Genomic DNA, 178,638 nt, shown 5'->3' with positions numbered 1-178,638 from the left:
TATCTTCAGCCTTGTTCAAAACTGTTTTCGAGCTTCTCACAATTGCAGAAACTATGCCAGATATGCCTACGACCATAGCGTTGAGCGCGTCTACTATTGCCCTTATTTCTACTATTTTCGAGTCTGTCTCCTAGTCGAACAGAAAGATCGCTATTCTCTGTAATATATAGAGCCTTTTTGGCCAGTTATCCTGCAGAGGCTTTGTCATTTTTCTGATAACCCATGACACGTTATGATGAAAAATCGCCACGAATAAAACAACAACCGCCGCAATAAGAAGGGGTAGCCTTCTTTAAAGCAGCTACTGGAGCAAAGGGCTTCTGATGCCAGAAGCCTGAGTACCTAAAAACCATTCCGAGATTGGGAAGGGATTTGCGTAAGAAACAGCAAATAATATCTCCACGCAACTTTGATTTGAAACGCCCCTGGGGCTCTCGTTTTATTTGATCCCAATATTGGGCGTAGTAACCATTCTCTATCTCATCCAGCCCTTTGCCGCATAAAGGCCTCGACAGGATGGTAAAGGAAATTTCCTTCTTCATTCAAAAGCCACACATATCCCGCGGCTATCATAAATTTTTTTCTTCCCGTAGCTTGTCAGGAATAGAATTGCGCGTCAAAATCCATCCCCACTACGGCAAAGACTTTGCCATCTTTCAATACTGGCACTAGAAAGAGTCATAACATACATGCCATTTGCCTCTTTGTGGGTCTCCCCATACTCGGTTTTTTACTATCCAAAGCTCCCCAAAACCACTCTGTCTCAGGGGTTATTGCGTGATTAAGCTAAATTTGTAATACTTTCACTTATCCTCAATAGATTTAAAAGAAGATTTTGCATCTTTACGAGATAGTGTTAAATCACATATCATTTGCAGTCTTTAAAACTTCGGGGTTTAAGGTAATAAAGACTTGTCTCACATGAGGAAAATCCTCTGCTAAAAGTTGAAGAATTAAAGAAATATCCGATGTAAATGTGCAGACCATTGCGCATGGAATTGAAGCCATATCGCTTTTATCGAAGTACGCAGCAACATTATTCTGGATATCTCGAACAGCTTGTGTAAATTCCATAAAAACACCATTGAGATTTTCTGCATTTTTCCTTTGCTACTGCTGATTCGTAATAAATCGACATGTTCGTTAAACCGCGACTACTGATTCTTACAGAACCAACTGCGATTATCCCCACACTTATTATTAAAAAAGCCTACGACAAGAGCAACGATGCGTGTTCCCAACCTGTTGAATCCACTTCTTTCCCCTCCCAAAAATACAATATACATTGTCCACCATAAAGACGAACTTAAAGGCATATTTAATCAAAGAAAGTGTGGGAAAACAATTTTAGTTCTTTTTGTTTTATTTTTAGTTCTTTTTTGTCATCAATGCAGTAAAAGAATATAAACGGAGGGGGCGCCCTTTCGGCGTGTAATAATATTGATTGAAACTCATTACTTCACCAATTTGGCATAAATACGATAAATATTTCCAAACAGTTGACCGGGCTAATTTCGTTTTTTAGCGATATCTGACGCAGATAAAGGGAACGTTGGTTACAGCCGTAAAACGTCTCGTATACGTAGAAAGAGTCTCATTATGAAGTCCTTTTGGGTAGACCTTGAGATGTAAAGTGAGATGACATTCGAATTCGTTTTAAAAAGATCAATATTTTTTTGATTCCATTTTGGGGAAGTATTGACAAGAAAAAGAATGGTAACAACGATATCTGTATAAACTTTCTCGGTACCGTTCATATGTAAAAGGTTTGGCAATATAATCGAAAGCTCCCCATACGAAATGCACTAACAATGGAGTCTCCCCAAGTTCATGCGTGAAACAAGCTATAACATCAACCTTAGGCCTGCTGAGATCCTGAAAAAGAACAGCTAACTGCTCAAAGCTCTCTTCAGAACTAAAAGGATCTATAATAGCGAGGTTCACAGAATATCCGGTTTAATATCTGCTCAAAACGAGAGATCGTATCCCCATGACCAACTATTTCTATTCCTTCGACAGAACCCACAACGTTGTATGTTATAGAAAGAGCCTTCGGATCTGGATCATAAAGAGCAATCCATACTCGGAGTCATTTTTTACATCATACTACATCCTCTAAATGAGAAAAACTACCGTTATTCATTGTAAAAACACTGACATTATTTTCTAAATTTTCATAACAGGGGCTTGATAAAAAAATGTTTACTAAATCTCTTCGACATGAGAAAAGGAGCACTTGTTGGTGTAATGCAATTTCCATAAGTGCTTTTAGAGCACCTATCTGTCTTTTCTCATCAAAACGAACAAGAACGCGTCATCAAGAACAAGAGGAAGAGGTTCCATCCTTTTCCCATAAAGAGTCGCCAAAGCAAGCCGAATAGAGAGATAGACTTGATCGGCAAGACCACTGCTCCAAATATCTTCTTTTTTGCGAAGCAATCCGTTTTTTTCTTCTAGTTCCACTGAAAAGCCTCCCTGCTCCGGAAGCTGTAGAAAGAAGCGTATATCTATCATCCGTCATAAGTTGCAAGTATTTTCCTGCCTTTTTAAAAACTTCCGGTTGTCTTTTCTTTTTCATGTTTTTGCCGGGTTTTGTTCCAGAACATAGCGACATATAAACAACGGATAGCCATTCTTTTCAAAGTACGTCGAAAGTTCTTCTGTTAACGCTTCTCTTTCTAAGAATAGCCCACCTTCAAGTTCTTTATTTTTTTCGAGTTCTTCGAGCCTATTTTTCAAATGACCTTGTTTTTGGTTTAGTTCTTCTTAATTTATCTGCAAGGAATCCTTTTTTCTCCTCTTTTCTCCTGTTTATAGAGATGGGCTTCTGCCGGAGAATCTTTTTTCAAGTTGACTTAGAACCTGCTCTAGATATTCTTTTTCCACCAGATATTAAAGCAAGAAGCAGACATTTTATTATTTTCAATTGCCTCTTTTAATTTCTTGGCTTCTTGCCATTTTTCAGCCATATTTGTAAATTCATTCTCATTTCTGACACCTGTTTCTTCTGAAAAGCTTTAACTTACTTTCTTGGAATTTGACTCAAAAAAAGAACGTTTCTCTTGTGAGACTCTATTAACTGCTCTTTTTCTATTTTTTATAGCCGTTAGTTTCTCTTTTTGTAGCTCAGTCTCACTCCAAGCAAAGAAGTAAGAGTGTCGATACAAGAGACAAGAGAGCTATTTTTCAAAAACGGAAGACAACGGCAAAAACTTCTAATATAGTTTGAAGTTGTCTTCTTTTTTCTCAATATATTCCTGTGAGGAAGAGTAATCTTTTTTCATCTCCTTAATTTTTTCAAGATTCTGGCGAAGCTGTTTTTATATGACTTTCAAATTCACTCCAATGCTCAATTTTTCAACTGTTTAGGAGAACCTGTTTCTTCACAGAAAAGAAGTCCATTCTTTGTCTGAGATTGTGTAAAAAAGGTCTGCTGTTTCCATCAAGTTCCTTCTCTGACAATGATTCATTTTCTTTTCGCAAGATGCTACCTCCTCTGCAAAAGCATCTCGCAGCTGTAGGGATTGCAAATATGCTTGTACATTCTCAAAACAACTATCGATATATTCTTCTACTTCTTCAAAGCATACAGATTCTTGTGGAGAAGAAAGGAAGTTTATCTCTTGCAGCCTTCTAAGAAACTCCTTTTCTTGCTCCTTATCTCTTTTTTGTAAAGAAGAAGAAAAATCTTCTTTAATTATGATTTCCCGTTTTGCGCGAATGTACGGTATCAAAAGAGTAAAAGCTGCAACAAAAAAGCGTACTCCCAACTATAAAAGATGGGGACCACGTACCAAAAAGCCTAAGACTAACATTACAAATCCCAAAAGAATCATCAAAAAACTCAAATTTTTATATTTCATTTTTGACAATAAAATATCTATATTCTTTGCTTCTGCTTCCATTTGAGCTTGAAGTTGATCTCGCTCTTTTACAATTTGTCGCAAAATTGACCTGCTCTTTTTATTTCTTCAACAGACATGGGGGGCAATTGTTCCTTCCTTTTTTCTACCTGGTTTTCATGCGATAAATAAAGACTCTTTTTCCCCTCTAATTCTTTTTGTGCCTGTTCTAGTGCCTCGTTTCTCGTTAAGTATTGAAGCTCAAGTTTGTCGTTTTTTCTTTTATGTCGCTTCCTTTTTCGATATACTAAAGGAAACATCTAAAGACTCCAGATCGTTTACTGTCCAATCTTTACACAGTTCTTTTATTTTTTACAAGATGTAGCTCATCATCTTCAATTTCATCCCCTTTTCTTTTAATACACTCCTCTTCTCGAACTATTCTGTTTCTGTCTTGTGAAATAGAACGAATACTCTCTTTGCACTGAAGAACTTTTTCAATGGAAGGGAGGTCAAACTCTTTCAATCTCTCTTCAAGTTTGCATGTTTTCGTCTCAAGTTCTTCCAATTCTTCTTTCTCTTTTTATTTCTTCATTCTGCATCTCAAGAAAACGTTGGCAACCATCATCAGGAAAAGAAATAGCAAACTGTATCTTCTTCAATTTTTTTGGGCTTCAAGCATCTCTTACCCACGGGGTGCGTGCTTTCTCTGCCCATTCAACAAGAAGATACATCATGATAAAGAGATGAGAGTTCTTTGCGTATTTTTCTATGCCAAGACTATTTTGCTTCTATCTCTTTCTTTTTGAAGATACTCATCTTTATACTGTTGAAGACTTTCTATACGCTTATTCGCTCCCCTTATTTTCTCTAAAAGAATATTTACTTCCGTCGAAGACCGCCCACGACCTTGCTCTTTATAAAGTTTTTTCTCTCTTTCTAAAAGTGAAGAAATGAATGCGGGGAGAGAGGCCGTTCCCAAACCAGCTCCGGCAGAAAAGAAACGACTCTGTATTGCTTGTTCGTTAAGTGGCTTGATTTTTTGCATATCTTCAAGCCCAATAGCAAAAATACGCTCATACGCTTCTTGATCTATATATCCTAAAAATGTCTTCTATTGTCCTTTTTCTGTTTTTTCTGAAAAACTAATTTTTTCCCGTTCATGCTCAAACACAAAGACTCTCCATTGAAAGCTTCTATAGTTAACTGCCCTCGTTGATTTCCTCCATCTAGAGGAAGATATAACATTACGATTTGAACGCCCGTCAGACACCCGAAAAGACAATAGCGAAAGAAATTCATAAGGGTTGTTTTGCCACTTTCATTCTCTCCAAGAATGAGGGATAACCCTGGAGGGAAACGACCCGTTACATTTTTTAACTGACCAAAACCTTCAATATTGAATTCTACAAATCGCATAAGAGGTTATCCTCCCCTTGAAGCAACCCATCTAATCCTTGTACCATTGCTTTTTCAACAATTTCTCTTATTTCTTCTGCGCTAAGTTCTTCTAAAAGAATCAAGTTCTCTGCCTCTCCACCGTGTGGTTCCAAGTGCTTCATCTATAACGGAGAAAAAGTTTTCTCTGCCGCAACATTCTGACTTGAAAGTATCCATTTCACGAATAAAATCACCAATAAATGATTCTGTCTTCCGCATATTTTCTATTGGATAGAGTGGATGCACTCTATTCTGAATGCGTTCAAACCAAACAAAATCAGAAAGCGTTTCTTCTGTTTTATTAAGTTCTTCAGCCATTTCTTCCAAATACCCTTCGCGTGATAAACGGCGGGAAAGAGATGTATTCCCTGTAAGAGTAACTCGAAGCATAATGCCTCTTTTCTCAGCTATTGTCCGATGTTTTTCTCGAAGTGCATGGAGGGCTTCAAAAATATCTTGATCTGATTCTAAATGAGAGGTATCTATTTCTTCTTCTTCCCAACGAATCTGATCCGTGGGACAAAAAAATAGATTGAATTGCCCTTCCTGCACTGACTTTACAAGATAGCATCCATGAGCCCCTGTCTCACGAATACTTCTTCCCTGAATCGTTCCTGGATAAACAACAACAGGATCTTGCCGAGATATTACAAAGAGGTCTATGGATATGCCCTAAAGCCCAATAATCTATTGAAGATTGTCGGAGGTCATCGAGAACAACACAAGGAGCATAATTCGCGTAATCTTGTATTCCGCCTGCATTGCAGTGAAGAAGAGCTATATTAAAACCTTCTGCACCCTGAATAGATTCCGCCATTTTACGAGCAATATTCTTATTCTCTTCACTCTCTGGATAGCTATATCCAATAATATTGCCAATGTTCAAACCATCTTTTGTCTGCAATGGAAAAACTTCTACCTCATTCTTAAAACGAAAGACCTTATCAGGAAGGGGCTAGTTTTGCCTGGTCTCCATTGAGAGGATCATGGTTTCCATGAACTATATAGGCAGAAATTCCGGCATAACTTAAGCGAACAAGTTGCTCTCTGAGAGCAATCTGAGCACTAAGACTTCGATCTGCGCTATCATAAAGGTCCCCTGCAAGAAGTACAAAATCTACTTTTTCCTGAAGTGCTAAATCTATAATCCTTTCAAAAGAACGAAATACAGCTTTACTCAATTTTTGAGCAATAACTGGCGAATATGAGCGAATTCCTCGAAAAGGACTATCTAGATGTAAATCAGCACAATGAAGAAAAGTAAAATCTTGTTGGAGTCCCATTTTATTGCCTCCTATCTTCTGCTAGACTCTTCTACATGACAACTCTAATGGTTGAAAATGGACTTGTATATGTTATTTTCATTCTCGTATATCTTGGCATGATCATCGGTCGCTTTCCCAAGTTAGCTCTCGACCGAGCAGGTATAGTTTTACTCGGAACTATTTTTCTGCTTATTGCTGGTCCTTTTTCCAAAGAATCACTTTTATGTAATATAGATATCTCTACTATTATGCTTTTATTCGGATTTATGATTATCTCTGCTCAACTTCGTCTCGGAGGTTTTTACACTCTTATAACCCGGAAAATAGCCGCTTTCAATGGCTCTCCTCAAAAATTTCTGGCTATTCTCATTATTGTATCAGGGTCGCTTTCTGCTCTTCTGTCAAACGATATTGTATGCCTTGCAATTACGCCTGTTTTAGGAGAAATTTGTATAAGGAAAGAATTGAACCCTCTTCCATTTTTCTTGCGCTAGCCTGCTCTGCAAATATAGGATCTGCTTTAACTCTTATCGGCAATCCTCAAAATATGCTTATAGGACAAGGACTTAATCTTCCTTTTGCTCATTATATGTTTTTTGTCCTTCTACCTGTGGGACTTTCTCTTCTTACTCTTTGGGGGCTTGTATGCCTACTATATAGAAAAAAGTGGGATAAACACCTTTCTTTGCCTCAAAATGTTGAACTTCCTTTTCATGCTTGGCAAACTGTAAAAGGAATTACGATACTTAGCGGGGTTATGCTCCTGTTCCTCTTTTCCCCTCTCCCCCGAGACTACATTGCTTTAGGAGCTGCCGCCATTCTTCTTACAAGCAGAACAATGGCTTCTCACAAAGCGCTTAATCTAGTTGATTGGCAGCTAATCATTCTTTTCATTGGACTGTTCATTATCAATGGAGCCTTCGCCAAAGTCGGAGGACTTGACGCTATAGAAAGAGGTCTCCACTATGTTGGAATTTCTTTACACCATCCGAGCTGGCTATTCTGGTGTACAGCTACTCTCTCGAATATGGTTTCAAATGTTCCTGCAACAATGCTCCTTCTTCCCCTCGCAAAGACTCATATGGCTGGACCAATCTTAGCCCTCAGCAGTACATTTTGCAGGAAATCTACTCGTCGTTGGAAGTATTGCTAATATTATTGTTATAAATGGAGCCAGAGAGATGGGACTTTCCATATCATGGAAAGACCACGCACGACTCGGCATTCCCGTTACACTGGCAACTCTTTTTATCGCCTGGGGATGGATTCTTGTAGGAGGAAAAGTATGGTAACAATTTGTTTCGGAACAGTTGCACCCTCTTTAGAAAATGTCGGAGGAAATAATTACAAGATGCCTCCGAAAAACAGAATTGCTCTAGTTATAGATCTTGGAGAAAAATGTTACTGCTCAAAAAATTGACAAAGTTATCTCTAAAACTAATCCAGATCTTATAGCGTTATCGTGTTCTGATACAAGCTGTTTCGAAAACATGGAAAAGATTATTGTCATAGCAGATAAAAATAACATCCCTGTTCTCATCGGAGGAGCCGCCGCTTCTCTTCACCATATCGCACTTTTTACGCACGGCTTTACATACTCCGTTTGTCTATTATAGCCGCAATGCTAGCGATGTTCTTTCAGTGATTGAAAAAGCATTAAAACATGAGAAACCCGATTCGCCCAAATCCGGTACGGGAAGAGTTTTTGAGCTTTCTGGCAAAGAAAAAAATATATCTGACGCTTTGGGATTTTCAATTTTGGAAGGAAATATAGAAGATATCGTTATTCGAGAAGGAACCCGCCAATGGTGTGGAAATTGTCCGGGCAACCTTAATCATACGTGTCCCTTAAGCAGTGGATATACCATTCAAAAGTCACTTGAGGAAAGTAAAACTTTCATCCGACACTTTCGAAAAGTCTTTCTTATTTGTCTGCCTGTCCTCTCAAAAGAAGAACGAGAAATACAACGAGAAAGGCGAAAAGAAATATGGCTTGGTATGAAAAATTTTGAGCTGCTATTCTCCAAACGTTATTCTGATATCCTCCTCTTTAAGCTCCCTATACAATGTCCACTTTGCGAACCTCAAGACTGCCTTATCCCAGAAAAAGAGTGTCGCCAACCAGACTATCAATTTCCCATGCATGAAGAATACAATATTGATATGATGGAAACAGCTCGTACAATTGCAGGAGACCGTTCTACTCTAGAAATGTACGCCCTTCTTCTCGCTGATTCTTTTCCAGACCAAAAAATAAACGAAGAATGAAGCCCCACACGCAAAAAGAGAAAATCCTCTGAAGGCCCATGAAATGCCAACTAATGCTGACGCATATCCAATATATATGGGTAAAAGCGTCCAACTAATATCCATCGAGAAATAAACCATCGAAGAAGCTCGCCCCTAAATCGTTGTGGGATCATCTCTCCAATTAGAGCCAGATGAGTAGGGTATCCATACCCTACTGCCGCCCCATACAAAAGACCAAATAGAGCAATTACAATATTACTATTTGCAAAAGATGCCCCGAAAAGGGCAAGTCCCATTCCTCCGAAGGAAGGTGCCGCAATCATCATTCGTGAAAAATGGCGATAGACTCCCGTACAGAAAAGGCGAACGATAATAGCCCCTACAGAAATAGCCATCATAAAAATAGAAGGATTAAGCCCTCTGCCTAAGGCAAGACTCGAAACATAGGCAATAGATGCATCTGTTAACCCTAAAAAAAGGCATGAAATTAAAAGGAATTTTACAGGTGTCTCTTTAAAAAGCATAAGATACGATGTTTTATTCTGTTGGCTGAAAGAAAGTTCATCTTGCACCGGTGGTAAAAAAGGCCATGCATATAGCAGCAAGAGCTGCTACGGGAGCCATAAGCAAATAGGGCAAATTCCACCCCCTACAAATGAAAAATTCAGAAAGGGGTATAACAGTAAAAGAAGTTAAAACTCCACCTATACTTGTAATAGAAAAAGCTGTTCCTCGAATTTGCTCTGGGATAACAAGAGATTGATATGTTGTCGTCGCTACAACAAATACACTGAACCCTGCCCCCATAAAAAGCCGAATAAAATAAAGGACTGCAGGAGTATGCCTCGTTAAAGCAAGAGAAAGGGAGGAAAAGAAACAAATACTTCCAGCAGTAACCATTGTTTTTCGAATGCCAATACGTTCTATGAACCATCCCGCAGAAGGACGCGTTACAGTAGCAGCAAGATAAAAGGCACTGATAATCCAACCAACACACTGAGGCTGAAAACCTATATTACGCAAAAAAGGCGGCAGCATAAAAAAGATATGAGAATAAGAAAAAACAGAGAAATAAGTAAGAAGAATAAGAATTATTCTGCCTCGCCATGTGGAAAGTGCTGGTTCTCCTGTTGTCATCGCCTTTCACCTCCTTTTTAGACACCATACGACCCGCCTCTCTCTTTGTAAAGTCTTTTTGTGAAGAAATATGTTTATGGGCTATAATTAAAAAGATACGTAAGGAGGTATAAGACGTGAATGGGACCAAACGGAGAGAACAAATTTTCGAACTCTTAAAAGAACGAAATGATGCCATAAAAGGAAGTGAGCTTGCTGAAATTTTAGGAGTAAGCCGACAAGTCATCGTTCAGGATATAGCCCTCTTGCGAGCCGAAGGACACTCTATAGTAGCAACGCCTCAAGGATATATGATTATGACTCTGAAACGTCCATCTTTTATGAAATCTGTGATGTGTGCCCATACGGGAATCGAAGAGATGAGAGACGAATTATATATTATGGTCGATAATGGAGCTACAGTTGTTGATGTTACAGTTGAACATCCTGTATATGGAGAAATTGCAGGAAACCTCATGCTTAAAAATCGCATTGATGTTCAAAATTTTATTTCTAAAGTTATCCATACGAAGGCAGAACCCCTCTCTATCCTCACTGGAGGAGTCCACTTCCACACACTGGAAGTTTCTGATGAAGACTCTTTCCAACGTATTATTGCCAGTTTAAAAGGAAAAGGGTACTTGATGGATTAGAATAAACAGCTTATACTCCTTTACATGTGTCAAGACACCTGTAAAGGAGCTGTTGAAATGTCGATCCATAAAAATATTCGCACTTACGCTAGTTCAGTTTTGAACGGCATGGCTTTAGGATTATTCGCTTCTCTCATTATTGGACTTATTCTTAAACAACTGGGAGTTATTTTTTCCATTCAACTCTTACAAAATTTTGGACAGATTGCCCAATTATTGATGGCCCCTGCCATAGGAGCAGGAGTTGCCATAAGCGTAAAAGCTCCATCTTTGGGTATTTTCGCATCAACTATTGCGGCAACAATCGGGGCAGGGAGCATACATCTATCTGCTCAAGGAGCACTCCTTTCTATTGGAGAACCTATGGGAGCTCTTGTAGGAAGTTTAGTCGGAGCTGAAACAGCTAAGTTTTTCTCCGGCAAAACTAAGGTGGATATTGTTGCCATTCCAGCAGTAACAATTCTTGCAGGAGGTTTTGTTGGTCATATTGCCGGCCCCTGGATCGCGCAGGGAATGAACTTTCTTGGAGCACTAATCAATACAGCAACTCAGCTTCATCCTTTTCCAATGGGAATTTTAGTCTCTGTTTTTATGGGCATTATCCTTACGCTTCCCATAAGCAGCGCCGCCCTGGCCATTGCTCTTGGGCTTAACGGACTTGCTGCTGGAGCTGCAACAGTGGGATGTTGTTGCCAAATGATAGGTTTTGCCGTTCAAAGCTATAAAGATAATGGAGTCGGAGGACTTATTTCTCAAGGTATAGGAACCTCTATGTTACAAATACCCAACATTATTCGTAACCCCTGGATTTGGGTTCCTCCAATTCTATCTTCTGCAATCTTGGGCCCTCTTTCCACTACTCTTTTCTCTATGGAGAATAATAAAATCGGCGCAGGAATGGGAACAAGCGGATTGGTGGGACAATTCGGCACATTAGCTGTTATGGGGAAAGCCGGCTGGACAGGAATAATCTTTCTCCATTTTTTACTCCCAGCATGTATAAGTCTCTTTTTCTGCTATGCGCTCGAAAAAAGCAACAAAATTAAACCTGGAGATATGAAGTTGTTATAAAAACTTGCCAAAAGATAAAAGCTGTTGTTTCTTAGAAGAAACAACAGCTTTTAATAAATACATATTCTTTTTATTTTCCCCCCTGAAAAACATGTAACATTAAAATAACATTGAATATATAATGATTTCTATCCTTAAAAATTAAAAACGAATAAAACAAGTCTCCAGCCTCTTTTCACATCCTCCCATTTTCAGTAAAATTTTAGGAATTATTGTGTCTTTTAAAGATATTTTGACTTTTCCCTACCAGGAGTGTGATCTTTTGCCTAACACGAGCAATAACAGTATGCGTTGGGAAGTAGGCAAAAATTTTTGCGCCGTTTTGTTTGGGTTATTCCCCTTTTATTAGTCATACTATGGCTAATAGGCCATCTCTATTCTTTAGAGATCTCCCAACAACAAGGTCTTTTAGAGAGCCTTGAACAGCAATTTAGTCTTTCAAGGCTTGAAGTTGTTCGTCAACGGATGAATACCGTCTATAGAGATCTTCTCTTTTAGGACGGATATGCAATCATCAATACAATGATGGTGTTATGGACATCTGCCGAGCAGGAAGAACTAAAAAAAATTTTCTTTTCTTTTATGAAAAATAATCCCCTCTACGATCAAATTCGCGTACTAAATGCGTCTGGACAGGAACTTGTTCGTCTCAACGCAGGCCCTGAGAATCCGATAGTCGTTCCTCAGTGGGAACTTCAGAATAAGGCCAATAGGTACTACTTCAAAGATACGATAAAACTCGAAAGCAATGAAGTTTATATGTCTCCCTAGATTTAAATATAGAAAAAGGGGTATTAGAAATGCCTTATAAACCTATGCTTAGAATTGCTACCCCCATCTTTACTCAAGATCATCAAAAGGCAGGAATTTTTGTTTTAAACTATCTTGCTAACGATTTATTTTCCCTTCTCGAATCTTCATCTACTGTGGCGGATGTAATGCTCCTTAATAGTGATGGTTATTGGTTAAAAAACACAAACCATAACCTTGAATGGGGGTTCCAAATTCCAGAAAGAAAAGAAAATAACTTTTTTAAAATATACCCTGAAGAAGCAGCGATTATCTACGCCCAGGAACAAGGTCAAATTGAGTCGCCACGGGGTCTTTTTACATTTGTAACGATAGACCCTCTTCAGACTAAATTGTCAGCGCAAGGATCAACTTTTTATAGATGGAAACTGGTTTCGATGATTCCTTCTCTTATTCTTGAAGGGCGAAGGGCCTCTATTCGAAATCGTTTCAAGATTATGGCCGGGATAATTGTAGTTCTCTTCTCTCTCGGCGCAACTCTTTTTATTATGGAATATGAACGTCGCAAAAAATTCTTGCTGACTTAAAAGATAAAACCCGTGAATTAGAGAAGGTCAATCTCACACTCAATGCAATGGTTAAAAAGACCGAATATGATGCCATGATAGACCCCTTACTGAGTTATGGAATCGGCGGTATATGATTAAGCGTCTTGATGAAGAAGATACACGCATAGAACATACCCAAGGAAGTGCATGTATCGCCATTATAGACTTGGGAAATTTTAAAAAAATTAATGATACGTATGGTCACGCACGTGGTGACAAAGCGCTTGTAGAAATAGCATCTATTCTAAGAAAAGGGTTGCGGCAAACAGATTATGTTGCTCGTTCGGGAGGAGATGAATTTTTAATTTATTTTGCTGACCTTCCTCTTAAAAAAGCTGAAAAAATAATGGAGCGAGTCTATAAAAGAATTACGCAACGACATATTGCGGGGGCCGATTTCGCTATTTACCCCGATTATGGAGTTGCTCATTGTCCGTCTAATGCACCGACTCTCACAGAAACAGTTAAAGTTGCAGACAAAAGAATGTATGAATTTAAGGCTCATCGTAAGAAGAGCATGGCCGACACAGAAAGATAGTTGCGCATGCAACGAATATAATCTATACTATTTCTCTCAATTAACATGGGGGAATGTGTATGGATCGGCGGGATTTACTTGCAAACGAACAAATAGGACGATTATTGTGGAGACTTTCTGCCTGCCATTATCGGAATGCTCGTACAAGCATCATATAATATTGTAGATGCTATTTTTATCGGTCGGGGCGTCGGCCCACTCGGTCTTGCTGGAACAGCTATTGTTTTTCCTCTTCAGCTTCTATCCACATCTTTGGCTATCACAATAGGAGTAGGCGGCTCCTCTCTTATTTCAAGAAGTCTAGGGGCCGGAAAACATTCTTATGCAAACAAGGCCCTTGGTAATATGGTATTTCTTTCCTTCATTTTTAGTTTTTCTCTTTTTTCCATAGGCTTTTTTACGCGTCAATATATTCTTCGCCTTTTCGGCGCAACGCCAGCAATTTTTCCTTACGCGGAAGAATACCTTGAAGTCATACTGTTCGGATTACCCTTTGTCGGATTTGGAATGGCAGCCAATCACGCGGCGCGATCGGAAGGAAATGCCCGAGTAGCCATGATAAGCATGCTTATATCGGCTATTCTTAATATTATTCTCGATCCTATTTTTATCTTCAAATTAAAATTAGGAATTCGGGGAGCCGCTATTGCTACAGTGCTTTCTCAAATAGCAATGGCAATATGGATGGTCCATTACTTCTTCTTTTCGAAAAAGAGCCTGCTTTCCCTTTCTTTATCATCAATTACTCCACAATGGGAGACTATAAAAGAAATTCTTTCTGTAGGAGTATCTGAATTTGTACGAATGGCTTCTGGAAGCATTATTATTGTTTTTCTCAACAATAGTCTCATTTATTATGGAAGTGACATCTCTGTTGCTGTGTATGGTATTTTGCATAGAGCACTCTCCTTTTTCTTTATGCCTATTATTGGTGTAGCACAAGGCCTGCAACCTATTCTCGGCTTTAACTACGGTGCAGGAGACTATAAAAGAGCACGAGATGTTACCCACCTTGCCATAGGTGCTGCTTCTATCATAGCTTTTATTGCTTCTGTCATTTGCTGGTTTATGCCTGAAAAGGTCGTGGGACTTTTTACAACAGATTCTCTTCTTTTAGAAGAGGCAAGTTGGGCTCTTAGAATTGTTACCATGACCTATTTTTTAGCTGGTTTTCAGATTACAGGCTCTTCAATGTTTCAAGCTTTGGGAAAAGCTCGGGCATCTCTCATTTTATCTTTGAGCCGACAAGTTATTTTCCTTATCCCCTTTCTCGTCGTTCTTCCGCGTTTTTTCAATCTTCAAGGGATTTGGTATTCTTTTCCCATAGCTGACACTTTGGCTTTTCTTGTAACATTTTTCCTGGTTTCTAAACAGCTAAAAGTGCTCAAAGTAGAAAGGGGTATTTCTAAATAATGGATTCCAAACAGCCTCATATTGGGCGATGGATATCATGTCTATACAGGCAAATGCAATGCTTACTTGACCGAGCTTTTGAGCCTTTTGGGCTTGGATATGGCAATTATGCTTTTTTATTGGTTCTTCGGCGTCAAGATGGTCAGACACAAGAATATTTAAGTAGTGAACTTGGCTTTGACAAGGGGACAACAGCGAGGTCTCTTAAAAAGTTAGAACAGCTTGGTTATATTCAACGAAAACGAAGTAAAATAGATGGAAGAGCAAATCAAGTTTTTCTTACTCATAAAGGGCAAAATGTGCTACCATTCGTTGAGCAAATTCTAGCAGATCTCATGACAGAAATTTTAGGAGATATGACTGCGAAAGAAAGACAAATTGCTTGCTCATTAATCTATAGAATGGCGTCAAATGCCCTTTCACTCAAGCATTCAGAAGGAGGCAAGACGTCATGTTTGTTTAATAAGGAGTGATGGATATATGTGTTTAATGAAAATGAAAACCTATACAGTTCTATGTTTAGTTATTCTTACTCTCTCTTTTATATCTACACCAATTTTTGCCTCATCTCAGGAAGGTTTCGGCCTTGCTTTCGTAAGCCATAAAGCTCAGGATTTAGCCTCAAAACCTTTTGAAGAGCCTAAAGACTCCGTGCCAGAAGAACTCATGAAGTTAAGCTACGATCAATGGAGAGATATTAGATTTCGTTCTGAAAAAGCGCTTTGGCAAGAAGATAACCTCCCTTTCTCTGTACAATTTTTTCATCTTGGCATGTTCTATAACAGAGCTGTTCAGATACATATTGTTGATGGGAAAAAGGTTACCCCTCTTTCCTTCTCCCCTGAAATGTTCGATTATGGCAAGAATCAGCTTGATTTAAAAAAACTTCCACCAGATCTGGGGTTTGCCGGATTTCGTATTCATTTTCCTATTAACACGAAAAAATATGCTGACGAAGTCGCCGTATTTCTTGGCGCCAGCTACTTCAGGGCCGTAGCTCAAAATCAGCAGTATGGACTCTCGGCCAGGGGGCTTGCTCTAGACACAGGATCCTCAACAGGGGAAGAATTCCCTTGGTTTAAAGAATTCTGGCTTGTAAAACCATTAAAACAATCTTCTTCAATGGTCATGTATGCCCTCCTTGATAGCCCCAGTTGTACTGGTGCTTATAAATTTACAATTATTCCTGGGAAAGAAACTCAGATAGATGTCATCTGTAATATTTATAGACGCAAAGAAATTCAAAAAATTGGTATTGCTCCTTTTACCAGCATGTTCTTGTATGGGGAAACAGAGAATGGCCGCCCCGGTGATTTTAGACCTGAAGTACACGATTCAGACGGACTTTTGATAGAAACAGAGGACGAGCAGTTAATATGGCGTCCTCTTATCAATCCAGCTCGTCTTTTGATAACCAAACAAACTGAAACACCAATCAAAGGTTTTGGATTAATGCAAAGAGATCTTAATTTTGATCATTACCTCGACCTGGAAGCACGATATGAAAAACGGCCAAGTCTTTGGATTACCCCGCAAAACAATTGGGGCAAAGGTCATGTCGAATTGATAGAAATACCTTCAGACAGTGAAATCAACGATAATATTGTTGCCTACTGGGTTCCCGAAATCGAAGAGGGGACATCTCTTCACCCTCTTACCTTTACATATACCATGGAATGGTTAACTCCTGATGTAGATAAAGAAAGAATAGCCAGAGCTTCCCATACACGGCTTGTAAAGGAAAAAGAAGAGGGAGCCTATCGTTTTATTATTGATTTTGAAGGGAAAGAGCTCAATGAAATACCCGCAGATACTGGTCTGGCAAGTGACCTTAACGTTGAGGGTGACGCCACTCTTGTGGAGCGCCAATTGCTTAAAAATATAGTAACAAGTGGTTGGCGGTTAAGTTTTAAGATATCGGTTCCCGTGGAAAAAATAAAAAGTGTCGTTCCTGACCGGAAACCTGTCGTAAAACTTTCTGCTTTTCTCAAAAAAGGGGAAAACATTCCCACCCCTTTAACTGAAATATGGACCTATGACTTCCGCCCCTAGAGGTGAACCATAATGATAGAAAAATCAGAAGGTTGGCAAATTGCCAGAGATAGAGTGCTTCTTTACGTTCGAGCTATGGATCTTCCCCTTTTCAAGGGCTGGAACTTGCGCTGCAAGCATTAAAAGAATCAAATGCTTCAAGTATTGATGAATCTATGAATGCCCTTGAACGTTGTATTTTAAGCAAGGAATTGCAAGCAGAAATTCTTGACGAAGAGGGAAAACACATTGCTTCGATTCCGCCAATGAACAGAGGAACAATGGTCTCGAAAAATTTTGATCGCATTCCGTGGCTTACTGCAACAAAGAAATTTATGCGACGATGGATGCGAGATCTCTTCGGTCCATCTCGAACACGATAAAGAGAGGCTTGTTAATTATGAGCACTGATACTCTCGAAATTAAATGGACTCGAGCCGCCAGTTGGAGAAGAATTCTGCTTTTAGCTCTTATTCTTCTTCCTACATTTACGGCAAGTCATTATATGGCCGGAGTGCTTCCTTATAAAGGAGCAACCCTTCTGGAAATAGCCCTTGTTGTCGTTTTTGGAATTCTTTTCGCATGGATATCCATTGGTTTCTGGACAGCTATGCTGGGCCTTTTTGTCTTGATTCGCCATAAAGACCAATTTTCATTTTCTCAGGCTTTAAAGAAGCAGCCTCTTTCCATAGAAGACACTGAGGCAAAAACGGCTATTCTCATACCTATTTATAATGAAGACGTACCTCGCGTTATGGCCGGAGTACAGACAACACTTCAGGCATTGCGCAAAACCGGATTGAGCCACATGTTTCATATTTTTATTCTCAGTGATACGACAAACCCCGACATTTGGGTTCATGAAGAAATGGCATGGTATAAGCTTTGCCAAGATGAAGATGCTTTTGGAACGATATTTTATCGTCATCGTAAAAGTAATGTGAAGAGAAAGAGTGGAAATGTCGCCGATTTCTGCAGACGATGGGGTAAAGATTATCGATATATGATCGTATTTGATGCTGACAGTGTTATGTCTGGAAAAACTTTGGTACAAATGGTTCAGGCTATGGAACTTCGTCCGGATATAGGGATTCTCCAAACACCTCCCGCCGCTGTAAATCGGCAATCTCTTATTGCTCGAGTACAGCAATTCGCTAATAGAGTATACGGCCCTATTTTTGCAGCGGGCCTTCATTTTTGGCTTTTAGGCGATGCTCAATATTGGGGACACAACGCCATCATACGAGTTGCTCCCTTTATGGAACATTGTCAACTCCCTCGTTTACCAGGAAAGGGCCCATTGGGAGGAGATATTCTGAGCCATGACTTCGTAGAAGCTGCCCTCATGAGAAGGGCTGGTTATGGAGTTTGGCTTGCCTACGATATGGAAGGCAGTTATGAGGAAACTCCACCCACTCTTCTTGATGAACTGAAGCGAGACAGACGGTGGTGCCAAGGAAATCTGCAACATTTACGGCTTATTTTCACACGAGGATTTTTCCCTGTTCATAGAGCTCTTTTCGTGAATGGTGTAATGTCGTATGGTTCAGCCTTGCTTTGGCTTGTTTTTCTGATTCTAAGTTCTGCTGAAGCCATTACCGAGGTTCTTATTGAGCCTCAGTATTTCCCTTCTGCGGAGATGACTCTCTTCCCGCAGTGGCCTGTTTGGTACCCAATGTGGGCCATCACTCTTCTAGGATCAACGGCCATCGTTCTCTTTCTTCCCAAAATACTTAGTATCGCGTATATTATTTTCTATACAAAAAAGGCACATCTTTACGGAGGAAGCGTTCGTCTCACGCTAAGCATGATCATTGAAACACTAACATCGACGTTGTTGGCACCGATACGTATGGCTTTTCATAGCCACTTTGTCGTAATGACACTTTTGGGAAAAGCGACAGGTTGGGGCACACAAACCAGAGATGATAGAGGAACCACGTGGAATGATGCTTTTCAGTACCATATCAGCCAGACTCTCATTGCTTTGCTCTGGGGAAGCATCCTTTACGTCTTTAATAGGTCTTTCTTCTGGTGGATGCTACCAATTTTAGGCCCCATGGCTCTATCTATACCTATTTCAGCCTTTTCAAGTCGTGTTTCTTTTGGACAAAAGTTAAAGAAACTTTTTTTGCTCATAACTCCAGAGGAAACAGAAGCTCCTAGCGAACTTGCAACAGTGGATGAAAATATGACAAAACCAGCTTCCTATTCTCCCTTGCCCCTTTCACAAAATGAAGGTTTTGTTCGGGCTGTCGTTGATCCCAAAGTTCTTGCTCTACACACATCGCTCATTCTTAGACATCGCGTCGCCGCCCCATCTATACGGCAAAGACGGGAAGACATTCAGAAAAAGCCCTTGAGAAAGGACCAGAGGGACTTTCAGCCAAAGAAAAGATGGAATTACTACGAGACCCAGACCAATTACGAGAACTTCACCGCAAAATTTGGCGGATCCCTAATTGGGAAAAAGCAGCCAAATGGGGTATAGAATAAGGAGAGAGTGTTATATGGAAAAGAAGAGTTCACTCTTATTTATCTTTCAAAAGGAGACCATTCTTGTAAGAAAGAATTCCCTGTTACGATACCTAAATATTCAGAGAGGGATAGTATCCCCATCTCTTTTATTCGCCAGGGAGAAGTCGGCTCACCTAAAGGGAACGGTCATTTCTGGGCAGAAGCAGCGGCAGAAGAGCAAGCTCCCTCGGGAATGGAATTTGTTCCTTTGCGTGGGCTTTACGAAGTTCTGGGAGATGCCCTTTTTCCCATTGCCGGACAAGCTTTTCAATTAATGTATTGGCGTCGCACGACACGTTACTGTAGCAGTTGTGGGCAACCTCTACAAGAGCACGCTGTAGATAGAGCTATGGAGTGTTCCACATGTAATTTAGTTATCTACCCTACAATTTCACCGGTTATTGCCGTAGCCATAGAAAAAGATGGGCAGCTTTTGCTTGCTCGAAGCCCCCATTTCCTCCCAAAAGATACAGTATTCTAGCTGGATTTGTTGAACCAGGCGAAAATCTGGAAGAGGCTGTGGCTCGGGAAGTAATGGAAGAGGTAGGAATAGAGATTAAAAATATTCATTATTTTGGAAGTCAACCATGGGCATTTCACTCTCTTATGGTCGGTTTCACTGCTCAATGGAAATCAGGGAATATACATATAGACGAAAAAGAAATAGAAGCTGCTGAATGGTACACTCCTGAAAACCTGCCATCAATACCGACACAAGCAAGTATTTCTGGACGTCTTATATTAAACTATTTACATAAATATGGATATTAGTGAAACTCTCGAAGAGTGAAGGAGTCTTTACGTTTGCCAATATCATCTATTGTGGAACGGATAAACAAGTGTGCATTATCGGCAAGATCTAAAACCATATGATCATCATATCGATCTCCATATTCGTCTGTCTTCAAAAGGACTCGCGGGCGAAGAATACTTTTTTCACCTGCTGCAATAACAATACCAACACGATTATCTGATAATTGAACAATTGTTCCCGGAGGGTACATCCCCACAGCGTTCAAAAAAGCGGTAACTACTGTTCTATCAAATTGATACTCCGTATTTTCTATAATGATAGAAATAGCTCGGTGCAAAGGAACGGATTCTTTATAAATACGAACTGTAGTAAGAGCATCATAAACATCAGCTACAGAAGCAATTCGAGCTTCAATCGGTATCTCTCCTAATTTCAGACCATAGGGGTAGCCTGTTCCATCAATTCTCTCGTGATGAGACTCTATCACTGTAAGAATTCGTTCATCATCAATACCTAATTGTTTTGCAATACTCGCACCATATACAGGGTGTTTTTTTACTTCTTCGAATTCATTTTCAGATAAACGAGATGGTTTGTTCAAAATGGAAAGAGGAAGTCGGGCTTTCCCCAAATCGTGAAGTAGCCCTCCTGTTGTTACAGCTTCTACAAGACCAAGATTTTCTGGAAAAAGACGATATGCGAGAAAACCACTTAATAACGCTACATTAAAGGAATGAACAAACGTATATTGATCCTGCTCTCTTACACTACCCAATGAAAGTAAGATTCGAGGGTTCTTTGTAATGCATTGCGCAAGCAACCTTCCAACTCGTAAAAGAGGAACAAGGCAGACTTGAGAGACCTCTCCTGATGCGATGGCACTGAAAATACGACGAACTTCATGAATAGTTTGAAGGGCAATTCGCGAATCGACAGGATTTGAAGGAAGATCCAAGGCTTCCAGAACATCAAAAACTTCTCCAAGGACAAAATCAACATCCTCTTTAACAGTTACGTAACAAATTCCGCGCTCCTGAAGTGTATTGGCAAAAGACAAGCGTGAATCCCCCAGTTTAGAGAGATTCATCCCTTTAGGAACTAATAAGGCTCCTCCTGGAGACAATACGTCTTCTATAATCACGCCAGAACAACAAGGGATATCCCATACTGGAATCCGCCGTGCCAAGTTCATTGAACGCCCTCCACTTTACAGTGTGCGCTACGCCCCCGTTTTCTAAAAATACCTTAGATTACATTTTGGTTATTTTTTCATATACCTATTTTATTTTACACATTTTTCATATTTACGCCACTATTTTATCAGGGTGCAGTATTCAAATATTTTTTATGATAAAATTAAATACTGGTATGAAGTATATGGAGGTGACTTTTTATGGAAAAAACAGGAATCGTAACTATGAAGGGAAATCCGTTAACCCTTATTGGCCCTGCTCTTTCGATAGGTGACAAAGCTCCTGAATTCAACGTTCTTGACCAGAATCTAACTTCGAAAACTCTACGCGATTTTTCAGGATGCATTAAAGTTATTTCTGTAACCCCGTCACTTGATACCCCCGTCTGCGACTTGCAAATCCATTGGTTCAACGAAGATGCTGCCAATCAACCTGATGACGTAGCCATCTTAAATATTTCAATGGATCTTCCTTTTGCCTTAAAACGTTTTTGCGCTACCAAAGGCATTGAAAGCGCTATTGCTCTTTCTGACCATAGAGATGCCTCTTTCGGCACAAATTGGGGTGTTTTGATTAAAGAACTTCGTTTACTTACTCGTGCCGTCTTTATTGCAGATAAAGACGATATTATTAGGTATATAGAAATCGTTCCAGAAGCTACTAACGAACCAGATTATGAAAAAGCTCTTCAAGCTCTCGAAACAATAGTTCGCTGATGCTACGCAAAAAGGCAGGAAACCGGGATTTATAAATACCCCGTTTTCTGCCTTTTTTCTTTAATAACTTATTAGTCTTTTACTTCTTCGATTGTATCTACCTGAATATACATCTCGCCACTTCCAGCAGAAGAGCGAAGTTTCCCTTCGACGCGAACAGGCGTCCCTTCCTCATGAGCCAATACCCAAGCCTGCTCAGTGGAACCAAACGCCCGCATCAGAAGAAAATCGTGGCGAACGTTGCCATCTTCCCATGGCGTATCCTGTTTTACCGCAAAAGCAACATACTTTCCCATACGGCTGACTTGCTCTTTTTCGCCTTCAATAAAATGTAATACTCCAGTTATTTTTACGTTATTTTCCATCATTTTGCCTCTTCCAACTCCTTTACCTTGCTTCGTATGGAGAACATATATACCACGAACAGGACATTTTCGCCAAGTGCAACAAGGCCACGAAAAAAGGGAGGCACAAAACCTCCCTTAAATTTCTTCTATCGCCCGAACAAGAACATACATCTCTCCGCTGCCAAGTGACGAACGAACATCTCCTTCTACTCGTACAGTCGTGCCCTCCTTACGGCTCAGAACCCATTTTCTCAGTTCCGGTTGATACGCCCGCATAAGTAGAAAATCGCGCCGGGTACTCCCATCGTCCCAAGGGGTTTCTTGCTTTAGTGCAAAGGTCACATACTCACCCAACCTATTTTGAAGAATCTTTTTACCCTGGACGTGATGCAGAGTCCCGGCCACCGTAACGATGTTCTCCGTCAGCATATGCACATCACTCCTTGCGGCTGGATTTTGAGGAATATATATTCCTCTTTTTTATTTTTTCTTTTTCATATTATTTATTATTCTACCCTTACTTTACACTGGAAAAAGTTTTGTCTCAAGCCTACAAAAGAAATGATTCTGTATGATAGCACCCTTTTATAAGCGAAAACCCCCGAGAGGCTAAGCATTCCTTCGGAGGTTCCCTTTTTATTCTTCGATTTCCACAATTGTTATTTCGAACGTAAGCGCTTTTCCTGCCAGGGGATGATTGGCATCAAGCATCATGCCTTTCTCACTCACATCCACAACTAAAGCATTGAAAACATGCCCATCTGGTGTTTGGACTTGTAACACTTCTCCAGTCTTGGGTTCAAGATCACCTGGAATATGCTCTGCAGGGACCTCGGCCATCAAATTAGGCTCATATTCCCCATATGCTTCTGCTGCAGGGATTGTAACTGTCTTAGAATCTCCGATAGACATATCTAAAACCGCTTTATCAAACCCTTCAATAACCTGGCCTGCGCCTACTGTAAATTTTAACGGATCACGGCCTTCTGAAGTGTCGAATACTGTACCATCATCTAAAGTGCCCTTGTAATGCACTGATACCGTGTTACCTTCTTTTATCTGAACCATGAGGGCCTCCTCTCATCTCCTTTTATAAGGAGTGTTGTCTTATTCTACATGGTGACGTAGCGTCCGTCAAAAAGGCATTTTTATCAAGAATGGTATAGTTATAAAAAGATCGGAGGGGTTCGCATGGATTTCAAAAATGTAGAAAAAATAGTAGACAATACTCTGCTTAAACAAACGGCAACGTGGGCCGATATTAAAAATTTTGTTTTAAAAAGCTTACCTTATCATTTCAGATCTCTCGTTATTCCTCCTTTTGCTATTGAAAAAGTTATTCACTCTTCTCTTTCTAAAAATATCCCCTGTTTTTTCTCCGCCGTTGTTGGGTTCCCTCTTGGATATACTTCGATTGCCATAAAATGTTATGAAATTGACATGTACAAAAATCTGGATAACGCTCTTTCGGACCTTGATGTTGTTATTAATATTAATAATGTGAAGTCGGGAAACTGGAACGAAGTAGATCAAGAGATGAGTGAACTTTGCAAATCTGCCAAAGGAAAGATTCTTAAACTGATTATAGAAACACCTCTTCTCTCCTATGAAGAAATAGAACAAGTGTGCCGTATCGCTCTGAATCACAAAGGAATCCATTTCATAAAAACAAGCACAGGTTTTTGTGGAAAGGATACTACTTTACAAGAGGTGGAAGTTATCGCAAAAACAATCAATGGAGAAAAAGGAATAAAAGTATCTGGCGGTGTTAGAAATCTAGCTCAAATTCAGGCTTTCATTGACGTAGGAGCAACCATTTTCGGTTCAAGCTCGGGCATAAGTATAATCGAAGAGGCCAGGAAAAGATAATCCCTGGCCTCTTATTTTCAATATTCTTTTCCTTCAATTCGAGAGAAATGGGAAATCGTCCTGTCATAGATTCTTTGAATCTCTTCTCTCATTGTCTCAGTGGCTGGGAGAATCGGCAATCTTGGTTTTCCGCCCCAATATCCTGCCATTTCCATAGCGGCTTTCATGCCTCCAATACCAAAACGTCCCGTAACAGCAGCATTAAGCTCAAGCAATCCCAATTGAAGTTCCCTGGCTTTATCGAGTTCCTTATTGTTCCAGGCGTTATAAAGGGATACACAATATTCAGGAACCACATTAGCAACTGCGAGAGTTCCACCAACTCCACCAAGTAGAAGGGTAGGAAGGAGAAAACTTCCTGATCCTGCAAAAACCGAAAATTTATTTTCTTTTGTCCCAGCAATAACTTCAGCTATTTGAACAATATTTCCAGAGCTATCTTTAATTCCCACTATATTGGGATGCTTAGAAAGAGCTACTGCTAGAGATGGGGGATATTGACTCCGGCATTTCCAGGCATGTTATAAAGCATAATCGGGATAGGAGAGGCATCAGCTATAGCAATAAAGAAATTTTCAAGTGTCTGAGAATTCATATCTTTTTTAAAAAAGTGAGGCGTTATTACAAGGGCAGCATTTGCCCCTACATCTGCACATCGCCTGGTAAGTTCTATAGTATCTCGAACAGACTCACATCCTGTTCCCGCAATAACTCTCATTGAGGAAGGAAGGGCTTTTCTCGCCGTTTCAACCAAGGAGACTTTCTCTCCCATATCAAGCATAACAAATTCGCCATTACTTCCGAGAATAACCAGACCGGCCAGACCTGTTTTACTAAATTTCACAGTATTCTCTTTATATTTCTGAAGATCAATGTTACCTAAGTCGTTAAAAGTCGTCGCTACTGGAGCAAAAATACCTCGTGGTTCAAACATAAGAGATACCCCCACTCTAAAAATTAATGTTCTTCCACCAATCCTTTTTGCAAGACAGCCAATCCTTTCCCTGGTTCAATATCCATTCCGCAACGCATAGCCGTTCGCTCTACTGCGGCAATAGCAGAAACTAGAATATGTTTATCAACATTGCCCATATGCCCCATTCTAAAACCCTTTCCTGCAAAATCTCCAAGACAACCAGCTGTCTGCGCTCCTTCTTCAGCCAATATTTTTCTAAATGTGGCGTCATCAACAGCGCTTCCTTCTGGGTAAAGGTAAACTGAAAGGGTCGGCGCACGGAATGCTTTCTCTGCGGCTACGTTAAAACCTAACGTCTCAAGAGCTCCATCAAAGAGATCGGCCTGGCGAAGATGGCGTGCATAGCGTTCAGCAATTCCTTCTTCCTTTATGATTCGTACAGATTCTTTAAGTGCCCATACGAGATTAACAGCGGGAGTTCCCCAATATTTAGAGGGATCATGCATTACCGGAAGCCATTTTTCAAAGTCTGCGTATGACTCGGGGATTGTCTCAAGAGAACGTCTTTTTTCCACTGCTTTGGTACTTGCCCAAAGGATTGCAAGGCCAGGGGCAACTCCAAAAGCTTTTTGTGAACATGTAAGAAGAACGTCAATTCCCATTGGATCAACATATTCTTCTGCCCCTGCAGATGCAGCAACACCATCGACAACATAAAGAGCTCCGTGGGCTTTAACAACTTTTCCAATAGCTTCGATGGGAGCCATAACGCCAGTAGACGTTTCCACGTGAGTCACTGTAACCACATCGTATTTTTTTTCGGCAAGCTTTTTTTCCACATCTTCAGCTGTAACAGATGTACCCCATGGGGCAGAAAGAAGTTCGACATCAAGCCCCTTTCTCTGGCACATATCAATAAAACGATCTCCGAAAAAACCATTGGAACAAATGAGAACACTATCGCCTCGTTTGGTAATATTAGCTATGGCCATCTCCATAGCTAATGTTCCTGAACCTGCAATAACGAAAACTTCGCCACTACACTTCCAGAGTTCTTTCAAATCAGCCAAAACTTCTTTGTAATCCTGAACAAAGGATGAGTCACCAAAAGCTACTGTCTCTCTGCCCATTTGATCTTGGATGGAACGGGTTACGGGAGTGGGACCTGGAATCATTACTAACTTAGGGGTTTTAAGCATTTCATGTTCCTCCTTCGCCTTGAAGCTTATTTATTTTTTAAATCTTTTTTGCTCATATTGAAGCAATGCGCTACTTATGGCTTGCGCTGTTTTATGAACCTTATCACCATAGTCAGTTATCATTGCAGAATCAAAACGATATACGGGCGCAGAGAGACTTAACCCTCCCAATGGTTTTAAGCTACCATTTACAATAACAGATCCAACACATCGAAGGCCTTTCTCATTTCGTTCGTTATCCACTGCATATCCTCTTAGTCGAATTTCTTCTAACTCTTCATGAAGTTCCTGTGTTGCATCCACACCTAAAATACGACAAACATCCTCCCACTGAAGAGAGGACAGAATAGCCTTACCTGCAGAAAGGTTAATAAGAGAACCTTTTACTCCTACACGAGAATGCATTCTTACCTGATAAGGACTTTCAAGCTTATCGATATAAAAAAGTTCTTCGCGGTCAAATATAAAGAGATGAATAGTCTCTTTGGTTTCATGATTCAGATTTTCAAGAAAGGGACGTGCTATCTCAGAAAATACAACTTGAGAGCGATATGCATCAGCTAAAAAAAGAGTAGCGGGCCCTATCTCATATCGCCCTTCACGCTCTGTTACGACTCTATGTGTTATGAGACTGTCGAGAATGCGATATACTGTTGCCTTCGGCAAATCCACGCTCTTAGCGATCTCTGTTACTCCAAGCGGTTCCTTGGCGTGTCCCATAAAGAAAAGAATAGAAAAAACACGATCTATAACGCGTATCTGACTTTTGTTTGGGTTCTCCTTATTTTCGACCATTCGTTTCACTCCATGAATTTAAAATCTATTATATGAAATTATTTCTATGGTAACATTATACGAATTTTCTGTAAACATAAAAAAAGGGACAGCCGGCTACGACAGTCCCTCAAAATCATGTTAAAACCTGATTCTTTATCTGTTTTTAGCGGTACTCTTTCGCTTTTTCAACTCCTTGAAGAACACGAAGGGCCCCTTCCGCAAGAGCCTTCATTTCGTCCTCGCCAGGATAGACTATTACTGGAGCAATAAATGATACTCGTTGACGGATTTTCTCAACGAACATTTCACTATAGGCCAAACCTCCTGTTAGGACTATAGCGTCTACACATCCCTTTAGAACAGCTGAACAGGCACCTATTTCTTTAGAAATCTGGTATGTCTGGGCTTCAAAAATAAGGGATGCCTTCTCGTCATGATCTTCAACGATTCTACGTTGAACTTCCCGTAAATCGTTTGTTCCAAGATGGGCAACAAGACCTCCTCCACCAACCATACGCTTCAAAAGGCTGTTAAGATCATACTCTCCACTAAAGGCTAAATGGACTAATCCACCTGCGGGAAGGGAACCTGATCTTTCAGGTGAAAATGGACCTTCGCCATCAAGGGCATTATTTACATCAACGACTCGGCCGTGATCATGGGCACCGACCGATACGCCTCCTCCCATGTGGGCAACGATAAAATTACAGTCATCAACTTTTTTACCAATCTCTGCTGCAGCACGTCGCGCAACAGCTTTCTGATTAAGAGCATGAAATAAAGACCGCCGTTCAATCTCGGGCAAACCGGAAAGACGAGCTTCGGGAATCATTTCATCAACAACCACAGGATCGACGATAAATGCTTTGTTGCATCCGCCTTCCTGCGCTAAGTGAATCGCTAGAGGAGCACCTAAATTACACGCATGAGAACCATATCGGCACGAACGTAAATCATCTAACATAGGCTCGTTTACAACATACGTTCCGCCTGGAATAGGTTTTAGCAAGCCGCCACGTCCTACTGCAGCGTCAAGAGAGGATAAATCCGTATTGTGAGAATCTAGTGCCTTTCTTATTTCATTGCGACGGAATTCTTCTTGATCTGAAATTGAGGGAAATCGCTTAATGTCATCTACGCTATATCGTTGAGTGTCGCTCCAAAGCTCTGTTCCGTCTTCATAAAGAGCTACTTTTGTGCTCGTGGAACCAGGGTTAATTGCTAGCACTCTCATTTTTTTCCCCCTCAGTTTTTAAGAAGGGCTACATTATGTAGCCCTTCCATATATTAAAATTATTATTTTTCTTCAAAGGATGAAAGGAGAACTGCTGCTGCAATGGAAAGGAGTTTAGCTCTGGGTGAATCTGCTCTGCTTGTAAGAATAACTGGAGCGGCTGCTCCAAGAATAAGTCCTGCTGTCTCATTCTTTGAGAAGTAAACAAGAGCCTTGACCATCATATTGCCAGCCTCAATATCTGGAACAAGCAATACATCAGCCTTACCAGCCACAGGAGAAACGAGACCCTTTGTTTTAGCAGACTCTTCACTTACAGCATTATCAAGGGCAAAGGGACCATCAACAACACAATTCTTTATCTGACCTCTGCGATTCATCTGAGTTAAAGCAGATGCATCTATAGTGCAAGGCATATCGGGATTAACTACTTCGACAGCTGCTAAAACAGCAACTTTAGGTTCCTCAACGCCAAAAGCCCTTGCAAAATTGACAGTGTTCTGAAGTATATTTGCTTTAGCGGGAAGGTCGGGATACATATTAAAGGCCGCATCTGCTACAAAGAAAACTCTGTCATATCCTTCTACTGAATGGAAATAGCAGTGTGAAATCGTGTTTTTGCCTTTTCTAAGACCAACTTCCTTATTAAGCATTCCCCGAAGAAAATGATTGGTATGAAGCTGTCCTTTCATATAGATGTGTGCCTGACCAGAAGATACTTTTTCAACAGCCGTCATAGCCATTGCAGATTCTCCTCTGGGCTCATCCACAACCTCATAGTTAGCAAGATCAACACCTGCTTCTTTAGCTGCTACTTCAATCTTCTCTTTGCGTCCAACGAGAATTGCTTCAGCAATGCCAGCAACACGAGCCTCTTCAATAGCAGAAAGCAGACCCGCATCTTCTGCCATTGCAACAGAAAGTTTTTTCGGCCCTTTTTCTGCACCTATCTTTTTCGCATATTCAAGTAACTGAGACAAAGAACGAATTTGTTCCATGAGTATAAAGAACCTCCTTATATAGATTAAAAATATATTTATTCCTTACTTGCAACGACAGCACCCAAAGCTATGGAGAGCAGTTTTGTTTCCATTGAATCAAAACGACTCGTCAAAACTATGGGTTTTTTCGCTCCAAGGATAACACCTGCCCCGCGTCCACCTGTCATATAGAGCAATACTTTTCCGATCATATTTCCTGCTTCAATTGAGGGAACAAGCAACATATCAGCTTTTCCTGCAACAGGAGAATCTATATTCTTTATTCGAGCGGCCTCATCGCTTACTGCGTTATCAAGAGCAAAGGGGCCATCAACAGTACAACCTTTGATTTGTCCACGTCGGTTCATTTGTGTCAAAGCCGCAGCATCTAGGGTGGCGGGCATATCGGGGTTTACAACCTCAACGGCTCCCAACGCAGCAATGAGAGGATTGCTCACACCAATCTTATGGTAACATTTTACAGCATTTTCAATAATACCAACCTTAGCATTTAGGTCAGGATACATATTCATTCCACCATCAGATATTCCTAAAATTCTGCGATCGAGAAGTGGTATTTCGAAGAGGAAAAGATGAGAAAGTAAAGAGCCTGCACGTAGCCCCCACTCTTTGTTCAAAACGGCATGAAGCAAAACAGCTGTCTTTACAAAACCCTTCATTAACAAATCAGCATCTTTCGATGAAACCATTTGCACCGCTTTTTCTGTAGCTGCGTAGTCATTCTTTTCATCTACAAAAGAAAGTCCCTCAAGGTCAAAACCATGCGCTTCCGCTTTTTTCTTAATTTGTTCAGAATCTCCAACAAGAATCCCATTAATTAATCCTCTCTTATGGGCTTCGCAAACTGCTCCAAGAACATCGTCCCCATAAGGGCAAGCTACAGCTAGATTCATGCGTCTTCCTGTTTGGCATAATTCAAGCAGAAAGTCGAGATTATGCATCATGTCTACCACCGCCTCCTGCAACCCTTTGTTCATAATTTTGAGCTTGCTCCTCGCCTCTTAACACACGAAGAGCCCCCTCAGCCAGCGCCTTCATTTCGTCTTCCCCTGGGTAAACAAGTACTGGCGCAATCCATTGTATTCTCGTCTGTAACAACGCGACAAAATCACTATCATAAGCGACTCCACCAGTAATAAGAATAGCGTCTACGTCTCCAGACATAGCAATTGCCTGAGCCGCAATTTCTTTAGAGAAATGATATGCCATTGCTTCGTAAACAAGCTTGGCTTCTTCATCTCCAGATTCAATTCGCTTTTTTACCTCTCGAACATCGCTGGTTCCAAGATATGCCTTCATTCCCCCATTACCAACTAACCTTCGAAGTAAGTCTTTTTCGCTGTATTTACCACTAAAACAAAGCCTGGCTAAATCTCCGGCAGGCAAGCCTCCAGCCCTTTCTGGTGAAAAGGGACCGAAATCATTTCCGCTGTTAAGATCGACCATTCGCCCCTGACAATGAGCACAAACAGTTGACCCACCTCCTATATGCGCAACTACAACATTTAACTTATTCCATTCTCGCCCAAGATCTTTAGCAGCACGACGAACTGTCGCCTTGATATTAAGGGCATGGGCTAGCGAAACTTTAGGAAGCTCAGGGAAACCCGTGATACGAGCGATATCGTTCATTTCGTCAACAGCGACAGGGTCGACAATAAAGGCAGGAATATGACGAGGTCGGGCAATGGCATCAGCGATGATGCCGCCAAGATTCGATGCGTGTTCCCAAGGTTTACCTACTCTTAGACGTTTCAATAATGTATCATCAACGGCAAAAGTCCCACCAGGAATAGGATCAACAAGACCTCCTCGCCCAACAACTGCACTAAGTTTATCAAAAGAAGAACCATGAGAAAAAGCCGCTCTTTCAATTGTGGCAAGGCGAAATTCAAATTGATCCGCTATGGCTTCAAAGTGTGCCAACTCGTCAGGATCATGCCGAACCGTTTCTCTCCACTGTTCCTCATCATCATGAAACCAGGCAACCTTCGTGCTTGTGGATCCAGGATTGATGGCTAACACTTGGAATGCCATAAAACGACCTCCCTTGATTATAATTTTGCCTACTCTCACTATTGCTCTACTTTATATATTATTGAATATCTTTTTATATTTTATCCCAAAAAACTCCATTTGTTTCTTCAAAAATTGAAAGACATGCATCTACAACTCTACTATCAAACCATATATTCCGTTTTTTCTGTATTTCTTCCAAAGCTTCCTCAATGCCCAGTGCCGGTCGATAGGGACGAAAAGAAGACATGGCTTCTACAACATCTGCTACACAGATTATTCTGGCTTCAATAGAAATCTCATCGCCTTTCAACCTACGGGGATACCCAGTTCCATCTATATGTTCATGATGTTGCCTCACTATATCAGCAATGGGCCATGGAAAATCAATAGCAGAAAGGATATTTGTCCCCAAATTTACGTGATTTTGAATAATGGTAAATTCTGCCTCGTTAAGACGTCCAGGTTTGCTCAAAATTGAGGAGGGGATAGGGATTTTACCTATATCATGAACAAGGGCTGCGTAATAAACAGCTGTTATTTGCTCTTCTGTAAGATTCATTTTTTCGGCAATCCTTCTTGCAAGCAAGGCAACTTTTTGCTGATGATCTGCTGTGTAGGGATCCTTTATTTCAAGTAATCGGCTCATTAAGTGGAATGTCTCTTCAAATGTTTTCGATAGTAGCTGTATATTTTTTTTAAGCACCTTTTCTGTTTCATTGCGTAAAAAAGCAGAACTCAACAAATGAGAATAAATTCCTAAAAGCCCCTCAATAATATGTTCATTTTCATTATTCCGCACAAAAACGCTACAGATACAACCAGCAGTGATCCCTTCTTTTAAAAGAGGAAAAAGAACCATCGTTTCATTCTTACGAGGCAATAGAATTGCATTCTTCTCTGAGGTGTTCCAAGTAAAGGGACTATCATCCAAAGAAAGGAAAGGCTGAGACTTCAATGTTCGCCGCAAAGGTTCCGTCTCATCAAAAGAGAGTGTAAAAAAGCTATCTTTTTCTTTCTCTCTCTCGTGCCTGACATATGCTCTTCCGTCTTCATATTCGCTTCCGCTAAAGAGAAATATAGCCATATATCGGGCATTTAAAAAAAGTCTCAATTCATGAAGAGATGTATAAATAACATTTTCGACCTCTTGTCCTTTAACAAGTTGAGCTGAAAAGGAGGAAATGATTTCTTCGGACTTTAAGTGCTTACGGATAATATTTTCATTTTCTTTACGAGAGGAAATATCAGTGTAGATACCGTAACTACCACGATATACCCCGTTTATCATTAAGGGAAAACCTGAAATTGATACTGGGATAACATTTCCATCTTTACATACTCTTGATGTTTCATTTTCCGATATAACGCCCCCCAATGTCGTTATGCGTGTAAGATTTTGGGCGTGTTGTTGTAATGTCCCTCCTTTTGTCAAAAGGAAGTCAATTTCTTTACCTTTAACTTCATCTCGACCATAGCCAAACATTCGAAGGAAGGCACGATTAGCCCGCAGAATCTCACCTTTAGCATTTGTAAGGATTGTTCCGTGGGGTGAGTTTTCAAAAAGTTTTTCTAAATGCTCTGTCTCTTTTCGTAATTCTGATATTTCTTTTTTAAGCAACTTATCATTAAAATAAAGAGCTGGAACCAGCATTGCAAGAATAATTATTATGGCAATATTTATACCTATGATTCGCCTATACCGATAAAAAAAAGTTTCTGGTTCACCAAGCAGAATTGTCTTTCTTGGCAAACTACGAATAGAAATATTTTGTTGCCGAAGTTCCGAATAATTAGCCATAAAGACAGGGATATCCTCCCCTATTGGAATAGATGCCGGTGCCTTACCTTTAAGTATTTCTATGGCAAGCTCCGCTGCTTGCTTCCCGTGATGTTCTGCTCGCAAGACACTCCCACCAATGGCTCCATTTCCAACCATCATTTCCCACACGGAAAAGATCGGGAAAGAAGTCTCTTTTTGTATAAAAGCAATCGTTTCATCGGTGGGGAAAAAATGTCCTTCACCATCTTGAAAGTATATTAATAGGAAAATAATTGTTTGAGGCGGAAGTTTTTGAAGCTCCGTGGCTAAACTTTCGTGAGGCAATCCAATTAAATCAATTTCATTAATTTTATCTTTAAAAAATCTCATTTCTTCTCGTAGCTGATTTATAACCCACATTCCTGTTGATGATAAATCGCAAATAACAGCAACATTTTCTGTAGAAGGGAACATTTTTAAGGCAAGATTCATCGTCCCCTTGATATCCAATTTTTCTATAACTCCAGTTGTAAGACTATCTATTTCCACTGGCAGAGAATCTCTGCTGTTCACCCCGCAAAATACAACAGGGACATGAGGGAAAATTCGCCGCCCAGCATGACGCATAAAAGTGTAGGCATCATCATCGCTACAAATCACAACATCTGGAGTTCTCTTTTGGTACTTTAAACGAAGAGTGTTTTCCAGAAAGAATGTATACCGCTTAGGACTAGATCTTTTGGCATCAAGATACTCAATGAAAACTCTAGTGTTTATGTCACTTTGAAGAAAAGTATTTAATACTCCTCTGCTTATTCCATCGCTCCACGGGAAACCTTTATGATAAGAATGAAGAAGAAGAACTAAGCGTTCTTGAGCATAGGCTCCTGTAGGAAGGTAAAATAATACCCCTAAGATAAGCGAAATAAAAAGGACTCTGCCTATCTTTATCCTAAAATATGCAGCTCTATTGCTTGTTTTTTTGCCGCCTTCGAAGAAAAAAAGCAGGGCCCCTTCCCCCTTTTGCTTGCACATATATATTAATAATACCATTTCTCATGGCTTTCAAAAAAGAGATGCAACATACAATCTTCCACGTTATAATGGCAAACGGCGTCAGAGATCGAAAGAGGTGACAATTGTATGAATCTTTGTTATATCGACGGGAAATTTTTACCCCTCAATGAAGCTCAACTTCCTGTAACTGATTTAATTATCCAGCGAGGCGTTGGAGTATTCGAGACAATATGCACTCACTCAAGAAAGCCACTCATGTTGACTCCTCATCTTAAACGTCTTGAAGGATCGGCTGTTTCTTCGTCTATAGTCATGCCCCTTACCCTAGAGAACATTGCTCGCATTATTCGTGAAGGAATTCAAAAAATGGGATGCGAAACAATGATTCGTCCCTATATTACTGGTGGAGACTCCTTCGGTGAAAACCATCTTTTCAATGAACCAAGATTTTTTGTAGTTTTTGAAGCTGTACAAAAGCCTAATCCAGATATCTATAAAAAAGGAGTCATGCTCCACCCCATAAATGCAGAGCGGTACCTTCCAAGCACAAAGAGCATAAATTATATGCTTTCTTTCACTGGGCAAAAGAATGTCAAAGGAGCTTATGAAATTTTGTATTGTCCAGAAGGAGAAATCGTAGAAGGAGCCCACAGCACCTTCTTTCTCGTAAAAAATGGGCATCTTATTACGGCGCCAACAAGTCGGGCTCTCTCTGGTACAACACGGCAAATTATACTTGAACTTGCCAAGAGAGAGAGTATTCCAGTTGAAGAACGATGCCCTCTCTTATCAGAATTAAAAGATGCAGAAGAAGCCTTTATCACGGGAACAGTAAAAGAAGTTGTACCCGTTGTTAAAATAGGCGATCAAATAGTGAGTAATGGAACACCAGGAAAATTAACCCAGCATCTACACCATATTTATCTTTTAAATATTGATGAATGGCTCGAATAAAAAGTTTCTAAAGAGATGAAGTGTTAAAGATTTCAACACTTCATCTCTTGTTAAATTTTTAAAAATACAATTTTTTATGCTATGCACAAAAAACAGGCACCTACAAACATAAAAATAACCCCTTTTATACGATAACGGATGTCTTCTCCCAAAAGAATCGAAGATAAAATAACTGTAACAACCATGCTTAACATAGAAAGAGGTTCCGCTATACTTACCTCTATAGATTTAAACGAAACAAGAAGGCATAAATAAGCATACGCATTAATAAACCCGCTTATCAGAGATACCCAAGGACGATCTTTAAAAAGAATAAATACTTCTTTCGCTGTTCCTTTCAAAAACATAAAAAACCCCAAATAGATCGCTATAAATAAATAGAGGAAAAATGAATAAAGAACTGGCGAAGCAGAAGTCGAATTTCCCTTATCTATAACTCGTCCCACAGCAACAAGAAGAGAAGAGATCATCATCATTTGACACGGTCGATCAATAAGCAACGCCTTTACAGAAGAATAGATATTCTTCTGTTTATTGAGAAAGGTCGCGCCGTAAAGCAGAACAAGAAGCCCAACCACCTTAGAAACAGACAACGTTTCTGAAAGAAAAATTATGGAAAGAAAAAGCAAGAAGAGGATATTAAAGTTAGAAAGAGGTGCTACAAGGGATGCTTCACCTTCTGCCAAAGATTTGATATATAGAAGGAATGCAAAAGCATAAATTAGACTGCTTGTCGCTACATATTTTAAAAAGAGCCAATCAATATTTCCTTTTAGAATGATTGCTATGGCGAAGGGAAAGAGAAATAATGCCGCTAAACCAACAAACAACATCAAGGCAGCGCTAGGATTTGCTCCAGTACCTAATTTTTTAACAACAATTCTTTCAAAACCCAACATAATAATTCGACCAATGAGTGCTATATAAGCCAGGATCATCGAACAATACGCCACCCTTCATGTCATAATTAATGCAACAGTTATTTCCCGGGAAATAACGTATGTATATAAATGTTTATAAAAGTAGTTAATATAATCTTATCATCAATACGAATTAGTGCTACTCATTTTGTCGTATTTAATAAAAAATAAACATTTTTTAAACTTTAAGACAAAGGGGTAAAACAATGAGAAATAAAAGAATTCGTTTGATTCAAGAAGGAGTGGACGGAGAAGGGCCAGTTATTTATTGGATGAACAGAGATCAACGAGCAGATGACAATTGGGCACTCTTATTAAGTCAGGATTTTGCGATTCGCCACAAAAGAAAGTTTTTTGTTGTCTTTTGCTTTACACCTATTTACTTACAAGCTTCTTATCGGGCATATCATTTTATGCTCAGTAATTTTAAAGAAGTAGAGAGTAAACTTTCACTTTTGAATATCCCCTTTATATTATTAGAAGGAGAAGCTTCTAGTGCTCTACCCCAATTTATTCATAAAAGTAAGGCATCTACACTTTTTACTGATTTTAATCCCCTCCGTATTAAAAAAGAATGGCTTGATCAATTAAAAAGAAACATAAATATTCCAATATATGAAGTCGATGCCCATAATATCGTTCCATGTTGGGAAGCATCGCCAAAAAAAGAATATTCAGCACACACTTTTCGCCCTAAAATTTTAAAAAAAATCGCAGATTTTTTAATTTCCTTCCCTCCTTTAAAATTTCATCCCTTCAACGAAGACAGTATTTCCAGTAAGATTAGCCCAGAGTCTCTACTTAGAAAATATAAATACTTAAAACAAGAAATTCCAAAGTTTTTGCAAAAACCAGGATATGTATCTGGAATGGAACAACTCCAAAGATTTATTCACACTAAATTACATCTCTACAATGAGTATCGAAATGATCCAACAAAAGATTGTCTTTCAGATCTTTCCCCCTTTTTACATTTTGGACAAATTTCATCGCAACGTGTTGCTCTTACTATAAATGAATATGCTAAAAACAATAACAAAGTGAAAGCTCAATCTGATATTTTCTTAGAAGAACTCATTATCAGGAAGGAGCTCGCTGATAATTTTTGTTTTTATACCCCTGATTATGATTCCCTTAACGGGCTCCCTGATTGGGGACAAAAAACACTTAACGAACACAGAGAAGATAAAAGAGAGTTTCTTTACTCCTTAGAAAACCTTGAAAAAAGCAACACCCATGATCCGCTATGGAACGCATGTCAAAAAGATATGATTTTTTATGGGAAATTACACGGTTGGTTGCGCATGTACTGGGCAAAAAAAATATTAGAGTGGTCTAGGTCACCAGAAGAAGCACTTAAAAATGCTATATACCTCAATGACGCCTATGAAATCGATGGACGAGACCCCAATGGATATACTGGAATTGCATGGAGTATAGGAGGTCTTCACGATCGTCCTTGGCCTGAGCGAAAGGTTTTTGGAAAAGTGCGTTATATGAACTATAAAGGGGCAGAGAGAAAGTTTCACGTGAAACAATACATCGATGAAATCATTGCAACAGCAATAAATGATCAACATTAGTCAATGTCTTCGTTCTCTTTTTAGGTGCCCCTTTTATTTATAAAAACTATATTTACGAAATATTTCTAGGAACCATGTTTGATTTCTTAAGGAGAGGCAAAATTTTCCACGCAAGAGCTGATGCTCCTATTCCTTTTATTACATCTGAAATAATGAAAGGGAACACTCCTATTTGCAAAACCTTTAACCAACCTACATTTTTACCTGCTATAAAATTCAAATTCAAATAAAGACCCAATGTCCCCACTGTATAAATGAGAATAAGGCCTATTAAGGGCGCAACTCCATATCTCACAAAAAAAGGCATTCTCTCGTTATGCGAAATAGATCCAATACAATAGGCCGCGAAAATAAAACCAATTAAATAGCCAAAAGTTGGAGAGATAAATACTTGTATTCCTCCTCCCGATGTGAAAACGGGCAAACCTATAAGTCCAAGCATCACATAAAGAAATTGTGATAAAAATCCATATTTGGGGCCCAAAACAAATCCAGAAAGGAAGACGAAGAAAACATGTAATGTCATGGGAACAAAGGGGAAAGGAATACGTATTTGAGCTCCTACTGCCGTTAAAACTGCAAAGAGAGACGTTAAAGCCATTGATCGTATCGAAAATCTCACAAACAGCACCTCCTATTGTCAACTCCAATATTATATAGGTTGACAATAGGAGGTGTAAAGAGCTACTTTTTAAATATAAAAAGAGAACGAAGAAGTTGACCTAACTTGACCTTAATTATCTTCCCACTTCCATTCTTCAATAAGAGATTGTCCTTGAAGATCACATAGATACGATTCTAAGGCCTTTTCCATAGATAAGGGAACACAACAGTTAAAAGTTACAACTTCCTTAAAAGAAGGGATGAATGTTTCTTCTCTCAACCCCATATTTTTAAGTTGATAGAGTAATGAACTATAAAAAGAATAGGGAACTACAATAATACAATTCTTCTCAAGATATGCCTTTTTACGTCCGGCCCCTTCTAGGCATAAAGACGCTGCTTCTCCATATGCTTCTATAAGTCCTCTTACTCCAAGTTTTATCCCACCGAAATACCTTGTCACCACAAGAGTTACATTTGTTAGCCCAGAATGGAGTATGGCACCCAATATTGGTTTACCGGCTGTTCCCGAAGGTTCGCCATCATCGGAATAATATTCAAGCACTGGCTCGACACCTAATCTATATGCCCAACAATTATGAGTCGCTTGTTTATGTTCCTGTGAAGTTTTTAAAATATATTCTTTGGCTTCTTCTTCGTTTTTCGTAAGGGCAGCATGAGAAATAAAAAGAGAACGCTTTATCTTTATTTCATATACTGCCTTTCTTGCAGGCTCCCAAAACTCATCTCTCATCGCTCAAAGGCCATGCCTTTTTGATTTTCTTATATGTCTCTTCAAGACTCTCTGCTATAACCCTTGTATCACCTAAAACTGGCATAAAATTTGTATCTCCATTCCATCGAGGAACAATATGCAAATGAAGATGTCCATCGAATCCAGCTCCGCCAACTTTACCAAGATTAACACCTAGATTAAACCCTTGGGGATTCATAACTTTCTTTAGAACTTTTAAACAATGCCCCGCCAAATGATGCATTTCTAAAAGCTCTTCGTCTGATAAGCTTTCATACAGAGCAGTATGACGATAGGGAGCAACCATAAGGTGACCTGGGTTGTAAGGGAAAGCGTTGCAAATAACAAAACAACATTTTCCCCTATAAATAATCAGATTCTTTTCATCTTCATTCATTTTAGGGAAGTCACAAAAGATGCATGATTCCTGTTTGCTCGAATTTGCTATATATGCCATTCTCCAGGGTGCAAATATACTTTCCAAAACGAATACACCTCCAAAATTGATACTTATGATGTTTCACGTGAAACATCATAATATAGTTTTAGTCTTTATTGAAAGGCTAAAAGAACATATCTTCCGCATCGTCATTAATTTATAATGAATTTTTATAGTTATGTCATGCATGCCGTAGGGAGGTATATGTGAAGTGGTCTACTTTTTGTTGCGTTTATCATTTTTCGTTTTTTGCCAAATTTGCCGCAAGTTCAACCAACCTTGCCACAGCCCTATTGCAGCACCTAATGTTGCACACAACATTATTGTTGCATCCGGATATCCCATAGAGGCAAGCTTTTTGCCTATCAGATACCCTAATACAATATAACCTGATATGAGCAAAGCTGTAGCTATAACCTTGCCAAAGAGAATAAGATCCGATTGCCCCTTACGAATTTTAATCCCCTCCTATTTATTTCCCGGGAAATAAAATATCTGCTGATTCTTCTATAAGTTTTGCTAACATCTCTATTTGTGAAATTGTTAAACCCTCTATAGATAACCTTTTCTTTATACCTGCACCTGAAATTTTCATATTAACACCATGCTTTTGGGTTACTAATTGCACCGACTGAGGATAATCTTCTTGAGGACGATGCTTTACTGGAGTAATTTTTTCTTGGCTATCCGTTTTTAATTTCTTCACCATTTCTTCTAATTTGCGAACTGATATCCCGTCTCGAACAACTCTTTGAGCTAATGCCAACATCTGGTTTTCAGTCTCTAACCCTAAAAGAGTACGACCGTGACCTTCTGATATTTCTCCTCTATCTATCATATTTCGGAGTTCTTCAGGAAGCTGCAATAACCTCAACTTATTCGTAAGAAGTGTACGACTCCAACCAATTCGCTGTGCTAAATCTTCTTGGGTTAAAGAAAAAGAATCTAAAAGCTCTTTAATAGCCCGAGCAACTTCAACTGGCGAAAGATCTTCCCTTTGTATATTTTCTATGAGAGAAATTTCTTGAACATCCTTCTCTGTGCCCTCAAAGAAAAAGACTGGAACTTCCTGTAGTCCAGCTATTTGAGCAGCTCTCCAACGACGCTCTCCTGCAACAATTTGATAACTATTTTCAAGCTTACGTACAACAAGAGGTTGTATGATGCCATGCATACGAATTGAATCAGCGAGTGCCTCTAGTTTTTCTTTATCCCAAGATTTTCGCGGTTGATTTTCGTTAGGTTCAAGAAGAGATAGAGGAAGTGTTGTTATATCATGTGTACCTTTTTCTACATTATCTCTAGCCCCTGGAATTAAAGCTCCAAGCCCTCGTCCTAACGCTTTGTTTTTAGATGCAGCCATCGTGTCGCAACCTCCCTGGAAAATAATGTATAAGACTGAGCCCCCGTACTGGCTGGTTCGTAGTATGTTATTGGTTTGGCGTAACTTGGTGCCTCTGATAGCTTTACGTTACGAGGGATAACAGTAGAAAAAACAATCTCCCCAAATTGCCTTCGTACCTCTTCTACCACATCGTGGGCAAGACGTGTTCGAGAATCAAACATTGTAAGAAGAACCCCATCAATAGATAAGTCAGGGTTGAGGCAGTCACGAACAAGTCCTATTGTTCTAGCAAGCTGACCAACGCCTTCTAAAGCATAATATTCACACTGAATAGGCACTATCAACTTTTGCGCAGCAACAAGAGCATTAATTGTCAACAAACCTAAAGAAGGGGGGCAATCGATAATAGCTACATCATAGTGATCAAGCTTAGCCATATGTCTTCGTAAACACGTTTCACGGCTAATAATAGATGCAAGTTCCACTTCTGCTCCTGCCAGGTCAATTGTAGCTGGAAGAAGCGAAACGCCCTCCCACGGAGTAGCAACAAGGGCCTCTTGGATAGATGCTCCGCCAAGAAGGACATCGTATAAGCTTACATTGACAGCGTCAGCTTCAATGCCCAAACCACTGCTACAATTACCTTGAGGATCCATATCAACAGCCAAAACAGAATATCCCAATCGTCCTAATTCTGCAGCAAGATTTATGCATGTAGTTGTCTTGCCAACGCCACCTTTTTGGTTCGTTACAGCTATAGAAAGCACAATGTCACCTCCACCAAAATTTCCTTTCTGCCATTCCAGTTTTTCTTGGGAATTCCTTTGAACATGGCTGTTTCTTTTGCCATATTAAAAGGAAATGTTCTTTTCCATTAAGAGAATAAGGGAAGACAGAGGGGGCAGAAAGACCTAAACGTTTTTCCTTTCCGTTAAGAGGTTCTATTTCTTCTTTATACAACGGTCCCTTAAACGCAAGAACCTTTCCTCCCAAGGAGACAAAAGGAGAGAGGTATTCTAATAATACACCTGTTCCTGTAACCGCTCTCGCACCTGCTAGAGAAAAATGCTCTCTCCGTTCTAGAGCATATTCTTCAGCTCTACTGCATACAATACGAACATTTTCCAGCTTTAAAAGAGCGGTTAACTCCTCCAAAGCTTTGCACTTTTTTCGCACGCTATCCAGAAGAGTTATAGTCAAGTCGGGTCTGCAAATTGCCCAGACAACACCGGGAAGTCCGCCTCCAGTACCAACATCTATAATATTTCCTTCAGGAGGAAGTAGTGGAACAGAATAAAGACAATCTACGATATGTTCCGACCAAAGGGTCTCGGGATCTTGCGGACCAGTTAAACGGACCCGTCCAGAAAAAGAGACAAGTCCCTCAATATATTTTAAAAGCATTGGGCGATTTCTTTCTGCTATTTCAGCAACTAGATTTTCATTACAATACAAGTCCACAAAACCTTCCTCCTCATTATCTGAACACACAGTATAATTATTATAGAATAGCATATATACTGCAGACTGATTTAGAAATGGAGGCAAGAGAGTGCGCTTTTTTGAAAAACTCATAGCTCAAGCATTAAAAGAAAAAGATTCTTCAATAGAAGGTATTGTGCTTGGTTGGCATGCAAGCGTTGTTCGACTTAGAGATGGGCGAGTGGGAATAGGAACGGTTCCTCCTGGAGATAAGATTCCTCTCGACACTAGAGAAGAGCATACGCGTCATTTACTTTCTTCATCTGCCCACGGTCTTGTTTCTCTATTTGCCTCACCTTATCCACAAGAATTTGCAGTTGCTTCTGCAATTGTTTCTGCTCTTGTACCAGCTTCTAAATGCTCTCTTCCCCTTGATTCAATTGCAGGAATTCCAGAAAATGACTCTGTCGCCGTCATTGGTTACGATAAAATCCTTATTCCTCATCTCAGAGATTGGGGATGGAATATGTCTATTCTTGATAATCAACGTGAGGCTCCCGATATTTTTCCCGAACATGCCGCTTCTGAAAAATTACCTTCATGTCAATGGTGTTGGTTAACGGCCGAAGCCTTCAGAAATAGGTGGTTTACATTTATTCAACCGTATATTAGTCACATGAAAGGCATATTTTTACAAGGGCCTGGCCTTCCCTGTTTACCATCCTTATTTCGAGAAGCAGGCATTACACATCTTATTCTACCTACAATATCCCCAACTGAAGAAATGAACGTGACACAGTATATATCTGCAGGCGGGCACCCGATGCTTTGTCGAGACATTTCATGGAATGTATATTTCCTATGAACCTTAAAAAAATTACTACGTTATGCATTGCTTTTCTTATTTTTTTCTCTTCCGATTTATGTGCACAAACATGCTCCTCTTTGATTCCTGTCGTAGTGACGCAAGTTATTGATGGAGATACTATTGTCGTTCAAATGCCTGACGGAAAGTCTGAACGAGTACGTTATCTTCTTATTGATACGCCTGAAATACATCACCCTCGGCGAAAAAAAGAAGAACTTGGAGAATTAGCATTTCGACGAAACAGAGAACTTCTAGTTTCAGGAGAGGCATATCTTGAATTCGATATTGAAAAAAGAGATCGTTACAACCGCCTCCTTGCCTACATCTGGAGCAAAAATAAACAAGGATTTTTACTTATTAATGCGGAGCTTATACGCAATGGACTGGCACTTCCACTTGTTATAGCTCCTAATGAAAAATATATTCATACCATTCAGAAAGCTTGTTCAGAAGCAAAGAAAACACAGGTAGGATTGTGGAAAAAAGCTTCACGACGATTATTCACACCAGAAGAGATCTGGACCTTTTTGCCCTTCATAAGAGGACATTTTATTCTTGTTGCCGCTACTATTAAAGATATTTCAACAACACAATCCAGAACGCTCTTTAAGGATGGAACTTTTTCCCTTATTATCTATAGAAACAATATGGATAGGTTTCGCCATTTTTCTTTACGCGAAGGAAATCAGATTCTTATTATGGGGAAAATATACAGTAGCTATAAAGGAAGTGAAATCATTTTAAGTGATCCTTCTCAGATAATTTTAATTAAACCTTAAAAACTTCCTAGTGGCATGAAAAAAACTCTCCACAAGAGAATAAGTTGTCCACATTCCCCATAAAATCCAACAAAACCCTTGACAAATCCACTACTTTTCCACTAACTTATCCACTTATCCACACCAATATAAGAACACTTTACACCCTATATGTGGGTAATTCTTAACTGAAAAATTAGAATTATCAGTATCGTATTACATACGTACTCTGGCCGATGACAAATTCTGTATAAAAGGGTATTGTAAACATTGACTTCAGCTTGATAAAAATTTGAGGTGTATTTATGAAGAAACAATATAGGCTTTTACTTGCCTTAATGACAATATTCACCGTAGGTGTTGTCTTTATATATGTGTTCAGCCAGATTAATTTTGGCACAAAAACTTTTCGTTCTGCTATAAAGGAGTTTTCTGAATCTCAATCTCTTTACTCTTTATCAATAGGAGCAATTGAAGGGAATCCCCTTTCTGGATTCACTATACATGATGCTGAACTCTCCACGCGAGAAAATCCTGTTGGAAAGGTTACGCTTATTTTTGTTAGACCGTCTCTTTTTTCTCTTTTGACGAAAAATCCTACGATACGCTCTCTTCACTTTGAATCGTTTTTCTTTTCAGCAGATAATATTATCCCATTGAGCGTTGCTTCAAAGGAGGAAAAGAATTTTTCTCTTCCTAGTACTCTTCATATAAGTATGGAAGATGGAGTTATAGAAAAATCCGATTTAGGTAATATTGCCATAGAAAAAGGACGCTTTCTTCTGAAAGATGGAGATTTTGACGTTAAAGCTCGTGGCAATATTAATGCGCTTTCAGTACAAGTAGAAGCATCTGGGAAAGCAGAGGAGAGTAGCGTTCTCATTCAGAATCTTACTGCAAAAAGCCAGAAAAGCCGCATCGTTCTTTCTGGGCGTATAATTCCTGAAATTATTCTTAGCGGCAATATTGAATCTTTATATATGGCGGACCTTCAAAAAGCATCTGCTGCCCTGTCAAAAGAAGAAAACGTAATAGCTACAGGACAAGCCTCATCCAGCTTAATGATTCATGGACAATGGCCTGATCTTGTAGTAGAGGGAAATCTTTCAATTGATAATGCTAATCTTGATGGTTTTCTCCTTTCTAAAACAAAAAGTCTCTGGACTTGGAATGGAACAACTCTCAGTTTTACTGATATAAAGGGACACATATTCGAATCTCCAGTTAGCGGCTCTATTAGTATGACACGAAACCAAGGCGTGCACTTTGATCTTTTGGGTGAAAATCTTCATACTTCAAAGTGGTACGAAGTTTTTCCATGGTTAGATTTCGTTCAGGGAAATGTTGAAAAAATGCATGTAAATCTGGTAATAACAGGCCAAACAGAGAAAGGATCCGTCAGTTTCTCTTCTCCATCCGCCATTGTCTCAAGCTTTCCCCTTGAAAACATTCATGGAGAAGTTGTAATTCACCCCGACAACACTCTATCTTTGCAAACTCAAGGAGAATGGCACAAAACCCCTGTTGATGGGCAAGGAACAATCTCCCTTCAAGAAGAAACACTATTAGATCTTTCCTTTTCTACTAATCGGCTAAATTTAAAACGTATTAGTGAAATTTCTAAAACATCTGATTCTCTACGTTTAGAGGGAGACGCTTCGGGAATGATATCCATAAAAGGCCCTGCGTCTTCTCTTTCCATCGCTGGACAATTTCGTTCTGACCGTATTCGTTTTAATGGATCATTGCTTAACAATATTTCTTTAGACTTCGAACAACAAGGGAATCTGACAAAAATTTCATCTTTCAATGCCCTTTTAGGGAAATCTTCCATATCTGGACAGGGAACTCTTTCTAATCTTTTCACGGAAGAAGAGATTCTCATTGACCTCAAGGGGGAAGGGAAGGGTCTTGAAATTTCTTCTCTGGAAGAGAGCATGCCCTCTATAAAAACATTAAAGGCGCAAGGTCCTTTGTCACTTACGTGGGCATATTTCGGCCCACTTTCAAAGCCGCAGCTTACCTTCAGTGCTGAAACAACAAAAGCGACTCTTTTTGAAAATATTTCTCTTGAAAATATCTTTTTATCAGGTCAGTATGAAAAAGGGAATTTGAAGATAGAAAAAATGGAAGGAGGAGCACTCGGCGGCCTCGTCTCGTTAGCTGGAGATATCTCTCTCGAAAAGAGTGTTCCTACTATGCAAATGGTCGGAGAGCTTCGTAAAATCAACCTTGCAAATGTATCGAGAGAACTTTCTCATTGGCCTTCTTTTGAAGGCAATATCTCTAGTACATTCAAAATATCAGGAAATCTCGCTACTCCTTTGTTAGCAGCATCTCTTGAGGGAGAAGATATTTCAGTTATGGGCGTTATGTTTAAACGCTTCAGCATGGAAACAGAGAGCACAACGGAAGGGATATTGATTAAAAAAGCAGAGGCAGCTCTTGAAGATTCAATTTTAACAGCTGCTGGAAATATTTCTTATGAAAATGGAATCATGCTTAATATCAACGTTCCTCCAACTAATATACAAACGCTTATAGCACCTTGGTATCCAGAAACAGCGGTGGGCGGCACGATAGCTGGAGAAATTTCAATTTCAGGGCCTTTTACTAAACCTTCAATTAATGCTAAAGCCTCTATGCCGGTTGTCCATGTTGGGGATTTTTCCTTCAACGATGTCGTTTTCTCTATCCTTCCAGAAGAAAAAGGCCTTCTTACCTTTTCTCTTGCCGGGATTCATAAGAAATGTCCGGTTTCTCTTAATGGAACAATTACTCCTGATCCCAGTGGATGGCACATTTTACTATCTACAACAGATGATGGTTTACCCCTAGAAAAATTAACAGCAAACGGCAACAATGAAACATACTTTTCAGGAGCGTTACACGTGTCTCTAGACAGCATGATAACCAAGGAAGGAATGACCGGAGAAGGTATCATTACATCACCTGAGGTAAAATTATATGGGTTCTCTCTCTCTCAGCTTAGCTTGCCTTTTGAAATAACACAGCAAGGGTTGATTGCCATTGCGAAAGGAAGCGCGAATGCATATGACAGCGAAGGAGAGATCTCGGGTTCCTTTGATCCTCATAAATTTCGCTGGGAAAGCACTATGAACTTTGAAGGGATGAATCTTGAGAAGGCCTCGGCTGATTGGTTAACAGCTCCAGGAAAAGTTTCAGGAATAGGAACATTGAATCTTAAAGTGTCTGGGACTCTCGGTCAGTTAAAATTAGTATTCGGCAATGGTTCTCTCTATGCTACAGAGGGAGCTCTTTCCGGGTTCCCCCTGGTGAAGAAGATCAGCACATCCGATGAAATTCGTTATCGATCTATTCTCGCCAATTTTAACGTAGATGGAAAAAGTTTTTATCTTCTTCCGGGAAGCCGTGCCGCTGCCTATCCAGACGACACCATATACAGATATTTTACAGCCAGTGGTACTGTAGGAATAGGAGATAAAAGTATCTCTCTAAAATGTTTGGGAGATATAAATTTAAAAGCATTAAATACATTTTTAGGAGCAATCCGCGGACTCATCAGCGTCGGAGATAATATTACAGATCCGCTCTTACTCCAAAAATTTCTTTCCGGACTGGTTGGGGGATATTCAGTACGCGATTTTCGAGAGACAAGCTTTACACTTGCAGGCACATGGAACGATATGAAAATGTACGATTTGAAAGTTTCACAACCAATACAATCAACTCCTATTCCTTTTGACAGTACTTTTTCTGATGAGAAAGAAAAGGAAAAAGTTGATGACATAAAAATAAAGTTATCCTTCCCTACGGGAGAGGGAAAAGATAACTCTTTAAGCCCTGGAGAACAGGTGAAAAAACAACTTATGGAAAACCTGCTTAAGCAAATCATAAAACCCGGAGAGAGCGGAGACGATTCCACAACTCCCTCTGAAGGAGATTCGCAAGATAGCACTACTGACACGCAACAATAATTCAGAGGGGGCAACAATTGTTATGGGAATTACAGTCCGCCAAATGCTTCGCATTCCAGAATTGAATAGAATGAAAGTCGTCGCCGGAGAAAGTGGATTAGATACAAACTATGTCACAACAGTAACTGTACTTGACGCTCCAGACATACAACGATGGGTACATGGTGGAGAATTTGTTATTACATCTGGATATATCTTAAAAGATGATCCTGATTCTTTGGTGCGAATTATAGAATACCTCAGTCAGGGTGGAATGGCAGCTATTGGCATTAAATTAGAGCGGTTTTTAAAAACACTCCCTCCCAACGTTAAAGAAGCGGCCGATCGTCTTCACTTCCCAGTTGTTGATATTCCTATTGATTATGCTTTTAGCGATATTATCAATCCTGTTCTTTCGCGAGTAGTCAATGCGCAAGCACAAGAACTCCGCTTTTCGGAAAAAGTAAGTCAATCTTTTTTTGAACTTATTATGAACGGAGAAGAAGTCGAGCCTATCCTCAATAACTTACGCAATTTTATTCACGTAGACATTGCCTTTATTGATACATTTTTTGGGCAAAGCTATTTTTGTGCTCAATCTGATGCTTTTGTAGAAATTATCAAAGAGACCAATCTCCCTCAACTTATTAGAGAAATTCCCAACCGTCCTGTAGCTATCGGGGATAAAATTTACGGCTACCTTTTTTTTGATGTTGATGCCCAAGATATCCAAAAAAGCTGGGGGATCTCTCTTTCTCATGCCATATCAGCCCTTCTCATATCTACACAAAAAAAACTAGCAAAAAGCGAAGCAGAGAAACGCTATAGAGATGAGTTTGTTCAAGATATTTTGTTAAAAAATGTTCGCTTTGAAAAAGAAGTCTGGAACCGAGCCCAACTCTTCAATTGGGATTTACGCGGCCCTCAAACTGTCGTAGTTGTTGATATAGATAACTATAAACATCAGTTTGAAATGGCAAAACAAATCGATGAAGCTGTAGCAAATCTCGAAGAAATAAAAAAACGAATTTACTACATTGCTACATCAATGATAAAAATGAAATTTTCTAATATCCCGTATGCAGAGATGAGCGACTCCATTGCCTTCATACTACCATCGCCGTTTACAGAGTATGAATCTTTCAAAAAAAAGCTATACTCTACCATTTCTTTAATGCAACAAGAAGTTGCTAAAAAAACAAAATTCTCTGTTACAGTGGGTGTTGGCAGCATAAAAGACAGCATCTTCAGTTGCTATCAAAGCTACGATGAAGCTCGAAAAGCTCTCGAAATGATACGCAAAACGTGTGGAACCGGACATGTAATCTTTTGGAAGGATTTAGGCGTCTACAAGCTTCTTGGCAATCTTTACAACACAAAAGATGCTGTAAATTTTTATTATGACTATATTGGGAAACTTATTGAGCACGATAAAAATAAAAAAACGCAACTTGTCGGAACCTTAGAAAGCATAGTTCGTTGCAATTGGCAATTAAAAGCTGCCGCTGAAGAACTGTCTATACATTACAACACTTTAAAATATAGATTCAGAAAAATTTGCGAGCTTATGGAATTTGATGTCTATGACAGTGAACAACGATTAAATGTTGCGCTCTCATTAAAATTGTACCTCATGGACAAATATCTTGACAAATAATAGTATTTTAGTTTCTCCTGTTCTAAAATACTCTTTTTATTGTATCTATAAGACATATTATTATCATTTTTATTGTACGCCAGAAACGATGAATCCCCCTCTTTTACAAGATAGAATCACTTCGTGAAAATCAAAACTAAATTAATTTTTCATCATTAGGCTTTATGTAACGAATTTATTTAATCATAATCTAATCGAAGGCACACTAAGGAGGTGACAACTCAGACTCACAACTATTGAGCGTGTAATAGTGTTTTAATCGCTATGAAACTGTTCATACTTCAATGGAGGTGTTATTATGCCGGAAGCAGTACTTCAAGCAGCGAATGGCTGGGGTGTGTGGGCTATTGCCATCGCAATCGTAGTTATAGTTCTTATTCAGTCTCTTCTGTATATCCGCCTTTCTTTTAAAACTGCAGACCAGATCGGTTTCCCCAGAGAAAAATGTGTTCAGGGTCTTCGTGCTGGTGCCATTTCAGCTATTGGTCCTTCTATTGCCGTTTTTATCGTTATGGTTGGTATGATGTCCGTTGTCGGTGGACCTATCACATGGCTCCGCCTTTCCATTATCGGTGCTGCTCCCACAGAGCTCACCGCTGCAACAGTTGGAGCTGAGGCTCTCGGTGTCAAATTCGGTTCTGCAGATTACGATATGATGGCATTGGCTACCTCTTGGTGGACCATGACCATTAATGGAACAGGCTGGCTTCTTGTTACAGCCCTGTTTACACACAAGCTCGAAGATCTTCGAGAAAAAATCGGCGGTGGAGATGCCAAATGGCTTGCCATCGTTTCTGGTGGAGCCATGCTCGGTTGCTTCGGATTCCTCAATTCCAGAAATATCATGGCTGGATTCAAGGGCCTTCAGGCTGGTACTGCTGGTGGCGGCGGCCCTCTTTATGCAGCCATCGGTGGTCTTCTCGGTATGGTCTTGATGTTGACCCTTGCCAAGAAACTGACCTGGCTTAGAGAATATACCCTCGGAATAGCCATGCTTATCGGAATGGCCGTAGCCGTCATTCTTGTTTAGTTGAAGGAGGGATCTCATTATGGTATCTCACGACGAATTTGAAAATATATGGAAAAAACCAGTTATAAAAATAGGCGTTGTCACTGTATTGATTCCTATGCTTATGTGCTTCTTACCCAACCTGTACCTCTATATGAAGTTTGGCGTTTTTCCTCCTATCTCTGTAGCATTGAAGTCATGGGGCATGATTGCAGCTATCTTCGGCGCTTTTTATGTTGTTGAACCTGTTTCATACTATCCTGTTCTCGGTCTGACAGGAACATATATTTCCTTCTTGAGCGGAAATATCGGCAACCTTCGTTTGCCTTGTTCCGCAGTAGCTCAGGAAGTTGTTGGAGTAGAAGCCGGAACTCCTGAAGCTGAAATTATTTCTACTCTCGGTGTATCAGGTTCTGTTGTTACCAACCTTTTCTTCACAACATTGGCAGCTGTCGCTGGAGCAGCTCTTTTGGCTATTTTCCCCGAACCTATCGCTATCGCCTTTAAACAGTACACTGTAGCCGCTATCTTCGGTGCTGTTTTTGGACAGTTCACCCTGAAATATCCCAAATTGGCAGTCGCTGGTTTTGCTATTCCTCTGCTTCTTTACACTGTAGCCCCTGCCGTAGGTTTAACATACCTCACAAAGACCTGGGTTGTTATCGTTGCTTCCGTTTTCGGAACGATAGCAGTAGGCCGTCTTCTCTACAAGAAGGGCCTGCTTTAGGAATTAAACATCAACCGCAGCGCCGCATCCTTGAAGGATGCAGCGCTGCGATTCTTTCGTTGCCTTTTGTTTGTTACGGTACGTATCATGAGTGTGTGATGCGTCACAATTTACCAACGTATAAAGGGGGTTTTCCCTTATGGAAACCATGAAAGAACAAGCACTCGCGTTGCAGGAACAGATCGTAGCCTGGAGACGGGATCTGCACCAGATGCCAGAGACACAGATGGATACAGTGCAGACCGAGGCCTATATTTGTGCCCGTCTTGACGAAATGGGTATTCCCTATCGCAAGGGTGTAGCCGGTCACGGCGTTGTCGCCGTACTTGAAGGAGCAAAACCTGGCAAGGTTTTCGCCGTCCGAGCCGATTGCGACGGTCTTCCCATCAAAGAAGAGACAGATCTTCCCTTTGCCTCCAAGAATGGTTGCATGCACGCCTGTGGACATGATGTCCACACAGCCATGGCCCTTGGCACAGCCAAGATCCTGGCTGACAATAAAGACAAGCTTGAAGGAACAGTCAAGTTCATCTTCCAGCCTGGCGAAGAGGGATGCAAGGAAGGATACGGCGGAGCCAAACGTATGCTCGACGACGGCGCTCTCGACAATCCACGTCCCGACGTCCTCGTCGGCCTTCACACTGGAGCCATCTGGAAAGAAGACTTCAAACCTGGAGATATCGGCTATCATTACAGCGGCATCATGGCCTGCATGGATCGCTTTGAGCTCCTCGTGAAGGGGAAGGGCAGCCACGGCGCCTATCCTCACGGATCCATAGATCCTGTCAGCATTGCCTGCCAGATTATCAGCGAACTTCAGACCATTGTCAGCCGTGAGATGAATCCTGTAGAGCCCGCAGTTATCTCCATCGGTGAGATTCATGCAGGAACAGCCTTCAACGTTATCCCCGGCGAGTGCCGTATCAGCGGAACGGTTCGCGCTCTCACCAACGATACCCGTAAATTCCTGGCAACACGTATCGAAGAGATCGCCCGTACAGTCGCTCAGGGCATGCGTGGAGACATCGAGTTCCACTACGGCTGGGAAGGACCAGCTCCAGTCGTCAACAATGCCGAGGTCACAGAGGAGCTTCGCAAGGTGGCCGTAGCCATTCTTGGCGAAGAGCATGTGAAGGAAATCAAGAATCCCTCCATGGGCGGAGAAGATATCGCCTTCTTCCTTGAAGAGGTTCCCGGAACCTTCTTCTTCCACCCCAGCTGCAACGAGGAGAAGGGACAGACCTATCCTCACCACAACTCTCGTTTCGCCGTTGACGAAGACGTATTGTGGATTGGTTCGGCTGTAATGTCCACCATGGCTATGGAGTGGCTGAAGAACCATAAATAAAAAGTGATTACAGGCAGGCTTTACACAGCCTGCCTCTTTTTTATCCGAACTATACTGTATTCTACATTGAAAACTTTGGGAAAGGAGAATACTGTATCATGACAAACATCCAAGACGAAGCGAAAGCGATTTTGTCTGAGATCATAGAGTGGAGGCGCCATATTCATGCCAATCCGGAACTTGGTCTCGAGACCCCCGAGACGGAGGCTTACATTGTACAGGCTCTTGAGGGGATGGGATTTCCTTCCACGTCTATTCGGAAGGGAATCGGAGGGCATGGAGTAGCCGCCCTTCTCGAGGGAGACGAGCCTGGTCCTGTTCTGGCTATTCGAGCCGATTGTGACGCTCTGCCCATCAAGGAAGAGACGGGACTTCCCTTTGCAGCCACCAACGGTTGCATGCACGCCTGTGCTCACGATGTCCATACGGCCATGGCATTGGGGGCGGCACAGCTGCTTATGAAACACCGTCACGAACTGAAGGGAAGCGTGAAGTTCATCTTCCAGCCGGCGGAGGAAAATGTTGTGGGAGCGAAGGCCATGATTGATGATGGCGTGCTTGAGAATCCTAAAGTGGATGCCCTGATCGGTCTTCATTCGGGACTCCTCTGGAAGGGATATGCGGCAGGGGAGATCGGGTATTCACACGGTGGCATGATGGCTTCTGCCGACCGCTTCCTTATTACCCTGAAAGGGAAGGGCGGGCACGGTGCCACACCTCATCTTACAGTAGACCCCATCGTTATGGCTGGGCATCTTATCTGCCGTCTTCAGACGATTCTGAGCCGCGAGGTCAACCCTGTAGACCCAGGTGTTCTTACCATAGGGCGTGTAACTGGTGGATCCGCCTATAACATTATTCCTGGCGAATGCGTTCTTGAGGGAACAGTTCGAGTTCTTGACGTGGAGACGCGGAAGATGATGGAGGAACGTATCCGTGAGCTGGCAGAATCTACGGCCGCCAGCATGCGGGGCGAAGCTGTAGTGGAATATATTCCTGGACCGCCACCTGTCATTAACGACAGTGCCATGACCGATAAACTTCTTGCCACAGTGGCAGAAGTGCTCGGCGAGGAAAAAGCCAAGGAGATTCCCGAACCATCAATGGGAGCCGAGGATGTTGCTTATTTCCTCGAACGTGTTCCTGGAACCTTCTTCTTCCATGCCGGAAGCAATCCTGAAAAGGGACAGACCTATCCTCACCACAATTCGAAGTTTGATATCGATGAAGATACGTTGTGGATAGGGTCAGCTCTTTTTGCACATTTCGCTTTGAACTGGCAGAAATAAGAACCAATAAAAATAGCATAAAGATTTCGCCATAATAAGGATCAAGAGTCTCCATAAAAAGAGACTCTTGATCCTATTTTTTTAACAAAAGAGAAAGGGCATATCCTATAGCGGAAACGAGAATAATTGTAGCTCCCGCAGTTACATTTAAAAGAGCGGAAAGCCACAAACCAACAAATGAAAAAAATAAACTTAAAAGGAAAGCCCTGCCCATCATAGAATAGAGAGAATGACTCCAACGTTCTGCTATAGAAGGGGGAATAGTAAGAAGAGCAATGACAAGAATAAGCCCAACAACTCGAATTAGAAGAACGACAGTCATTGAGATTAAGATAATAACAACATAATGCAAAAAAGCGACAGGAACCCCTCTTGTCTTTGCGAAATCAGGATCATATGCAAAAGCTAATAATTCTTTATGATACAGAAAGCCCAAGGCGAATGAGAGAAGAATGACTCCGAGCATGGCAAAGAGGTCACCTTTTGAGACAGTAAGGATACTCCCAAAAAGATAACTCATTAAATCTGCACCGTATCCAGGTGTTAAATCTATACATATTACACCTATAGCCATTCCTACAGCCCAAAGAACTCCTATTATAGAGTCGGCTCGTTCTGGTTTTTGCCATGTTATCCACGCAATAAGAAGTGACAGCACAAGAGAAAACACCATCGTACCAAAAATAGGAGATACCCCTAAGAAAAAAGCAAGGCCAACACCGCCATATGCTCCGTGGGCTATTCCTCCGGCAACAATAACATGCTTTCTCACTACAACGAGACTCCCCATCATGCCGCATAGAATACTGGCTAAAAAGGCAGCCAAAAAAGCGTTTTGCATAAATTCATACTGCAAAAGATTAATCATGATGGGAATGTAACTCCTTCTTTAAATGATCGTGACGGGCTAAAACTCTATGAGGCAAACCGTGAGCAATAAGCTCAACTGGACACGTTCCTCCATACTCCATCTGTAACATTTCTTCTGTGATTTCTGCCGAATTATGATAGTAGACATCCCCACATACGCATGCGACAGCGGTAGCTCCATTTGCAATAACGGATAAATCATGACTTACAAGCAAAATCGTAATGCTCCCGGCAAGAGAAGCGAGTTCTTCATAGAGAACTCCTCTGGTCTCAGGATCAATACTGGCAAAAGGTTCATCCATGAGAAGAATTTCTGGACGAGAGGCCAGCGCCCTTGCAATCAACACCCTCTGGCGTTGCCCTTGAGAGAGTTCACCCATAAGATCGTCACGCCTTTCAGCTAAACCTATACGTTCAAGGGCCTCCATGGTAATTTTCTTATCTTCCTCACTAAATGTAGTCTTCTTTCCACACCCAAGGCGTCCCATTAAAGCAACATCAAAAACAGTCACGGGGAAGTCTCTATTGCGACCTGCATCTTGAGGGACATAGCCAACTGATGCAGAAGCTTGATCAGGGCTTTTTCCCAACACAGCAATCTTTCCAGAAAGAGGCTTTTCGAGTCCCAGAATAAGCTTTAATAATGTCGTTTTTCCTCCGCCATTAGGACCTATCATGACTAAGAATTCACCTTTAGGGACCTCGAAACAAACTCTATCGAGCACTTTTGTTCCATTTTCGTAGGCAAATGACACGTTTTCAAACAATATTGACTGGATCTCGCTCATTTCAGACTTTCTCCTATGGCCTGAGCCGTTTCAAGCATATTTTTCTCCCAATCCTCAGCGAGGGGGTCAATAACACGAATAATTGCTTTTGTCTCCCGAGCCAAATTTTCTGCCATCTTCTTGGAATACTGCGGAGAGACAAAAATAGTATTAATTTGTTTCTCTCTCATTAAGGTAATAAGAGATGCTAAATCTGAAGCTTTAGGCTCCTTACCTTCGACTTCCATCGACAACTGATTCAAATCATACTCGCGAGCGAAGTAACTCCATGAAGGGTGAACAACAATAAAATCCTTTTTCATCGTATGGCTCAACAAGCTGCGTATAGTTGAATCCACGTCATCAACTTTGCGACAAAATTGGATGTAATTTTTTTTATATTCATCTGCATGTTGAGAATCAACTTCAATGAAAGCATCACGGATAGCACGTCCCTGTATTTTTACTAGGGAAGGGGCGAGCCAAATATGCGGGTCATGAAGGTCTCCTGGCATTTGATCTATCTCTTTATAAGTATCAATAATACGAAGAGACGGATTTAAAGAAAGAGCTTTTGCCAAAAGTCTCTTTTCAAAGGGAAGATCAATCGCAAAATAAAGATGGCTTTGGGCAAAAGAAGCCATTTGTCCGGGCTTCGGCTCATACGTATGAGGGTCATCTCCAGGATGAATCATAATGTGCACATTAACACGATCTCCACCGATTTCCCTAATGAAATAAGCCTGTGGAGGAATAGAGACAAAAGCATTTATATTACCCATCCCATACAAAACAGGTGTTCCCACCAAAGAAAAAAAGAAACAAACAACTATAGATACAATGCCAATTTTTAAAGGCACAGGTACCACCTCGTCAGATACGTAAAATTTATTAAGTACTATTTATTTTACACCAGAAGAAAAAATAAAAGGCCTCTCCTCCTATTGAGGAAGGCCTTTTATTCAATCTGGATATGATCTATTTTCACGGTTGATTTTTCTTTTAGGCAAGCTGCGTCCTCGTAGTTTCTGCTCTTCTCTATAGATATCCTCGAGGATTTTTAAGTAACGAATTTCCCACTCTCGTTGATCCATACTCTTTCGAGTCGATTCTCGAGAGAGATAGTCTCGCTCTTTGCGAAGAGAATAAAGGTCCCCCATGTCTCTAACGCCTCCTTACGTTTCTCGTATCGCAAGACGAATTTGAATTTGTCCCAAACTTCGTGCGGTATCATTCGCTGCCTTAAGAAGAACCACCCCACTTCCCTGAACACTATAAATTCCCCACACATCCGTCAATAACTCAACTTCTTGAGAAGTTAGCTCTTGAAGGCCTGTGGATTCGCCTCGTATAGGGGCATCAAGCCGTACAAAAAGATGAACACCCTCCGGCAAATTCCCTTCTAAACGTCCTGTAACTACACGAGGCGTCTGACCGGTAGCCGTAACTATATACGATAAGGGAACCGCATCTCCTCTATCATTAATGTAGCTATGCAAGGAAAGTGGTTGTTGAATAACCGAAATAGCATTTTGCTCCACAACCTCAATAGAAATATTCACGAAAGCAACCGTTCTATCGACCCCTTCTGACGAGTCACAGGAGAGAAGAAAGGCTATAAGAAATCCTAAAATAAATAATTTTCGCACCATGTTGTCACACCTCACTTCTCACCAGGTTTCATAACGACTCTTCCTTCTTCGAGGAACTTTATCGTTCTTTTTCGAGGTAAGACTTTGGCCTCAACAACTTTTGCATCCCCAGGCCCCAAATCAATGCTTTGCTCTGGGAACTCAATACGATATGACGAAGGGATATTAATGTCGTACACTTTCAAAACCCACTTCCCTGGCCGCAATCCCTCAAAGAGGAAACGTCCCCAACTATCTGTAATTCGACGATGGACCTCGTCCTCATTTTTTAATTCCACAAGTACACTCTGTAATCCACCAGGTTCAAGAAATCCATCTTCCTGCAATGTATCTCCTACAAGGTAGCTTTTATTTCCTTCTAAGTCGGCAGGTTTATCTTTCCCTGCATCTGGATCTATAAGAACGACTGTGCCATTTAAAGAAACGCCATCGATAATTCCTATATCCATCGATGTAACCTCCCCATAACCTGCAATCTCAACAGTAATAGGAACTTTACGATTAGGCACACGATTTCCGAGAGAAGCCCTATCAACTTTCAACAGATAGGCCCCAGGAAGAAGGCTGGGGAATAGAAACATTCCCTTTTCATCAGTAACGGCAGATTGGCCCTCAATATCAAGAACCACATTAGGAATACCTCGCTTTTCCTCAGCAATAGTTTCATATACGAGACCTTGTAAGACTCCAACATTTTTCTTCTTGGCAAGTTTGATATCGATAGGGATTACATAGGTAACAGAGTAGGATGTTTCCATTTCACCACTGTTATCATTACGTTGTATTCTAAAACGAAGCCGGCTTTCGTCTTCGAAAGTTTGCTCTGCAATAAACTCATATTGTTCGCTATTATCTGCAAAATCTTCTTCATATGAGTATCTTGTGTACCAGCAGGAGAGTTGAAGAGTGGGAGTAATATCCCAAATTATTGAGATACCTCTGTTACTAGAAGATCTCATGAGGTAACTATCTGCAAGAGCATCGTTATCTCCAAAGCCTCCATAAATAGAAACATAAAGTTCAGGAGTAAGCTGGTAACTTAAAGAAACGTTATAATTCCATGCCGTAGCACTCTCGCCATTTACACGATTGCTCTGGTCCGCATATCGCGCTTCAAAGGAATAACTATAACGCTCCATACTCCGCCCTACTCGTAGCCACCACGAATTTTCATGATAATTATATTCAGCTGGTAACAAGCGATCTTCCATGGTAAAAGTATCGTACCCCAAAGCCAGATACCAGCCATCGCTCAATTCATAATCAAAGTAGACCTGAAGAAGTTCTTCAAAGGTTTGGGATGTTGCATCAACCTGTCTGAGGTTGAGATTATCTTTATATTGATACCACGATATGTTTCCCTGCAAACGATCGCTAAAGGGATAGCCGACGCTTGCACTTATATAGTCATAATCGTGGTAGTATCCCCAGAAATCAGTGCCAGCTCTTACTTTTGTAATAGAGTAAGGGATCTTCCCATTCATTCTTCCTCTTAAATAGACTCTATAAGCTGCGTCGTCGTCAAGAGCTTCCTCTCTGTCTGTGTCACAAATAGCATATTCAAGTTCAAGTAATGTATGAACCCATGGTCTGTATTCCGCACTGACACTCCATATTTTGTCTTCTATATCCGGTTTGCTTCCATATGCCTTTCTTTCTTTTTGAAGGGCATTAAATCTTATTTCAAGGTTATCTTCTACTTTATGACTAACATAAAAACCATATTCTTTTTTTTCCGGCGTTCCCCAACGGCTTTTTACATAGTGTAAACCTCCACCAAAGCCTGTTCCTATAGGTTCATAAGCAAAACCTATACCTCGGCCGTAAGCCCCAGAAGACGTTAATCGAGAGAGAGGGTATCCTTGATCGCCAAGATAAAAAGAGTAGGTCTCAGTAAAATAATTCAGCCAATATTCATCGACATCTCCATAGATGCCGAAATCGTCTGTATCAGGTCCCCTAAAGAGGAAATCAATTCTTTTGGTGCGCTCCTCATCAAGATAACCTTCACCGCTCCACTCAATATGTACCCCATCTCCTCCAGTATTGCCCATGGCACTAATTGAAAGCTCTGTAGGAAGAACGTGGAATATATCAAGTTCCCCTCCTCCTCTTGGAATAACATCAAGATCGACAACAAGAGTTGTAGCATCTGGACCCCCATCTCCAGTTACAACGGCTCGAACTTCAACAAAATGGAATCGAGAAGTGCTTCCTTGAAAAATTTTCCCCTTTAATTTCAAATCGGCGCTTTGACCCGCATTCAATGTTACTTCATTTGGAGAGATGGTAGCAGGAAACCTTTCGTCACGATCAGGAAGGTCTATAGAGTAGGTACGTGTCGTATTCGACCTATTAATAAGCTGCAAATCAGCTTCATAGTGCTGCCCCGCTATAATGGCTACCGGTTTTTTAACTAAAATAAGCTCTACGCCTTCAACAGCAAGAATGGATACTGTGAAAATCTCTTCATCATATACCCCGTAATCCCGCCTGTTTTTTACAGAATAAACTACTTCATAATCTCCAACTCGAGCTGAGGGAGGAATCTGAAAAGCAAGAACACGTGTCACGCTTCCTCTCGAAGGAATTGAAAATCGCCCAGGGGGCATAAGAGGTTGCCACCCCTGAGGCAAATCAATTTCCTCTATAAATGTTTCAAGTGCAGGCTGATAGCTTGTCACAAGAACGCTAATACTGACAATGCGTCCTGGTTTTGTACTAATCTGTAATGGGGAACGAGCTCGAACTTCAACCCCGTATCCCTTTGTCTGTGCCCATGTCAGGCCAGGAAGCAGCCATAATATAAAAACGAGAAAAAGTAGAACTCTAAATACTCGCTTCTGCCCTCCGCCTGTCATAGTGTTCACCCTCTTTACTTTAGTATCAGGGCATACTGAGCGCCAAAAGCTTCTTCCTCTCCACCATCAGCGATAATGAGGGTCTTATATTGACCCGCCTTAACATCTTTAAACGGAATCTCAAAACGACATGAGCTCCCTGGATAAATCCATCGCCTTCCCCCTTCAAAGCGGCCAGCATGGTTACCCTGCTCATCGTAAAGTTCAGCCCAGACGACAGGACGAATGACACGTTCCCCTTTATTTGCAATGTCGAGTGCTAAAACAGACACGCCCCCGGCATTTATAAGCTTTTTATCAGCGAACTCTATATCGCGAACTCCCGTATTTCCGATATCTGTAATCATTTGGATGGCATATTTAAAGACCGTCATTACTCCAAAAGCCATGTTGCCATCTGCATCGATAGGAGGTTGCAACAGTATTTGATCTATAGGTTCAACCATGATCAGACTCCAGTATGATCCGCAGAGAGTCGTCTCTTTCGGCACATTAATCACATAATTAAAGCTTGCCGTTCCTGCCGCAGGAATGACAAGCTGACGAGGTGTTATTGTCATCCACAATGCATTAGAACGAGCAATACTTCCAGGCTCACCATAATCGTTGCTTCCATCAGCAAAACATAAATAGTCAGATTGGTTGATGGCCACTTGAACCTGTTGTTCCTTATCGTTATTTCTTACTATAATCTGTCCACGAATTTCTTGTCCTGGCGTTACTGTAAAACGATATGTTAAATCTCCCTCAACATCCACATTACTTGCCAGAGCAAACTCCGGACGGACTACAAATAGAAGAATCGCCGTTACACAGAAACATATGAAAAATAGTTTTCTTCTCATCATAAATCCACCACCGTAAATGCAATATGTGGAGCATATACGCCTTTCGGTGTTTCTGGAGTAATACCTGTTATTTTCAATTGAAGCGTTATATGACTTCTATCTCCTGCTCCCGTAAAAAGGGTGGCTCCTGATGGATCGAGAAGCTGATACGAAGTGCCTCCCCGAACCCAACCTGTTCCCATACCATTACCTGTGCGGCGAATCCAGATCTGTATTCCCTCAGGTATCTGTGCTCCCTCAACGATCTTTGCCTCCAGGTTCCATAAGGCATATTGATCCCGCGTATTGATAATGCCTAGGCTTACAATGGAGGGATCACTCTCTCGTATACCTCGGCCATTGGAAGCTGAAGCACCGATAACAAGAGATGACCAACTTCCCAAGGCAATAAGTTCCATAGCCTCTGAACGCCCGCTCAGGGGAGAAAAAACAACGAGAAACACAAGAAGAACGACTCGTGATATTACCGTAGTTCCACTCATTTTTTATTTCCCTCCCGACTGACAAAAAAGGGCAGCACCCCCCCGAGTGCCGCCCTTTTTATTACCCCTTATGCGTCCTGAATGAGAAGGGTAAGGATTCGGGTTCCAGCAGCTTTCTGAGCATCTGGGCCAGCGCAAAGCTTCAAACCGCCTTTTCCCCAGGCTCCACAAACTTTGGATATACCTGTTACGAGATCAACGTACTCCGTGGAAAGTTCTGTCCAGTTTGGTGTTCCGACAGCACTTGTTCCATAAGGAGCTTTAAGTTTTGCCCACAGTGTTACGTGATCGGGCATATCGAGATTGATCTTACCGACAACCTTTCTCTCATCGGTGCCTGTTGCGATAATGGCGTACCAAATGCACTCTTCATCGCACCAAGGAATTACACATCCGATGTGAGTTGCCATATTGATCTCTTCCTGTTTGATCATCAGGCAGTTAATCGGTATAACCTTCCAGTTGATTTTCAACGTGTCATACGGAGTGCAGCATGTCGGATGACATGATGTATCGAACCCTGCCTCTTCCATGGTCATGGGGGCTTCTACCGCAAAAACTGCGCTTGCAGCAAAAGCTACCATGGCTACAACTGCTAACAGAAGAAATACTTTTTTCATCTTTTTTTCCTCCCTTTTTTGCAGATAGCCCTATACTCCATAGATCCCTTTACGCCGCTAGAAAGTAATAACTTATCAGGTGTACCCGCATGTGGCGGGCATCTCTACGACCCCCTTTCCAGCGAAAGAGCTGGAGCCGTCTAAGCTCAATATAAAGGGTACGTCTATCGATTAAAATTGAATATCGGGAGAAAACTGAAAGGGGCAGGGATACACCCCTGCCCCTTTCACGCTATTCACTTAAAAAGACATCAGGAAATCACTTAATCCATTGGAGTCAATCCGCTCTTAATCGCATATTTCGTAAGCTCCGCAACAGAGTGAAGATTTATTTTGCGCATAATATTATATTTATGCGTCTCCACAGTTTTCACGCTGATATGAAGGGTACGAGCAATTTCGCGGTTTCCTTTTCCCTCTGCTATAAGCTGTAAAACTTCCTTTTCTCTGTGACTCAACGCACTTATAGAGTCAGTTTCCTCTTTCCCTTCTCCTGAAAGATATCCCACATACTCCTCAATAACACATTTTGATATACTCGGGCTCAGATACATTTTTCCGCTGATAATCGATCGGATAGCCTGGGCTAATTCATGGAAAGCACACTCTTTCAACAAAAAACCGGAAGCGCCAGCTTTAAGCATCTCTGCAACAAAATGACGATCAGCATGCATTGATAATGCGAGCACTTTAATTCCCGGAAGCTCTTTTTTAAGCTGATTTGTAGCTTCTATCCCATTGAGTTCCGGCATAACGACATCCATAACAAGAACATCTGGATGATTCGATAGGGACATCTCAATAGCCTTTCGTCCCGTATCTGCCTCAGCTACAACCTCCATATCATCCTGAGTGTTTAAAAGAGTTCGTAACCCATCTCGAAGAATTTGATGATCATCAGCCAGCAGAATCCTGACTTTCTTCATGAACGTCACCGAACCTTTCTTCCTCCTTTTCTACAGGGACAAAAAGAGTAACTTTGGTTCCTTCACCAAGGAGAGTTTGTATCTGCATAAAGCCACCAAGATAATTTACTCTCTCTCGAATACTCAACAAACCAAAATTACTGGGATCCCGTCCCAACTCTCTTAGCATAGAAAGGTCGAATCCAACGCCATCATCCTTAACCTCTAGCGCTACTGTCCATGGATCAAAGCGAGAAATGGTTATAATCGCCTCATTCGTTTTAGCATGTTTTACGATATTCATTAAAAGTTCTCGCAAAGCTCTGAAAAGGAAAATTTTTATATCCATTGGAATTTCATCGCTCACAAGAAAATCATTAAAAACGATACATAGACCGTGCTCTTCTTCCATTTTATCTATAAGCCATTCCACCGCCGCATGGAAACTCAATTCATAAAGCATTGGGGGACTCAACTCAAAAATAAGAGTTCTCATTCCCTGTATAGAACGATCTATAAGCGAGAGGATATCCTGAACAACATCTTTTTCTCTCTTCTCTTTAATCTGACTCTTAAGCATTTCAAGCTTAATATGGGAAAGTGCCAGATTTTGTCCCACGCTATCGTGCAAATCTGTGGAAATACGTCGCCTCTCCCGTTCTTCAGCCACATATAATTCAGAGGACAAATATTGTAATTGATGCTGATGTAAACTTATTTGTTCTTCAAGTTTTCTATATGAAGTCAAATCTTTCCAAGTCACCACACAATACTGAAGCCGCCCATCGCTGTCTCGAATAGGAACCGCTGTTATTTCCCCCCATATTTCTTCGCCATCTTTTCTTACAAAGCGTTTTTCCTTACCTATGACACCTTCATGCATAGCAATACGCAGTTCTCCCATATTGAGCCAATAATCCTCTCTCCACCATGGATAGGGAGCAGGACGTTTCAAAATTTCTTCTGAGGAATATCCAAACTGTTTCACAAAAGATTTATTGGCATACTGAATTCGTGTATCAGAACCAACGACAAAAATAGCGTTAGGACTTTGATCAAGGATTGATGAAGAAAATTCCTCATTTTCCATAAGCAAGGCTTCGTTTTTTCTTCGTTCTGAATCGTCACGAGCAATAGAAAGAACCATAGGCTTTCCTTGAAACGAAAAAAGGTGTGCGTGAATTTCAACGGGAACAGCTGATCCATCTCTTTTTTTAAGAAAAGATTGGAAAGTAAGATGTCCATTTAGAAAAAGTTGCCTCACAAGTATCAGTATGTCCTGTTTCTTTAAAAAAATATCGATTGAATTTGGAGAACTACCGAGCAATTCATTTCGGGAATATCCCAACATTTGAGAGGCTCCCTCATTAACTTCAACAAATATTCCCGGCACTCCATCTTCATCTATCTCGTGAAGAAAAACAGCATCAGCCATATTATCGAAAAGAGCAGATAACGTCGTTATACGTTCCGTTAAACGTTTTTCTCTATTGACACGAGCAGTTATATCTATTCCCAAACAAGCAACACCGGAAAAAGGGAAGTCATCTGAGGGCATTACATTATTGCACGCCCATAGAATCGTGCATGGCTTGCCATCTTTCTTTTTTATCTTTGTCTCAATACTTGCAGAAGCCCCCTGCATCAAAGCCAAGGTCCGAAGGGAAGAAAGCATACGTTGCCAATTCTCGACATTCGCATAGAGTAAAGAAAGCCACTTTCTTGAGCCTGAAAGAAATTCAAAACTATACCCTGTAACACGTTCCGCTGTTTTATTCCAAAAACGAAGGCGCCCGTCTTCATCAATAAAACATACAAGAAGATCGGGGTGATGGAGAGAGGCAGAAAACCAAAGAGAAGGGTTCTGGAACATATTGTCATCTTGTTGTTCCAGATACTCTAATTCATTTTCAAGGGGAAGAGCAATTTGCCTAGGGGGGTTGGTTTTAAAATTCTCTCCCCATTCTCCTTTTCTCATCTTTTGCTCACTCCACAGAAAGTCTTCTCATTCTTTCCTTTCTTTCACCAACAACGCTGTTCTATTGCGTGAAGAGTGAAGCTAAAGATACAAGAGTTAAAACATGAAAAATAAAATTAAAATATGCAAATATGTTAGAATATTCTCATGATATCTCAAAGGATATTTTTTTTCAACTTGAGGGCAATATCGACCTTTTAATTGACAAAGAAACTCAAAAGGGGAGACACTAGCTATGTTAAAAGAACTCATTACAGCAAAAATGAATGAATTATCCCCGGGGCAAAAGAAAGTTGCCCGCTTCATTTTAGAGAAACCACGAGAGGCCGCTTTTCTAACAGCATCACAACTTGGTTCACATGTTGGAGTAAGCGAAGCGACAGTTATCCGATTCGCCTATACATTGGGTTTATCTGGCTATCTGGAACTTCATCAGGCAATTCGGAATATGCTCATTGATCATCTATCGACTCTCGAACGCTTGGAAAAATATAGATCTTCAGGTGAAAAAGGACTTTTAGACACGGCAATGAGCAAAGATCTTAACGCTATGCAATTGGCCAGGTCTCGTCTTGATGAAGAAATTCTTCAAGATCTTGCTTCTCTTTTCGTTAAGGCTCCTGCCATCTATATCGCTGGTTATAGAAGCTCATACACTCTAGCCTACTATCTCTCATTCTACCTGTCATGGCTATTACCAGATGTAAAATTGATGCCCCTTGATACTCCATACGAGCTACTTGTCAATGCGCCAAAGCAAAGTGTCGTTGTAGGAATTAGTTTTCCTCGATACTCAACATGGACTGTTAATGTACTTTGTCATGCTAAAGAAAATGACTTACAAACAGTTGCTATAACAGATGAATATACAAGTCCTTTAGCTACCTACGCCCTTCATGTCGTGGCAATACCATACACACCAATCTCATTCATCGACTCTTTTGCCGCTCCAATAAGTACATTGAATTGCATTATTCTCAGTATAGCCCAGGAGCTTGGCGATAAAGTTTCATCTCGTCTTGAGATTTTAGAGCGCTATTGGAAGGCTAACCACTTATACGAACCTTCAATCCTTTAATTTTTAGATTAAGGAGGTGATATGCGGAGAAAAAAGCCAACACTTTTAAGGATTGTTTGTGTATAAAGAAATAGAGTTGAGAGAAGAAACATATAGAATGATAAAAGAGTGGAGAGAAGGAGGAGACACCCATGGTAAGCCGTTTAGGCACCATTTTGCGGGTAGATTTGTCTTCTCGCAAAATCAGCAAAGAAGAAGTGGATGATTCACTTCTTCGCAAGTATGTTGGTGGACGTGGATATGGTTCTAAAATTCTTTTTGACGAAAACCCTGTCAATGTTGACCCCTTTAGTCCTGAGAATCGTCTCATCTTCGCTACAGGTCCCTTAACAGGCCGTAGTGCACCTGCCGCCGGCCGTTATATGGTCATAACCAAAAGCCCTTTAACCGGATATATTGCATCAAGCAATTCCGGCGGATATTGGGGAGCTGAGCTAGCTAAAGCTGGTTGGTTCATGCTTATTATTGAAGGGAAATCGGATCATCCCGTATATATGTATATCGAAAATGATCATGTGGAAATAAAAGAAGGAAGCCATCTTTGGGGGCTCAATACGCATGCGACAACAGATAAAATCCTTGAAGAAATCAATGATGCGAAAGCAAAAGTATTATGTATTGGCCCAGGGGGAGAAAAACTTTCCCGTATAGCTTCTATTATGAACGACAAAAACAGAGCGGCAGGACGAAGTGGCGTCGGAGCCGTAATGGGTTCAAAAAATCTAAAAGCCATTGTTGTGAAAGGAACAAATTCTCCTTATGTATCAAATTCCAAAGAACTTTCTTCAGTGCTGAAAGAAAAAATGGCAAAACTGAAAGCCCATCCTGTCACAAGCCAAGGTCTTCCTACATACGGGACAGCAATTTTAGTCAATATTATTAACCAAACAGGAGCGTATCCATACAGGAACTGGCAAGGTGCATATATGGATGACGCCGACAAACAATCTGGAGAGATATTAGCAGAAAAATATCTTACAAATAACTATCATTGTTTTGGATGCCCCATAGGATGTGGACGAATAACAAAAGTAAAAGACAAAGCAGGAGAAGGGCCTGAATACGAAACAATTTTCGCATTTGGCGCATGTTGTGGCATTGCATCCATTGAACCTATTATTCGCGCCAATTATCTATGTAACGAGTACGGCCTCGATACGATCAGTGCCGGCGTCACCATTGCCGCAGCAATGGAGCTATATGAAAAAAAACTCATTGCAAAAGAAGAACTCGAAGGTGGCCCTGAACTAACCTTTGGGAATGAGGAAGCTATCGTATATTGGACAGAGAAGATGGGAAAAGGGGAGGGCTTTGGCAAAAAATTAGCTCAAGGTTCTTGGCAATTATGTAACATGTATGGACATCCAGAGCTCTCTATGACCGTAAAAAAGCAAGAGATGCCAGCGTACGATGCCAGAGGAATTCAGGGAATAGGTTTGACATATGCAGTGAGTAATCGAGGAGCATGTCATGTCAGAGGTTATCTTATCTCTCCGGAGATACTCGGAGCCCCTGAAAAGCTTGACCCTGATGATATATCACAAAAACCAATGTGGGCAAAAATATTCCACGACCTTACCGCAACTATTGATTCTTCAGGCATGTGTCTTTTCACATCCTTTGCCCTTGATGCTTCTGACTATGCAGCGTTCTTAAAAGCAGCAACAGGGTTCGACTATACTGGAGATGAAATAATGACGTGCGGAGAAAGGATCTGGAATCTTGAGCGACTTTTCAACTTGCGGGAAGGACTTATCCCGTCAAAAGAAGATACACTTCCACCTAGATTGTTGAAAGAGCCGATACCAGAAGGACCTGGAAAGGGAAAGCTCAGTCGAGTTCCTGAAATGCTTCCCGAATACTATAAATTACGAGGTTGGGACGAAGAAGGAGTACCTACGGAAGAGACACGGAAGCGCCTTGACCTTACGTCGTAAATTTTATTACGAAAAAGGGCCGCTTTACTGAGCGGCCCTTTCTTATCTAGTCTACGCTTCTGCTGGAACAAGTCCTGTGCTTTGTTTCTTTTGCTCTTGTTTAAGTTTAAATTTAGAAACAGCCTGTTGCATATCCTCACTCAATCGAACAAGCTCGCCAGCAGCGCCAGCAATAGATTGAGACACCTCTCCTTGCTCATCCATAGAGCGAGTAATTTGTGCCACTTGATCTGCAATCTCCTGACTTGTTCTAGCAACATTATCCATTCCTGCCGTCATTTCCTGAGCACTTGCAGACTGCTCCTCCATTGTTGCAGCAATGGTCTGAACACTTTCGTTCACCAAGGCAATTTTATCGACGACATCATCAATAACAGTTTTAGTCTCAGCTGCTTTTTCTACAAGCACATTAACCTTTGCCTCTGAGCCCTTTTGGTCATTTGTCGCTGTTTTTGTTCGATTCGCAATTTCAGAAATTACATCGCTTACCTGCAAAGCAGCTCTGCTTGATTCTTCGGCAAGTTTACGAACTTCTTCTGCTACAACAGCAAAACCCCGACCGGCGTCTCCAGCTCGTGCCGCTTCGATAGCTGCATTAAGAGCTAACAAATTTGTTTGATCTGCAATCTGGGTAATTGTATTGACAAAACCAGTAATACCATCGACTGAACCGGCAAGTTCATCTATAGCAGAGCCCACCTTTTTACCGGCTCCCGCCACCTCTTCAACGAGGCTGGCAATAGCATCAACAGCCTTTCCACCTCGCTCTGCAGCTTCGGAAATCTGAGATGCGCTCTCCCCAGCCTCCGATGCAGTCTTAGCTCCAGACTGGGCACTGGCAGCCACTTCTTGAACACCCGCATTAGCTTGTTCGACGGCCGCCGCAGAGTCTTGAGTATTTTGACTCACTTTTTCTGTCAAGGCGACAACTTGCTGAACGGAAGCAGTTCCTTGTTCTGCTGCTGTATTGAGATTTTCTGCTCTTTCAAGAACTTTTTCCGCATTTTCACGAATAGCCGCAACAACTTCGCCTACCCCCAAAATCAAGGTATTAAAAGCACTTACAAGCTCACGAATTTCAGTTACTGAAGAAGATGTTTCTAACTGTATAGAAAGATCTCCTGTGGAACTTATCTTTTTAGCCACTTGAACGACGTGATTCAGGGGAACAGACAAGCTTCTTGAGAAAGCAAAAATAACGAGTACGGCAATAGCAATAGCAATTAATACACCAATAAGAATAGCTTTTCGAAGAGCAGATATAGCTGCCAAAGCCTCATTCTGAGGAGCTACAGCACCAAGAATGAAACCATTTTCAAGAGTCTGGTAGGCAACAGCTACAGGTTCACCGTTCATATCATGAACAAAGAGGCCCGATTTTTCATTGAGCATCTGATTAGTAAATTCAGCTAAATGTCCGCCTTCTATCTCTTTAAAAGAGGGGCCTTCGAAAGAAAACTCGGGATGATACATAAACTGAAGATCTCTATTGAGCAAAAAGGAGTATCCTGTTTCGTAGAGATGAATATTTTGAAGAGTATCCCGTACAAAAGAATAATCAAAAAGCATTCCTATGATGGCAATAACCTTTCCCTCAACCACAACAGGCATAGAGTAGGGAATCATCTCTTCGCCACCTTCTCGAACGACGATATCTCCCCACACTGCTTCTTTAGTGTCCAGAGGACGCCAAAACCAAGAGGTCTCATCTTTTTCTCGATTTAAAAGATCTGCAACTACATAGGGAGTTTTTTCAGAATATCTAAAAATGGAATTTTCGTTCTCCCTCGAAAAACTCACCATATGTACTTTATCGCCTTCAAACTCCTCAGGGTTGAAGCAAACAAAAATTTCGCGGGTTTCATCAACCTGCGCACCAAGTTCTGAAACGAATTGGACGTTCGTAGCCGCAAACTGTGCAACATAGGAATCCATTCCAAGTGCTCGTGCCATAACAGGTTTAAAGCGAGTCTTTACTGTAGCGTTCAAGGCAAGAAGTAAACCGTTAAATCGACCAAAAGTATTATCGAGTGTTTTAGCAATACGTTCTGCTTCAGAGGTTTCATAAGCCACTGCAGCCTCACTTAAAGCAGAAGAGCTCTTTTGAAGGGCAAAAAAACCTACTCCTCCAATTGCTGCAAGAATCAAAATAACGACGATAGCAGTAATGCGCGTCCCAAGTTTGTTAAAACCCATACATCCCACATCCCCCTTGCAGAAAAATAGCCAATATAATTCATGGTACATACAGTTTAATCTAGTTGTCCCATTTCTCAAGTCTTGTTGTAATATTTTTATTATTTAAAATAAGAGTCCCCACAGGCTATTCACCCATGGGGACTCTTATTTTTTATATTTGAAATATATCTTCTTTAAACTTTTAGGTTATTGATTATAACATTAACCTTTTATTTTACAGGAACTAGACCTGTTCTTTCTTGACCTGAATCAACTCTGAACTGAGAGACCAGACTTAAAAGTGTTTCCGCAGCCTGAGACATGTTTTGTGCTTCCTGAGCAATTGTTTCTGCTGCTTTTGTGGTTTCGGCAGAAGCATTTTTGATGTTACTAACTGACTGAACAACTTCCGTTGTAGATTCTGTAACAGTTTGCACTGCGCTTGTCATTTCTTCGCTAGATGCAGCCTGCTCCTCGGAGACAGCAGCGATACTCTGAACAGCCTCAGAAACTTTAACAACTGCAGCAACAGCCTCGCGAAGTTTTTCCTGCGCAGAGGAGGCCTGATTCATGGTTTTCTCAAGTATCCGACCAGTATCATTGGCGGCTCCAATAGAGCTTTCGGAACTCTTTTGAAGTTCCACAATAAGGACTTCTACTTTTTGAGCTGCCTGGGCTGACTCTTCTGCCAGCTTTCTTACCTCTTCGGCAACAACGGCAAAACCTCGTCCGGCATCTCCAGCACGAGCAGCTTCAATAGCAGCGTTAAGAGCCAGTAAATTAGTCTGATCGGCAATAGAAGTTATGGTTGCAACGAATCCAGAAATATCCGCAACTGAACGTCCAAGAGATTGGATCGTTTCAACTCCTTTTTTCGAACCCTGAACAGCTTCCGCTATATTATTAATAACTGAATCTACATCCTCAACGGCTGTTTCCGTGATCTCAACTGCCTTTGAAGATCCTTCCGCACCGTCAGTTGCAGATTTAGCCGCAGATTGAGCACTAGCAGCCACTTCCTGAATAGAAGCGTTTGTTTCTTCCAAAGCTGAGGAACTGCTTTCAGACATTTCCAACACTTGGTTAATAGCACCGGCAACCTCTTCCATAGAAGCAACAGTCTCCTCTGATAACGAGGCTAGAGTCTCTGCTCGCTGTGATGTATCTACAGCTTCGTTCTTAACAGAAGAGACAAGATCACGAAGGCGATCGACCATACCATTGAGGTGTTCTGAGATACGGGCTATTTCATCTTTACCCTTTGTATCAAATTTTGTTGTGAGATCACCATCTGCAATCTTGTTTGTCGCTTCTTCCATATGCCGAATAGAACGAGCCAAGCCTCTCGCAATAGTAAAGACTATAAGAGCAATAACGATAATGGCTATAACCGAAACGATAAGCAATACCCCTGTAAGAGAACGGATAATCTTAGTAATGACAGCGAGAGGGAAAAAGACTGCTAGAGGAAGCCCATGTTTAGTAGGTGCATAAAAAACGATTTTGTCGACTCCTCCATATGAATATGTTGCCCATCCTTCTTCACCATCAAGCATTTTTTGGGCTACATTTCTTAACGCTTCAGGGAACTTGCTGTCTTTCAATAAATTAGACTTCATAACATCTTCAGCATGAGGAGAAGAAACGATAAGTCCATCATGAGTGATTAACATTGAATCTCCCGTCTCATAAATTTTTAGAGACGCAACGATCTCAGATAGGCTCGACAAATTTACATCTTCGGCAACAACACCAAGAAGAGCTCCTGAATTATCATAAATAGGCATAGCAATAGATAAAACGACTTCATTGGTCACCATATCTATGTAAGGATCGGTAAGAACAACTTTGCCTGCATTGACTGCCTGTTTATACCAAGGTCTTTCACGAACATTGTACCCTTCCGGCTCTTTCCATCCTGTTCCGTCAGCGAGGCGACCATTTTTCTCTATTCCCATATAGATGTTCATAATTCCTTCTCTTTTGTTCCGATTGGTCAAATTGGTAACAAAATTTTCAATGTTATCTTCATCAGTTAGATTCAGGTAGACCCAACTATGACGTAGAGATTCCGCTGAAGTATTGAGAATACCTGTCAAACGCTCAAAATAACCATCAATAAGAGCTGTCCCTTCTCGCGTTGTTTCAATACCGGTCTTATTAATCGTATCTACAAGAATAGATTGTCCTCGATAGTACGTAATTCCCGTCATTACGGCAATCACGATAAGAATAACTGCTAGCATCCCCCAAAGTCTGGCTTTAATCGTCACGTTGGCATGTCCCCCTTTGTGTAATTTGAAAAATATTCAATAAGATATGATTAAAAATCATATCTGGTTTTAGCCACGTGACAATAAAAAAACCAAATATTTCATATTTTATCCTTTTATTTCATGGATAGAGAGCTTATTTTCCTATATAAAATAATTAAAAAGAAGGGGATAGAATGGGCTTTATTTAATATATAGAAACTTCTTCAGCGGTCTGCCCGCAACTTGATACTCAAGAGTTGAAACAATCCTTCCTATATTCAACAAATAATGAAGGTATCTCCACGTCGTCGTTCGCGAAAAGCCTGTCAATTGAGCTATCTCATCAATAGTAGCTGCTTCCTGCAAAGAAGAGAGAGTTTCTGCCATTTGTTCGAGAGTTTCTTTTTGAATTCCATTGGGAAGGTAGCTAAAAAAAAGTCTCTCTCGCTGAGCTACAATAACTTCGTCAATCGTGTTTTGCATACAAATTTTAGGAAGGGTACTCAGAAGTTTTTTCCTGTCCTGACATATATAGAGAGCCCTTCTAAAACGTTCGAAGGAAAAAGGTTTTAATACGTAATCGAGAGCTCCCAAGCTTAAAGCCTGTCGAACTGAAAATTGATCTGCTTTTGATGAAACCACTATAAAAGCTGTCATAGGGGATATACGATGAATACGCCCCACAACCTCAGCAATATTCTCCGCTAACCCCAAAGGCTCAAAGACAACGAGGTCGATCTGATTTTTTTGCAGAGTAACGCAAATATGAGGCAAAGACGTAGAAATACCTGCTACATAAAAACCAGGAACTGCAACTATAAACTGCTTCATAACCGAAGCCGTCATTAGATCTTGATCCACAAGTAAAACAGAAAGCTTTTCTTCCATATTCTTTCCTTTAGAGAACCTCCTTTTCAAAAACTAAACTATGTAAACATTATTCTAGCAGGCAAACTATTTTTACGGTGGACGAATAAACGTCCATCCTGTACTATGGTTTTTAAATTAACTTTAATAAAAGGTGAAAGGAAGTGAAATCATCGTGCATGACCTCTACGAAAAGATGTCTTTTATCCTCCATGGAGGCATTTTAGACCGATTTGCCGACTATCTTTCGAATTATACAAATCGAGCCCTTCTTTTGGAATCTCGAAAGGATGAACTTATTCTTCTTGAAGCTGTTGGCATCACTCCTTCCAGCCTTATTCTTTCTGATAAAAACGAACATATTGCTTCACTTTTTTCAAACCAGATGTCTTTAAGCCCTTTCCCAATTAACGTAGATTTATTTTCTTGCACATGGAAATGGGGGCTTTCCATAAAAGGCGAAAAATGGTCATTTTATCTTCTTCTTGATCAACAACCATCTTCTTCATTCCTGGAAACATTGCCCGCTTTTGAAGGAATCATCGACATCTGGCAATCTTTCAAAGAAAAAGAAAAGATAGAGCATCGTCTTTCTCGCCTTGACTATATGATATTAGCAACAAAAAGTACTCTTGCTTCTATCTTTGAGCCTATGCCGCTTGAATATTTCGCCGCTTTTTTAGGCGATGTTATACGAGAGAGTCTCTTCCCAGAAGATTTGTTGATCCTTCACGATGACGGAGACATGCTTCATCTGCTCGAAGGGAAACTTCATGCCATACCAGAACGCGACGCTGTTCTGACTAAAAGGTTTCTCACTTCTGCGCCTCTTCCTATCGATGAAAAACACAAAAATTTCTTCGGAGAAAATCATTACGCGCAGCTTTCAAAAAAATGGACCGTTTTTCTTCCTGTTCTTAGTAAAAAGCAGCGACTTTATTGTCTTTTAAAATGGAATAGAGCATTAGAACAAGAGGATTTGAATTTTCTTGAACTTCTTGGCAACATTGCTTCCAAAGCGCTATCGATTTCCTGCCTTCACGAAGAAAGGGATAGTGCTGTTAAACAATTGACAAGTCAAACATTTGCTCTTCAAGCTCTTCACAATGCAACACTGCATCTCATGCGACAAACGGAGAGACGCAGTTTATTAGATAGTATTCTTGATATGTTCAGCGAAGTAACCCAAAGCCATAAAAGTTTAATCGTCGCTTGGGATTCTGAAAGACAAAGTTACGTTTTCCATGGAACTTATCAAGACGGGAAAGTTATTCATTCAGGCAAATGTCTTTATAGTTGCCCTCTCTCTATCACTGATCCCAATATTTCTATTTTTTCTTCTTTTGAGATGGCCTCTTCCTTTTTTGATTTTTTAAACGCTCCCGAATTACTGGCTTTTGAAGAGATTCAGGGAGCTGACATTATTGTCACTCTAACTGAAGGGAACATATTCCGAGGTTTTGTTGCATTATGGTCGACAAGCAATGTTGATTTCAATCTTTTGGAGAATCTAGCAGAAACAACAACAGCAGCTATGTGCTGTTTTTATACAAAAAGGGGTTTTCTTAACTGAAAACCCCTTTTTGTTCACTTCCTCTTACTCCCGTTTATTCTTTAACCCGTCCCTGAAGATGACGCGCTAAAAATTTTTCCATTGCCCGATAAAAATCAAAACGATTTTCCTCATTTCTGAAGCCGTGTCCTTCATTTTCTTTTACCATATATTCCACATCGACACCTCGCCTACGTAGCGCTTCTACTATCTGATCAGATTCGGCCTTTTTTACACGAGGATCGTTAGCTCCTTGAGCAACAAAAAGCGGGGATTGGATCTTATCCGCATGGAAAACAGGGGATGCCGCTCGGAGCAACTCCTTATCTTTCTCCGGATCGCCTATTTGCTCATACATCATCTGACGACCTAATTCCCAATAGGGGGGGAGAGTTTCTAAAAGAGTAAAGATGTTAGACGGTCCGACATAATCAACTCCACATGCATAAAGATCGGGAGTAAATGCCAATCCAGCCAAAACCGCGTATCCTCCATAAGAAGCACCATAGATGCCTATTTTCTCCGAATCGGCTACTCCCGTTTCGATAAGCCACTGCACTCCATCGGTAATGTCATCTTGCATTTTGCGGCCCCATTCTTTGAAGCCAGCGACCCAAAAACTCTTACCGTAACCAGTTGAGCCTCTGTAATTCATCTCCAAAACAGCGTATCCTCTATTGGCCAAAAATTGTACTTCGGGACTAAATCCCCATGTATCTCGAACCCATGGCCCACCATGAGGATGAACTATTACAGGAAGATTTTTAGGCTCAACTCCCACTGGAAGAGTTAAGTATCCATGAATAGTAAGGCCATCCCTTGCGGTATATGAAATAGGCCTTGTGGAAGCCATCTCTTCTTCTTTAAGCCACGGGCTTAAATCTGCAAGTTTTTTAAAGTCCCCCGTCTTACGATCGTAGAAATAATAAGCTCCTAATGTCCTGTCACTACCTACATAAACAAGCATCCGATTTTCATCTCGGGTCATACTTGCCACAACAACATCATAACCTGGAAGCTTCTTTTCAATTGTGTTTTGTATTTCTTCCCTTTCTGAATCAAAAAACTGATAGTGCCCCTTATCTGTTATATATCGAACACCTGTAATAACTTTACGTTTTTTTGAGCGAAGAAGCCCGTAAACATCAACATCAGGATGTTCATATATCATATCAAGAAAAGCCCCAGTCTCCGGGTCATAACGATAAATAGCGCTCTTATCGCGGTGGAGATTCGACGCCACGTAAAGATAGTTATTGTCAAAGGTAAAAAATAGCGGATCTATAGAGTCCTTGAAATTCGTCGTTACAACAGTTCTAAAAGGCTCCGTTTCGGTTTTTCTATATAGAAGACTCGTTTGTACACCATCGCTCCGAACGGCAACCCTTAATTTCCCGTCATTATCTGTGAGCCATCCTGCAATATCTCCAGGATTTTCAGCAACAAGAGTAAGTTCTCCAGTCAAAATATTAATTCTATACACATCGTAAAGACGTGGATCGCGGCGATTCATAGCAATAAGCATCTCGTTTTCCACATCTTCCAAGTCATCAACAACAGAAACCCGTACATTAGAAAAAGGCGTTAGCTCTTTTCTTGTCTGAGCAGTTATATCAACAGAGAAGAGATGGTAATTTTCATCTCCTCCTGAATCTTGAACATAAATAATCTGATTGTTTCCCTTCCAGAAATATCCGGCTATATCTCGAGATATAGCCTCTGTAAGGCGCTTCGGTTCACCATTGGAACCTACTTTTTGAACATATACATTCATCCTTCGTTGCCATGGTTTCATATATGCTAAATATTCTCCATTTGGAGAAAGAGAAAAAGATATTTTTTCAGGATTTTTGAAAAAATCTTCAAGAGAAACAAGGGGAGGCAAAGCTGCGGAAGCACTTCCTGCATTCCATAACAAAATCACAACGGCCAAACTTGCGACAAGAACGGGAAAAAATAAATGTTTAGACATAGAAATCTCTCCTTTGAGAAATGTATTCTTTATTTATAAATCCAGTTAATTTTATCATGAAGAATATCTTCCTTTATCCGATAAAATGCCGAAAAAGTAATCTTGCCTCTTGAATAAAAACAGAATTTACAGAATACTATTATAAAGTTTTTTGAAAGGGAGGGGAAAAGAAATGGATCTTGGTATAAAAGGAAAGGTCGCCCTCATCATGGCATCAAGTAGTGGACTGGGTAAGGCAATGGCCCGACGTTTTTTAATGGAGGGTGTTGTTACAATGATGGCCAGCCGCAACGAAGAAAAATTACGTCGTGCAGTTGAAGAACTCACGGACGATACTGGTGTTACAGCTTATTATACGGCTTGCGATATTACACAAGTAGAGCAGATAAAAAATCTGGTGCGCGTTACTACTGAAAAACTTGGACCTATATCGATTCTTGTTAATAATGCAGGAGGGCCACCTGCAGGAACCTTTGAAACTTTCAATGATGAAGCATGGCAAAATGCTTTTGAGCTTAATCTTCTCAGCTACGTCCGTACAATTCGAGAAGTTCTTCCTTTCATGAAGGTTCAAAAATGGGGACGGATCATCAACTCCACATCATCTTCCGTGAAACAGGTTATAGAAAATCTTATACTTTCGAATACATTCAGACTGGGCGTTATTGGATTGACAAAAACTCTCTCACAAGAACTCGCTCCTTACAACATTCTTATTAATGCCATAGGACCAGGACGTTTTGACACACAGAGAATACGTCAGCTCGACCAGGCTTTAGCTGCAAAAAAAGGAGTCTCGGTTGAAGAAGTAAGTCGCCAAGCAATAGATCAGATACCTTTAGGACGATATGGCATGCCTGATGAATATGCCCGTCTTGCTGTTTTTCTCTCTTCTGAAGCAAATAGCTATATTACAGGACAGACAATCATCGCTGATGGAGGAATGGTTAAAGCGGTTCTTTAAGTTCAATAATCGTTAATTATTATCAAGCACGTTTTTATAGAAGCCAAGGGAACCCCTTCCTTGGCTTCTATTGTTATTTCTCTTCTCTTTGGTTATAATTTTTATTCGTATGAAGAATTAACCAAAGAAGGATATAACGTTGGGAGATGAAGGCCAATTAAGAACACGCATAGACGCTCTTCTAAAAACACTCAGGTAATTGGCATAGATTGGGGTAGTCGCACATCTAAATGGGTTTTGATGAATGATAAAGAGATTGTCGACTATTCTGTTCAAGCAGCAGTTCCAGGTAAAATCCAAGATTTTATAAAAAGTCTTCCTGATGCTTCTATAGTTGGTTTAACAGGATATGGACGGCATCGCCTCAAAGATTTTATTCCTCGGGGGAATGTAATAACAGAAATTACAGCTCATGCCACCGGAGCTATCATGATGGCACCAGAAACTCGATGTTTACTCGATATTGGCGGACAGGACAGCAAAGCCATATGTATGAATGGGAAAGGACATGTTCTTGATTTTCGCTTAAATGATAGATGCGCTGCCGGAACAGGACGCTTTTTGGAAAACATGGCCCATATTCTCGGACGAAATATTAATGAACTCATTACTCTGGCCCAAAATGAGGAAAAAGGTGTTCCCATTAGCTCAGTATGTGCCGTTTTTGCTGAGAGCGAAGTGATCTCTCTTCTTAATGACGGCATCAATGAGGGCAAAATCGCTCGGGGAGTTTTCAACTCTATGACAGCCAAGATCGCTCCTCTTTTAGGTGCTCTTCCATCAACAGAAAAGATCGCTTTCAGTGGCGGAATTGCCTCTCTTGAAGGAACCGCATCTCTTCTTTCTGAATCTCTTCCATGCTCTCTCGTGACATTGCCCTTTCCACAACTTATAGGAGCGATAGGTGCAGCAGTCAAAGCTCTTAACGTGGCAGATAAGGAGGAATACTGATGACCCAATCAACTGATCAGATTTTTGACGAACTTCGAGAACATTTGCGTGATGGTACTGTATATATAAAAGAAGCAAGTGAAGCGGGAAGAAAGGTTGTCGGTTACTATTGCGCCTTTTCCCCTAAAGAGCTTATTTATGCAGGAAAAGCTATACCTGTCGGACTTTGTGGTACTGGAGAAAAAAGTATTGCTCCTGCAGAACAACATCTTCCCCGCAATCTGTGTCCTCTTGTTAAATCTAGTTACGGATACGCATTAACGGATACGTGTCCATACCTTCACTTCTGTGATTTTGTAGTAGGAGAAACAACGTGTGACGGCAAAAAGAAGATGTACGAATTATTAAATAAAATAAAACCTACGCACGTTATGCAATTACCACAAACCAATAGTCGCCCAGAAGATTTCGAGTATTGGCGAAAGGAAATGTATCTTCTTAAGAGAAAAATCGAAGAGACTTTTCACGTTGCTATCACTGACGATGACCTTGAGAGGGAAATTTATCTTCTAAACAGGGAGCGAAAAGCTCTCATCGAATTTTACCGACTCGCAGCCCTTACACCTCCAGCTATTACGGGACGAGAGATTCGCGTTATGACAGAATACGCAGACAAGACCTTTGACAAAGAACAACTAATTAAAAAAATCGAAAAGATTACTCATCTTGTTAAAGAAGCTTGGGATAAAGGGGAACGGCGAATTTCACCATCAAAGCCGCGCATACTCATTACTGGATGTCCTATTGGTGGGAATGTTGAAAAAGTTGTCGAAATTATAGAGGACAATGGAGGGGCTGTCGTAGGATTTGAAACATGTGGCGGCCTCAAATCAGTATCTCGCTTTGTGGATGAGAACAAACATCCTATGGACGCATTGACTGAGCGTTATCTACAGATCAGCTGTTCATGTCTGACTCCTAATAGGGGGCGCCTTGACCTACTCTCCGATATTATTGACGAATATCATGTTGACGGTATTGTGGAAGTCGTTTTACAAGCATGCCATACCTACAATATAGAAACCTATACTATTCGAGAATTTGCTCGGGAACAAAAAAATATACCTTATCTTTCTTTGGAAACCGATTACTCAAGAAGCGATACAGGACAACTATCGACACGTATTAGCGCTTTTATAGAAATGTTCTAACTCTGCAAAACCTAATATCAGGCAAGTCGAAGAAAAGACTCAATAGTTTTATCTTCGGCTTGCCTTTTTCAACAAAGATCGCCAAATCCTACTCTTTTTCCTTGTCTGCCTCAAAAAGATCAACAACATCTTTCAAATACTGTCGAATAGGAAGGTTCTGAGGGCAAACTTCCTCGCACGCTCCACATTCGACACATAAACTTGCCCTCTCGTAATCTTTTACGAATACAAAATATGTATCTTTTGCCATCTTTTCATCATCAAACATGAAAGCCATATTATAGCGATTAAAGCATTCAGGAATATTGACACCCTGCGGGCAAGGCATGCAATAGCGGCAATTTGTGCAATCCACTTTCATCCGTTTCTTATATTCATTTTTTACCTTTTCCACAATATCCAGATCATGATGGGAAAGAGTGCCAGGTTCTCCCTTTTCAGACACAATGATGTTCTCTCTCACTTGGTTAAGGGAATTCATTCCGCTTAGAACAACAGATACTTCGGAGTGATTCCACACCCACCTTAAACCCCAAGCAGCAGGGCTCATTTTTTCTTCCGCTTCTTGCCATAGATTCTGAATGGGCTCTGGAACATTCGTTGCCAACTTGCCGCCTCGGAGAGGTTCCATAATAATAACGCCAAGGCCACGAGAAGCAGCTTCTCTCAATCCCTTAGTTCCAGCCTGATAATTTTCATCAAGGTAGTTGTATTGAATCTGACAAAATTCCCAATGCCATGCATCTAAAATTTCTTCAAAAAGCTCATACTCTCCGTGAAAAGAGAACCCTGCATGGCGAATACGGCCATCAGCTATAGCCTTTTCAAGAAAAGAAAAGACATCGTTCTTCACCATATTATTCCAACGTTCTCTATTTAATGAGTGAACCAAATAAAAATCTATTGTTTTTGTCTGTAAACGTCGCAATTGTTCATTAAGAAAGGAGTCCATATCTTCATGCTTTTCTACAAGCCATGATGGGAGTTTCGTTGCGAGATAGACTTTATCACGGTAGCCATCGAGTAAGGCTCTCCCAACAAAGGGTTCGCTCATCTCGTTGTGATAGGGCCAAGCCGTATCTACATAATTTACGCCATGATCAATAGCATAACGCAATATTTTTGTAGCTTCGCCCTCATCAATTATTCCTTCAGAAGTTAATGGCAAACGCATGCATCCAAAACCAAGAATAGAGAGTTCTTCATCCATCCCCGGCATTGTTCTGTAATTCATAGTTTCTCCCCCTTTCGCTCTTAATTTACAGTATAGCAAAATGATGGCAAAACCCTCTATAGTTGACTTTTTATATACATTGGAGTAACGTGATTACTGATTTGGGACAATATGTCCCATTCTGAAAGGAGTGTATAGATGATACCTTCTTCTTCCCGTCATGATACTATCCATCGCATCATTACTATCATGGAAACTTTGAGTAAAGCAGACAACCTTCTGAGTATTCGAGAAATAGAAGAACAAACAGGCATTCCACGAACAACTGTCCATCGCTTTCTTCATTCCCTGCAAAAAGATGAGTGGGTCTATCAAGATCCAATTACAGAAAAATTTAGGACTGGCATACGTTTTTATCTCCTTTTCAATCGACGAGCTTTCTACCATGAACTGATTCAACTTTGCGATCCGCATATGAAAGATCTTCTTTCTAAAACAGGAAAAACCGTTCTTCTTTCTGTTCTTAATGGAACTGGAGGAAAGTGTATTCATTCTGTGGAACCGGAAACGGCATTGAAATTTGTCGCCCATAAGGGAATGACTATTCCTCTACATGCAGGAGCAACGGGGAAAATACTTCTTGCCTTCGCAAAACCTGAAATTCAGGAAATCGTTCTCTCGCAAGAACTTGAACGTTTTTCTTCAAAAACTATTACCAATCCAGATCAACTCAAAGAGCAAATTAAAAAAATTCAGACGGAAAAATACTCTTTCAGTCAAGAAGAATGGATGATAAATGCCGGAGACTTAAGTATTCCGGTTTTCGACCATAGCAATCAATTTATCTGCCAGCTTGGCCTTGCGAGCCTTTCTTCAAGTTTTGACGGCCAGGTTGAAATACTTCTGAACCTTCTTAAGGAAGCAGGAAGACAAATATCATCACAATTATAAAAATGGAGGGATTTTACCCATGCCGAAACTCATAGAGTGTGTTCCGAATTTCAGTGAGGGAAGACGGCAAGATGTTATGGATGCCATTCTTGCCCCCTTTAGGCGCCACCAGGGATGTTACGTTCTAGACTCGAGAGCTGACGTTGATCACAATAGGATGGTTGTGAGTCTGGCAGGTAAACCTGAAGCTATCTGCAACGCTCTTATAGAAGCATCTAAAGTAGCTCGAGATGCCATAGATCTCAACTCTCACCAGGGAGCTCATCCACGTATTGGAGCTATTGACGTTATTCCATTTACTCCTATTTCAGGAATCACAATGGAAGAATGTGTCGAACTCGCCCATACCTTTGGAAAACGATTTTTTGATGAGCTTGAAATTCCAGTCTATTTCTATGAAGAAGCAGCTCTCAACCCTGAAAGGAAACGCCTTGAGGTTATTCGAAAAGGACAGTATGAAGCTCTCAAAACCGAAGTAAGGGAAGAAAAGCGCCGCCCCGATATAGGAGAACCTTGCCTCCATCCCACGGCAGGTGCAACAGTTATTGGAGCTCGAAAATTTCTTGTCGCTTTTAATGTCAATCTCAACACAACAGATGTTGATATTGCCAAAAGCATTGCCCGTCATCTCCGTGCTTCTACAGGAGGCTTTACCAGCGTTAAGGCTATAGGCCTTGCCTTGAAAGAAAAAGGACTAGTGCAGGTTAGCATGAATCTCGTTGATTATGAACAAACTGCTATGTACAGAGTGCTTGAGCTGATCAAAGCAGAGGCAGCCCGTTGGGGCGTAACGATCAACGGGACAGAAGTATACGGCATGATCCCCGCCGCAGCTATTCTTGAAAGCTCTGCTTACTATATGCAAATAGACGATTTTAAGCGAAATCAGGTTTTAGAAATCAAGTTGCTTGAATTGATGGGAGAGGAACAAGCATGATTACATCACTCTTCCGAAACGCAACTATTGTTACCCCAGAATCTAAAGACAGCCCACTCTCAGGAAAAGATCAGGGAAAAGTTAACACCATTTCTCATGGCGCAATCTATTGCCGTAATGGCCTCATCGAAAAGATAGGAGAGGAAGGTTATGTTTTAGAAGGTCTTTCTTTCCGTGATGTTGATATGGAAATCGACTGCCAAGGCTGCTGCCTTATCCCTGGATTTGTCGATCCCCATACTCATATTTGCTTCGCGGCGAGACGAGAAAAGGAATTTGCTTTGCGACTTGCCGGAACCCCCTATCTCGACATTTTAAAGGCAGGCGGAGGCATTCTTTCGTCTGTGCAAGCCGTAAAAGAAGCAAGCGAAGAGGAACTCTTTCAGACAACTCTTGAAAATGTGCTTTCCGCTCTCTCCTTTGGCACAACGACAATTGAGATAAAAAGCGGATATGGCCTTGAAACTGAGACTGAACTGAAGATGCTGCGAGTCATCCGTCGAATTCAACAAGAAACACCCCTTGACGTCGCCATCACCTTCATGGGAGCCCATGCTATTCCAGAAGAATATAAAGAAGCCCCAGACACCTTTGTCAACATTCTTACCAACGAGATGATCCCTGCCGTTGCCGAGCAGGGAATAGCTGAATTTTGCGATGTATTTTGCGAGGAAGGTGTTTTCACCATTGAGCAAAGTCGAAAAATTCTTCAGGCAGCGCAAAAATATGGGCTCAAATCACGAATCCACGCTGATGAGGTTCATGATACAGGAGGCGCAGGCCTTGCAGCAGAACTTCAAACAGTATCAGCAGAACATCTTCTTGCCGCTTCAGAAGAAAATTTAAAAGCCATGGCTCAAGGGAAGGTTATTGCCAACCTTCTTCCTGCAACAGCATATAGCCTTCGAAAGCCATACGCTCCCGCACGACGCATGATTGAACTTGATGTTCCCGTTGCTCTTGCTACTGATTGCAATCCTGGATCGTGTTTTACCGAATCCATGCCCTTTGTTTTCGGTCTCGCAGTAATGAATATGAATATGACCGTGGAAGAAGCTCTTGTGGCATCAACAATTAACGCGGCATGGTCTCTCGGCATGGAAGATCGTATAGGCAGTCTCACAGTAGGGAAGCAAGCCGACTTTTTACTTCTCGATGGTGAATCTCCCGCAATTCTCGCCTATCATGCCGGCGTATCACCAGTAATTTCCGTATATAAAAAGGGAATTTTAGTTGCATAGAAAATTTTTCTGACTCAGAGGAGGTGTGTTTCATGGAAAGTACAAATCATTTAGTTTCTGAGGCAATGACCATTAAATTAGATGCCGAGCTTCCTGAATATCCGGAGTTTGAGAAAAACATTCGAAGAGCTCCAGACAGAGGATGGACTCTAAATCAAAAAGAGACCGAACTTGCGCTGAAAAATGCTCTCCGCTATATACCCGAAGAACTTCACGAAAAGATCGCCCCTGAATTTATGGACGAGCTCAAAACGCGAGGACGTATCTATGGCTATCGCTTTAGACCCAAGAAACGTATCTATGGTAAACCTATAGATGAATACAAGGGAAAGTGTCTTGCAGGAAAAGCCTTTCAGGTAATGATTGATAATAACCTTGATTTCGATGTGGCACTCTACCCATACGAGCTCGTTACCTATGGCGAAACAGGCCAGGTCTGCCAGAACTGGATGCAGTACTGTCTCATTAAAAAATATCTGGAAGAACTCACTGACAACCAGACACTTGTCGTCTCTTCAGGACATCCAGTAGGACTTTTCAAATCAAAGCCAGATGCTCCTCGTGTAATCATAACAAACGGTCTTCTTATCGGACTCTTTGATAATCAGGAAGAATGGCATCGCCTTATGCAGTTAGGTGTTACAAATTACGGACAAATGACTGCAGGTGGATGGATGTATATTGGCCCTCAAGGTATTGTTCACGGCACATTCAACACCATTATCAATGCGGGACGTCTTCATCTCGGCCTCAAAAATGATGAAGATTTAGCGGGACATCTTTTCGTCTCTTCAGGCCTGGGCGGCATGAGTGGAGCCCAGCCAAAAGCTGTAGAAATTGCTAGAGGCGTCGGCATTATTGCTGAAGTAGATGCTTCCCGTATTCAGACTCGATACGATCAGGGGTGGGTTTCTCGAGTTGTAGACAATGCCAAAGAAGCTTTCACCCTGGCCCAAGAATATATGGACAAAAAAGAGACGATTTCCATCGCCTATCATGGGAACATTGTCGATTTGCTTGAATATGCTGTTAAAGAAAGTGTTCATATAGAATTACTCTCAGACCAAACATCATGCCACGCCGTATACGATGGCGGATATTGCCCCCAAGGATTAACCTTTGAACAGCGAACTGAAATGCTTCACTCAGATCCTGCACAATTCAAAATCCTTGTTGACGCCACTCTTAGGAAACATTTTGAATGTATTAAGGCACTTGTCGATAAAGGCACTTTTTTCTTCGATTATGGAAACTCTTTCATGCGAGCCATATTTGATGCTGGCGTCAAAGAGATCTGCAAAAACGGAGAAGACACAAGAGAAGGATTCATCTTCCCCTCTTATGTTGAAGATATAATGGGCCCCTTACTTTTCGATTACGGATACGGCCCCTTCCGCTGGGTATGTTTAAGTGGCAAACCAGAAGATCTCTCAAAAACCGACCACGCAGCTATGAACTGTATTGATCCTCATCGTCGTCCTCAAGATCGCGATAACTATATATGGATTCGAGATGCAGAAAAGAATAAGCTTGTTGTAGGCACTCAAGCCAGAATACTTTATCAAGACGCAGAAGGCCGAAGGAATATAGCTCTCGCCTTCAATAAAATGGTGCGAGATGAAGAAATAGGCCCCGTTATGATTGGACGAGATCATCACGACGTTTCAGGAACAGACTCTCCTTACAGAGAAACTTCAAACATTAAGGATGGCAGCAACATATGCGCCGATATGGCTTCTCAATGCTTTGCAGGAAATGCTGCACGAGGCATGTCTCTCGTTGCTCTCCATAATGGAGGAGGAGTTGGCATAGGTAAGGTTATAAACAGTGGCTTTGGTCTGCTTCTTGACGGATCAGAAGAGGCAGATGCAATTATCAAATCAGCTATGATGTGGGACGTTTTAAGCGGTGTCGCCCGAAGGGCTTGGAGCCGCTGCGATCACGCTATAGAAGTCGCCGTAAACATCAACAAAAAATACACAGAAGATTATCATTTCACCCTTCCATTCATTCCTAACGATACCCTTGTTAAAAATACTGTAAATAAAGCCTGGAAGCAGAAATAACCCTATAAAAAGATAAAGAGAAGGAAGAGCTTGTCGCTCTTCCTTCTCTCTTGCGGCAAATTTTTTGAATAATATTTTTTGCATAGCATTGGGGTGATTTTGGGAATGTATTTGCTTATTGAACAAATCTTAAACGGTCTTGCCACAGGTTCAACATATGCTCTGATTGCTCTTGGGCTCGCTCTCGTTTATGGCATTCTTGGTATACTTCATGTTGCTCATGCTGGGGTATATATGGTTGGAGCCTATATAGGCATTGGTATATACTCATTAACTGGAAATATTTTTCTTGCCATGATTGCGAGTATGGTTTTCTGCGGTTTTCTAGGGGTTGCAATAGAGCGCTACATATATTTCCCCTTATTGAAATTTCCTCCTTACGTTCCTCTAATAAGTAGTATTGCTATTTTCACCGGCATGGAAGAGCTTATTCGTCTCATTGCCGGACCAACTGTACAAACCTACTCTTTGACGCTTCCTTTCCCTACTCTAAAAATCAAGGGAATGGTTATTTCATCAAATCTTATGGGAATCTACATCATTACCGCGCTCGTCTTTTTCCTGCTTTGGTATTTTTCGACACAGACAGAAACAGGGCTTGCTATGCGAGCCACCTCTCAAGATATGGCTGTTGCCAGTTCTCTTGGGATTAACAGCCAACGTATTATAGACCTCAGTTTTTTTATCAGTTCTGCAATTGCTGCCCTCGCCGGAGTTTTAGTGGGAATTTACTACAATACTGTCTCCCCGGGAATGGGGGCTGTACCCGCTTATAAGGCACTGGCTCTTATCGTTGTAGGAGGGTTAGGTTCTGTTCCCGGAGCAGTTATTGCTTCTCTTGCTTTAGGAATCGCTGAAACGGTTCTTATCGGTTTTGCTCACGTTCCCCTTCCTCGAGATGCTCTGGCCTTTATCGCTATGATCGTTGTCCTCATGTGGAAACCACAAGGCCTTTTTGGAAGGAAAGGGTAAGGGGGGTCAACTATGAGTTACGTTATCACTGTTGCTATCTTCATTTCCATTTACGCTATTGTCGCATATGGTCTAAATATTATTGTAGGATATGCTGGACAAATATCTCTCGGCCATGCCGCTTTCTTCGGAATCGGAGCCTATTCCGCGGCTCTTCTTACAACAAAAGCCGGACTTACTTTTTGGGGGGCCCTACCTATTGTTATTCTTATCAGCGCCATTATAGGTATTCTTTGCGGCCTTCCCAGCCTTCGGGTTAAGAATGATTTTTTAGCCATTACGACTATCGGCATCAACTTCATAGTAGAAGCCATTTTCCTCTATATTCCCTTCTTTGGTGGAGCTCTCGGTCTTGGAGGTATTCCTCGTGTCGTCTTCTGGGGTACCAAACTTAAAGGGGGAAATTATTTGGCTCTCTGTCTCTGCGTACTTTTACTCGTCGTCTTGATAAACAGATGGTTTGCCAAACGATGGATGGGGTTGGCCTGTATAGCCCTTCGCGAAGATGAAACAGCTGCTTCAAGTATGGGAATATCTCCTATGCGGTTTAAGCTTATAGCTTTCGTTATGGGAACTGCCATAGCTGGTGTTGGAGGAGCCCTTTATGCTCACCAGATGCACTTTATTGCTCCTTCCGACTTCGGATTTACAGTCTCAGTCATGTTGCTTTCTTTTGTCGTTCTTGGTGGTATGGGAACATTATGGGGCCCTCTTCTTGGCGCTCTTATCCTAGGCTCTTTACCTGAGTTGGCTCGTCCTCTGGCAAACTACCGTATGCTGCTCTATAGTGCACTGCTCTTACTTATGATTCGCTTTCAACCTCAGGGACTTCTTGGCAAAAACAGTTTTCTCCTTTCTATTTTTTCTCGTAAAGAGAGGGGGAATGGATAATGAGTATTCTTCTTTCTGTTAAAAACCTATCGAAAAACTTCGGAGGTCTTCAAGCAGTCAATAATGTTTCGTTCAATTTGAAAACGGGAGACATCTTTGGGCTGCTTGGTCCAAATGGTGCGGGAAAAACGACCTGTTTCAATATGATTTCCGGCATATATAAACCATCTCAGGGAAGTATTCATTTTAACGGAAACCGAATCGATGGATGTTCTCCCCATGAAATTGCCCACATGGGAATAGGGCGCACTTTTCAAATAGTAAAACCCTTTTCCCACCTATCGGTTATTGAAAACATTATGGTTGCCTTGGGGGTTAAGTACTACCCGTCCTCCAAAGCAATTACCCATCGTTGGCAAACGTCTGATATACAAGATCAAGCTATGAACATTCTCAGAAAAGTCGGGCTAGAACACTATGCTCATCGACTTTCAGAAACACTGCCTCTCGGGGATCTCAGGCGTCTTGAAATAGGAAGAGCCTTAGCTCTTCAACCGAAATTACTGCTTCTTGACGAATCATTTTCTGGGCTGCGGCAAGAACAGATCACGAAAATGGAGGACCTCGTTTTTTCTCTTACAGAACAGGGCGTTTCAATTCTCCTCATAGAACACAATATGAAAGTCGCTATGAAACTCTGTAATCGCATTGTCGTTCTTAATCAAGGAGCATGGCTTGCAGAAGGATCACCTGAAGAAATCACATCAAATCCGGATGTTATAGAAGCATACCTGGGCAAAGGGGGACAAAAGGATGCTGCTCAACATCAATAACCTTCATATCAGCTACGGACAAGTTGAAGCCGTTCATGGTGTCTCTTTCCATGTGGAAAAAGGGGAGCTCGTCTCAATAATAGGAGCAAATGGGGCAGGTAAAACATCAATTATGAACGCTCTTATGGGAATAATTCCAGCACATTCAGGAGATATTTTTCTCAACGATGAAAATATTACCGCACTTCCCGCCCATTTACGTGCCAGAAAAGGGATACGTCTCGTTCCTGAACGTGCACGTGTTTTCCCCAATCTGACAGTGTATGAAAATCTTCTCATTGGAATATATAAAATGAGAAAGGAGGTCGATCTGACAAAAAACCTTGAATGGATTTACTCCTTTTTCCCTATTCTTCAATCTCGAAAGAATCAAGCGGCAAATACGCTCTCGGGAGGAGAGCAGCAGCAGCTTTCTATAGCCAGAGCCCTCATCTCAAATCCCAACATACTTTTGGTAGACGAAGTTTCGATGGGGCTCATGCCCAAACTCGTAGATACAGTTTTTGAAGTTCTTCAGAATATCAATAAAGAGTTTGGAATCACCATTCTTATCGTCGAACAGAACGCCCTCGCATCCTTAAAAATATCACACAGAGGCTATGTTCTCGAAGCTGGTAATTTAGTTATGGAGGGAACATCACAAGAGCTTATGAATGATCCTGGAATACGCGAAGCATATCTGGGGATCTAGTTTTAAACTATATTTAGGAGGTGTTGTAGTAATGGTTAAAAGTCGGTGGACCAAAGTTATAACTATTGCCTTCTGCTTTATTCTTGTGTTGAGTTGCAGTCTTGCCTGGGCTGAAGATACGATTAAAATTGGTCTTCTTGCCCCCCTTACAGGACCAGCAGCCGATGATGGTATTAATGTAAAGAATTCTGTCGTTATGGCTGTAGAAAAAGTGAATGCCGAAGGTGGAGTTTTAGGGAAAAAGATTGAACTTGTGGCCTACGATGACAGAGCTGACCCCAAAGAGGCAGTGGCTCTTGCCCACAAACTCATCGAAAGAGATGGCGTTATTGGAGTTGTAGGAGGATCTTACAGCTTCCCAAGTCGAGCGGTTGCTCCTATTTTCCAGGAAGAAAAAATTCCCTTTGTGGCTGCCTATGCCCTTCACCCCGAAGTAACATCTGCTGGTGATTTCTGTTTCCGCGTAGGAATGTTGGGTGAAGTGGAAGGCCGAGCATGCGCCTATGTAGCTGTTCGTAATTTTAAAGCAAAATCTGTAGCACTCATACATGCGGATAATGACTTTGGACGAACCCTCTCAACAGGAACCAGAGAATATCTTGAGAAACATGCCCCAGATACGAAAATTCTCATTGAGCAGGCTTATCCTTTTGCAGAGAAAGATTACAAAGCCTATCTTTCTAAAATCAAGGAAGCCAATCCTGACGTCGTTATATCAAGTGGTTATTTCTTTCAAGTTGGTCCTATGCTGAAACAAGCTCGTGAAATGGGCATAACAGCTCCCTTCATTGGAGAAGAGGGCGCAGACTCTCCCGAAATGATTAAAATAGCCGGAGAAGCTGCTGAAGATTTCGTTCTCGTCACCAACTTGGACAGAGACGACAAACGTCCCTTTGTTCAAGACTATCTTCGCCAGTATAAAGAACGTTTTGGCGTAGAAACATGTATGGTTGGAGCTTCTGCCTATGACGCTTTCATGGTTATCGTCGAAAGTATCAAAACAGCAGGAGATCTCAATACACAAAAAATACGTGATGCTATAGCTTCCTCTGAGATCGAAGGTCTTACAGGTGTCAGTAAGTTTACGGAGCAGGGAGAAGTTATAAAGCCAATGGTTGTTCAGATTGTTAAGGATTGGGGCTTCCACTATCTTGATATAGTAGACGATCCTGCAGTCTTAGAGAAATAGATTTCGTCGCTCTCAATATAAGGGAGGCTCCGAGGGGTATGTGGAGCCTCCCTTATTGCTCCTTAAAATTCATCAAAACATGCGATTATGCTTAAAAAGATGAGTAATAAACCTAAAAACGGAATAGCTTTCTAGCTATTCCGTTTTATTGCCATCGACATAATTCGATAGCTTTCTATAATTGCTTGAGCGATTTTGTATTCTATTATTTTCGACTGCGAGGATTTATGACGATGATGCTGGGGCTTGTCTTTAGCGTTCTTGCTGCAATGTGTTGGGCAACTTCCCCTCTGTTTTTAAAAAGAGGCATGAGAGATCTCAATTTTTTCGAAATTAGTGCTATTCGTTCTATCGGCTTTTTGAGCGCATCTTTTTTAATTGCTCTTGTAAGTGCACCAGCAACTCTTATCTGGCACTCAGACAATCTTGCTCTTTTTGCCATTTTTATTAATATATTCATTGGAAATATTGTAGGGGACACCCTTTATTTTCGTTCTATTCAAGATCTCGGCATAAGTCGTTCCGTTGCTATCAGCAGCTCGTACCCACTTGTCGTAACAGCTGTTTCTTATTTTTGGCTAAATGAGCATATCACTTTTCATGTTCTAATAGGAACCGTTCTCATTGTATTAGGACTTATATGCATGAGAGGTACAACTAATGGAAGTACCGCTACACCCCACGCCAAACGTGGCTATATCTCAGCTCTTGTAGCTGCCCTTTGCTGGGGAATTTCCATCCCCATAACAAAATGGGCCATTTCTATACATGGAATAGACCCTATCTCTCTAACATTTTGGAGAGCAGCCTTCCTTATGCCTTCAGCATGGATTTTATGGCGTTTTACATCGCGTAAAAATCCAGAACGATGGCACTTTCTTCGTCGCTCCTCACGTGGGGATCAGCTCAGTGTTCTCATGGCAGGCAGTATTGGCTTGGCTGTGGGAGGGTATGTCTTTGCATTAGCGATGAATTTTGCTCCCGTTTCTGTCGCCACTCCAATAACAGCATCCAGCCCCTTCTTAACAGCTATTGGAGCGCTTATATTCATGCGAGAACATCCTCTCGCCTCTCATTGGGCAGGTATGGCTCTTATTATTAGCGGTTCTGTCGCAATGGGTGTTTAAAAATTCCTCTTTTATTTGACATAAAGCGTCCTTTTGATTATTATACAAATGGATACGTAAGTGGCTACTTTTTAATTAAGTGAGGGGAGCATATTATGTCTCTTGGACAAAAGGATGGGACAAAAAAGAAAGCTGAAGAGATCGTAGAACAATATATTGTCGATGAAATTATGTCTCATAACATTAAGCCAGGAGACCGTATTTATGAAACCCAGTTAGCCGAACAACTCGGAGTTAGCCGAACTCCAGTACGCCATGCTATAAGTCGACTTGTTTCTGAAGGCATATTAGAAGATCCTCAACGGGAAAAAGGGTATATTGTTCCCATTCTTACACCCTTAGATATGAAACACATATATACGATGAGAGAACTTCTTGAGAGTGAAGCCGCTTTTGAAGCCGCCCAATCCATTTCCCGAAAAGATATAACATATCTTAGAGAATTAAACTTTAAAGAGGAACAATCCTTTAAAAATAGCGATCGCAAAGCGTACACAGCTATCAATAAAGAAATTCACTGCAAAATTGTAGATATGAGCCAAAATCTCTATTTGAAACGTTTTTTTCGACAAATTTTCTGGAAATCGCAACTTTATACTTTTTATCTTTCCAGCTTCTATTCGAGTTCCGTTGATATTTTCCCTCTCTCCTCGCAAAAACCCCTGAGCTATCTCGAACATGCGCGCATCATAGATGCCATAGCATCAGGAGATCCGGAGCGAGCACGCCAAGAGATGATCACTCATATACGAAAAAGTTATAAAGAAAGGTTCATTGACGTCGCACATTTTTTTAAGCTGTAATTTTTCCGACACAGATGTTCGGAAACTTTATTTATAAAATTAAAAAATGGATACTTAAAAGTATTCGATATGATTTTTTCTAATGGAGGGGTTACGTTGGATAATCTACGAAGTAATAAAGACGTTGTTGATGGTCTCGACCACGCCGGAAATCGGAGTCATTTAAAATGTATCGGTCTGCTCGAAGAAGATCTGCACAAACCTTTCATAGGCGTTATAAATACATTCAATGAGATGCATCCCGGACATAAGCATCTTCGGGAAGTTTCGGAGGCGGTTAAAAGAGGCGTCTATACCGCTGGCGGTATACCCTTTGAAGTTAATACCATATCTATCTGCGATGGAATCACTCAGAGTAACTTTGGAATGTGCTTTGTTCTCCCAAGCCGCGAGATTATAGCTGATTCCGTCGAAGTCATTGCAGAAGCACAAAGACTTGATGGCCTCGTATTAATCGCCTCCTGCGATAAAATTGTTCCCGCAATGATGATGGCTGCTGGACGCTTGAACCTTCCTACAGTCATCGTTACGGGAGGGCCCATGCTGGCAGGAAAATTTCAGGGGAAAGACGTTGCTATTTATGAAATACGTGAGGCAGGGGCTAAGGTAAAGCAGGGGCTCCTTTCAGAACTTGAATTCAAAGAATTTGAGAATAATGTCTGTCCTACCTCAGGATCATGCTCAATGATGGGAACCGCAAATACCATGTCATGTCTCACAGAGGTTCTTGGCCTTTCAATTCCAGGTTCAACAACAACTCCCGCTGTATATTCTAAAAAATATCGCCAGGCCAAACAAAGCGGAGAAATCATTGTTGATCTCGTCAAAAATAATATCCGCCCCAGAGATATCGTCACTCAGGAAGTTCTCGAAAATACTGTTGTTGTAGATATGGCTATTGGTGGATCAACAAATTCAGTTTTACACCTTCCCGCTATTGCACAAGAATTTGGACTTCATCTTGACTCAGATGATTTTGAGCGCCTTTGTAAAAGAACTCCACACCTTGTCAACGTGAAACCCTCTGGGAAATATTCCCTTGAAGATTTCGACTTGGCCGGAGGCATTCCCGCAGTTATTAAAGAACTTGGAGAGGACCACTTCCATATGGGCGTCCAGACAATAATGGGGGAAACATGGGGAACACTTTGCAAGGACGCGAAAATCACAGATACAGATGTTATTCACCCTATTAATGACCCTCTTCATAAAGAAGGAAGTCTTGCCATATTAAAAGGAAACCTCGCTCCAGAAGGCTCTGTTATAAAACAGACTGCCGTCTCTGAAAAGATGCAAAAACATACAGGACCAGCCAAAGTGTATAACTCTCAAGAAGACTCCATTGCTGCCATGCTTAATGGTGAAATCAAAGAGGGAGACGTAGTTGTTATCCGTTATGAAGGCCCCAAAGGCGGCCCTGGAATGCGTGAAATGCTCGCGGCAACAGCCATTTTAATGGGGGCTGGATTAGGAGAAACTACCGCGCTCGTTACCGATGGACGTTTTTCTGGTTGTACTCACGGTCCCTGTGTTGGACATGTTGCTCCAGAAGCGGCAAAGGGAGGAGCTATTGCCCTTGTAAAAGATGGTGATCTCATCACTATAGATATTCCCAACCGCTCAATAGAATTACACGTATCAGAAGAAGAGCTGGCTGAACGTAAAAAAAGCTGGGTTCCTATTCCCTGCAAAGTCAACAGCAAGTACCTTCGCCGATACAGCAAAGATGTTGAAAGCGTTTGGAAAGGCGCTATTCTTCGCGACGAAGCATAGCTTTATATATAAATTTATAGAAATATTTTATTAATAAGGGGGATTTAGATATGAAAAAGCGTTTTACCTCAGCTCTCTTTGTATGTTGTTTTTTAGCTGCAGCACTCTTCTTCTTAGGTCCAACACAAGCTTCTGCTAAAGCAGAGTGGCCTAACAACACCGTTAATATCGTCGTAGGATATAACCCCGGTGGGTCAACAGATACCTTCGCTCGGCTTCTTGCCAAGCATCTTGAACCCGTTTTAGGGCAGCCTGTCGTTGTACAAAACGTACCTGGTGGCGGTGGAGCTGTAGGCTACGTCAAAACCATGACAAGCAAGCCCGACGGTTATACGGTTGTCGTATCAAATGGATCTCTTCTTACCTTAGGCGGAATCGGCAACGTTGATTTTCAATACAGTGATTTTACAAACCTTGGCCGAGTTATCGTTGAAGACGAAACAATTTGTGTCGGTAAAGACGCAGCCTGGAATAGTATTGCAGAACTTATAACCTACGCAAAAGAAAATCCTGGCAAACTGCGCATTGGTTTCGCTGGAATCGGTGGCTTTACATACCTTGCAGCTAATCAGTTCATTAAGTCTGCTGGAATAGAAATAGATGGCATTGGCTACTCCAGCGGAGCTGAAGCTGTGGCAGGATTACTCGGCGGCTTTGTAGACGTTATCGTTCAGCAACCCGCAGAAATCTATTCCCATTGGGAGGGCGGCGAAATTAAGATTCTTGGAACCATGGGTGAGGTACGCCATCCCCTTTTCCCAGAAGTTATGACCTGTGAAGAGCAGGGACTTAACGTAAAGCTCTTTCAGTGGAGAGGAATTTCCGGCCCTAAAAACATGCCTGAAGATGTTAGAGCAGCATGGATAGATGCTTTGGATCAAGTTCAGAAATCAGAAGCATTCAGAAAAGACGTTACGAGTATTCTCTGTGCAGGAACAAGTTTCTCAGGTGGAGATGCCTTTGAAAGCTGGCTTAAAAAAGAAGCTGACTGGATTTATCCCCTTATTGACGAACTCGGCCTGAAACAGAAATAGAATTAGAAAAGAAGGGGGACGATAAAAAATCGTCCCCCACTTTGAACCAAGGAGGAATGTCACAATGCGCAAGGCAGATATGGTAACGTCCCTTGCCATAATTATAATTTCTGGCTTTTTTTTGCTTCAAACTGCACAAATCAAGAGCGCTTCAGGAGCAATACTTGGCCCTAGATTTTTCCCCTATATCGTTCTCTTAACGATTATTGTACTTTCTCTTGCAGTCTTATTCTTTGCCTGTAAGCAGACAAAAAATGATGATTCTTCAGAAGAGATGGAGCTTAATATCAGTGGGAAAGTGAAGGTTGTCGTTACTCTTTTTATCTCATTCATATATGTGTTGCTCTTGGAAAAAATCGGCTTTGTCTTTGCTTCTATTCTTTTTATGAGCGTATTGGGGCTCTTCTTTTATGGAAAATTTGATAAAAAAGCGGTAAGGATCGTTATTTTCTCTTGTGTTTCCTCGTGGGCCCTTTTCTCTCTTTTTACACGTTTTTTTCACACACTACTTCCATAGGAAAACAGGGGGGTATTCATTATGACGGCGCTTATTCAAGGTCTTATCGGTGCCTTACAACCAGAAGCAGTTATTTTTACTGCCATTGGAACTGTTTTAGGAATTATATTCGGAGCACTTCCTGGACTAACCTCTACCATGGCAGTTGCCTTGCTTATTCCAGTCACCTTCGGACTTACTCCCGTGGCGGGAATGGGTATGCTTGTAGGAGCTTTCTGCGGAGGAACAGCAGGTGGTTCTATCTCATCTACACTTCTTCGTATTCCAGGAACTCCTGCATCAATATGTACTACCTTTGATGCCTACCCAATGGCCCAAAAGGGACAAGCGGGATTGGCTCTTGGTACATCTCTTCTCGTCTCTTTTATTGGTGGCCTTTTCAGTGTAGGAGTATTAATGTTCGTTGCTCCCAAACTAGCCCGTTTCGCTTTGGGTTTCGGACCAACAGAATATTTTTCTCTTGCAGTTCTCGGATTGACTGTTATTGCCAGCGTCTCATCAAAGTCACTTATAAAGGGAATTATCGCTGGCCTTATCGGTGTTTTTATATCCTTTATCGGGACAGACCCTGTTACAGGTATGGTGCGATACAGTTTTGGAATTCCCAACCTCTTGAGTGGACTTAATCTTCTGCCTGTTCTCATTGGGCTCTTTGCTGTATCAAAAGCGTTGGAAGATGCAGAAACCATAGGGACATCTGTAGAATTAACAAGTAATAAGGGCCTAAAAGGACAATTCCCTTCTTTAGGAACACTTATCAAAAGAAAATGGATTATCCTCTCTTCCGCAATTATAGGGACTATCGTAGGAATTCTTCCAGGAGCAGGCTGTAGCATCGCTTCTTTCGTATCGTATGACCAAGCAAAACGTCTCTCTGAAACTCCAGAAGAGTTTGGTAAGGGCTGCATTGACGGAGTAATTGCTTCGGAAACAAGCAATAATGCCGTTACAGGAGGCGCTCTCGTTCCCATGCTCACTCTTGGAATTCCAGGAGATTCAACTACAGCTGTTATGCTCGGAGGATTGTTGATTCATGGACTTCGTCCTGGCCCCTTGCTTTTTAAAGATACGCCGGAAATTATCTATGGCATCTTTGCCATGCTTCTTTTAGCCAATGTGTTTATGTTTATTTTCCAATCTTTCGGCATCAGGTTGTTTGTGAAGATCCTGAAAATTCCTCGTTATATATTGACACCTTTCATTCTCGTAATGTGCACTGTCGGTGCTTATGGTGTGGGAGGCAGTCTTTTCGACGTATTCATAATGATGCTCTTTGGTGTCATTGGATACTTCTTCAACAAGCTGAATTACGGAGTTGCACCTATCGTTTTGGGATTCATCCTTGGTGGAATGGCTGAAACTCATTTCAGACGAGCTTTCTTTATGTACCGCGGAGACTTGAGTGTTTTTGTAACTCGTCCTGTAACTCTTCTTTTACTGGTGTTCAGTCTTATTTTAATCGCTTTACCTATTATGAGAAATCACATGCAGCGCAAGAAAGCATGCAGCGCAGCATAAAGAGATAGAAACAAAGGAGTGTATACGATGGATTTAAACCTCAAATCAAAAGTCGTTATTGTTACGGGAGGAGCCAGCGGTCTCGGTAAAGCCATGGCAGAAGCTTTTGCACAAGAAGAAGCCACCGTGATCATTGCCGATGTAAATGAAGCCGACGGCGTACAATTTGCCTCAGAACTCAACAAAGAAGGGAAAAAAGCGGAATTCCTTTATCTTGATGTGAGTAATTCCGAGCAGGTAAATTCTGCTATTGAATCAGTAGTAAAAAAACATGGAAGAATTGATGTCCTCTGTAACAATGCTGGAATTAATGTTCGGAAGTTTGCACTCGATATTTCCGCTGAAGAGTGGCAGAGAGTTATTAATGTCAATCTCTCAGGTATGTTCTATTGTGCCCAGGCTGTGGGACGTTTTATGGTGAAACAAGGTGGGGGGAAAATAATAAACACCGCCTCTGTTTCCGCTGTTCGTGGACATTTAAAACGAGCCCCCTACGCCAGCGCAAAGGGTGGAGTATATCAGATGACAAAGGTCCTCGCTCATGAGTGGGGAGAACATAACGTCAACGTTAACGCCATTGGACCCGGCTTTGTTGAAACACCCCTTACCTCAAAACTTATTAGCGGCCCCGGCGTTAAAGAAAATATGATTTCAAAGATACCAATGCGACGTCTTGGCAAAACAGATGATATTGTCGGTCCCGTTCTTTTTCTGGCCTCTCCCTACTCTGACTACATTACAGGTCAGCTTTTATTAATCGACGGCGGACGAACAATCGACTAATTTTTCAACGGAAAGGAAGAGCTTGATGAGTACTGTATTAATATATGACCCTATATCTGAAGACGGACTCAATATTCTTAAAAAAGCTGGCCACACTCTCATTACAAGAGAGGAGTTAAACGAAAATAACAAAGCTTCCATTGAGGGGCTTGTTATTCGGACTTCCCCCTTGAAAAGAGATTTTCTTCGTCAATTGCCCCATCTTAAGGTTATTGGACGCCATGGTGTTGGCGTAGACAATATAGACCTCGAATATGCAACTGAAGCGGGAATTATTGTAGGAAATACTCCTTATGCCAACGCTGTTTCTGTTGCAGAACATGTAATAGGCATGATGCTTTATTTTATCAAGAAATATACCCTAAGTGATTCCTGCATAAGAGAAGGGAAATTTAACGAAAGAGACCATCTAGGTCTTTCTGAATTAAATGGGAAAACACTCGGAATTGTAGGTTTCGGCAAAGTTGGCAAGGCTGTTTGCCGTATCGCGCATGATGGTTTTGCCATGAATATTCTTGTTTACGATCCTTATGTAAGCACATCAGAAGGTGTCAAACAAGTAGAAACCCTTGAAGAGCTTTTAAAAAAATCTGATTTTATTACGCTTCACACTCCTCTGACAGAGGAAACCCGACAAATGATCGGGAAAAAAGAACTCGCTTTAATGAAAAAGGGCGCTATCCTCATCAATGCTGCCCGTGGCCCCATCATCAATGTGGATGATGTAGCCCAATCTCTCAGAGAAGGTCATATTGGAGGAGCAGCTTTAGACGTATTTCCCGAAGAGCCGCCTCGCCTTGATTCTGCCCTGCTTCAAGTGCCCAATGTTCTCATGACACCCCACAGCGCCGCATTAACGCATGAAGCTATTTACAGAATGGCTACTGGTGCTGCAGAAGCCGTTGTACGAGTATTGAACGGAGAAAAACCGGATTACATCGTCAATCCAGACGTTCTAAAGGAGGCCAAATAACAATGAAAAAAAACTACCAGACGGAGAATTGGTGGACAAGTCCTTTTAATGAAGAATATCGTCAGACACTGTCTCTCCCTCAGCATGTTCAGATTCACGACGCGACACTGAGAGACGGAGAGCAAACACCTGGTGTCGTTTTTACTCCTGAAGACAAACTCAAAATTGCCCGTATTCTCTCTAAAATGGGAGTCGAGCGTATTGAAGCAGGCATGCCTGCTGTCTCCGAAGACGATAAAAGAGCAATAAAGGCTATCGTTAAAGATAACCTTCCTTCTAAAATTTTTACATTTGCCCGCGCCATGGTTAAAGATATTGAAATGGCTACGGAATGTGGAGCACACGGTGTGGTTATTGAAGTTCCAATTGGAAAACCTAAGCTTCTTTACCAGTTCGGATGGACATGGGAAGATGTAGCGAAAAAGACAAAAGAAGCCGTCAAAGCGTCAAAAGAGGCAGGACTGTATACCGTTCTTTTCCCATATGATACAACACGAGCTGATTGGAATGATCTTGAAAACTTACTGGACTCTGTCTGCGATTATTGTGCACCTGACAGTGTTGGAGTTGTCGATACTACTGGCTGCATTCTTCCTGGCGCCATGTTCCAGCTTGTACGGCGAGTTAAAAATCTCACAGGTCTCTCTGTAGAGGTTCATACCCATAACGACTTTGGAATGGCCCTTGCAAACAGTCTTGCGGCAGTAGAGGGTGGAGCAGACGTTATTCACACATGCCTTAACAGCCTCGGTGAACGTACAGGTAACACCTCTCTTTATCAAGTACTTATGGCACTGAAAGTCATGTTCAACATTGACTATGGAACAGACTTTACATCTTTCAAAGAAATTGCACAGGATATTTCTGAAATGTGCCACGTTCCCCTTGCCGGAAATGAACCGATCATCGGAGACAGAATCTTCACCAGAGAGTCAGGTATTGGAATTGAAATGTTAAAAGAACGTCCTTTAGCCATGTTCTCTCTAAATCCCGAATTTGTAGGAAATGCCCCCCAAATCGTTTTGGGAAAGAAAAGTGGAGTAAAATCGGTTGAAGTAAATCTCAGTAGACTTGGCTTATCTGCAACAGATGAACAGATGCGAAACATACTTGCCAAAGTTAAAAATTTTGGAATTCAACATAAACGACTTCTTACAGACAATGAATTCAAAGCTATAGCAAGTGAGGAGCTTAAATAAGCGACCTAATTCTTAACATCTCCTAATACCATTACTCACAGAAAAGGGACTCTTTTATAAAGAGTCCCTTTTTTAATGCCAAGTCAGATAAAGAAGGTTTTTTCATTGACTATACATTTTCTTTCAAGTATTATTGCCCTTTGGAATAAATTATATTACATAAGCTGTTTAAAGGAGGATTACACGTGAAAAAAGTTTTCGCAGCTCTTCTTCTTGCTTGCCTCGTTGTAAGTGCTGGTTCAATGGCTTTTGCCAGCGCCGACAAACCTCTGGCAGGAGAGACGATCAGTATTTTTATTGCAGCAACTGGCATTGACGAAATCATGGCAGAATTCACGAAAGATACCGGAATAAAGGTAAACTACCTTGAAATGTCTTCTGGAGAGGTTCTAACACGACTTCGCGCAGCCAATGGAAAAGCTTTAGCAGACGCTTGGTTCAGTGGTGGAGTCGACAGCTACGTAAAAGCTGGCCAAGAAGGCTTTCTTGAGCCCTATATTTCTCCAGAGTCAGAAAAAATACCAGCACAATATAAAGATCCCAATGGATACTGGACCGGCCTTTCCGTTTGTGCTGTAGACTTTATTATTAACAAAGACGTCGTAAAAGAGAAAAATCTGCCTATGCCCACAAGCTGGGTTGATCTCGGAAAACCGGAATACAAGGGTGAAATCATAATGAGCAATCCTGCTATCTCCGGAACAAACTATTCCGTTCTTTTCCACCTCATTCAACTCTTCGGAGAAGAAAAGGGCTGGGATCTCATAGAAAAAATTAACGCCAATATCCCCTTTTACACCAAACGAGGAGCCGCGCCTCCTAACAAAGCAGCTCTTGGAGAAGTCGCCATTGGAATCGACCCTTACGATTGCGGTGTAAAAATTATTGAACAGGGATATCCTGTCGCTTCCGTTTTCCCTAAAGAGGGAACTCCTGGTTTTATCTCTCCTATCGCCATACTTAAAGGAACGAAAAATATGGAAGTGGCAAAAGCTTTTGTGGACTGGTGCCTTTCTAAACGTGGACAAGAAGTACAGATGGCTCATACTGCTAAAGTAGCAACTCGTCCTGATGCCGATGTTCCTGAATACCTTCGCGGACTTGGAGAAGCTAAAATCATCGTCGTTGATCCTGTAAAATCCGGAGAAATGAGAAAAAGCATTATTGAGAGGTGGCAAAAGGAATTTGGCAATAAAGCAGAACAGTAAAAATAGCATCATCGGGGCATCAAAAGATGCCCTTTTTTATCTTTACCTCTTGTTGAGCGCAGGTGTTTTAATTTTTATTCTCTGGCCAACATTAGCAATATTAAAAGAAAGTATTTTTTTCAATGGGAGCTTCAGTTTCGAGCATTATCGAAATCTTTTTACCACCAACCGAAGCTTGTTGAAAAACAGTCTTTTTGTGGGCTTTTGGACAACTATTATTGCTTTATTCATAGGCCTATGTTGTGCTCTTTACGTTACACATACATCTTTCAAAGGGAAAAAGCTTGTGCTTATGGTGTTGCTTCTCACTCTCATCTCCCCGCCTTTCGTTTCATCACTAGCCTATATCATGCTTTTTGGGCGAAGAGGACTGATTACATGGAAAATTTTAAAACTCCATTGGAATCCTTATGGAGCACACGGCATCATAATGATGGAATCAATCGGTTTGGCAACTATTGCCGCTTTTTTAATTATTGCAGTACTTAAAGGAATAGATCGCAGCCTTGAGCAAGCTTCTCTTGACTTGGGTGCAAGTAAATGGAGCACACTATGGCATATTACTCTTCCCTTAGCACGACCTGGAATCGTTACTGCCGCTCTTATCGTCTTTATTCGATCTCTTTCCGATTTTGGAACGCCTATGTTCATTGGAGGAAATTACAATGTGCTCGCTACTCAGGCCTATATGACAGCTATTGGAACATATAACCTTCCCAAAGCTTCTGCCATATCCACATTGCTCGTTATTCCCGCTTTTATAGTTTTTCTTATTTACAGAAAAATAATGGCTGGAACACCTCTCTTCTCCAAAAAAACAACGGCAACTACCCATGAGGAATGCTCTCTCCCTTCTTGGGTAAGCACCACCATTTGGATCGTCACATGGAGTTTTATTCTTTTTGAACTATTAAAATATACAACCATATTCAGCGGAGCCCTTGTAAAAACATGGGGAGTCAATTTTTCCTTTACATTACATCATATACAAACGCTTAAACTGGCAAAATTGGGCAGTCTACTTCGAAGTATTAAATATGCTACCGTTTCAGCACTCGCTGCAGGAATAATGGGAATTGCTCTAGCGTGGTTTTTAGGGCGTAAAAAAGGGCCTTTTACACATGCTATTGATTTCATTGCAGATTTGCCCTTTATACTTCCTGGACCTTTTTTTGGCATCGCCTATCTTCTCGCCTTTAACTGGATGCCAGAAGCCGTACTTGGCACGGGGTTTCTTATCGTTACAAATTGCGTATACCGCCAACTTACGTTAGGTGTAAAAAGTGGCATTTCTGTACTTGCTCAAATCAATCCTGAATTGGAAGACGCTGTCAGAGACCAGGGAGGCAAAGGCCTTCACGTTTTTAAAGATGTCATTATACCGTTACTCAAGCCGGCATTTCTTGTTAGCTTTGTTAATACATTTACATTCACTATGACCACTATTGGAGGCATTATTTTTCTCATTACACCCTATACAAAGGTAGCAACAGCAGAAATGTTTGATGCTATTCAACAAGGTGATATAGGTGTTAGTTCTGTAATGGCCTCAGTTATTATTCTTGTTGTTATGATTGTCAATGTCTCCTTTTCATGGTTTTTCTTAAGAAAAAAATCTATATCTGTACACAAAACGGAGGAAAGCTATGTACCTTCAATTAAAGCAGCTCAATAAAAAGTTTGGCAATGTCCGTGCCGTTATTGACTTTTCACTCAACGTACAAGAAGGAGAGCTTGTATCCCTTCTTGGTCCAAGTGGGTGTGGAAAAACAACCACATTGCGAATGGTAGGAGGCTTCCTTCAGCCAAATAGGGGTGAAATTATATTGGAAGGAGAGAATATTACCTCCCTTCCTCCAGAAAAGCGACCAACAGCTACAGTGTTTCAAAGCTATGCGCTTTTTCCCCATATGGATGTTCTCGAAAATGTTACATACGGCCTGAAATTTAAAAAAATAGCCCGTAAAAAAACTCTTCAAATGGGGCTCGAAATGTTAGAAAAAGTTGGCCTTCCCAATGCTGCGGCGAAAACAATCGACCAATTAAGCGGGGGAGAGCAACAACGCGTAGCGCTCGCCAGATCTCTCATTACTCAGCCTAAAGTGCTGCTTCTTGATGAACCCTTAAGCAACCTCGACGCAAAACTTCGAATACGCATGAGAAGAGAAATACGTCAAATACAAAAAGACTTTGGCATTACAGCTCTCTACGTTACTCATGATCAAGAAGAAGCTCTAGCCCTTTCAGATCGGGTAGTTGTTATGGAAAAGGGTTCTATTACACAAGTGGATACCCCTCGAAAAATATACACCTCTGCTCAAAATAGTTTTGTTGCAGACTTCATAGGGCGAAGTAATATCTTCACTCTAAAAGGTAACAAAAAAATAGCTGTTCACCCAGAGGATATTTCTCTCTCCGAGGAACATGGCCAATATGAAGGAATTATAGTTGGGCACCAATTTAAAGGAGCCATGACAACGTATTTCATCGCAGTAGAAAAACAAGTAATTGAAGCAGATATACTCAGCCGAATAGATCAAAATTGGGAAGAAGGTCGAAAGGTAAAGGTTACATTCAATAAAGAGAGCATAATGCCACTCTTTTAATGTTTTTTATCTTTATTCCCTCGCCATAATCGGTAAACAATCATGCAAATATCCTTGCTAAAGGTACAATAAAATAATAGAAACCGCATTATAACTATATATTCGCGGCTGTTCCGAGCAGGTGATATATGTGAAAGGTGCTTTTCCTACTGGTATTGATCTCGGCTCTACTACTGTGAAGGTTGTTGTTTGTAGTCCTACAGGGCAGCTGCTTTTTTCTGCATACGAACGACATAACGCCGATCCTTCTGGCACTCTTCTATCTATATTAAGCGAGTGCACTCAAAAGTTTAAAAACAGCATACACAACGTTGCCATTACAGGTTCCGCTGGAATGAATCTGGCAGCTCGTTATGCCTTGCCCTTCGTTCAGGAAGTAGTAGCATCCGCTCGCTATATCAGGAAACGAACACCCCATGTCCGAACTATGATTGAACTCGGCGGGGAAGATTCGAAAATAATATTTTTTGACAATAACCTTAATCCCGACATGAATATGAACGGAGCTTGTGCTGGGGGGACAGGAGCTTTTATAGATCAAATAGCTTCTCTTCTTGGAGTCAATCTTGATGTTTTAAATACATTGGCTTGCAAAGGAAAAGCTATTTATACCATCGCGTCACGTTGTGGTGTCTTTGCCAAAACAGATATTCAATCTCTTCTTGCACAACGGGCAAAACCGGAAGATATTGCCGCTTCCGTTTTTAAATCCATTGCGCTTCATGTTCTCACATCTCTTTCTAAAGGGAGAGAAGTCAAAAGAGAGGTACTTTTCGCAGGAGGCCCCCTTTTCTTTTTTCCTGCTTTACGTCGTGCTTTTATAGAACAGCTTAACTTAGATGAGAATAAAGACGTAGCATTTCTTAAATATCCTCGACTTTTACCGGCACTTGGCGCCGCGCTTTTTCACGATAAGGAATGCATTGTATCTATAGACTCACTTATTTCTCATATTCAAGAAGGAAGAAGTCTTATTTCTTCCAATAAAGCAGATTTGCCCCCTCTTTTTTCGAGCAATGATGAATATCTGGAATGGACTCACCGTCATAATCAATGGGCTTTACCTTCCATCTCTATAAAGAAAGTTGAAGGGCCTCTTTTCCTTGGTGTTGATTCAGGATCTACAACGACAAAACTGGTCTGCATTGATCGCAACAAAAAGGTTGTTGCTTCGTACTATAAACCTAACCGAGGAGACGCTCTCCATCTTACACTTGACGCTCTTCAACATTTTAAAAGAGAATTTACAGCTGCAAAACGACACGATTTAAAAATAGTAGAAGGAGCCAGCACAGGTTACGGAGAAGATCTTATACATAAGGCTCTTGACCTTGGGTATGGTCTTGTGGAAACGATGGCTCATTTTAAAGCAGCTCGAACTCTCTGCCCACAAGCCTCTTTCATTCTGGACATTGGTGGACAGGATATGAAAGCCATGGGCATCAAAGATAATCGCCTCGACACGATAAAAATAAACGAAGCCTGCTCATCAGGATGTGGCAGCTTTATACAAACTTTCGCTGAATCATTAGGTCTTACCATGGAACGTTTTGCAAAAATCGCCTGTGAAGCGACTCATCCTTGCGACTTAGGAACACGTTGCACTGTTTTTATGAATTCCAGCGTAAAACAAGCTCTTAACGAAGGTCGAAGCGTGGCCGATATTGCGGCGGGACTGGCCTACTCTGTTATTCGAAATTCGCTCCATAAAGTTCTCAAAATGAGAGATTATAACGACCTTGGCCCTCTTATAGTAGTTCAGGGTGGCACCTTCCAGAATCCGGCAGTGCTTCGAGCTCTCGAAAAGATAACTGACAGGCAGGTTATTCGCCCCGTCGAAGCCGGTCTTATGGGTGCCTGGGGAGCAGCTATTTATGCCATGGAGCAATGGCAGCAGAAAAAGAATCTTCCATCAGAGCGTAACATTCTAAATATTCTTGAAGCATGGGAAGCTCCTTCTAGTCGAACAACTCACTGCCATGGATGTGGAAACGCTTGTGCAGTAACATGCTTAACCTTTTCGACGGGTCAAAAATTTTATACAGGCAATCGTTGTCAGAGACATTTCAGCAACGGAGAAAAGAAAAAGCAAGGAGGTAACTTATTCGAACTCCGCTTTAAAACGCTCTTCCATCGCCCTACAAAACCTTTAGGGAAAAGGCGGGGAACAGTCGGCATTCCACGAACGCTTAATACCTATGAACTCTATCCTTTCTGGTGCACTTTCTTTAGAGAATGTGGCTTTGAGGTTGTACTTTCCCCCGAGTCACATGAAAAAATCAACGAACTAGGCGCATCGTCTGTAATGTCTGATAATATTTGTTTTCCGGCAAAGCTAACGCACGGTCATATTATTACTTTGGCTCAGAGTAATGTTGATCGTATTTTTATGCCTCTAATTGTCCACGAAAGAAAAGAGATACGAACAGCAAATAATAGCTATAACTGTCCCATTGTATGTAGTTATAGCGACGTGATCAAAAGTGCTCTTGATCCGACAAAACGATACGGTATCCTTTTCGACACACCTGTTTTTTCTTTACGTAATCCTGCTCTTTTTCATAAACAGCTTTTAAATTATGGACAGCAGCTTGGTCTTAACAGATCTTGTATTGAGAAAGCCTTCCTTAACGCACGGAAAGCTCAGCAGGAATATGAGCGACAAATGCGAGAAAATGCCCAAAAAACGCTTGAAGAAGCACGGTCTGCGTCTCTTCCAATTCTTGCAATAGCATGTCGTCCATATCATCTTGACCCTCTTGTGAATCACGGTATTCCTCAACTCATTGCAGATCTTGGAGCTGTCGCCATTCCTGCAGATCTTCTTGCCACGGAAGAGGACACCCAGAATTTAGATGATTGTCAAGTTGTTACGCAATGGGCTTATACAAATAGGCTTTACGCCGGAGCAAAAGCAGCAGTCAGAAACAAACTTGATCTTCTTCATCTTTCTTCCTTTGGTTGCGGCGTCGATGCCGTTACATCCGATGAACTGGAACATATTATGCGAACTGGAGGATATAACTATTCCCTTATTAAAATTGACGAGATCACTAATTTAGGCGCAGCTCGCATTCGCATTCGATCTATTCTTGATTTTGGGAAAAAAGAAATGACGCAAGAAATACATGAGTTAGCGGGAGAATCACATAATGATACACACTCTTTACAAAATAAAAGAATTCTTGTGCCATGGTTCTCGGAATTTTATTCTCCGTTACTACCGCCTCTTTTTGAAAGTCTGGGATTAAATGCCTCGGTGCTTCCACCGCAAGACCAGAAATCAACTGATATAGGCTTAGAGTTTGTACATAACGACATGTGTTATCCAGCTATTATTCTCATTGGCGATGTCGTAAAAGCGTTTATAGAGAAGAAATACGACCCTGAAACAACAGCTATTCTAATGACACAAACGGGAGGACAATGCCGCGCGACCAATTATGTTCCCTTAGCGCAAAAGGCCTTGTCAGCTGCCGGTTTTCCTGATGTTAATGTACCGACTTTTGGCGTTGAAGATTTTGAAACAGCAGGATTTAAGGTCAATAAGAAAGACGCTGCAAAGGGACTCCTAATCGGCCTTTTAGGGGGAGATATGCTCACATCGCTCTACTTGACTATGGCTCCACGCGAAGAAGTTAAGGGAAGCTCGCAAGCTCTCCATTCTCGATTTTTATATCGTCTCGGAAACATTCTCAGGGAGAAAGGCTCTTTCGATGACCTAATCACTCTGTTGAGAGACGCCGTAAATCATTTTAACTCTCTTCCCGTACTGACAGAGAGTGTTCCTACGATTGGTATCGTAGGAGAAATATTCGTAAATTACAACGAATACGCCCAAAACTATATTGTGCATAAACTTATCGAAAGAAGAATAGAACCGGTGCTTCCTCCGCTAGCTTCTTTTTTCTTTATGAAATTTCAAAATAATGCATTCAATAGGCAAACGTACCTTATTCAGCCGGGGCTTCTTAGTACAGTAAAGGAACTTTTTATTGAACATCTTACTGGCTACTACCAAAATAAGGTGGAGAATGTCTTTAAAGACTTCCGTTTTGCGTCACCGAGACAAACCCTTGCAACCCTTGCTCATAAGGTAACTCGAGTGACAAGTCTCGCCAATCAGGCTGGTGAAGGCTGGCTTTTGCCTGCAGAAATTATAGACATGACTGAAAAAGGAGTTAATCACATTCTTTGCCTTCAACCCTTTGGCTGTCTGGCAAATCATATTACAGGAAAAGGAGTAGAGGGCGTTTTACGTCGCCTCTACCCCAAACTTGATATGCTTTGTCTTGACCTTGACCCTGGAACAAGCAAGACCAATAATGACAATCGGCTTCAACTTTTAATCATGTCTGCCCAGGAAGACTTTGAGAAAAAACAACATCATGAAAAACAGCTGGCTTAATACGAATCTTTCAACCTTATTTCGCTAAATCAAGCAATGTTGCCAATAACAGATCTGCTCCCCGCTTAATATCTTCGTAGGATGTATATTCTTCGGGGCAATGGCTTCGGCCATCTACGCTCGGGACAAAAATAAGCCCTACTTCAGCAACGGAACAGAGAAGAACAGCATCGTGAACTGCACCACTATTCATTTTCTTATACGGAATGCCTAGGGCTTGGGCACTTTTTTCTATAGAGCTGATTACTTCCTGAGAAAGCTGTACTGCTTCCTGCTCTCCCAGCAACGTCATAGAAAATGTAAGGTTATATCTCTGAGCAATTTCATCAAATCTTTTACGTACTTCTTCCACGACATCGTTCATTGGCTGTTGATAGACATCACGAATATCTATTGAAAATACAACTTTACCTGGAATAATATTTGAAACGTTTGGTTCACTCTCCATATATCCTACAGTTCCCACAGTAGATTCGGTTCCTTTTGTCTGAACAGCTTCTTCTACAGCACTAATCATATGCGCCGCACCGAGAAGAGCATCTTGACGGAAATTCATGGGCGTAGCACCTGCATGATTTGGAACGCCGTCAACTTCAACTCTGATTTGTCTCAGACCTGCAATAGCTTCTACAACACCGATGGGCATGGAAACAGAATGAAGCATGGGACTTTGTTCTATATGGAGTTCAATCATGGCCTTTACTTCACCCTTGTTAAGAACATATCGTGACATATTATCAGGATCATATCCCGCATTTTTAGCTAAATTATACATAGATTGACCTGATAGATTTTTAAGAGTATTCAAATCATCAAAAGTATATCGGCCAACCATAGCCTTACTCCCGGCGCAACACGAACCAAAATTAGAGCCTTCTTCTTCTGAAAAAATGACCACTTCAATGGGATGACTTGGAGTGATATTGTTTTCTTTCATCACTCGAATCGCTTCAAGAGCACCGATAACACCTACCACGCCATCATATTTTCCGCCACGCCGAACTGAATCCACATGTGAACCGCTCATCACAACAGAAGCATCTGGATTGCTTCCAGCGTATCTAGCTCGGATATTGCCAACACCATCAATAAAAACGGAAAGACCAAGTTCCTCAAAAATATCAAGAAGATATTTTCGTACTTTCAGATCTTGAAGGCTGTACGTAAAGCTTGTACGCCCATCTGCAGATGTTCCAGTAGCACCTAAGGAAGCTATGTGTTCAATGTCTCGTTCAATGCGTTGCTGATTCGTCTGAAGATAAGGTGTCATGCCGCTCATGTAAGAAGTCCCTCCTTAATAATATGTAAAAATATCTCTCAACTCTTCTGAATGTCTTGTCTAACATACTTTATTTTCCTATACATCACAACTTTTCTTTATATCGGCTACTTTTCTCCATTTCTGATAACGAGAGCATCAGCAGCAATGGCACCTTCTCCTTCAGGCATAACAAAGACTGGGTTGATATCAAGTTCAAGAAGGTCTTCTTCAACACAAGCAAGACGAGAAACCTGACTGACAATTTTGGACAAAGCATGAATATCTCTGTGACGTTGTCCTCTGGCACCGGAAAGGAAGCCAAAACCCTTTAATTCTTGAATCATTCTCAGTGCTTCTTCCTCATCCACAGGAGCATGGCGAAGAGAAACATCACTTAAAACTTCGACGTATATGCCTCCAAGGCCTACCGCAACAATAGGTCCAAAAACGGGATCTCGCTTCATTCCGACGATACATTCCATACCACCTTTAACCATCTCCTGCACAAGGTAGCCCTGGATTTTTTCTCCCGAAACATGTTCTTTAAGATTTTTTCTCGTCTTCTTCAGAGCGTGACGTAACTCATCGAAAGAGCGAATATCGAGAGCTACAACATCAGCTTCGGTCTTATGCAAAATTTCTCCGGCCATTCCTTTAAGAGCAACGGGAAAACCTAACTCTTCAGCGGCATCAAAAGCTTCTTCCATATCCCGACAAAGATGTTCTCGCGTTACAGGAACGTTATACCGTGCTAATAATCGCTTCGCATCATATTCTGTCAGTTTTAATGGGAAAGATCCAAGCAAAGAAGACGTCATTTCAATCGTATGGGAAGGCAACTTCCGCCTTTGTCCCCAATTTACGAGAGCCTTTAAAGCACGAGCACACTGTCTAAAGCTTTGAAAAACAGGAATCCCAGCATTTTTAAGTCGTTCAATAAACGTCTCGCCATGTTCATCGTCAATCATCCATACTACGGCTTGAGGTTTCGGGGTTTTCTCGTAACTTCGGATCAACTCTTCCGCCATCACACTCCCGGCTTCTCCCACAATCATTGAGAGAGCTGTAACAACCATGCTAATATCAGGATCACCGAGAGCCGTATTAAGAACTTGACGGAAATTCTCCGGTTTTTCAGAAATCTGCACAGTCATATCTACCGGATTACGCGACGCCCCAAAAGTTGGGATAACTTCTTCTATACTCTTTTTACTTACTGTTGAAAATTCAGGAACGCTCATTTTCAAATCATTGAGACTATCGGCCATTACTATGCCTGCGCCTCCCGACGTAGTAAGAATAGCCGCCCGATTGCCGTCAGTACGAGGAGAGGCTCCAAACAGCTGGCCTATACCGATAATATCGTCCATATCTTCCAGTGGAATAACACCGTATTGTTTAAATATGGCCTTCCAGACAGCTTCGTCTCCAGTCAAAGCTGCTGTATGACTTTGAGCTGCTTTTTGGGCGGAGGGAGAGCGTCCCGCTTTTAAAACAGCAACAGCAATGTCTCTTTCTCGAGCCTCTCTTACCACCTGTAAAAAACGCTCCCCGTCATCAATTCCTTCGAGATACATCATGAGAAGTCTTACTTCCGGATCTCGAATAACATACCCGGCACACTCGACAGCATCAATATCAGCCTGATTACCAGTAGTAACCACATAACGATATCGTACCCCGTGGTTGAGACCTACTCCAAAAGACGAAAAACCAAAGGCTCCGCTTTGAGAAATAAAAGCAACGTGACCCGTTGTTGGAGGATCAACGTTATAGAGGGCGCCCGAGAAGGTGAGGGGGATTCCTGCTGCCAGGTTGAGGAGACCCTGACAGTTGGGGCCAAGGATCCTAATATGGCCTTCCCGAGCGATGTCCATCATTCTTTGCTGTAAAGACGTATCGCCCGTTTCCGCGAAACCTGAAGAATAAATAATAACGTTATGTATCCCTTTTTCTGCGCACGTCTCAAGAGCAGCCGGAACAAACTGAGCCTTTATACTAATAAGAGCAACATCAGTTGCCTCTGAAATTTCAGAGAGATCATGATAGCAAGGCAGTCCCCCTACACGATCGTATTTAGGGTTGACTGGGTAAACTGTACCGTTATACCCAAAGCGTTGCATGGCTTTCAGAGTCCGGCCAGTTAAACTATCAAGGTCTGCTGAAGCTCCCACAATCGTTACACTTCGAGGAGAAAAAAGAGGGTAGAGTGGATGATCACGCAAAGTCATGCTATGGCCTCCTTCGTTATAGCTTGCCTTGTTTTCTCAAAACGCACTATAGATCTCTGACAAGCCTTGCAATACGAGAGGTATATTTCTTTCGTCTCATCTTTCGAACAAAGCACCACTGTTTTTAACCAATCTTGTGTAGCATAAATAAGATTGGTTAATCCCTCTACCCAAAGAAGTCTTAGTCTTTTCTCCCCATATAACGAGGATTGTGAGAGTCCTTTCTTTAAACGTTCTACAAATAAACGTGTCTTTTCAAGAAAATCTGCACAGACTAGAACATCTCCTTCTACATTGAGAGATGCATTAATATGAGCGATGTATTCTGCTATAAGAGCTTGAACCTCGTCGTTCGATTTTGAAATATTTGTGACTTCTGGAAGGATTTCACTTCTATTCTCGAGAGCTTCAATGGTCTTCTCAACAAAATCAAGTCGAGAAAACTCATTAACATATTGGGTCAGTCTCCCGTGAGCCCATTTCATATGTACCATCCTCCTTAACAAAAAATGGCTGTCCCAACGAGGACAGCCATAAAGCTCACAGGAAAAAAACCTCTCTTGAAAGAAAAGTTTTTCCACAAATAGTCCTGAATCCTCGCAGGGATTTGCCTCTCTTCAACAGGCCGGTCTCCTGGCTCGCTTTCTTCCTCCGAAACACCTTCCCGGGCACATTAATTCCTACCCAGTGGTCTCATGTTTCATCGTCAAGCTCACAGTGGCGGGTCCGCGTCGGCTTTTCACCAAACTTCCCGTTCACCTGATGAAGTCATATTGTAAACATACAATAGCCTTTCGCTTCTTTTACGTCAATAGCAAATTATCATTTTGTCATTTTCTTATTTTTTCAAAAAACACACGACTAATATTTTTTATTATAGAGATAAAATAGATAAAAACTTTATGAAAAAAGCCCTTAAAAAATTAATTTATAACTCGGTAATAATTCTGTTTATTTTTACAGCCATTTCCTTTACAATACCACCATGCCCTATTGAAGGAGGTAGAAGTTATGGACTGGGGAATAGTTCCTGGAGAAACCGTTGTTATTAAATCGAAGAACATCACCCTTCGAGATATCGTACAAGCCATTGTTGATGGAGCAGATACTGTGCCTGCAATAAAAGAGAGTTTTGGCCTGACCGATAACGACGAAGGTGTTAGCGATCTTGGCGATATTCTGGATGTTTTTGTCCCAGCAATTGAAGCCCTCCGCGGTGGCGGATGTGGAGGTTGCGGTGGCGGTTGTGCCGGCTGCCACGGACATTGCTAAGAAAACAATAAAAAAGCTGCACCCCAAAAGGGAGCAGCTTTTTTTATGCCGAAAAGACAAGATCAGAATCTCTTGTATAACTATTTTATCGTAAAAGAATTGTTATTTAGACACTCGTATCCTCATAGAGTTTAATATAACTGAAATAGAGCTGAAAGCCATCGCCGTTTCTGCAATGGCCGGGTGAAGTAACGCCCCCATAGCAAGAGGAATAGCAATAACGTTATAAGCAAAAGCCCAAAATAGATTCTGACGAATGACGGTAAAGGTCTGCCTAGAAATATCCACTGCGTCCGCAATAGAAGAAATCCCGCCACGCACAACAACAATATCTGCACTATCGATAGCAAGATCTGTTCCAGAGCCAATGGCTACACCGATGTCTGCACCTTTCAATGCAGCCGCATCATTCATCCCGTCTCCTACCATAAGTACCTTTTTTCCGCTTGTCTGAAAATCTCTGAGGATACTCAGCTTTTCATCTGGGCGAACTCCAGCGTAAACACTTTCAATTCCCACTCGTTTCGCCACAGCTCGAGCTGTTCGTTCATTATCTCCTGTCACCATAACTGGAGTAATTCCGAGCTCTTTAAGTCTTTCCACAGCTCTTATAGCATCATTTCTTAGTGGGTCCTCAATAGCTATAAACCCGACAACAACATTATTCTTGCGAACTTCAACTACCGTTCGCCCTAAAGAAAGCTGTTCTTTATATTTTGATGAATCTTGGGGTTTCCCTATAAAATATGAATCTTCGCGAATAACTCCTTTAACACCCTCTCCTGTAATCTCTTCCATAGAGCGGGGTTCAAGTGTTGTTTCAGTTACAGCCGCTACCGCTTTCGCTAAAGGATGTATAGAATGTTTTTCAAGGGCAGCTACTGCTTCAAGATCGCCATTGGAAAGATTCGTTTCGACAACACTTGGACTCCCTTGAGTAATTGTGCCCGTTTTATCCATCAAAACAACGCCCACTTCTTTAGCTGTCTGTATTGCCTCTGCATTTCTAATGACAAGTCCTTTTTTGGAAGCTGCGCCAGTCCCTGTAATGAGAGCCATCGGGGTAGCCAACCCCAAAGCGCAGGGACAAGCAATAACCAGTGTCGATATGAAACCAAAAATAGCAATTGATAGCGGCTCACGAACAGAGGTGACCCACGGTAGATAATGCGAAGCCGCGTCAAGAATAAAAGAAAAACGATCAATGCCAAAATACCAGAAAAAACCGCTTATAAGAGCAAAAGTCGCAACAGCTGGAACAAAGTAATTTGTCACCCTGTCAGCAAAAGCTTGAATAGGGATTTTGGCCCCTTGTGCTTCCTGAATCAAGGCAATCATTTGAGATAAAAAGCTATCTTCTCCAACTTTTGTCGCCTTAACTTTTATTGAACCGGTGAGATTTAAGGAACCTCCTGTTACTTCTCCTTCTACTTCTTTGTGAACAGGTATTGATTCCCCTGTAATCATAGATTCATCCACTGAAGTTGCCCCTTCAATAATCATTCCATCCGCTGGAATTCTTTCTCCTGGACGAATTATGAGGGTAAAATCTTCTTTAACAGCTTCGATGGGAACTGATATTTCTTTTCCCGACTCATCTAAAATACGAGCTTCCCGTGCCTGAATTTCCAAAAGAGATTTTATTTCTTTTGAAGCTCTATCTCGTAAATGAGATTCTATAAAACGTCCTGTTACGTGAAGGGCAATAATCATGGCGCCGATAGCACCGAATGATGCAACTTTTACTCCTGCAAGAACAAGTAATGAAGTAAGCCACGCAGCAAGAGCTCCAAGAGAGACAAGAACATCCATATTGGCATGTAAATGTGAGAGAGCTATCCAGGCCCCTTTCATGGAGGCGCGCCCAGCACCGAAAAGAACGACAGCCCCACCAATAAATTCCATCAAAGGAAACCACGGCATATGAAAACCTGTCATATGCATAAACATTAAAACCATGAGAGGAAGAGTTATACCCCAACTTATAACAAGGTTTCTTTTCGCCTCTTCATACCGGCGTCGATCAAGATCCTCAGGTGGTTCATACGAAACTTCATACCCTGCTTTTTTTACTGCCTCTTCAAGTTTTTCCATGGGAACTTCCTTTTCGAGAACCACAAAGGCAGTCTCTGTTGCTAAATTAACCCCTGCGAAAACGACACCATCTACCTTCTTGAGAGATCTTTCAACAATCCGCGCACAAGTAGCACACGTCATACCAGTGACGGAAAAAGATATTTTTTTTGAGTTTTCGCTGTTGACCATCGCTAAAAATCAACTCCCTTTCATATTCCTAGTTAATTGATAGGATATAACACTTATTATCCCATAATACCCTACGCATGTATATAAAAAGGGCCGCATTTCTCATAAAAAGAAATAGCGGCCCTTCCCGTCGCTTCATTATATGCTTTAATTTAACAATTATTATTGTACCATGCTATTTATTTTCTGCACTGCTCACAGGAATTAACCCTGTGCTATTTTTGTGACATTCTTTTCCCCGCCTGCACTGACTACTCATGTCTCCTAAAGTTCTTACTAAAATCTGGCTTATCCCTAACGCTTTCTCATAGAGATATTGTGCTTCCTGAGGATTCCCTTCCTTCGCCGCTTCAAAAACTTTATGTCCCAAGTGATGGAGTTCATCGTGATGGCGAAGAAGTTCATTCCAATTCTTACGATCAATTACATCTGGACGTTCAACAAAAGAAAGGAAGATGCCGAATTGACAACGAGTAGGGTCAGTTTCCACATCCCACGAACCTCCATCAAGATATTCTTTCAGCCGCTTGATCCATCCCTTGTGTGCTTTAATAGCTCCATCGGCAATATCAGCAAAGTCACATTGCTCAACAACCTGTATTTGCGCCATTTCTTGCAGAAGAGAACGTGCCTGTTCTCCTCCTTCCTTGTTTGAAATGAGCATATTATCCACAGAACAGTTAAGAGTCGTTACATTTTCACCCAGCAGTTTAAATTGTTGCTGCATGCGCTCGGTAAGATGATTTACTGTCTCGGCAGAAGCTGCTAATTCTTCTGATGATGCTGAAAGTTCTTGAGCACTAGCAGCAACCTGATGGGTAGACTCACTGACATGAGTTACGTTACTCAAAATCTGCCCAACGCCCTGAAGGGCATCTGAAACATGCACAACAGTCTGCTCAACCCTTCCAACTATAGTCGATGCATCTTCGGAGGCACCCTGGACCTCCGCCACCAGTTCCTCCAGGTTTGTTCCTATATCAAGGGCTGCTTTACGGCTTTCTTCCGCCAGTTTTCTAACCTCTTCGGCCACAACGGCAAAACCCCGCCCTGCTTCACCAGCACGGGCTGCCTCAATCGAAGCATTCAAGGCCAAAAGATTCGTCTGATCAGAAATACCAGTAAGAACCTGAACAACAGATTGAATCAATGCAACTTTTTCAGAAAGAAGAGCCGCTCTGCGAGCAACTCCCATAACATCTTCTCCCAAGTCTTGTATTGAATGTTCCGCCCCACTTAACTTCAACTGTCCCTCATTTGCTTTTTCAGAAACTTGAGTTACAGTTTGATTAAGCTTTTCAGCAAGTTGCGCAAGTGATTGGGCTGTAGAGGATATTTCTTCTGAACTTGCATATTGAGTTTGTATAGCCTCCGTAACACGGCTACCAGCATCGACACCTTCCTCAACTTCCTGAGTCATTTCATTAAAGGCATCAGAAAAAACTGAAAGCTCACGTTCCAAACGAAAAAAAGAAAACACAAAAGAGTGAAGCCCACGTATAATCCTCAAGGAAATATGACGAAATGTTCCTATAAGGCGAGTAAGCATCTCTTCCAAGGTTCCCATTACGGAACTGACATCCATTTTGGGAGCAGGAATTCTTAAATCTACTCCTTTGTCGGACCGCACCCTTCGCAGCCACGATAATATTTTTGAAGCAGGAACTCCAAAAACATAATGATCCTTCAATAAGCAAACACATGCTAGTAAAATTGACCATGAAAGGAGAATAGCTCCTCGTGCCGGTCCGTTATACCAATGATATAAAACAGGCCCTAATGCAAAAACAAAAGCAGCAACGCTATAAAAAAAAGAACGACTATGCATGCCTGATGTAACCTCCTAAAAGATAGCAACGTTATTTTTCAATGTTAGCGGAATACCCAGCTTCATCCAGAATATCCATAATTTTTTGAGGATCTTCCGTCTCAATATGTACGGTTTTAGTCTCGAGATCAACATTAAAACCACTATACCCAGCTTCCTCCAATGCGGTAGTTATACGTTTAACACAATGAGCACATGACATGTCTGGCACATGAAATTTTAAATTTCCCATTATATTCCCTCCTTCTACTCTCCGTTGTATTCTCATTTTGTAGTGCTACGTACCTTCTCTTTATAGTCCATATACCCCCCATTTGTAAAGTTTTTCCAGACAAACTTATATTTTCAATAGTTGATCGATATCATTTTCTCTTCTATAATATTTCAGATCTGTTATAAAACTTATAATTAAATATTATTTATAGCATAAGGGAGGTTTCTTTTTTGCACATTTCAGGATTGAAAAAAACATTATGTGTCTCTTGTCTCGCTGTTATCTTGTCAATGGTTTTAATTCTTCCCGGCATTGCCGGAGACATACCTCGTCTCAATGTCAGTTATATTTTTACAACCCACTTAGAACCATTTATGGTCGCCATGTCAAAAGAAGAAAACTTTAAAGAACTCGGAACATGGCTGAAACCTGTCGTTTCAAAAGAAAAGTATGATCTTATGGTTGATGGGAAAGCTGTAGCCCGGCTTAATATTATTGTCGCAAAAAGCGGATCAGAGACGGCTGTTCTCTTTGCCCAGAAACACCTCGATATTGGCATGGGCTCTCTTCCTGCCATGATGTCGGCAGTGGACAACAACACGCCCATAAAAGTCTTATGCCCCATCCACACAGATGGAATGGGTGTTGTTGTAAGTAAAAAAAGTCCTATTAACACATGGGAAGATTTTCTCGCTTACGTAGCAAAAAATGAGAAACCTGTAAAACTGGGATATCATTCACCTACAAGTGCACCCCGTATTGTTGTGGAAGGAGCCCTGAATGATGCTGGCCTTACACTGACACAAGACGCAAATAATATGGATGCAGACATATTGCTCGTCGACCTCAAGTCAACATCAAACCTCATCCCTGCATTGATGAGCCAGCAAGTTGACGCCTGGGTGGGACCTGCGCCATTCCTTGAAGTAGCAGAAGTACAAGATGTAGGGAAGACTATTATTGATCTTCGTAATTTACCCCCAACAGGGAAATGGTCACACTTCCCTTGTTGTGTCGCCGCTGCGCGAGATGAGATTCTTGCAGCACACCCTGAGGAGGTCAAAGCCTTTACAACCCTTCTTACGCAAAGTGCAAAATGGTGCAATGACCATAAAAATGAAGCAGGAAAAATCGCCGCTAATTGGATTGGTATTCCAGAAGAGGCCGCGGCAAAATCCACGATTGTATACACAACGGATCCTTCAGAAGGGTGGATGCGAGGCGCTCAAACATATCTATCGGTATTAAACGGTATGAATAAATTTAAAGGCCAACTCAAAGGAAAAGCTATGGATGACGTCCAATCGCTTATCTTTGATTTTTCATATGTCAAGTAACTCTTCATTTCCCTTGTCTAAGATAATGAAGGGTACATGCGGGGAAGAGTCTGCAAGCTCTTTCCCGTTTATTATGTAAAAGGGAGGTCATTACTCTCATGAAGAAAATCTCTTCTCTTTTTCTCCCGGTCATTGTACCGTCTCTTTTTCTTGTTTTTTGGGGATACATGGCCCAGCGAATAGGTAATGATATTGTCTTGCCCACTGTTGGGAATGTAGCAGATCTTTTGACTCATCCCACAGAAAATTTAATTAGTATGGGATCTCTTTTCGATAACGTTATTGTAAGCCTGATACGCGTGCTTGCTGGGTATTTCTTAGCTATTGTTCTTGCTATTCCTATTGGAATCGTAATGGGATATTATGGATCGGTATTCAAGCTTTTCCACTCTTTTTTGAGTATTTTTAGACCCATTCCTCCTCTTGCCTGGGTTCCTCTTGTCTTAGCCTGGTTCGGAGTTGCCAGCCTGGCCACCCTTTTAGGAATTGAGGAAGGTTCTTGGTATGTCTATTTCAATAACTTAAAGTTTTCAATGATCTTCATCATTTTCATTGGCGCTTTCTATCCTATTCTTACAAACTCTATTTACGGAGTATCAAATGTAAGAAAGACTCTAATCGACTCTGCTCGCGTTCTGGGAGCACATGAAAACGATATTTTCAAAAAAATACTCCTTCCAGCATCGGCTCCATCTATAGTCAATGGCTTACGAGTCGGCCTAGGAGTCGCCTGGATGTGCCTTGTTTCTGCAGAAATGCTCCCAGGAAGCATTTCTGGCATAGGCTATCTCATCACTCATTCTTATACTGTCGCTCGAACAGATATTGTTATAGCCGGAATGGCAAGTATTGGTGTCGTTGGAATGATAATGGATTTTGTTTTTCGCATTATAGAAAAACGTTGCTTTCGTTGGCAGCGCTTAACACGATAAGGAGGGAAAATCGTGGAGCCCTTAATAAATGTTAAAAAATTAGAGAAAATATTCTTTACAGAAAAGGGGGGGCAGGTCAAAGCCCTTGATGCAGTAGATTTGTCTGTAAACATCAATGATTTCATCTGTATTGTAGGCCCTTCAGGATGTGGAAAATCAACGATGTTACGAATTATTGCAGGTCTTGAAGAGGCTTCGGGAGGAGAAGTTCTCTACCACGGAAAACCTATAACATCGCCAGGAAAAGAGCGTGGAATGGTCTTTCAAGAATACTCACTTCTGCCTTGGCGTTCTGTTATTGAAAATGTAGGTCTCGGTCTTGAATTTGCTGGTGTACCCTTAAAAAAACGTCAAAAAACAGCGTTAGAGTACTTACGATTGGTAGGACTTGAGAGTTTCAAAGAAGCTTATCCCTACGAGCTCTCAGGTGGAATGCAACAACGAGTAGCTATTGCCAGAGCCTTGGCCAATAACCCTGAAGTGCTGCTTATGGATGAACCTTTTGGAGCTCTTGATGCTCATACACGTATAATTCTGCAGAAAGAGTTGCTTCGTATCTGGCAGAATCACCAAAAAACAATTCTCTTCGTTACACACAGTGTAGACGAAGCTGTTTATCTTGCCGATAAAATCATCGTCATGTCGGCTCGACCAGGACAAATCAAACAAATTATATCGGTTGATATGCCTCGACCGAGAAAACGATCTAACCCGTTATATGGAGAATTAACAACTACCATTTTAGGAATGCTCGACGAAGAGCTCGCTAAAGCGGTATAGAAAAATCAGAAAACGTGTAAAATAAAGAGGAGAGCTTGCAAAGGAGTGATATCCATGCCCTCTCCTCAAATATCTCTTCTTGATCTTATTGAACGAGAAGAACTACAAAAAATACAAGATGCCTTTGCAGAAGTACATGATGTCGCTTCTGTTATTACAGATGTTAATGGAAATTCCATTACAGAACCAAGCAATTTTAGTGAAGTTTGCCAATTAGTCCGTAAAACACCCGAAGGCGCTCGCCGCTGCATCTACTCGGATCGCGTTCTTGGAATGAAAGCAGCTCGTTTGCTTCAACCTACATATCAAAGATGCTTAAGTTGTGGTTTTGTCGATGCAAGTGCTCCTATTATTGTTGACGGGCATCATATTGCAAACTGGCAAATATCTCAAAATGCTCTCGGAGTGGGGGGAGAACGCATAAAAAATTATGCTATTGAAATAGGCGCTGACCCCCTTCAATTATGCCAGGCCCTTAGAAAAATGCATGAAGGATCGCTTGAGCATTTTGAGAATACGCTCAAATTACTTTGGCTTATGGCTCAACAGCTTTCATCAAAGGGCTTCGTAAATCTTATTTTAGCCCGAGAAATAGAACAGGTTCGCAATGCTGAGAAAAAACTGGAAGAATCTCAGGAAAATCTACGATCTCTTGCATCTGAACTAACATTAGCAGAAGAGAGAACCCGTCGTAAAATCGCAGCTAATCTTCACGATCAAGTAGGGCACGCTCTTGTAACAATGCAGCGGAATCTACGACAAGCTCTCAAAACTAATGATGAGCATATAAAAAACCACCTCTTATCAACAAGTATTGCTCATCTCGATGATGTTATAGAGCAAACGCGAAATCTTACCGCGCGCCTAAGCCCGCCTCTCTTGTACGATTTGGGACTGGCCGCAGCGTTAGAATCTCTTGGAGATGAAATGTTTTCTCCACAACATATTGATTTCATATTCAACTCTCCTACAAACTGCCGTTTTCTTGAACAAGAAGTAAGCATTATGCTCTACCACATGATAAAAGAAATTTTTATCAACGTATTAAAACATGCCCGAGCCACAGCTGTTCAATGTCTTATCACTAATGAAGACAGTTACATTTGTGTTGCAGTACACGACGATGGAATAGGTTTTAATCCCTCCCAGGCAATCGCCATTCGAAAGCGAAGTTTCGGCCTTTTCAGCATACGAGAGCGTTTACGCCATTGGGAAGGACAAATGAATATCAATTCTTCTAAAGGACAAGGAACTAGCGTTATCATTAAACTTCCTCTAAAAAACAACTCTGAAGAAGGAGGGGGTCTCTGTGACTGTTCGAATTATTGTTGCTGACGATCATCCGGTAACACGAAAAGGACTCAGCAGTGTGCTTGAAAATATTGACAACTTTCAAATCGTTGCAGAAACAGGAGATGGATTATCTACAGTCAAGGCGGCACTTCTACATAAACCTGATGTCATAATTATGGATATTTCCATGCCAAACATGAACGGTCTTGAGGCCACTCGTTCCATCCATGAGAAAAATAAACAAATAAAAATAATCGCTCTTTCAATTCATTCGAATAAACATTATGTTCGAGAAATGTTTGCCGCCGGAGCAACAGGATACCTTCTGAAAAATTGTGATATTGATGAAGTAATCAAAGCCATTAATGTTGTATGTGATGGAGATATGTACCTTTGCACCGCCCTTACTTCTATGGTTATCGAAGATTATGTTATCCAATCATCTGGAACTCACGCCTCCTTCACCATACTCAACACTCTTACATCGAGGGAAAAAGAAATTTTGATACTCCTGGCCCGAGGCTTTGCCACTAAAGAGATAGCATCTCAGCTTGCAATAAGTCGAAAAACCGTCGAAACACATAAAGCACGAATTATGGAAAAGCTTGGCCTTTACTCTGTAGCAGAGTTAGCACGTTTTGCAGAACGAGAAGGTCTGTTATCTGTTGCCCCTCCAAACAACCAAGACTAAAAGACTATGGTTACAAAGACTTATAGATCGTAAAAATTACCAAAAGCCTGACAAAAATGTCAGGCTTTTGGTAATTTTGCACCCTATTTTCCTTATTGTCTTTAAATGTTAAACGTTTATGATTTAATTGAGAGTTGGCTTTTGTCAGCTTTCGTTCCACTATAATCCGCCCAGAGGAGGAATGGTTAGTGAATCTCATTCATTTTATCGACCCAGAGTTGGGCGCAGCCATTGAGGGAGAAAAAGAACGACAAAACATGACAATTGAGCTAATCGCTTCAGAAAACTTCGTTCCAGAAGTCATTCTTGAAGCACAAGGCTCACTTCTTACAAACAAATATGCGGAAGGATACCCGGGAAAACGTTACCATGGTGGATGTCAATTTATTGACATCGTTGAAAGTCTCGCTATAGAACGTGCCAAAGAATTATTTGGAGCAGATCATGCAAATGTTCAACCTCATTCGGGCGTAAATGCAAACCTCGCCGTCTTTATGGCTATGCTGGAACCTGGGGATACAATTCTCGGCATGGATCTTAAACATGGCGGCCATCTTTCTCATGGCACTCCGGTAAATATTTCGGGAAAATTCTTCAATGCATATCGATATGGTATAGACAAAACAACTGGCGAAATAGATTACGATCAGGTTGAAAAGTTAGCTAAAGAAGTTCATCCCAAACTGATCATTGCTGGAGGCAGCGCCTATTCTCGATTTATTGACTTCGAAAGATTTGCCCAAATAGCCCACGAAGTAGGCGCCTATTTTATGGTTGATATGGCACACATTGCTGGGCTCGTAGCAGCAAATGTCCACCCAAGCCCTGTTCCATATGCTGATTTTGTAACATTTACAACAACAAAAACCTTAAGAGGTGCGAGAGGTGGCAATATCTTATGTCGATCCCAATATGCACAGAAGATTGACAAAGCTATTTTCCCTGGAATTCAAGGTGGGCCCATTCCTCAGATTATGGCAGCAAAAGCTCTCACATTCAAATTAGCCATGACCGAAGAATTTAAAACATATGCCTCACATATTATAAAAAATGCGAAAGTTATGGCTCGCACTCTTCAGAGAAATGGATACGATATTGTTTCCAACGGCACAGATAATCATCTTATGCTTGTAGACCTCAGACGTAAGAATATGACAGGTCGCGACGCCGAAAAGAAACTGGAAGAAGTTGGAATTACCGTTAATATGAACCTCATTCCCTTTGATCCTCAAAAAGCAACTGTTACAAGTGGAATTCGTATCGGTCTTGCCGGTGTTACAAGCCGAGGTTTCAATGAACAAGATACTGAAAAAGTAGCTAAACTCGTTGTTCAGGTTCTCGAAAATAGAGATGAGTCTCTTATACCAATATTAAAAAAAGAGGTAAGAGAGATTTGTATCGAGCATCCCGTTTATATGTCAAAAACAGAACTTGCTCTACGTTACAGAGCAAGCAACTAATAAAAAGCCCTCAAAAAGCAGGTTCCGCTTTTTGAGGGCTTTTTATTACATCACCTTACCCCCTCAGCGGTAGCTTATTGGTCTTGTAGTAAAGACAATTAAAGAATATCCTATACAGAAAAGAGATACAGGGGAAAAAGATTAACCGGCACCTTCTCAGGAGGGATAAACTATGACGCTCAGTCATGCCATTAAAAAGCAAAGTCAAGATATTTTCGAAGAACTTCAAGTGCTATACAGAGATTTTCATAAGCATCCAGAGTTAAGTTTTCAAGAACATGAAACTTCTGAAAAAATTGCAACCTATATGGAACAACTTGGTTGCTCAGTACAAAGAAATGTTGCAAAGACAGGTGTCGTTGCTCTTTTAAAGGGGGCAAAGGATGGACCTACTGTTGCAATCCGTGCAGATATAGACGCATTGCCTATTGAAGAAAAGAGCAAACTCTCATATACTTCAACATCAAAAGGGCTAATGCATGCCTGCGGCCATGATATTCATACGACGTGTGCTCTTGGAGCTGCAAAAATTATTGCGTCTCTACAAAGCAAACTTCAAGGGACAGTCAAGTTTATTTTCCAGCCAGCAGAAGAAATAAATGCAGGAGCCAAGGCCATGGTGGAAGAAGGCGTTCTCCTTAATCCTGATGTTTCCATGATTTTTGGCCTTCACAACCACCCTGAAATTCCTGTAGGAAAAGTTGCCCTTAAAGAAGGTCCCCTTATGGCCTCTGTAGACACAACTTTTCTTAAAGTAATAGGGGAAGGCGGACATGGAGCTTTTCCACATCGTGATATCGATCCTATCGTCGCTACAGCATCGATCATAATGAATCTTCAAACTATTGTCAGCAGAAACGTCGATCCCCAACAATCAGCAGTAATAAGTTTCGGAACCATACATGGAGGAACTGCCAATAATGTTATTCCAGATGAAGTAGAGCTCACGGGAACTGTTCGAACCTTTGATCCTCATGTTCGTGAATCTATGGAGTTATGGATGCAAAGAGTTATTGAAAATGCAGCAGCAAGTCTCGGATGTTCTGCCAATTTCTTCTATCGCCGAGATCTTCCTGCCGTTTTTAATCATTCTGAAATTACGGCTATAGGAATGAAGGCCCTCGAAGATCTTATAGACAAGGAAAAAATTGTCTCTCCTGTTCCTTCTATGGGAGGCGAGGATTTTGCTATTTTCCAAGAAAAAGTACCAGGATGTTTTTTCTGGCTTGGAGTCGGTAATCCTGAAATCGATGCAGTTCACCCTTGGCACAGCCCACGCTTTAAGGCCGACGAACGTGCCCTTTCTATTGGAGCCGCTCTTTTAGCTCTTTCAGCGTGGTATGGAACAATACACGACAATATGAAAGGGGAGATGTAAATGAAAAATGCAATTCGCAACTGGAAAATTCACCTTTTAGTCCTCGGCCTTGTCATCATCGCAGAATTGATCGGAATCCACGCCTTCAATCTTGGCCCGGGGAAAATAGTGCTTCTTCCAATGCTTTATGCGCTGCTCATGGGAGCTTTTTTAGGCCCGAAATTTATCAAATTGGCAAGTCATAAAGACATGGTTGATGCAGGAAGTCTCGTAGGAGTCACCCTCATGCTTCTTATAGCACGATATGGCACCCTCGTAGGTCCTAACCTTCCTATGATTTTGAAGACAAGTCCCGCACTTATTCTTCAGGAATTAGGGAATTTGGGGACAGTACTCATAGGAATTCCCATCGCTGTATTTCTTGGACTAAAACGAGAATCGATCGGAGCCGCTCACTCTGTAGCACGAGAACCAAACGTTGCTCTTATAGGCGATGTTTATGGCCTCGATACGCCTGAAGGGCAAGGCGTTATGGGCGTTTATATATGCGGAACCGTTTTTGGAACTATTTTTTACGGGCTCATGGCCACATTCGCAGCTGCCTTTGGCATTCTTCATCCTTTAGCATTAGCCATGGCCTCCGGTGTTGGAAGCGCAAGCATGATGACAGCGTCTGTAGGGTCATTAAGCGCCATGTTCCCAGAAATTGCCGACAAAATCCAGGCCCTAGGTGCCGCAAGCAATATGCTTTCAGGACTTGATGGAATTTATATGTCACTATGGCTGGCACTTCCTCTCTCAGAGTGGCTCTACAAAAAGATGTACAAGGCTAAATATGGAGTTGTTCCTGAAAAGCCAATTTATAAGGAGGTGTAATCCTTATGAAAACCGTTGAAGTCTTTTTTGTTTTAATTATTATTGGTGTTATTACTCTTGTAGGAAATCTGGTTGGCTTTCATACGCCCATAAGTGATGCTATCCCGGGAATGGCCTTTCTTATCGTGTTATGTCTTCTGGGCGTAATTTGTTCAAAAGTTATACCAGTGCGTATTCCATCGGTAGCCTATATCGTAACAATAGGCTGCATCGTAACCTACCCAGGTTTTCCAGGAGCGGAAATACTGACAGCGTGGGCACAAAAAGTCAGTTTTTTAGCTTTGACAACTCCAATATTGGCATATGCAGGAATATCACTGGGAAAAGATTTGGATATGCTTAAAAGAACCGGGTGGAGAATTATCGTTGTCTCATGTGTTGTTTTTGTTGGCACGTATATTGGCTCAGCTATAATTGCTCAGGGTGTTCTCAAGCTTATCGGAGAAATTTAAACGAATTTATCTTATTCCATTATTAAGTAAAAGGAACCAAGTAATGGTTCCTTTTACTTTTTTATACGGTTTTTTCTCTTCAAAACCCAAATGAATATTCTTGATTTTATCCTCTTATGTCGCGTATGATAAATATGATAAGGGGGGATTGAAATGACCTTAGAATTTAATCTCGCTGTAGTCCTTATTTTTTGTGCTCGTTGTACTGATGTGTCTATGGCAACAATGCGAATGCTGCTCTTGGTGAAAGGGCAACGGTTTAAGGCAGCATGTATTGGATTTGTAGAAATCTCCCTCTACCTTTTGAGTTTAAAATATGTTCTCGACGCAGGTCTCAACAGCCCCTTAAGTTTTATTGCCTACGCTCTTGGTTTCTCCACAGGAAATTATATTGGTTCTTTTCTCGAAGAAAAACTTCTGAAAGGACACCTCATTGTAGAAATTATTATTGAAGATACAGAAGCAGGAAGAATGTTGGCTGATGTTTTGAGATCTAAAGGTTTCGGAACTACTGTTCTTGAAGGAGAAGGGCGAGATGGTCCTCGTCTTATTCTTAAGGTTATCTGCGAACGAAAAGATAGGATTCTTGTTGCAGAGGAAGGGAAAAAAGCTGGAGGCTTTGTTTTTATGGCTGACATTCGAAATGTCTGGGGAGGTTATTTCACTAAGAAAAAATAAGAGCCGTTTTTTGTTTATCTAAGCACCATTCATAATGGCATAAACAATGTCACCTAACGTATATAAGTCGCGTTCAAGAATATACTCTTCTGAAGTGTGAGCATTTTTTGCACCAGTACCTAATGTAACAGCTTCTATTCCTTTCTCGTTCAATATGTTTGCGTCACTTCCACCACCTGTAGAGATAAGAACTGGAATTAACCCACAACGGCGCACTGCAGACGAAGCCCACTGAACTGATGGAGCCATCTCGGTTAATGTAAAACTCCTATATGATTTTTGAACTCTCGTCTTGACTTTTGCCCCTAACGATTCCGAGCCTTTTTCCATCGCTTCAACCATTGCACTCACAGTATCTTCAAGTTTTTTCTCGCAATTAGAACGAGCTTCCCCCTCCACTATGACTGAATCGCAGACAATATTTGTAGCCCCTCCTCCATGAATCATGCCAATGTTTGCCGTTGTCTCATGATCGATACGACCACTTTTTATCTGCCGTAACCCCTCAGCAGCAGCAAGTATGGCATTAACTCCATTTTCAGGAGACGCGCCTGCATGTGCTGCTCTTCCAGATATCTCCCATTTAATCTTAACATGGGAAGGAGCTTGTACCACGATATGTCCAGGATCAGCTCCATTATCTATAATAAAGGCCATTGAAGCCTGAAGTTGGTTTAGATCAAGCTTTTTTGCGCCCTCCAGCCCTGTTTCTTCCTTAACAGTAAATATTATTTCTATACAATGGTGAGGAATCCTCTTTTCTGTAAGAGTTTCCAATCCTTCTAAAATAGCGGCTATCCCCGCCCTGTCATCAGCTCCTAGAATTGTATCTCCAGAAGAAGTAATGACACCTTCACGTATACGAGGAACAACGGGTTTCGAGAGGAAAACCGTATCCATATGAGCAGAAAGAGCGATACACCGGTTTCTATCATGAGTAGGAGGAAGAACAGCCACTATATTTTCTGCCCTTTCCTCACTTCCTTGTCTTATAACAAGCCCTAAACGACGGAGACGAGGCAATATATACTGAACAACAGGCTGTTCGGCTCCAGACTCTGCCTTTATTTTTACGAGATCAAGAAAAGTACTAAGCATACGCGCATAATTAACCATCTCAATAAACCTCCGCTACTATCTGATTTTATTATGCGCTTTTTTTCACAGAATGCAATTTTAGCAGTACGATTCTAAATAGTAGTTTGTTATCTGACTTATTCCCGAAGCTTTAAAAGAGCCTTTACATAATGCTCATTTGCTCTGTCTATCTCCGATGTAATATCGTACATGAGAGATAGGGCCTCGTCCTGTACAGAAGAACAAAAATTTTCATCATAAAGGCGAGGTAGATTTGTTAATATCGTTAAGCATGACGCCACGGCAGTTGCTCTTAACAAACAAAGTCCCGTCATTCCGTCATTCACAGCCACTCTGGCTCCCAAAGCAGCAACATCACGAAGCAGGGGAAGGATTTCCTGGCAACAACGCAAAACTTCGAGGGGAACAACTACTGCTTTTTTCATCATTTGCTCTCTCATTTGTTCTTTGATTTCTTCCTCCTCAGGAGTCTCTGAAGGAAGTCCTCCTGCTTCAATGAACGAAAGATATGCATTCGTATCCTCTTCCATAAGGTAAACAAGTCGATCTGATAACGATGCAGTTTCATCTCGAACACGTTCCATCACTTCCCAAGACTGTTCATACGCTTCTTTCGAGAGAGTCAACCGTGAGACAAGACCGCCAAGAGCAGCTGCCATTGCTCCACATAAAGCAGCAGCACTTCCGCCACCAGGGGAGGGGGTTCCAGCAGAAAGCTGCTCTACAAAATCGTTCACCGTCATACGAGAAAGTCTAGGCATATCTTATATCTCCTTTCCGTTAGTCGAGAGGTCCTACAACCTCCTCTACAGCACTAAGGATTTCACTTCGATCCATAAGCTCTTGAACTCTTCGAATAAGGGGGTAAAGATAGTCATCATGTTTCAAGAAGGGGACAGCACTTCTAATCATACGATGGGCAGCTGCCGTTCCAAGACCTGGCTTAAGTAAAATACTGAAATCTAAGGCCTGAGCAGCTGAAAATAACTCGATAGAAAGAACTTTTCTTGTGTTGTCAAGAATATTACGCCCCTTACGTGCACCATAAGTTCCCATAGAAACGTGATCCTCCTGATTAGCGGATGTAGGAATAGAATCAACAGAAGAGGGGTGAGCTAGAACTTTATTTTCAGAAACTATAGATGCTGCTGCATATTGAGGAATCATGAAACCGCTATTTAAACCACTTTCATTAATAAGAAAAGGGGGAAGTCCAGAAAGAGAGCTATCGACAAGACGTGCAACTCTTCGTTCTGATATATTCGCAATTTCTGCCATGGCAATACCAAAAAAATCCATAGCTAAAGCCATAGGCTGCCCATGAAAGTTTCCGCCACTTATAGCCATGCGATCATCAACAAAAATAAGAGGGTTATCAGTTACTGCATTAATTTCTATAGAAACTTTATCCCAAATATATTCAATGGCATCTCGACTCGCACCATGTACCTGAGGAACACAACGAAGGGAATAGGCATCCTGAACGCGTTCTCCCTTAAATTTTTCAATAATCTGACTACCAAAAATTAGTTTGCGAATATTTGATGCAACTGTCATCTGCCCGTGATATGGACGGAGAGCATGTGTTCGCTCATCAAAAGCGTAAGGTACACCATGTAACGCTTCAAGAGAGAGTGACGCTGCTATATCTGCTAATTTCAGAGTATTGACACTATCGTAGAGAGCAAGAGCTGCAATAGCCGTCATAACAGTTGTTCCATTATTGAGGGCCAATCCTTCCTTAGCCTCAAGATGAAGGGGTTCCATGCCAAACTTACGAAGGAGACGAGCAGTAGATTGGCGACGACCTTTATAAAAAACTTCGCCAAGACCAAGAAGTGTAACAGCAAGGTGAGAAAGTGGGCATAAATCTCCACTTGATCCCACGGAACCCTGAGAAGGAATCATAGGATGGATACCTAAATTCAGATATTCGGTTAAACGCTGTAAAGTGGATACTCGAATTCCAGAATAGCCTCTTATAAGTGTATTAATGCGGAGTAACATAATAGCTCGCACTGTCTCTTCGTCAAAGGGAGCTCCAACGCCACAGGCATGGCTTTTAAGAAGGTTTTCTTGAAGCTGACGGCGATCTTTTCGTGAGATAGGAACAGTGGCCAAATCTCCAAATCCTGTATTAATACCATAAATAACTTCATTGCCTGACGCCCATTCATTGACAAGGGATGCTGCTTTATCAACAGCTTCAAGAGCATGAGGATCAAGCTCTACTTTGGCATTATTTCGCGCAACTTTTACTACATCTTCGATTGTAAGAGATTGCCCATCAAGAACAACAACTTCGCCGTGCTCCATATATATGCACCTCCTGGGAATTATCTGAAAACTTCAATTTAGTGTATACCCAAAAGTGCTCTTTGACAATATTATTTTTCCTCACCAAATGTATCATACATCGAAAACGCCAGGAGGAAGGATCCCCCTGGCGTGCCCTTTACATTTGCAGTTACAATCCTTTATCCAAGAATTGCCTTTAAATCTTCTTCTGGTGTCGTCACTGGCATGAGATTCAGTTTTTCATGCAACACCTCAAAAACAGGTTGTTTCACGAAAGCAGGCAAACTGGGACCAATACGCATATCTCTTATACCAAGATAGAGCAAAGAGAGAAGAATGCAGACTGCTTTCTGTTCATACCATGACAAAACGAGAGAAAGTGGCAAGCTATTTACATCAGTATTAAAAGCCTCCGCCAATGCCATGGCAATACGAACAGCTGAATAGGCATCGTTACATTGTCCCACATCCAACAAGCGCGGAATTCCTTCAATCTCTCCAAACTCAAGTTTGTTAAACCTATACTTTCCACATGCCAGAGTAAGGATAATGGTATCTTTAGGTGTCATCGTTGCCAGATCTGTATAATAACTTCGGCCTGGTTTGGCTCCGTCACACCCACCAATAAGGAAGAAATGACGAATCTTACCAGCTTTTACAAGATCTACAACTTTTCCTGCTACAGATAAAACAGTATTTCTGGCAAAACCAATAGTAATTGTATGATCAGGAGCATCTTCAGTAAAACCTGGCGCATTAAGAGCTGCTTCAATAATAGGGGTAAAATCTTTCTCCTCTCCAATATGGGTTATCCCTGGCCAGGCAACAAGACCTGTTGTAAAAATACGATCTTTATAGGAATCCTTAGGTTTTTGAATGCAGTTTGTCGTCATTAAAATAGCTCCGGGAAACCGGTCAAACTCTTCTCGCTGATCTTGCCACGCACCTCCATAATTCCCAACAAGATGCTTATATTTTTTCAATTCTGGATAGGCAAGACAGGGCAGCATTTCGCCATGAGTATAGATATTGATACCCTTTCCTTCTGTCTGCTTCAGCAAAAGCTCAAGGTCACGAAGATCGTGCCCAGAAACCACAATAGCTTTTCCCTTAAGAGGAGTGACACGTACTTTTGTTGGTTCGGGATGTCCATAACGAGATGTATTGGCTCTATCGAGAAGCTCCATAACCGAAATATTCCATCTTCCTGCATCAAGAGCTCTCGCAACCAAATCATCTACTGTAAAAGTTTCGTCGCTCAGGTATGTCAGAAAGTCGTGAAAAAATCCGTAAATATCGTCATCATCGTATCCTAAAACATGAGCATGATCTGTATAGGCAGCACTTCCCTTTAGCCCGAAAAGTATAAGATCCCGAAGACCCTGCATAACCTCACCATATTTTGCAGCCCAAGCTTCAGGTGTCACTTTTTCACCATCACGAATCATTTCATCTCGACTATCGGGAAGCATATAAGAGGCTGGCCCTTTAAGTTCCTCAGGTTTTTTCCCTGATTTCACACAAGCCTGCTCATATAAATCTCTCGCTTTTTCTTTCATGGAAGCTGCTTCTTTAAGCATTTTTTCCATACGTTCTTCATCAAAGTTGACATTCGTAATCGTTGTAAAAAGAGCCTTTATAACAAACACATCTATATTGCGATCAATAGTTCCCATTTCTCGCGCCTTACTGGCGTACATGGAAATACCTTTTGTTATATGGATGAGAAGATCTTGAAGATCGGAAACCTCTGGAGATTTGCCACAAACACCAAAAGCCGTGCAACCCGTCCCTTTCGCAGTCTGTTCACACTGGTAGCAATACATACTATCAATCCCTCCTCTTCTTTATAACGCTACTTTGAGAACACATATTTTGTCGTTTCTTTATCTATAATTTTTCCACCTATGCTTATTTTTATAAGCTTGAGCGTTATATTGACCTTAGCATGTTCTATGGCATGGGAGATAAGACGAACTAGACCACCACAACATGGAACTTCCATATATATGGCAGAGATAGACTTGGGTTCATTGGCAACAATAAGTTGGGATATTTTATCTATATAGGCTTGAGCATCATCAAGTTTAGGACATCCTATTAAACAAACAGAATTTTCTTCCAGAAGAAATTGTCTGTGAAAATCAGCAAAGGCGTAAGCAGTACAATCAGCAGCAATAATAAGGTTGGCATGATGAAGGTATGGAGCATTTATTGGCACTAAACGAATCTGAACTGGCCAATTCCCCAATTGTGATTTTTGAAGATCTGTTTTCAGTTTCTTTTCAGATGCTTTTTCAATTCTACTTGATGTACTTGTCTTTCTCAAATCTGTTGCCATAGAGCCAGGACACCTCGCCATATGGCGTTTTACAGCGTCTTCATCGTAAGGAGCAGCCTCTCTTTCTTCAAAAAATATTGCTTCCTGAGGACATTTTCCAATACAATCACCTAAACCATCACAATAAGATTCGCTGACAAGCTTTGCCTTTCCGTCAATAATCTGGATCGCACCTTCATGACATGCTTGGGCACATAAACCACAACCATTGCACTTTTCTTCATCAATCTTAATAATCTTCCTTTTCACCATATGACTCATACACTTCACCTCTTACCAGATCTGATAACAACTTATCCCGCAAATACCCTAAAAATTCTTGCGTCATTTTCTGCAACAGACTTCCGAAAATACAGATATGAAAGGGGCACTCTTCGCAATGGAGCAAACAATAATTTTCCTCAGTTTTACCCTCTATCTCTTCGTATATCTCAAGTAATGATATACTTTCAGCTGACCGAGCCAATTCAAAACCACCGCCAGGCCCCCGTGAAGACTCGACAAAACCTGCTTTGACCAAACGTTGAAAAACTTTCGCTAAATGAGCCTCTGAAACATTAATAATTTCCGCCATTTCTTTTATGCTCATTCGTTTACCAGTAACAGCTAAAAGTCCCATCCCATGAAAAGCAAGGGATGCCGCTTCAGAAATAGAAACTATCGAATGCATTATGTGCCTCCAATTTTTAAAATCAGGAATTATAGTACCTGAATTCCTTTATTTGTCAAGGCATTTTTTGACAGCCTTTATATTGACGATTAAACTTACGATAATAAGTTGGTGATAAGTAATATTTTACGTATAGTAGATACGTATAAAGGACAGGTGAAGCTCGTGTCGATACGCACAAAAACGCTGCTTATTATAATCATTGCCTTTATTGTTAATGCCTTTGCGGCGTTCTGTATTGCTGATCGCTTCATTTTAAAAAGATTTATTGATTTTGAAGAGCAGACTTTCGAAAAAGATAATCAAAGAGTTCTTGAAACGGTAAATTATTTCAGAGAAAATCTTGAATCAATCGCAAGCGATTGGGCACCATGGAACGAAACTTATACCTTTGCTTCACAGTATAATGAAAAATATATTACAGACAACCTCATGGATGAAACCTTTACAAATCTCAACCTTAATCTTTTTCTTCTCCTTAACAATGACGGAAAAATTCTATATAGCACTCTTTTCGACACATCAACTTTTCAAAAAAAACCATTGATTCAAGAGTATGCAGATACCATAAAGGAAAGTATTCAAAATGGGGAAAAAGACGGTTCCTTTTCGGGGCTTATCTATATGGACAAACCTATGATTATTGCGCTTCACCCTATATTAAAAAGTGATTTCTCAGGGCCTTCCAAAGGATTTCTTGTCGTTGGACGTTATTTTGATGATAGTGCGCTGAAACAGGTTTCAACATATCTTGACATTTCTTTGAAGATTTTACCAACAGAAATCGATAATGAAGAATTTAACAGTGAATTGAAAGAACTCAAGCCTTGGCATACAAAATATAATTCGCTCTCTTCTTCGTTTTTAGAGGCCCAAACACTCATACCTGATATAGCAGGAAATCCCATCTTTCTTCTTGCAACAGCAAAAGAACGTACCCTTTTTCATTATGGACATCACACTGTTATTATTGTTCTTTTTCTTTTCCTCGGAGCACAGGGAGTTTTGGCAACTTTTATTCTCCTTTTCTTAAATAAAACGATACTTTTTCGCCTTCATCGTATGGCTAATAAAGTTAAAGAAATATCACATACCACTAATTTAGACCTCAGAGTATCCGATGAGGGAAAAGATGAAATTACTTTTTTATCTCATACTATAAACAACATGATCGACAACATTCAAAAAATACTAGATGCGGCTCCAGACATGTTTTTTATATGCGATATAAACGGAAATATTATTTTGTCTAATACACGAGCTTGTCAACTTCTTGATTATGAAAAAGAAGATCTCGTTGGTCATCCGCTCAACGCCTTTATCGGTCGAAATCCGTTGCCTGTTTTTGCACAAAAAGAGACAGCTCTTGTGAGAAAAAACGGAGATAGAATTCCCGTTGAATTTCAAGCTCAGAAACTCTCTCTCGGTAACAGAAAACTTATTCTTTCAATAGCAAGAGATATTTCTCATCGTAAAGATCTTGAAAATCGCCTTTATCATATGGCCTACAGAGATTCTCTAACAGGCCTTCCAAACAGGGCAAGTTTTATGGAGCGCCTTCACCGTATTCTCGGAGCAAATAAGCGAGGAAAAAGTATCCCCTTCCTTTTTATTATGATGGATGTAGATCACTTTAAAAATATTAATGATACATGTGGCCATCTTTATGGAGATCGTGTTTTACGGGAAGTAGGAAAACGCCTTCATTTTCTGCTCTCCGAAAATGATGTTTTTGCTCGTCTGGGAGGAGATGAATTCGTTCTACTTTTGCTGCATAAAGATAAGGAAGATGGTATGGCTTTTGCAGAGAAAGTCAAAGAGGTAATGAAGGACCCCCTGAAAATAAAAAATGTTTCAATAACTCTCTCTTTCAGCATGGGGATTATCACCAAAGCAGAGTGCTACAATTCTATTACAGACCTCTTTAGAGATTGCGATGTGGCATTGTACGAAGCGAAACGTCTAGGAGGAAATACTGCTGTCTTTTTTAATGGAGGGATAAAGAAAGCTTCCTGCCCGCAAGAGGGGATACATGGACAGGAAGCAGGGAACAGAGTTATTCGTTTTTAAGCTTTCGCCTTCACTGGGTGTGAAAGAATACTATTAAGAGCCGTAAGGCAAGAATCAATTTCTTCCTCTGTGTTGAAATATCCAACAGAGACACGTAATGCTCCTCCCATTGCTTCAGTACCAAGTGTTTTATGTGCAATCGGAGCGCAATGGAGCCCTGGCCGAGTCTCTATACCTGCTCTATCCACGAGTTCCGCAGCAATAATAGCGTGATCGTGTCCTTCAAAGTTAAGAGGGAAAACAGGCAGCCGTCCTTCCATAGTTTTTTTGCCCGCAAGAAGAATGGAAGGATTTTTATTTATTCCCTCAAGAAAACGAGCTCCCAACTCTATCTCGCGCGCATGTATCTTCGCCGGACCCTCTTTAATGAGCCATTGTAATGCAGCTCTCAAGCCAGCTATGCCTGGAAGATTAGGCGTTCCAGCTTCAAATTTATCAGGCATACAATCAGGTTGATATTCAAGGTGAGAAAAACTCCCCGTTCCCCCTTCAATAAACCAATCAACTTTCTCGGCAAAATCAGGATTCCAGACAATGCCACCTGTTCCTTGAGGTCCCATAAGTCCTTTATGCCCCGTAAAACAGAGAGCTGCCAAGCCTAAATCTGTCACATGAATGGGCAATACTCCTGCTGTCTGGGCAGAATCGATAACAAGGGGAACGCCAGCGGAACGACAAAGACGAGCTATTCCTTCTATATCTTGAATCGTTCCACACACGTTACTTGCATGGGTCATAACCATAAGATCGTATTTCTTTTCAGTTAAAGCCTCACCCAAAACATCAAGAGGAAGAACACCTTCACTGTCGCATTGGAGAACTCTAATTTCCACTCCGAGCTGCTGTTCAAGGCGTCGAAGAGGCCGCATGGAAGCATTATGTTCCATGCTACTCGTTAACACTCTCATTCCAGGTTTGAGAAAACCTTTAAGAACAACGTTTAGCGATTCGGTTATATTAGATGTGAAGGTTACATATCTAGGATCCGCATCTTCATATCCATGAAAAAATTCAGCCAACAATTCTCGACAATTTAAGACAAGGTCCATCGTCCCGAGATCACGTTTTGCTGTTGTCCCCCGGGCCAAATTTGCCCCTGAATTGACCAAAAAATCATACATTGCCTCTGGAACAACCTGAGGTTTCGGCCATGTTGTCGCCGCATTATTCAAATATATGGGCATATGACTTCACCTTCCGTTATATTTATTATAAAAATATATTATCACTAAATCTTTTTGACGCAAGAAAAAAGGTTGCTTCTTAAGAAGCAACCTCAAATTTATAACTTTAATTTGCTCGCTTGAAAACCCCGATATCGATAAGGCGATTTATATGATACTGAATATAGAAAAAAGTAAAAAAGAACGTCATTATCTTTGATGGAGCAATGTTAGGAAGAACATCTTCATCTCCAAAACTCGCAATATATTCACGAAGCATTTTTCTCATCTTAAAAGCAAGAATAATCCATGTAATCCATGATGCTATCCTCATAATGCCTTGTATTTCCGGATCTTGAATTGCAATGGAAAGCCCCCACAGAATAAGAGGTAAAGATGCCAACCATCCGGCAATTTTTTCTGTTCCTTTTAATTCATTAAAAGCCTTTTTTCTCAACAAAACCCATACTACTGGATATATACCGAAAGTAAGGATGGTAAAAAGAACTGCTATACCAACACTAACCCTCTTAAAAGCAATTTTTTCACCCGAAATCGATACTGGTGTAAAAACTGTTGAAGAGACTGATTCTTTTTCTATTTTCTTTTCCGGCAGAAGCGTTCCACAATATGCACAATATGTGGAACCTGGCTCATTGTTAGCACCACATGACGCACATGTCAGTTCCCTTTCAACATTGTCTGCTGCCATTCCATTTCCTCCTCAAATATAAACTATTTCATACGAGCGATAAGCTCTTCTCTGTCTGTTACATATTCCATAAGTTGTTTAAGATTTTCTAAAATCTTCTCCTCCTCAGAAGAACCTTGTTCTTCTACGGTAAAAAGATCAATTCCGTCTGAAATTTTCTCGATCATTTCGCTTATTTTCTTTTCAATGGGAAGGGCATCCTGACAACTTACAGGATCAGTGTATCTGATTTTTCCTACAAGCTTTTGGATCTCTAGCAAAACATCATCGCTCAATTCGTTATCTCGAGCTTGGGTAAGGACTCGGTTCAAACGATCTGTCCAAAGACGAATAGTATAGATATCTTCCTTCTCTTCTTTTTCCCTTGCCGTAATAGAAACAGCCGACATAAGCGTCGTTCCGCTTAATGACAAAAAAGCAGCTAATCCAATAATGTGCGTTACAGCATATCCTGTAACTGAGAATTCAAACCCCTTCCAGAAAAGGAGAGGATTAACAATCAAAAAAAGGTCGTAAAGAATTATAAGTGTTCCAAGACCAAAAAAAGCTGGCGTAGGAAGCCCCTTATCAAGATCTATACGAATCTGTAATAAACCAAACAAGAAAGAGATAACGATACCAACTAGGAGGAAGAAAAACGTTATCCAAAAATAAGCACTTCGTGCATCGGGCTCTGTCGTCATGAAGGAAACAGCAATAACAGCACTAAGAACTACCGCCATAACAAAAAGGAGAGCGAGACTCAATTTATTTTTCATTTTCATTAGAAACTCCTTCCCTTACTGGATAGGATTTTCATCTAGTTTCTGCCCGCAGGAAGGACAAAAACGAGCATTTAGATCTACGTTTTTTCCACATGAAGGACAGGTACGTTTCATTTCCCGGCCACAGAAAGGACAAAAACGCATATCAGCTCCTACCATATTGCCACACTGAGAACACTGAACGGGAACAGATGCCCCACATACTGGACATCTCATGGCTTCATCGGGAATATCATTGCCACATGATTGGCATAACCGTATTTTACGTCCACACTGAGAGCAAAATTGAGCATCGTTAGGAAGAAAAGCTCCACAATTAGAACAGGTAATGCCACTCGTCTTTGCTTGTTCTTTCGAACCATCGGTACGCAACTCCTCCGTCATACGAGCTGCCGTCTGTCCAAAAGCACCTCCAACGCCAACACCCATTCCCAAGCCTATTCCAGCCTGCATAAGGCCAGCGCCATTGCCTTCATTTTCCGCAGCCTTTTCGAGAGTGTCAAAACTTCGTTCCTGCTGATAGGAATACCCTAAAATATCCATTTCGGCCTTTTTAACAAGGGCATTTTTAAGTTGAATGACCACTGGGTCATCGTCTGGTACGTTCACTGAATTAGCAAAAAAATTAACGAGTTCAATGCCATAATCTCCCAAGATGGGACGAATTTCCTCTTCCATATGAGCTGATATTTCATTGAGATATGCATTTAGCTCAAGAATAGTCTTTTTCTCAATAACAATGTAACTCGAAATTAGATCTTTAATACGTGTAGTAAGAAGACCCCTGAAAAAACGGGTCAGATTCTCTTTGGTAAAGAGAGCAACATTACCTACAAGTTTAAGTAGAAATTTGCGAGAATCAGCGATTCGTATTCCAAATTGTCCATAGGAACGAACAGGCAGCCACACTCCATATCGAGGATCTTGAATCTGAATAGGAGTTGGCGTTCCCCATTTAATATCAAGGGAATAGAGCTTATTGACATACCATACTTCTGCCTTAAAAGGCGATTTCCCCCCATAAGGAAGGTTCATAAAAGTCGAAATAAGAGGAATGTTATTTGTGCTTAATGTATGACGTCCAGCTGGGAAAAGATCAAAGGCCTGTCCATTTTTAAATAAAATAGCCTCCTGTGACTCTCGAACTACAAGTTGTGTCCATGTGGACAATTCATCGGAACGACCAGTCCCATCTACAAATTTCCAGGCAAAAACGTCGTGAGGATCGGGTCCGTTATACTCGACAACTTTTATAACTCCCATTGATGATCACACCTATCGTCATGGTTTTATATGTATCTTTTCTACCAGTTTATCTGTTTTGCGACAAGAGTTGTTTGCTACTTTTCCCTTTTACTATAAACCATCCTGTTCCCACTATTCCACAAAAAAATGCCGTGTAGAAATTAGCAGCAGGACTCACCATCCATAACAAAGCTCCGCTGAAAGCCGCTACTGAAACAATGATATCGCGTATCATGTAGTATAAGCCAAACATGGCTGCACGACGGTCTGCCGGAGCTAAATCGAGAATAAGCGATTTCCTCGTTGGTTCACCAAACTCTTTAAATCCGCGAATAACAAATGCTCCTGCCAGCGGCCAAAAAGAATGAGAATGATAAAGTGCGATAGGAAAAATAGTAAAAAAGCAGAAAGTTATTGCAACGAAAATTTTTTTATTTCCCCTATCAGCTAGCCACGCCACTGGAATATAAATAAACATGGCAACAACCATCTCTATAGTTGTAAGAATCCCAAATTGAAAGGCTGAAACAGGATTAGCAATAGTCTTCATCGCCCAAACGACAACAAATGCATAAGGAATTTGTTCACAAAAACGAATCAATATATCTGAAATCAGTAAATTTTTAAGGTCTGTAGGCATAAGCTGAAAAACAATAAAAGGATTTTTTTCAGGGCGTTCTATGATTTCCCGATCAGGGGTAATAAGAATTTGTTGTAAAAAAAGGGCAAATCCAGCCAGTATGAACGCAATAACAAATGCAAGTCTGACCCCTGTTCTTTCTCCCCAAAAGCCTATCATTATTCCCCCTATAATAGGTCCTAGAGCCATAGGAATGCGTCTAATAAAGGAATGCATAGAAACACCCATAGTTCGCCTGTTAGAAGGTAAAACCTGAGCTATAAGCTTCATTGTCGCTGGTAAAGAAATAGCAGACCATGACAAAAACAAAAAGGAAGCCCCTATAACAGCCCACCAAAAAGGAAACAAAATAACGATAAGAAAACCGATCATTGCCAAGATATTGAAGAGAAAGAGGGACGTTTTTGTTCCTAAACGGTCGGCAAGATAGCCTCCCGGATATGAGTATAAGGCAGAAAGTAAATTATCAAGCCCATTAAGAAGGCCAATAGACAGAGGACCTCCTCCAAGAGCAATCAGGTATATAGGTAGAAAGCGTTCTGCTAATCTTTCTCCAAGACCGACTAATATAACCATGGAAAGAAGCCCGATCATACTTCGTTCCAAAGCTAAAAAGTTTAAAAACCTTTTCTTTAAATATGTAACTTTAAACATTTTATTTAATTTTACCTCTATTCTGTTCTAAGATTCTTCTTCCAACTTCATTGCATCTTTTAATAAATTCCCAAGATTGAGACTGGCAGATTCATTCCGCTCTTGAATTGTACGAACTGCAGCTTCAAGAGAACTTCTAATCTGTTCTTGCGTATAATATGGGGGAAAATAAAGAGCAGCAGAATCATCATGGCCGCCACCTCGCACTTTTTTACCATCTCGAAGAATACCAACTACACTACCTGCAATAGCATTTCGACTACGTAGAGACAAAACCCAATCTCCAAGAGCACGACGAGCAGCAACAGCAACGATTAACGGGGGATTATCACGTCGATCAAGAATGAGGCCACCGAAATCTGAAACATCTCCAAATTCGAGAATTCCATCTTCAACAAATGCAATATCCTTGAACCGATTTATAGTTGCAAGAGCTTTTTCAAACCGGATCTCTTGCCTTTTAATAAAATCACGAGCAGCCTCTTCTTCAAAAGGCTTCAAATGCGATGAAGGAGAAGCTGCCAAACGTGTTAAAACACTTTCAGGACCACATAATGTAATCATAGCCTGCCATAATCTGCTTTCTTCCCGCTGGTTTAACCATAAATCTCTATCGTTAGCAATATCCACCATGTCAGACAAACATTGGGATGCCGTACGAGGAGCGTGTTCAAGTAGCCATTCAAAGTAGACTTTTGCTGCACATTTTGATGTGTCGACAACTAGCCATGGACGATTGGCATAACGTTGAGCCGTTGTCTCATGATGATCAAAAACAAAGGGACAATTGAAAGGAAGGGTGTTTATATCGTAAGAATGATCAATCTCTTCTATAGTTTTTTCTTTTTGACAAAAAAGGTCGAGAACTATTGTAGGGATTTGTGCCTTTAAATTTTCGAGAATAAGACTATCCACACTACCATACCCAACAAGAGAAACTTTCACAGGAAACTCATTACGAAAATGATGCCATGCCACGGCAGCAGCAGTAATGCCGTCTAAATCTGTATGGCTGATAATATGACACATATATGCCATAAACATTCCCCCTAAAGATAAAAATCATGATACGTGTGTATTTCTTATTTTAACCGGAGTTTTCTAAAGATGTGTAGAAATTATCCACAAACGATGGATAAAAATATGATATGATTCCCTCTGCAAGAGTTTAGGTCATCCCTTGTGGGTAAAAAACATAAATTTTCCCCAACTATCCACAAGTTGTGAATAGTATGTGGATAGTTGGCAAAACTCCTGTACGACCCTTTGGTAAAGATTAGTCATTTTGACAGTTTATTTTTGAAATTCGAGTACTTTAGGTAACATGGGGCTTGTTCTCCTTTGAATAAATCGTGGATATAGTGTGGATATGTGGATAACTTTTGTGGATACGCTGTGGTAAGATGAGGTGAATCCATCGGTCGAGGTGAATAAATTGGTGGATAAAAAAATTAGTGACATCTGGGATGATGTTCTCAACAGCATTGAAAAAGCAATGCCTGAAGGGACTGCAGATTTATGGTTGAAAACCTGCGTTCCTCTCTCAATTGTGGACGGTGTCTTTATTATTGATGTTCCAAATGTTTTTGTTAAAGAACAAATTTCTAAAAGGTTTCAAAATCTTATCGAAGATATTCTTGACGATAAGGGATATGCGCAATCTATTGAATTAAAATTAGCTTCAGAAACACGAAAAGATGAACAACAACGAGCAGAGAGGGCTGTTCAACAAACAGGTACTCTCTCTAGAAGCGGCTTAAACCCAAATTATATTTTTAATAGTTTTGTCGTTGGTAAATCTAATCGACTCGCTCATGCCGCGAGTCTTGCTGTAGCAGAAACTCCAGGAGAAGCGTATAACCCTTTATTTATATGGGGAGGTGTCGGTTTAGGAAAGACCCACCTCATGCATGCTATTGGGCATTATGTTCTTAATAAAAACAATTCACTTAAAGTAACATATGTAAGTTCCGAAAAGTTCATTAACGAATTTATACAATCTATAAAAAATAACAGAACTCAAGAGTTTAAATCTAAATATAGAAATGTGGATATTCTTCTCATTGATGATATTCAATTTTTAGGAAACAAGGGAAGCAGCCAGGAAGAATTTTTCCACACATTCAATCAGCTTCATGTAAGCAAAAAACAGATTGTTATCTGTTCCGACCGTCCTCCTAAAGAGATACAAAATATAGAAGATCGTCTTGTGAGCCGCTTTGAATGGGGCTTAGTTACCGACATTCAAATGCCTGACCTTGAAACACGTATTGCCATTCTCGAAAAAAAGGCACAAATTCGTAACTACGAGGTTCCAGAAAACGTTATTTCTTTTCTTGCGCAAAACGTTCCAAGTAATATCAGAGAGTTGGAAGGAGCTCTTAATAGAGTTGTCGCTTGTGCAGAACTCAATAGTGAGCCTATTACTGAGGAAAATGCTGCCCAATGGCTAAAAGATATTATTCGCCACAACTCCAAGGGGCCCATTAGTGTTGATACTATTCAACAGATAGTTGCCGAGAATTTCAGTCTGAGAGTTGAAGATCTTGTAGGAAATCGACGTACTTCGGATATTGCCTTAGCTCGACAAGTCGCAATGTATCTTTGTCGAAAACTTACTGACGCAAGTCTACAACAGGTGGGACTTTCCTTTAATAAAAAGGATCACACTACAGTTCTCCACGCCCAAAGAAAAATATCCAAACTCATAGAAGAGCAGCCACGAATGAAAGAAATTGTGGATAACATAGAGAATAAGCTGTGAAAATAGCTCTGAATAGGATGTGAATAAGTAAATTATTCAAGTTTTTCACAATTCTACTGTGGACAATGTGTATAACTCGGGGAGAAGTTGTGAGTATTTATCCACCAAAGAAAGTTACATTTTAGAATGGCTGACGACGATTTCCACACTATCCACAGTACCTATTACTATCATTATTACCTATATACATAAATAATAAAGATAATAACAACGGGAGGGAATATGTTATGAGACTCCAGGTGAGCAAACCCGATTTCATGAAAAGTTGGCAAACAGCAGAAAGAGTAACAAGCACAAAAAGTACTATAAGCTCTCTTTCTGGAATTTTATGTCGTGTTGATGACACTTCTGTAATACTTGAAGCTACAGATCTCAAAACATCTATTAAGTGTATTGCCACTGGGGTAAATATCGAAGAAAGCGGAGAAGCTATTCTTCCTGTTAAAATTGTCGGAGAACTTTTTAAAAAAGCTCCTACTGAAACATTTACTGTTTCGGTGAAAGAAGGAAAAGGAATTATTTTTGCAGGAAGAAATACATATCGTTTTTCTACATACCCTGTTGAAGAATTTCCACATCTCCCCTCAGCAGATAATGCGCAATTTTTCTGCACTGCTAAAGCAGAAAAACTCTCTCAAATTTTAAGTGAAGGAACAGTTGCCAGTACCCTTGGAGAAGAGTTTCCCAAGTACTTAGGTGCAGCCCTTCTTGAACTTAAAGAGAGTGAACTTCGAGTAGTTTCCACTGATGGACGACGACTTTCTTTATCAAAAGCATTACTTGATGATTATGGTGAAACAGAAAAAATGCTTCTTCCTTTAGCAGGACTAAAAGAGCTTCTGCGTCAACTTTCATCTTTAGAAGCCGATAAGCCAGTTCGAATTCTTCACGATAATACACTTGCGTATTTTCAGATGGGTGATGTAGAATTTTCAATTCGGAAAATAGAATCTTCTTTTCCTAATTACGAGAAAATTTTAAATCCTCAAAGTACAACAACATTAACAGTCTCAAGAAACGCATTAACAGAAGCTCTTGAAAGAGTTGATGTTGTTGTTAAAGACCATAGTCGTATGGTTATTTTAAAACTTTCTCCTAATGGAGATCTTCGTATGATTGGACGAGCCCCTGAAATAGGCGAGGCTGAAGAAATATTAGATGCACAAATTGATGGTGAACCTTTATTGATTGCTTTTAATGTTTCTTACCTTCTAGATGGATTAAAAGCTTTACATAGTGAAAATGTATACGTTACATTCAACGGACCAGAAGGGCAAATGAGCATGCTTCGACCAGGCGGAAATGATTTCCTTTATATGCTTATGCCTATTAAGCTCAACGAATCTGAACTTGCATATGAAAGGAACGAAGAAGAATAGTCTATTGCAGACTGACTTCGTGGCATAATTTTAGAAATTTAACGCCTCGCCGTCTTGAATGGGCTGCGGGGCTTAATTTGCTTATTGGAAATAACGGCTCTGGAAAGACAAATGCACTGGAGGCTCTTCATTTTCTTTCTGGGTGGGGCCCTTTTCGTTCTCAAAGGAAAAGCGTTCTTGTGAACTGGAATATAGAAGAAAAACAGGCTTTTTTAAGAGGTTTTTTTTCTGGAGAAGGCGATATAGATATTGTGGCAACTGTAGGAGAGAAAAATGTTATCCAGTGTGATGGAAAACGAACGACGTATGGAACAATACGTTCTAACATTCCAACGTTGGCTTTTCTTCCTGGGGATTTGGCTATAGTAGATGGAGCTCCGTCAGTTCGACGTCAGTTTCTTGATCGTCTATGTGCTTTACTTTTTCCTTTGTATGTTCGGAAGATGAGTGATTGTCGTAAGACATTACGCCATCGTGCTATCTTGCTAAAAGAAAGAAAAGATCCTTCTCTAACTTCAAAAGTTCTTGCTCCTCTTGTTTCGTGGATATGGTCGACTCGAGCCGCTGCTGTTGATCTTTTAAATATAGGAATAAAAGAATTTTATGCACTTCTTCCTGCAGAAATAGAACTTACTTTTCAGAGGGGAGGAGCTTTTGATTTACAAGATCCACTCGAAGATTATTGGCGATCTGTTAAAAAATGGAGAGATAAAGAGCGTATCACAACAGTTCCCCAAGTGGGGCCACAACGGGATGATATGATTATTACGTCGAAGGGACAACCTGTGACGATGACGATGAGTCGTGGACAGAGACGGAGAACAGCAGCTTCATTAATGCTTGCTGCAGGATGGGCTGTAGAGAGAAAGATGCGTCGAAAACCTATTTTGATTCTTGATGAAATTGCAGCTGAACTTGATGATTATGGAAGACAGCTTCTTATTGAAACCCTTGTTCAATCGTCATGGCAGGTTTTTGCTGCGACTGCTGAGAGTTCTATGGGACATTGGCCGGGAGCTATTTGGAACGTTCACCAAGGAGATATTGAGAGAAAAAATTCATAGAGATTTAAGAGAAAAGAAAAGGTGAGATTGGAGAAATGGTGCAAAATAAGTACGATGTTATAGTTGTAGGTGGTGGTCATGCCGGGTGTGAGGCTTCTTTAGCGGCAGCTCGCATGGGAGCAAAAACCCTCATGTTAAATCTATATCTTGATAACACAGCTCTCATGCCTTGTAATCCTTCCATTGGTGGTCCTGCAAAAGGTCATCTCGTTCGAGAAGGAAATGCTCTGGGAGGCGAACAGGCAAGAGCGGCGGATCGTTCAACTATGCTTGTTCGTTGGCTTAATACGTCAAAAGGTCCAGCTGTACAGGCTTTACGGGCTCAATGTGATCTTCATGATTATAGAGATCATTTTATATGGGCTATACAAACGACACCTAATCTTGAAGTACATCAGGATATCGTTACCGATTTGTGGGTTGAAAATGGCCGCGTACGTGGGGTTAAAACGAAATATGGTTTTACATATGAAGCAAAAGCTGTGGTTCTGACAACAGGAACATACTTAAAGGGACAAGTACACATTGGCCTTTTAAGTTATGATTCGGGCCCTATGGGGCAGATGCCTGCTACAGAGTTAAGTCGTTCACTTATTGAAAATGGAATAGAATTAAGCCGAATGAGAACAGACACAACGCCGCGTCTTCACCTTGATACTATAGATACACCTTCTCTTGTCGAACAAAAAAGTGCCGAAGATCCCCTATGTTTTGATATTTGGGGCGAAAAGAAAACATATAAGGGATATTCATGTTATTTAACGCGAACTAATAGGCATCTTCATGACATTATCAGAGAAAATCTTGAACGTTCTCCTCTTTGGACAGGGCGGATGCATGGTTTTGGACCAAGATATTGCCCTTCTATAGAAGATAAAGTCATTAAATTTCCAGATAAGGATAGTCATCCTGTTTTTTTGGAACCTGTTTCATGGAAAAATAAAGAAGTATACGTTCAGAATTTTTCCACTAGCTTACCTTATGATGTCCAGGTAGCCATTGTTCATGCTCTGCCAGGATGCGAGAGGGCTCAAATTACGAGAGCTGGCTACGCTATTGAGTATGATTATGTTATTCCCACACAACTTTATTCATCTCTTGAAACCAAAAAAGTTAAAGGGCTATTTTGTGCCGGACAGATTAATGGAACGTCAGGTTATGAAGAGGCTGCTGCTCAGGGGCTTATGGCGGGTATTAATGCCACGTTGTCTGTTCGTAATGAGGAACCTCTTATTCTTAGAAGATCTGATGCATATATTGGGGTGCTTATCGATGATTTGGTTACTAAAGGTACAAATGAACCCTATCGTATGTTGACGAGTCGTTGCGAATATCGTCTTCTTCTTCGTTTTGACAATGCTGACCGTCGGCTTGCACCTATAGGAAGAAAATTAGGGCTTATTGATGATGACCGATGGAATCAAATACAGAAAAAATGGAACGTTGTCGATCAAGAAATAGAAAGGCTTTCACAGATTAGAATTACTCCGTCAAGTGAAGTTAATGGTTGGTTAAATAGCATAGGTTCTTCTCCTCTTGAAGAGGGGGTACGTGCAAAAGATCTTTTGTGCAGGCCTGAAGTAACATATGGAGGTCTGCAACCATTTTTGCCTGCTCTTGACTATACATTAACTGATGAAGAGGCTCAAAGTCTTACTATTGAGATTAAATATGCAGGGTATATTGAACGCCAGAAGAGACAGGTTCTTCGGCTTCATAAAGGGGAAAAAATCTATATTCCTGATGATTTTTCTTACGATGAAGTTCCTGGGCTCCTTGCTGAAAGCCGTCAAAAACTAGAAAAGATAAAGCCCCAAAATCTTGCTCAAGCCAGTCGTATTTCTGGTGTTACTCCGGCAGATATTCAACTTCTGTCTGTCTATCTTGAGACAAGAAGGAGGCGGAAAAAAAGTGAGGTTACGGCGTCGTAACGAAGCGAGTTCTATTGCAGCTTTGCTTGGTAGGTCTTTTTCGCCTGCAGCAAAAAAAAATATTCTTCTCTCTCATGTCGCTCAACGCTGGGAAGAAGTTGTTGGTAAAACACTGGCAAAGAAAAGCCAACCTTTTGCTTTAGAAGGTACGCAGCTCTGCATACGTGCAGAAAGTCCCATAGCTGCACAGCGTCTTTCCATGATGGGAGCCATAGTAGCTAAAAAAGTGAGAGATGGATGGGATCTCCCTGTATGTGAGGTTAAAGTTATTGTTGGCAATGTTCGTCAAAAGACAATAAAAACGGCGCAACGAAAAAGAGAATATATATCTCCGAGAACTGAAGATATTTCAAAAAATTTAGAGCGAGTGAAAGATAGGATTGATGATCCGGATATTGCATTGTCTTTAGCGTCTTTAATGGCTACATGGAGTCGTCGTTTTGGACAAAAGAACAAAAGATGATTTTTTAGTTCATAATAAAAAGCCCTGGAGAATAACTTCCAGGGCTTTCTTGTGCATCTATTTTTTATAGATTAGAGCATTTTTACAAAAATGCCGGCAATAATAACTGATGCGACGGTAACAGTCGTAAATCCACCGACAAGCATTTTAGGTAACATATGGTCCATAAGAAAATTAAATTCTTCTGGGTTATCTGCTAGAGCTCTGGCAGCTTCTTCGGTAAGAATGTAATTGGGAGGGAAACCATAGAGTGCAGTAAGAGTAAGGGCAAACGCCATAGCTTTTGAATATCCAAGTAGTTTGCCGACGATCATTGAAGCAATTCCCATACCTATAACGCCAATGATAATAATAATGACAAGATCTCCTGCCATTTGTGTCAACATAGCCGGTGTTGCTTTTGCTAACGCTACAAAAACATAAGCCATTAATGAAAGCATTAAATATCCAAACGATCCAGATTTATTTAAAGGCTTTCTTTCGAGGAAACCTATTTCTGCAGCAATGACACCAAAAATAAGGCAGAGAACGAATTTGGAAATAAAATCATTCATCAATGCGGAGGCTCCTACAGCAGCCCATGCTACAAGGCCTGTTTTTGCCAAAAGCATGAAAGTAGTTTGATATGAATCAGGAAGAGGGGGAATAAATTGAAAACGGCCTCGAGTTTCAGCTGTTTGTTTATTTGATTTCGAATTTACTTGAAGTTTTTCGAGTTCTTCTCCTCCATTATGATAAATACTGAGCAAACGTTTTCCTTCTTTTTTCAGAGCTAAGGCTGTTAATGGATATCCAACGAATCCTTGCATAACGTACATAACGATGGCAAGAATAGCAAGAGTTGTTAACCCTTTTTCTGTAGCTGCTTGATTCATCATGATAGCAGCAACGATTCCTCCTGTGAGAGGAGGTGTTCCAACAATAATGGCCTCCTTCGCTACAAAAAGACGACCTAAAGTTAATAATACGCCAACCATACCTCCAATTCCGCATAACGCAATGGTAATAGTTTTCCATTCAGATACCAATTCTTTGAGACTCATTAAAGTTCCCATATGAACCAATAGCAAGTACATTGCCATGAGAGCAACAGGCATACCAAGACCAGCGATGATATCAACATTGCTTGGAACAAAAGTCCAGAAACCAAAAAGAAAAAGCGTAGCGGCGACAAAAACAGAGGGTACAAAAGCTTTCGTCTTATTTGAAACAACATCCCCAATGGCCATAAAAACAGTAATAACACAAAAAGACATTATGACGCTCATTTGTTGCATACGCAGACACCTCCCTGAATTTTTTACTTCGTATGGTTCGACTGGTGCGACAAATAATGACAAGCAATACCAGCTAAAAGAGCAGAGCCTGTCTTGAGAACATCTTCATCTATTTGGAACTTGGGGTGATGATGTGGAAAATTTATTCCTTTTTCAGGGTTACCGGCTCCGAGGAAGAAAAATGCCGATGGAACATGTTGACCAAAATAGCTAAAATCTTCCGATCCCATAACAAGGCGGCACTCTTCTACATTTTCCTTACCTATTAATTCTGCTGCTACATCCATTGCCATGGAAATCATATCGGGGTCGTTTATTGTTGCGGGTAAAAATCGTTTATAATCAAGTTTGCCTTCACATCGGGAAGCGAGACACTCTCCTTCAACAATTCGATGAATGGCTTCTTCAATGTGATCCTGAACTTCTGGATTAAATGTTCTGACTGTTCCATTCATGGTGACTGAGTCTGGAATGATATTGAAACTGTTTGAATTTGTTTGGAGTCCGCCGAGACTTACGACTGCTGTTTCCTGAGGATCTATTTCTCGACTGACAATAGTATGAAGGGCAGTGACAATTTTTGAAGCGGCTATAGTCGGATCGACTGAAAGTTCAGGTGATGAACCATGTCCGCCCTTTCCTTTAATTCTGAGATACCATCCGTCAGCGGAAGCCATAATAGCTCCTTTTCGATAAGCAACTTTTCCTGCTGGAATGGGGGCCCATATATGGAGACCAACGGCAGCATTTACATTCTCTAAAGCTCCTTCTTTGATCATTGCTAAAGCTCCAGACTTTATGCCATGTTCTTCCGCAGGCTGGAATATAAGTCGAACGCGTCCTTTGAGCTCATTCTTCATATCAGCTAAAATATATGCAGCACCAAGGAGCATTGCTGTGTGAGCATCGTGGCCACAAGCATGCATGTAATCATTTATCGAAGCAAAAGGAAGACCTGTTTCTTCTTTCAGGGGAAGGCAATCAATATCAGCTCTCAAAGCGATACACGTTGAATTTTCTGCGCCGCCTATTTCAGCTACAACGCCAGACTCTGTGTCGCCAAAGCCGACTTGGATAATAGAATACCCTAATTCTTTTAATATTTCGATAATTTTTTGTGTGGTTTCTACCTCTTTCCAGGATAATTCAGGATGAGCATGAAAATGTCGGCGGAGTTTAATAATTTCGTCTTCATATTTTTCAGCGAGTTGAGAGATGGTATTGTACATAATTGTTCCTCCTTTTTTACAAAAAGACATATTTTGATAGTGAAAATTATATTGATAATTTAAAAAAATAAACCTTGATAGAAGATTATCTAATTTCATCATATAAATCAAGGATTTTACTTCGATAAAGAGCAAAAAGGCCAAAAGAAAGGAGTGGATATTGTATGCAAAAGAGTAAATTTATTAAAAAAATTTGTATAAGTTTAATCTTAATAGGAATTATGAGTTGTCGCTTGTGTGCAAGTGAATGGGACGATCTCGTTCGTTTTTACAATTTAAAGTCAGATATGACAAAAGAGGTTAATGAATACAGTGAGAAATTACTTCAGGAAGCTTATAATCTTTCTGCAGAGGATTTGTGGAGATCGTTATACCAAGATTTGACTCCACGACAAAAGGCAGCTAATGGTCTTTCTCTTTTAGAAAAACTATGTTCAGGAAATATAGGGAAATGGGAAAATGTTAAAGGATTCTGGTATCCGACGCTTATACCTCAATCATTGGCAGTGATAGATGGTTTTTATATTCTTGTTTTATCTCTTACTGAACTTTCTGATGAACCTGCTCCGTGGCTTGCTTACAACCTCATTCATGATTTGCGTTCTTCATCGAGAGGTAAATTCTATTTTTTAGAAACAGCTCCTGCGGAATACGAGCTTATACTTAAACGTTTGGAGAAACGTGGTGTTCCTGTTCCTCCCCATTGGTTTGAATTTATAAAGAGGGGAAGATTGCCTCTTGTTCGTTCCTTTCGAGGGTGGATCAGTTATAATAATGTCCTTTTTAAAAATATGGTTTTTCTTGACAGCGTTGGTCGGCCTGCATCAAACGGATATTATGCGTGGGATCGAGACACAGGGTTTATTTATGAAATAGCTACAAGGGAGCGAAGACGTATTTTTATTCCTTGGAATTAATTATTTTATATTTCGTACGGAGGCCAATATATTAACTATGTTCACTCTTTTGCTTTCTGAAACAAAACAATGGATTCGCCGTGAATGGGGAACGTTGCTCTATATGACTATAGGCACAATTATCATGAGTTTTGCTATCATTGCTCTTACTGTGCCTTATAAATTTGCTAGTACTGGCCTCACAGGAATAGCGCTTATAAGTCACTACGCCTGGGGAATTTCTCCAGCTTGGATTCTTGCCTTTGGTAATATTATTTTGCTTCTTTGGGGATGGAGAGTATTATCGCCACGTTTTGTGTTTCTTACACTCTACGTTTCTTCTCTGATGACAATTTCAATCATGTTTTTTGAGCTTTTTACATATCCGGTACTCCATAATATTTTTTTAGCGGCAATTCTAGGAGGAGTGCTAGGAGGCTTGGGAATGGGACTTGTTTTCAGAGGAGGAGGATCCACTGGAGGAACGGATGTCATTGTTATGGCGGCGAGAAAAAAATATGGTATAGATGTAGGAATGTACTCTTTTTACATCAATATAGCTATTCTTCTTACATCGTGGTTTGTTGTTGATTTAGAACAGCTTCTTATGGGAGGAGTTCTTCTCTATATTGAGAGCCTCACTATTGATAATGTTTTAAAATCATTTGATCGTAGAAAGCAATTGATGATTATTACGAATCACACTGACGATGTTAAACAATTCATTATTGATGATCTTGATCGTAGTGCCACAATAATTGATGCAAAAGGCGCCTATTCAGGAGAATATAAAAATATGCTGATGGTGGTTTTAACAAGAAGACAGGCTATGGAGCTTAAACGCTATACTGTTTCTATTGATCCAACGGCTTTTATCATTCTTTCCGATGTTTCGGAAGTTGTCGGCTGTGGTTTTAAACACTGGAAGAATATTTAGTTTTTCTTTAAAAAGGCTTGTCATAAGGAGGTTGAGATTCTCCAAATGGAAGTAATTACCAGAATAGACACAATGCGTGAAAAGTTAATTAGCAGCAGACAGGTTGGTCAGAAAATAGGGCTGGTACCCACAATGGGTTTCTTACATGATGGACATCTTTCTCTTATTCGTAAGGCAGCTCAAGAAAATGACATTGTTGTTGTTAGTGTCTTTGTCAATCCTACGCAATTTGGCCCTCAAGAGGATTATGAAGAATACCCACGGAATGTTGAAAGGGACGCTCTTTTAGCTGAAGAGGCAGGTGCTACTTTTATTTTCCATCCATCAGTTGAAGAAATGTATCCGGAGAATTATGAGACATATGTTGAAGTTACAGATTTGACCAAGGTTTTATGTGGTCGTTCTCGGCCAGGGCATTTTCGTGGGGTTACAACAGTCGTAACAAAACTTTTTAATATTATTCAGCCGGATCGGGCGTACTTTGGTCAAAAAGATGCTCAACAGGCTATTGTGATTCAAAAAATGGTAAGAGATCTCAACCAAAACGTAAAAATTTGCGTATGTCCTATTGTCAGGGAAAAAGATGGCATCGCGATGAGTTCTCGTAATACCTATCTTACAAATGAGGAACGGATGCAGGCGGCTGTTCTTCATAAATCTCTCGAAATGGCCCAAAAAATGATCGATGAAGGGGAGCGTGACGCTAAAACGATAACAAAAGCGATAGAAAAACAGATTTGCACTATGGAAAAAGCTTACATAGATTATGTAGCTCTTGTAAGCTTGCATAACTTACAGCCTCTTACAGTGCTTTCTGGAGACATACTCATTGCTTTGGCCGTTAAATTTGGTGCAACACGTCTTATTGATAATGTAATCATTACCGTATAGAAAAGGCATTATATTGCATATAATGTAACAGATAGTGTTTATATCCCTTGACAGTTTTCTATTTGTTTCGTATAATCCGTCCCAATCTATGGAAACTGGAACTTTATAATATTACTACGCTAAAGGCAATGAAACAGGGCGTTTTTTCTGATCTATTATTCCTTACCAGAGATGGATGTTCACCGGCTGAGAGACATCCTTAAGGAGGCGGGAAAATCTTAAAACCTGTTGAGCTGGGGTGGAAAGGCATAGAGCTGAAGTACACTCACGGACTTATCTTCACGTTACGAAGATCGAGGCGGAACACAATATAGATGTGTTCAAGCAGGGTGGTACCGCGGGCATTTGAATTTCAAGAGGCTCGTCCCTTCGGGGACGGGTCTCTTTTTTTATGTATGAAGAGGTAAAGGAGGAATTATAATGAGAATTGCAGTGGTAGGAGCTACAGGAGAAGTGGGACGTATGATGATAAAGGTGCTTGAAGAACATAAAGTTCAGCCAGATGAACTTCGCCTTTTTGCTTCTGCGCGAACAGCAGGAATGTCGCTTCTTTTTGGCGGAAAGTCCTATACTGTTGAAGAACTTACTCATGACGTTCTTCGAGAAGGTTTTGATTACGTTCTTTTTTCCGCTGGTTCCGATGTTGCTAAAGAGTATGCTCCCACTGCGGCAGAAGCGGGATCTGTTGTCATTGATAATTCCTCTGCTTTTAGAAGAGACGCTACTATTCCTCTTATCGTTCCCGAGATCAACGGAGATATTCTTGAAGGATACAGAGGGATTGTTGCCAATCCTAACTGTTCAACTATTCAAATGGTTCTTGGGCTCTATGAAATTCATCGCCGTTTTGGAATAAAATCTATAGTAGTGAGTACGTATCAATCTGTTTCTGGAGCTGGGAAAAAGGGAATGAACGAACTTCAGAGTCAGATCGAAGGACATATACACCCTCAAAAATTTGTTCGTCAAATTCATCTTAACGTTATTCCCCACATTGGAACTATTTTAGACAACGGTTTTTCTGATGAAGAAATGAAAATGGTTCATGAAACCCATAAGATATTACGGGATGACTCTATTAGTATATGGCCTACTACTGTTCGTGTTCCTGTCTTATATGGTCATTCAGAGGCTATATGGATAGAAACTCGCGATGCAGCTTCCCTTGAGGATTTGCGTGGAGCTATTGAATCAAGTGAAGATGTGGTTTTAACAGATAGCGTAATTTCCCCCCTTGAGGGTGCAGGAACCGATTTTGTGTACGTTTCTCGTCTTCGCGCCTTTGACGATAGACGTTTCTTAATGTGGAATGTCGCGGATAACATTCGTGTTGGAGCGGCTACGAATGCCGTTCGGATATTAAAAAAACATCGGGCACTCAATGCCCGCAACATTTAACAGGAGGTGTATGACCCATGTTTAGTGGAACAGGAACAGCAGTGGTTACCCCCTTCAAAAACGGGAAAGTTGATTATGAGAGTTTCGGAAAGTTTTTGGATTTTCAGATTAACGGTGGCGTAGACTTTCTTGTTGTTCTCGGAACAACTGGAGAAGCTCCGGCTGTATCCATGACTGAGAGGGAAGAAATTATACGTTTTGCAGTTGAAACCGCTCAAGGTCGCGTTCCAGTTGTCATAGGAACGGGTTCGAATTCTACAGAAGTGGCTATTGAGCTTTCCAACCAGGCCCTTTCTCTGGGAGCGGATGGAGTTCTCGTCGTCACTCCATATTATAATAAACCTCCTCAAGAAGGTTTGTATCAGCACTTTAGTACAATAGCTTCCCGTATTAACGGTGGACGATTGATAATTTACAACGTTCCCGGACGTACGGGTATCAATATTTTGCCAGATACAGTGCTTCGTTTAGCCGAAATTAAAAATATAGTTGGTATAAAAGAAGCCTCTGGTGACGAAGCTCAAGTGGATTATCTTATTCGGAAAATGCAAAAAAAGCGCCCTGACTTTTTAATCCTTTCCGGCAATGATGATCAGGCTTTTCACCTTGTCAATGCAGGTGGAGATGGCGTAATCTCTGTACTTTCCAATGTGGCACCTCGTGAAATGTCAACAATGATTCGTTTTGCTCTTGATGGGAATATTGAAAAGGCTAGAGAGCTTCATTTGCGATTATTCCCGCTCATGAAGGGACTTTTCTGTGAGACTAATCCTATTCCCGTAAAGTATGCTGTGAGCAGCTTGGAATATTGCGAAAATGAACTTCGTCTTCCTCTGGTTCCTGCATCACAAAAAGCAATGACTGTTGTTGATGAGGCCATGAAAGAGAGTGGAATTCACTAATGCGTTATGGACTCGTAGGAGCCTCTGGTCGTATGGGACAGGAAATACAGAAAGCCTTTGCTGGCCACATGCTCTCCCTTACAGTTGATATAAACGGTGAAAAATATACGGATAAACCTCAGGTTATTGTCGATTTTTCAAGTCGTCTTGCTTTACCTCGTACAATTGAATTATGCCATCAGCATAGCGCGGGATTAGTCATTGGCACTACCGCTATTACAGCTGACGACATTACTCTTCTTCAAGAGTTGGGAGAAGAGGTACCTGTTGTACAAAGCTTTAATTTTTCCGTAGGCATTAATATGCTCAAGGTTATATTGCGCCAATTTGCTCCTTATCTTGCTGATTGGGATATTGAAATTTCAGAGACTCACCATAACAAAAAGAAGGATGCACCTTCGGGTACCGCTCTTTTGTTAAAGGAGGCGACAGGTCGAAACTGCGAAACTCATTCTCTTCGAATGGGAGGCGTACCTGGCGATCATAGCGTTTTTTTTGCTAATGAAGGTGAAATTCTCGAATTTACACATCGTGCCCTCTCGCGCTCTGTTTTTGCTTTGGGAGCGTTACGGGCTGCGGAGTTTGTTCTCAGCGCAGAGCCGGGATTCTATTCTTTTGAGGAGGTCGTAACATGCGCACCGAAGAGATCATAAAACTGATAAAAGAGTCAAAAAAACGAACCCCTGCCAAGGCCTATATTTCTGGGAATTTCGAAGGATGCGCTTGGGGAGGGCTCACTTTTATAGGCGGCGATCATTTCGGTATGCTCGTTGGTGACCATAAAGATATAGAATCTGCACTTTCAGCCAATGCAGCTCGTATTCATGCAGTTCATATAGAGGTTCAAGCGCGGAACTCCGCCCTTCCTCTTGCCGATCTGACAAAATATGAGGCTCGTATAGAGCCAGGATCCATCATTCGTGAAATGGTGGAAATTGGCAAAGGGGCTGTTGTCATGATGGGGGCTGTTATTAATATTGGTGCCGTTATTGGTTCAGGAACAATGATCGATATGAATGTAGTTATTGGTGGAAGGGCAATGATTGGCTCTCACTGTCATATTGGTGCAGGCGCAGTTGTAGCTGGAGTTATTGAGCCACCAAGTGCAACGCCGGTAATTATTGAAGATAATGTTTTAGTGGGAGCAAATGCCGTTATCCTTGAAGGGGTTCATGTCGGTAAAGGAGCGGTTGTTGCTGCTGGTGCCATTGTAACTAAAGATGTTCCCGAGGGAGCTGTTGTTGCTGGTTCTCCTGCCCGTATTATAAAAATGGTTGATGCCCAAACAGCAGATAAAACTCAGATCGTTCAAGACCTGAGGAACCTCTGATTTAGGAGGCTTTACAAAGTGATCGTACAGAAATATGGTGGGTCGTCAGTTGCAACACCAGAGAAGATTCGAGCTATAGCAGAAAAAATAAAGAAACGCGTAGAGGAAGGCGAAAAACTCGTTGTTGTTGTTTCAGCTATGGGAAAGACAACGAATAATCTTATTGAACTTGCAAGCCAGGTTTCATCAGATCCTTTGCCGCGTGAGCTTGATATGTTATTGGCTACTGGTGAACAGACGTCTGCGGCTCTTCTTTCCATGTCGCTTAATGACCTTGGTGTTCCAGCTGTATCGTATAATGCCTTCCAGCTCGGTATGATCACCACGGGAGCATTCTGCAACGCCCGTATTGTAGATATAGACATGAAGAAATTGGAGCGAGAATTTCAGCGGCGTCATGTTATCGTTGTTACAGGATTTCAAGGAATTACTCCAGAGGGAGAAATCACGACTTTAGGCCGTGGCGGGTCAGATACATCAGCAGTTGCCATTGCGGCAAAAGCCAGTGCCCGATGTGAGATATACAGTGATGTTGCTGGAATTTATACATGTGATCCCAAGGTATGTCCTAACGCTAAGAAACTTCAGTATGTTACATATGATGAAGTGTTAGAACTATCATCAATGGGAGCTAAAGTTCTTCATTCAAGGGCTGTGGAAATAGCGAAGAAATATAACGTTGAACTTTATTGTGCCTCTACATTTTCAGATGAAAGGGGGACTCTTGTGGTGAGTACATTACCTGAATGGCTGGAACAGCCTGTCGTTACAGGTGTTACTTCTGATAAAAACCAGAGAAAAGTGACAATTAGTCCTATGCCCGGAGGCATTGAAGCGATGAGCGCACTGTTCACAGCTCTTGCTGACGAAGGTGTAAATGTGGATATGATATCCACAGTAAACGATAGTGGCCATTCTTATCTGACTTTTACTGTTGTTGAAGGAAAGAGTGCCGTTGTACAACGTACAGTTGAGAAGGTACTTTCTCCATATGAAAACTGGCGTCTCTCAGAAGAGGATGACGTTGCGAAAATATCTGCTGTTGGTGTTGGTATGGAATCGTCACCTGGTGTTGCAGCTAGATTCTTTTCAGCTCTTTGCAGAGAAAAAATTCGTATGTATGGAACGAGTACCTCAGAGATAAAAATATCGACTCTTGTAGCACGGACGGAAGCGGATCGGGCTGTTCAGGCATTGGTACATGAATTTGGCTTAACGGAGAGCTTATAATGCTTTGTCCTGTCTATCATCCCTATAATCTTACGGTTCAATCTGCCCTAGGCATTGAAATTAGTACAAATGAAGGGGTTTTCCTCGATACCTTTGCCGGAATAGGCGTGTTACCTCTGGGGCATAGTCATCCAGACGTTGTTCACGCAATAACGGAGAAAGTAAAACGTTTTTCTCATCTGTCAAATTATTTTCTTGATCCTGATGCGGTGAAAGTTGCAGAGCTCCTTTGCAAAATGGCGGAAACAGAAGACGGGCATGTCTATTTTTCAAATTCAGGAGCTGAAGCATCTGAAGCGGCAATTAAAGCGATTATTAAGAACAGGAAGGGATCTTTAGTTTCTTTTATGGGAAATTTCCATGGACGTACTTGTGGTTCTCTTTCGGTTACATGGAATCCTGTCATTCGTGAACCCTTTGAGCCATTATTGCCTAACGTTGCTTTTCTTCCTAAAGATGCCAACGCTTTTAGAGAATACGCAGCTTCTCATGATATAGCCGGTGTCTTTCTTGAATGCGTTCAAGGAAATTCCGGTGTATTGCCTCTTCCCGATGCTCTTATTGAGGCTGTTTCAGATTTGCGAGATAGCAAAGATTATCTTATTGTAGCCGATGAAATACAGGCTGGATTTGGACGAACCGGACAATTCTTTTCATTTCAGAATTGGGACATAGAACCTGATATTATTACGTGTGGGAAAGGTATTGGCGGTGGTTTACCACTGGGTGCTGCCATCTTTTGTGACTGGTCCCCTTTTGCTGAGGGTGATCACGGATCTACATTTGCTCCCAATCCTGTTTCTTTAGCAGCTGGAAAAGTTATATTGAACGCTCTGACAGAATCCTTTTTAGCTGAAGTGAGGGAAAAGGGTGCCTATTTTAAAGAGCAATTACAACGTCTCTCATGGGCTATGGATATTCGTCAGCTTGGCTTGATGATTGGTGTCTCCACTGAAGGAGATGCTCAGGAAATTCGCCAAAAAGCCTATGAGCGTAAAGTCTTGCTCAATGTAGCAGGAGGCAGCGTTCGTCTTTTGCCAGCTTTAAATATTACACATGAAGAGATCGACGAAATTATAAGACGTCTTACCTTTTAATAAATCAAGAGCCGCTTTTGCGGCTCTTGATTTATCTTTTTGTAATATTTAATTGTTCGAGTAGACTTTCTGCAAGTTTTTTAAACATCTCATCATTTTTGTAACTTTCAATCTCGCTTTTATCTGCAAGTTGACCTAATTTAGGATCAATTGGGAGGCGCATTAATACAGGGATAGCAAATTTTTCTTTGATTTCATCAATATGGCTAGGTCCAAAAATTTCCATAACCTTGCCACAATAAGGGCATGTAAAAGAGCACATATTTTCAATAGCGCCTAAGAGCGGAACATCCATCATTTGAGTCATATTAAGGGCTTTTTCAACAACCATAACAGCAAGATCTTGAGGTGAAGTTACAACGACGAATCCATCAAGATGGATTGTTTGCATTACAGTAAGAGGAGCGTCAGCTGTTCCTGGAGGTAGGTCGACGATAACAAAATCAGTATTTTCCCAAGCAACATCTTTCCAAAACTGTTTTATTACGTTACTTATTATCGGTCCTCGCCAAACAACAGGTTTTGTCGGCTCGTCAAGAAGCAGGTTAATAGAAATAACCTTAATGTTAAAAATAGGAGAAGCTGGCGGAATAAGCCCTTCTGGAGTTCCATAAGGAGCGTCATGAACTCCCATAAGTTTAGGTATTGAAGGGCCTGTAATATCTGCGTCTAAAATACCTACAGAATAACCTTTTTTGGCAAGAGCTATGGCAAGAAGGCACGAGACGGAACTTTTACCAACCCCCCCTTTTCCACTCCCTACAGCAATAACATATTTAACATTTTTGGACACAAATTCTGTAGCAGGTTTTGCCATTTTTTTCTCCTTCACAACTATAGAGTTTTTTTAATGTTGTTAAGAGCTTCTTCGAGTGTAAGTCCCTCTGCTTTGAAATATTTAATGCCAGCTTGTGCTAAAGCATCTTCAGCATTTGGTCCTAAACGAGGAACAATAACGGCATCAATATTATATTTTGAAAGCAGACGAACAGCGGCTCCCCCAGCTCCATGCCCTTGTTCCGATAGAGAGTTTTCAATAGTTTCGATAATTTGTCCATTATCATTAAGAATTACAAAATAAGGAGCCCGGGCAAAACGTTCAGCTATAAGGCTTTTTATATTTGGTTCATTAACAGCTGCAGCAATACGCATATGTGTACACCTCACATTTTTATGTTATTGATTATTTGAAGCAAGTTTGTATAAATAGTTTCTATTTCCGGATGCAAAGAGTCTAAAGGAATTTCTTCACTCGATATCGCTTCTACAACACTAGGCCTGAAAGGAATAGAACCCAGAAATTGCCAATTTTTGTTTTTGATCTGGTCTTGTATTTCTGCATTTCTTATTTCTGAAAGATCTGCTTTATTGAGAATAACAGCTAAGGGAACTTCCAAAGAGGAACACAAATCACCAAGACGAAGAAGATCATGAAGACCTGATAGAGAAGGCTCTGTAACAGCTACAGCCAATGTTGCCCCTGTTAGCGCCGAAATTGCCGGGCAAGATATTCCAGGAGGTCCGTCAACAATAATAAGAGGGTAATTATTTTTGATTGCTTCCTGACGAACTTCTCGGCGAAGCTTGGCAACAAGCATTCCAGAATTTTCTTCTCCAGCATGAAGACGAGCATGCCAGAGGGGCCCCAAAGATGTTTCTCCCCGCCAATATTGGCCCTGTTCATATGAATTCATAGTAATAGCATTTTTAGGGCATACAAGAGCGCAACCACCACATCCCTCACATTTCCATAACAATGAAGTGATGCCATTGATTTCTTTCTTGATAGCATCAAAACGACAGAAATTGACACATGCTCCGCACAAATTGCAAAGGTTAGAATCTATTTCAGGTACTTTTCTGCCGCTAAATGAAAAGGATTGTCCATCGTTAGGATGAAGTAAAAGCTGGAGGTTAGGTGCATCTACATCTACATCACAAAAGAGGGCTTTCTTGCTGAAGAGAGCACATAATGCTGACACAACTGATGTTTTACCTGTGCCTCCTTTGCCACTGACAACAACGATTTCTTTGGGAATCATGAGAGCACCTCTTTAACATGGCCGAGAATAGTATATGTTGCTTCTTGCCATCTTTGATCTACACAAAAGGGAGCTATTCCCTCGGCATAAGCATGTGCAACTTTTTTTGAAAATGGCAAACAAGCAAGTATCGGTATATTTATCTTCTTGCAAAATGCTTCTGTCTCTTCTTTATTACCGAGATCAGATCGGTTAATAACAACAGCTGCAGGAATCCGAAGCTCTTGAACCGTTTCTGCCGCTAAAGCAAGGTCAGAAAGGCCGAAAGGCGTCGGTTCTGTAACTAAAACAACGAAATGTGATTGTTCGACAGCTGCAACCATTGGGCATGCTGTTCCCGGAGGTCCGTCTACAATTTGCGGAAAGGGTAAAGAATTTGCCTTTTCAAGAGCAGCATGGATAACGGGAACTGGATTAGGTTCTCCTATAGTTAATCTTCCTTCGATAAACCACCAATTTTTTGTATGTTTAATATTTAAATCCCCTATTTGTGTTTGGAAGTCTTTAATAGCTTTTTGAGGACATACATATTCGCATACGCCACATCCATGGCACAGTTTTTCGTTAACTAGGGGAGGCTTATTGCCAAATTGATTAAGAGCTCCAAAAGCACAATTATCAGCACATATGCCGCATCCGATACATCGTTGAATATCTATCTTAGGAATAACCTTGTAAATAGATTCTTTTTCTGGATTTTGAATGTTTAAAACCAAGCCAAGATCTGGTTCATCGACGTCGAGATCAATAATTGTTCCTTCTTGAAGAGCAGAAGCAAGAGAGGAGGCAACACATGTTTTGCCTGTTCCTCCCTTGCCGCTAACTATAGTTAATCGAAACATCTTCTCCTCCTAATGAGAAGAATGATCGTGACTACATTGGTCGCCAACAATCTCAAGGGAATTATCAAGAAATTCGCCGAGTATCTTTTCTACAGAGAGGGGTTGAACGCAAGCTACATCTACTCCTCCATCTCTCAACATTTGAGATGCCCTTTGTCCAATACCACCGGTGATGAGAAGGTTGGCACCTAAAGATGCAATCCAACGAGGCATGGCTCCAGGTATATGTTCTCCTTCTGGAGGTATAGCAATTTCCCGTGATATTTCCTTTTGATTTTCTACGTTAACAACGAGAAACTCTTTTGCGTGTCCAAAATGTTCTGATACAACGTCTCCATTTTTAGCGATTGCGATTTTCATGGGAAAGCTCCTTTTTATTTATTTTCTTCAAGTTCTGCTATGCGTTTACGAATATGTTCCATTTCATTTTCAAGCATAGATAACTCTTCTTTGAGCATACTTCGTTCTTCATCAGTTGAAGGTGTAGAATACCATTCTTCCGGAGCCTCATAGATGCCCCAACCTCTTCCCATGCCACGGCCGAAACCGAAGAAGCAACGACCCCATCGTGGGAATCTTCTACGCGCATATCCCAAGCGACATAAACCTCTTCCGCCACCTGTCATTGGCCCCATTCCGCGCGGTCCTGTTCTATCATAACCAGGCATGTTATTTTCCTCCTTATTGATAATGATTATCATTTGCATATATATACTATTCTCTGCTAAGATAATTGTCAAGGCATATATAAAAAGGAGTTCTCACCTTATGAAACAAAATGATGATATGAGACGAGAAGAGTTTTTTGAAATTCTTAAAAAGGCTGGATTTCGATTAACAAATCAGAGACAGACAATTATAGATGTGCTTATTGAAGGAGAAGCAGAACATGGCAATATACAGCTTATTTGGGAAAAAGCACATGAAAAAGATCCGTCTATAGGTATTGCTACAGTGTATAGAACTGTAGGTCTTCTTTCTGATATGGGGCTTCTTTACCGTTTTTCCCTCGACGAAGGGTTTGAGCGTTTCGAGTTACCCTCATCATCAATTCATTTTCACTTATATTGTCGTTGTTGCGGTAAAGTTTTGCATCTGAAAGAGGAAGAGGAAAAAGAGAAAATTATTAGGGAATGGCTAGAAGAAGCTGGTTTCGAACCAATTCCACAAAGTCTTGAAATGGCTGGCATATGCAGTGATTGTGCAACGAAAGTCAAAGAACATAAAAAAACGAAAGACCTTCCATGTACTGTTTTGGGGAAAGGATGGAGAAGAGGACATTGCGGTCGTCGAAAGGGATGTTTTCGTCACGATGATGACATGTAAAAGACGATGACATATAAAAACGGAGGGGGAATTGGTTATGAAAGATGTTGTACGTGTCGGTATTATTATTTGTAACAGATACGGAACCTGTGCAGGAGGAAAATGTTTGAAAGCACTCCGTAACAGAGAAGGTGGTTTTGCTCGTTACAAAGACAAAGAGGTGGAACTTGTAGGGTATACGACGTGTAATGGTTGTCCTGGTGGAAATGTCGAATATGCCCCTGCCGAAATGAAAAAAAATGGTGCCGAAGTTATACATCTGGCGACTGGGATGATCGTAGGTTACCCTCCATGTCCTCGAATTGATTATTTTAGAAGGTATATAAAAGAGGCTTTCGGTCTTGAGGTTGTAGTAGGAACCCACCCCATTCCTGAAAAGTACTATACTGTTCATTCCGCTCTTGGTACATGGAATTCCCCAATGTGGCAAGAGCTGATCTCTGACGTTATTGGCGATGAAAAAATACGTTTGGCTTATAATTAAAAAACCAAACGTTTGTTTAAAGATTAGATATGCAAAAGAGCCGTCATCACAACGGCTCTTTTGCATATCTGCAGAGGCTTTATTACATGCCATCATGAGCGACTAAAGCTAGCCTTTTTTGAGCTTTCATTGGTATTTTACTCCTTTCTTTAACGTAACAAAGAGATGACATTTGCATAAAAAGATAAAAAGTGATATTATTCACTTTAGCTTCAATTTATATGTATACTTTATACAAGTGAGGGGATACAGATGAAGGCAGCTCTTTGGTATGCGCGACATGATGTTCGTGTTGAAGATATTCCTGAACCAGTTCCTGCACGAGGAATGGTTAAGGTGCGTGTAAAATGGTGTGGAATTTGTGGCTCTGACCTTCATGAATTTCTTGGTGGTCCTATCTTTATTCCTGTCGATAAACCTCATCCTTTGAGTGGAGAAAAAGCTCCTGTTGTCTTAGGCCACGAGTTTTCTGGTGAAGTTGTGGAAGTAGGTGAGGACGTTACCTCTCTAAAAGCAGGTGACAGAGTTGTCGTTGAACCTATGCGAGTTTGTCGTCCTGACGATCCTGATATGTGTCCTGCCTGCAGAGAAGGGAAATATAATCTCTGCACTCGATTGGGGTTTCATGGACTTTGCGGTGGTGGCGGCGGATTTGCGGAATATACGACATTTTATGAAGAGTTCGTTCATAAAATTCCTGATACACTCCCATTTGATAAAGCTGCTCTTGTAGAACCTCTTGCTGTTGCTTTGCAGTCTCTTAAGCAGGGAGATTTCTCAATTGGACAAACTGCTTTAGTTCTTGGAGCTGGCCCGATCGGACTTGCTACTATTGAGTCTTTAAAAGCGGCAGGTGCTCGTTTAGTTATCGTTATGCAGAGAAAGTCTATCCGTCAGGAATATGCATTGCGATCTGGGGCAGATGTTGTTCTTGATCCCAACGAAGTTGATGTCCCTTCAGAAGTGAAAAAATTGACGGATGGGTATGGTGTTGATGTAAGCTTTGAAACGACAGGTTCTCAGAGTGGTTTTGATAAAGCTATCGAAAGCGTTAAACCAGGTGGAACAGCTGTTATTACAAGCATTTGGGAAGGAGCTATTTCTTTTAATCCCAATGCTGTTGTTTTCCAAGAAAAGAAAGTCGTGGGAACTATTGCATATCGCCATCTTTTCCCTGCGGCTATAACTATGTTGGCTGATGGTCGTATCAAGGGGGATGGCTGGATAACGAAAAAAGTAGCTCTCGAAAATATCGTAGAAGAAGGTTTTGGAACTCTTACTGGTCCTGAAAAGAAAAAACAAGTAAAAGTTCTTGTTACTCCTGATTCTAGCCTCTTATAATCTTTTGTTTTATAAAGGGACTTTTCTTTAAAAAAGTCCCTTTATTTTTTTCGAAAAACTTTTCGCAAAATTCGTAAAGTAATGCTAGTATATGTAACGCGCATATTCGCTGCCATTTATCGTCACCCCCATATAACATGCACGAGGAAGGGGGAATGTTTTATGATGGTAGAAAAGTGTATGAAACCGGTAGAAATTCTACTTGTAGAAAAAGATGAGAAAGAAGCTTTAAAGATCATTCAAAGCCTAAATGATTGGAAAATTTTCAATACAGTTCACGTTGTTAACAATCGTTATGAAGCTTTAGATTATCTTCGACAAGTAGGCAAATATTGGGATCGTTCCAAACCAGATATTGTTATGGCCGATTGTGATCTTCCAGACCATTGTTGTGAAATGCTTTTGTCTGAAATACGTAATGATCCTGCTCTCTATACTACCCCAATTCTTTTCATTACATCTGTCAATAAATCTGCTCCCTTCGAAACTGCTGATTATATGGTTCGTTTTATAGAAAAGCCTATGTCAGGTCAAAAATATCTTGGCGTGCTTATGTCGTTTGAAAATTTATGGATTACTATTACTCATCTAACATGAAGATTGCAATTAAAAGAGGGCTAAAGAGATGACCTTTATTGTCCTTTTTAAAAGAGAGGCTGCCATTTAAAATGGCAGCCTCTGACATTTTTTCTTACATGAATAATCCTGCACCTGGACCCAGTGGCAGTTTGAGCAAATACCAAATAATGAGCTGGATCGAGAAGCAGATAAGGTACGCGATAGTGTAAGGCATCTCCAGAGAGATGACAGTTCCTATTCCTACAGATTGTTTGTTTCCTTCAGGTTTGTATTGTTCTAGCAAACCAATGATTACAGGAATGTAGTATGAGAGAGGTGAGATAATATTCGATGACGAGTCTCCGATTCGATAAGCAATCTGTGTGAGTGCTGGTGAAAAACCAATGATTGAGAACATGGGGACAAAAATAGGAGCCAGAATTAACCATTTTGCAGATCCGCTCATGATGAAAAGGTTAAGTATTGAACAAAGTAATATGAACATAAGAATGAGAGGAATTCCTCCAAGGTTCATTGATTGCAGCCATTCAGCTCCACGTACAGATAAGATAGTAGCCATATTACTTGTGTTAAAAAGATTAATAAAAAGAGATGCAGGTAGTGCCACTACTAAAAAACTTAAACTGCCTTGAAGCCCTTTCTGCATGAGTTTGGGCACATCTGAAGCTTCTTTTATGGTACCAGAGCCGTATCCATAGGCGATTCCGACAAAGAAGAAGATGAAAAACAAAATAGCGACAACGCTTGAAAGTAATGGAGATTTAGGAACGATGCTTCCGTCATTAGCCCTGAAGAATGAACCTTCGGGAATTGTTAGAACGAGTAAGAACGCGATGCATAGAATTGTTGCGATAAGAGCCCATCGAAGTCCTCTATTTTCCTCAGGAGTTACGACGTGTTTTAAGAGTTCAGATTCATCTTTATGTCCACCTGTATCTCCAAGAATTTTCACGGTAAATCGTTCTGTGACAAAGGTTGTAACAAAAGTAACAGTTAGAGTTGCCATAATAAGAAAGTACCAGTTTATAAGGGGATGCGTAGGTCCTGCAATATTCATTCCTTTAGTTACTGATTCTGTAATACCTGCCAAGAGAGCGTCTGTTCCGGCAATGAAGAAGTTGGCGGTGAATCCTCCAGAAGCAGCTGCAAAGCCTGCAATAATGCCGACCCATGGATTTCGCCCCAGGGCTTTGAATACGGCAGCTCCTATGGCAGGGGTGAAAATAATACCTGCGTCAGAAGCGAGGTTGGCGTTAATACCAACAATGGCAAGGACGGCTGTTACTAAATAAGATGGAGCTCCCATTATGGTTTTTCGCATGAGAGCTGAAATAAGACCAGTCTGTTCTACGAGTCCGATACCCAGCATCATGGTCATAATAAGGCCGAGAGGTGCAAAACCAACGTAGGTTTTGACAAAATTGGCCATAAAGGGACGCAGAGCTTCAAAACTTAACAGGTTTGCGACTTCAACTGTGGTTTGTTTTGCTTCCCCACCGCCGCGGGCGGCGGCAAGATAGGTAACGGATACTCCAGCTTTCGATAGTATGTACGAAAGAGCAATAACAATGAGAGCGAGAGTAACGAAAAGCCAGAAAGGGTGAGGTAACTTGTTGCCTATAATTTCGATACCTTTGATGAAACGTTCAAATAGCCCGGGACTGTGCGTTGTTTCTGATCGTTTTTGTTTTTTTGCCATGTATAATGTACCTCCTTTGATATGTGTGATATAGCGTTAAAGTTGAGGAATATATGCAACGGATAAGAAAGAGAATGTCAGTCAGAGTATTTGTAAGGGATTAAAAATTAGATTTAATACTATATTAGTGTTTTTTATTGTAATTAAAAGATTTTTATATTTTATTTTTCAAATAAATTTTAAATTATTGATTTATATTATTTTTTATGAATATAAATAGGCACATAAACAATCCTAGCCATCAAACACATGGCTAGGATTGTTGTTTCCCCCCGTTTATCTTTATGTTTTAACGATGATCTTGCTTTTTTACTTTTTTACATAAATAATCCTGCTCCTGGGCCAAGTGGCAGTTTGAGCAAATACCAAATAATGAGCTGGATTGAGAAACAGATAAGATAAGCAATAGTGTAAGGCATCTCCAGGGAGATGACAGTTCCTATTCCTACAGGTTTTGTATCACCTTCAGGTTTATATTGCTCCAAAAGACCTATCATGACAGGAATGTAGTATGAGAGAGGTGAGATAATATTCGATGACGAGTCTCCGATTCGATAAGCGATCTGTGTGAGTGCCGGTGAAAAACCAATGATTGAGAACATGGGAACAAAAATAGGAGCCAGAATTAGCCATTTTGCAGATCCGCTTGTAATGAATAGGTTGATAAACGTGCAAAGAAGAATAAACATCAAAATGAGTGGAATGCCGCCTAAATTGAGCGCTTTAAGACCCTCTGCACCTTTAACGGCAAGGATTGTTGTTAGGTTACTTGAATTAAAGAGATTAATGAATAAGGCTGCTGGCAGAGCTACGACAAGGAAGCTAAGACTGCCTTGAAGCCCTTTCTGCATGAGTTTGGGCACATCTGAAGCTTCTTTTATGGTACCAGAGCCGTATCCGTAAGCGATTCCGACAAAGAAGAAGATGAAAAACAAAATAGCAACAACGCTTGAAAGTAAGGGAGAGCTTGGAACAATTGTTCCATTGTCAGATCTGAAGAAAGAACCTTGCGGAATTGTCAAATAGAGCAAAAATCCGATACATAAAACTGCGGCAATAAGAGCCCATCGAAGTCCTCTATTTTCTTCAGGAGTTACGACGTGTTTTAAGAGTTCAGATTCGTCTTTATGTCCACCTGTATCTCCAAGAATTTTCACGGTAAATCGTTCTGTAACAAAGGTTGTAACAAAGGTGACAGTAACGGTTGCTACTATAAGAAAATACCAATTAATAAGGGGGTGGGTAGGACCAACAATGTTCATTCCCTTAGCTGCTGATTCTGTAATACCTGCCAAGAGAGCGTCTGTTCCGGCAATGAAGAAGTTGGCGGTGAATCCTCCAGAAGCAGCTGCAAAGCCTGCAATAATGCCGACCCATGGATTTCGTCCCAGAGCTTTGAATACGGCAGCTCCTATAGCAGGGGTGAAAATAATACCTGCGTCAGAAGCGAGGTTGGCGTTAATACCAACAATGGCAAGGACGGCTGTAACTAAGTAGGGTGGGGCCCCCATTATGGTTTTTCGCATGAGGGCTGAAATAAGACCAGTCTGTTCTACGAGTCCGATACCCAGCATCATGGTCATAATAAGGCCGAGAGGTGCAAAACCAACGTAGGTTTTGACAAAATTGGCCATAAAGGGGCGAAGAGCTTTGTAACTTAACAGGTTTGCGACTTCAACTGTGGTTTGTTTTGCTTCCCCACCGCCGCGGGCGGCGGCAAGATAGGTAACGGATACTCCAGCTTTCGATAGTATGTACGAAAGAGCAATAACAATGAGAGCGAGAATAACGAAAAGCCAGAAAGGGTGAGGTAATTTGTTGCCTACAACTTCGATACCTTTGATGAAACGTTCAAAAAAACCGGGACTGTTTGCTCGCGATTCTTTCTTGTTGTTCACCATTCGTAACCCTCCTCAATAAAAATTGTGTTTCTATTGTGTTACAGGGGGGAATATGAGGTGTTAATCGTTGCAAACCAAACTGTGTAGTAATGCTTATATCGAAGGTTGAATATTTCGTCAAGTCTTTTATTTTTAAAAGGGGTTAAGAAATGAATCTTAACCCCTTTTAAAATAATATTTCCACATGTGTGGGTATGTTATCCACAATTTTTTATTTTTTCTAAGAGAAGGAGAATTCTATTTTTCTGTGTTTCGGCAAAGCGGTCAATAATGAGTTTTCCTCTCGCAGTTTGAGGGAGAGAAGAAAAAGCAAGAGAAAGGCCGGGAATGTATTCCAGGCTAATGGCCCAATCTTGTAGCATAGGAGCTTTAAAAGCATAGAGGATTTTATTTAACTGACGTACATAAAACAGTTGTTTTTGAAGAGAAAGCTTCGTTGTGTCAACCCTCTCAATATCCTCAAGCATTTCTGTGATTTCTTTGATATATGTTAGATGAGAAGAGAAGAGAGGTGTTGCAAAACATTTTTTGATTTGTTGAATCAAAGCCCTAATATTAAAGGAAAAAGATTGATTACAAAGAACCCGAGAGGCTGCGGTTAAATAGAGTTGAGCATCTTTTTCAAGGATATCACGACTTACATATGTAGGAAGGTCTTCTTCCGTATGCCACCACCAACTCATAAAGCTATTGGCAGTGGTATCTTGATTGTTTTCAGGCAAAGTTGAAGACCAGATAAAATATGGTGATATTCCTATATTTTGAAAAGATTGGTCCCATCCTCGAACATGATGATTCCATTCACCTTTTTGTCCCGTTATGTCATGTATAGTTTGAGAAGCTATCTCCATAAGGTCAGGCCCAGCAGATATTCTGGAAAAATCAGTTGCCCCTCTCATGCCAGGCATGTCGATATTTGTGTATGCAAGGCAGTTTCTTTCAAGATCAAGGAAATTTCGAGAAGCATATGTGGAAGATCCTGCATATCGTCCATTGGAATGTCCAGACCACCAACATATTTTGAGCCCAAATTTTTTTCCTGTCATTTTTATCGTTTTTTCCGCGAGGTTTAAAGCAATAGCATTACCTGTAGCATTATCTGCTGATCCATAGTGCCATGAATCAAGGTGGTTTCCAACGAGAAGATAGTTTCCATTTTCTTCCTCTGCTGGAATCAACGCTTCGAGTACAGGGATCGTTGTGATTCCTTCTTGAACTTGTGTTGTGATCTTTCCTAACACTCTATCTTTTTTAATGTTGGCTATAAGTTTTTCCCCTGTAGGACGACAGAGAATGACCACTGGAATATGAGGATATATGTGATTTTGTTCAGGTTCAGGAGTTCCCCATATCATATTGACGTTTCCTTCGTGAACTATTGATTCATCTCCCTGTTCCCAAACAGAAATGAAGGCGACAGCACCTCGCCGTTCGGCTTCCATAATAGCTACTGGATTTGACGTTCTTGATACTACGATAACGTTTTGAAAATCTTTATTGTTGGCAGTGTAGTCTGCAAGAAATGTCAGAGGATGGTGCTCTAAAAGATCTTTTTCTACGAATTGTAAATAAGCCTCAATTCCTTCTTTAGGTGTGGAAGAGGTGAAACTCCACGTTTTGCACGGAACGATCTCTTCCTTCTGGCTATATTTGCATAGAAGCTCGGCTCGTTGAGGATTACTAAGAAGAGCAGGATATGAATGAAGTTTCCATTCTATTCCTGCCTTTGTAAGTCTCTCTTTTAAAAAATTGACGGCATCTTTCTCTCCATCGCTTCCTGAAAGACGATTGAATTGAGAAAGATTCTTCATATCATCAAACAAGGTTGTAGCAGAAAGTGACTTGCATAACTCCATTTCTGCGTCGTTAAGCATTTTTATTCTCCTTGTGTTGGAAGGGAAACTTTCAGATATTCCGCGACAAATCGAAGAAGATACTCGGTTACACCGTTGAAAATTTCACTTCCCCATTCCATATTTGCATCTTCCGGTGCGTCTGTTCCACCGTAAGCCCCATTGGATGTTACATCTTTAACGTCACGAATGATTCTGACAGAACCTTTTTCAAAAGCAACAGTGCTGATATGAGTATTTCTTAGTGTTTCGCTAAGATGATGGATCTGGGCAGGGAAAAAGTCTTTCATGTTAACCCAATCTGGTTTTAAAGCCATCATTACAGATGTCTCCTGACCGGCTCCATGCCCGCCTGCCCAAGAAGGATTAAGTTGGCCTGCAAGAACCCACCAATCTACAATAGCAGCCAGCCCCCCTCTTTTGTAAACGGCAAGGGCGGCCTTATCAAGAGAGGGACCATTTCCACCGTGGCCATTCAGGAATATTATTTTTTTAATTCCTGCATTCATAAGACCCATGGCAATTCTAGTCATAACTTCAGCGAGCGTTTCAAGTCCCATGTCAATTGTTCCTGAGAATGACCCGTGATATGGACATACACCGTAAGGCATTGTAGGAAGTAAAAGAATTTCTTCTGGATAAGCAGCTTCGATTTTCTTTGCGAATTCTTCAGGAATGATGTAGTCGGTTCCTAAAGGACCAAGAGGACCATGCTGTTCAACACTTCCAAGGGGTACAAGGGCAACAGTTTCTTTTGTAATTTTTTCTTCAAGTTTTTTCCAAGAAAGAGACGCTAAGTACATTTTGGACACTCCTTTAAGAAAAGAAATAGATATAAAAAGGCCCCGACCTCAGAACTCGGCCGGGGCCTTAGTGTACTTTAAGCGAAATGTTTCTTTATTGTAGCTGTAGAGGCCGGTTGGGTAAATTTACTAACGATAACCATAACCAACATAGCATAAATCCAGCATATGATGAGTGGATTGAACCCAAAAGCCCATGATCTGAATTTGAGGGTCATTAAGACGAAAAGAATTTCACCTACAATAACGGAAGCAAAAGCTCCGGCTTTTGTAGCTCCTTTCCAATACATACCCATAATGATAGGAGCAGACCAAATTCCCAAACCACCAAAGGCAAAAAGAATCAGTTTGAAGATGGTAGCTGGTCGGGATATTCCAAAAAGAATGGCAATGACACCAATAATCACTGTAACAATTCGAGAGAGACGGAATATTTGAGCGTCAGTGGCATCCTTATTGATGAGCTTCTGATAAATATCGCGGGTTACAGCGCCTGTCGAAACGATGAGCAAACTGTCGATTGTTGACATTCCTGCCGCCATGATTCCAGCGATGAGAAGAGTTGATACTATCGGAGAAACACCCTGCTGCAAGATAAGAGGCACAACAAAGTCAATTTGTTTTCCGGCAAGTCCTGGAATAGAAACAATGGCATTAACACCAGACCACTCTATAAGAGTTGCGGCTAGCCACATGCCCAGAGTTCCAAGAAGAACGGCTTTGAACATGACTTTGTAGTCTTTCATGGCAAAGAATTTGGTGAAAAGACCAGGTTGACCAATAGAGAAAAAGCTCCACATAACGATCATCGACACGTAGTTTCCCCAACCATACGATCCGCCCACGCCAGGGTGACTCATATAAGCCGGATTCAATGCGTGAAGTTTTTCAGAAATGGCCGAAAAACCGCCACCAATCTTAACAGAAATAATAAAGGTGATAATAGCGGTTAAAACCATAAGAGAACCCTGTATAACGTCTGTAAGCATAGCTCCTCTTATACCACCGCTCATGCAATAAAGAATGACGATGATACCCATGGCTACAATGCCAACCCATTCAGGAGCACCTGTAAAGGTTCTCAAAATAATGCCGGCACCAATGGTCTGAGCTCCCATCATTGGGATGAGGAAAATGATCATGAGTACAGCGAGAAGAACCCGAAGACCATCTGATTCGTATCGGTCGCCAAGGTAATCGGCCATCGTGAGAAATCCGTGCTTGTGACCGAGTCGAACTAGTTTCCGTCCAACAAAAAGGGCGGGAATGATCATACTAAAGACAAGGCCGGGGACAGAAATGGTCAGTCCTGCAAAGCCTACTTTATAACATGTTGCTGGACATCCCATAAAAGTACTCATGCTATATTGTGTGGAAAAATAAGCAAGACCACTGACGATAGCACCGGCTTTACCACTCATAACAAAGAAGTCACTTAATGTAGATGTATTTTTTGCTGAGTAGTAACCAATAAGTGCCATAATTACAAAGTAACCACCTAAAACTGTGTAAAAAATACCTGGAATGGGATGAATCAAACTTGATACGGCATCCATAAACTTTCCCCCCTAATCTTCGTCGAATTCGTGATATTCAGGGCGACTCATGGCCTGTTTATAGAAAATAAAGATGAGCGCCATTGTTGCTGCGGTGTGAACTGTCCAACCAATAATAAAAGACGGAAGACCGCCCAAAGAGGGAATATATGTTGTAGAAAAGAAAAAGGGAAGCGGGAGCATAATAAGTACGTACATAAACATAAAAATAAAAAACCACTTTTTTTCAAAGGCGTTGCTGAAGACATCCATAAAAAACGACCTCCTTTTCTATTTGTTGCAATACTAGTAATGAGCGTCAATGTTTTTAGTTTGTCGTTTCTTCAGCAGGCACCACTCCCTTCTGATTTTTAAGGGAAAAATGGGGACGTGTAAGCGTCATTCGTTGGAACGTAAAAAGAAATATAAAGAGCGATGAAAAAAAAGAAAAAGTACATAAAAAGAGTATATATGTTTTTTTACATCCCCATGTTTTTATGGATACATAAAAATATCCAAGAACAAAAATATTTTATCGCTATTCTTTTTTTATTGCAAGTAAAACCTTTAAAACAAGCTTCATTTGACACTTTCTTATATCTGTATTTTTTTGATACAATATATCTGTTTTAAAATTTATCGATATTTTGCGTATACGTTTAAATGTACATATTATCGATTTGAATGAGGAGGAAATATAAAATGCACGTGTATTGTTGCCCTCTACGAAGTAAAAAAGTTTTTCAATATTTCCCTTACGTATTAAATTTAAGAATACCAATGTGTAATTTTAGATAAAGTAGGTTGGTTATAATGAGACTCTTATTAATTCAAAACGCAGAAATATATACCCCTGTTCATTTAGGGAAGCACGATATTTTAATAGCGGGCAAATCTATTCTTGCACTTGAAACAACAATTTCAAAAGAGGCTGTTTTAGCTATTGATCCTGAAGCAATCATAATTGACGTTCAAAGTGCTTTTGTTGTTCCTGGGCTCATTGATAGCCATGTTCACTTTAATGGAGCAGGAGGAGAAGGGGGTCCCCATTTCAGAACACCTCCTTTGCAACTGAGTCGTTTTATTAGTGCAGGTATTACAACTGCGGTAGCACCTTTAGGTACTGACGGAATATCACGATCGCTGAAAGAATTATTGGCAAAGGCTCGTTCTCTTGAAAACGAAGGCATTTCTACATACATGTATACGGGGGCGTACGGTGTTCCTTCCGTAACTATTACAGAGAGCGTAATGTCTGATATTGTTCTTATAGACAAGATCATTGGGACTAAAATAGCTCTTTCAGATCATCGTTCGTCACATCCAACTGTAGAAGAATTACGACGCATTATTTCAGATGCTCGAGTAGGCGGAATGCTATCTGGAAAGGCAGGCGTTGTTGAGGCTCATATGGGAGGAGAATCCATAGGGTTACATATAATAGAACAAGCTCTTGAAGGAACCGATATCCCTCTGGGCCAAATTATTCCTACCCACGTTAACCGGAATGGAAAACTTTATACTCAGGCGTTGAATTATTGTAATAATGGTGGCGTTATAGATCTCACTACGAGTATGGGAAATGATGGTAACTCAGTAAAACCAAGTGAGGGAATAGCAAGAGCTATGAAAGAACAAGTTCCTATCTCTCATCTCACGATGAGTACTGATGGCAACGGAAGTATGCCAGAGTTTGATTCTTCGGGAGAGCTTGTAAAAATGGGTATAGGAGAACCTTTTTCGTTGTTTAGAGAGCTAAAAGATTGTGTCTGCGAAGAAAAAATAAGTCTTGAGGTTGCTTTAAAGCTAGTGACACAAAATGTAGCGGAACGATTGAAACTATTGAATAAGGGGCACATTGCTCCTGGCGTTGACGGTGACGTTCTTGTTATTTCACCTACATCTTTTAGGTTAGAATATGTCATAGCTAAGGGTGAAGTTATGATGAGTGAAGGAAAAATTGTTAAAAAAGGAATTTTTGAAGAGATTTAATGGAAGATATAAAGTGTTTAGTTCAAGAAAAAAGGAAGGATTAACTAATCCTTCCTTTTTTCTTGAGTTTCATCTTAGTCTTTAAATTCTTCAAATGTCAATAAAGGCTTGCTCTGAGGGTTGAGCATTGAATTATATGCTGTGATCAAGTGCTCTTGCATTGCTTTTTCTGCGGCAAATCCATCCTTTGCCAGAATAGCTTCTATTATTTTTTCATGTTCTTTATAGCTTAATCGAATATCTGTCTCTGTCCCATTACTTTCTGGTTGTTTTAAATTGTAGAAGCTCATGAAAAAGAAAACATAGAGATTAGAACGCCAAAAGAGCTGTTGAATATATCGATAAAGATATGTATTCCCAGACATTTCGGCGATAGCCATATGAAATTTTTCATTAAGAGCTGCATATTCGTCTTTCGCATTCGCCTGGTATTTCCTTTTTTCTTCCTCATTAAGGCGAACTAAATCCTCTGTTGCTTTTTGATCGGCGTTTTGGGCCGCTCTACGTGCAGCTTTCCCTTCAATAACAATTCTTGAATAGTAAACTTGTTCCATATCGTCTGGAGATAAAAGAGGGACAACGTAACCTTTTTGCCCGGAGGTTTTTTCTAAAAATCCTGTAGAAACTAAGCGTGAAAGTGCTTCACGTATGGGCGTTCGGCTCATGTGTAGTTCATCCACCAGGTTTGTTTCATATATTCGATCTCCCGGTTTAAGTTCATGGGATAAAACAAGATTAATTATTTTTTGAAAAGCTCTGTCGCTAGCTCCTTTCTTTTCTGCCACGACCTCTCCTCCCTATTCGCCACAATCTCTTTGCGAAAACATATTAACATACAGTAACGAATTCAAGGTTATTTGCGTGTTCAATTTTATCTATTGACATGAAGACAGGCTGCTTTATAATTCTTATGGACATAACATATTTTTATAATAGATATAATGAATAAAAAGTAAGGAGGAAATGACCCTGGTTATCGATACGCATCTTCACACTGAAGAATTTTCTTCAGATAGTTTTTTACCTATAGAGAAGGCAATTCAACAAGGCAAAAAAATGGGGCTTGATGGAATTTGTGTTACAGATCATGAAAGTATGGGTATGCGTTCTTATGCTCAGGAATTGAGCATGAAACACAATTTCCTGGTTCTTGTTGGTCTTGAGTTGCTTACATACGAGGGAGATCTGTTAATTTTTGGTCTTGATGCTGTTCCTGAGAAAAAGATGCATGCGCTTGACGTTCTTTCTCTTGTGGAAGAGCAGGGAGGCGTTGCTGTAAGTGCTCATCCTTTTCGGGATAACGGGCGTGGAATGGGCAATTTTATACGTTCGCTTCCTGGCTTGAGCGGAATAGAGGCTTTCAACGGGAGTACCCGCCTGACTCATAATTTTAAAGCACACGTTCTTGCTGAGGAACTGCGTTTACCTCGTCTTGGTGGTAGTGATGCCCATCTTGTTGAGCGAGTAGGACGTTATGCTACTGCTTTCCCTGGAGTGGTACACACTGAAGAAGATTTTATAGGTGCTATCCGCACAGGTAATGTCTATCCAGTTGTTTATGATGTAGATCGGTTTATCAAGGTTTAGAAAAGGTAAGCGATCCATATAACGGCGGTCATTATTGCTGCGCTGACTGGAGCTACTAAAAGGTTATCGAGTTCGAACCTGAAAAACCCTTCTGTAAACAGAGTGGCCAATCCCCCCCACAGAAGAATGAGCCATGGGATCTGCGCTTCCGGGACAAGAGCTCCATAAATAAAACCGCTCATAAGAGCGGCGGCTAAGCAAGCAAGACTTCCTTCGAGTGTTTTCCCTTCAAGCCAGTTTAATTTTCCCCAACGTTTGCCGACAAGAACGGCCCAGGCATCTCCCATGGTTGCCATCATAAGAGCTTGTACAGAAGCAGGGTCAGGAAAGAGAGAAGCAATGAATGCTCCAAGTAAGTAACATGTTGTTGATGATATAGACCGTTCATCTCTTTCTTCTTTTTGAGAGGAGATCGACTTGAACCATTTTTTCAAGAATGGTACGTAATTGGTAATCTTCTCGATGATAAATGCAGCGACTGTTGCAATCATAAGATATTTATTCAGAGCGCCTGGCCCCCAAAGGGGATAAATTACACATGGGAAAATAAGACCGCAATATCTGAACATCTTTCGACGAGCGAGAGGCTCTTTGAGTCCCTTAACGAAAAGAGGCATCTCTTTAGCTAGTGTGAGGCGCCAATTTACAAGAAACCATATTCCTACAGGGATCAGTGCAAGAATACTCCAGAG

General features: G+C 41.0%; 171 protein-coding genes, 2 pseudogenes and 1 riboswitch (1 of these 174 cut by a window edge). Of the genes and pseudogenes, 90 read left to right on the top strand and 83 right to left on the bottom strand.

Going from position 1 to position 178,638, the window contains the following annotated elements:
- Positions 1-230: 230 nt before the first annotated feature.
- The 10 genes from RBH88_RS11700 to RBH88_RS11655 all read right to left on the bottom strand — a co-directional run bounded on the left by RBH88_RS11700 (position 231) and on the right by RBH88_RS11655 (position 6,565).
- Positions 231-542 (bottom strand): hypothetical protein, encoded by a 312-nt coding sequence (locus RBH88_RS11700; protein WP_307879706.1) that lies wholly within the window; start codon positions 540-542, stop codon positions 231-233.
- Positions 543-861: 319 nt separating this feature from the next.
- Positions 862-1,074, bottom strand: a complete 213-nt coding sequence (locus RBH88_RS11695) for a hypothetical protein (protein ID WP_307879705.1) — start codon at positions 1,072-1,074, stop codon at positions 862-864.
- Between the two features lie 1,203 nt (positions 1,075-2,277).
- Positions 2,278-2,463 carry a hypothetical protein gene (locus RBH88_RS11690; protein ID WP_307879704.1) on the bottom strand — a complete coding sequence of 62 codons (186 nt, stop codon included), beginning with the start codon at positions 2,461-2,463 and terminating at the stop codon, positions 2,278-2,280.
- A gap of 1,307 nt (positions 2,464-3,770) precedes the next feature.
- The gene (locus RBH88_RS11685) at positions 3,771-3,947 is read right to left on the bottom strand and encodes a hypothetical protein (RefSeq protein ID WP_307879703.1); all 177 of its coding nucleotides are present in this window, start codon (positions 3,945-3,947) and stop codon (positions 3,771-3,773) included.
- Between the two features lie 247 nt (positions 3,948-4,194).
- Positions 4,195-4,410, bottom strand: coding sequence for a hypothetical protein (locus RBH88_RS11680; protein ID WP_307879702.1), 216 nt, complete (start codon positions 4,408-4,410; stop codon positions 4,195-4,197).
- Positions 4,411-4,611: 201 nt separating this feature from the next.
- The gene (locus RBH88_RS11675; protein ID WP_307879701.1) at positions 4,612-4,890 is read right to left on the bottom strand and encodes a hypothetical protein; all 279 of its coding nucleotides are present in this window, start codon (positions 4,888-4,890) and stop codon (positions 4,612-4,614) included.
- 53 nt (positions 4,891-4,943) lie between these two features.
- The gene (locus RBH88_RS11670; RefSeq protein WP_307879700.1) at positions 4,944-5,261 is read right to left on the bottom strand and encodes an ATP-binding protein; all 318 of its coding nucleotides are present in this window, start codon (positions 5,259-5,261) and stop codon (positions 4,944-4,946) included.
- Between the two features lie 81 nt (positions 5,262-5,342).
- Positions 5,343-5,834, bottom strand: a complete 492-nt coding sequence (locus RBH88_RS11665) for a hypothetical protein (protein WP_307879699.1) — start codon at positions 5,832-5,834, stop codon at positions 5,343-5,345.
- Positions 5,835-5,868: 34 nt separating this feature from the next.
- On the bottom strand, positions 5,869-6,186 hold the full coding sequence (locus tag RBH88_RS11660) for a hypothetical protein (protein WP_307879698.1): 318 nt from the start codon (positions 6,184-6,186) through the stop codon (positions 5,869-5,871).
- Positions 6,187-6,226: 40 nt separating this feature from the next.
- Positions 6,227-6,565: a DNA repair exonuclease gene (locus RBH88_RS11655; protein ID WP_307879697.1), complete on the bottom strand. Its 339-nt coding sequence runs from the start codon at positions 6,563-6,565 to the stop codon at positions 6,227-6,229.
- Between the two features lie 35 nt (positions 6,566-6,600).
- Between RBH88_RS11655 and RBH88_RS11650 the strand changes: the two genes are divergently transcribed.
- The 5 genes from RBH88_RS11650 to RBH88_RS11635 all read left to right on the top strand — a co-directional run bounded on the left by RBH88_RS11650 (position 6,601) and on the right by RBH88_RS11635 (position 8,815).
- The gene (locus tag RBH88_RS11650; RefSeq protein ID WP_307879696.1) at positions 6,601-7,041 is read left to right on the top strand and encodes an SLC13 family permease; all 441 of its coding nucleotides are present in this window, start codon (positions 6,601-6,603) and stop codon (positions 7,039-7,041) included.
- A complete protein-coding gene (locus tag RBH88_RS11645; protein ID WP_307879695.1) occupies positions 6,996-7,700 on the top strand; it encodes an SLC13 family permease in 705 nt (234 codons plus the stop codon). Before RBH88_RS11650 ends, RBH88_RS11645 begins: the two co-directional genes overlap by 46 nt.
- Before the next feature lie 132 nt (positions 7,701-7,832).
- Positions 7,833-7,967, top strand: a complete 135-nt coding sequence (locus tag RBH88_RS11640) for a hypothetical protein (RefSeq protein ID WP_307879694.1) — start codon at positions 7,833-7,835, stop codon at positions 7,965-7,967.
- Complete coding sequence (locus RBH88_RS11760; RefSeq protein WP_374047589.1) at positions 7,936-8,163, top strand: cobalamin-dependent protein; 228 nt, start codon at positions 7,936-7,938, stop codon at positions 8,161-8,163. Before RBH88_RS11640 ends, RBH88_RS11760 begins: the two co-directional genes overlap by 32 nt.
- Before the next feature lie 25 nt (positions 8,164-8,188).
- Positions 8,189-8,815: a DUF2284 domain-containing protein gene (locus tag RBH88_RS11635; protein ID WP_307879693.1), complete on the top strand. Its 627-nt coding sequence runs from the start codon at positions 8,189-8,191 to the stop codon at positions 8,813-8,815.
- A 50-nt stretch (positions 8,816-8,865) separates the two neighbouring features.
- Here RBH88_RS11635 and RBH88_RS11630 read toward each other — a convergent pair whose 3' ends face one another.
- Together RBH88_RS11630 and RBH88_RS11625 are read right to left on the bottom strand one after the other, a co-directional pair.
- On the bottom strand, positions 8,866-9,402 hold the full coding sequence (locus RBH88_RS11630) for a hypothetical protein (protein WP_307879692.1): 537 nt from the start codon (positions 9,400-9,402) through the stop codon (positions 8,866-8,868).
- Positions 9,359-9,934 carry an MFS transporter gene (locus RBH88_RS11625; protein ID WP_307879691.1) on the bottom strand — a complete coding sequence of 192 codons (576 nt, stop codon included), beginning with the start codon at positions 9,932-9,934 and terminating at the stop codon, positions 9,359-9,361. Before RBH88_RS11625 ends, RBH88_RS11630 begins: the two co-directional genes overlap by 44 nt.
- A gap of 116 nt (positions 9,935-10,050) precedes the next feature.
- Here RBH88_RS11625 and RBH88_RS11620 point away from each other — a divergent pair, with 116 nt between their 5' ends.
- The 13 genes and pseudogenes from RBH88_RS11620 (at position 10,051) to RBH88_RS11560 (ending at position 20,265) form a co-directional block, all read left to right on the top strand.
- Complete coding sequence (locus RBH88_RS11620; protein WP_213691417.1) at positions 10,051-10,566, top strand: transcription repressor NadR; 516 nt, start codon at positions 10,051-10,053, stop codon at positions 10,564-10,566.
- Positions 10,567-10,623: 57 nt separating this feature from the next.
- Entirely contained in the window at positions 10,624-11,637 is a 1,014-nt protein-coding gene (locus RBH88_RS11615; protein WP_213695169.1) for a PTS transporter subunit IIC, read from the top strand.
- A 312-nt stretch (positions 11,638-11,949) separates the two neighbouring features.
- The gene (locus tag RBH88_RS11610) at positions 11,950-12,135 is read left to right on the top strand and encodes a hypothetical protein (RefSeq protein WP_307879690.1); all 186 of its coding nucleotides are present in this window, start codon (positions 11,950-11,952) and stop codon (positions 12,133-12,135) included.
- Between the two features lie 24 nt (positions 12,136-12,159).
- Entirely contained in the window at positions 12,160-12,408 is a 249-nt protein-coding gene (locus RBH88_RS11605) for a hypothetical protein (RefSeq protein WP_307879689.1), read from the top strand.
- A 29-nt stretch (positions 12,409-12,437) separates the two neighbouring features.
- Positions 12,438-12,974 (top strand): hypothetical protein, encoded by a 537-nt coding sequence (locus RBH88_RS11600; RefSeq protein ID WP_307879688.1) that lies wholly within the window; start codon positions 12,438-12,440, stop codon positions 12,972-12,974.
- Positions 12,975-13,068: 94 nt separating this feature from the next.
- A pseudogene (locus RBH88_RS11595) lies at positions 13,069-13,533 on the top strand (GGDEF domain-containing protein); the annotation flags it as partial.
- Positions 13,534-13,668: 135 nt separating this feature from the next.
- Positions 13,669-14,946 carry an MATE family efflux transporter gene (locus tag RBH88_RS11590; RefSeq protein ID WP_307879687.1) on the top strand — a complete coding sequence of 426 codons (1,278 nt, stop codon included), beginning with the start codon at positions 13,669-13,671 and terminating at the stop codon, positions 14,944-14,946.
- Complete coding sequence (locus RBH88_RS11585) at positions 14,946-15,419, top strand: MarR family winged helix-turn-helix transcriptional regulator (protein WP_307879686.1); 474 nt, start codon at positions 14,946-14,948, stop codon at positions 15,417-15,419. The genes RBH88_RS11590 and RBH88_RS11585 overlap by 1 nt, the downstream gene beginning before the upstream one ends.
- 7 nt (positions 15,420-15,426) lie before the next feature.
- Positions 15,427-16,998 carry a glucan biosynthesis protein G gene (locus RBH88_RS11580; RefSeq protein ID WP_307879685.1) on the top strand — a complete coding sequence of 524 codons (1,572 nt, stop codon included), beginning with the start codon at positions 15,427-15,429 and terminating at the stop codon, positions 16,996-16,998.
- 155 nt (positions 16,999-17,153) lie between these two features.
- Entirely contained in the window at positions 17,154-17,360 is a 207-nt protein-coding gene (locus tag RBH88_RS11575) for a hypothetical protein (protein WP_307879684.1), read from the top strand.
- Between the two features lie 17 nt (positions 17,361-17,377).
- Complete coding sequence (gene mdoH / locus RBH88_RS11570) at positions 17,378-19,468, top strand: glucans biosynthesis glucosyltransferase MdoH (RefSeq protein WP_307879683.1); 2,091 nt, start codon at positions 17,378-17,380, stop codon at positions 19,466-19,468.
- Positions 19,469-19,480: 12 nt separating this feature from the next.
- Positions 19,481-19,975, top strand: coding sequence for an NUDIX-like domain-containing protein (locus RBH88_RS11565; protein ID WP_307879682.1), 495 nt, complete (start codon positions 19,481-19,483; stop codon positions 19,973-19,975).
- Positions 19,969-20,265, top strand: a complete 297-nt coding sequence (locus tag RBH88_RS11560) for an NAD(+) diphosphatase (protein ID WP_307880090.1) — start codon at positions 19,969-19,971, stop codon at positions 20,263-20,265. The genes RBH88_RS11565 and RBH88_RS11560 overlap by 7 nt, the downstream gene beginning before the upstream one ends.
- Here the strand turns inward: RBH88_RS11560 and RBH88_RS11555 are convergent.
- Entirely contained in the window at positions 20,262-21,440 is a 1,179-nt protein-coding gene (locus RBH88_RS11555; protein WP_213692077.1) for an HD-GYP domain-containing protein, read from the bottom strand. The genes RBH88_RS11560 and RBH88_RS11555 overlap by 4 nt on opposite strands.
- Before the next feature lie 201 nt (positions 21,441-21,641).
- Between RBH88_RS11555 and tpx the strand changes: the two genes are divergently transcribed.
- A complete protein-coding gene (gene tpx / locus RBH88_RS11550; RefSeq protein WP_213692076.1) occupies positions 21,642-22,157 on the top strand; it encodes a thiol peroxidase in 516 nt (171 codons plus the stop codon).
- A gap of 71 nt (positions 22,158-22,228) precedes the next feature.
- Here the strand turns inward: tpx and RBH88_RS11545 are convergent, their stop codons facing one another.
- The 3 genes from RBH88_RS11545 to RBH88_RS11535 all read right to left on the bottom strand — a co-directional run bounded on the left by RBH88_RS11545 (position 22,229) and on the right by RBH88_RS11535 (position 23,572).
- Positions 22,229-22,522, bottom strand: a complete 294-nt coding sequence (locus RBH88_RS11545) for a DNA-binding protein (RefSeq protein WP_307879681.1) — start codon at positions 22,520-22,522, stop codon at positions 22,229-22,231.
- Between the two features lie 117 nt (positions 22,523-22,639).
- The gene (locus RBH88_RS11540) at positions 22,640-22,933 is read right to left on the bottom strand and encodes a DNA-binding protein (RefSeq protein ID WP_213692074.1); all 294 of its coding nucleotides are present in this window, start codon (positions 22,931-22,933) and stop codon (positions 22,640-22,642) included.
- 207 nt (positions 22,934-23,140) lie between these two features.
- Complete coding sequence (locus tag RBH88_RS11535; RefSeq protein ID WP_213692073.1) at positions 23,141-23,572, bottom strand: peptidylprolyl isomerase; 432 nt, start codon at positions 23,570-23,572, stop codon at positions 23,141-23,143.
- A 123-nt stretch (positions 23,573-23,695) separates the two neighbouring features.
- On the opposite strand from RBH88_RS11535, the gene deoC reads away from it, so the two are divergent.
- On the top strand, positions 23,696-24,373 hold the full coding sequence (gene deoC, locus RBH88_RS11530) for a deoxyribose-phosphate aldolase (RefSeq protein ID WP_213701574.1): 678 nt from the start codon (positions 23,696-23,698) through the stop codon (positions 24,371-24,373).
- Between the two features lie 17 nt (positions 24,374-24,390).
- Here the strand turns inward: deoC and RBH88_RS11525 are convergent, their stop codons facing one another.
- From RBH88_RS11525 to RBH88_RS11485, 9 genes are all read right to left on the bottom strand, one after another.
- Positions 24,391-24,825 (bottom strand): dihydrodipicolinate synthase family protein, encoded by a 435-nt coding sequence (locus tag RBH88_RS11525; RefSeq protein WP_307879680.1) that lies wholly within the window; start codon positions 24,823-24,825, stop codon positions 24,391-24,393.
- A 29-nt stretch (positions 24,826-24,854) separates the two neighbouring features.
- Positions 24,855-25,307, bottom strand: a complete 453-nt coding sequence (locus RBH88_RS11520) for a dihydrodipicolinate synthase family protein (protein ID WP_307879679.1) — start codon at positions 25,305-25,307, stop codon at positions 24,855-24,857.
- A gap of 23 nt (positions 25,308-25,330) precedes the next feature.
- Positions 25,331-26,488, bottom strand: coding sequence for an alanine--glyoxylate aminotransferase family protein (locus RBH88_RS11515; protein WP_213692070.1), 1,158 nt, complete (start codon positions 26,486-26,488; stop codon positions 25,331-25,333).
- Between the two features lie 30 nt (positions 26,489-26,518).
- Positions 26,519-27,283 carry an IclR family transcriptional regulator gene (locus tag RBH88_RS11510; RefSeq protein ID WP_307879678.1) on the bottom strand — a complete coding sequence of 255 codons (765 nt, stop codon included), beginning with the start codon at positions 27,281-27,283 and terminating at the stop codon, positions 26,519-26,521.
- 145 nt (positions 27,284-27,428) lie between these two features.
- Positions 27,429-28,499 (bottom strand): butyrate kinase, encoded by a 1,071-nt coding sequence (gene buk / locus RBH88_RS11505; protein ID WP_213695281.1) that lies wholly within the window; start codon positions 28,497-28,499, stop codon positions 27,429-27,431.
- Positions 28,500-28,561: 62 nt separating this feature from the next.
- Positions 28,562-29,497 (bottom strand): bifunctional enoyl-CoA hydratase/phosphate acetyltransferase, encoded by a 936-nt coding sequence (locus RBH88_RS11500; RefSeq protein WP_213692067.1) that lies wholly within the window; start codon positions 29,495-29,497, stop codon positions 28,562-28,564.
- A gap of 38 nt (positions 29,498-29,535) precedes the next feature.
- A complete protein-coding gene (locus tag RBH88_RS11495) occupies positions 29,536-30,444 on the bottom strand; it encodes a bifunctional enoyl-CoA hydratase/phosphate acetyltransferase (RefSeq protein ID WP_307879677.1) in 909 nt (302 codons plus the stop codon).
- A complete protein-coding gene (gene buk, locus RBH88_RS11490; RefSeq protein ID WP_307879676.1) occupies positions 30,434-31,537 on the bottom strand; it encodes a butyrate kinase in 1,104 nt (367 codons plus the stop codon). Before buk (RBH88_RS11490) ends, RBH88_RS11495 begins: the two co-directional genes overlap by 11 nt.
- 73 nt (positions 31,538-31,610) lie before the next feature.
- Positions 31,611-34,331 (bottom strand): ABC transporter substrate binding protein, encoded by a 2,721-nt coding sequence (locus RBH88_RS11485; protein ID WP_307879675.1) that lies wholly within the window; start codon positions 34,329-34,331, stop codon positions 31,611-31,613.
- A 90-nt stretch (positions 34,332-34,421) separates the two neighbouring features.
- Here RBH88_RS11485 and RBH88_RS11480 point away from each other — a divergent pair, with 90 nt between their 5' ends.
- A complete protein-coding gene (locus tag RBH88_RS11480; RefSeq protein ID WP_307879674.1) occupies positions 34,422-35,249 on the top strand; it encodes an aminotransferase class IV in 828 nt (275 codons plus the stop codon).
- Positions 35,250-35,323: 74 nt separating this feature from the next.
- Here the strand turns inward: RBH88_RS11480 and RBH88_RS11475 are convergent, their stop codons facing one another.
- Complete coding sequence (locus RBH88_RS11475) at positions 35,324-36,187, bottom strand: EamA family transporter (RefSeq protein ID WP_307879673.1); 864 nt, start codon at positions 36,185-36,187, stop codon at positions 35,324-35,326.
- Between the two features lie 188 nt (positions 36,188-36,375).
- Between RBH88_RS11475 and phrB the strand changes: the two genes are divergently transcribed.
- Positions 36,376-37,752, top strand: coding sequence for a deoxyribodipyrimidine photo-lyase (gene phrB, locus RBH88_RS11470; RefSeq protein WP_307879672.1), 1,377 nt, complete (start codon positions 36,376-36,378; stop codon positions 37,750-37,752).
- 52 nt (positions 37,753-37,804) lie between these two features.
- On the opposite strand, the gene RBH88_RS11465 is transcribed toward phrB, so the two are convergent.
- From RBH88_RS11465 to rsmG, 6 genes are all read right to left on the bottom strand, one after another.
- Positions 37,805-38,374: a biotin transporter BioY gene (locus RBH88_RS11465; RefSeq protein WP_213696080.1), complete on the bottom strand. Its 570-nt coding sequence runs from the start codon at positions 38,372-38,374 to the stop codon at positions 37,805-37,807.
- A gap of 111 nt (positions 38,375-38,485) precedes the next feature.
- Positions 38,486-39,109, bottom strand: coding sequence for a YigZ family protein (locus RBH88_RS11460; RefSeq protein WP_307879671.1), 624 nt, complete (start codon positions 39,107-39,109; stop codon positions 38,486-38,488).
- Positions 39,099-39,593 (bottom strand): HIT domain-containing protein, encoded by a 495-nt coding sequence (locus tag RBH88_RS11455; protein WP_213691851.1) that lies wholly within the window; start codon positions 39,591-39,593, stop codon positions 39,099-39,101. The genes RBH88_RS11460 and RBH88_RS11455 overlap by 11 nt, the downstream gene beginning before the upstream one ends.
- Positions 39,594-40,020: 427 nt before the next feature.
- Positions 40,021-40,911 carry a ParB/RepB/Spo0J family partition protein gene (locus RBH88_RS11450; protein ID WP_213696078.1) on the bottom strand — a complete coding sequence of 297 codons (891 nt, stop codon included), beginning with the start codon at positions 40,909-40,911 and terminating at the stop codon, positions 40,021-40,023.
- Positions 40,884-41,663: an AAA family ATPase gene (locus RBH88_RS11445; RefSeq protein WP_213691856.1), complete on the bottom strand. Its 780-nt coding sequence runs from the start codon at positions 41,661-41,663 to the stop codon at positions 40,884-40,886. The genes RBH88_RS11450 and RBH88_RS11445 overlap by 28 nt, the downstream gene beginning before the upstream one ends.
- Before the next feature lies 1 nt (position 41,664).
- Positions 41,665-42,354, bottom strand: a complete 690-nt coding sequence (gene rsmG / locus RBH88_RS11440) for a 16S rRNA (guanine(527)-N(7))-methyltransferase RsmG (RefSeq protein ID WP_213696142.1) — start codon at positions 42,352-42,354, stop codon at positions 41,665-41,667.
- Between the two features lie 91 nt (positions 42,355-42,445).
- Between rsmG and RBH88_RS11435 the strand changes: the two genes are divergently transcribed.
- From RBH88_RS11435 to RBH88_RS11400, 8 genes are all read left to right on the top strand, one after another.
- A complete protein-coding gene (locus tag RBH88_RS11435; protein WP_213691854.1) occupies positions 42,446-43,180 on the top strand; it encodes a Rossmann-like domain-containing protein in 735 nt (244 codons plus the stop codon).
- Positions 43,177-43,962: a thermonuclease family protein gene (locus RBH88_RS11430; RefSeq protein WP_213696143.1), complete on the top strand. Its 786-nt coding sequence runs from the start codon at positions 43,177-43,179 to the stop codon at positions 43,960-43,962. The genes RBH88_RS11435 and RBH88_RS11430 overlap by 4 nt, the downstream gene beginning before the upstream one ends.
- A gap of 284 nt (positions 43,963-44,246) precedes the next feature.
- Positions 44,247-47,900 carry a hypothetical protein gene (locus RBH88_RS11425; RefSeq protein ID WP_307879669.1) on the top strand — a complete coding sequence of 1,218 codons (3,654 nt, stop codon included), beginning with the start codon at positions 44,247-44,249 and terminating at the stop codon, positions 47,898-47,900.
- A gap of 22 nt (positions 47,901-47,922) precedes the next feature.
- Entirely contained in the window at positions 47,923-49,536 is a 1,614-nt protein-coding gene (locus RBH88_RS11420) for a PucR family transcriptional regulator (protein WP_213690357.1), read from the top strand.
- 298 nt (positions 49,537-49,834) lie between these two features.
- Positions 49,835-50,566, top strand: a complete 732-nt coding sequence (locus RBH88_RS11415; RefSeq protein ID WP_213690356.1) for a DUF5058 family protein — start codon at positions 49,835-49,837, stop codon at positions 50,564-50,566.
- A gap of 19 nt (positions 50,567-50,585) precedes the next feature.
- Positions 50,586-51,272: a hypothetical protein gene (locus RBH88_RS11410; protein WP_213692049.1), complete on the top strand. Its 687-nt coding sequence runs from the start codon at positions 50,586-50,588 to the stop codon at positions 51,270-51,272.
- Positions 51,273-51,411: 139 nt separating this feature from the next.
- Positions 51,412-52,620 (top strand): M20 family metallopeptidase, encoded by a 1,209-nt coding sequence (locus RBH88_RS11405; protein ID WP_307879668.1) that lies wholly within the window; start codon positions 51,412-51,414, stop codon positions 52,618-52,620.
- A 98-nt stretch (positions 52,621-52,718) separates the two neighbouring features.
- Positions 52,719-53,909, top strand: a complete 1,191-nt coding sequence (locus tag RBH88_RS11400; protein ID WP_307879667.1) for a M20 family metallopeptidase — start codon at positions 52,719-52,721, stop codon at positions 53,907-53,909.
- Positions 53,910-53,982: 73 nt separating this feature from the next.
- On the opposite strand, the gene RBH88_RS11395 is transcribed toward RBH88_RS11400, so the two are convergent.
- From RBH88_RS11395 to RBH88_RS11345, 11 genes are all read right to left on the bottom strand, one after another.
- On the bottom strand, positions 53,983-54,777 hold the full coding sequence (locus tag RBH88_RS11395) for a metal ABC transporter permease (RefSeq protein ID WP_213690009.1): 795 nt from the start codon (positions 54,775-54,777) through the stop codon (positions 53,983-53,985).
- Positions 54,770-55,567, bottom strand: coding sequence for a metal ABC transporter ATP-binding protein (locus tag RBH88_RS11390; protein ID WP_213690010.1), 798 nt, complete (start codon positions 55,565-55,567; stop codon positions 54,770-54,772). Before RBH88_RS11390 ends, RBH88_RS11395 begins: the two co-directional genes overlap by 8 nt.
- Positions 55,564-56,406: a metal ABC transporter solute-binding protein, Zn/Mn family gene (locus RBH88_RS11385; RefSeq protein WP_307879666.1), complete on the bottom strand. Its 843-nt coding sequence runs from the start codon at positions 56,404-56,406 to the stop codon at positions 55,564-55,566. The genes RBH88_RS11390 and RBH88_RS11385 overlap by 4 nt, the downstream gene beginning before the upstream one ends.
- Before the next feature lie 102 nt (positions 56,407-56,508).
- A complete protein-coding gene (locus RBH88_RS11380; protein WP_213690012.1) occupies positions 56,509-56,706 on the bottom strand; it encodes a hypothetical protein in 198 nt (65 codons plus the stop codon).
- 15 nt (positions 56,707-56,721) lie between these two features.
- Entirely contained in the window at positions 56,722-57,198 is a 477-nt protein-coding gene (locus tag RBH88_RS11375) for a hypothetical protein (RefSeq protein WP_213690013.1), read from the bottom strand.
- A gap of 11 nt (positions 57,199-57,209) precedes the next feature.
- Positions 57,210-60,059: a hypothetical protein gene (locus RBH88_RS11370; RefSeq protein ID WP_307879665.1), complete on the bottom strand. Its 2,850-nt coding sequence runs from the start codon at positions 60,057-60,059 to the stop codon at positions 57,210-57,212.
- 14 nt (positions 60,060-60,073) lie between these two features.
- Entirely contained in the window at positions 60,074-60,907 is an 834-nt protein-coding gene (locus RBH88_RS11365) for a hypothetical protein (protein WP_307879664.1), read from the bottom strand.
- Entirely contained in the window at positions 60,904-61,389 is a 486-nt protein-coding gene (locus tag RBH88_RS11360; protein WP_213690016.1) for a hypothetical protein, read from the bottom strand. Before RBH88_RS11360 ends, RBH88_RS11365 begins: the two co-directional genes overlap by 4 nt.
- A gap of 68 nt (positions 61,390-61,457) precedes the next feature.
- Positions 61,458-62,009, bottom strand: coding sequence for a hypothetical protein (locus RBH88_RS11355; RefSeq protein WP_307879663.1), 552 nt, complete (start codon positions 62,007-62,009; stop codon positions 61,458-61,460).
- A gap of 263 nt (positions 62,010-62,272) precedes the next feature.
- The gene (locus RBH88_RS11350) at positions 62,273-62,935 is read right to left on the bottom strand and encodes a response regulator transcription factor (protein ID WP_307880089.1); all 663 of its coding nucleotides are present in this window, start codon (positions 62,933-62,935) and stop codon (positions 62,273-62,275) included.
- Positions 62,907-64,892, bottom strand: coding sequence for a PAS domain S-box protein (locus RBH88_RS11345; RefSeq protein ID WP_307879662.1), 1,986 nt, complete (start codon positions 64,890-64,892; stop codon positions 62,907-62,909). Before RBH88_RS11345 ends, RBH88_RS11350 begins: the two co-directional genes overlap by 29 nt.
- Before the next feature lie 235 nt (positions 64,893-65,127).
- On the opposite strand from RBH88_RS11345, the gene RBH88_RS11340 reads away from it, so the two are divergent.
- Entirely contained in the window at positions 65,128-65,970 is an 843-nt protein-coding gene (locus RBH88_RS11340) for a MurR/RpiR family transcriptional regulator (protein WP_213690020.1), read from the top strand.
- Between the two features lie 131 nt (positions 65,971-66,101).
- Positions 66,102-67,907 carry an aldehyde ferredoxin oxidoreductase family protein gene (locus RBH88_RS11335; RefSeq protein ID WP_213695546.1) on the top strand — a complete coding sequence of 602 codons (1,806 nt, stop codon included), beginning with the start codon at positions 66,102-66,104 and terminating at the stop codon, positions 67,905-67,907.
- Positions 67,908-67,958: 51 nt separating this feature from the next.
- On the opposite strand, the gene RBH88_RS11330 is transcribed toward RBH88_RS11335, so the two are convergent.
- From RBH88_RS11330 to RBH88_RS11320, 3 genes are all read right to left on the bottom strand, one after another.
- Positions 67,959-70,103, bottom strand: a complete 2,145-nt coding sequence (locus RBH88_RS11330; RefSeq protein ID WP_213690022.1) for a methyl-accepting chemotaxis protein — start codon at positions 70,101-70,103, stop codon at positions 67,959-67,961.
- Between the two features lie 212 nt (positions 70,104-70,315).
- Positions 70,316-72,358 (bottom strand): methyl-accepting chemotaxis protein, encoded by a 2,043-nt coding sequence (locus RBH88_RS11325; protein ID WP_213690023.1) that lies wholly within the window; start codon positions 72,356-72,358, stop codon positions 70,316-70,318.
- Positions 72,359-72,541: 183 nt separating this feature from the next.
- On the bottom strand, positions 72,542-73,228 hold the full coding sequence (locus tag RBH88_RS11320) for a response regulator (RefSeq protein WP_213690024.1): 687 nt from the start codon (positions 73,226-73,228) through the stop codon (positions 72,542-72,544).
- A 154-nt stretch (positions 73,229-73,382) separates the two neighbouring features.
- On the opposite strand from RBH88_RS11320, the gene RBH88_RS11315 reads away from it, so the two are divergent.
- The gene (locus RBH88_RS11315) at positions 73,383-74,780 is read left to right on the top strand and encodes a hypothetical protein (protein WP_213699686.1); all 1,398 of its coding nucleotides are present in this window, start codon (positions 73,383-73,385) and stop codon (positions 74,778-74,780) included.
- Positions 74,781-74,814: 34 nt separating this feature from the next.
- Here the strand turns inward: RBH88_RS11315 and RBH88_RS11310 are convergent, their stop codons facing one another.
- Positions 74,815-76,731 carry a S9 family peptidase gene (locus RBH88_RS11310; protein WP_213690026.1) on the bottom strand — a complete coding sequence of 639 codons (1,917 nt, stop codon included), beginning with the start codon at positions 76,729-76,731 and terminating at the stop codon, positions 74,815-74,817.
- A 172-nt stretch (positions 76,732-76,903) separates the two neighbouring features.
- On the opposite strand from RBH88_RS11310, the gene RBH88_RS11305 reads away from it, so the two are divergent.
- The 3 genes from RBH88_RS11305 to RBH88_RS11295 all read left to right on the top strand — a co-directional run bounded on the left by RBH88_RS11305 (position 76,904) and on the right by RBH88_RS11295 (position 79,797).
- Complete coding sequence (locus RBH88_RS11305; protein ID WP_213690027.1) at positions 76,904-77,695, top strand: SDR family oxidoreductase; 792 nt, start codon at positions 76,904-76,906, stop codon at positions 77,693-77,695.
- A gap of 156 nt (positions 77,696-77,851) precedes the next feature.
- Positions 77,852-78,646, top strand: coding sequence for an acyl-CoA dehydratase activase (locus tag RBH88_RS11300; RefSeq protein WP_307880088.1), 795 nt, complete (start codon positions 77,852-77,854; stop codon positions 78,644-78,646).
- Positions 78,646-79,797: a double-cubane-cluster-containing anaerobic reductase gene (locus RBH88_RS11295; protein WP_213690028.1), complete on the top strand. Its 1,152-nt coding sequence runs from the start codon at positions 78,646-78,648 to the stop codon at positions 79,795-79,797. The genes RBH88_RS11300 and RBH88_RS11295 overlap by 1 nt, the downstream gene beginning before the upstream one ends.
- A gap of 88 nt (positions 79,798-79,885) precedes the next feature.
- Here RBH88_RS11295 and RBH88_RS11290 read toward each other — a convergent pair whose 3' ends face one another.
- Positions 79,886-81,031, bottom strand: coding sequence for an aldo/keto reductase (locus RBH88_RS11290; RefSeq protein ID WP_213690029.1), 1,146 nt, complete (start codon positions 81,029-81,031; stop codon positions 79,886-79,888).
- A 138-nt stretch (positions 81,032-81,169) separates the two neighbouring features.
- Here RBH88_RS11290 and RBH88_RS11285 point away from each other — a divergent pair, with 138 nt between their 5' ends.
- From RBH88_RS11285 to RBH88_RS11180, 22 genes are all read left to right on the top strand, one after another.
- Positions 81,170-81,922, top strand: coding sequence for an IclR family transcriptional regulator (locus RBH88_RS11285; protein WP_307879661.1), 753 nt, complete (start codon positions 81,170-81,172; stop codon positions 81,920-81,922).
- 19 nt (positions 81,923-81,941) lie between these two features.
- On the top strand, positions 81,942-82,859 hold the full coding sequence (ftcD, locus tag RBH88_RS11280; RefSeq protein ID WP_213690031.1) for a glutamate formimidoyltransferase: 918 nt from the start codon (positions 81,942-81,944) through the stop codon (positions 82,857-82,859).
- Positions 82,856-84,100, top strand: a complete 1,245-nt coding sequence (gene hutI / locus RBH88_RS11275) for an imidazolonepropionase (protein WP_307879660.1) — start codon at positions 82,856-82,858, stop codon at positions 84,098-84,100. Before ftcD ends, hutI begins: the two co-directional genes overlap by 4 nt.
- Positions 84,101-84,132: 32 nt before the next feature.
- A complete protein-coding gene (locus RBH88_RS11270) occupies positions 84,133-86,166 on the top strand; it encodes a urocanate hydratase (RefSeq protein ID WP_213699685.1) in 2,034 nt (677 codons plus the stop codon).
- Between the two features lie 105 nt (positions 86,167-86,271).
- Positions 86,272-87,138, top strand: a complete 867-nt coding sequence (locus RBH88_RS11265; RefSeq protein ID WP_213690034.1) for a branched-chain amino acid ABC transporter permease — start codon at positions 86,272-86,274, stop codon at positions 87,136-87,138.
- Between the two features lie 12 nt (positions 87,139-87,150).
- Positions 87,151-88,029, top strand: coding sequence for a branched-chain amino acid ABC transporter permease (locus tag RBH88_RS11260; protein WP_213690035.1), 879 nt, complete (start codon positions 87,151-87,153; stop codon positions 88,027-88,029).
- Positions 88,029-88,802 (top strand): ABC transporter ATP-binding protein, encoded by a 774-nt coding sequence (locus RBH88_RS11255; RefSeq protein WP_213690036.1) that lies wholly within the window; start codon positions 88,029-88,031, stop codon positions 88,800-88,802. Before RBH88_RS11260 ends, RBH88_RS11255 begins: the two co-directional genes overlap by 1 nt.
- Positions 88,783-89,493 (top strand): ABC transporter ATP-binding protein, encoded by a 711-nt coding sequence (locus RBH88_RS11250; RefSeq protein WP_213690037.1) that lies wholly within the window; start codon positions 88,783-88,785, stop codon positions 89,491-89,493. Before RBH88_RS11255 ends, RBH88_RS11250 begins: the two co-directional genes overlap by 20 nt.
- A 31-nt stretch (positions 89,494-89,524) precedes the next feature.
- Positions 89,525-90,682 (top strand): ABC transporter substrate-binding protein, encoded by a 1,158-nt coding sequence (locus RBH88_RS11245; protein ID WP_213690038.1) that lies wholly within the window; start codon positions 89,525-89,527, stop codon positions 90,680-90,682.
- A 233-nt stretch (positions 90,683-90,915) separates the two neighbouring features.
- Positions 90,916-91,809, top strand: a complete 894-nt coding sequence (locus RBH88_RS11240) for a DMT family transporter (RefSeq protein WP_213690039.1) — start codon at positions 90,916-90,918, stop codon at positions 91,807-91,809.
- Between the two features lie 95 nt (positions 91,810-91,904).
- Positions 91,905-92,612: a GntR family transcriptional regulator gene (locus RBH88_RS11235; protein ID WP_213690040.1), complete on the top strand. Its 708-nt coding sequence runs from the start codon at positions 91,905-91,907 to the stop codon at positions 92,610-92,612.
- 96 nt (positions 92,613-92,708) lie between these two features.
- Entirely contained in the window at positions 92,709-94,385 is a 1,677-nt protein-coding gene (gene ilvD, locus RBH88_RS11230; RefSeq protein ID WP_307879659.1) for a dihydroxy-acid dehydratase, read from the top strand.
- A 50-nt stretch (positions 94,386-94,435) separates the two neighbouring features.
- Complete coding sequence (locus RBH88_RS11225; protein ID WP_213690042.1) at positions 94,436-95,419, top strand: tripartite tricarboxylate transporter substrate binding protein; 984 nt, start codon at positions 94,436-94,438, stop codon at positions 95,417-95,419.
- Between the two features lie 64 nt (positions 95,420-95,483).
- On the top strand, positions 95,484-95,936 hold the full coding sequence (locus tag RBH88_RS11220; protein ID WP_307879658.1) for a tripartite tricarboxylate transporter TctB family protein: 453 nt from the start codon (positions 95,484-95,486) through the stop codon (positions 95,934-95,936).
- A gap of 21 nt (positions 95,937-95,957) precedes the next feature.
- Entirely contained in the window at positions 95,958-97,454 is a 1,497-nt protein-coding gene (locus RBH88_RS11215) for a tripartite tricarboxylate transporter permease (protein ID WP_213690044.1), read from the top strand.
- 27 nt (positions 97,455-97,481) lie between these two features.
- Positions 97,482-98,237, top strand: a complete 756-nt coding sequence (locus tag RBH88_RS11210) for an SDR family NAD(P)-dependent oxidoreductase (RefSeq protein WP_307879657.1) — start codon at positions 97,482-97,484, stop codon at positions 98,235-98,237.
- Between the two features lie 25 nt (positions 98,238-98,262).
- Positions 98,263-99,210: a hydroxyacid dehydrogenase gene (locus RBH88_RS11205; RefSeq protein WP_213690046.1), complete on the top strand. Its 948-nt coding sequence runs from the start codon at positions 98,263-98,265 to the stop codon at positions 99,208-99,210.
- Positions 99,211-99,212: 2 nt separating this feature from the next.
- Positions 99,213-100,409 carry a hypothetical protein gene (locus RBH88_RS11200; RefSeq protein WP_213690047.1) on the top strand — a complete coding sequence of 399 codons (1,197 nt, stop codon included), beginning with the start codon at positions 99,213-99,215 and terminating at the stop codon, positions 100,407-100,409.
- A gap of 185 nt (positions 100,410-100,594) precedes the next feature.
- The gene (locus RBH88_RS11195) at positions 100,595-101,617 is read left to right on the top strand and encodes an ABC transporter substrate-binding protein (protein ID WP_307879656.1); all 1,023 of its coding nucleotides are present in this window, start codon (positions 100,595-100,597) and stop codon (positions 101,615-101,617) included.
- Positions 101,595-103,292, top strand: coding sequence for an iron ABC transporter permease (locus RBH88_RS11190; RefSeq protein WP_307879655.1), 1,698 nt, complete (start codon positions 101,595-101,597; stop codon positions 103,290-103,292). The genes RBH88_RS11195 and RBH88_RS11190 overlap by 23 nt, the downstream gene beginning before the upstream one ends.
- On the top strand, positions 103,264-104,223 hold the full coding sequence (locus tag RBH88_RS11185) for an ABC transporter ATP-binding protein (RefSeq protein ID WP_213690050.1): 960 nt from the start codon (positions 103,264-103,266) through the stop codon (positions 104,221-104,223). The genes RBH88_RS11190 and RBH88_RS11185 overlap by 29 nt, the downstream gene beginning before the upstream one ends.
- A gap of 130 nt (positions 104,224-104,353) precedes the next feature.
- Positions 104,354-108,631: an acyl-CoA dehydratase activase-related protein gene (locus tag RBH88_RS11180; RefSeq protein ID WP_307879654.1), complete on the top strand. Its 4,278-nt coding sequence runs from the start codon at positions 104,354-104,356 to the stop codon at positions 108,629-108,631.
- Positions 108,632-108,647: 16 nt separating this feature from the next.
- On the opposite strand, the gene RBH88_RS11175 is transcribed toward RBH88_RS11180, so the two are convergent.
- The 3 genes from RBH88_RS11175 to RBH88_RS11165 all read right to left on the bottom strand — a co-directional run bounded on the left by RBH88_RS11175 (position 108,648) and on the right by RBH88_RS11165 (position 112,608).
- Positions 108,648-109,910, bottom strand: a complete 1,263-nt coding sequence (locus RBH88_RS11175; protein ID WP_307879653.1) for a M20 family metallo-hydrolase — start codon at positions 109,908-109,910, stop codon at positions 108,648-108,650.
- 107 nt (positions 109,911-110,017) lie between these two features.
- The gene (locus RBH88_RS11170) at positions 110,018-112,123 is read right to left on the bottom strand and encodes an acetate--CoA ligase family protein (RefSeq protein WP_213690052.1); all 2,106 of its coding nucleotides are present in this window, start codon (positions 112,121-112,123) and stop codon (positions 110,018-110,020) included.
- Positions 112,120-112,608, bottom strand: coding sequence for a hypothetical protein (locus RBH88_RS11165; RefSeq protein ID WP_213690053.1), 489 nt, complete (start codon positions 112,606-112,608; stop codon positions 112,120-112,122). Before RBH88_RS11165 ends, RBH88_RS11170 begins: the two co-directional genes overlap by 4 nt.
- 120 nt (positions 112,609-112,728) lie before the next feature.
- Positions 112,729-112,901, bottom strand: a riboswitch (cobalamin riboswitch).
- A gap of 233 nt (positions 112,902-113,134) precedes the next feature.
- Between RBH88_RS11165 and RBH88_RS11160 the strand changes: the two genes are divergently transcribed.
- Entirely contained in the window at positions 113,135-113,395 is a 261-nt protein-coding gene (locus RBH88_RS11160; RefSeq protein ID WP_213690054.1) for a hypothetical protein, read from the top strand.
- Between the two features lie 102 nt (positions 113,396-113,497).
- Here the strand turns inward: RBH88_RS11160 and RBH88_RS11155 are convergent, their stop codons facing one another.
- The 4 genes and pseudogenes from RBH88_RS11155 to RBH88_RS11145 form a co-directional block, all read right to left on the bottom strand.
- Complete coding sequence (locus RBH88_RS11155) at positions 113,498-115,660, bottom strand: cation-translocating P-type ATPase (RefSeq protein ID WP_307879652.1); 2,163 nt, start codon at positions 115,658-115,660, stop codon at positions 113,498-113,500.
- A 175-nt stretch (positions 115,661-115,835) separates the two neighbouring features.
- Entirely contained in the window at positions 115,836-116,270 is a 435-nt protein-coding gene (locus tag RBH88_RS11755) for a CZB domain-containing protein (RefSeq protein WP_374047610.1), read from the bottom strand.
- 186 nt (positions 116,271-116,456) lie between these two features.
- Positions 116,457-116,855 (bottom strand): annotated as a pseudogene (locus RBH88_RS11750) (methyl-accepting chemotaxis protein); the annotation flags it as partial.
- Positions 116,856-117,519: 664 nt separating this feature from the next.
- Positions 117,520-117,720, bottom strand: coding sequence for a heavy-metal-associated domain-containing protein (locus tag RBH88_RS11145; protein ID WP_213690056.1), 201 nt, complete (start codon positions 117,718-117,720; stop codon positions 117,520-117,522).
- Positions 117,721-117,932: 212 nt separating this feature from the next.
- Between RBH88_RS11145 and RBH88_RS11140 the strand changes: the two genes are divergently transcribed.
- From RBH88_RS11140 to RBH88_RS11095, 10 genes are all read left to right on the top strand, one after another.
- Positions 117,933-119,039, top strand: a complete 1,107-nt coding sequence (locus tag RBH88_RS11140) for an ABC transporter substrate-binding protein (protein ID WP_307879650.1) — start codon at positions 117,933-117,935, stop codon at positions 119,037-119,039.
- Positions 119,040-119,137: 98 nt separating this feature from the next.
- Entirely contained in the window at positions 119,138-119,971 is an 834-nt protein-coding gene (locus RBH88_RS11135) for an ABC transporter permease (protein ID WP_307879649.1), read from the top strand.
- 12 nt (positions 119,972-119,983) lie between these two features.
- Complete coding sequence (locus tag RBH88_RS11130; protein ID WP_213690059.1) at positions 119,984-120,751, top strand: ABC transporter ATP-binding protein; 768 nt, start codon at positions 119,984-119,986, stop codon at positions 120,749-120,751.
- A gap of 54 nt (positions 120,752-120,805) precedes the next feature.
- Complete coding sequence (locus RBH88_RS11125) at positions 120,806-122,086, top strand: PocR ligand-binding domain-containing protein (protein ID WP_213701446.1); 1,281 nt, start codon at positions 120,806-120,808, stop codon at positions 122,084-122,086.
- Positions 122,061-122,735: a response regulator transcription factor gene (locus RBH88_RS11120; protein WP_213690061.1), complete on the top strand. Its 675-nt coding sequence runs from the start codon at positions 122,061-122,063 to the stop codon at positions 122,733-122,735. The genes RBH88_RS11125 and RBH88_RS11120 overlap by 26 nt, the downstream gene beginning before the upstream one ends.
- A gap of 188 nt (positions 122,736-122,923) precedes the next feature.
- Positions 122,924-124,195: a serine hydroxymethyltransferase gene (gene glyA, locus RBH88_RS11115; protein WP_213690062.1), complete on the top strand. Its 1,272-nt coding sequence runs from the start codon at positions 122,924-122,926 to the stop codon at positions 124,193-124,195.
- A 172-nt stretch (positions 124,196-124,367) separates the two neighbouring features.
- Positions 124,368-125,573: a M20 family metallopeptidase gene (locus tag RBH88_RS11110; protein ID WP_307879648.1), complete on the top strand. Its 1,206-nt coding sequence runs from the start codon at positions 124,368-124,370 to the stop codon at positions 125,571-125,573.
- A complete protein-coding gene (locus RBH88_RS11105) occupies positions 125,574-126,389 on the top strand; it encodes a DUF3100 domain-containing protein (protein WP_213690064.1) in 816 nt (271 codons plus the stop codon).
- 5 nt (positions 126,390-126,394) lie between these two features.
- Positions 126,395-126,841, top strand: coding sequence for a hypothetical protein (locus tag RBH88_RS11100; RefSeq protein ID WP_213690065.1), 447 nt, complete (start codon positions 126,395-126,397; stop codon positions 126,839-126,841).
- A 153-nt stretch (positions 126,842-126,994) separates the two neighbouring features.
- Positions 126,995-127,519, top strand: coding sequence for a DUF2179 domain-containing protein (locus RBH88_RS11095; RefSeq protein WP_213690066.1), 525 nt, complete (start codon positions 126,995-126,997; stop codon positions 127,517-127,519).
- A gap of 18 nt (positions 127,520-127,537) precedes the next feature.
- On the opposite strand, the gene RBH88_RS11090 is transcribed toward RBH88_RS11095, so the two are convergent.
- From RBH88_RS11090 to RBH88_RS11065, 6 genes are all read right to left on the bottom strand, one after another.
- The gene (locus RBH88_RS11090; protein ID WP_213690067.1) at positions 127,538-128,635 is read right to left on the bottom strand and encodes a M20/M25/M40 family metallo-hydrolase; all 1,098 of its coding nucleotides are present in this window, start codon (positions 128,633-128,635) and stop codon (positions 127,538-127,540) included.
- Positions 128,636-128,733: 98 nt separating this feature from the next.
- Entirely contained in the window at positions 128,734-129,378 is a 645-nt protein-coding gene (locus RBH88_RS11085; RefSeq protein WP_213690068.1) for a cyclodeaminase/cyclohydrolase family protein, read from the bottom strand.
- Between the two features lie 19 nt (positions 129,379-129,397).
- Positions 129,398-130,933, bottom strand: a complete 1,536-nt coding sequence (hutH, locus tag RBH88_RS11080; protein WP_213695533.1) for a histidine ammonia-lyase — start codon at positions 130,931-130,933, stop codon at positions 129,398-129,400.
- A 161-nt stretch (positions 130,934-131,094) separates the two neighbouring features.
- Positions 131,095-132,741, bottom strand: a complete 1,647-nt coding sequence (hcp, locus tag RBH88_RS11075) for a hydroxylamine reductase (RefSeq protein WP_213699222.1) — start codon at positions 132,739-132,741, stop codon at positions 131,095-131,097.
- Positions 132,742-132,770: 29 nt separating this feature from the next.
- On the bottom strand, positions 132,771-133,517 hold the full coding sequence (locus RBH88_RS11070; protein WP_213690071.1) for an ATP-binding protein: 747 nt from the start codon (positions 133,515-133,517) through the stop codon (positions 132,771-132,773).
- Positions 133,486-133,926: an Rrf2 family transcriptional regulator gene (locus tag RBH88_RS11065; protein WP_213690072.1), complete on the bottom strand. Its 441-nt coding sequence runs from the start codon at positions 133,924-133,926 to the stop codon at positions 133,486-133,488. The genes RBH88_RS11070 and RBH88_RS11065 overlap by 32 nt, the downstream gene beginning before the upstream one ends.
- Before the next feature lie 165 nt (positions 133,927-134,091).
- Here RBH88_RS11065 and RBH88_RS11060 point away from each other — a divergent pair, with 165 nt between their 5' ends.
- Complete coding sequence (locus RBH88_RS11060) at positions 134,092-135,996, top strand: diguanylate cyclase domain-containing protein (protein WP_307879647.1); 1,905 nt, start codon at positions 134,092-134,094, stop codon at positions 135,994-135,996.
- On the opposite strand, the gene RBH88_RS11055 is transcribed toward RBH88_RS11060, so the two are convergent.
- The 6 genes from RBH88_RS11055 to RBH88_RS11030 form a co-directional block, all read right to left on the bottom strand.
- Positions 135,993-137,180 (bottom strand): aminotransferase class V-fold PLP-dependent enzyme, encoded by a 1,188-nt coding sequence (locus RBH88_RS11055; protein WP_213699221.1) that lies wholly within the window; start codon positions 137,178-137,180, stop codon positions 135,993-135,995. The genes RBH88_RS11060 and RBH88_RS11055 overlap by 4 nt on opposite strands.
- Before the next feature lie 106 nt (positions 137,181-137,286).
- A complete protein-coding gene (locus RBH88_RS11050; protein ID WP_213690104.1) occupies positions 137,287-137,871 on the bottom strand; it encodes a DUF4234 domain-containing protein in 585 nt (194 codons plus the stop codon).
- Between the two features lie 23 nt (positions 137,872-137,894).
- Positions 137,895-138,629 (bottom strand): hypothetical protein, encoded by a 735-nt coding sequence (locus RBH88_RS11045; RefSeq protein ID WP_213695529.1) that lies wholly within the window; start codon positions 138,627-138,629, stop codon positions 137,895-137,897.
- A 21-nt stretch (positions 138,630-138,650) separates the two neighbouring features.
- The gene (locus RBH88_RS11040) at positions 138,651-139,898 is read right to left on the bottom strand and encodes an SPFH domain-containing protein (RefSeq protein WP_213699220.1); all 1,248 of its coding nucleotides are present in this window, start codon (positions 139,896-139,898) and stop codon (positions 138,651-138,653) included.
- 49 nt (positions 139,899-139,947) lie between these two features.
- On the bottom strand, positions 139,948-141,174 hold the full coding sequence (locus tag RBH88_RS11035) for an MFS transporter (protein ID WP_213690077.1): 1,227 nt from the start codon (positions 141,172-141,174) through the stop codon (positions 139,948-139,950).
- Positions 141,175-141,201: 27 nt separating this feature from the next.
- Positions 141,202-142,212: a DHH family phosphoesterase gene (locus RBH88_RS11030; RefSeq protein ID WP_213690078.1), complete on the bottom strand. Its 1,011-nt coding sequence runs from the start codon at positions 142,210-142,212 to the stop codon at positions 141,202-141,204.
- A gap of 397 nt (positions 142,213-142,609) precedes the next feature.
- Between RBH88_RS11030 and dnaA the strand changes: the two genes are divergently transcribed.
- The 5 genes from dnaA (at position 142,610) to RBH88_RS11005 (ending at position 148,775) form a co-directional block, all read left to right on the top strand.
- Positions 142,610-143,938, top strand: coding sequence for a chromosomal replication initiator protein DnaA (dnaA, locus tag RBH88_RS11025; RefSeq protein WP_213690079.1), 1,329 nt, complete (start codon positions 142,610-142,612; stop codon positions 143,936-143,938).
- Positions 143,939-144,165: 227 nt separating this feature from the next.
- Positions 144,166-145,317: a DNA polymerase III subunit beta gene (dnaN, locus tag RBH88_RS11020; protein WP_213690080.1), complete on the top strand. Its 1,152-nt coding sequence runs from the start codon at positions 144,166-144,168 to the stop codon at positions 145,315-145,317.
- Positions 145,314-146,381 (top strand): DNA replication/repair protein RecF, encoded by a 1,068-nt coding sequence (recF, locus tag RBH88_RS11015; RefSeq protein ID WP_307880087.1) that lies wholly within the window; start codon positions 145,314-145,316, stop codon positions 146,379-146,381. The genes dnaN and recF overlap by 4 nt, the downstream gene beginning before the upstream one ends.
- A 35-nt stretch (positions 146,382-146,416) precedes the next feature.
- A complete protein-coding gene (mnmG, locus tag RBH88_RS11010) occupies positions 146,417-148,312 on the top strand; it encodes a tRNA uridine-5-carboxymethylaminomethyl(34) synthesis enzyme MnmG (RefSeq protein WP_213701448.1) in 1,896 nt (631 codons plus the stop codon).
- Positions 148,293-148,775: a DUF721 domain-containing protein gene (locus RBH88_RS11005; protein WP_213690082.1), complete on the top strand. Its 483-nt coding sequence runs from the start codon at positions 148,293-148,295 to the stop codon at positions 148,773-148,775. The genes mnmG and RBH88_RS11005 overlap by 20 nt, the downstream gene beginning before the upstream one ends.
- A 71-nt stretch (positions 148,776-148,846) precedes the next feature.
- Here RBH88_RS11005 and RBH88_RS11000 read toward each other — a convergent pair whose 3' ends face one another.
- Together RBH88_RS11000 and RBH88_RS10995 are read right to left on the bottom strand one after the other, a co-directional pair.
- A complete protein-coding gene (locus RBH88_RS11000) occupies positions 148,847-150,052 on the bottom strand; it encodes a hypothetical protein (protein WP_307879646.1) in 1,206 nt (401 codons plus the stop codon).
- A gap of 23 nt (positions 150,053-150,075) precedes the next feature.
- Positions 150,076-151,281: a M20 family metallopeptidase gene (locus RBH88_RS10995; RefSeq protein ID WP_213690083.1), complete on the bottom strand. Its 1,206-nt coding sequence runs from the start codon at positions 151,279-151,281 to the stop codon at positions 150,076-150,078.
- 164 nt (positions 151,282-151,445) lie between these two features.
- Here RBH88_RS10995 and RBH88_RS10990 point away from each other — a divergent pair, with 164 nt between their 5' ends.
- The 9 genes from RBH88_RS10990 to RBH88_RS10950 all read left to right on the top strand — a co-directional run bounded on the left by RBH88_RS10990 (position 151,446) and on the right by RBH88_RS10950 (position 159,962).
- Positions 151,446-152,198: a hypothetical protein gene (locus tag RBH88_RS10990; RefSeq protein WP_213690084.1), complete on the top strand. Its 753-nt coding sequence runs from the start codon at positions 151,446-151,448 to the stop codon at positions 152,196-152,198.
- A gap of 37 nt (positions 152,199-152,235) precedes the next feature.
- Positions 152,236-153,114, top strand: a complete 879-nt coding sequence (locus RBH88_RS10985; RefSeq protein WP_213701449.1) for a YitT family protein — start codon at positions 152,236-152,238, stop codon at positions 153,112-153,114.
- Between the two features lie 45 nt (positions 153,115-153,159).
- Positions 153,160-154,005: a pantoate--beta-alanine ligase gene (panC, locus tag RBH88_RS10980; protein WP_213690086.1), complete on the top strand. Its 846-nt coding sequence runs from the start codon at positions 153,160-153,162 to the stop codon at positions 154,003-154,005.
- A 420-nt stretch (positions 154,006-154,425) separates the two neighbouring features.
- A complete protein-coding gene (locus RBH88_RS10975) occupies positions 154,426-155,403 on the top strand; it encodes an aspartate-semialdehyde dehydrogenase (RefSeq protein WP_213695361.1) in 978 nt (325 codons plus the stop codon).
- A 17-nt stretch (positions 155,404-155,420) separates the two neighbouring features.
- Positions 155,421-156,305, top strand: a complete 885-nt coding sequence (gene dapA / locus RBH88_RS10970) for a 4-hydroxy-tetrahydrodipicolinate synthase (RefSeq protein ID WP_213695360.1) — start codon at positions 155,421-155,423, stop codon at positions 156,303-156,305.
- Entirely contained in the window at positions 156,305-156,958 is a 654-nt protein-coding gene (locus RBH88_RS10965) for a 4-hydroxy-tetrahydrodipicolinate reductase (RefSeq protein ID WP_213690089.1), read from the top strand. Before dapA ends, RBH88_RS10965 begins: the two co-directional genes overlap by 1 nt.
- Positions 156,937-157,635 carry a 2,3,4,5-tetrahydropyridine-2,6-dicarboxylate N-acetyltransferase gene (gene dapD / locus RBH88_RS10960; protein WP_213701451.1) on the top strand — a complete coding sequence of 233 codons (699 nt, stop codon included), beginning with the start codon at positions 156,937-156,939 and terminating at the stop codon, positions 157,633-157,635. Before RBH88_RS10965 ends, dapD begins: the two co-directional genes overlap by 22 nt.
- A gap of 18 nt (positions 157,636-157,653) precedes the next feature.
- Entirely contained in the window at positions 157,654-158,865 is a 1,212-nt protein-coding gene (locus tag RBH88_RS10955) for an aspartate kinase (protein WP_213695358.1), read from the top strand.
- Positions 158,865-159,962, top strand: a complete 1,098-nt coding sequence (locus RBH88_RS10950) for an aspartate aminotransferase family protein (protein ID WP_307879645.1) — start codon at positions 158,865-158,867, stop codon at positions 159,960-159,962. The genes RBH88_RS10955 and RBH88_RS10950 overlap by 1 nt, the downstream gene beginning before the upstream one ends.
- A 31-nt stretch (positions 159,963-159,993) precedes the next feature.
- Here the strand turns inward: RBH88_RS10950 and RBH88_RS10945 are convergent, their stop codons facing one another.
- Genes RBH88_RS10945 through RBH88_RS10920 form a run of 6 tightly spaced genes read right to left on the bottom strand, consistent with a single transcriptional unit; the run spans position 159,994 to position 163,514 of the window.
- Positions 159,994-160,779, bottom strand: a complete 786-nt coding sequence (locus RBH88_RS10945) for an Mrp/NBP35 family ATP-binding protein (protein ID WP_213690093.1) — start codon at positions 160,777-160,779, stop codon at positions 159,994-159,996.
- 17 nt (positions 160,780-160,796) lie between these two features.
- Complete coding sequence (locus RBH88_RS10940; protein WP_213690094.1) at positions 160,797-161,114, bottom strand: NifB/NifX family molybdenum-iron cluster-binding protein; 318 nt, start codon at positions 161,112-161,114, stop codon at positions 160,797-160,799.
- Positions 161,115-161,125: 11 nt separating this feature from the next.
- Entirely contained in the window at positions 161,126-162,004 is an 879-nt protein-coding gene (locus RBH88_RS10935; RefSeq protein WP_213690095.1) for an ATP-binding protein, read from the bottom strand.
- Entirely contained in the window at positions 162,001-162,846 is an 846-nt protein-coding gene (locus RBH88_RS10930; RefSeq protein WP_307879644.1) for an ATP-binding protein, read from the bottom strand. The genes RBH88_RS10935 and RBH88_RS10930 overlap by 4 nt, the downstream gene beginning before the upstream one ends.
- A 9-nt stretch (positions 162,847-162,855) precedes the next feature.
- On the bottom strand, positions 162,856-163,206 hold the full coding sequence (locus tag RBH88_RS10925; RefSeq protein WP_213690097.1) for a NifB/NifX family molybdenum-iron cluster-binding protein: 351 nt from the start codon (positions 163,204-163,206) through the stop codon (positions 162,856-162,858).
- A 14-nt stretch (positions 163,207-163,220) separates the two neighbouring features.
- On the bottom strand, positions 163,221-163,514 hold the full coding sequence (locus RBH88_RS10920; RefSeq protein WP_213690098.1) for a DUF5320 domain-containing protein: 294 nt from the start codon (positions 163,512-163,514) through the stop codon (positions 163,221-163,223).
- A gap of 100 nt (positions 163,515-163,614) precedes the next feature.
- Here RBH88_RS10920 and RBH88_RS10915 point away from each other — a divergent pair, with 100 nt between their 5' ends.
- The 4 genes from RBH88_RS10915 (at position 163,615) to RBH88_RS10900 (ending at position 166,594) form a co-directional block, all read left to right on the top strand.
- Positions 163,615-164,172 (top strand): Fur family transcriptional regulator, encoded by a 558-nt coding sequence (locus RBH88_RS10915; RefSeq protein ID WP_213690099.1) that lies wholly within the window; start codon positions 163,615-163,617, stop codon positions 164,170-164,172.
- 37 nt (positions 164,173-164,209) lie between these two features.
- The gene (locus RBH88_RS10910; RefSeq protein WP_213690100.1) at positions 164,210-164,656 is read left to right on the top strand and encodes a CGGC domain-containing protein; all 447 of its coding nucleotides are present in this window, start codon (positions 164,210-164,212) and stop codon (positions 164,654-164,656) included.
- A 252-nt stretch (positions 164,657-164,908) separates the two neighbouring features.
- Complete coding sequence (locus RBH88_RS10905) at positions 164,909-165,997, top strand: 2,3-butanediol dehydrogenase (protein WP_213695356.1); 1,089 nt, start codon at positions 164,909-164,911, stop codon at positions 165,995-165,997.
- Between the two features lie 162 nt (positions 165,998-166,159).
- A complete protein-coding gene (locus RBH88_RS10900) occupies positions 166,160-166,594 on the top strand; it encodes a response regulator (protein WP_213691089.1) in 435 nt (144 codons plus the stop codon).
- Positions 166,595-166,688: 94 nt separating this feature from the next.
- Here RBH88_RS10900 and RBH88_RS10895 read toward each other — a convergent pair whose 3' ends face one another.
- The 6 genes from RBH88_RS10895 to RBH88_RS10870 all read right to left on the bottom strand — a co-directional run bounded on the left by RBH88_RS10895 (position 166,689) and on the right by RBH88_RS10870 (position 174,640).
- The gene (locus RBH88_RS10895) at positions 166,689-168,275 is read right to left on the bottom strand and encodes an AbgT family transporter (RefSeq protein WP_307879643.1); all 1,587 of its coding nucleotides are present in this window, start codon (positions 168,273-168,275) and stop codon (positions 166,689-166,691) included.
- 317 nt (positions 168,276-168,592) lie between these two features.
- Positions 168,593-170,176: an AbgT family transporter gene (locus RBH88_RS10890; protein WP_307879642.1), complete on the bottom strand. Its 1,584-nt coding sequence runs from the start codon at positions 170,174-170,176 to the stop codon at positions 168,593-168,595.
- A gap of 197 nt (positions 170,177-170,373) precedes the next feature.
- Positions 170,374-172,050 (bottom strand): M28 family peptidase, encoded by a 1,677-nt coding sequence (locus RBH88_RS10885; protein ID WP_213695354.1) that lies wholly within the window; start codon positions 172,048-172,050, stop codon positions 170,374-170,376.
- 2 nt (positions 172,051-172,052) lie between these two features.
- Complete coding sequence (locus RBH88_RS10880; protein WP_213692042.1) at positions 172,053-172,832, bottom strand: creatininase family protein; 780 nt, start codon at positions 172,830-172,832, stop codon at positions 172,053-172,055.
- Positions 172,833-172,909: 77 nt separating this feature from the next.
- Positions 172,910-174,388: a sodium:solute symporter family protein gene (locus tag RBH88_RS10875; RefSeq protein ID WP_213695353.1), complete on the bottom strand. Its 1,479-nt coding sequence runs from the start codon at positions 174,386-174,388 to the stop codon at positions 172,910-172,912.
- A 12-nt stretch (positions 174,389-174,400) separates the two neighbouring features.
- The gene (locus RBH88_RS10870) at positions 174,401-174,640 is read right to left on the bottom strand and encodes a hypothetical protein (protein WP_213692040.1); all 240 of its coding nucleotides are present in this window, start codon (positions 174,638-174,640) and stop codon (positions 174,401-174,403) included.
- A gap of 540 nt (positions 174,641-175,180) precedes the next feature.
- On the opposite strand from RBH88_RS10870, the gene iadA reads away from it, so the two are divergent.
- Complete coding sequence (gene iadA, locus RBH88_RS10865; protein WP_307879641.1) at positions 175,181-176,359, top strand: beta-aspartyl-peptidase; 1,179 nt, start codon at positions 175,181-175,183, stop codon at positions 176,357-176,359.
- A 74-nt stretch (positions 176,360-176,433) separates the two neighbouring features.
- On the opposite strand, the gene RBH88_RS10860 is transcribed toward iadA, so the two are convergent.
- Positions 176,434-177,144: a GntR family transcriptional regulator gene (locus RBH88_RS10860; RefSeq protein ID WP_213692039.1), complete on the bottom strand. Its 711-nt coding sequence runs from the start codon at positions 177,142-177,144 to the stop codon at positions 176,434-176,436.
- A 178-nt stretch (positions 177,145-177,322) separates the two neighbouring features.
- Here RBH88_RS10860 and RBH88_RS10855 point away from each other — a divergent pair, with 178 nt between their 5' ends.
- On the top strand, positions 177,323-177,946 hold the full coding sequence (locus tag RBH88_RS10855) for a PHP domain-containing protein (RefSeq protein ID WP_307879640.1): 624 nt from the start codon (positions 177,323-177,325) through the stop codon (positions 177,944-177,946).
- Here the strand turns inward: RBH88_RS10855 and RBH88_RS10850 are convergent.
- Positions 177,943-178,638, bottom strand: partial view of a hypothetical protein gene (locus RBH88_RS10850; RefSeq protein ID WP_213692038.1) — the 3' portion only. It continues 180 nt past the right edge of the window; the window shows 696 of its 876 coding nt (coding positions 181-876); its start codon lies off the right edge, out of view; its stop codon occupies positions 177,943-177,945. The genes RBH88_RS10855 and RBH88_RS10850 overlap by 4 nt on opposite strands.

Origin of the sequence: Aminobacterium sp. MB27-C1 (genome assembly GCF_030908405.1) — a bacterium.
Lineage (GTDB): Bacteria > Synergistota > Synergistia > Synergistales > Aminobacteriaceae > Aminobacterium.
The sequence above is the reverse complement of the archived record's forward strand: the minus strand, read 5'-3'. Positions and strand labels throughout refer to the sequence as shown.

Bases quoted from the DNA above. Each gene is read 5' to 3' on its own strand.
- dapA (WP_213695360.1), top strand. From the start codon at position 155,421: ATGTTTAGTGGAACAGGAACAGCAGTGGTTACCCCCTTCAAAAACGGG.
- RBH88_RS10990 (WP_213690084.1), top strand. From the start codon at position 151,446: ATGCAAAAGAGTAAATTTATTAAAAAAATTTGTATAAGTTTAATCTTA.
- RBH88_RS11520 (WP_307879679.1), bottom strand. From the start codon at position 25,307: ATGTTTGAACCACGAGGTATTTTTGCTCCAGTAGCGACGACTTTTAAC.
- RBH88_RS11000 (WP_307879646.1), bottom strand. From the start codon at position 150,052: ATGCAACAAATGAGCGTCATAATGTCTTTTTGTGTTATTACTGTTTTT.
- RBH88_RS11360 (WP_213690016.1), bottom strand. From the start codon at position 61,389: ATGAGTGGAACTACGGTAATATCACGAGTCGTTCTTCTTGTGTTTCTC.
- RBH88_RS11215 (WP_213690044.1), top strand. From the start codon at position 95,958: ATGACGGCGCTTATTCAAGGTCTTATCGGTGCCTTACAACCAGAAGCA.
- RBH88_RS11655 (WP_307879697.1), bottom strand. From the start codon at position 6,565: ATGGGACTCCAACAAGATTTTACTTTTCTTCATTGTGCTGATTTACAT.
- RBH88_RS10940 (WP_213690094.1), bottom strand. From the start codon at position 161,114: ATGCGTATTGCTGCAGCTGTTAATGAACCAAATATAAAAAGCCTTATA.
- RBH88_RS11450 (WP_213696078.1), bottom strand. From the start codon at position 40,911: ATGGCTGCATCTAAAAACAAAGCGTTAGGACGAGGGCTTGGAGCTTTA.
- RBH88_RS11590 (WP_307879687.1), top strand. From the start codon at position 13,669: ATGCTCGTACAAGCATCATATAATATTGTAGATGCTATTTTTATCGGT.
- RBH88_RS10900 (WP_213691089.1), top strand. From the start codon at position 166,160: ATGATGGTAGAAAAGTGTATGAAACCGGTAGAAATTCTACTTGTAGAA.
- RBH88_RS11365 (WP_307879664.1), bottom strand. From the start codon at position 60,907: ATGATGAGAAGAAAACTATTTTTCATATGTTTCTGTGTAACGGCGATT.
- RBH88_RS11200 (WP_213690047.1), top strand. From the start codon at position 99,213: ATGAAAAAAAACTACCAGACGGAGAATTGGTGGACAAGTCCTTTTAAT.
- RBH88_RS11040 (WP_213699220.1), bottom strand. From the start codon at position 139,898: ATGGGAGTTATAAAAGTTGTCGAGTATAACGGACCCGATCCTCACGAC.
- RBH88_RS10870 (WP_213692040.1), bottom strand. From the start codon at position 174,640: ATGGATGTCTTCAGCAACGCCTTTGAAAAAAAGTGGTTTTTTATTTTT.
- buk (WP_213695281.1), bottom strand. From the start codon at position 28,499: ATGAGAGTGCTAGCAATTAACCCTGGTTCCACGAGCACAAAAGTAGCT.
- RBH88_RS11035 (WP_213690077.1), bottom strand. From the start codon at position 141,174: ATGTTTAAAGTTACATATTTAAAGAAAAGGTTTTTAAACTTTTTAGCT.
- RBH88_RS11395 (WP_213690009.1), bottom strand. From the start codon at position 54,777: ATGATTAATCTTTTGCAGTATGAATTTATGCAAAACGCTTTTTTGGCT.
- RBH88_RS11175 (WP_307879653.1), bottom strand. From the start codon at position 109,910: ATGAGCGGCATGACACCTTATCTTCAGACGAATCAGCAACGCATTGAA.
- RBH88_RS10935 (WP_213690095.1), bottom strand. From the start codon at position 162,004: ATGATTCCCAAAGAAATCGTTGTTGTCAGTGGCAAAGGAGGCACAGGT.
- RBH88_RS11170 (WP_213690052.1), bottom strand. From the start codon at position 112,123: ATGACTTTGCGTGATCATCCACTCTACCCTCTTTTTTCTCCTCGAAGT.
- RBH88_RS11250 (WP_213690037.1), top strand. From the start codon at position 88,783: ATGCTGCTCAACATCAATAACCTTCATATCAGCTACGGACAAGTTGAA.
- RBH88_RS11265 (WP_213690034.1), top strand. From the start codon at position 86,272: ATGTATTTGCTTATTGAACAAATCTTAAACGGTCTTGCCACAGGTTCA.
- RBH88_RS10930 (WP_307879644.1), bottom strand. From the start codon at position 162,846: ATGTTTCGATTAACTATAGTTAGCGGCAAGGGAGGAACAGGCAAAACA.
- RBH88_RS11145 (WP_213690056.1), bottom strand. From the start codon at position 117,720: ATGGGAAATTTAAAATTTCATGTGCCAGACATGTCATGTGCTCATTGT.
- RBH88_RS11375 (WP_213690013.1), bottom strand. From the start codon at position 57,198: ATGGTGCGAAAATTATTTATTTTAGGATTTCTTATAGCCTTTCTTCTC.
- RBH88_RS11670 (WP_307879700.1), bottom strand. From the start codon at position 5,261: ATGCGATTTGTAGAATTCAATATTGAAGGTTTTGGTCAGTTAAAAAAT.
- RBH88_RS11240 (WP_213690039.1), top strand. From the start codon at position 90,916: ATGATGCTGGGGCTTGTCTTTAGCGTTCTTGCTGCAATGTGTTGGGCA.
- mdoH (WP_307879683.1), top strand. From the start codon at position 17,378: ATGAGCACTGATACTCTCGAAATTAAATGGACTCGAGCCGCCAGTTGG.
- RBH88_RS11390 (WP_213690010.1), bottom strand. From the start codon at position 55,567: ATGAGCGAGATCCAGTCAATATTGTTTGAAAACGTGTCATTTGCCTAC.
- RBH88_RS11305 (WP_213690027.1), top strand. From the start codon at position 76,904: ATGGATCTTGGTATAAAAGGAAAGGTCGCCCTCATCATGGCATCAAGT.
- RBH88_RS11420 (WP_213690357.1), top strand. From the start codon at position 47,923: ATGGGAATTACAGTCCGCCAAATGCTTCGCATTCCAGAATTGAATAGA.
- RBH88_RS11535 (WP_213692073.1), bottom strand. From the start codon at position 23,572: ATGGTTCAGATAAAAGAAGGTAACACGGTATCAGTGCATTACAAGGGC.
- RBH88_RS11095 (WP_213690066.1), top strand. From the start codon at position 126,995: ATGACCTTAGAATTTAATCTCGCTGTAGTCCTTATTTTTTGTGCTCGT.
- RBH88_RS10890 (WP_307879642.1), bottom strand. From the start codon at position 170,176: ATGGTGAACAACAAGAAAGAATCGCGAGCAAACAGTCCCGGTTTTTTT.
- RBH88_RS11380 (WP_213690012.1), bottom strand. From the start codon at position 56,706: ATGGGGGACCTTTATTCTCTTCGCAAAGAGCGAGACTATCTCTCTCGA.
- RBH88_RS11270 (WP_213699685.1), top strand. From the start codon at position 84,133: ATGGAAAGTACAAATCATTTAGTTTCTGAGGCAATGACCATTAAATTA.
- RBH88_RS11210 (WP_307879657.1), top strand. From the start codon at position 97,482: ATGGATTTAAACCTCAAATCAAAAGTCGTTATTGTTACGGGAGGAGCC.
- RBH88_RS10875 (WP_213695353.1), bottom strand. From the start codon at position 174,388: ATGGATGCCGTATCAAGTTTGATTCATCCCATTCCAGGTATTTTTTAC.
- RBH88_RS11615 (WP_213695169.1), top strand. From the start codon at position 10,624: ATGTCGATCCATAAAAATATTCGCACTTACGCTAGTTCAGTTTTGAAC.
- RBH88_RS11135 (WP_307879649.1), top strand. From the start codon at position 119,138: ATGAAGAAAATCTCTTCTCTTTTTCTCCCGGTCATTGTACCGTCTCTT.
- RBH88_RS11700 (WP_307879706.1), bottom strand. From the start codon at position 542: ATGAAGAAGGAAATTTCCTTTACCATCCTGTCGAGGCCTTTATGCGGC.
- RBH88_RS11580 (WP_307879685.1), top strand. From the start codon at position 15,427: ATGTGTTTAATGAAAATGAAAACCTATACAGTTCTATGTTTAGTTATT.
- tpx (WP_213692076.1), top strand. From the start codon at position 21,642: ATGGAAAAAACAGGAATCGTAACTATGAAGGGAAATCCGTTAACCCTT.
- RBH88_RS10855 (WP_307879640.1), top strand. From the start codon at position 177,323: ATGACCCTGGTTATCGATACGCATCTTCACACTGAAGAATTTTCTTCA.
- RBH88_RS11185 (WP_213690050.1), top strand. From the start codon at position 103,264: ATGTACCTTCAATTAAAGCAGCTCAATAAAAAGTTTGGCAATGTCCGT.
- ftcD (WP_213690031.1), top strand. From the start codon at position 81,942: ATGCCGAAACTCATAGAGTGTGTTCCGAATTTCAGTGAGGGAAGACGG.
- RBH88_RS11065 (WP_213690072.1), bottom strand. From the start codon at position 133,926: ATGCATTCGATAGTTTCTATTTCTGAAGCGGCATCCCTTGCTTTTCAT.
- RBH88_RS11695 (WP_307879705.1), bottom strand. From the start codon at position 1,074: ATGGAATTTACACAAGCTGTTCGAGATATCCAGAATAATGTTGCTGCG.
- hutI (WP_307879660.1), top strand. From the start codon at position 82,856: ATGATTACATCACTCTTCCGAAACGCAACTATTGTTACCCCAGAATCT.
- RBH88_RS11285 (WP_307879661.1), top strand. From the start codon at position 81,170: ATGATACCTTCTTCTTCCCGTCATGATACTATCCATCGCATCATTACT.
- RBH88_RS11105 (WP_213690064.1), top strand. From the start codon at position 125,574: ATGAAAAATGCAATTCGCAACTGGAAAATTCACCTTTTAGTCCTCGGC.
- RBH88_RS11355 (WP_307879663.1), bottom strand. From the start codon at position 62,009: ATGAAAAAAGTATTTCTTCTGTTAGCAGTTGTAGCCATGGTAGCTTTT.
- RBH88_RS10950 (WP_307879645.1), top strand. From the start codon at position 158,865: ATGCTTTGTCCTGTCTATCATCCCTATAATCTTACGGTTCAATCTGCC.
- RBH88_RS10925 (WP_213690097.1), bottom strand. From the start codon at position 163,206: ATGAAAATCGCAATCGCTAAAAATGGAGACGTTGTATCAGAACATTTT.
- RBH88_RS10985 (WP_213701449.1), top strand. From the start codon at position 152,236: ATGTTCACTCTTTTGCTTTCTGAAACAAAACAATGGATTCGCCGTGAA.
- RBH88_RS11555 (WP_213692077.1), bottom strand. From the start codon at position 21,440: ATGAACTTGGCACGGCGGATTCCAGTATGGGATATCCCTTGTTGTTCT.
- RBH88_RS11545 (WP_307879681.1), bottom strand. From the start codon at position 22,522: ATGGAAAATAACGTAAAAATAACTGGAGTATTACATTTTATTGAAGGC.
- RBH88_RS10975 (WP_213695361.1), top strand. From the start codon at position 154,426: ATGAGAATTGCAGTGGTAGGAGCTACAGGAGAAGTGGGACGTATGATG.
- RBH88_RS11415 (WP_213690356.1), top strand. From the start codon at position 49,835: ATGCCGGAAGCAGTACTTCAAGCAGCGAATGGCTGGGGTGTGTGGGCT.
- RBH88_RS11070 (WP_213690071.1), bottom strand. From the start codon at position 133,517: ATGAGTCATATGGTGAAAAGGAAGATTATTAAGATTGATGAAGAAAAG.
- RBH88_RS11650 (WP_307879696.1), top strand. From the start codon at position 6,601: ATGACAACTCTAATGGTTGAAAATGGACTTGTATATGTTATTTTCATT.
- panC (WP_213690086.1), top strand. From the start codon at position 153,160: ATGGAAGTAATTACCAGAATAGACACAATGCGTGAAAAGTTAATTAGC.
- RBH88_RS11675 (WP_307879701.1), bottom strand. From the start codon at position 4,890: ATGCAAAAAATCAAGCCACTTAACGAACAAGCAATACAGAGTCGTTTC.
- RBH88_RS11500 (WP_213692067.1), bottom strand. From the start codon at position 29,497: ATGGAACAAATTCGTTCTTTGTCTCAGTTACTTGAATATGCGAAAAAG.
- RBH88_RS11540 (WP_213692074.1), bottom strand. From the start codon at position 22,933: ATGCTGACGGAGAACATCGTTACGGTGGCCGGGACTCTGCATCACGTC.
- RBH88_RS11330 (WP_213690022.1), bottom strand. From the start codon at position 70,103: ATGGGTTTTAACAAACTTGGGACGCGCATTACTGCTATCGTCGTTATT.
- RBH88_RS10995 (WP_213690083.1), bottom strand. From the start codon at position 151,281: ATGTACAATACCATCTCTCAACTCGCTGAAAAATATGAAGACGAAATT.
- RBH88_RS11290 (WP_213690029.1), bottom strand. From the start codon at position 81,031: ATGAATTACAGAACAATGCCGGGGATGGATGAAGAACTCTCTATTCTT.
- mnmG (WP_213701448.1), top strand. From the start codon at position 146,417: ATGGTGCAAAATAAGTACGATGTTATAGTTGTAGGTGGTGGTCATGCC.
- RBH88_RS11320 (WP_213690024.1), bottom strand. From the start codon at position 73,228: ATGGAAGAAAAGCTTTCTGTTTTACTTGTGGATCAAGATCTAATGACG.
- RBH88_RS10885 (WP_213695354.1), bottom strand. From the start codon at position 172,050: ATGCTTAACGACGCAGAAATGGAGTTATGCAAGTCACTTTCTGCTACA.
- RBH88_RS10910 (WP_213690100.1), top strand. From the start codon at position 164,210: ATGAAAGATGTTGTACGTGTCGGTATTATTATTTGTAACAGATACGGA.
- RBH88_RS11640 (WP_307879694.1), top strand. From the start codon at position 7,833: ATGGTAACAATTTGTTTCGGAACAGTTGCACCCTCTTTAGAAAATGTC.
- RBH88_RS11030 (WP_213690078.1), bottom strand. From the start codon at position 142,212: ATGGCATATATGTGTCATATTATCAGCCATACAGATTTAGACGGCATT.
- RBH88_RS10905 (WP_213695356.1), top strand. From the start codon at position 164,909: ATGAAGGCAGCTCTTTGGTATGCGCGACATGATGTTCGTGTTGAAGAT.
- RBH88_RS11125 (WP_213701446.1), top strand. From the start codon at position 120,806: ATGCCCTCTCCTCAAATATCTCTTCTTGATCTTATTGAACGAGAAGAA.
- RBH88_RS11350 (WP_307880089.1), bottom strand. From the start codon at position 62,935: ATGAAGAAAGTCAGGATTCTGCTGGCTGATGATCATCAAATTCTTCGA.
- RBH88_RS11055 (WP_213699221.1), bottom strand. From the start codon at position 137,180: ATGCCCATATATTTGAATAATGCGGCGACAACATGGCCGAAACCTCAG.
- phrB (WP_307879672.1), top strand. From the start codon at position 36,376: ATGAGAAATAAAAGAATTCGTTTGATTCAAGAAGGAGTGGACGGAGAA.
- RBH88_RS11295 (WP_213690028.1), top strand. From the start codon at position 78,646: ATGACCCAATCAACTGATCAGATTTTTGACGAACTTCGAGAACATTTG.
- RBH88_RS11220 (WP_307879658.1), top strand. From the start codon at position 95,484: ATGCGCAAGGCAGATATGGTAACGTCCCTTGCCATAATTATAATTTCT.
- RBH88_RS11165 (WP_213690053.1), bottom strand. From the start codon at position 112,608: ATGAAATGGGCTCACGGGAGACTGACCCAATATGTTAATGAGTTTTCT.
- deoC (WP_213701574.1), top strand. From the start codon at position 23,696: ATGGATTTCAAAAATGTAGAAAAAATAGTAGACAATACTCTGCTTAAA.
- RBH88_RS11410 (WP_213692049.1), top strand. From the start codon at position 50,586: ATGGTATCTCACGACGAATTTGAAAATATATGGAAAAAACCAGTTATA.
- RBH88_RS11225 (WP_213690042.1), top strand. From the start codon at position 94,436: ATGAAAAAGCGTTTTACCTCAGCTCTCTTTGTATGTTGTTTTTTAGCT.
- RBH88_RS11050 (WP_213690104.1), bottom strand. From the start codon at position 137,871: ATGGCAGCAGACAATGTTGAAAGGGAACTGACATGTGCGTCATGTGGT.
- RBH88_RS11430 (WP_213696143.1), top strand. From the start codon at position 43,177: ATGAACCTTAAAAAAATTACTACGTTATGCATTGCTTTTCTTATTTTT.
- dnaN (WP_213690080.1), top strand. From the start codon at position 144,166: ATGAGACTCCAGGTGAGCAAACCCGATTTCATGAAAAGTTGGCAAACA.
- RBH88_RS11600 (WP_307879688.1), top strand. From the start codon at position 12,438: ATGCCTTATAAACCTATGCTTAGAATTGCTACCCCCATCTTTACTCAA.
- RBH88_RS11425 (WP_307879669.1), top strand. From the start codon at position 44,247: ATGAAGAAACAATATAGGCTTTTACTTGCCTTAATGACAATATTCACC.
- RBH88_RS11485 (WP_307879675.1), bottom strand. From the start codon at position 34,331: ATGGTATTATTAATATATATGTGCAAGCAAAAGGGGGAAGGGGCCCTG.
- dapD (WP_213701451.1), top strand. From the start codon at position 156,937: ATGCGCACCGAAGAGATCATAAAACTGATAAAAGAGTCAAAAAAACGA.
- RBH88_RS11260 (WP_213690035.1), top strand. From the start codon at position 87,151: ATGAGTTACGTTATCACTGTTGCTATCTTCATTTCCATTTACGCTATT.
- RBH88_RS11480 (WP_307879674.1), top strand. From the start codon at position 34,422: ATGAATCTTTGTTATATCGACGGGAAATTTTTACCCCTCAATGAAGCT.
- RBH88_RS11090 (WP_213690067.1), bottom strand. From the start codon at position 128,635: ATGGTTAATTATGCGCGTATGCTTAGTACTTTTCTTGATCTCGTAAAA.
- RBH88_RS11575 (WP_307879684.1), top strand. From the start codon at position 17,154: ATGAATGCCCTTGAACGTTGTATTTTAAGCAAGGAATTGCAAGCAGAA.
- RBH88_RS11255 (WP_213690036.1), top strand. From the start codon at position 88,029: ATGAGTATTCTTCTTTCTGTTAAAAACCTATCGAAAAACTTCGGAGGT.
- hcp (WP_213699222.1), bottom strand. From the start codon at position 132,741: ATGTATTGCTACCAGTGTGAACAGACTGCGAAAGGGACGGGTTGCACG.
- RBH88_RS11085 (WP_213690068.1), bottom strand. From the start codon at position 129,378: ATGCCTAGACTTTCTCGTATGACGGTGAACGATTTTGTAGAGCAGCTT.
- RBH88_RS11205 (WP_213690046.1), top strand. From the start codon at position 98,263: ATGAGTACTGTATTAATATATGACCCTATATCTGAAGACGGACTCAAT.
- RBH88_RS11585 (WP_307879686.1), top strand. From the start codon at position 14,946: ATGGATTCCAAACAGCCTCATATTGGGCGATGGATATCATGTCTATAC.
- RBH88_RS11110 (WP_307879648.1), top strand. From the start codon at position 124,368: ATGACGCTCAGTCATGCCATTAAAAAGCAAAGTCAAGATATTTTCGAA.
- RBH88_RS11100 (WP_213690065.1), top strand. From the start codon at position 126,395: ATGAAAACCGTTGAAGTCTTTTTTGTTTTAATTATTATTGGTGTTATT.
- RBH88_RS10915 (WP_213690099.1), top strand. From the start codon at position 163,615: ATGAAACAAAATGATGATATGAGACGAGAAGAGTTTTTTGAAATTCTT.
- RBH88_RS10920 (WP_213690098.1), bottom strand. From the start codon at position 163,514: ATGCCTGGTTATGATAGAACAGGACCGCGCGGAATGGGGCCAATGACA.
- RBH88_RS10880 (WP_213692042.1), bottom strand. From the start codon at position 172,832: ATGTACTTAGCGTCTCTTTCTTGGAAAAAACTTGAAGAAAAAATTACA.
- hutH (WP_213695533.1), bottom strand. From the start codon at position 130,933: ATGGAGCACGGCGAAGTTGTTGTTCTTGATGGGCAATCTCTTACAATC.
- RBH88_RS11400 (WP_307879667.1), top strand. From the start codon at position 52,719: ATGACAAACATCCAAGACGAAGCGAAAGCGATTTTGTCTGAGATCATA.
- RBH88_RS11340 (WP_213690020.1), top strand. From the start codon at position 65,128: ATGTTAAAAGAACTCATTACAGCAAAAATGAATGAATTATCCCCGGGG.
- RBH88_RS11515 (WP_213692070.1), bottom strand. From the start codon at position 26,488: ATGCTTAAAACCCCTAAGTTAGTAATGATTCCAGGTCCCACTCCCGTA.
- RBH88_RS11605 (WP_307879689.1), top strand. From the start codon at position 12,160: ATGATGGTGTTATGGACATCTGCCGAGCAGGAAGAACTAAAAAAAATT.
- RBH88_RS11345 (WP_307879662.1), bottom strand. From the start codon at position 64,892: ATGAGAAAAGGAGAATGGGGAGAGAATTTTAAAACCAACCCCCCTAGG.
- RBH88_RS11310 (WP_213690026.1), bottom strand. From the start codon at position 76,731: ATGTCTAAACATTTATTTTTTCCCGTTCTTGTCGCAAGTTTGGCCGTT.
- RBH88_RS11460 (WP_307879671.1), bottom strand. From the start codon at position 39,109: ATGAGAGATGAGTTTTGGGAGCCTGCAAGAAAGGCAGTATATGAAATA.
- RBH88_RS11510 (WP_307879678.1), bottom strand. From the start codon at position 27,283: ATGGTCGAAAATAAGGAGAACCCAAACAAAAGTCAGATACGCGTTATA.
- RBH88_RS10895 (WP_307879643.1), bottom strand. From the start codon at position 168,275: ATGGCAAAAAAACAAAAACGATCAGAAACAACGCACAGTCCCGGGCTA.
- RBH88_RS11755 (WP_374047610.1), bottom strand. From the start codon at position 116,270: ATGGCGCAAATACAGGTTGTTGAGCAATGTGACTTTGCTGATATTGCC.
- RBH88_RS11625 (WP_307879691.1), bottom strand. From the start codon at position 9,934: ATGACAACAGGAGAACCAGCACTTTCCACATGGCGAGGCAGAATAATT.
- RBH88_RS11370 (WP_307879665.1), bottom strand. From the start codon at position 60,059: ATGACAGGCGGAGGGCAGAAGCGAGTATTTAGAGTTCTACTTTTTCTC.
- RBH88_RS11475 (WP_307879673.1), bottom strand. From the start codon at position 36,187: ATGATCCTGGCTTATATAGCACTCATTGGTCGAATTATTATGTTGGGT.
- RBH88_RS11155 (WP_307879652.1), bottom strand. From the start codon at position 115,660: ATGGTCAACAGCGAAAACTCAAAAAAAATATCTTTTTCCGTCACTGGT.
- RBH88_RS11045 (WP_213695529.1), bottom strand. From the start codon at position 138,629: ATGAAAAATAAATTGAGTCTCGCTCTCCTTTTTGTTATGGCGGTAGTT.
- RBH88_RS11160 (WP_213690054.1), top strand. From the start codon at position 113,135: ATGGACTGGGGAATAGTTCCTGGAGAAACCGTTGTTATTAAATCGAAG.
- RBH88_RS10965 (WP_213690089.1), top strand. From the start codon at position 156,305: ATGCGTTATGGACTCGTAGGAGCCTCTGGTCGTATGGGACAGGAAATA.
- RBH88_RS11405 (WP_307879668.1), top strand. From the start codon at position 51,412: ATGGAAACCATGAAAGAACAAGCACTCGCGTTGCAGGAACAGATCGTA.
- RBH88_RS11245 (WP_213690038.1), top strand. From the start codon at position 89,525: ATGGTTAAAAGTCGGTGGACCAAAGTTATAACTATTGCCTTCTGCTTT.
- buk (WP_307879676.1), bottom strand. From the start codon at position 31,537: ATGGCATTCCAAGTGTTAGCCATCAATCCTGGATCCACAAGCACGAAG.
- RBH88_RS11335 (WP_213695546.1), top strand. From the start codon at position 66,102: ATGGTAAGCCGTTTAGGCACCATTTTGCGGGTAGATTTGTCTTCTCGC.
- iadA (WP_307879641.1), top strand. From the start codon at position 175,181: ATGAGACTCTTATTAATTCAAAACGCAGAAATATATACCCCTGTTCAT.
- RBH88_RS10945 (WP_213690093.1), bottom strand. From the start codon at position 160,779: ATGGCAAAACCTGCTACAGAATTTGTGTCCAAAAATGTTAAATATGTT.
- RBH88_RS11495 (WP_307879677.1), bottom strand. From the start codon at position 30,444: ATGATGCATAATCTCGACTTTCTGCTTGAATTATGCCAAACAGGAAGA.
- RBH88_RS11235 (WP_213690040.1), top strand. From the start codon at position 91,905: ATGTCTCTTGGACAAAAGGATGGGACAAAAAAGAAAGCTGAAGAGATC.